We start from the raw sequence: 224,389 nt of genomic DNA, 5'->3' as shown, positions 1-224,389 counted from the left end.
ACCCGCGTCTCACTTTGTGCACAAGTGTGAACTGAGTCTGGTCACGGACTCCCCGATTCCTTTACTGTTCGGAATCGGAACGGATCTCATCTCGGGGGGGTCGAAGTGACCGTTGTGGACGACGTCGTGGCGCGCCTCGACGAAGAATTGCGGGTCGCCGTACGACGTGACGGGCTCGACCCGCAGCGTGAGGTGGCTGCGGTGCGGGGCCTTGCCGAGGCCGTGGTCCGCGAGCACGACGACCGCAGCCTGACAGGTGTCGTCGCTCCCGTCGGCGACGCCGACGCGATGGTCGCCGAGCTGGTCGCTCGGGTCGCGGGCTTCGGGCCACTGCAGCCGCTGCTCGACGACCCGACGGTCGAGGAGGTCTGGATCAACAGTCCCGACCGGGTGTTCGTCGCACGACACGGCAGGCACGAGCTCACCAACCTCGTGCTGACCGAGGCCCAGGTCTCCGAGCTCGTCGAGCGGATGCTCAAGACGACGGGTCGCCGGATCGACATGTCGCGGCCCTTCGTCGACGCGATGCTGCCCCAGGGGCACCGGCTCCACGTGGTGCTGCAGGGGATCAGCCGAGGCTTCTCGGCCGTCAACATCAGGAAGTACGTCGTGCGCGCGGCCCGGCTGTCCGAGCTCGTAGCCCTGCAGAGCCTCACCCCGTCGGCTGCGCAGTTCCTCGAAGCGTCGGTCCGTGCTGGCCTCAACATCTTGGTGAGTGGCGCGACCCAGGCCGGCAAGACGACCATGCTCAACTGCCTGGCAGCTGCGATCCCTGGCGGTGAGCGGGTGATCTCCGTCGAGGAGGTCTTCGAGATGCGCTTCCCGCATCCCGACTGGGTTGCGATGCAGACCCGGCAGGAGGGACTCGAAGGCACCGGTGAGGTGCGGCTCCGCGACCTGGTCAAGGAGTCGCTGCGTATGCGCCCGAGCCGGATCATCGTGGGCGAGGTACGGGCTGAGGAGGCGCTCGACCTGCTCCTCGCTCTGAACAGCGGACTTCCTGGGCTGTGCACGATCCATGCCAACAGCGCACGGGACGCGCTCACGAAGGTCTGCACGTTGCCGTTGCTGGCAGGGGAGAACATCTCGGCGCGCTTCGTCGTACCGACCGTCGCCTCTTCGGTCGACCTCGTCGTGCACCTGGAGCTCGACCCGCGAGGGGTACGTCGCGTGGTGGAGATCGTCGCGGTGCCTGGCCGAGCCGAGCAGGACATCATCGAGACCGAGCCGGTCTTCGAGATGCGTGACGGGGTGCTTCGCCGGGGGATCGGGATGCCACCGCGGATCGCTCACTTCGAGCGGGTGGGCATCGACGTGCGACGTCTGCTCCACGAGGCGGACTGAGATGGGTGCGCTCGTCGGGCTCGGGGTGGGCATCGGATCGCTGCTGATCTGGTCGGCCTTCACCACGCCGAGGGCCACCCCGCCCCGTGCTGCGCGTCCGGGCCGACTCGAGGTGATGCTGGCGGAGGCGGGCATGGTCGGGGTCTCGTCGCGCTCGCTCGCGCTGCTCGGTGGCGCGATCGGGCTGATCGTCTGCTTCGTCGTGCTCGCCGTGTCGCGCACGGCGCCGCTTGCGCTGGTGATGGGATCGCTTGCTGCCTACCTCCCGATCGCGATGGGCTCCGGGCGTGCACGACGACGACAACGGGAGCTCGCGGAGGTCTGGCCGGAGGCCGTCGATGATCTCGCATCGGCCGTACGTGCGGGGATGTCGCTGCCCGATGCGGTCGCGGCGCTCGCGGTGCGCGGGCCCGAACCCCTGCGGCCGGCCTTTGATGCGTTCGCGCTCGACTATCAGGTGTCGGGCCGGTTCGGTGACTGTCTCGACCGGCTCAAGGCTCGGTTGGCGGACCCGGTCGGCGACCGAGTCATCGAAGGTCTGCGGGTCGCCCGCGAGGTGGGTGGCGGTGAGCTCGGGCGGCTGCTGCGCAACCTGTCGACCTACCTTCGCGACGATCTGCGCACCCGTTCTGAGCTCGAGGCCCGGCAGGCGTGGGCGGTCAACGGCGCGCGGATGGCGGTCGCCGCGCCCTGGCTGGTGCTCATGTTGATGTCCTTCCAGCCCGACGTGATCACGCGCTACCGCTCGGCCACGGGAGCGGTCGTCCTCGTGGTCGGTGCGCTGGCTTGCGTGGCGGCCTACCGCGTCATGATGCGGATCGGCCGGCTCCCGACCGAGCACCGGATCCTCGCGTGACGCCCGCTGTCCTGGGCGGCTTACTCGCAGGCACCACGGCCGCCGGCCTGCTGATGGTGATCGCAACCGTCCTGTCCGGTCGCCGACCGAGCCTCGCGATCCGCGTGCTTCCTTACGTCCGCGACCTGACGGCCGCGCCAGCGACACCGACGGGCCGCGAACCTCGGACCGCGTTCGGCGCCCTGGCTGCACCGTTGCTCCGATCGGCGGCGGACCTGGTCGAACGGACCCTCGGCGGCGCCGCGTCCGTACGACGACGGCTCGCTCGTGCGGGCATCGACCGCAGCGTCCACGACTTCCGGGTGGAGCAGGTGCTCTGGGGCTTCACGGGTTTCGGCGTGGCCGCCGCCTACTGCTTGGTCAGCGCCTTGTCGGGTCCGCGCAGCCTGGTGCCGCTGGTCCTCATCTGCCTGGTCGGGTTCGCCAGTGGCGTGCTGTGGCGCGACCACCACCTGACTGCCCAGGTGCGCAAGCGGGAGCGGGCCATCGTCGCGGAGTTTCCAGCGATCGCCGAGCTGCTCGCGCTGGCGGTAGCCGCGGGGGAGGGGCCGGTATCTGCCGTGGATCGGGTGGTGAGCCGCTCGCACGGAGCACTGGCAGCTGACCTGGGCGGCGTGCTCGCGGCGATCCGCACGGGTGAGCCGGTCGCCGATGCCTTCGACCGGCTCGCCGCGACCACGGGCGTGCCGATCGTGGCGCGCTTCGCCCACGGCGTCGCCGTCGCCGTCGAGCGCGGCACCCCGCTCACCGAGGTGCTCCACGCGCAGGCGTGCGACGTCCGCGAGGCCGGGCGCCGCGAGCTCATCGAACAGGCGTCGCGCCGGGAGATCGTGATGATGGTGCCGGTCGTCTTCATCGTCCTCCCGGTGACCGTTGTCTTCGCCTTCTGGCCCGGCCTTGTCGGCCTCTCGCTGACCGGCCCCTAGACCAGAGCACGCACTGGAAACCATCTCGGGAAGGAAGCTCCATGAAGGTTCGTATCTATCGCTGGTGGCGTCGCGACGACCGAGGCGATGTGCCCGGTTGGGTGCTGATCACCGTCATGTCCGTCGGTCTGGTGACGGCCGTGATGGCGGCGGCGCGCCCGATGCTCGTCGACATGCTGCAGTCAGCGTTGGGCTCGGTGCAGTGACCCGGCGGCCGGAGCGCGGGTCGGCGGTCGTCGACTTCGTGCTCGTGGTCGTCGTGCTCGCGCCGTTGGTGGCGGGCCTGATGCAGGTGGCCCTGGTACTGCACGTCCGAGCGACGCTCGCCGCGGCGGTGTCAGATGGCGCGCGATACGCGGCGACAGCGGACCGCGGACCTGACGACGGGGTCGCTCGTGCTCGGGCGCAGATCAACGCGGCGATCGCCGGGCGGTTCGCACGTGATGTCACCGGATCATCGGCCACCGTCGACGGGCTGCCAGGCGTCGTCGTCACCGTTGCGGCGGTGGTGCCGGCGCTCGGCATCGGTGGGCCGGCGGTGAGCTTCTCGGTGTCCGGCCGGGCGGTGGAGGAGTCGCCGAGGTGAGGCGCTGTGACGACCGCGGCAGCGCGGTCGTCGAGCTGGTCTGGCTGGGCATCTTGTTGCTGTTCCCGCTGCTGTGGATCGTGCTGACGGTCTCGGAGGCGCAGCAGGGAGCCTTCGGGGTGACCGCGGCAGCCCGCGCGGCCGGACGGGCCTACGCACTGGCACCCGATGACACGTCCGGCCGTGCAGCGGCCGTGCAGGTCGCCCGCCGCGCCCTCGCGGACCAAGGTCTGGCCGAGGCGCCGATGGAGGTGCGCGTCACGTGCACGCCGTACCCGCGCGATTGCCACAGCGCCACGTCGGTCATCACCGTCACGATCACCGCGGAGATGGTGTTGCCGTTGCTGCCGGACTTCTTCGGCAGCAGTCGACCGCGGTTCGAGCTCAGCGCGTCCCACAAGGTGCCCATCGGGCGCTACCAGGAGGCGGCTCGTGGGTGAGCGCGACGAACGGGGCTCGTCGAGCGTGGTCATCATCGGCTTCGCGCTGCTCGTCGCGCTCCTGGTCGCCGTCGTGGTCGACGCGGGTGCCGCCTACATCGAGCGTCAGAGCCTCGACTCGCTGGCGGACGGGGCCGCGCTGTACGGCGCCGACGCGGCAGCCGAGGGGCGCGACGTCTACACCGGTGGGCTCGGCGACCACGACCTCCACCTCAGCGTCGACGTTGCGAGAGCGGCCGTGCGCGACTACCTGCGATTGACCCGCGCGTACGTCGAGCACCCCGGCCTCCGCGTCTCGGTCACCGTCACCGGTGACCGGGTCGTGGTGAAGATCTCCGCGCGGCTCGTGCTCCCGCTCCGCCTCCCCGGCGGACCGGGGAGTCCGATCGTCGGGGCCGCGGGATCGGCCGTCGTTCGACCGGGCGGCTAGGTCGTCGACGGGTCGGTGGCCGAGGCGCTCGGGGTGTCCGACCGGCTGGGTGTGTCTGAGGGGGAGAACGACGGACTGTCCGAAGGCGTGTCCGACGGGGTGCCGGAGGGGGTGCCCGACGGGGTCGACGACGGGGTGTCCGAGGGCGTCTCGGTCGGGGTCGAGGAGTCGGTGTCCGAGGGTGACGGGGTCCACGTGGGGGTGCCGGTGCCGTCCGTCCCGGGTGCATTCGAGGGCGTGTCGGACGGGGTGTCCGTGTCGCTCGGCATGTCGGTCAGGTCGGTGGGGATGTCGGTGAACGGATCGGTCGGGATCACCGTCGGGCTGGCGTTGAGGGCGTCGTTGAGCTGGACGGTGTAGGCCCGGTCGGCCGCGAGCACCGACTCGATGAACGACGGGTCGTCGTTGACGCGGGTCACGCCGGCAACCCGGCCTGGCCGCTTGCTGAGGTCGTCCTCGCCCGAGCAGAGGAGTACGGCGACCGCGAGCGAGGCGTCGTCGATGTCGTAGGGGTTGCGCGAGCCGTCCCCGTCGCTGTCGACCCCGACGATCGCCCACGTCGGCGGAGCGAGCTGCATCGGGCCGACCGGGAGGTCGTACAACTCGTCGCCGTCGACCTGGCCCGCGTCGCTGTCGGGGAGCTTCTTCCCGTCGTCGCCGGTGATCGGGTCGCCCTTGAGCTTGGGGTGGAGCACGCCGTCGTCGTCGAACGTGCCGCCGTTCTGGGCACCGTGTTGGGTCACGACCTGTCCGACCGCGGCGATCAGGGTCCAGCTCAGGTGGCAGCTCTCGTCGGCGCCCTTCAGCACCGCCTCGGCGCGTTGGTAGGCAGCGAGAGCCATGGGCGGGATCTCAGCGAGGACCGGTCCGTCGACGGCGACCACGGGCACCTGCGGGATGCCGATCGGCGGGTCCTCGATCTCGACCGGCGGGCCGAAGGTCGACCAGGCAGAGGTGGGCGTCGAGGTGGTCGCCGGGGGAGCCGCGACCGGGCCGCGCGGCTTCGGTTCGGCGTCCGCGAGGGTGACCGCGGCGGCCGTGATCGTGACCGAGGTGAGAGCGAGGGCGGACAGCACCGAGGTCACCACGGCGCGTCGTACGGCGCCGCCGGCCTTGACCGGCTCCAAGCGGTGTCGGGGAGTCATCGGCAGTCCTCTGGTCTCAGCCTTCATGATGCGTCCGGCGGAGCCTGCGGCAAACCGAAATCCCCAGATTTCATCCGGTCGACGGAGGCCCCGTACCTTGGTCCCTGTGGCAGGACCTGAGTACGACACCGAGATCAAGCAGCTGACCGCGACGATGTACACCATCGAGCAGGTGCTCGACCTCGCTGCGATGAAGCGCGATATTGACGACCTTGGCATCCAGGTCGCGGCTCCGGACCTGTGGGACGACCAGGCCAACGCCACCCGCGTCACCGGCCGGCTCTCCGCACTGCAGGGACAGGTCGATCGCTTCGAGGCGCTCCGCAGCCGCATCGACGACCTCGGTCTCATGGTCGAGCTCGCGCAGGAAGAAGGCGACGCCGACAGCCTCGCCGAGTCGGAGGCAGAGCTCGGCAAGATCAAGAAGGCCGTCGAGGCCCTCGAGGTCCGCACCCTCCTCAACGGGGAGTACGACGAGCGCGAGGCCATCGTCACGATCCGCTCCGGCGCGGGCGGGGTCGACGCCGCCGACTTCGCCGAGATGCTGATGCGGATGTACACCCGCTGGGCCGAGCGCAACAAATACCCCGTCGAGGTCTACGACGTCTCCTACGCAGAAGAGGCCGGCATCAAGTCGGCCGAGTTCGCGATCCACGCGCCCTACGCCTACGGCACCCTCTCGGTCGACGCCGGCACCCACCGCCTGGTGCGGATCAGCCCCTTCGACAACCAGGGTCGTCGCCAGACGTCCTTCGCCGCGGTCGAGGTCGTCCCAGTGCTGGAGCAGACCGACGAGATCGAGGTCGACGAGAACGACATCCGCACCGACGTCTTCCGCTCCGGCGGACCGGGTGGTCAGTCGGTCAACACCACCGACTCCGCGGTCCGTCTGACGCACATCCCGACCGGCATCGTCGTGTCCTGCCAGAACGAGAAGTCGCAGCTGCAGAACAAGGCCTCCGCGATGGTCGTCCTCAAGGCCAAGCTCCTGGCCGTGAAGAAGGCCGAAGAGGCCGCGCTCAAGAAGGACCTCAAGGGCGACGTCGCCGCGAGCTGGGGCGACCAGATGCGCAACTACGTGCTCAACCCCTACCAGATCGTCAAGGACCTGCGGACCGGCTTCGAGAGCGGCAACCCGCAGGCCGTCTTCGACGGCGACCTCGACGGTTTCCTCGAGGCGGGCATCCGCTGGCGCAGGGGAGCGGACCAGGCCGACGCCTGACCCGTCCGGTCAATCGGGGCTACTGGTCCCGCTCGGCCACGTCGTAGATGACCTCGGCGGCCGCAAACGCGACGAGTACGGCGACCGCGCCCGTCAGGTCGCGGGTCGAGAGCAGGACGAAGGCGATCAGTCCGCCCAGCGCGCGCCAGGCGCCGCGCGGCGGGAAGCGGTCGTGCCAGCGGCTGACCCGGTAGTGCTCGATGACGCTCATGTCTGTCTCCTGACTGATAATCATTTAAATCTAGTCAGTAAGTAGACAAATGGCCACAGGGTGCCAGGCAGGTCCGATCACCCTGCGCGGCGTGGCAGGTTGTACCGCTCAACGGTAGGTCAGCATCCGGCGGTCGTGCTCGACGTGGCTGTGGTCGTTGTACGACGCCAGGGTCAGCCCGCTCCCGCCGTTGATCACCTTCGTGACCGCCGTGTTGACCGCGACCCGATTGAGCTGGCCCCACAGAGAAGCGTCGCCCGCGAGGAGATGTGAGGTGGCGAGCCCGATCGGGCCGCCCGAAGTGACGATGACGGCCGTGCCCCGTCCCGGCATCCGGGCGGCCGCCGCCTTGAGCGCGGCCTGGACGCGGCCGGTGAAGGCGGGGAAGGACTCGTGGTAGTCGCCGTCCGCCGTACCTCCGGTCCAGCGGGTGGTCGCCTCTTCGAAGATCTCCTGGAACTTCGCCTTCGGGGCCCGGCTGCGGGCCAGGTCGGCGACCATCAGCGTGCGCGACTTGTAGAGCGGCTTGTGCACCTCGACGACGTGCTGGAAGTCGAACTCGTCCCAGCCCGCGTCGACGATCACCGGGATCTCGCGCTGCACTCCGACGTCGGCGAGGCCGGCGAGGATGCCCTCGGCGGTCTCGCGATGGCGGCGCAGCTCGCCGCGGATGACGACGTCGGGGATGACCTCGCGCACCGCGAACGCCCGGCCGAGCAGCCGCGACTGCTCGTGGCCGAGGTCCGACAGCGCGTCGTAGTCACGCTTCCCGAAGGAGGCCTGACCGTGGCGGACGAGGTGGAGCACCTTCACGAAGCGGCACCGATCAGGGCCCGGCAACGCTGGTCGAGCATGTCGACCAGGATGCCGAACGGCGCGAACTTCGGGTTGGTCGTCTGCCCATGGAAGAAGCGGTAGTAGATCTGTTGCGCGATGACGGCCAGCCGGAACAGGCCGAACACCTCGTAGAACAACCACTGCTCGGGCGTGACGGAGAGACCGGCCTTCTCGCAGTAGTAGGCGACGACCTCGCTGCGCGTCAGCATGCCGTCGGCGTTGCTCGGCTGCATCCGCGTGAGCTGGAGCATCTCGTCGTCGTCGCCCTGGATCCAGTAGGCCATCGTGCAGCCGAGGTCCATCAGCGGGTCGCCGACCGTCGCCATCTCCCAGTCGAGCAGGCCGATCGGGACGGTCGGGTCGGCGGCGTCGTAGACGATGTTGTCGAGCCGGAAGTCGTTGTGGATCAGGCAACGACGTACGTCGTCGGGCTGGTGCGCGTCGAGCCAGCCCATGACCTCCTCGAGGTCGGGGACGTCGGGCGTGATGGCCTTGCGGAAGCGCGAGGACCAGCCGCCGACCTGACGGGCGACGTAGCCCGGGCCCTTGTCGAGCACGTCGAGACCGGCCTCGGCCGGGTCGACCGCGTGCAGCGCGGCGAGCAGGTCGAACGTGTTGAGGCACAGCGCGCGGACCTGCTCGGCGGCGAGCTCGACGTTGAAGTCCTTGCCGGGGATCTCGCCGACGACCCGCTCCATCACGTAGAACTCCGAGCCGATGACCGACTCGTCGTCGCAGTGACCCACCATCGGGGCGACCTGCGGGAAGACCGGCGCGAGCGCGCCCTGGATGCGGTATTCGCGCCCCATGTCGTGGGCGCTCTTGGCCTTGCTGCCCGACGGCGGCCGCCGCAGGATCAGGTCGCGGTCGGGATAGCGGAGCAGGTAGGTCAGGTTGGACGCGCCGGCGGAGAACTGCTTCACCTCGGGCAGCTCGCTGGTGGAGGTGCTCGCGAAGCGAGCCTCGAACCCATTGACGGTGGCGCGCAGCCAGGCATCGACCGCGGCGACGTCGAACGCGTCCTCCTCGCGAACCTCCTTGGCACCGGCAACAGGGGCGCCGGCAACGGGGGAGTCGGTCACACGAGCCTCCGGACGACCGACATCGGCAGGTGCTTGAGCGCGAAGCCGAGCGGCACCCACGGCCAGGCAGGGACGAGCGCCTTCTCCTTGCGCTTCTCGATCGCATCGACCATCGACTTCACGCCGGTCTGGGTGTCGACCATGAACTTGGTCTGCTGGGCGACCTTCTCGTTCATCTCGGACATGATGTAGCCCGGGTAGATGATCGAGACGTCGATGCCCTTGGCCTTCACGTTCTCGTTGATGAGGCCCTCGGCCAGCGCGGAGACGCCGGCCTTCGTGGCGGCGTAGGTGGTGATCGTCTTGCGCATGCCGCGCATCGCCGAGGCCGACGAGATCATCACCAGGTGGCCGCGACGGCCCTCCTTGGCCTGCGCGCGGAAGATCTCCATCGCGGCCTCGGTCTGGGCGAGCGCCGCGACGAAGTTGGTCATCGCGGTGGCCCGGTTGGCGTCGTAGCGGCCGGTGCCGAGGGGCGCGCCCTTGCCGAGGCCCGCGTTGATGATGACCCGGTCGATGCCGCCCATCTCGGCGGCGACCTCCTTGAAGACGGCGAAGACGGCGTCGTCGTCGTTGACGTCGAGCGCCTTGGTGACGACGGTCCGGTCGGCGTGCTTGCCGGTGATCTCCGCGGCCAGCGCGTCGAGCCGGTCAGTACGGCGCGCGGTGATCGCGAGGTCGTAGCCCAGATCGGCGAACTGGCGAGCCATCTCCTCGCCGAGTCCCGAGCTCGCGCCCGTGATGAGGATCGTTCCCTTGCTCATGAGGTGCCTTCCGTGTGCTCAGCCTGCTCAGCGATCGCCTTGATCCGCGCGGCGAAGTTGCGCTGTTCCTGGTCGTAGGTGGGTCGTTCGTTGGCCTTGGCCCAGACCGCCAGCCTGGCAGGCTCGTCCGGCACAACGACCATGGCCTGCTCGTCGATCCCGGCCATGACCTGGGCGGCGATCTGGTCGGGGACGTAGGTGGACTTCTCGATCAACCGCGCCGCGATGTGGCCGACGGCGGTGTCGCTGCCGGCGATCGAGCTGGCGAGGTTGGTCCGGAAGAAGCCGGGGCAGATCGCCGTGACGAAGATGCCGAAGGGGTCGAGCTCGTAGGACAGCGTCTCGCTGAGCGCGACCACGCCGGCCTTGACCGCGGTGTAGGACGACATCCCCGGCGGGTGCACGAGCCCCGCCAGCGACGCCGTGTTGACGATGTGGCCCGAGCCCTGCGCCTTGAAGCCGGGAGTGAAGGTGCGGCACCCGCGGACCACGCCGAGCAGGTTGATGTCGATGACCCGCTGCCACTCCTCGATCGTGGCGACGTCGATGCGCCCGCCGCTGGCGATGCCGGCGTTGTTGACGAGCACATCGAGCCCGCCCCACTGCTCGTTCACCCAGGCGAGGGCGGCAGCCCAGTCGTCGTCGGAGGTCACGTTGAGGCGGAGGTAGTCGGCGCCGGTGCCCTCGGCCGGAGCCTGGAGGTCGCAGATCAGCACCCGGTCACCCCGCGCGACGAACTCGGCGACGAGCGCGGCGCCGAGACCGGACGCGCCGCCCGTCACGAGCACGCGGCGGCTCACCGGGCGACGCCGTACTTCATCAGCTCGATGCGCGCGATCAGGCCCAGGTGGACCTCGTCCGGGCCGTCGGCGAAGCGGAGCGAGCGGGCGCCGGTCCAGGCGGCCGCCAGCGGGAAGTCGTCGGTGAGTCCGCCGCCGCCGTGGATCTGCATCGCGAAGTCGATGATCTCGAGCGCCATCTTGGGCGCGGCGACCTTGATCTGCGAGACCTCGCTGATGGCGTTCATCGGGCCACCGACGTCGAGCTTCCACGCGGCGTTGAGCACGAGGAGCCGGGTCGACTCGATGGCGATCCGGGCCTGAGCGATCCGCTCGCGGTTGCCGCCGAGGTTGACCAGCTGCTTGCCGAACGCGGTGCGCGAGGTGCCGCGTTCGATCGCGAGCTCGAGCGCCTTCTCGGCCAGGCCGATCAGTCGCATGCAGTGGTGGACACGGCCCGGGCCGAGGCGGCCCTGGGCGATCGCGAAGGCTTCGCCGGGGCCGGAGACGAAGTTCTCGATCGGCACGCGGACGTCGGTCAGCGACACCTCGCCGTGGCCGTGCGGCTCGTCGAAGTAGCCCATCGTGGTGAGCATCCGCTCGATCTTCACGCCCGGGGTGTCGCGCGGCACGAGCACCATCGAGTGACGGTGGTGGCGGTCGGCCTCGGGGTCGGTGAGACCCATGACGATGAAGATCTCGCAGTCGGGGTGGCCGACGCCGGTCGAGAACCACTTGCGCCCGTTGAGCACGATCTCGTCGTTGTCGACGACCGCGCTGAGCTCCATGTTGGTGGCGTCGGAGGAGGCGACCCCGGGCTCGGTCATGAGGAAGGCGCTGCGGATCTTGCCCTCGAGCAGCGGGTCGAGCCAGCGGTCCTTCTGCGCCTGGCTGCCGTACTTCAGCAGCACCTCCATGTTGCCCGTGTCGGGCGCGTTGCAGTTGAGGACGTAGGGCGCCAGCAGCGAACGGCCGGTCAGCTCCGCGATCGGCGCGTAGTCGACGTTGCTGAGTCCGGCACCGCCGCGCGTGCCGTACTTCTCGGCGTAGGGGCCTTCGTGGCCGGCGGGGAGGAAGAGGTTCCACAGCCCGGCGGCGCGCGCCTTGGCCTGCAGCTCCTTCATCACAGGGAGCTCCTGCCACTGCTCGCCCTGGCCCGCCTCGCGGCGGCGCTTGATCTCCTGGTGGTAGGCGGCCTCGACCGGCTCGACCTCGGTCGCGATGAATTCCTTGACGGCCGCCGTCAGCTCCGCGGCGCGAGGGGAGGGGGAGAAGTCCATGGGTTGACCTTGTCACACTATTGAGCAATGCTCAATAGTGTGACCAGGACGCGGATGAGCCAGGACGATCGGCGACGGCAGCTGCTCGGCATCGGCCTCCGGATGCTCGTCGAGAAGCCGATCCAAGAGCTCTCGATCGACCAGGTCGCCGCGGAGGCGGGCATCTCCCGCGGTCTGCTCTTCCACTACTTCCCGACGAAAACCGACTACTACGACGCGGTCATCGGGGCGGCCGGCCGGCGGGTGCTGCGCAACATCGAGCCCGACTCGGACCTCGACCCTGTCGTCGACGCCGAGGTCGCCCTCCGCCAGTTCGTCGAACGCTTCTACGCCCAGATCGAACGCCGGCGCGAGTTCTACCTCGCCCTCGTCTTCGGCAGCGGCGGGATCTCCCTGGACGGTCAGGGCGTCGAGTCCCACCGGATGACCGTCGCCCGCCGCGTCTGCACCGCGGTGGGCGTCGACGACGCGCAGATCGCCGCGGTGCATGCCTGGACGGCCTACGTCGAGGACCGGGCGCTGCTGTGGTCAGGGACGTCGGCCGACGGTCGAGCCGCGCTCGACGACGAGGTCGGTCACTGCTGCGCCGTCTTCACGGCGGTGCTCGCCCTCTAGGGGTGCCTAGGTGATCGGGCTGACGGCAGCCGCCTCAGCGACCGCGACGCACCAGCGGCCCGCGCGATCGACGAGCGCGTCGACACCGAGCGAGGTCCGCGCCTGCAGGCTGCACGAGAGCCACGCGTCACCGAACAGGCCGCGGAAGGACACCCACGTGCGGTTGCCGGCCGGGCAGACCAGGGCGACGCTCGAGACGCCGTACGCCGGCGCGCCCGCCGGGCGCGTGCACGACCCGCGCTGCGTGGACTCCGCGGCGAGGGTACGGGCCCGGTCGCGGGTGACCGGGGGAGCGAAGAGCCAGGCGCGCAGCTCGCCGCGCGCGCCGGTGATGCGGCAGCCGTACTCGTGGGCGATGTCGTCGACGCCGGTCGTGACCAGCGCGCGCTGGCCGTTGCGGTAGGCGGTCCGCTCGCGCGGTTGGCCGCCGAGCGCCTCGGTGATCGCCTCGTCGGCGATCCGGTCGCAGAACGGTGCTCGGGTCAGGGCGACCATCCGCGAGTCGTAGTCGGCCAGCGCTGTCGAGGCGTAGGCCGGCGGCGGTGGACGCTTCGAGACGGGCGGCGCCGCCTTCTCGTCGAACATGAGCACGCCGGCGGTGATCGGCAGCGCCGTCAGCACGACGGCCAGCAACAGCCATCGCAGGGGGTGCGGCACCCGCTCACCCTAGACACCCCTCTTCACCGACACACCCTGGAGGCGTCCGGCGGCTGCTTGCCGCGCTCGCGTACCGTCTGGTCAGTGATTCGCTTCGAAAAGGTCACCAAGAACTACCCCGGCCCGGGCACCCCGGCGCTCGATCGCGTGACGGTCGACATCGACAAGGGTGAGTTCGTCTACTTCGTCGGCCAGTCCGGTTCGGGCAAGTCGACGGCGCTGCGCCTCGTCCTGCGTGAGCTGCGCCCGACCAGTGGTCGGGTCTACGTCGCCGGCAAGGAGATCAACCGGATGGCCGGTTGGAAGGTGCCGCGGCTGCGGCGCCAGGTCGGCACCGTCTTCCAGGACTTCCGCCTGCTCCCCAACAAGACGGTCACCGAGAACGTCGCCTTCGCGCTCCAGGTCATCGGCAAGTCCCGCCGTGAGATCAACAAGGTCGTGCCGGAGACCCTCGAGGTCGTCGGGCTCAAGGGGATGGGCTCGCGGATGCCCGACGAGCTGTCGGGTGGTGAGCAGCAGCGCGTCGCAATCGCGCGGGCCTTCGTCAACCGGCCGATGATCATCATCGCCGACGAGCCGACCGGAAACCTCGACCCGCAGACGTCGGTCGGGATCATGAACCTCCTCGAGGACATCAACCAGCGCGGCACCACCGTGCTCATGGCGACGCACGACCACGGCATCGTCGACCAGTTCCGCAAGCGCGTCGTGGAGCTCGAGAACGGCAAGGTCATTCGCGACGAGGCGGCTGGCAGCTACGGCTTCCAGCACGACGACACGCCCTAGCGCGCCCCGCCGCCCGCCTCACCCGGAAACTCAGGAGAGTCACCCTCACCATGCAGCTGCGCTACGTCTTCACCGAGCTCCGCTCCGGCCTGCGTCGCAACCTGTCGATGCACGTCGCGGTCATCATCACGATCTTCGTCTCGCTCACCCTCGCGGGCTGCGGCATGCTGCTGCAGCGGCAGGCCGACGCGACCGCGGAGACGCTCGGCAACGAGCTCCAGATCCTCGTCAACCTCTGTGTGGTCGACGACCCGTCCGACAGCCCCAACTGTGGCGGCGGCGCGGTCACCAACCAGCAGCGCAAGGAGGTCGAGCGCGCACTGAAGGCGAGCCCGGAGGTCGAGTCCTACGAGTTCCAGTCGCAGGACGAGGGCTACGCCGAGGCGCAGGAGATCCCGGAGTACGAGCCCTACTTCAAGGGCACCGACCCGATCCTCACGGTCGAGGACTGGCCGCCGCAGTACTGGATCACGCTCAAGGACCCGAAGAAGGCGCAGGGCGTCATCAGCTCGGTGACCGGCCTCGACGGCGTCGCCGGCGTGAAGGACCAACGCAAGCAGCTCAAGCCGGTCTTCGGCATCATCGACGCCCTCAAGTACGGCTCTTGGATCGGGGCACTCCTGCTCCTGCTGGCCTCCGTGATGCAGGTCGCGACCACCATCCGCCTCGCGGCGATGGCGCGCCGGCGCGAGATCGGGATCATGCGACTCGTGGGTGCTTCAACCCTCTACATCGCCCTCCCGTTCCTGCTCGAGTCGTTGGTCACGGCGGTGATCGGTGTCGGCCTCGCTGCCGGAGCGCTCGCGGCGTTCATCAAGTTCGCGGTCCAAGACGGCCTCGAGGGAGCGATCCAGTTCGTGCCGTGGATCGGCTGGGACGACTACATCGAGACCCTCACCGGCACCCTGCCTCCGGGCATCGTGTTCCTGGGGCCGGCCCTCACCCTGATCCCGACACTCCTGCTGACACGCAAATACATCAAAGTGTGATCGGCTCCGGTTACCGTCAAGGCGTTCACTTCCCCGAACAAGATTGGCCGTACCTGTGCGCTCCTTCCCCGGCGCTCCGTCCCACCGTCCCCGGCGCCCTCAGCGGGTAGCACTGCTCGTCGCCGGAGCCGTCGCGGTCGGCGGACTCGTCGCACCCACTGCGATGGCCAAGGACGACGAGGACGATCTGCGCGACCAGCAGCACCAGGTCGAGGACCAGATCGACCAGGCGCAGCACGACATCGACGAGGCGAGCCACGAGGTCGCCTCGACCACGCGTCGCCTCGAGCGGGCTGTCGGTCGTCTCAGCAGCGCACGGCAGCACCTGCAGGCCGTCCGCGCCGATCTCCAGGACGCGCGTGCTCTGCAGCGTCAGCTGGCCCGCGCCCTCGTGCGCGCCCAGGGGCGCCTCGATCGGGTCGCCCTGGAGCTGAAGGCCGCCCGGGCCGAGGTCGCGAGGCAGCGCAAGCTGGTGCGCGACACCGTCCTCGGGATAGAGACGCGCGGCAACGCCGACCTCGCGGTGCTCGACGCGATCACCTCCTCGGGCTCGATCCAGGAGCTGCTCGTCGCCGGCACCGCCGGATCGATGATCCTCGGCCGCGAGGACCAGGCGTTGGCCGCCTACGAGACCGCTGAGGCCGAGCTCGCCGACTGGAAGGCCCAGGTCCGCGCCGCGCGCGACGAGGTCGCCGCCCAGAAGCAGGCAGCCCGCGACAACCTCCGCCACATCCAGGGCCTCTACGCCGACGCGCAGCACACGCGGGTCCAGGTGCGTGACCTGGTCGAGGGCGCGCGCCACGCCCGTGCAGCCGCGGTCAATGCCCGCAAGAACGACCGCGCAGCGCTCCAGCGGCTCCAGGACCGCGAGCAGCGGATCAAGCAGCAGATCCTGCAGCTCGTCCAGCAGCAGCAGGATGACTCGCCGACCTACTCCGGCGACACCGGTGGCCTGCTCCACCTGCCCGTCGACGGCCCGGTGACCTCGCCCTTCGGCTATCGCGAGCACCCGATCTACCACTACTGGGGCCTGCATAACGGCACCGACTTCGGTGCCCCCTGCGGTGCCGACCTGTGGGCGGCGGAGTCCGGCACGGTCATCAACGAGTACTACGACGAGGTCTACGGCAACCGCCTCTACCTCAACATCGGCACGGTTAACGGCTCCAACATCACCGTCGTCTACAACCACCTGAGCGCCTACGACGTCTCCGAGGGCGACCACGTCACGCGTGGCCAGGTGGTTGGTGCGGTCGGCGAGACGGGCTGGGCCACGGGCTGCCACCTCCACTTCATCGTGATGAAGGACGGCGTGCCGGTCGACCCGATGGGCTACCTGTAAACCCATTGCCCCTTCCTGGGACAATGGTGGGATGGCCAAGCAGGGGAAGTCGCCGGCGAAACCGGACACCGAGGAGCGCAAGCTCGTCGCGTCCAACAAGAAGGCGCGCCACGACTACCACATCGAGACGACCTTCGAGGCCGGGATGGTCCTGCAGGGCACCGAGGTGAAGTCGCTGCGGATGGGCCGTGCCAACCTCGTCGACGGCTTCATCGACATCGAAGGCGGCGAAGCCTGGCTGCACGGGGTCAACATCCCGCAGTACGTCAACGGCACCTGGACCAACCACTCCGCGACCCGCAAGCGCAAGCTCCTGCTCCACAAGGCCGAGATCGAGAAGATCGAGCGCAAGGTGAGCGAGAAGGGCCAGACGGTCATCCCGCTCTCGCTCTACTTCATCAAGGGCCGTGCCAAGGTCGAGATCGGCCTCGCCAGGGGCAAGAAGTCGTGGGACAAGCGCCAGGCGATCGCGGATCGGGACTGGGATCGCGAGAAGCAGCAGGAGCTCGGCCGTCGGCTCAAGGGCCGCACCTGATCCACCGCTTGCGTAACCGGTTCGCGGTTGTGTCGGTCTCGTCCGTAGACTGGGGTCACAACTCAAGAGGGGCTGATCGGTTTCGACTTGGGACGTTAGTTCCAGGGGAAGCGGGTCGAGGAGCCAGCGTCATCTCGTAAACGATCGCTGGAAACTAATAACTGCCAACAACAAGCAGTCCTTCGCTCTCGCCGCCTGAGCGGTGATCGAAGCGTCAGTCAGGGCATCCGTCTCCGTCCCTGAATCTGGCGTCGTCTAGGAGACTCGCTGGCCAGACTCCCGTCGGGAGAGTCGGCCGGGACTTTTTCCCGAATAGGCCTGTCGGCGACGTGTCAGTGCGAGCGCCGGGGCCGATAAAACGACAGCACTGACTGCACCCGGAGAAGACCTGGTTCGGCGCTCGAGGACCGGGGTTCGATTCCCCGCAGCTCCACTGCGTGATCTCCCCTTGAGAACTCAGAGGACCGGACCCCTAGGGGTCCGGTCCTCGCACATTTTCGCTGTCCGTATTCCACGAGTTGAAGATGTATGCAACTCGTGGAATAGTGGGCGAGTGGGCGTTCCGCTGTACCAGGCAAAGGCCGAGTTCTTCAAGACTCTCGGCCACCCGGCGCGTATCCGGATCCTGGAGCTCCTCTGCGAGCGCGACCATGCCGTGCACGAGCTGCTTGACCAGATCGCCGTCGAGCCGAGCAGCCTGTCTCAGCAGCTCGCTGTGCTGCGTCGTACCTCCATGGTGGTCTCGCGTCGCGAGGGCGGTGAGGTCCTCTACTCAGTGAGCGCACCGGAAGTCCGCGATCTCCTCCTCGCTGCTCGCCGGATCTTGACCGAGCTGATCCACGTCTACGACGAGTCGGCGACACCGGCTCCTGCATCGACGTGACGCTGTCGAGGGTCGGGGCGCTGATGCCCCGCCGCTCGGACTGGGCACATGCTCGGCTGCGCCGCGACTTGCCGGCAGGAGTGACTGTCGGCCTGGTGGCGCTCCCGCTGGCGCTGGGCTTCGGCGTCAGCTCGGGGCTGGGTGCCGGCGCCGGGTTGATCACGGCGATCGTTGCTGGAGCGTTGGCGACGGTGTTCGGTGGCAGCCGGGTGCAGGTCAGCGGTCCGACAGGTGCGATGACGGTCGTGCTCGTGCCGATCGTGGCGGCGCACGGCGCGGACGGGGTCCTCGTGGTCGGGCTACTCGCCGGGATGATCCTGCTCTGCCTCGGGTTCGCCGGTGCCGGGCGGTTCATCCGCTACGTTCCGGTGCCCGTCGTCGAGGGTTTCACCCTCGGCATCGCGATCATTATCGGGCTGCAGCAGCTCCCGACAGCCCTGGGCGTCGAGGTGCGGGCGGACAGGGTGTTGGTGCTCGCAGTGCGAGCGGTCGGGGCATGGTTCTCGTCACCGACCTGGGCGTCCCTCGCACTGGCCGCAGGCGTCGCAACCGTGATGGTGGTGGCCAGCCGCTACCGCCCGCAGCTGCCGTGGTCTGTGTTCGCTGTTGCAGGTGCCACGGGTCTGACGGTGGCACTCGATCTGGACATCGCTCGCATCGGCTCGATTCCGTCAGGTCTGCCGGCGCCAGAACTGCCGCACTTCCCGCTGGCGGAGCTCGACACCTTGTTGCTCCCGGCCGTCGCGGTCGCGACGCTCGCGGCGTTGGAGAGCCTGCTCTCGGCCACGGTTGCTGATGCGATGAGCGTCGGCCGTCGCCACGACCCCGATCGGGAACTGGTTGGACAGGGCATCGCCAACCTGGCCGCCCCGCTGTTCGGCGGGATCCCCGCGACTGCCGCCATCGCTCGCACGGCCGTCAACGTGCGAGCCGGAGCCGCGTCACGTCTCAGCGCGCTCACCCATGCCGTGATCCTGCTTGCCATCGTCTTGTTCGCGGCGGCGTTGGTCGAACAGATCCCGCTCGCCGCACTCGCCGGGGTCCTCATCGCGACCGCCGTCCACATGGTGAGGGTCTCGAGCTTGGCTTCGTTGCTCCGCGCCACCCGGGGCGACGCCGCGGTCCTCGTGATCACCGCAGTCGCGACCGTGGCGGCCGATCTGGTCACGGCGGTCATCCTGGGCCTCGTCGTCGCGGGATTCGTCGCGCTACGGGAGACGGCGAAGACCGCGCGACTGGACGAGGTGCCGCTCGACGAGACCGATCACTGGATCGAAGAGCACCGATTGCTCGACGAACACATCGTCGCCTACCGGCTCGACGGTCCTCTCTTCTTCGCGGCGGCGCACGACTTCCTCCTCGAGTTGGCCGAGGTGAGCAGCACCCGGGTCGTGGTCCTGCGGATGTCGCGGATCACGACCATCGACGCGACGGGCGCACAGGTGCTGGCCGACACGATCACCCAGCTCGAGCGCCGGGGCATCACGGTGCTCCTGTCCGGCGTACGTCCCGAGCACGCGACCGTGCTGACCCACCTCGGGGTGTACGGGCGGCTCGCCCACGAGAACCACCTGTTTCCCTCGACGCCCGCCGCGATCGCCCACGCCAGGGTCCACGCTGCTCGAGTCGTGCACGACCCCGCAGACCTCGTCCCGCCGCCATCGTCGTCGGCTCACGATTCCTCGGACAAATGAAGAAGTGAAAGGAACCACGACGTTGCGATTGATCCTCATGGGCCCACCCGGGTCCGGAAAAGGCACCCAGGCGACCCGAATCGCTGAGGCGTACGGCGTGCCGACGATCTCGACCGGCGACATCTTCCGCGCCAAGGTCGCTGCTGGCACGCCACTCGGCCTGAGCGCCAAGGCCTACATGGACGCCGGGGAGTACGTGCCCGACCACATCACCGATGCCATGGTGCGCGATCGGCTCTCCCGGCCGGACTGCGAGCGCGGCTTCATCCTCGACGGCTACCCGCGCACGCTGGCTCAAGTGGGCGAGCTCGACTCGATGCTCGCCGACCAGGCTGCCCGGATCGACGCGGTCGTCGTGCTGAACGCCGATGCCGAGCAGCTCATCGAGCGCATGCTCAACCGTGCCCTTGCCGAGGGCCGTGCGGACGATACCGAGGACGTGATCCGTCGGCGCCTCGCGATCTACGCCGAGCAGACCGCGCCGCTGATCGCGCTCTATGCAACGCGCGGGCTTGTCGAGGAGATCGACGGGACCGGCAAGGTCGACCACGTCACGGGCCTTCTCGACAGCGCGCTCATGCGTCGTGTGTCGGTTCGAGGAGAGGTCGGATGACCGAGGACGACCACAGCAGCCTGCCGCCCTGTCCGGAGTGCGGCGAGCCCTACACCTATCAGCAGGGCCACCTGCTCGTGTGTCCGATGTGTGCCCACGAGTGGACGCCAGCGGACCCGTCCGACGTCCCCATGCCCGTGGGGACGACCGACGCTTTCGGAACGCCACTCGTCGACGGTGACACGGTTACGGTGATCAAGGACCTCAAGGTCAAGGGGTCGTCGCTGGTCGTCAAGGTCGGCACGAAGGTCCGCAACATCCGGATCGCCAACGGCTTCGGTGGACACGACATCGACTGCAAGATCGATGGGATCGGGCCGATGCAGCTCAAGTCCGAGTTCGTCAAGAAGGCGTGAGCGACCGACGGTGGGTGCGAGGCGAAGGCGCCTAGCCGATGGTGACTCCGGTGACCGTCACCGGCTTCAGCGTCCCGGCGCCGGTGCCGTTGCCGAGCTGGCCGGCCGCGTCGGCCCCCCAGCACTTCACCGCGTTGCCGGTCACGACCGCGCACGTGTGATAGGTCCCGGACTCGATCACGGTGCCGCCGCTGAGCTCGGAGACCGGGACCGTCGTGAGGGTGTCAACGGTGTCGTTGTTGCCCAAGCGGCCCTCGAAACCGTTGAACCCGACACAGCGGGCGGCGCCCGAGGTGAGCGTCACGCAGGTGTGGTCCTGGCCGAGCGAGATGTTGGCGGCACTGGTCACCCCGGTCATCGGGACGGGCGTCAGCCGCATCTCCTGGGTGCCGTCGCCCAACGCGCCCTCGAAGTTGTAGCCGAAGCAGCGCGGCGCCCCGGAGACGATCACGCACGTGTGGAAGTAGCCGGTGACGACCGAGGACGCCCCGGTGATGCCCGTGACCGAGACCGGGGTCATGCGATCGGTCCGGCTGCCGTCGCCGAGCTCGCCGTTGAAGTTGTAGCCGGAGCACTTCACGGTGCCGTCGGCCCAGCGGGCGCAGGTGTGCTCGCGGCCCGCCGAGATCTGTACGGCACCAGCCCAGCCGGCTACGGTGGTCGGGCTCGCGATGTCGCCGGAGCCGCCGTTGCCGAGGCGTCCGCCGTAGCCCTCGCCCCAGCACTTCACGGTGCCGCCGGTGACGATGGCGCAGGTGTGGTGACTACCGGCGTCGATCGACACGACGCCAGTGAGGCCGGGCACCGCGACCGGGCTGAGCCGGTCGGTCGCGCGCTCGGTCTGGGTGTCGATGCCGAGCCCGAGCTCGAGGTTCTCGTTGATGCCCCAGCACTTCACCGTGGTGTCGGACATCAGGGCGCAGGTGTGGCCGTGCCCGGCGGCGACAGCGGTCGCGCCGGTCAGTCCCGTGACCGTCGTCGGTGCGTACGCCGTGTTGTAGGTGCCGTTGCCGAGCTGGCCGTCGGTGTTGAAGCCCCAGCACTTGACCGCGCCGCCGGCGACGACGGCGCACGTGTGGAGAGTGCCCGCCGACAGCTTGCCGACCGGCGAGACCGGCGGCTCGGCGTCGTCGTTGGTGATCGAGATGGTGCCGGCGCGCGCGATGCGCGCCCCGCCGGTGGGCGTCGCGAGCTTGACCGCCACCGTCTCGGTGGGTTCGAACTGGGTGTCGCCGAGGACCGGCACGGTGACGTACGCCGTCGTCGCTCCCGTCGCGAAGCTCAGGCGTCCGCTGCGCGTGGTGAAGTCGGTGGCCGCGGTCGCCGTACCGGCGATGGTGGACCAGTCGACCGTGAGAGCGGCCGGGGCGGGGGAGGACAGGGTCACCGACACCGTCGCGTTGCGGCTGCCGCCGTTGCCCTCGGTAATCGAGGCGTCGCCGGCCGCAACCCGCAAGCCGGTCAGCGGCGGGTCGTCGTTGACGATCCGGCCGGTGCCGCTGGCGCGGCCGACGGTGGCGCCGGACGGCGCGGTCAGCCGGACCCGGTAGGACTCGGCCGGCTCGGTGGTCGTGTCGCCCCGGACGTTGACGTTGACCGTTGCCGAGAGCGCTCCGGCCGGGATCGTGACTGTGCCGCTCGCGGCCGTGTAGTCCGCTCCGCCCGTCGTCGCGGTGCCGTCGAGGGTGGCGTAGTGCGCCGTGACCTGGGTCGCGCTCGTCGCGGACAGCGTGACGGTGAAGCGCGCGGTGCGAGCGCCCGTCGAGCCCTCGACGACGGCCGTGTCGCCGATCGTGAGCACCGGCAGGACCACGCGCTGAGGGGCGGCCTGCGCGGGCTGGGCGGCCTGTGCCGCCGGGGTGATCAGCGAGCCCGCCGCAGTGGTGACCACCAACGCGCGGCAGAGAAGCGACCGGGTCATGAATACGTCCTGGGTTGTCAGTCGGCGTGCTGAGCCCGGATCGCCGGTAGGCCGCAACTATATCGAAGGGATTTTGGACTCGGCCTTGACTCCGACGGGTGCACGCTTGTTCACTGAACCTATGGCGGGGGTCACATCTGAACGGGCGTTGTCGTGGGAGCGGATCCGCAAGACGGCGGACAAGCTGACGACACCGCTGCTCCCCGACGACTACCTCACGCTGCTCAATCCGCTGTGGAGCTCGCGTGAGCTGCGCGGCCGTGTGGAGCAGGTGATCCCGGAGACCGACGACGCCGCGACGCTCGTGATCCGGCCGGGTTGGGGGTGGCACTACGACCACCGCCCTGGGCAGTTCGTCGGCATCGGCGTGCAGATCGACGGCAGGTTCCACTGGCGGTCCTACTCCGTCAGCTCGCCGCCGAAGAAGTCCGGCCGCACCCTGTCGATCACCGTGCGGGCGATGCCCGAGGGCTTCTTGTCCTCGCACCTGGTCAACGGGCTCGAGCCCGGCACGATCGTCCGCCTCGCCACCCCGAGCGGCGACTTCGTGCTGCCCGACCCGCCGCCCGCCAAGTCGCTCTTCCTCGTCGGTGGCAGCGGCATCACTCCCGTGATGGCCATGCTGCGCACCCTGGATCGCCGCGGCACCATGAGCGACGTCGTCGTCCACTACGCCTCCACGACGCCGGAGCGGATGATCTTTCGCGACGAGCTGGTCACGCTGCATGAGAAGCACCCGTCGCTCACCGTGCACCAGTGGTTCTCCGACGAGCAGGGGATCTTCGAGCTCGCGCAGCTCGACGCCGTCGTACCCGACTGGCGCAAGCGTGAGACCTGGGCCTGTGGCCCCGCGCCGATGCTCGACGCCATCGACGGCCACTGGAAGGCCGCCGACCTCGAGGACCGCCTGCACCTCGAGCGCTTCTCGCTCCAGCTCGGTGGCGACGGTGGCGAGGGTGGGACGGTCAGCTTCCAGAACTCCCTGAAGGAGATCGAGGTCGACGGCGCCACCACCGTCCTGGAGGCGGGGGAGCAGGCCGGCGTGGGGATGCCCTACGGCTGCCGGGTCGGCATCTGCCACACCTGCACCGTCACGAAGATCTCCGGCACCGTGCGCGACCTGCGCAGTGGCGACGACTACGACCAGCCCAACGAGCAGGTGCAGACCTGCGTGACCGTACCCGTGGGCGCTTGCGTCCTCGACATCTGATCAGGAGCCCTGAATGGCCATCGCTGACGTCGCCGAGTACCTACACCTCACCCCCGAGGACGTGGAGGAGATCGGACGTGAGTTCGACGCGATCCGCGAACGCGTCGAACGTGCGCGCGGCGAGAAGGATGCCGCCTACATCCGGCGGGTGATCAAGACCCAACGCTGGATGGCAGCCGCGGCCCGAATCGGAATGATCGTCAGTGCGCCGCTCGACGCGAAGGCTCGGCGCCCGATCGTCGCCGCCAGTGCGGCGACCCTAGGGTTCGCCAAGATCTTGGAGAACATGGAGATCGGCCACAACGTCATGCACGGCCAGTGGGACTGGATGAACGACCCGGAGATCCACTCCTCGTCGTGGGAGTGGGACACCGCCCAGCCAGCCGAGCAGTGGAAGCACAGCCACAACTACATCCATCACCAGTTCACCAACGTGCTCGGCGTCGACAACGACATCGGCTACGGCGTCCTCCGGATGGCGCGCGAGCAGAAGTGGCACCCGGTCTACTTGGGCCAGCCCGTCTTCAACGCGCTGCTGGCAGGACTCTTCCAGTGGGGAGTGGCCCTGCACGACCTCGACCTCGAGGCGATCCGCAAGGGCAAGAAGGACCCCAAGGAGATGAAGCGGCAGCTCAAGCAGATCGGGCTGAAGGGCCGCAACCAGGCCTTCAAGGACTACGTCCTCTACCCGGCGCTGAGCGGCAAGCAGTGGAAGTCGACGATCAAGGCCAACGCCACTGCCAACTTCATGCGCAACCTGTGGGCCTACATGATCATCTTCTGCGGGCACTTCCCCGACGGTGCGCTGCACTTCACCGAGGAGGAGCTCGACGAGGAGACCCGTGCGGAGTGGTACCTGCGACAGATCCTCGGCACCGCCAACTTCGAGGGCGGCAAGCTGCTGCACATCATGAGCGGCAACCTCGGCTACCAGATCGAGCACCACCTGTTCCCCGACCTGGTCAGCAACCACTACGCCGAGATCTCCCCGGAGGTGCGGGCGTTGTGCGAGAGGTACGGCATTCCCTACACCAGCGGGCCGCTGCACCGGCAGTACGGCCAGGTGCTCCGCACGGTCATGAAGTTGTCGCTGCCCAACAAGTTCACCCAGGACGACCGGCCGCCGACCGGGCCGGAGGTCACCATCGGGCACGGCCGCAAGTTGCAGGAGGACCGGCAGGAACGGCGGCGCGAGCTCGGTGCCTGGTCACGCACGGAGCGGTCGCCGGCCTGAGCCGATGCCTGATCAGATGACCGTCGGATTTGCGTGGAAGGACGGCGAGCTCGATCGCCGGATGGTGGTGCGGTGCGCGCTCGCACGGGTGTGTGGGGTGTGCGGGGAGAGCCTGGGCCGGCCGATCGTGTTCGTCGGTGACGCCGACGAGCTCGCGCGCAACGCTTTCCACCTGCCGCCGCTCCACGCGACCTGTGCGTCGGCCATCGCCGGCCCCGACCAGTTCGTGGTGCGGACCGGCGGATTCGAGTTCGTCCGGCCGAGCCGCGACGACCCCGATCCGCAGCCGCGGTTCGAGCCCAACTCCTTGATCTGAAGGTGTGACACGATCCGCGCCATGGAGCCTTCCGTCGACCTGATCCCGCGCATCAGGGGAGCGATCACGACCCTCGCGTCGGCCTACGGCGCCCAGGCCATCGGCGCCGCCGCACTCGGTGCGGTCGCGATCGGAGCCGGCGCCATCGGTGCCCTCGCGATCGGCAAGCTGGGCATCGGCGAAGCCGAGATCACCAAGCTCGTGATCGACGAGCTCGAGGTCAAGGTGTTGCGTGTTGGTGCTGTGGAGCCTCTTCCCGAGGCGTAGGGCCCTGGTGCCCGTACGACGCCAGGCCGACCGGGATCTCGGCACCCTGTCCGAAGTGGTCGGTCCACGACCGTGACGGGCGGTGGGGGCGAGCGGCTTGGAGGCCCAGGTAGCCGCCGACGACCGCCGGCGTGAGTCGCACGGCCGCGGCAGGCGGGTCCGGCAACCGGTGGGCGGCGCGGAGCCGGTCGTCGAGCAGGGTGAGCAGCACGGGGTCGGCGAAGCGTCGCAGCGGACCTGGGAACCATCGCTCGCGCCAGTCGGCGAAGAGCTGGTCGACGAGGGCGCGGCCGCCCTCGGTGTAGCCGTAGTGGGCGGCTTCGTAGTCGAGCACCCACTGCAGGAACGCCTCGCGCGTCTCGGGGACAGCCAGCCCCATCCGCTCGCCGACGCCGCGCCAGAAGTGGAAGAGACCCTGGAGCTCGTTGTCGGTGAAGCGAGGGCGGCCGAGCAGGCCGAGGATCCGGTTGCCCTCGAAGGCCAGCGAGCCGAGCGTGTAGAGCTTGTCGTCGTCGGTGATCCCGAAGCGGGAGTGGATCTGCTCCATCCGGTCGATCGCAGCACGGCCGCGTTCGCTGCTGTGCCCGTGCCGCAGCATCTCGCCGAAGAAGACGAGCGTGTGGTCGTTGCGCCGGCGCACGTTCTTCATCAGGTCGCCGGTGCCGGTGCGGTAGACGATGCGGGAGATCGACGGCACCGCGACCTGACGGGTGAACGCGACCAGGTAGGCGGCGTGCACGAAGAGCGCGTCGCCGTATTGCACCTCGACGCTGAGGTGCGCGATCTCCTCGTTGTCGCGGACCGGGTCGAGCTGCTCGATGCGGCGCGCGATCTGCGCGCCGGACATCAGGCGCCGCTCAGGATGGTCAGCGCGGGATGATTCAGCGTGGGGCGATGCGGAGCTCAAGGCGTCCTCCGAGGTCGATCTCGATGACGGCCGAGCCGTCGGGGCGGGCGACGATGCTCTGCTGGGCGGCGCCGGTGACGCCGTACTCCTGGCCGGGCCGGAGGCGCTCGACCAGGATCGCCGTGCGCACCGGTCCGGCGCCGGGGCGCAGCACCAGGTCGAGGGCGCGGCCGTCGGTGACGGCCTTGGCGACGAGTACGTCGGGGTAGGCGACCTCTGCCAGCACCGGGCCCTCCCGCCACGCATCGGGGGCGCCGAAGACGACCAGGTCGCGCAGCGCGCTGTGGCGACCGAACCGGCCGAGGGCGGCATAGAGGTTGGTGAAGGTGGAGCCGTCGGAGTAGCGGCGCGCGCCGTCGGCCTCGGCGACGTCGCCCTGGTCGAGGTCGCGCTGGATCGCGCTGGCGAGCTCTTCGTCGCCGTGCTCGCGCGCGGCCATCAGCGTGACGACCTTGCTGTAGGTGTCGGTGCCGAGCTGATAGCTGCCGGGGTCGAGTCGCGCCGAGACGCCCGGGCGGGTGGTCGTGCGGCCGTCCTCGTGGAGGAGCTCGCGCTCGCGCAGCAGCCACCAGGTGCGGCGCGCGACGTCGGGGAGCGCCGCGTGCAGCCAGTAGGACGTGGTGATCTGGACCGCCGGACCCGACCAGAAGTTCCAGGAGAGCCCGAGGTGGCTGCTGCGTACGCCGACGATCCGCCCGTCCGGACGGAGGAACTCGGTCTCGTAGGACTCCCGGAGCCGGCCCTCGACGTCGGCGAAGTAGTCGGTGCCGTGCAGCCGGTCGTGGCTGAGCATCGCGTTCATGCCGAACGTGTTGCAGACGGTGTAGATCCAGTTGGGCTCGCAGGGGAAGAGTGCGAAGGGGGAGCCCTGCACGTTGCGGTGCAGCGCGGCGGCCATCGTGCCGAAGTCGTGGGCGTAGTCGGCGCGGTCCGACCAGCGGTAGGTGACGGCGCCGGGCTGGGCGTAGCGGTCGTCGTTGAGGGTGCCGTACATGCCGATCATCAGGCCGTGGAAGCCGGTCAGCATGATGTTCTCGCTGTTGTCGACCGGGTCGCGGTCGAAGCGGAGGTTGCCCCAGGCGTTCTCGATCGCCCAGTAGCCCCAGGTGCGGCGGTCGAGCATCTTCTCGATGGCGTTGCGCTGCCCCTCGGCGAGGTAGCCGGTGAAGGCCGGCGTGCGGGTGAACTGCGCCATGGCGAGCGCGTAGCCCAGCGCGTTGAGCTGGTAGCGCGTCGCCGCCTCGCGGAACTGGTCGATCCGGGTGAAGCCCTCGAAGGACTCCAGCGGCTGGAGTGCGAGGTCGAGCGCGAACCGGAGGTGGCGGAGGTCGTCCTCGGTGTGCTCGGTGACCGGCACGCGCACGTCGAGCCCGGGGGAGCCGGTGATCACGAACTCGACCTCGGCGAGCCGCTCGTTGATGCGCGCGCCGGCGCGGACCTGGCCGGTGTGGCGGACCAGGTAGGTGAGGCGGGCGGTGGCGATGAGGGCGGGACCGACGGCGAGGACCGCGACCTGGGTGGTCGTGGAGCCGGGATCGGCGAGGAGCGCGCCGAGAGCGATGCTCGCGGCCCAGACGAGTGGCGGCAGCACGGTCGGGCCGGTCGCCCACCAGATGAAGACAGCCAGCACGAAGGTCAAGGCGGCGACCACCCCGAGGACCGGTTGCCCGCCCCAGGCGAGCCCGCCGCCCGGGAAGGCGAGGCCGAGTCCGGCCGCGGTCCAGCGAGTGCCCAGGTCGAGGAAGCCGAGGAGAGCGCCGAGCGACCAGAGGGCGCCGTACGTCAGGATCGCGCGGCGCTGGCGCCGCGCGGTCGTCGGAGGCGTGGCGCGCTGCGGCGTCGGCAGCAGCAGTCGGACGCGCTCGTCGGTGGCAAGGGTGGTCATGCGCGCACCGCCAGCGCGAGGCCGCCGATCGCCGCAGCCCAGAGGCCGGAGACGTGGAAGGCGGTGTCGGTGAGGAGCGAGGCCTCGGCCCACTGGAACCAGCCGAAGCCGTGCATGCCGATGATCCCGATGGCGAACCACGCCAGTCCACCGACGATGAACGCCGCTGCGACCGGGTGGGAGTCGCGGGCCGTGATCGGGGTGGGCGGGCCGACGGCCAGCGCCGTCGCGCCCGGCGCCGGTCGTCGGGCCGGGGGAGCGAACGAGGCGGGCGCCTCGGCACCGCCGGGGACGATCGCGAACCACGCGCGACGGACCACCGCGATGACCGCGGCGAGAGCCACACAGCAACCCATCGGACACCTCCACAAGAAAGTAAGAACGTCAGCGTTCCTGTTTCGAGAATGGATCAGGAACGCTGACGTGTCAAGATGTACGACGTGGCCGAAGCCGTCCGTCCCTATCGCGGGGTGAGCGCTGAGGAGCGCCGTACGCTCCGTCGCTCCCAGCTGCTCGAGGCCTGCCTCGACGTGGTGGGCGAGGTCGGCGTCGCGGCGACCACCGCCGAGGCGATCTGTGCGCGCGCCGGGCTGTCGAAGCGGTACTTCTACGAGACCTTCACCGATCGCGACGAGGTGCTGGTCGCGGCGCTCGACGTGTTCTTCGAGTCCGCCCGCATCGCGATCCTCCCCGCGCTCGCCGCCACGGACGCGACCGCCGACGAACGGCTCACCGGCACGGTCGCCGCTCTGGTCGCCTCGGTATCGGCCGATCCGCGCACCGCGCGGCTCTACGTCGAGTCGTCGAGGAACGTGGCTCTCGAGCAACGTCGGATCGCGGCGTACGACGTCTTCGCCGACCTCCTCCTCGAGCACGCCTTCGACATCGGGGTCGAGCCCCATGGCCCGCGCGCTCGCACGGTCGCGCTGCTGATCGTCTCGGGCACGACCGAGGTCGTCGCCCGGTGGCTGTCCGGCGACCTCGACCTCGACGAGGCCGGGCTGGTCGACGCGATCAGCGGAGTCGGCATCGCGGCAGCTGCGGCCCTCAGTGACAGCCGTCCTGCTCCATCTCGTCGGCCGTGACGACGAGGTCGACCGGCGGCGGGCCCGCGACCTGACCGTTCTGCGACGTCGCGAAGCTGACGGTGAAGTCGATGAAGGCGGCGAACTGGGCGGCGTCGTCGGTCATGGTCCCGCCGGCGCTCGTGATCGATGCGGCGACGTCGCGGCCGTGGACCTCGATCGTCGCCACCCTGCCCTTCTCGAGGGTGACCTCGGCATCGACGACGGCGTGCCGCGCCGCCGGTCGGCTCATCTCGATCTGTTGCAGGAGCCGGCCAGGCAGGACGGCCTGGGCGTAGCGGAAGGGGAGCTCGACGGCGACCCGGTCGTCCGAGCCATCGACGAAGTCGCGGCCTCGTAGCCCCGCCAGCATCGACACATAACCCGCCTCGTCGGGCAGCAGGCCCGTGATCCCGACGGGGACCTGAGTCGGCCCCATGGTCAACCAGCAGCCGGTCATCGGGGCGGGCCATCCCGCCATCTGCATCCACGTGGTCCCGTGAGCCGAGCGCGCCTCGAGGCCGAGGTTGTCGGGGCCCGCGGTCGTCGGGTCGTCGAAGGTCGCCGACACCGACCAGCCGCCCAGCAACCGCTGCGTGCCCTCGAGCCGGACGATGGGCTGGCTCGCCATGACGGCCTCGTAGGTGAAGTCGATCAGGTCGCTGCGGACCATCGCCGCGACCGCGGAGTCGACGGCAGCCCGTGCGGACGGCCCGGCCGGCTCGGGCGCGGCCGTCGTCGGCTCCGGGGCGGACGACGACGGCTCGCCCTCGTCGGAACAACCCGCCAGCGCCAGGCCGAGAGTCAGGGCAGCAAGGGTCATCTTGAGCACGGCGCAACCTAACCGACGGACTAGGGTCGCTCCATGTCGGACTGTGTCTTCTGCGCGATCGTCGCGGGCGACCTCCCTGCCGACATCGTGCTCGACGAGCCGGACTTCATGGCCTTCCTCGACCGGCGGCCCGTGTTCAAGGGGCACGTGCTCCTGGTGCCGCGCACCCACGTCGTCACGCTGCCGGACCTGCCGGCCGAGCTGCGCGACGGGTTCCTCGGGGCTGCGCAGCGGCTCGCGACGGCGATGGTCGACGGGCTGGGTGCCCAAGGCAGCTTCATCGCGATGAACAACATCGTCAGCCAGTCGGTGCCGCACCTGCACTGCCACGTGGTGCCCCGGACCAAGGGCGACGGGCTGCGCGGCTTCTTCTGGCCGCGCCGGAAGTACGGCGACGGGGAGTCGGCCGCCTACGCCGATCTCGTGCGCAAGGCCCTGGCGTAGCGACCGCCGAAGGCCTCGGTACGGTGGCCACGCAGACTTTCGAACACGTGCAGGAGACAGTCATGGGTCGTTTCGACGGGCGAGTCGCCGTCATCACCGGAGCAGCACGCGGGATCGGGTTCGGCACCGCCACCCGGTTCGCAGAGGAGGGCGCGTCGGTCGCGATCGTCGACCTCGACGAGTCCGCCGCCGCTGAGGCGGCCGCCAAGCTGCCGCTCACCGAGGGCGCGAAGGCCATCGGCGTCGGGGCCAACGTCTCCGACTCCGCGTCGGTCGAGGCGGGCATCGAGCGGGTCGTCGCCGAGCTCGGCGGGATCCACATCCTCGTCAACAACGCGGGCATCACCCGCGACAACCTGCTCTTCAAGATGACCGAGGACGACTGGGACCTCGTCATGGGCGTGCACCTCAAGGGCGCGTTCCTCATGACGAAGGCCGCTCAGAAGCACTTCGTGGAGCAGAAGTACGGCAAGATCGTGAATATCTCGAGCATCTCCGCGCTCGGCAACCGCGGCCAGGCCAACTACTCGGCCGCGAAGATGGGCATCCAGGGCCTCACCCGGACCCTCGGCATCGAGCTCGGCCCCTTCGGCATCAACACCAACGCCGTCGCGCCCGGCTTCATCGCCACCGAGATGACCGACGCCACCGCGGCCCGGCTCAAGCTCGACGTCGACGAGTTCCGCCGCCTCAACGCCGAGGCCAACCCGGTCAAGCGGGTCGGCTTCCCGGCCGACATCGCCGCCGCGGTCTGCTTCCTCGCGAGCGACGAGGCGTCCTACATCACCGGTCAGACGTTGTACGTCGACGGTGGCATCACGCTCGGCACCTGATCACGGACACGCCGGGCGGGACCCCCGCCCGGCGCGCCCGCAGGGGCGCACACTGGGGACATCGCAAAGTCGACTGATTCAGTAGACCACTACTCACCAACGACGAGGGGAGTCCGACGTGCGCAGCGCACGCCAGCTCATCTGCATCACCGCCACCCTGTCCGCCCTCAGCCTCGGCCTGGCCGCGTGCGGGGGTGACGACAAGAAGAGCGACAGCGGGTCGGACGAGAAGTCGTCGAGCACCGGCACGAAGAGCGAGCCGCAGACGTGGCCGCTGACCGGCCTTCAGGTCGATGGCGGTTCGGCGGCGCTGGACCACCCGGTCCTCGTGCTCAAGATGGACAACACCGAGGCGAGCTCGCCGCAGCAGGGCCTGTCCGAGGCCGACATGGTCGTCGAGGAGCTCGTGGAGGGCGGCATCACCCGCCTCGCGGCGTTCTTCTACTCCGAGATCCCGGGCGACGTCGGTCCGGTCCGGTCGGTGCGGGCCAGCGACATCGGCATCGTCACGCCCGTCGACGGCGCGCTCGTCACGAGCGGTGGCGCGGGGGTCACGATCAACCGGATCTCCGAGGCCGGGATCAAGATCTTCAACGAGGGCAGCCCGGGCTTCTACCGCGAGAGCACGCGGGTGGCGCCGTACAACCTCTTCACCGACATGGGCAAGGTCGCCAAGGCGGCTGAGGACGGCAAGGACGCGCGTCCCGACGACTACCTGCCGTGGGGCTCGGAGAAGGACCTGCCGCAGGGCAAGCCCGCCGGCACCATCACGGCCGACTTCGGTGGTTCGCACTCGACCAACTGGACCTTCCAGAACGGCACCTACGTCAACCAGAACACGTTCGCCGCTGACGGCGACGAGTTCCCGGCCGACAGCGTGCTCGTGCTGCGGGTCGAGGTCGGCGACGCTGGTTACCTCGACCCCGCCGGCAACCCGGTGCCCGAGACGATCTTCAAGGGCGAGGGCAAGGCGCAGCTCTTCCACGCCGGTCAGGTCGTCGAAGGCACCTGGTCGAAGAAGGACCTCGGCTCCGCGCTCGAGCTGTCGACCGCTGACGGCGACCTCAAGATCCCTGCCGGTCGGGTGTGGATCGAGCTCGTCCCGGTCGACGCCAAGGGCGGATCGGTCACGTTCGGCAAGTAGCCGACGAACCTAGTTTCTCGCGCCTAGTTCTCACGGTCGTCCCCACCGGGGACGGCCGCGAGTGCGTTGGGGAGCGGGAGGCCGTTCTCGACCATGAGCTGGACGCCGGCCAGCAGGAAGGCGACCGCGCCCTCGACGCGGACGGCGGCCTCCTCCGGGTCGAGTGCTGAGGCGACCGACTCGCCGGCCGAGGACATCGCGCCGAAGAAGATCCGCGCGTAGGTCTGGACCATCGGGTCGTCGAGCTCCCACTTGCCCGCCTCGAGCACCGACCGGACGATCTCGAGCACGTTGGCGAAGGTCGAGCGCTCCTCCTGCTCGCGGTAGCGCTCGTAGCCGAGCACCGCGGGGCCCTCCTGGATGACGATCCGGCGGTAGGCGGGCTCCTGGACGACGACGAGGAACGCGCGGAGACCCTCGCGCGCCTTGTTCCACGGGTCCTTCTTGCCCTTGAGGGCCTTCTGAATGCGCTTGGACGCGTCCTGCTCGACCCGTTCGAAGACGGCCTCGAAGAGCGCTTGCTTGCCCGAGAAGTGGTGGTAGAGCGCGCCCTTGGTCACCCGGGCGCCGGAGACGATGGCGTCGAGCGAGGCGGACGCGTAGCCGGCTTCGGTGAACCGTTCCTCGGCGACGTCGATGAGCGCGCGCTTGGTCGAGGCGGAGTACGCCGCCCTGCGGGTCGCCCCGGCGACGCTCGGCACCTTGGGGACCAGTTTCGACACGGAAGCCTTGGCCACGCGGGTCAGCATATGTCGTGGCGTATGTCGTGCATCACGTTCATCGCCCTCAGATGTGACGGGCGTCAATGAGGCACGACACATGCTGCGCTCAGGTAGGCGAAACCCCCGTACTTTCGGGCAATTCGGGTGGTCCGCATCACGCACGCAGGTGTTGGGCCTACCCCGGTTCGGACGCATACTCTAAGTACGTACCAACGGTATGTCGGCGGTCCGGACCACTCCGGGCCCCCCATGACGCCGACAAGTTGGCTTGTTCCTTCGGGGGGACTGGCTGCCGTTACAACCAGTAAGGAGCTGACCATGACCTGGAAGGCCTTTCACAACCGGGGCGAGACTCTTCGCGCCGTGATCGCCGCCTCGGCGGTTCGTCGGGACGGAATCCTCCCGATGGACGTCGATGGCGTTTCGGAATTCTTCCGCGACGAGCTCGACCTGCTCGGCGCCCTGCAGCTGAAGTGGCACACGCGCCTCGCGGGCCACATCGAGGCCGAGCTCGCTCCGCAGCCGATGGACCTCGAGTCCGGCGTCACCGCCGGCTGGGCCCGCGCGCAGGAGGAACTGCCCGGCGTCCGCGCGATCATCGACCACTACCGCGACCACCCGGCGGACGACACGATGGCCCAGGCCGTCGCGCGGTTCACCTCCAAGGAGCACCACTACCTCGCAGCGATGGCCGGCATGGCCTCCGTCGCCCGCGAGGAGGGCCAGGCGGTCGGCGCGAAGATCGAGTCGCGCGCCCGTACGACCGCGGTGGGCATCCCTGCCCTCGACAAGGTCGAGGACGCGGCTCCCCGCGGCAGCATCATCGACCGGCTGCGTGCCGTCGTCGCTGCCTGATTGACGACCCGGCTCCTCCCAGCCGGGACTCCCCGCAACAGCCCTGGGTCCGACACCACTCTCCCTCCCGTGTGTCGGCCCGGGGCTGTTGCCTTTCCGGCACCCGTGCCTTCCCGGTGTGTGGGGCGATTGGGGATGATGGGGGAGTGAACCCGATGGTCGGCGACCTCCGTGCCGGGCAGCTGCTCGTGGCGACGGCCGCGTTGCTCGACCCCAACTTCGTCGACACGGTGATCCTGCTCCTCGACGTCAACGAGGAGGGTGCGCTCGGCGTGGTGCTCAACCGGCCCAGCGCCCTGCCGGTCTCCGAGGTGCTCGGCGACTGGGGCGACGTGGTCGAGGAGCCGGAGGTCCTCTTCCAGGGCGGTCCGGTCTCGACCGACGGCGCGCTGGCCGTCGCACTCGCCGTGCCTGGGAGCGAGGAAACGGTCGGCTTCCGGTCGGTCACCGACCGGCTCGGGCTGCTCGACCTCGACACGCCGGCCGAGCTCGTCGTCGGCACCGTGGAGCGGTTGCGCATCTTCGCCGGCTACGCCGGCTGGGGCGCCGGACAGCTCCAGGCCGAGGTCGAGGAGGGCAGCTGGTACGTCGTCGCCGGCCGCGCCGACGACGTCTTCCGGCTCGACACCCGTGAGCTGTGGCGCGACGTGATGCGTCGCCAGCCGGGCGATCTCGCGCTGCACGCGACGCGGCCCGCGGATCCAGAATTGAACTGAGCCTCCGATAGTCTGCGCCGGTGACCACGATCGGCTTCTCGACAGAAACGGATGTCCGCGAGGACCGCCGTACCGTCCCGACCGACGAGGGTGACCACGAGCGCTTCTCGCACTTCGTCGACAAGGACAAGCTCACCGAGGCGATGGTCATGGGCACCCCCGTGGTGGCTCTGTGCGGGAAGGTCTGGGTGCCCAGCCGGGCCCCGGAGAAGTTCCCCGTCTGCCCGGACTGCAAGGAGATCTGGGAGGGCCTGTCCGACGGTCCGTCCGACCCGGGCTCCGGGGAGTGACGGGGCCCGAAGAGGCCCTGCCCCTGTCGTCGCTCGGGCCGGCCTGGCCGGAGCGAGCAGCCTGGGGCACGGCGACCTCCCTCCGCGCGTGGCAGGCGGCGGCGATGCGCGACTACCTCGAACGCTCGCCGCGTGACTTCCTCGCCGTCGCGACGCCGGGCGCCGGCAAGACGACCTTCGCGTTGTCGGTCGCTGCCGAGCTGCTCGGGCGCCGCCAGGTCGACCGGCTGATCATCGTCGCGCCCACCGAGCACCTCAAGCTCCAGTGGGCGGAGGCGGCGGCAAAGGCCGGGCTGCCGATCGACCCGACCTACTCGGCGGGCAGCGGCAAGATCAGCAGCGACTACGTCGGCGTCGCTGTCACCTATGCCGGCGTCGGCGTCAACCCGCTCGCGTTGCGTATCCGCACCGAGCGCTTCAAGACCATGGTCATCCTCGACGAGATCCACCACGCCGGTGACGCGCTGACCTGGGGCGAGGGCGTGCGCGAGGCCTTCGAGCCGGCCGCTCGCAGGCTCGCCCTGACCGGCACGCCCTTCCGGTCCGACATCAACCCGATCCCGTTCGTGACCTATGCGCCCGGTGACGACGGCGTGCCGCGCTCGGTCCCGGACTACACCTACGGCTACGCCGAGGCCCTCGCCGACCATGTGGTCCGGCCGGTGCTCTTCCTCGCCTACTCCGGGGAGATGCAGTGGCGCACCCGGGCCGGCGACGAGGTCGCCGCCAGCCTGGGCGAGCCGCTCACCAAGGACCTGACCGCGCAGGCCTTGCGCACCGCGCTCGACCCCGCCGGGTCGTGGATGCCGTCGGTGCTGCAGGCAGCCGACAAGCGGCTCTCGGAGGTACGGCGCCACGTGCCCGATGCCGGTGGCCTCGTCATCGCGACCGACCAGACCTCCGCGCGTGCCTACGCGAAGCTGTTGAAGGCCATCACGGGCGAGTCCGTCACGGTGGTGCTCTCCGACGAGAAGGCCGCGTCGAAGAAGATCTCCGAGTTCAGTGCGGGCGACGGTCGCTGGCTGGTCGCCGTACGCATGGTGTCGGAGGGGGTGGACGTGCCGCGCCTGGCCGTCGGCGTCTACGCCACCACCACCTCGACGCCGCTCTTCTTCGCCCAGGCGGTCGGACGGTTCGTGCGGGCGCGGACCCGGGGCGAGATCGCGTCGGTCTTCTTGCCGTCGGTGCCGCGGCTGCTCGGTTTCGCCTCCGAGCTCGAGGTGCAGCGTGACCACGTGCTGGGTCGCAAGGTCACCGACGACGGCGACATCTTCGCCGCTGAGGACGACATGCTGGCGCGCGCTCAGGCGGGGGAGCCCAACGATGCAGCCTCCGCGGACCTTCTTTCTGGTCCGTTCGAGGCACTCGGCTCGCAGGCCCGCTTCGACCACGCGCTCTATGACGGCGCCGCCTTCGGTCACGAGGGCGAGGTCCACGTCGGTTCCGACGAGGAGATGGACTTCCTCGGCATCCCCGGCCTGCTCGAGCCCTCCCAGATGAAGGAGCTGCTCCAGCAACGCCAGGCCAGCCGCTCCAAGCCGCGGCGACCCGTGGCGGCCGCCGCGGACTCCGTGGAGCAGGTGACCACCCACGAGCAGCTCGCCGTCATGCGCCGCGAGCTCAACGGCCTCGTCGCTGCGTGGAACCACCGCACCGGACAGCCGCACGGCGTGACCCACGCGGCGCTGCGCAAGGAATGTGGCGGGCCAGCGGCCGCGATCGCCAATGGCGAGCAGCTGAAGGCGCGGATCGACCGGATCAGGGAGTGGGCGGTCCGCAAGTCGTCGTGAGACCTCCTGGCTGACACGGGCACACGTGACGCCACGGCGGTTCGCGCGTTGAGCCCAGGTATCTCGGGACGGCTCTGCATGGGGGAATGAATTGTTCGGCTTGCTGCGCGCGCTTGCGGGCGCCACGGCCGTCACGCTCGGGCTTGCGGTCCTGGTTGCACCGCCGTCGGCGTCGTCGGCGAGCCCGCAACCCGCCGTCGTCGCACCCGCGCCCGTGCAGAAGCGGGCGTCGCTCCTCGACGAGATCCGCGCGATCCCGATCGTCACCCACGTGACTGAGGTCAAGAACGCTCCGCGGGGCACCCGCTTCTTCCGGATCAAGGTGTCGGTCCCGGTCGATTACGCCGATCCGCAGTACCCGACCTTCGAGTTGCGGGTCAACCTCCTCCACCGCGGCTTCGACCGGCCTACCGTCGTGGAGACCTCCGGCTACCGGCTGTGGGACGACCCCTATCGCTCCGAGGTCACCCGGATCGTCGATGGCAACCAGCTCGACATCGAGCACCGCTTCTTCTCGCCGTCACTGCCGAAGCACCCCGATTGGGGGACCCAGCTGACGATCCGTCAGGTCGCCGACGACGACCATCGCGTCGTCTCCGCGTTCCGTCACCTCTACGACGGCAACTGGCTCAGCACCGGCGACTCCAAGGGCGGCATGGCGGCGACGTACTTCCGCAGGTTCTACCCGACCGACGTCAACGCGACGATCGCCTACGTCGCTCCCAACGACGTCGTCGATGACGTCGACGCCTACCCGACGTTCTTGGCCGAGATCGGCGGCAAGGACCTCGCCGACTGCCGCAGCCGGCTGGTCGCGCTGCAGCGCCGGATGCTCACCGACCGGGGCTGGTTCCGCGGCCGGCTCTCTCGCTTCTCCGCCGAGAAGTCGCTCACGTGGGACTACGTCGGCAGCCTCGATCGCGGCTTCGAAGCCTCGGTCGTCGACATGTACTTCGCCTACTGGCAGTACTGGGGCGAGCGCGCCTGCAAGGACGTGCCGATCGCCAAGCGGATGTCCAACGCCCAGGTGTGGCGCTACGCGGGCAGCGTCGAGGCGTGGGGCAACCTCGCCGACCAGCGCCGCTACTACTCGCTGCCCTACCACTTCCAGGCAGCGACTCAGATCGGCGGTCCGCAGCCCTACGAGCGCCCGCTCCGTGACCTGCTCCGCTACCCGGGCGCGGACACTCCTGCCAACATCCTTCCTCCCTGGATGAAGCCGGCGGCCTTCGATCCCGACGCGATGGTCGACATCGACGCGTGGGTGCGCACCGATGCGCGCCGGATGATGTTCATCGACGGGCAGGACGATCCGTGGTCGGCCGAGCCCTTCCGCTGCGGCGCCGACGCGCAGGAGCGGTCGTGCGTGCGGCTCGTGGTGCCGCACGGCACCCACGGTGCGGTCATCGGCGAGCTGCGCACGGCGCAGCGTGACGCGGCTGAGCGGCTCATTCGACGGTGGGCCGGGCTGCGCGGCGTCAGCGCGCGTGGCGGGGCCTGGGGTGGCAGTGCCGCATGGGATCCCCGGCTGGACGACCGCTACCGGACCTGGGTCGCGAACGGCCGCCGGCGGGGATCGATCCTGTAACACTGGGGCGGTGTTCACCGGTCTCGGACGCCGCTCGTCGCTCGGCGCGCTCCTCTGCGCAGTCCTCCTCGTCACGGCCCTTGTCGTGCCGCTGGGTCCCGCGCCGTCGTACGGCAGCGTGGGCGCGCCGACCGTCACGCGTGCTGCCCACCACCGGCTCGGACTGGAGGCGCGCATCGAGCGCCTCGGGGTCGTCGACTCGGTCACCGAGGTGCCGGGGTTCGGGCCGAAGGGCACGCGGTTCTTCCGGATCTGGTTCCGTCTGCCGGTCGACCACGACCATCCGGACGGGCGACACTTCCGGCTGCGGGGGACGTTGCTCCACCGCGGCACGGACCGTCCGCTCGTGCTCGCGACCTCCGGCTACGGGCTGCGCTCCTGGCAGGGCACCGGACCCAACGAGGTGACCCAGCTGGTCCGGGGCAACCAGCTCGACCTCGAGCACCGCTTCTTCCGGCCCTCACGCCCCGACCGCCCCCGCTGGGCTCGCCAGCTCACGATCCGTCAGGCGGCCGCCGACGTGCACCTGGTGGTGCGGGGGCTGAAGCAGATCTACGGCCGGCCATGGCTGTCGACGGGCGCCTCCAAGGGCGGCATGACGATGACTTACCACCGGCGGTTCTACCCGGGCGACGTGGCCGGCACGGTCGCCTATGTCGCGCCCAACGACGTCGTCGACGACGAGGACGACGCCTACGCCGACTTCCTCGCCAACGTCGGGGGAGAGGCGTTCGCCGACTGCCGGGCCGACCTGGTGGCCGTGCAGCGCCGGATCCTCGAGGACCGCGACTGGTTCGTGGCGAAGCTCGAGAAGACGGTCGGCACCAACGGGACGCACCTCTCGCTCGTCGGCGGCGCGGACCGCGCGGTCGAGGTCGCCGCCATCGAGACCTACTTCGCCTTCTGGCAGTACCAGCCCGCCGAGGCGGCCTGTCCCGAGGTGCCAGGCGCGGCCGCCACTGACCAGGACATCTGGGAGTGGGTCGACAGCGTGCTCGGCTGGTACTTCCTGACCGACGAGGACACCCGCTACTACGTGCCGTACTACTACCAGGCCGCGACTCAGCTGGGCGCGCCCGCGCCCTACGAGGCGCCGATCGCGGACCTGCTGCGCTACCCCGGCCACGACGTGCCGGCGACCTTCGTCCCCGATGACCTCGAACCGCTCGTCCACGACGCCACCGCGATGCCCGACGTCGACCGGTGGGTGCGGAAGCGGGCGTCACGGATGCTCTTCGTGTACGGCGAGCTGGACCCCTGGTCCGCCGAGCCGTTCTCCTGCGGGGAGACGGGTGAGGCGAGGGAGTGCGTGCGCTACTACGCGCCGGAGGGCAACCACGGCTCGAAGATCGGCTCCCTTCCCGGGCCGGACGAGCGCGCGGCGGCTGGGCTGGTCCGGCAGTGGGCCGGGCTCAGCGCGAAGCTCCCGCCGGGCCTTGTCGGTCGCCTTCGCGATACTGAGCGGCATGCCGACCTACGTGGCGTTCCTGCGAGCGATCAACCTCGGCCCTAACCGGAAATTCCCGAAGGGCGACATCGCGGCTGCGACCGAGGCCGCGGGGGCGACCGACGTCGCGACCTACATCAACACCGGCAACGTGCGGCTCACCACAGGGATGCGGTCGCGGGCCAAGGTCGAGGCGGCGCTGGAGGCGGCCTACCTCGAGCGAGCCGGTTTCGCCGTACCGACCATCGCCTTCACGCAGGCCGAGCTGGCGGCGGTCGCTGCCGATGCCGAGGAGCTCAACCGGCCTGACCTCGAGCGGCACTACCTCTACCTGCTCAAGGACGAGCCCACGAAGGACCGGCTCGACGCGCTCCTGGCCAAGGACGGTGCCGCCGACCAGGTCGTCGTGCGCGGCCGTGCTGCGCACCTGCTGCTGGGGGAGGGCTACGAGGCGGGCAAGGTCGACCCGTGGGGCATCGAGAAGGCGTTGGGCGTGGTCGCCACCAACCGCAACTTCAACGTCGTCACGACACTGGCACGGACGTGGTGCTCGTAGCCGGGGTCCGGGTCATCGAGCGCACCGACCGCGACACGAGCGTCAGCAACGAGATCGCGAAGTAGGCCACGCCGGCGATCAGGATCATGCGCTGGAGCCCGAAATTCGCACCGAGCGGACCGAACGCGAGCTGGCCGACGGGGATCGCGACGAACGAGCCGAGCATGTCGTAGGAGTAGACCCGCGACAGCATGTCGGAGGGCACGTGCTCCTGCATCGCGAGCTCCCAGCCGAGACCGAAGATCTCGATGCCGGCGCCGCCGACGAACGCCGCGATGAGCAGCACCCAGAGCTCGGTCGTCGAGCCGAGGGCGATCATCTGGCCGGCGTAGACGGCGCAGCCGAGCATGCCGTAGAGGAGCGGGCGTCGCAGCGGCACGCGGAGGAAGACGATCGAGGTGGTGACCAGGCCGGCCGCACCGGCCGAGAGGATCAGTGCCCAGCCGTGGATGCCGATCTCGCTCGCCTTGGCGTGCGCCGGGCCGAGGGTGCTGAAGCCGCCGCTGGCCAGCGCGTTGAGCATGCCGAAGGCCAGCACGATCACCCAGAGCCAGGTTGTCTTGCGGAAGAAGCCCCAGCCGGTGCGCAGGTCCTTGACGATGCTGTCGCCGCCCTTGCGGGCCGGCGGCGGCGGGAGCTTGATCGGGAGGAGGAGCGCGGCGGAGACGAAGTAGGTCGCGCCGTTGATCGCGATCGCCCAGCCCGGTCCGACACCGACGACCAGGGCGCCGGCCAGGGCCGGTGCGACGACGAGCGAGATGTTGCGGAGCAGTCCGTTGAGGGCGTTGGCCTGCTGGAGCGCGCCCTCCGGGGCGAGCTGGGGGAGCAGCCCGGCGAGTGCGGGCTGGTTGGCGGCGGCCGCGACGCCGTTGACGGCCGTGAGCAGGGCGAGCTGCCAGATCTCGGCGTTGCCACTCAGGATCAGCGCCGCGATCGCTAGGGCGGTGACGCCGGCGGTGACGTTGCTCAGCTGGATGATCGCGGTGCGGCCGAACCGGTCGGCGAGGACGCCGCCGATGAGGACGAACATGACCATCGGGATGCTGTGGGCCGCGAGGACGATGCCGAGCGCGCTGGGGGAGTCGCTGACCTCGAGGACCGCGAAGACCAGCGCCACGCTGCCCATGATGTCGCCGAGCAGGTCGACGGCGCGGGAGGAGAAGTACCACCGGAAGCGGCGGTCGCGCAGCGGCGCGAGGGCGGGACCTTTCATGACTGCTCCATCTCGAAGGCGGCGACGCTGAGGTTGACGAGGATCGTGCCCGCGGTCCGCGGCTTCTGGGCCTGCTCGTGGATGAGGCGCGAGCCCTGGGTGACGAGCTCGAGCGCCTGCTGCCAGGTCTCCTCGGAGACCCAGAGCTCGGCATCGGTGAAGTTGCCGCGCCCCGGCTTGCGGTGGACGATCCGGCGCAGCAGCTCGCTGCTCATCGCGCGCACGTCGCCCTCGAGGTCGGTGGTGGACGGCTTGGGCTCCGGGTGGTCGATCGAGTAGCGGTAGCGCTTGGCCACGCCGCCCCGGATCCGCTCCTCGCCCTCGACGATGATCAGCCCGGCGTCGTGGAGGAGGCGCAGGTGGTAGGACGCGTTGGCGTGAGTGACGTCGAGCTCGCGCGCCACCTCCGCCGCGCTCATCGCGCTTGCCGTCAGCAACGACAGCATCCGTAACCGCAGCGGGTGTGCCGCTGCTCGCAGCGAGCTGATCTCCTCGTCACCCATCACGCCTCCTGAGCCCCTCGGGCCAACCATCAAAGAACTGTTGGGGAGTAGTGGATCATGTGGTCGTCGTACTGTCAAACAGTTATTGGGGAGTGGCCCTGCCGAGTCGCCCTCGCCGCTGTGTCACGATGGGCGTCGTGTCGACCGCGAGCCCTGTGACTGCGGATCCGGACCTCGTCACCGAGGGGATCACGCTGGTCGACACCCCGTGGGTGACGGTGGTGTGGAACGACCCGGTCAACCTGATGTCCTACGTCACCTTCGTGTTCCAGAAGTACTTCGGCTACTCGAAGAAGAAGGCGGAGAAGCTGATGCTCGAGGTGCACCAGGACGGCAAGTCGGTGGTGAGCAGCGGGTCGCGCGAGGAGATGGAGCGCGACGTGCAGGCGATGCACGAGTACGGCCTCTGGGCGACTCTTTCCAAGAGCGAGTGACGGGAGCCGAGACTCGATGGCGGGATTCGTCCGGCACCGCCGGAGCAAGCACATCATCGCGACGCTCTCGGGCTTCGAGGCCGACCTGCTGCGGTCGCTCGCGGCCCAGCTGATCGAGCTGCTGCACAACGAGGCGGCGATCCCGACCGAGAGCGCCGATCCGCTCGAGCGGCTCTTCGCCGACTTCTCCGGACCGACGACGCTGCCTGAGGATCCGGTGCTCGCCCGGCTGTTCCCCGACGCCTACGGCGCCGACGAGGTCGACGCCGCTGCGGAGTTCCGACGGTTCACCGAGAGCACGTTGCGCGACGGCAAGTCCCGTGCCGCCGCGACGATCATCGACACCCTCGAGGAGGCCGGTCTGCCGACCGAGCCGACCGAGGAGGAGCTGACGATCGACGTGGAGATGGACGGTCCGACCGCCGAGGTCTGGATGCGAGCGCTCACCGACCTCCGGCTCGCGCTCGGCACCCGGCTCGAGGTCGAGGAGGGGGACGAGGACTACTGGTACTCCCTCCCCGACGACGACCCCCGCGGCCAGGCCCACCACATCTACGAGTGGCTGGGCTACCTCCAGGAGACCCTCATCCACGCCCTGACGGCTTGACCGCCAGCACCGGGCAGTGCGCGTCGAGGATCACCCGTTGCGCGATGCTGCCGAGCAGGAGCTTGCCGACCGGCGTGCGGTGCCGCACACCCACGACCACGAGGTCGGCGTCCGCGTCGGCGGCAGCGGAGACGACCGCCTCCGCGACGTCCGGTACGACGTCGTGCAGCACCGTGACCTCCAGGCCCTCGGCCTCGAGGCCCGCCTGCACCGCCGCGATGTCGGCGTCGGGTGCGAACCGGGCATCGACGAGGGTGTCACCGCGGGTGGCGTTGACGACGATGAGCCGGCTGCCCTCCTTGCGGGCCAGGCCGACCGCGTGGTCCAACGCGGCCCGGCCGTAGATGTCGGGGCTGTAGGCGACCACGATGCTCATCGCTCCACCAGTTCCTTCTCGTCCTCGACCTCGGGGCCGATGGGTTCCGGGGCGGCCGGCCGGCGCAGGCCGTTGACCGCGACGGCAGCGAGCAGGATCGCGATCACGACGTAGACCACCACCGCGACCGGCTCGCTCCACAACGTGCTGACATCGCCGCTGGAGATCGCGAGCGCCTCGGTCAGCTGTGCCTCCATCTTGGGCCCGAGGATCACCCCGACGATGAGCGGCAACACCGGCACGCCGAAGCGGCGCATCGCGAAGCCGAGCACTCCGAAGCTCAGCAGCAGCACCAGGTCGAAGGCCTGGAAGTTGACGCTGTAGGCGCCCAGGCAGGCGAAGAACAAGATGCCCGCGTAGAGCTGCGGCCGCGGGATGCGCAGCAGCTTGGCCCACAGCGGCGCGAGCGGCAGGTTGATCACCAGCAGCAGCGCGTTGGCGATGATGAGGCTGGCGAGCAGCGCCCAGACCAGGCCGGGCTCGTTGTCGAGCAGCAGCGGGCCGGGCTGGATGCCGTAGCTCGTCAGCGCCGACAGCATGATCGCGGCGGTCGCGGTCGTGGGGAGGCCGAGCGTGAGCAGGGGCAGCAGGGTGCCGGCGGCCGAGGCGTTGTTGGCGGCCTCGGGTCCAGCGACGCCCTCGATCGCGCCCTTGCCGAACTCCTCGGGGTGCTTCGACAGTTTCTTCTCGGTCAGGTAGGAGAGGAAGGTCGGCACCTCGGCACCGCCGGCGGGAAGCGCGCCGAACGGGAACCCGAAGGCCGTGCCGCGCAGCCACGGCTTCCACGACCGCTTCCAGTCCTCACGGCCCATCCACGGCTGTCCGACGGGGATGATCTCGAGCGGCTTGCGACGCAGGTGCGCGGCCACCCAGAGAGCCTCGCCGACCGCGAAGATCGCCACCGCGACGACGACGATGTCGATGCCGTCGGCCAGCTTGGCCTCACCGAAGGTGAGCCGAGCCTGCCCCGTCTGGGTGCCGACGAGCCCGATCGCGAGGCCGAGGAAGAGCGCGATGAAACCGCGCAGCTTCGAGGAGCCCAGGGCCGTCGTGACCGCGATGAAAGCCAGCAGCATGAGGGCGAAGTAGGACGGCGCACCGAGCTTGACCACGAGGTCGGACACCCGCGGCGTGAGGATCCACAGCAGGACGGTCCCGATCGTGCCGGCGACGAACGAGCCGATCGCGGCGGTCGCGAGGGCTTGGGCGGCCCGGCCCTTCTTCGCCATCTTGTTGCCCTCGATCGCCGTCACGACCGACGAGGACTCGCCGGGGGTGTTGAGCAGGATCGAGGTGGTGGATCCGCCGTACATGCCGCCGTAGTAGACGCCGGCGAACATGATGATCGCGCTGTCCGGGCCGACCGAGTAGGTCACCGGGAGCAGCAGCGCCAGCGCCATGGCCGGGCCGATGCCGGGCAGCACACCGACGGCCGTGCCGAGGATGACACCGAGGCAGGCGAAGAGCAGGTTGGTGGGGGTCAGGGCCTGCTGGAAGCCCTCGAGAAGCAGGTCCATGTCAGAGCACTCCGTCCAGGATGCCGGCGGGGATCGGCACGCCGAGCCCCACGTAGAAGGCGTACCAGGAGCCGACCGACAGGGCGACGCCCACGCAGACGTCGCGCACCAGCGTGCGGCTCCCGAGGGCCTGGGTGGCGCCCACGAAGAGCAGTGCCCCGGTGATCGCCCAGCCCAGGACGTTGATCAGCGCGATGTTGGCGACGAGCACGGCGGCCAGCAGTGCGACGGTCCGCACGTCGGTGCCCTGGGTGAGGTCGATGTCCTCGCCCTCGTCGGACTCCGGGAGGTCCCCGCGCGCCGTCGCGATGCCGAGCAGCACACCGAGCAGGACCAGGATCGCTCCGACGACGTAGCTGACGGCGTACGGCTGGACCGGCTGGTCGGCGAAGCCCTCCTCGAGGCCGCTGGCGTCGTAGAGGACGTAGCCGCCGGTGAGCACGAGGAAGGCCGCGAGGCCGTATTGCGCTCGGTCGATCAACGGGCGGGCGCCCGCCTCCGGTGGGGTGGATGTGGTGGTGCTCATGACAGTCCCAGCTCCTCGAGGGTGTCGGCCACGCGGCTGTCCTGCTCCTTGAGGAACGCCGCGAACTCGTCTCCAGTGGCGAAGCTGTCGATCCAGCCGTTGTCGGCCAGCGCCTCACGCCACTCGTCGGTGTCGTGCATGTCGGTGAAGAGGTCGATCAGGTAGTCGCGCTGCTCGTCGCTGATGCCCGGCGGGGCGAGGACGCCGCGCCAGTTGGTGAAGACCAGGTCGATCCCGGCCTCGGTCAGCGTCGGGGCGTCGATGCCCTCGAGGCGCTCGTCGCCGGAGACCGCCAGGACCCGGAGGTCGCCGTTGGCGATCTGGCCGGAGAACTCGCCGAGCCCGGACATGCCGACCTCGATCTTCTCGCCGAGCAGCGCCGCGGTGAGCGGGCCGCCGCCGTCGTAGGAGATGTACTTGACGTCGTTGGGGTCGATGGCGACCTCGGCGGCCAGCTGCATCGGGAAGAGGTGGTCGGGTCCGCCCGGGCTCGAGCCGCCGCCGACGGTCACGGAATCGGGGTCGTCCTGCCACGCCGCGACCAGGTCGTCGATCGTCTTGAAGGGCGAGTCCGCGGGCACCAGGACGCCCTCCTGCTCCTCGATCAGTCGCGCGATCGGGGTCATCCGGGTGGGCGTCGCCTCGGACTTGTTGGTGTAGACCGCCCCGACGACGCCGAGCCCCATCGTCATGACGAGGTCGTCGGCGCCCTCCTCGTTGAGCAGGCGCTGCATCGCGACGGTGCCGCTGGCGCCGATCACGTTGCTGACCTCGAAGCGACCGGTGAGGTCGTTCTCCTCCAGGGCGCGTACGGCGGCGCGTCCGGTGAGGTCATAACCGCCACCTGCGCTGTTGGGGATCATCATCCGCAGCCGACGGTTGCTCGGGTCGTCGGAGCCGCGGGTGACACCGCAACCGCTCGCGACGAGCACGAGGACCACGGCCGCAGCGAGTACGGCGAGCAGCCGACTCCGATGCATGGGAACCTCCACGAAGATGCAGGGAATGGGGCGCGTGACGGGCGTCACGTTCGATCCGTGCCAGCATGTCTGCGAGCTGTGGCGGCCGTCACTCTTGCGAACGCAAAGGAGGTTGTGGACGTTGTGGTCACGCTGGCCTCTCGGTTGTTGAGCCTGTCGAAACACCGATGGCGTCGCGGCGAGCTCACGCTGGCGGGCAAGGTGCTGGTGCTGCAGCTCGTCGTGATCGCGCTGCTGCTCGTGTCGGTCGGCTTCTTGAGCGTCCGCCAGTCCAACAGCGACTTCGCCGACGAGCACGGCACGCAGATGCGGTCGGTGGCTGAGTACGTCGCCACGCTGCCCGTCGTCCGCCGCGCCCTGGTCCGCGTGGAGAACGGCAAGGACTCACCGGAGGGCTTGGCCCGGGCCCTCGCCCCGTCGGCCGATCGAGGGGCGAGCCTGTCGAGCGCGACCGACGTCATGATCGTGACGCCGGACCGCGTGGTTGTGGCCGCGACGGATCCCAGTCGCGTCGGTGGCCGGGCGGCGCTCGGCGACAGTGACGCGTTGGACGGTGTCGGCTGGACCGGCGACGTCGAGACCGGCGGTGACCGGTCGGTGACGGGCCACGCGCCGATCATCGCCGAGGACGGCACGCTGCTCGGGATCGTGGCGGCCGAGGAGACCTATCCCTCGGTCGCCGACCAGGTCGTGGGCGCTGCTCCGGACCTCGCGCTCTTCCTCGGTCTGGGAGCACTGCTGGGGCTGGCCGGCACCTGGGGCGTCGCGCGGATGGTGCGACGCAGCACGCGCGGCCTCGGCACCACAGAGCTCGCGCACCTCGCCGACCATCGCGAAGCGCTCCTCCACGCGATCCGCGAGGGCGTCGTCGGCGTCGGGACCGACGGTCGGGTGACCGCGATGAACGATGCCGCGCGCACCACCCTCGGCCTCGACGCCGGTCCGGAGCCCGTCGGTCGACCGGTCGCCGACCTCGGCCTCGACCCGCACGTGGTGGCGCTGCTGACGGGTGAGGGCGCGGAGGTCCGCGACGCGGTCGCCCTGGTCGGCACGCGCGTCGTCGTCTTCAACCGCGGCGATGCCTCCTCCGACGGCCGCGGCATCGGCACGGTGACCACCCTGCGCGACCGCACCGAGCTGGTCTCGCTGCAGAGCCAGCTCAGCTCCAACCTCTCCATCACCGACACCCTCCGTGCGCAGACCCACGAGTTCGACAACCGGCTCCACACGATCTCGGGGCTGGTCCAGCTCGGTGAGTACGACGAGGTGGCCGCCCTCGTCGGCACCCTCACCCGGCACCGGGCCGAGATCGCGCAACACGTGTCGAAGCGGCTGCACGACCCGGCCGTGGCTGCGCTGGTCATCGCCAAGCACGCGGTCGCCGAGGAGCGCGGGGTGACGCTCGAGCTCGACCCGGGGTCCCGGCTCCCGGACCTCGCCGCCGACGAGGTCGCCGACCTGACGACCGTCCTCGGCAACCTGGTCGACAACGCGGTCGACGCGTGCGCCGGCGTCGACGACTCGCTCGTGGAGCTGTGGGTGCTGGAGGACCACGACGTCGTGCGGGTGCGGGTCCGCGACAACGGCCCGGGAGTGCCCGACGACCAACGGGAGGCGGTCTTCGTGCGGGGCTACTCGTCCAAGCCCGAGGTGCTCGGAGGTCGCGGGCTCGGCCTGCCCCTGGTCCGGCTGATCTGCTCCCAGCGCGGCGGCGAGGTCACGCTCCAGGCAGCCGACACCGGTGGTGCCGAGCTCCTGGTGACCTTCCCCCTGGATATCGCTGTCGGGAAGGATGACCGACCGTGATCCGGGTGCTCATCGTCGACGACGACTTCATGGTGGCGCGGATCCACACGGCGTTCGTGGAGCGCACCGCCGGCTTCGAGGTCGCGGGCACGGCGCGCACCGGCGGCGAGGCGCTCGACCTGGTGGCCTCGCTCGATCCCGACATCGTGCTGCTCGACGTGCACCTGCCCGACCTGTCCGGGCTCGAGGTGCTGGAGCGGCTGCGGGCCCGGGGCAGCGGCGTGGCGGTGGTGATGGTCACGGCCGAGCGCGGCGCGGCCGCGGTCCGGGCAGCCCTCCACGGCGGCGCGATGCAGTACCTCGTCAAGCCCTTCGAAGCCGACGACCTGGCCGACCGGCTGCGCCAGGTCGCTGCAGCTCTGGCCAGCCTCCCGGCCGATGACGGCGAGGTCCCCGTCGACCAGGCCGCGATCGATCACGCCTTCGGGGCCGGACGGGCCTCGGTCGACGTACCGGTCGTGCTCCCGAAGGGGCTCAGCCCCGAGACCGCCGACCTGGTGCTGGCCGCGGCTCGCCAGGCGGGGGAGATCTCCGCATCGGAGGCTGCCGAGGCCGTCGGGCTGTCGCGAGTGACCGCGCGGCGCTACCTCGAGCACTTCGTCGACACCGGCGCCGCCGAGGTGCGGCTGCGCTACGGCGGCACCGGCCGGCCCGAACGTCGCTACCGGGTGGCAGGCTCGACCAGATGACGGACGAGCACAGGGACGAGCGCATGGACGAGCGCAGCATGAAGGAGCGGATGCTCGCCGGTGACCCCTACATCACCGACGAGGAGATCGCCGCCGACCAGGTCCGGGCCCAGCGACTGATGGCCGCCTACAACTCGTCCTCGGCCGAGGACCCCGGCCTGCGCAGACAGATCCTCGAGGAGTTGCTGGATGAGGTGGGGGAGGAGACCGAGATCCGGCCGCCCTTCCACGTCGACTACGGCGACCGGATCAGGGTCGGGGCGCGGGTCTTCGCCAACTACGGCCTCACCGCCCTCGACGTCGCGACGATCACCATCGGCGACGACGTGCAGATCGGGCCGCACGTCCAGCTCCTCACCCCCACCCACCCGCTCGAGCCCGGACCTCGGCGCGACAAGTGGGAAGGGGCCTTGCCGATCACCATCGGCGACAACGTCTGGCTCGGTGGAGGCATCATCGTGCTCCCCGGCGTGACCATCGGAGCCGACACGGTGGTGGGCGCCGGATCGGTCGTCACCAAGGATTTACCTGCCCGTGTTCTCGCGGTCGGCAACCCGGCGAAAGTGGTCCGTTCGCTCGATTAGGCTGGACCCCGATGAGCGCGACAGACCACGCAGACCAGCCGGCCCCGGTGGCAGAGCGAGTGACCCTCGGTGAGGACGTCCAGTCCCTCCGGGAGCGCATCGCGCTCGGCTCCTTCATCGCGGTGCCGTTCATCGCCTTCCTGGCGGCCATCCCGGTCGCGTGGGGCGGGTGGCTGGGCTGGCACGACGTGGTCATCACGTTCCTGATGTACGGCCTGACCCTGCACGGGATCACCGTCGGCTACCACCGCCTCTTCACCCACAAGTCGTTCAAGCCCAACCGGGTCGTCAAGAACGTCCTCGCGGTGCTCGGCTCGATGGCGATCGAGGGGCCCGTGATCCGCTGGGTCGCCGACCACCGCAAGCACCACAAGTTCTCCGACCGCGACGGCGACCCGCACTCGCCCTGGCGCTACGGCACCTCGCTGCGTGGCTTGACCAAGGGCTTCTTCTGGGCCCACATGGGCTGGCTCTTCGACTCCGAGCAGACCAACATCGAGCAATACGCACCCGACCTCGCCAAGGACCGCGACCTGGTGCGCATCTCGCGGATGTTCTGGATGTGGGTGCTCGTCTCGATCCTGCTGCCCCCGCTCGCCGGTTTCCTCCTCACCTGGTCGTGGCAGGGCGCGCTCACCTCGTTCTTCTGGGGCACCGTGGTCCGCATCGGGCTCCTCCACCACGTCACCTGGTCGATCAACTCGATCTGCCACGTCGTCGGCGAGCGTCCGTTCCGGTCCCGCGACAAGTCCGGCAACGTCTGGTGGCTCGCGATCCCGTCCGGCGGCGAGTCGTGGCACAACCTCCACCACGCCGACCCGACGAGCGCCCGCCACGGCGTGAAGCGCTTCCAGTTCGACACCTCGGCGCGGATCATCTGGATCCTCGAGAAGTTCGGTTGGGTGCGCGACGTGAGGTGGCCCACGCGGGAGCGTCTCCAGGCCAAGTCGGTCGTCAAGTCCGTCGCCTGACCTCGATTCAGGGCAGCAGGCTCCGACGCCCTAATCTGGTGGGGTGCTGACCATCGACCAGGCGACCTTCGACGCCATCGTCGCCCACGCCAAGCGGGACCACCCCGTGGAGGCGTGCGGCATCGTCGCGGGTCCCGAGGGCAGCGACCGGGCCGAGCGGTTCGTCGAGATGGTCAACGCTGCCGGCAGCCCGACGTTCTACGAATACGACTCCACCGACCTGCTGGCGCTCTACAAGGAGATGGACCAGCGCGACGAGGAGCCGGTCGTCATCTACCACTCCCACACGGCGACCGAGGCCTATCCGAGCGTCACCGACATCAACCTCGCGAGCGAGCCCGGGGCGCACTACGTGCTCGTCAGCACACGCGAGCACGGGAATAACGACGGCCCTGTGGAGTTCAGGTCCTATCGAATCGTCGACGCTGTCGTGACCGAGGAAGAGGTCACGATCGTCCCCACTCTCACGAGGAGCGAGTCCTAGCCATGGCCATCGAGGTCCGGATCCCCACCATCCTGCGCAGCTACACCGGCGGCGAGAAGGCCGTCTCCGCGGACGGTGCGAGCCTCAGTGCGCTCATCGACTCGCTCGAGGCCGACCACCCCGGCATCAAGGAACGGCTCATCGAGGACGGCGACCTGCGCCGCTTCGTCAACATCTACATCAACGACGAGGACGTCCGGTTCCTCGGCGGCCTCGAGGCCGAGCTGAGCGACGGCGACCAGGTCGTCGTACTGCCTGCAGTCGCCGGCGGAGCCGGCAATCGAGTAGAGCGGGCGGCTTCCTTCTAATCATGGTGCGCTACGACAACCTGCTCGCCTCGGTCGGCAACACGCCGCTCGTGGGGTTGCCGCAGCTCTCCCCGTCTCCGGACGTGCGGCTCTGGGCCAAGCTCGAGGACCGCAACCCCACCGGCTCGATCAAGGACCGGCCGGCGCTGCGGATGGTCGAAGAGGCGGAGAAGGAAGGCCTGCTCCGCCCTGGCTGCACGATCCTTGAGCCGACCTCGGGCAACACCGGGATCTCGATCGCGATGGCGGCCAAGCTCAAGGGCTACCGCTGCGTCTTCGTGATGCCCGAGAACACCAGCGAGGAGCGCCGGCAGATCCTGCGGATGTGGGGCGCCGAGATCGTCTCCTCGCCGGCGGCCGGCGGTTCCAACGAGGCGGTCCGGGTCGCCAAGCAGATGTCAGCCGAGCACCCCGACTGGGTGATGCTCTATCAATACGGCAACGCTGCCAACGCGCTCGCCCACGAGCAGGGCACCGGTCCGGAGCTCCTCGAGGACCTGCCCTCGATCACCCACTTCGTCGCGGGCCTCGGCACCACCGGCACCCTGATGGGCGTCTCCCGCTTCTTCCGCACCGCCAAGCCCGAGGTCAAGATCGTCGCTGCTGAGCCCCGCTACGGCGAGCTGGTCTACGGCCTGCGCAACCTCGACGAGGGCTTCGTCCCCGAGCTCTACGACGCTTCGCTGATCGACTCCCGCTTCTCCGTGGGCCCACGCGACGCCGTACGACGGGTGCGCGAGCTGCTCGAGCTCGAAGGCATTTTCGCCGGCATTTCCACCGGCGCCATCCTGCACGCCGCGCTCGGCCAGGCCGCCAAGGCGATCAAGGCCGGTGAGTCCGCCGACATCGCGTTCGTCATCGCCGACGGTGGGTGGAAGTACCTCTCCACCGGCGCCTACGAAGGCACGATCGACGAGGCCGAGGACCGCCTCGACGGCCAGCTCTGGGCCTAGCCGCCACTGGTTGAGGTGCGACGGCAGACGCGTGCCGCTGGTTGAGGTGCGAGCGCAGCGAGCCTCGAAACCAAAGGGTCAGTGTTCGGGGAAGCCGGGGTCGGCCCAGGGTGGTTCGTCGTTCGCGGGATATCTGGGGACGGGTGGGTCGAGGGCGTGGGTGCCTTGGGGTCCGACGATGAATCTTCGACCGTTCCGACTGGTCCAGAGGTAGAGGCCGGGTTCGAGAATCTCGTAGACCCAGAACTCGAAAGTCTTCGCGCGGTGATGTCGCCGGCAGAGGGGGACGAGGTTGCAGGGGCAGGTCGGGCCGCCCTTGCCATGGGGCACGACATGGTCGAGGTCGCAGCGTTCGGCACGGCGGGTGCAGTGCGGGGCGCGGCAGTGGTGGTCGCGCATCTCCACGATCAACCGCAGCCGGTCGGGGATCTCGTAGGAGTCGATCGGATGGTGGCCGGCCAGGTCGATCACCGGCCGAACGATGATCTGGGTGCCCTCAGCTGCGGCCCAGGCGCGGATCTGCTCCACGGTGATCGGAGTCTGGGTGTTCTCCAGCCGGGCCACGTTGGCGGGCTCGACGGCGGTGTTGGGAGTGGTGCCGGTGATCGCTGCCTGGGACAGGTGGACCCGCAGCTCGAGGGTGCGGCCCTTCAAGGTCTTCTTGATCTCGCCGGTCTCGGGGTCAGCGATGGAGAGGTCGAGGGAGAGGTCGCCGCGGGCGATCTCACCCAACGCGATGGACCGGCGGACGTCCAACGAGTCGGTGGACCCGGAGAGGCGGAGCTCCTCGGCACGTCGGGCGACGGCTTCTTCCAGGGCGAGGGCGTCGGCGAGGTCGAGGCTGGAGGACTGGCCGACCACCCCGTCGGTGGTCTCTTGGAGGTCGATGGTGCAGTGCCGCCGGTCCGCGGCGTCCTGACGCCGCTCCTCGGCCGCGTCGGGGTCGTACCGGGTGATCGCCTCGGTCACAACGCGGTCGATCTGGGTCCAGGTGCAACCACCCAGGGCGAAGCCGAGGTGGCGGTCCACGAACGCCGCTGCCTCCTCCGACAGCATCCGGGTGCGCTCCGCAACGCGAAGCGCCTTGTAGACCGGCACCTTCCCCGCCAGCACCGCCTTCGTGATCGACGGCAACCGCCAGCCGGTCTCCACGACCTTGCCTACGTACTCCCGCCCCGAGTCCAGAGACCGCTCCAACGTCGCGCACAGCTCCTGCAGCGCGAACTCCGACACCAGAGGTGCACCCGGACCGGCGATCGGCATCCCGGTGTCGATGTAGGAATCCCGGATCGTCGCCGCACCCGCCGGATCAGTCACGACGTTGGCATCGGCCCAGGCGATCAGGTTGGAGAACTCCGCGACCTCACCGCGACGCCGCGACACGACGCCATCGGCGAGGTCGTCGAGGAGCTGGGTGGTCGTCCGGTTCATGTTCCATATTCAACACGAAGCCTCCGACATTACCCCTCGACCGGCCTCAGGGCTGTGGAGAAGGCCCTGGGCGCCTCGCGGCGTCTCGATACGTCCTCGCCTAGCGGCTCGGACTACTCGGCGAACCAGGGGCCCGGTCTACTCGACGAACCTGGGGCGGGTGCGGGGCTTTGGTTTCGAGGCTCGCTGCGCTCGCACCTCAACCAGCGGTTGGGTCAGTTGGTCCAGGTCAGCGACTGGTCGGCTCCCCAGAGGCTGCCGGGGACAGCGCTGAGGCCGAGCAGGTGGGCGCTGAGGTTGGCCAGGTCGCCGTTGCGGATCGGCTGGGTGCCCTCAAACTCGATCCGCTCCTCGCCGGGGTCGGCGTAGGTCGGGTTCATCTCGTAGAGGTCGCCCTTGTCGACACCGGGACCCCAGACGACGAACGGGATCCGGTAGTTCTCGAGGTTGGTCGGCACCGAGTGGCCGCGCGCGCCGGGCTCGCCACCGTGGTCGGCCGTCAGCACGATCACGACGTCGTGGAGCTTGGCGTGGTCGCGGATCGCCTTGAGGAGGATGCCGATCTGCGCGTCGATGAGGCGTCCGGCCTTGAGGTAGGTCCTGCTCAGCCAGCCCTTGGCGTGGCCGGCCTCGTCGAGCGCGCCGAGGTGGATGAAGGTGAACGCGCGGTCGTTGCGCAGCAGGTCGCGCCGTGCGGCGACGGTGACGTCGTGGTCGCGGTCCTGGAGGATCGTCGACCGGTCGACGGCATCGGGCCACGAGGCCTTGAAGAGCGAGAACTTCGACTCCGTCGCGAAGAGCGCGGTGCTCCCGCCGGCGGCGTCGACCTGGGTGAAGATCGAGTCGACGTCCCCACCCGCGGCCTCCTGGATGGTGTCGGGGCGGATGGGCTTGTCGTCGTTCCACACGACGCCGTGGCCGCCCTCGGCCGCGTCGATCCGGCGCCCGGTCAGCTGGCTGGTGTGGTTGGGCAGCGTCACCGTCATCTCGACCTGGCTCCGCGCGTTGCGGGTGCTCGCGCCGGTGCGGAAGAGCTTCGTCAGGTTCGGGGCACCGGTGCGTCCGAGCTTCTTGAGCAGCCGCGGGTTGAAGCCGTCGAGCGAGATCGCCAGCACCTGCCGCTCGGCCCCCAGTCGGGAGGCCGTGTCGGGCGGCGGTGCGGCGTCGGACGGGGCGGAGACGGGGGAGAGGGACACCGAGAGGGCAACGCCGGCCGTCAAGACGGCGAGTCGGCGACCCCGAGAGCGGGAGGCAGTCACGGCGGGCACGCTACAGGCGCGGGGTGACCTCCGTCGCCATTCGGAGGCGAAACGCGGACGAACCAATAGGCTGCGTGCGTGCCACCGCTGACCACCCGCGACCCTGAGGAGCTGGACGCGCCGATCGGCATCTTCGACTCGGGTTTCGGCGGCCTCACCGTGGCTCGGTCGGTGATCGACCAACTGCCGCACGAGTCGTTGCTCTACGTCGGCGACACGGCGCGCCAGCCCTACGGTCCGAAGCCGATCGGCGAGGTCCGCGAGTATGCCCTCGAGTGCCTCGACCACCTCGTCGACCAGGGCGTGAAGGCCCTGGTCATCGCCTGCAACTCCGCGAGTGCCGCGATGCTGCGCGACGCGCGGGAGAGGTACGACGTCCCGGTGGTCGAGGTGATCCTGCCCGCGGCGCGCCGGGCGGTGGCCGCGACCAAGAACGGGCGCATCGGCGTCATCTGCACGCGCTCGACCGCGGAGTCGAAGGCCTACGACGACGCGCTCCACGTCGCGCCGCACATCCAGCTCTCCACCCAGGCGTGTCCGCGGTTCGTCGACTTCGTCGAGGCCGGCATCACGGGGGGCGACGAGCTGCTCGCGGTCGCACACGAGTACCTCGATCCGCTGTCCGAGATCGGCGTCGACACGCTGATCCTGGGCTGCACCCACTACCCGCTGCTCACGGGTGTCATCTCCTACGTCATGGGCGACAACGTCAACCTCGTGAGCAGTGCCGAGGAGTGCGCCAAGGACGTCTACCGGATGCTTGCCGACACGGGTCTGATGCGGGCGAGCGGGGTGCCGTCGTACTCCTTCGTCACGACCGGGTCGCCCGCTGAGTTTGAAACGATTGGGCGACGATTTCTCGGTCCGGAGCTCGCAGATGCTGACCAGTTCGTCGGAGGGCTGGCATGATTCCCAAGATGGGGACGACGTCGTTCCGGATGACGGTGGTCGGGTGCTCGGGTTCTTACCCGGGGCCGGACTCACCCGCGAGCTGCTACCTGGTGCAGGCCGAGCACGCTGGGCGCACCTGGAGCCTGGTCGTCGACCTCGGCAACGGTGCTCTCGGGGCCTTGCAGCGCTACGTCGATCCGCTCGAGGTCGACGCCGTCTTGCTGAGCCACCTCCACGCGGACCACTGCGTCGACATGACCAGCTACTACGTGCTGCGGAAATATCACCCGCACGGCACCCAGCCGCAGATCCCCGTATGGGGTCCGAGCAACACCGACGTCCGGCTCGCCCACGCCTACGACCTCCCGATCAACACCGGGATGCGCGAGGAGTTCGAGTTCCACGTCTTCGACGCGCCGTTCGTGGTGGGCCCCTTCGAGATCGAGCCCTACTCGGTCGACCACCCGGTCGAGGCCTACGGGATGCGGATCTCGGCCGATACCGACGAGCACGGTCGTCGAACTCTTGCCTACAGCGGCGACACCGGCGTGACGCCGGCACTGCTCGACATCGCCCACGAGGCCGACCTGTTCCTCTGTGAGGCGTCCTTCCGCGACGGCGACGACAACCCGCCGAGCCTCCACCTGACCGGCGCCGAGTGCGGCGAGGCCGCCGCCAAGAGCCGGGTGAAGCGGCTGGTGATCACCCACATCCCGCCGTGGCACGACGCGCAGCGGATGTTGACGGAGTCGCTCGGCACCTTCGACGGCCCGACCGAGCTCGCTGTCCAGGGCGCTGTCTACGCCATCTGATCCGCGGCTGATCGCAGAGTGAAGGCACCACCTGCGCCGGTTGTTTCACCTGATCGGGCAGGCTGTCGCCATGATCTCGGTTGATCACCTCACCAAGACCTACGGCCAGTTCCGCGCCGTGGACGATGTCAGCTTCGCCTGTCAGCCGGGCACGGTGACCGGATTCCTCGGTCCCAACGGCGCGGGGAAGACCACCACCATGCGCGTGATGGTCGGCCTGACGCCCGCGACCAGCGGTCGGGTCACGATCGGGGGCCTGGACTACGCGTCGATCCCCAACCCCGGCCGCCACGTCGGCGTACTGCTCGACGCGTCGGCGCAGCACGGTGGACGCACCGGTCGCGAGATCCTCGCGCTCGGCGCGCTGGCGATGGGCCTCCCGTCGCGTCGCGTCGAGGAGATGCTCGCCCTGGTCGGACTCACCGAGGACGAGTCGAAGCGCCGGCTGCGCAACTACTCGCTCGGCATGAAGCAGCGGCTCGGCATCGCGCACGCGCTGCTCGGCGACCCGTCGGTGCTGATCCTCGACGAACCGGCCAACGGACTCGACCCGGCGGGCATCCGGTGGATGCGCGGGTTGCTGAAGGGGTACGCCGACCGCGGCGGCACCGTCCTGCTCTCCAGCCACCTGCTCAACGAGGTCGAGCTGATCGCCGACGAGATGATCCTCATCGGCCAGGGTCGGATCGTCGCCCAGGGTGACAAGAAGAGCTTGCTGGCCGGGGCACAGGGTGCCGCCACGTCGCTGGTGACCTCGCTCGACAACGCCGGCCTCGCGGCCGCGCTGCAGCAGCGCGGACACGCCGTCGAGGCGATGGGCGAAGGGCTGCGGGTCAACGTCGCCACCGAGGAGGTCGGCCGCGCTGCGCTCGCCGCCGGCGTCGTACTCACCGATCTGCGCTCCGGTGGGGTCGGCCTCGAGGACCTCTTCCTCGAGCTCACCTCAGCCACGGCACGTGAAGGAGTCCACCAGTGACCACCGCGACCCCCGCCCCGATGCTCAACGTCGCCGCGACCGCGCCCATCCCGTTCTGGCGACTGGTGCTCGTCGAGTTCCGCAAGTCCTACAACACGCGTGCGGGCTTCTGGCTGCTCTTCACGATCGGCCTGCTCATCACGCTGCTTCAGGTCGTGCAGCTCTTCGCGTTCCTCGCCCAGGACTACTTCACGACGTTCACCGACTTCACCGGCAACGTGTGGCTGGTCTCGCTCGTACTGGTCCCGATGCTGCCGATCCTGCTCGTGACGACCGAGTGGACCCAGCGCACCGCCGTGGTCACCTTCGCGATCGAGCCCCGCCGGGTGCGCGTCATCCTCGCCAAGCTCGCGGTCGCCGTGCTGCTCGCGATCGCGGTCGTCGTGCTGATGCTCGTCGTCGCGGCCGCCTGCACCCTGGTCGCCGACGTATTGAAGCCCGACCTCACCGAGTGGTCGGTGGACACCACCTTCGTCTTCGCCGGCGCGCCGCTGACGATCCTCACGACGACCGTCTTCGGCTTCGCGGTCGCCTGCTTGCTGCTCAACACGCCGGCGGCGATCGTGCTGTTCCTGATCACCTGGTACGCCTCCATCGGCATCTTCGCCGCGATCGCGGCGCTCATCCCGCCGTTCGAGGACCTGCTGCCCTGGATCACCCTGCAGATCAACGTGCTGACCCTCGCCGACGGTCTGCCGAGTGCGGCCGACGACTGGGCCCACCTGGTGGTGAGCCTCGCGCTGTGGATCGGGCTGCCGCTGGCACTCGGCATGGGGCGGATCCTGCGGGCCGAGGTGAAGTAGCGGGGGAGCGGCTGACTAGGCTCGTCGCTCATGAGCACCCGTGAGGACGGTCGCGCCGACGACGAGCTGCGCCCCATCAAGATCACCCGCAACTGGCTCGACCACCCGGCGGGGTCGGTGCTGATCGAGTTCGGCAAGACCCGCGTGCTGTGCGCGGCGTCGGCCTCCGAGGGTGTGCCGCGGTGGCGCAAGGGCAGCGGGCTGGGCTGGGTGACGGCTGAATACGCGATGCTCCCGGCCTCGACCAACACCCGGTCGGACCGCGAGTCCGTCAAGGGCCGCATCGGCGGCCGCACCCACGAGATCAGCCGGTTGATCGGCCGCTCGCTGCGTGCCGTGATCGACTACAAGGCGCTCGGAGAGAACACGATCCAGCTCGACTGCGACGTGCTCCAGGCCGACGGCGGCACCCGCACCGCCGCGATCACTGGCGCCTACATCGCCCTCGCCGACGCCTGCGCCCACCTCGGCGTCAGCAACGCGCTCACCGGCTCGGTCGCCGCGATCAGCGTCGGCATCATCGACGGCGTCCCGCGCCTCGACCTGCCCTACGTCGAGGACGTCCGCGCCGAGACCGACATGAACGTCGTCATGACCGGCACCGGCTCCTTCGTCGAGGTCCAGGGCACCGCCGAGGGGGCAGCGTTCTCGCGCGCCGAGCTCGACGCGCTCCTCGGTCTGGCTGAGAAGGGCTGCGCCGACCTGACGCGCCTTCAGCTGGAGGCCCTCGGCTCGTGAGGGTGCTCGTCGCGTCGCGCAACGCTAAGAAGCTCGCGGAGATGCGGCGCATCCTCGCCGAGCACATGACGACCGTGGAGGTCGTCGGGCTCGACGACGTCGAGGCCTACGACGAGCCGGTCGAGGACCAGCCGACCTTCGAGGGCAACGCGCTCCTCAAGGCCCGTGCCGGCGTCGAGGTCACCGGCCTGCCGACGCTCGCCGACGACTCGGGCCTCTGCGTCGACGCCCTCAACGGGATGCCCGGCGTGCTCTCAGCCCGCTGGAGCGGTCCTCCGAAGTCTGATGACCGCAACAACGAGCTGCTGCTCGCGCAGCTGGCCGACGTGCCCGACGAGCGTCGTGCGGCGTACTTCACCTGTGCTGTCGCCCTCGTGCTCCCCGACGGGACGACGCGGGTGGTCAACGGCCGCATGGACGGCCGGATCATCCGCGAGGTGCGGGGGAGCGGCGGCTTCGGCTACGACGTGCTCTTCGAGGCCGACGACCGGCCCGGGGTGACCACGGCCGAACTCACGGCCGACGTGAAGGACGAGATCTCCCACCGCGGCAAGGCGCTGCGCGAGATCGCCCCGGTCGTCGCCGACCTGCTGCGCTGACTGTTACTGGTGCCGGAGGCGGGAGTCGAACCCGCACGCCCTGGGGCACAGGTTCCTAAGACCTGCGTGTCTGCCATTCCACCACTCCGGCTAGAGCAGGCCCATCATCCCAGGACGGTGTGTCACTCGTCCCAGTGCCACGTGTCCAGGATGTCGTAGAAGACGTCCTTGAACCCGTCGTCGCCCTGGCGGAAGCTCGCGGTGATGGAGTACTGGTTGTCGCCCGAGACGACGAGGTAGGCGACCTGGTGGACGTCGAAGTTGTTGTCGTTGGTCCACTTGAGCTCGACGCCGACTGCGGGCTTGCCGTCGATGTCCATGCTGCCGATGTCGGTCGGCGTGGCGTTGGTGGATCCGGTGAGGACGGTCTTCCACTCACTGGTGAGCTCGTTGACGTCGGTCTGGCCGTAGGCGGAGGACTCCTCGACGAGGACGTTGCCGCGTGCGTTGCTGATCGAGGAACCCGGCGCGGCGATCGAGTCGATCGTGCCGGTGGTGTCCTGGGTGTCGGCGGTGATGTCGCGCCAGTCGCTGTTGGGGAACTGGTAGGTGTAGCCGTCGCCGTCGAGGGTGAGCGCCGGGTCGATGGTGGGCGTGGTGGTGTCGCTCGAGCCGCCGTCGGTCGCTGTGGTCGTGTCGTCGGACGACGGATCGTCGTCGCCGCCACCGGACAGCGCGATGATCCCGACGATCGCGACGACACCGAACAAGATGATCGCCACGATCGCGCCGATGATCAGGCCGGAGCCGGCCTTCTTCGGGGCAGGAGTGCCGTAGCCGGGGGTCGCTGTGTAAGCGAAGGGGCCGGTGCCGCCGGGTGGGGTGCCGTAGGACCCCGACTGCGGCTGGAGGGACGGCGCCAGTGGAGCCTGGTAGCTGGCGGCAGGCTGGCTGGGGGCCGGCCACTGCTGGGCGGGCGACTGCTGAGCTGACTGCTGGGCCGGCGGGTGGGCCGGGGGCAGGGTCTGGCCCGGTGGCGCGATGCTCGTGGCGTCGTCGTCGTCGTAGGCGGGGCGCGGGGCCGTGCTGCGGGGTGGTTCGCGGGTGTAGGCGTCGGGACGCAGTCGCGTGGCGAGGCTGACCGGGACCTTGCCGAGGGCGTAGCCCAGCACGGCGCAGGCCCATTGGGAGCCGGCGATGTCGGCGCTACCGCGGTCGCGGGAGAGGCGCTGCCCGGCGGACTCGACGGCATCGTCGACACTCGCGCCGCTGTCGAGCATCGTGAGCATGCCCTGCAGCGCCCCGAGCCGCACGGCGTCGGTCAGCAGGTTGATGGTGCCGGTCGACGCACTGCCCTCGTCGAGGTAGTCGTCGAGCGCTCCGCGGAAGGCGTCGGCGTCCGAGAAGAGCGACTCACCGTGGTCCCGCGCCAGCTCGGCGAGACTCTCGTGCAGCTCCATCCGTGTCCCTTCGTCCTGCTCGTCGATCGCGCGCCGTCAGGCGATCCCGAGGTCCTTGCGCAGCTTGGCGACGTGTCCGGTCGCCTTCACGTTGTATTGCGCGACCTCAATCTTGCCGTCGGCACCAACGACGAACGTCGAGCGGATCACGCCCTGCACGAGTTTGCCGTACAGCTTCTTCTCCCCATAAGCCCCGTAGGCCTCGTGGACGGCCAGCTCGGGGTCGGAGAGCAGCGTGATCGTGAGCCCGTCACGCTCGCGGAACTTCGCGAGCTTCGACGGGGCGTCCTTGGAGATGCCGAGCACCGTGAAGCCCGCCGCCTGGAGGGAGTCGAGGGAGTCGGTGAAGTCGCAGGCCTGCTTCGTGCAGCCGGGCGTCATCGCGGCGGGGTAGAAGTAGACGATGACCTTCTTGCCGTCCTCGAGGAGCTCGTAGAGGTTGACCTCGCCCTCGGAGTCGGTCGCCAGGGTGAAGTCGGGGGCGGCATCGCCGGCAGTGAGTCGGGTGGCGTCAGGCACGCGCGTGCTCCTCGGTTTGAGATCGAGTTGTTATTGCAAGTGACTCGCAATAAGTTGTTCTTGTGCTCTCCCATCACATCACCCCGGACGCCACGGCCGTGCAACCGCCCGGCGGCCACGCGGGCGACCGGCGGGCACTGGTGGGACTGCTGGGCGCCGTACTCGGTCTCAACGTCGTCGGGTGGGGCGTGCTCCTGCTGGTCGTGGCACCCCAGGACCTCCAGCTCGGCGACTCGCGGGTGTTCGGGGTCGGCGTGGGCCTCACCGCGTTCCTGCTCGGCGCCCGTCACGCGTTCGACGCCGACCACATCGCGATCATCGACAACACGACGCGCAAGCTCGTCGGCGAGGGCACCCGCTCGCTCGGCACCGGTTTCTGGTTTGCACTCGGCCACTCCAGCGTCGTCTTCGGGCTCTCGCTCCTGCTCGCGATCGGGGTGCGCGCCGTCGCCGACCCGGTCCAGGACGACGGCTCGGCGCTGCAGCAGTCGCTCGGCATGGTCGGGTCGCTCGCGGCCGGCACGTTCCTCATCCTGATCGGGCTGATGAACATCAGTGCCCTGGTCGGCATCCTCCACGTCTACCGCCACCTCAAGGCCGGGACCTTCGACGAGGAGAAGCTCCACCACCACCTCCACAACCGGGGCTTCTTCGCCCGGCTCTTCAAGGGCGCGATCTCGCGGGTCACCAAGCCGATCCACCTCTATCCGGTGGGCCTGCTGATGGGCCTCGGGTTCGACACCGCCACCCAGGTCGCGCTCCTGGTGCTCGCCGGCGGCACTGCCGCCTATGCATTGCCCTGGTATGCCGTGCTCGTCCTCCCGGTGCTCTTCACGGCCGGCATGACGCTCTTCGACACGATCGACGGCCTGTTCATGACCCGGGCCTACCGCTGGGCGGTGCTCGACCCGGCGCGCAAGCTCTTCTACAACTTCAGCGTGACCGCTCTCTCCGTGGCGATCGCACTGTCGATCGGGTCGATCGTGCTGCTCCAGCTGATCGCCGAGGAGTTCGACCCGTCCTCGCTGCGCTGGGCCGCTCAGCTCGACCTCAACTACGTCGGATTCGTGCTCGTCGGCGTCTTCGTCCTGGCCTGGGTCGCGAGCATCGGCGCCTTCCAGGTGTTCGGCAGGCGGCGGGCCGTGGCAGCCGTTCCCGGCATTGATAGCCTGCCCGGGTGAGCACCCCGTCTGACATCGAGCGCGAGATCGAAGAGGCCCGCGAGCGCCTCGCCGGCACGATCGACCAGCTGCTCTACCGGTCCAGCCCGAAGACGATCGTGAGCCGCGAGCTCGCCGCCGTGAAGGCGCACTACATCGACGCCGAGACCGGCGAGCCGCGCACCGACAACATCGCCAAGACCGCGGGCATCGCGGTCGGTGTCGTCGCGCTGTTCGTCGTCATCCGCAAGATCGTCCGATGACCAAGGGGTCGGACAAGACCCCGATCAAGATGCTCCACGACCGCATCCTGTGCGAGTCGGAGACCGAGGCGGGCGAGCGCCGCTCCTCGGGCGGGATCGTCATCCCGGCTACGGCCGCGATGGGTGCGCGCCGGCTGTCCTGGTCGAAGGTCGTCGCGGTCGGCCCGCACGCCCGCTCGATCGTGATCGGCGACAAGGTGCTCTACGACCCGGAGGACAAGGCCGAGGTCGAGGTCTCGGGCGAGGTCTACGTCGTCATGCGCGAGCGTGACGTGCACGCCGTCGCCGCGGGCCGCCTCGGCGACGAGGCCGCTGGCCTGTACTTGTAGGACATTTGACCTCCAAGGCGTAACGCACGTCACACCGGCACGGTTAGCCAGCCATGGGACGTGTGCCTCTGACTGTTGCTGCCCTCCTCGTGGTCCCGCTCCTGGCGACGACCGCGCCTGCCGACGCGGGCCCGGCGCCACGTCCGTCCCAGGCGGCGGCCGACCCGTCGGCGTACGACGCGACGGTCCGGATCACCGAGCACGGGATCCCGCACATCACCGCTGACGACTGGGGCTCGCTCGGCTACGGCAGCGGCTACGCGGTCGCCGCGTCCTCGATCTGCAACCTCGCCGACACGCTGCTGACCGCGCGCGGCCAGCGGTCGAAGTACCTCGGCCCTGATGCGCGTTACGACGACCGGGTCTCGATGCGCGCGTCCAACCTCGAGGTCGACGCGTTGGTGACCGACCTCCGCAACCGCCACGTGGTCGAGGACCTGCTCGCCTCGCCAGCCGGCCCGTCGGCCCGGGCCAAGGAGATGGTCGAGGGCTACGTCGCCGGCATCAACCGGTGGATCACCGACAACACGATCACCGACCCGGCCTGTGCCGGCGCGGAGTGGATCACGCCGACGGCGACCACCACCGACCTCTGGTACGGCGTCTATCTGGCCAACCTGCTGGCCTCCACGGGCGTCTTCGTTAGCGACATCGTCGGCGCCGACCCGGCCACCCTCGACGACCCCGGCCTGCCGGTCTCCCTGCCCGACCTGCCGACCAACAACACCGAGGCACGGAGCTACGCGCAGAAGGTCGACCGGGATGCGCTGCTGGCCGAGCTCGGCCAGGACAGCGACTTCGGTTCCAACGCCACCGCGATCGGCGGCGACGACAGCTCGACCCAGCGCGGCCTGCTCCTCGGCAACCCGCACTTCCCGTGGGCGGGTCGCTACAAGTTCAGCCAGCAGCACCTGACGATCCCCGGTGAGTACGACGTCGCCGGCGCCTCGCTGATCGGCTCGCCGGTCGTCAACATCGGCTGGAACAAGGACGTGGCCTGGAGCCACACGGTGTCGACGGCCTACCGCTTCACGCCGTACGAGTACCCGACGCCCGGCCCCGGCAGCACCTACCTGTCGGCCAACGGCATCCGGAAGCAGGCCGAGCACCGCTTCGTCGACGTCGAGGTCAAGCGGCCGAACGGCTCGATCGAGACGGTGCAGGAGGACCTCTACCGCACGCCCCAGGGCTACGTGACCGACTCCCCGTCGAAGTTCATGGGATGGACGGCGACGAGCTTCTGGGCGATTCGTGACGCCAACGCCGAGCACCTCCGCACGATCGACACGTTCCTCAACATGGGTGAGGCCACCGACGTGCGCGACCTGCTGCGGCGACAAGACCTCGGCGGCGGCATGCCGTGGGTCAACACGACGGCCGCCGACCGCAACGGTGACGTGCTCTACGCCGACCACAGCGTCGTGCCGCACGTGACGAACGGGAAGGTGCAGCGGTGCCTGACCCCGGTCGGCCTGGTGCTCAAGTCGGTCGCCGGTCTGCCCGGCCTCAACGGAGCGCTCGCCGACGGCACCTGCAACTGGGGCACCGACACCGAGGCGCAGCGCCCGGGCATCTTCGGCGACAGCCACCTGCCCGACGTCGTCACCCGCACCTGGGTGATGAACGCCAACGACTCCTTCTGGACGCCCAACGACAAGCTCCGCCTCGAGGGCTACCCGGACATCATCGGCTGCGAGAAGTGCAAGCGCACGATGCGCACCCGGATGGTGCAGCAGTACGTCGTCGACCGGCTCAAGGTCGGCCCGGAGACCCCCGAGACGCTGCGCGGCCACGAGTACGAGAACCGGCTTCGGGCCGCGGAGATCATGCGGGCCGGCGGGAAGCTCGACACGGTCTGCGCGAAGACCGGCGAGACCGCGGCCTGCGCCGTGCTGAAGGCCTGGGACGGGCACTCGGACATCGACTCGGTCGGCACCCACCTCTTCGAGGCGTTCGTGACCCGAGCGCCGAAGGGAACGGGCCTCTGGGCCGTGCCCTTCAGGCCGGCCGACCCGCTCAACACCCCGCGGACCATGAAGACCGGGCCGAAGGTGGTCGACGCGATGCAGGCGGCGATCGATGCCGTGCGCAACGCCGGCGTCGCGTTCGACGCACCCTGGGGCACGCTCCAGGTCGCCGGTGACCGCGGCGCGGCGCCCTTCCCGCTCGGCGGCGGCGAGGGTGATCTCGCGGGCAACGCCAACGCGCTCGCGTCGCGCAGCGCCACGACCAACACCGACCACTACAAGCCGATCACCTACGGCTCGTCGCACATCCAGGCGGTGTCCTACCTGGCCGACGGCAGCGTCTTGCCGATGACGATCCTGACCTACAGCCAGTACGAGGACCCGGCGTCCCCGTGGTCCACCGACCAGACCCAGCTGTACTCGCAGGAGCAGTGGGTCCAGTTCCCGTGGACGCCGGCGCAGGTCCAGCAGCAGCTGGTGAGCACGATCGTCCTGACGGGGTCCTGACACTCGGTGGAAACTCGCGCGTCGTGACCGCGGACCCGACAGAATGGGTCCGGCAACGACGTCGACCACCGGGGGAGGGGGATCGTGCCGCCGACCCAGGGGACCCAGGGCATCCCGGGGCGCGACCAGCGTGCCCCGATGGAGCGGCTCGTCCGGATTGCGGCGACCCTGCGTGAGCGCGGCTCCGTCGGCGAGACCGGTGAGCGCCTCGCGGAGATCGCCGGCTTCGACGGTGAGCGCGCGATGGACCAGCTCAAGCGTGACATTCGTTCGCTGACCGACCAGGGCTGGCAGATCGACAACGTCGCTGGACCGGGCGAGCCCTCCCGCTACCGCATGCACACCGTCGACAACCGGCTCCGGGTCCGGCTCACCCCTCCGCAGCAGCGCGCCCTCCAGCGCGCCGTGCTCCTCGCCGACCGTGACGACCTGATCGACCGCCTCGGGCTGGGCGAACGCGCAGCCCCCTCTGAAGCCGGCGTCGTGGCCGGCGTCCCCACCGCTGGCCACGACGTCTTCCTCGCCACCGTGCTGCAGGCCGTGCGGCTCGGCAGCGTCCTGCGGTTCAGCTACAAGGGCAGCGCCCGGGTCGTGCACCCCGAGTCGGTGCGCTCGCAGAACGGCACCTGGTACCTCCGCGGCCAGGAGGCCGGAACCGACGGCCTCGTCGGAGCCGACGAGCCGGTGAAGTCGTTCGTCGTCGCCCGGATGAGCGACGTCGCCGCTGATGCACCGCGGACGGCGCGTCCGGTGCCCGCCGCACGCCACCCCGAGCTGCACCCGATGAGCTGGGAGATCGACCCGCCGGTCGACGTGACCCTGCGCACCACCGCCGCCCACCAGCCCGACGTGGTGCGGTGGCTCGGCGAGCCCGCGGCGGTGGAGGTCGATGGTGACGCGGTCACCCTGCGCTACGTCGTCACCCACCGGGCCGCGCTGCGGGCCCGCCTCTACGAGCTCGGTCGGCGCGTGGTGCTGGTCGGTCCCGACGACGTACGTCGTGAGCTCGTCGACGAGCTCCGCGAGCTCTCGGGAGGTCGCTGACCATGGCGACGCCTCGTTACGCCGCCCGCTTCGGCCGTCTGCCGGCCGTCTTCGAAGTGCTCCTCGCCCACCCCAACGGGGTGCCCCTCGCAACGCTCGCCGACGAGATCGGCGTGCCGGCGGGGGAGCTCCGCGAGGACCTGCTCGCCTTCTACACCGCCGATCCGCTCGAGGCCGACCGGATGCTCGGCCTCTGGCGGCCGCCGGTGCTGGAGTTCCTCGGCCCCGACGGTGACGGCGACGTCGACCCGCTCGACGCCGAGGTCGTCCGTGCGGTCAACGACCGGCCGACCGAGGAGCTCGGGGTCGAGTACGTCGACGCCTCCGAGCTCGCCCTCGTCCACACCGCCGCGGTGGCCCTCCACGACGTCGAGCCCGACCCCGATCTGGCGGCGGCCATCGACGTCCTGACCGAGACGATGGTCGGCGCGCCCGGTGGGCATCCCGAGCGCCCGGCGTGGCACGAACCGCTGCGCCCGCTCCAGGAGGCGCAGCGGCAGCGGCGCGCGGTGCGCATCGTCTATTCCCGCACGTGGCAGCACGGCGTCACCCCGCGCGTGATCCACCCCTACCGCCTCGTGCAGACCCGCCGCGGCTGGGAGGTCGACGCCGGTCCGCCCGACTCGGCCGGCCGGCTGCGCACCTTCCTGCTCTCCGGGATCCGCGAGGTCGAGAGCCTCGAGCAGGACTTCGAGCTGCCCGCCGACCTCCCCGCGATGCTGGAGGCCCAGCGTGCGACCACGCCGGTCCGGGTCGTGCTGCCGCACGGGTCGCGGTGGGCCGCCGACATGTACGCCGAGACCGTCACCGTCCTCAGTGCCGACGAGGATGACGTCGCCCTCGAGCTCGAGCTGCTCCCGCCCCTCGCCGACCGGGTCGGCATGCTCCTCCTCGCCGCGGGCAGCGGCGCGTTCGTGACCGAGCCTGCCGAGCTGGCGAGCGCGGGCGCCGTACTGGCGGAAGAGCTGTTGGTCCACCACGGCACTCGCTAGCCGGGGCTATTGTCGGGACATGGGCGCGCCTCCTTCCAGCTACATCACCACGGACTCCGCCACGATCGTGCGGGCGTTCTTCGCCGCACTCGAGGACCGGGCGGTCACCCAGGCGCTGACGCTGACCGACGACCGGTGGGTCTGGCGCAACACCGGGCTGCCGACGGTGCGGGGCAAGCTCGCGGCGCGGGTGCTCAAGGGTCTCGACCGGGACTGGATGGGCTTCAGCGCCGACTTCCACCACATCGTGGGCGACGGTGACGTGGTGCTGACCGAGCGTACGGACTACCTGCGGATCGGTCCGATCGTGATCGACTTCTGGGTGTGCGGGACCTTCGAGGTGGTCGACGGCAAGATCACGCTGTGGGATGACCACTTCAGCTTCGGCAACGTGCTGATGGGCACGTTGCGCGGGCTCACCCGGCCTCGCCGAGTGCCTTCTCGTCGCTGAGTCGCGCCCGGTCGGCGGCGCGGAGTCCTTCCGCTGCGGCGCGCGGGGCCTCGTTGACCTTCGTCCGTCGGTCGGCGGTCCACGTGCCGCGGATGTTGTTGCGGCGCAGCGCCTCGGCGAAGAAGTCGTGGACGTCGACCTCCTTCTGGCGCACGGCGAGGGCGGTCTCGTTGGAGCGTTCCGGCGTCGCCGGGTCGGCGACGGCACCGGCCGCCGCGAGGGCGGCCTGGCGGGCCTCGTCGAGGCGCTCCCCGATGCGCCAGGCGTAGGCCTCGTAGAACGCGAGACGCGCGGTGATGGTCGCGACCGGCCGCACCACCCAGCGGCGCCTCGACGCGTCCCAGACCTCTTGCTCGTCGCGCGAACCTGAGCGGAGGTGGCGCTCGCAGTCGGCGACCATCTGGACGAGGAGCGACTCGTAGATGGCCTTGGTCACGGCGATGTCGGAGGGGAACCCGTGCAGGGTCAGCGCCGTCGAGTCGTGGCTGATCGTGCAGCGGAGGTCGTTGGCGTGCGCGATGTTGAGGAGCAGTCGGACGTAGCGCGCCAGGCCCTTCTTGCCGCGGTCGCCGATCCGGTAGTTCTCGGCGACCGGCTGCTCGCGACCCTCCTCCTTGGCGGTGTGGGCGCGCGCCACCGCGAGGGCGACAGAGTGTCGCGTGGCCAGCGCTTGGGCCTTGGAGAGGAACGCGGCACGTTCGTGCTCGTTGCTCGCGCGCTCGGCCTGGCGCAGCAGCTTCGCGAGCTTGGCGAGGGTGCCGTCGTCGACCGAGTGGGCGACCTGCTCGAGCCCCTCAGCCGCATAGGCGAGCTGGAGCAGCTGGGCGGTCACCGGCAGCCCGGCGTCCTCGAGGAGGCGCAGGAAGGTGGCCCGGAAGGCCGGCGTGTGCTCGCCCTCGCCCGAGAGGTGGTGGGTGAGCTCGTGCAGCACGACGGTCGCCCGCAGAGCCCAGCGACCCCCGACTGCAAAGGGCGGCAGCGCGATCGTGCGGGTCTCGCGCTCGTAGACGGCCATCCGCCGGCCGGCACGGGGACGCACGCTGACGTGCTCCTGCTCGCGGCCGTCGTAGTCCTTCTCGTGGGACCGGAGCCGTCCGAGCACGGTCTCGACGTAGGCCGCGGCTGACTCGGGGTCGGTGAACCGGAGGTCGGGCCCCGGCTCGTAGGTCTGGCCGTCGACGGTCACCGTGGGCTGCTCGGGCGTGGTCGAGTCGAGCCACGCGGCGAGCCGCTCCTCGGCGGCATAGACCGCGCGCCGGTCGGGGTCGTTGGTCATGGCGTCGAGTCTGCCCGGTGGGCCCGACAGTCCGTAGCCGCCGCGCACATCCCTGTGGACAACGGGCGCGAAACCGTATTCTGCGGCGCATGGGGCTCTTCTCCCGCAAACCGAAGTTCCGCGTCGAGGTCGTGGGCGAGCCGCCGCGGCCAGGCGAGCGGCTCCGCGGCGAGGTGGTCGCGACCCGGCTGCGCGCCGGCCAGCGCATCACCATCGCCTACGCCACGGTCGCGATGGACGGCCGGCGGCAGGTCGACCCGAGCACCTGGTCGTCCTCGGACGCGCCGCCGGCGACCGAGGAGCGTTGGGAGGCCCGGATCCTGCAGGACGAGGTGCTGCACGACGTCGAGCTGGTGCCGGAGGAGATGCGCATCCCCTTCGAGGTCCAGCTGCCGGTCTGGATGCCGCCGACGGCGATCGGCGAGGTGCGGGTGCTGCCCTCGCCCGGGCCCAAGGTCACCATCGGCCCGTTGTACGGCGACGCGCGGTTCGAGGTCGCCCCGTTGCCCGTCCACTACGCCCTTCTCGACGGCATCGCCGCCCTCGGCTGTCAGGTGCGCGGCGGCAAGCTCTGGGAACGCAGCGACTTCGGCAAAGGAAAGCGGAGGGGCAAGCGCACCTTCGACCACCGCATCGAGTGCTCACCACCGGCCGAGCTGGAGCACAGCGAGGTCAAGGTGACGGCCGTGGTCGTCGTACCGACGGCGACGAGCCGGGAGACGGCGACGACCGACGTGCTGGTCCTCGCCCGCAAGCTCGGGCGTGGGGCCTTCGTGCTCGCGAAGGTCACCGACATCGAGCTCGCCGCGGATCCCGCGGGGTGGGCGAGGGCGGTGAAGGAGCAGCTCCAGGCTGCGCTCGCCGGTGCCGACATCTCCGGACAGGCGTCTGCCGACGGCGGTGGGGGCGGAGGGTCGGCGGCGATCATCGACGCCGTGCTCCAGGCCTGGCTGCGCTGAGCGGCCAGGATTGGGACCGTCCCGGGCCCTCCGGGCGTTGTGCGTGGTCCCTTCGGACTAGGCCCCCAACTCGTCCGCTCCGACCTCGCTCGCAGGGGGCGCGGAGGCACCCTGCGAGCAGATAGCGTCACGCCCGAGGGCTGGGAGGCTAACGGGTGGGGACTTGGGGAGAGGCCTATCTTGCGCGGCTGCGTGGGTGCGCCGAGCTGATGGGACAAGAGCTGGTGCCGGTCAGCGACCGCGACCGGTCGGTGCGTCTGGTGGAGAGTGACGCGCGCACGGTCGAGGAGGGCTTCGGCGTCGGCCTGCTGGAGCTGGCTACCGCGGGCAAGGTGCGCACCCGCGACGGGCTGCAGTCACTCGCGTGGCTCGTGGCGGGTGATCCGCCCGAGCCGCGGTGGGAGTCGCTGCCCCAGCTCGCCGGCTACGTCGAGCTGCTCCGCAGGGGCTATCCCGAGGGCGCCGTCCGCTTCGCCACGCCCGAGTCCGAGCTCAAGATCGACCTCGCGGCGCTGAGCGAGGACGGGCACGTGCTCATCTTGGGCGTCGCTCGCCCCGAGTCGCTGCTGCTCGCCAAGCTCGAGGCGCTCGTGCCGACCTTCGAGGAGGGTGACCCGCGCACCGACCGCACCTCCTTCGGGTGCGACGCCCACCGGGTCGCGACCCAGCTGTGGGCGACGCGCGCGCCGTACCTCTGGCTCGTCGCCGCGGGTGCTCGTCGCGTGTTGCGCGTGACCTACGGACGCACCATCACCTTGCGCCCGGTGCGGCGTCTGCCGCGGGCCGACGAGCTGTGGCCCTACGGGTTCGACCAGGCGACGCCGCGGATCGTGTCGCTCGCCTCGGGGCTCGACGCCGCTGCCGGCTGAGCCTCCGACAAGGAGCCCGGGCGAAAAAATAAGACGCCCGCAGGCGTCTCGGGTCACCTGCGGGCGTTGGTTGAATTATGCACAGTGGGTGGTTGCTTGTCCTCGGGATGTGACCTACGGAGCAGAGATTTTGCCAAGCCCGCACCCGGGAGGACTTGCCAGACCGTCGCGCGATCGACATCCTGAATGAACATTCATTCAGAGGAGTTCGTCATGGGCTGGAACGCAACCGACATCCCCGACCAGCGGGGCCGCACCGCGGTCGTCACCGGAGCGAACGGCGGCCTCGGGCTGGTGACCGCCCGGGACCTCGCCGCGAAGGGCGCCCATGTCGTGATGGCCGTCCGCAACCAGGAGAAGGCCGCTTCTGCGGTGGCCGAGATCCGTGCGGCGGTGCCGGACGCGTCGCTCGAGCTGGTCGCGCTCGACCTCTCTTCGCAGGCATCGGTGAAGGAGGCGGCCGCGCAGATCCTGGCCGCGCACCCTTCGCTCGACCTGCTGATCAACAACGCCGGGGTGATGGGCATCCCGCAGGTGAAGACCGTCGACGGCTTCGAGATGCAGTTCGGTGTCGACCACCTCGGCCACTGGACGCTGACCGCGCTGCTGCTGCCGGCGCTCCTGCGCACGCCCGGTTCGCGGATCGTGACGGTGACCAGTACGGCGCACCACATGGGCCGTGCGGTCGACCCGAAGAACCCGCACCTCGAGGGCAACTACGGGGCCTGGAAGGCCTATGGCCAGGCCAAGCTGGCCAACTTCCACTTCGGCCTCGGCCTCCAACGCGAGCTCGAGAAGGCTGGCGCGGCCACGACCAGCCTGATCGCGCACCCCGGTCTGTCGAACACTGATCTTCAGGCGGTCAGCGTCGAGGAGTCTGATGGCGAGTTCTGGGCCCGGTTCTTCCACTCCCTCTCCACGGGCATGGGCATGTCGGCCGACGACGGCGCGCTGTCGCAGCTGCGGGCGGCGACCGACCCGTCGGCCAAGGGCGGCCAGTTCTACGGACCGCTGTTCGTCAACAACGGGCGCCCGGTCCGCAAGCCGATCTTCCGGCGCCTCGGCATGCGGAGCGCCGTCACGAAGCTCTGGGAGGTGTCGGAGCGTGAGACCGGCGTCGCCCTCGACCTCGGTGCCGTCACGACGTGACCACCAAGCCGACCGACCGAGCGGCCGCTGTCCGTAGGGCGATGCGCAGCGTGGTGGCCGAGCACGGCTTCCACGGGGCGTCGATGGGTGCGGTCGCGCGCGAGGCCGGCGTTGCCACCGGGACCGCCTACACCCACTACGCGTCCAAGGACGACCTGGTGCTGGCGGCCTATTGCGAGACGAAGGCCGAAGTCAGTCGGGCGGCGACGGAGGGGCTCGATGCGTCGGGCGCGCCAGGGGAGCGGTTCCAGGCGTTGTGGTTGGCCTACCACCACTTCCTGAAGGCGAACCCGGACCATGCCCGGTTCCTCCTCCAGGTCGAGCACTCCCCGTATCGCGGCCCTGCGCACGAGGCGGCGCTCGCGGTCGAGGACGACCCGTTGCTAGCCGAGGTTGCCCGCCCCGACCTGATGGTCTTGCTGCTTCCGCTGCCCGACGAGGTCCTCTACGACCTCTCCCTGGGTCCGGCCGTCCGTCTCGCCGCGGCCGGCGCCGACCTGGCCCCGGGGCAGCTCGAGGAGATCGCGGCCGCTTGCTGGCGCGCCGTGACCACTACAACCCCAGCTCGCTAGTAGAACGTGTTCTAGATCGCCCTTCCGATCCGGCTCGCCGGCGGTTACGCTGGACACCTGTCCAGTTTGGTGGTGCGGTACTGACGCCGACCGCCGTCGAAGTTGAGGAGTGCTGATGTCTGACCTGACCCGAGTGGGCTTCGTGGGGCTCGGTGACATCGGCAAGCCCATGGCGCTGCGCCTGGTCGAGCGCCAAGAAGAGCTGGGCCTCGAGGTCGTCGTGTTCGACCTCGCCCCGCAGCCGGTCGAAGAGCTGGTCGCTGCGGGCGCCAAGGCCGCGACCAGCGTCGCCGGGCTGACGTCCTGCGACGTCGTGAGCATCCAGGTCAACACTGACGGTCAGGTCCGCAGCGTCGTCGGCGACCTGCTGGCCGCGCTCGGGGAGGGGGAGCACCCGGCGATCGCCATCCACTCCACCGTCGCGCCCGAGACGCCGGCCGAGCTCGAGGTCGACGCGTCCGCGCACGGCGCTTCCCTGGTGGACGCCCCGGTCTCCGGCGGCGCCATGGGTGCGGCCGCCGGCACGCTGGCGATCATGGTCGGTGGCACGGACGAGGCGTTCGACCGGGTCCGGCCGGTGATGGCTGCCATGGCGACCAAGGTCGTCCACGCCGGACCGATCGGTGCGGGCACCCGCTTCAAGCTCGCGCGCAACCTCATGCACTACACGGCCTACGCCGCCGCGACCGAGGCGCAGCGTCTCGCCGAGGCCGCGGGTCTCGACATCGTCGCGCTGGGTGACGTGGTCCGCCACACCGACGCGATCACAGGGGGACCGGGCGCGATCATGCACCGTGACTCCACCGAGCCGTTGGAGCCCGGATCGTTTTGGTACAAGGCGTTCGAGCACCTCCGTCAGCTCTCCGGCAAGGACCTGACCCAGGCCATCGCCCTCGCCGAGGAGGTCGGCGTCGACGTACCGCTTGCCCGCCTCGCGCTTGAGCGACTCGCGCCCGGGCTCGGCTACCGCGACTGACTTTCGCGGCCCGAAATGACGATGAGCCCTCACGGTCGCCCCAGAGTTTCCGTTTGCGAACTGCACATGCGGGCGGTTCAGCCCGACTTGCCCCGATCACTGTGTCACCCGGGCGCGCCAAGGCGCCACAGACTGTCCTCGTTAGCGGTAGCCAACAAAGCGGATCTTGGTGCCTGCCGGAAACGACAACGTCCCGTCCGTGACGTTACACACGTCAAACTCGACGTCTCCGTCAGGCGTTACACCGAGAACCGTGACGGTGATTCCAACGGGAAGGAAGCCATCGGTGAACGATGCCACTACGAGGTCACCCACTTGGAATCCCGGCACCGCCAAACCGTTGCGGCTGCAGACGTGCCCCGGGAATGATCCTCCTCCGAGAAGGGCAATCCGGTTGGGGCCGGCGATCTCGTGCAACGTCACCGACTCTGCAGCGATCGTCGAGTCTGGCGGCTGCCAGTTGGCCGCGCCGGACCCATCGGCGGTAAGGACGTCGCCCTCGTCCGAATCTCCGCTGTTAATTCCGCCCGCGGTGACCTCCGTGGAGTAGCCGGTGATCTTGAGGGTGACGGTGGCGCCGGCGGAGCCGTTGTTGGCGATCGTCACTTTGTCGCCGAGTCCGATGTGCTGAGCGAAGTGTGCACTCGCGGTGCCTTGATCGTAGGCAACGGAGTTGTTGGCGATGTCCCCGCCCGTGAGGTTGCCGGTCGGGAAGACGGTGATGGTCCCTGAGCCCCGACTGGTCACAGTCACCGCCAAACGGACCGTCGTGACGTTCGACGGGATGGTGGAGGTGCCACCGATCACGACCACGGCCTTGTTCTGGTTCTTGCCCATAGATCCTGAGAACACTTGCTTGGCGGGCGTTACGTTGACGAAGTCGACGTCGGTGGTGCTGATCGCGGCTGATGGGCCTGGCCCAGCGGCATCGGCCAGGCCCGACGCCAACGCCCAGGAGGCGACGCCGAGCGCGAACGTCACCACCATCGTGGTGCGTGGCATTCGAGCCACGATTGGGGGGGCGTCAGTCTTGGGGGCGCGTCGAAACATGGTCCGTCTCCTCACAGCGGACCCTCCCCTAGTGCTAGTGGGCCACACTTTGCTCGCGGCTGCCATCCCCCGTTCGGGTGATCGTGTTGCCGCCGACCACGGCCCGCCCTGCAAGTGCGCACCGAGCACGGTGCTCCGTGCCGCAAGCCGTCTCGGAGAGATGCTCGCGGCCGTCCGCTCAGCGGTCCGTGAGTGCCTTGTGCGGTGCAGGTTGTGAGTCCTGTGAGAGGAACGACCCCCCTGCCGCTAAGTCAGGAGGGCCGTTCGTCCGTATCCGCAGGTCAGGGACCTGTTTCTCTGTACACCCCCTCGGACTCGAACCGAGAACCCGCTGATTAAGAGTCAGCTGCTCTGCCAATTGAGCTAGGGGTGCAGGCGGTGAAGCGACAGTAAGGTTAGCGCCCCGGTGGCCTCGACGTGAAATCGAGGCCCGACGTGAGCGGCGTGACGCGGTTCACCACGGCGGCCCGGCGGCCGGTCTGCGGATCGTCACGAGCCCGTCGATGCGGATCGACTTGCCGGACGTAGCGCTGGTCAGGGTGAGGACGCCCGTCTTCTCCGCGAACGCCGGCAGCAGGAGGACCTGCTTGTTGCGTGAGGTCGGTTGATCGAGGGAGACGGAGCCGATCGTGGTGCTGCCGATCTTCACGACGACGCTTCCGCAGCCAGGGCAGACCGAGGCGAGCAGGCCGAGCTGGCGTGACTTCGCGGAGGGGCCGTGCAGGGTCTCGTCCAGCACGCCGGTGCGGGTCATCGTGCCGTTCCAGTACGCCGCGTTGGAGACGCGCGTCCAGCCGGGGCTCGCGGTGAGGTCGGCGTCGTCGTAGGGACGCGACGTGCAGCGCGGAGTCGTCCAGGCCGACGTGTGGCCGACGTTGTCGACGGCCCGGACAGAGAGGCACAGGGTGTCACCGGCGGCCATCGCCGGCACCCGCACCAGCGGCGAGTCGAGGTCTGCCCAGCTCGCTGGTTGGGTCCAGTCGACCGTGACGCCGTTGGCCCGGCCCCGCCAGTACTTGGCCTCGTGGTGGTCGATGCCGGCGACGGCGTCGCTCGCGGCCCAGCGGGCGATCTCCCCGTCGGCCAGGGTGACCTGCGCGAGCCGGGGTGCGCTGACGGATGGCGGGTCGAGGTCGACCGTCCACTGATGCGTCAGCACCGCTGACTGGCGACCGTCGGCAGTTTGGTTGAAGACCACGAGCTGGTGCGATCCGGAGGACAACGGCCCGACCCAGTACAACCCGGGGCACCCAGTCGGTGAGCTGCCGTCGAGCGAGCAGCGGAAGCTGGTGGGGAAGCCCGCGGGGTCGTTGCCGATGAAAGCGAAGCTCTGATATTCCGCGTCGGTGAGCGTGGGTAGCGGGCTGTTGAAGGCGATCGTGGGACTGCCCGCGCTGACGCACCAGGCGCGCACGAACGTGCGTTCGGAGTACTGCCCGGTCGCCGTCCACGTGTTGAGGTGTGGGTAGGACGCGTTGGCGTAACCCTCTTCGGTGCCGCCGTTGAGGATGCGCGTACCGAGGGGGCAGGTGACCGTGGTCTCCCAGTTCGACACTCCGATCTGGGTCTGCTCGACACGTGTGTACCCCGGGACCTGGGACGGGTCGACGCAGTAGACCTCGACGCCCATCTTGGCTCCGGCGACCGAGTTGCGGCCGAAGGCCTGCCAGCCCTCGCCGCTCCACAACGGTCCGCTGGCCCAGAGGTAGCGGGTGTTGACGTTGCTCCAGTCCACGCCGCCGGTGAGGACGACCTCGCCCGGGTTGAGGCAGTTCACACTTCCGGACCAGACCTGGTTGCCGGTGGCGGTGAACTCCGCATAGTTGTGGCTGATGGCAGGCAGGTCGCTGGTGCGGGCGCACTCGGCGACAACCCGGGCAGTGCCGGACGAGCCGGAGAAGTTCTCGAACGACACGAACCAGGCCGACCCGCCGCTGTCCTCGAGTCGGTACTCGGCGTTGCGCTGGAGCCGCGAGAGCGTGGGCAACTCCAGGCCGCCCGTGATGGCGGTGTAGCCGGCGGGGCAGTAGACGGGGATGGAGTAGTAGGCGTTGGGCGCCACCGCGATGTCGCTGAACACCCGCACCCACTGCCACGGCGCCGGCGCGGCGGTAGCGACGGGGTGAGGCGGTGCGACGACCGCCATGAGGGCGAGGATCACCCCGCCGAGAGCGGTGAGCGTGCGATTCCTCATCCTTGCTCCAGGGTAAAGACAAGACGCCGGTCGCGCATCAGTCGGCTGGACGAAATGTCAGCGTGATTCGAGCACGGCCTGGGCGGCGTTGTGGCCGGCGATGCCCGACACCGCACCGCCCCGCCGTGCGCCCGACCCGCACAGGAGCACGGAGTCGTGGGCGGTCTGGACGCCCCAGCGTTCGGCGGCCGTCTCGAGCCGCGCGCGGTCGGGGGCCCACGGCCACTCGAGGTCGCCGTGGAAGATGTGGCCGCCCGGCATCGCGAGGTCGCGCTCGACGTCTTGGGGGGTCTTGGCCTCGATGCACGGGTCGCCGTTGGCGTCGCGCGCCACGCAGCTCTCGATCGGCTCCACCAGGTGTGCGTCGAGCGAGGCGATCGCCCGTCGCAACGCTTCGGCCTTGGTCGCCTCCGGGTCGGCGTCGAACAGGTTGGCGGGCGTGTGGAGGCCGAAGTAGGTCAGCGTGTGCGTCCCGGCCGGGGCGTCGCCGAGGATGCTCGGGTCGGTGAGCGAGTGGCAGTAGACCTCGCCGGGCATCGGGTCGGGGAGGTGGCCCGACGCAGCGGCGTCGTAGGCCGACCGCAGCTCGCCGTAGCTCTCGGCGAGGTGGAGAGTCCCGGCGAACGCGACGGCCGGATCGAGCCCGGACTTCAACCGGGGTAGTCGGTCGAGCAGGAAGTTGACCTTGAGTTGCGCACCGACCGGCTTGGTGGTGTCGTCGTGGGGCTGGCCGAGGAGCAGGCCGAGCACCCAGGGCGCCACGTTGGCCAGGACGACACCGGCCTGGAGCCCGTGCTGGTTGTGGCCGTCGTGCCAGGTCACCTCGGCACCGTCGGCGCCCGGCCGGATCCCGCTCACGCCGGCGCCCGTGACGATCTCCGCACCCGCGTCGAGCGCGGCCTTCGTCAGGGCGTCGGTGACCGCACCCATGCCGCCGACGGGCACCCGCCACTCGCCGGTGCCGTTGCCGATCAGGTGGTAGAGGAAGCAGCGGTTCTGGATCAGGGACTGGTCGTGCAGGGAGGCGAAGGTGCCGATCAGCGCGTCGGTCGCGACCACGCCGCGGACGATGTCGTCGGAGAAGCGGCGCTCGATCGCCTCGCCGATCGGAGACGCGACCACCTCGTCCCAGGTGGTGGCGCTGACCTGCGACCGGATCCGGCTCGCCCGCGGCAGTGGCTGCAGCAGTGTCGGGGCGACGGCCCAGCCGAGGTGGGCGACGTCGGTGTAGAAGGTGCGCCAGGCGTCGTACTCGTCGTCGGAGCCGGTCAGCGCGCGGAACGACTGGCGGGTGGCCTCGTCCTCGACCCGCTCGACGAGCAGTCCGCCGGCCTTGCCGTCGCGGACGAAGGGTGTGTACGACGCCGTCGACCGCGACACGAGAGTGATGTCGAGCCCGAGGTCGGTCACGACCTGGTCGGGCAGCAGCGAGACCAGGTAGGAGTAGCGAGAGAGCCGCACGGGGTGGCCAGGGAAGGCCTCGGCGCTGACCGCAGCGCCGCCGACGTGGCCAAGGCGCTCAAGGACGACGACCGAGAGTCCAGCGCGAGCGAGGTAGGCCGCGGCCGTGAGGCCGTTGTGGCCGCCCCCGACGATCGCGACGTCGTAGGTGCTCCGGGAGGTCACCCGCCGACCCTAGCGGGCGACGCGGGAATGCCTGGGCAGGGCGTATGGTTGACCTGTCAACTATCTATTCCTGACACCTGGGAGGTGGGCGAGATGCCCGCGATCACCGTCGACGACCTCACCGTGCTCGACCGACTGAAGGAGCCCGGCCTGGGCGACCAGCCGCGCCCCGTCCGGCAGGTCACCACTGCGCCGCAGGGCTACGAGGGGGAGGGCTTCCCGGTGCGCCGGGCCTTCGCCGGCATCGACATGCGGCACCTCGACCCGTTCATCATGATGGACCAGATGGGCGAGGTGGAGTACGCGCCCGGAGAGCCCAAGGGCACGCCCTGGCACCCGCACCGCGGCTTCGAGACGGTCACTTACATGATCGACGGGGTCATGGAGCACCAGGACTCCCACGGTGGCGGCGGCACGATCACCGATGGCGACACCCAGTGGATGACGGCCGGCAGCGGCCTCCTCCACATCGAGACCCCGCCGGAGTGGCTCGTCCAGCAGGGCGGCCTCTTCCACGGCGTCCAGCTGTGGGTCAACCTGCCCCGCGACGCGAAGAGCAACGCCCCGCGGTACCAGGACATCCGCTCGGGCCAGGTGGCGCTGGCGACCTCTCCGGACGGGGGCACGCTGGTCCGGGTGATCGCGGGCTCGGTCGACGGCCACGCCGGTCCCGGCTCCACCTACACCCCGATGTCCCTGGTGCACGCCACGATCGAGCCGGGGGCTCGCCTCGACCTGCCCTGGGACGTCGACCACAACGCGCTCGTCTACGTGCTCAACGGCCAGGGAACCGTCGGCATCGACGGGCGCCCGATCCGGGCGGGACAGACGGCCGTGCTCGGCGCCGGTGACTACCTGACCATTGCGGCCGATGCCGGTCAGGAGAGCCGCTCGCCGAAGCTCGACGTCATCGTCGTCGGCGGCCGGCCGATCAACGAGCCGATCGCCTGGGCCGGGCCGTTCGTCATGAACACCAAGGCCGAGGTCATGGAGGCCTACACCGACTTCGAGAAGGGCCGCTTCGGGCACATTCCCGTCTGAGTCCTACAGTCGCGGGCATGGCTCGGCTCTACCGCGACGACTTCGGCATCCCGCACCTGCGCGCGGACTCGGTCCTCGACCTCGCCCGCGCGCAGGGACGGGTCACCGTCGCTGATCGCGCCTGGCAGCTCGAGTGGCTGCGCCGCCGCGCGACCGGCACGACGGCGGAGGTTGTCGCCGAGCCCGGGCTGTCCTGGGACCGCTTCTCCCGGCGGATGCGCACCGTCGCCACCGCGCAACGGGCCTTCGCGGCGTGCAACCGGGAGACGCAGGACTTCCTGACGGCGTACGTCGACGGGGTCAACGGCGCGCTCGGCGAGCTCGACGTCGTCTCGGTTCCCGAGTTCGTCGAGCTGGGCATCGTGCCGGGGGAGTGGGAGCCCTGGATGCCGTTGGCGACGTTCCTCGCCCAGCACCTGCTCTTCGCCAACATCGGCGGACTGCTGTGGAAGCGGTTCGCGTCCGACGTGCTCGGTGACGACGTCCGGTTCCTGTCGCACCAGGACCCGACCGCCTCGGGGAGCAACGCGTGGGCCGCCGCGGGTGGCCGCACGGCGAGCGGGCTGCCGCTCATCGGCGGCGACCCGCACCGGATCATCGAGCAGCCCGGCGTCTATCAGCAGGTGCGGCTGGTCTGCGAGGACCCGGACGACTCGTTCGACGTGCTCGGCTATTCGTTCGTGGGCGTGCCGGGCGTCCAGCACTTCGCGCACGCGGGCGAGGTGGCGTGGGCGATCACCAACGCCTGCGCCGACTACCAAGACGTCGTCGGCGACGACGGCTCGGACGTGGTCGAGCAGCACGTCGAGACGATCGCCGTGCGTGGCGGAGAACCGGTCGAGATCGACGTGGTCGAGACGACGCAGGGGCTCGTCTTCGAGGACGGACTGGCCGTGCGCACCACCTCGTGGGTGCTCGGCGACCTCGGCTTCGACGCGATCCTCGGCCTGATGCGCGCTCGCACGGTCGATGACGTCGACCGGGCGCTCGACGCGTGGGTCGAGCCGGTCAACAACGCCGTGATCGCCGACCGCTCGGGCGCGGTGCGCTACCGCATCGCCGGCCGGGTGCCGGTGCGCGACGAGTCGGGGGCATGGGTCGGCTGGCTGCCGGAACCCAACCGTGCCGACATCGCCCCCGACGGCCATGTCGTGACCGCCAACGAGCGGCGCGGGCCCGAGTCCGAAGGGATCGGCACCGTCTTTGCGGCGCCCTACCGCGCCGACCGCCTGCACGCCCTCCTCGCGGGTCGCGCCGACCTGGCCACCGCCGACTACGTCGCGTTCCACAACGACGCGCTGCTCCAGACCGTGCCGATGCTCGCTGCGCTGGTGCCGGGGGCGTTCGACGGCTTCGACGGGGTCATGGCGGCTGGATCGGGCCAAGCGGCGCGCTACGCAGCGTTCCGTTCGGCGCTGGTGCGCCGGCTCTGCGCGGAGCCGGTCTTCGCGACCCTCTTCGACCCGCCGGCCGAGCATCAGCACGAGGAGATCTTCGCTCCGTGGCTCAACGCCACCTACCGGCTCGGTCTCGCATTGCCGCGACTGGCCAACGAGAACGTCGCGGGCAACCGGCCGTTCGGGGTCGACCTGCGGTCCCACGCCGAGGCCGCGCTCGCCGAGGTCGACGCTGGTGCGGGGTCGGCGACCTGGGGCGACACCCACCTGACCGACCCGGTCCACTGGCTCGGCCTGCTGCTCGACAAGGACTTCGACGGACTGCCGCGCCTGCCGCTGTCGGGCGACTCCGACTGCGTGCGCTGCTGCGTCTCCTACCCGGCGATCTCCGACGAGTGCAGCCGTGGCTCGGTCGCCCGCTACGTGTGGGACCTCGCCGACCGCACCGCCGGCGGCTGGGTCGTTCCGGTGGGCGCCATCGGCCGGCCCGGCGACCCGCACCACCACGACCAGTTGCCGCTGTGGGCGGCCGGTGAGCTCGCCCCGATCGTCACCGACTGGGACGCGCTCATCGAGGTGCGGTGACCTTCTCGAAGAAGTGGGTGGCGTGCGGGTCGCTGCCCGCGTAGCGATCGACCCGGCAGTAGCCCGCGCGGTCATACATCGCGATGGCCTCCTCGAGCACCTCGTTGGTGTCGAGGACGATCCGGGTCGCTCCGCGCTCGGCCGCGAGAGCCTCGAGGTGGCGCAGCATCCGCGAACCAAGACCGGCGCCGCGCCAGTCGGAGTGCACCCACATCCGCTTGATCTCGATCGTCGTCGGGTCGGCGGCCGGGCGGATCCCACCGTAGGCGACCGGCTCGCCGTCGCTGGTGGCGAGGACGTACGTCGACCCCGGCTCTGTCGCCACCGGCCCGGACGTCACGTAGCCGTGGGCGAAGCGGGCGTCGATCTCGTCGAGATAACGCTGGAGCGCGTCCCGTCCGGCAGGATCATCGGGCGGCACCTCTCTGAGCCGGACCGTCGCCGCCCGAACCAGGAGGTCGGCGGTCGCCAGCGCGTCGGTCAGTCGCGCGCGTTGCCGGTCGGTGAGGGGCGCGACGATCCGGGCGGCGAGCTCCTCGGAGCGGTCGTCGAGCTCTTGGCGGGCGGTGTGGCCGGCCGGGGTGAGGCGCGCGACGCGTCGGCGCTGGTCGGCCGGGTCGGGGATGGTCTCGACGAGCCCCTCGCGCTCGAGCGTGCGCAGCATCCTCGACAGGTGCCCGCTGTCGAGGTCGAGCCGCTCGCGGAGGTCCCGCACGGTGGCCCCACCTGACTGCTCGGTGGCGCCGATCTCGAAGAGCAGCCGGCTCACGGCCAGGGGACGCCCCAGGCCGAGGAAGGACTCCTCGAGCACGCCGATGCGCTGGGTGTAGGTCCGGTTGAAGCGGCGCAGGACTGCCGTCGTACTCACGATGTCTGACTTTAGTCAGAGAAATATCGGAGCGCCAGGCTTGGACCCGTCGCGGAGATATCGGGCGTCAGCCCAAGAATCGGAGGACCTCCGGTACGAATCGGCCGTGGTGCTGGAACACGCCGCCGTGACCGGCGTCGGGGTAGATCACGAGCCGTGCGTCCGGGATCCGGTGCGCCAGCTCGAAGGACCCGCGGGTCGCGAGCATACGGTCGTCCTCGCCGTTGGCCACCAGGGTCGGCTGCTGGATGCGGCTGAGATCCATGGGAGCACTCGCGCCCCATCGTGCGATCGCCGCGAGCTGGCGGACCGCCGCGCCGAGCGAGGTCCGCGCCACGCGATCGCTGCTCCGCTCTGCCAGGCGTTCCATGTAGTCGACGGCAGCGGCCCGCCCGTTTGAGGTCCGCGTGAAGAACAGGAACGGTTTGGGGTCGGTCAGCTTCACCATGCCGTGCGCCGTGTCGGTGAGGAGGCGACGGTTGAACTGTCCGACCCCGTCGAAGCCCGAGGGGCCGGTGCCGGCGAGGACGAGTCGGCGCACCAGGCGTGGTTCCCTGCTCGCGATGACCTGGGCGACGAACCCGCCGAGAGAGAAGCCGAGGAGGTCTACCTCGGTGAGCCCGAGCCCACGGATGAAGCCGAGGGCGTCGGTGGCCATTGCGTCGACCGAGCGAGGAACGCGGCCGCGGGTGCCCCCGACGCCTCGGTTGTCGACGTAGATGACGTGGCGCTCGGCCGCGATGCCATCCAGGACCCGCGGGTCCCAGTCGTCGATGGTGGCGGTGAAGTGATGCAGGAGCACCAACGGCACACCTGCGCGCGGACCGAGCTCGCGGTAGGCGAAACGGGTGCCGTCGACGTCGAGGTAGCGCGTCAGGGTGGTGGCCGAGGTGGCCGAGGTGGCCGAGTCGGTGGTGGCTGACCCGGCCACGGGGGGCGACGTCGTCATCGGGTCACCACGATCTTGCCGTTGGCCTTGCCCTGCTCGACGTACGCCAGGGCGTCGAGCGTCCGCTCGAACGGGAAGGTCCGGTCGAGCACGGGACGCAGGGTGCCGGCGTCGTAGAGCGTCGCGAGGGAGGCGAGCTGGGCGCCGCTCGCTCGCATGAAGGAGAACGCGTACCGCACGCCCAGCGTGCGGGCCCGGCGCCGGACCTTGCGACTCAGGACGGTCATGACCGGCTTGAGGAGCGGCTGGCCGATCTGGGTGGCGAACGCCGGATCAGGAGGCCCGACGACGCTGATGGCCAGTCCTCCCGGCTTGAGGACGGTCAGAGACTTCTCCAGGCTGGCCGGTCCGAGCGAGTCCAGCACGACGTCGTATCCCGATAGGACCTCGGTGAAGTTCTGCTGGGTGTAGTCGATCACCTCGTCGGCACCGAGGTCGCGGACCTTCTCGATGTCCGCGGGGCCGACGGTCGTGGCGACGTAGGCGCCGAGGTGTCGGGCGACCTGGATGACGGTGGAGCCGAGGCCGCCGGCACCGGCGTGGACCAGCACCTTCTGGCCAGGCCGGACTTCGGCCACCTCGACCAGGGCCTGCCAGGCGGCGAGCGCGACCAGCGGCACAGCAGCGGCTTCCTCGAAGGACAAGGACGCGGGCTTGATGGCCACGTCGGCGGCGTCGATGGCCACCTGCTCTGCGAAGGCCCCGATGCGAAGGTCGCGCGGGCGGGCGTAGACCTCGTCGCCGACCGTGAAGCCGCGGACATCCGCACCGACCTTCGTGATCACGCCGGCAAGGTCGTGGCCGAGCGTGAAGGGGCGCTTGTACTTGATGAGTTGCTTGAACTCGCCGTCGCGGACCATCTTGTCGAGCGGGTTGATGCTGGCCGCCCGCATGTCGACCAGCACGTCCCGCGGGCCGACAGCCGGTGTCGGAACCTCGGCGGGCTCGAGTCCGCCGGGTCCGTAGTGGGTGACGATGAAGGCCTTCATCGGGCGGTCGCCAGGGTCACGGCATTGGCGTAGGCCGCCTCGAGGATGCGATCGGAAAGCTCGGGGTCCGTGACGGCGCGGGCGGTCTGGAGCGATCCGACGAGGAGGGTGAAGAGTCCAATTGCGCGCGCGTTGGTCCGCTCCGGGTCGCCGTCGTCGAGGTGGCGTGCGATCGCGGCAATCATCGCGTCGGCCCCCTTCGTATAGGCCTCGCGAACCGTCACGTCGCAACGGCCGATCTCGTCGAGCAGGGCTGCTGAGGGGCAGCCTCCGGCGAGGTCATCGCGATGGGCGGGGGAGAGGTACTCCCGGAGGTACTGCTCCACCGAGGCGAGGCCTGCCGGAAGGCTGTTGACGACGGCGACCTGGTCCGCGAGCTGCTGCGCCACCACCGAGGCGACCAGGTCGTCCTTCGAGGCGAAGTGGCCGTAGAACGCGCCGTTGGTCAGACCTGCGTCCGCGACGAGGGTCGCGATGCCGGAGCCGTCGATGCCGTCGCTCTTGAACCGACGGCCGGCGGTCTCGATCATCCGACGGCGGGTCGCGGCCTTGTGATCCGGGCTGTATCTCGGCATGACGTGGATCTCCTTCCGGGGGCTTGTTATCACGTTAGCATTATGATCATACTAGTATGACCGTAATGTAATCAACTTCTGGAGAACCCATGGCCTCGCTTGCCGATCCGCTCGATCTTCCGTCGGGCGTACGCCTGCCCAACCGCATCGCGAAGGCGGCGCTGAGTGAGGCACTCGGCGACGCGGACAACTCTCCCGACGAGCGGCTCGTGACCCTCTACCGGCGCTGGGCGCAGGGCGGCTACGGCCTGCTGATCACCGGGAACATCATGGTCGACCGCGCGCACCTGGGAGAGCCGGGCAACGTCGCGATCACCGACGACCGAGCCCTTCCTCAACTCACCGCGTGGGTGAAGGCCGCCCACGACGGTGGCGCGGTGATCTTCGCCCAGCTCAACCACCCGGGGCGGCAGTCGAACCTGCTCGCCCTGGGGCACACGCCGGTCGCCCCGAGCGCCGTCCCGTTGGCCATGCCCGGGGCCACGACGCCGCGCGCGCTGACCTCGGCCGAGATCGAGGAGATCATCGAGCGGTTCGCCACCGCTGCAGCGGTCTGCGAGGAAGCCGGGTTCGACGGTGTCGAGCTCCACGCGGCGCACGGCTACCTGATCACCCAGTTCCTCTCGCCGCTCACGAACCTGCGCGACGACGAGTGGGGCGGCGACCCCTCCCGGCGGATGCGGTTCCTGATCGAGGTCGTACGGCGTGTGCGCGGCCGAGTGAGCCCCGGCTTCGCCGTCGCGGTGAAGCTCAACTCGGCCGACTTCCAGCGCGGCGGCTTCACCGAGGCCGACTCCCGTGCCGTCGTCGCGGCACTCGCCGCCGAGGCCGTCGACCTGATCGAGGTCAGCGGCGGCAACTACGAGTCCCCGGCGATGGGGGGCTCTGAAGCGTCCTCGACCCGGGAGCGGGAGGCCTACTTCCTCGACTACGCCCGGTCAGTGCGGCGGGAGGCAGACGGTATTCCGATCGCGGTGACCGGCGGTTTCCGCAGCCGGACGGCGATGGAGGACGCGCTGGCGGCTGGCGATTGCGACCTCGTGGGCATCGCTCGCCCGACCGTCACGGCCACCGACGCCGCGGCGAGCATCCTCGAGGGCCGCACTGCGACCCTGACGACTCACGAAATCCAGGCCGGTATGCGCCGCGTGCTCGGCCGGTTGACCGACCTCAAGGCGCTCGACGGGTTCCTCAACCTCAGCTGGAACACCGACCAGCTGCACCGGCTCGCCCGCGGGCTCGAGCCGGACCTGCGCCGCGGCCCCCTGGTCACCGCACTGGCGATGGTGCGGCGCAACGGCCGGGTCTCCTTCGCGCAGAAGCGAGGCCTGAGGTGAGCCGCTCGTCCTACGACCTGGCCGGCAAGGTGGTGCTGATCACCGGTGGCAACGGCGGGATCGGCGCGGCCACCGCCCGCACGCTGCTCGACCGTGGCGCACGCGTCGCGGTGGTCGACATCGACCCGACCGCGCCCGACCGGGCCCATGAGCTCCACCCGACCGATGCGATCGGGTGCATCGCCGACGTCCGCGACCGCGCGTCGCTCGAGGCGGCAGTCGCCCAGACCGTCGAGCACTTCGGCCGGCTCGACGTCGTGATCGCCAACGCCGGGTTGCTGGCGAAGGCAGCGACCCTCCGCAACACGCCGACGGCCGACATCGAAGCCACGTTGGCGGTCAACGTGACCGGTGTCGCGAACACGGTGGCGGCGGCGCTGCCGGAGGTGATCGCACGTCAAGGCCAGGTCGTGCTCATCAGTTCCGTCTTCGCGTTCCTCAACGGCATGGGGACGATCCCCTACGCCATGAGCAAGGCCGCCGTGGAACAGCTCGGCCGGGGATTGCGTGTCGAGCTCGCCGACGACGGCGTCTCGGTGCTCACGGCGTACTTCTCACTCGTCCAGACCGACATGATCGCCCGTGGCGTCGACGAGGACCCCGTCGTCATGGAGCTGCTCGGCACGCTTCCCAAGGCCATGCTCAAGCGGATCACCCCGGAGCAGGCCGCAGCCGGCATCGCCGACGGACTGGAGTCGCGCGCGGCACGGGTCATCCGACCGAACCTCTGGGGCCCGGTCTCCGCCTTGCGGGGCGTCCTCGGGCCCACCCTCGACCACCGATTCGCCCAGGACCGTCGCATCCTCGACGTCCTCGCCCGCCTCGACGCACGCCCCGCCCCACGTCCGCCGGTGACCACCGCGGCGCCCTCACGAAGGAAGAAGTCATGACCACCTGGAAGACCACGCCCACCCAGCGGATCGATGTCGACGGGACGTCCTTCGCCTACCGCGAGCTCGGCAAGTCGGGCGGCGTACCGGTGGTGTTCCTGCACCACCTGACCGCAGTCCTCGACGACTGGGACCCGCGGGTCCTGGACGGCGTCGCCGCGCACCACCACGTGATCGCGTTCGACAACCGGGGAGTGGGTGGGACCGGAGGACGTGTGCCCACCGACATCGAGCGGATGGGCGCAGACGCCATCGCGTTCATCCGTGCGCTGGGCTACGACGAGGTCGACCTGATCGGCTTCTCCCTCGGCGGCGCTGTGGCCCAGATGGTCGCCCTCCAGGCCCCCGACCTGGTACGCCGGATGGTGCTCGCCGGCACCGGTCCGCGCGGCGGCGGGGGCATCTGGAAGATGCCCTTCATCGTCGGCGGCGCCTACACGAAGGCGTTCCTGGCGCGGAAGGACCCGCGCCACTTCCTGTTCTTCCCTCGCACGACGGAAGGCAAGAAGGCCGCCAACGCCTACTTCGCGCGCCTCGCCGAGCGCACGTCGGACCTGGACAAGCCGATCTCCCGGCAGGCGGGCATCGCGCAGGTGCGCGCGATCACCAGCGGCGGGCTGCACGCTGCCGACGACTTGTCGCAGATCAAGATCCCGGTCTTCGTCGCCAACGGCGACAACGACCTCATGGTTGCCAGCGAGCACTCCAAGGGCATGGCCGCCCGACTCCCGGACTCCCGCCTTCGGATCTACCCCGACTCCGGTCACGGGGGTGTCTTCCAGCACCACCACGAGTTCGTGCCGGAGGTCCTCGACTTCCTGGGTGACCACTGATGCCGGGACCTGACTTCCTCACCATCGACGCCTTCGGTCGACCGCCCGGCGGTCGGATCAGGTGGCGCCGCGACCTCGCACGCACGATCGACGGAGGCGTCGACGGGCTGCGGGGTGCCACCGTCAACCACGCCAACAACGGAACGCACTCGCTGGTGCCGAACGTGGTGCCCGGGGGATGCGCGCTCGTTGCCGCGTGGGAATCGGCCGAGGCGGCCGAGGCCGCCTTCGCCGGCCCGCTGCGACGGGCGATCGACGGTGCGGGCAGGTTCAGCATGGACAGCGAGATCGTGCGGGTCAGGATCGACTCGGAGTCCGAGAGTGACCACTGGCACGGCTGGCAGCCCAACGCCGACGGTGCGAAACCGCTCGAGGAGGGCGAGCCGATGGTCGCGATCGTGCACGGCATCCTCCACCGCGGCCGACTCGTGGAGTTCGTGCGCAACAACATGCACGCGGCCAGTCGAGCCGCTCACCACCCCGGCCACCGCGGGAGCATCGACATCTCCGCCCAGCTGCCCTACGAGCACACCTCGATCAGCCTGTGGAAGACCCACGGCCTCGCGCAGGACTTCGCCTACAAGAAGGGCGGACACGCCAGCGCGATGACCCATGCACTGAAGGAGAAGACCCACCGGGTCGGGGTCTTCCTGCAGGCGCGACCGCTGGCCTGCACCGGAACGCTCGGGACCGACCGGGCGCCGTACCCCCAGCTCCCGGCAGCCAACCGAGCCGGAATCTAGGGACTGGACATGACAGAAGAAGTACGAGGCAACCTCGCGATCGAGGACCGCGGCGCGGTCCTGATCGCCCGCATCGACGGCGGCCCGCTGGGACTGTTCGGCAACGACATCGCCGAGCAGCTCGACGTGCTGGTCGACCGGGCAGACAGGGATCCCGCCGTCCAGGCCGTGGTCTTCACGGGCACACATCCGGACCGCTTCGTCTCCCACGCGGAGGTGCGGTGGCTGCAGGAGGGCGGGGCGACGGTCCCGTCGGTCGGCGTGCGCGGCGCTTCCGCGCTCGCCCACACGGCGCGGGGTGTGAACCGGGCCGGTGGGCTCAAGGCGGCGCTCGGCAAGACGCCGCTGTGGCCCGCGGTCCAGCTGGAGCGGGTGCACCAGACCTTCCTCAAGATGAACCGCAGCGGAGTCATCTTCATCGCGGCCCTCAATGGGTCCGCGCTCGGTCTCGGCGCCGAGTTCTGCTGGGCCAACGATCTGCGCGTCATGGCTGACGGTGACCACGTCCTCGGCCAGCCGGAGGTGCTGCTCGGGATCATGCCGGGTGGCGGCGGAAGCCAGCGGCTCCCCAGGTTGGCGGGCAACCACCAGGCGCTGATCGCGATCCTCTCCGGTGAGCCGTTCACGCCGGCGAAGGCGCTGGAGATCGGGGCCGTCGATGACGTGGTGGCGCCGGACCAGGTGCTCGACCGGGCGATCGAGCTTGCTGAGCACCTCGGCGCCCGACCGAAGGCCTCCCGGGCCGCGATCAAGCGGTCCGTCTACTTCGGTGGCTCGGCGGGCCTGGAGGAAGGGCTGCACATCGAGCGGTCCGAGTTCCTCGCCACTGCGCTCTCCGACCTCGGCCAGGAGCTGATGCTCGACTACATGGCCAACACCGACGCGGCCGGCGAGCTGCCGTTGTACCAGCCCGGTGTCTTCGACGAGGTGCTCCGGGCCGGCACGACCCGGGGTGCCGGGGCCTCGCGCAAGGAGGACCGACGATGAGCGGCCACACCGTCACCCGCCACGACGTCAGCTTCGACTCGGGCGGCGACACGTGCGCCGCCTGGCTGTTCCTCCCCGACGGCGTCGCGAACCCACCGGTCGTGATCCTCGGACACGGTCTGGGCGCAACCCGCGAGATGGGCCTCGACGCCTTCGCCGAGCGGTTCGCCCAGGCCGGGATCGCCGCACTGGCCTTCACCTACCGCCACTTCGGTGACTCCACAGGTCAGCCCCGCCAACTCCTCTCGATCAAGCGCCAGCTGGCTGACTGGGACGCGGCGATCGCCCATGCGAAGACCAGGACCGACGTCGACGGCGCGCGCGTCGCCGTCTGGGGCAGCTCCTTCGGCGGCGGCCACGCCATCGTCGTCGCTTCACGGCATCCCGAGCTGCGCGCAGCTGTCTCGCAATGCCCCTTCACCGACGGCCTCGCTTCGGCGCGAGCCCTGGGCCCGGTCGGCACGATGCGGCTGCTGCCGAGGGTCGGGAGCGACGTCCTCGCCATGGCCACCCGCAGGGATCCCGTCCTGATCACGCTCGCCGGGCAGCCCGGGTCGAAGGCGCTGATGACGGCCCCCGATGCCCTTCCCGGCTACCTCGCTCTCGTCCCGGAGGACGGCACCTTCGTCAACGAGGTCGCGGCGCGGGTGGCGCCCACGATCACCCGACACCGGCCCGGCAAGGCGGCCAAGCACGTGCGGATGCCGATCCTCTTCTGCATCTGTGACCACGACTCCGTCACCCCACCGGAGGAGACGCTGGCCTACGCGCGGACTGCGCCACGCGGCGAGATCAAGCGGTACGACGCCGGCCACTTCGACATCTACCTCGGGTCGCCGTTCGAGGCCGTCGTTGTCGACCAGATCGAGTTCCTCTCCCGTCACCTGGAGGCCTGACACATGATGTTCTCCACTCTCGTCGATCGGCGCGCCACGGAGGACCCGGACGGCCCTGCTGTCGCCGACAGCGCGATTTCTCTGACGAATACAGAGCTGCTGGCCCGCGTAGAAGCGGTAACGGCGCAGCTCGCCGACCTCGGTATCGGGCCCGGCGACGTCGTCGCACTGCGATTGACCAACCGCGTCGAGTTCGTCGTACTCCTCTTCGCGGCTTGGCGTCGCGGCGCCACCATCACGCCGGTCAACCCGGCCCTCACCGACGTCGAGGTCGCCCGCCAGCTCGACGACTCCGCTGCCCGGCTCCTCGTGATCGAGGAGGGCACCGTCGGCGTCGGTGATGTCGCGACGCTCTCGATCGCGCACCTCGCCGCCAGCCCGGCACGCTCGATCCCGCCGGTCGAGGACCCCTCCGCTCTCGCCCTGCTGATCTACACCTCCGGCACCACCGGAGTGCCCAAGGGCGTCATGCTCGACCACGCCAACCTCGACGCGATGACCGCCATGGGACGCGATGCCCTCAGGGTCGGGGCGGACGATCGGTGCCTGCTGATCCTGCCGCTGTTCCACGTCAACGGCATCGTCGTCAGTGTCCTCACCCCGCTACGCGTGGGTGCCAGTGTCGTCATCGCGGACCGGTTCAACCCGGACACCTTCTTCGACACCATCGAGACGCACCGACCGACCTTCTTCTCGGCCGTGCCCACCATCTACAGCATGCTCGCCGCACTACCCGACGACGTACGGCCCGACACCACCTCCGTCAGGTTTGCGGTGTGCGGTGCCGCGCCAGCGTCGGCCGAGCTGCTGACCCGTTTCGAGGAGCGCTACGGGTTCCCGTTGGTCGAGGGTTATGGCCTCTCCGAAGCGACCTGTGGGTCGACGATGAACCCCGTGGAAGGGATTCGGAAGCCAGGCACGGTGGGGCTGCCGTTCCCCGGCCAGGAGCTGCGGATCGTCGGCAGCGACGGCCTCCCGATCGGACCCGGAGAGGCAGGCGAGGTGGAGGTGCGTGGCGCCAACGTCATGCGCGGCTACCTCGGCCGACCGCAGGAGACTGCCGCGGTCATCAACAACGGCTGGTTGCGGACTGGTGACATCGGCTACCTCGACGACGACGGCTACCTGGTGCTCGTCGGGCGCTCCAAGGAGATGATCATCCGTGGTGGCGAGAACATCTACCCCAAGGAGATCGAAGACGTCCTCTCCGCTGACCCGGCCGTTCTGGAGGCGGCGGTGATCGGCTTTCCGGACGAGAAGTGGGGCGAGGTCGTCGTTGCCTTCGTCGAAGCGAGGCCGAGCATGGTCATCGACGTTCGCGCACTCAAGGCGCGCTGTCGGGAGCAACTGACGGGCTACAAGCGTCCTACCGTCATCCACGTGCGAACGAGGTTGCCGAAGAACGCTGTCGGGAAGCTCGACAAGAGGGCACTACGCGACGAGGTCACCTCTGCTTTGAAGTGAACTTCCTGACTGCCAAGGGTCGTGACCTCCTACCGATTCTCGCCCTCGCTGAAGCAGTGGGAGGAGCGGTGGGCGAAGTGAAGTGAGCGCCTGCCACTCCCTTGAAATGCAAGGAGCCTCTGACCTGGTTTCCCAGGTCAGAGGCTCCTTTGCCCTCACGGGCGCTTGGGGTGAGTAACGGGACTTGAACCCGCGACATCCGCCACCACAAGGCGGCGCTCTACCAGCTGAGCTATACCCACCATGGGCCTTTCGACCGAGGACGAGTGTAGTGGCCCCTGGCCCTGACTACAGAATTGGTATCCGTTGTTCGGGCTACTTGGCCGGTCCGAGCCCGGTGATCGACCCGCCGTGCCGCTCAGCGGCGGCCTTCGCGGCCTCGGTGTCCGGGCCGGGAAGCGGCACGAAGACGGTGTCGCGGTAGTAGCGCAGCTCCTCGATGCTCTCCTGGATGTCGGCGAGCGCGCGGTGGTTGCCCCGCTTGGTGGGAGCGCCGAAGTAGGCGCGGGGGTACCACCGACGGGAGAGCTCCTTGATCGAGCTGACGTCGACGATCCGGTAGTGGAGGAACGCGTCGAGCTGCGTCATGTCGCGGGCGAGGAAGCCGCGGTCGGTCGCCACCGAGTTGCCCGCAAGCGGGGGACGGCTGTCGGGCGGGCAGTGCTGGGCGAGGTAGGCCATCACCTGCTCCTCAGCCTCGGCGAGCGTCACGCCGCCGGCGAGCTCCTCGAGGAGGCCCGAGGTCTCGTGCATGTTGCGGACGAAGTCGATCATCTGGTCGAGGGCCTCGGCCGGCGGCTTGATGATGATGTCGACGCCGTCACCGAGCACGTTGAGGTCGAAGTCGGTGACCAGGGCGGCGACCTCGATCAGCGCGTCGGCACCGAGGTCGAGCCCGGTCATCTCACAGTCGATCCAGACCAGTCGCTCGTTCACGGGGGCACCCTACGCCGTCGCGCCGACTGCTCTGATCTCTCCTCAGGGTCGGTTCAGGGGCGTGGCCTAGTCTCAGCCAGCATGGAGGGCAGGGCACACGCGTGGGTGGGTCTCCTCGCGCGCCTGGTCACCGGAGGCGTGTGGATCGTCGCCGGCGCGCTGAAGGTCACCGATCCGGCATCGAGCATCGCCGCCGTGCGCGCCTACGAGCTGCTGCCGGGTTCGCTCGTCGAGCCGGTCGGTTACAGCCTCCCGGCGGTCGAGCTGGTCGTCGGACTGGCGCTGGTCGTCGGCGCCTTCACCCGCGGCGCAGCCGTGATCTCGGCCCTTCTCTTCGTCGCGTTCATCATCGGGATCGCCTCGGTGTGGGCGCGCGGTATCGAGATCAGCTGCGGCTGCTTCGGCGGAGGCGGTGCGAAGCCGGGCGCCTCGTCGTCGTACCCCTGGGAGATCGCGCGCGACGTCGCCCTTCTCGCCGCCTCCGGCTACCTCGTCCTGTGTCGTCGCACCCGCCTCGCGATCGACAACCTGCTCTTCCGACCCCTGAAGCCGATCACCCAAGGAAGCTGAATGTCCTCGAAGTCCTCGCCCACCGAGAAGGTCGCGACCCGCGCGGCCAAGGCCGCCGAGCTGCGGCGCGAGCAGGAGCGCGCTGAGAAGCGCCGCCGGATGCTGATGATCGGCGGCGTCGCCCTGCTGTTCGTCGTCATCATCGCGGGCGCGATCGTCGTCACGATCCTGAGCAAGAAGGACGTCTCCGCGCCGGCCGCCGGCAAGAGCGACTACGGCGTCACCATCGGCGACGCGGATGCTCCGCACGAGGTGATCATCTACGAGGACTTCGTCTGCCCGTTCTGCGGTGAGCTGGAGAAGAAGACGCACGAGGAGCTTGCTGCGCTCGCCGACGACGGCAAGGTCTTCGTCGACTACCGGCCCTTCGACCTGTTGAGCGGCAACGTCGGCGACTACCCGATCCGCGCAGCCAACGCCTTCGCTGTCGTGCTCGACGCTTCGGGTCCCGAGGTCGCGAAGAAGATGCACGATCTGCTCTACGAGAACCAGCCCGACGAGACCGGGCCGTTCCCGAGCGACGACGACCTGGTCGACCTCGCGGTCGAGGCCGGCGCGAAGGAGTCCGACGTCCGCGACGGCATCGAGAACCTGTCGATGGAGGACTGGGTCACCGGGGCGACCAAGGCTGCCGAGGACGCCAACGTGCACTCGACGCCGACCGTCCTCCTCGACGGCGAGGAGATGACCGGGTTCTCGTCGGTCGACGACATGGCCGACCAGTTGCTGGAGAAGGTGTCATGAGCATCCGCGACGGATTCATCGCCGGCCTCCCGAAGGCCGAGCTCCACGTCCACCACGTCGGGTCCGCGTCGCCGCGGATCGTGAGCGAGCTGGCGGCGCGTCACCCCGGCGCCGTGCCGAGCGACCTCGGCGAGTTGCGGAAGTTCTTCGAGTTCCGCGACTTCGCGCACTTCATCCAGGTCTACCTGGCGGTGGTCGACCTGGTCCGCACGCCCGAGGACATCCGCTACCTGACCTACGAGATCGGGCGCGAAATGGCCGAGGCGCAGTCGTTGAGGTACGCCGAGCTGACCTGCACGCCCTACACCTCGGTCCTTCCGCACGACCCCGACCGCGGGATGGCGATCGAGGCCTACACCGAGGCCATCGAGGACGCCCGGCTCGCCGTCGAGCGCGACTTCGGGCTGGTGCTGCGTTGGATCTACGACATCCCCGGCGAGTCCGGACTGCCGGCCGCGGAGGAGACGGTGCGCTTCGCGCTCGACCACGCGCCCGAAGGCCTGATCGCCTTCGGCCTCGGCGGCCCCGAGGTCGGTGTGGACCGGTCGCAGTTCAAGGACGTCTTCGACCGCGCCCGCGCCGCAGGCCTGCACTCCGTGCCGCACGCGGGGGAGACGACCGGTCCCGAGACGATCTGGACTTCGTTGCGCGACCTCGGCGCCGAGCGCATCGGCCACGGCACCTCCGCTGCGGAGGACCCGGCCCTGCTCGCCCACCTTGCAGCTGAGGGCATCCCACTCGAGGTTTGCCCCTCCTCCAACGTCGCCACCCGCGCCGTCGCCTCCCTCGCGGAGCACCCGCTGCCTAAGTTCGTCGAGGCCGGGGTGATCGTCACGATCAACTCCGACGACCCGCCGATGTTCGGGACGACCCTGAACAACGAGTACGCCATCGCCGCCGATCTGCTCGGTCTCGACGAGTCGGGCGTGGCCGATCTGGCGCGGGCCGCCGTACGGGCTTCCTGGGCGCCCGACGACGTGAAGACCCGGGTGCTCGGCGAGATCGACGCCTACGCCGGGTCGTAACCGGCTCTCAAAAATGCTTTGGGCCCCGGGGGCTCATACTCCCCGGGGCCAGTGCCATCTTCACCCGGCACGCCGGTTGATCATCGGAGGCGCGCCGGGTCGGCGCGTCGTTGAGCGCCCCCGGCAGGACTCGAACCCGCAACCCGTCAGGTAGAAGCTGACTGCGCTATCCAGTTGCGCCACGGGGGCTGGACGCGGACGAGTATTCCATCCGGGGACGGGTTCACCCGCGCAGGCGGGCCATCCACTCCTCGACGGCGTCGGCCTCGCGGGGGAGGGCCGCCGACAGGTTGCGGACGCCGTCGGCGGTGACGACGACGTCGTCCTCGATCCGGATGCCGATGCCTCGGAGCTCCTCGGGGACGAGCAGGTCGTCCTCCTGGAAGTAGAGGCCGGGCTCGACGGTCAGGACCATGCCCTCGGCGAGGATGCCGTCGCGGTAGGACTCGGGGGCGGCGCGGCCGCAGTCGTGGACGTCCATGCCGAGCATGTGGCTGGTGCCGTGGAGGGTCCAGCGGGCATAGACCTTCGACTCGGGGTCGAGCGCCTCCTCCGCGGAGACGGGGAGCAGGCCGAGGTCGGCGAGGCCGTGGGCCAGGATCTCCATGGCGGCGTCGTGGCCGGCGAGGAACGGCTGCCCGGGTCGTAGTGCGGCGATGCCGGCGTCCTGAGCGCGGAGCACGAGTGTGTAGAGGTCGCGCTGCAGCGGGGAGTAGGTGCCGTTGACCGGGATCGTGCGGGTGACGTCGGCGGTGTAGAGGTTGTGGCCCTCGACGCCCATGTCGAGGAGGGCGAGCTCGCCGGGGACGATGCGGCCGGTGTTCTCGATCCAGTGCAGCGTGGTGGCGTGGGCGCCGCCGGCGACGATCGAGTCGTAGCCGATGTCGTTGCCCATGGCTCGCGCGCGGCGGAAGAAGGTGCCCTCAAGCCAGCGCTCGCCGAACTCCAGCACCCGATCCCACTCGCGCACGGAGTCCTCGAACCCGAGCGTCGTGATGTCGCACGCGGTCTGGAGCTCGCCGAGCTCCCACTCGTCCTTGATGAGCCGCATCTCGGAGACGACGCGCGCGAGGTCGGTGTCGAGCGTCTCGTCGGGAGCGACGAGCTTGTCGACCTCGGCGGAGACGCCGCGGTGCACGCGGGTCTTGGTCGAGACCGACAACGCGTCGGCGAGCTCGTCGAGGTGGCGCACCGGCAGCCCGAGAGAGGCCTCGATCTCGCCGAGGGAAGCGCGGCGGCCGACCCACAGGGCGCCGTACTGCCGGTCGCGGAAGAACTCATCGCTGTCGCGACCCGAACCGGGTCGCGCGTAGAGCACCGAGGAACCGTCGGGCTCCACGACGAGTACGGCGTCGGAGGTCTGGTTGCCCGAGAAGTAGGTGTGCGCGGTGTCGGACCGGAAGCGGTAGTCGGTGTCGTTGGAACGGACCTTGAAGGTGCCCGCCGGCAGGACCAGGCGCTCGCCGGGGAAGGTGGCCGCCAGGCGCGCCCTCCGGGCGGAGGCGGGAGACGAGATCGGATGTTGCGCGACCTCCAGCTCACGCTCGTCCCACCCGGTGCGCATGAAGGCCGCGTAGGCCTCCGGGACGCTCGGGTCGTGGCTCTCGGTCTTCGGCTCCTTCTGCGCGTCGTTCACGCGATCCACTGTAACTTCTCCTGGCGAACGCGCGATCGGCCGCAAGGCACCGCCCCGATAGGCTGGAGCACATGCCCGGAGCCCGCCGCGACAGCGTTGCCTTCACGGTCTTGGTGACCGTGGCGGTGGCTGTCGGCGCGCTCCTGATGCTGGTGATCCTGGCGCTGTCCGGTGCCCCCACGATCATGGTCCTCGCGACCGGCCTGGCCGCCCTCCCGGTCGGCCCCGTGGTGGCCGTCTACCTCTGGCTCGACCGCTACGAGCCCGAGCCGAAGCTGCTGCTCGCCTACGCGCTGCTGTGGGGCGCCTTCGTCGCGACCATCGCAGCGCTGGTCGTGCAGGGGATCGGCGGCTTCGTCGTCGGCATCACCGACACGACCTCGCTCGCGGTCGTCGCGCCGGTGACCGAGGAGGCCAGCAAGGGCGCCTTCCTCCTGCTGCTGCTCTGGTGGCGTCGCGCTGAGCTCGACGGTGTCCTCGATGGCCTCGTCTACGCCGGCCTGGTCGGGGTCGGCTTCGCCTTCACCGAGAACATCCTCTATCTCGCCGCGGCCTACGGCGGCACCGACGGCACGGGGCCCGGGGGCGTGGCGGGAGTGACGACGCTCTTCGTCCTGCGCTGCGTGTTCAGCCCGTTCGCCCACCCCCTCTTCACGGCTTTCACGGGCATCGGTCTCGGCATCGCGGTCGGGTCGCGCAACCGGGCCGTCCAGGTGCTCGCCCCGATCGGCGGCTACCTCTGCGCGGTCGCCGCGCACGCGGCGTGGAACACCTCGACGGTGTTCGGCTTCGGCAGCTTCGCCCTCGCCTACCTCGTCCTCATGGTCCCCGCCTTCGTCGGCATGATCTGCCTGGCCGTCTGGGCCCGCAGCCGGGAGCGCCAGATGCTCACGGCGGCCCTCGACGACGCCGCGTCGCGCGGGCTCATCCCGGCGACCGACATCGGCTGGCTGGTCGACCTCCGGGCGAGGGGAGTGGCGCGTCGTCACGCCCGCACCCAGGGCGGTGAGCAGGCCGCGAAGGCGATGCGGGACTATCAACAGGCCGCCATCGAGCTCGGGTTCCTGCATCACCGACTGCTGCGCGGCACCGCGCCGAAGGACTGGCAGGCCCGCGGTCAGGACTTCTTGGAGCGCATCCAGGCGAACCGTCCCGGATTCGCCTTCCCCGGACAGGTGGTACCCCAACGATGAGCACGTCCCCCAGGGACAACGAGCGCGACGAGATGACCGGCAGCCGCATGCTGACCGCTCTCGTGCGGCTGCGGGGCGCCCTGCAGACGGCCGCTCTGCCGCTCGACCTGCCCGGCGTGGCAGGGCTGCGCGAGCACCGGCAGCAGGTCATCGACCAGCTCGAGGACTACGTCATCCCGCGACTCATGTCGCTGGACGCACCGTTGCTCACCGTTGTCGGCGGCTCGACCGGTGCCGGCAAGTCGACGCTCGTCAACACGGTCGTCGGTCACCGGGTCACCGCTCCTGGCGTGCTCCGGCCCACGACCCGGTCGCCTGTCCTCGCCCACCATCCCGACGACGCGCAGTGGTTCGGCCAGGACCGGTTGCTGCCGGACCTGCGTCGCGTCACCCACCCCACCAACGACCACGACTGCATCCAGCTCGTCGCGACCGAGGCGGTGCCCCAGGGCATCGCCATCCTCGACGCGCCCGACGTCGACTCGGTCGAGGAGCGCAACCGGATCCTCGCCGGTCAGCTGCTCGCGGCTGCCGACCTGTGGCTCTTCGTCACGTCGGCCGCGCGCTACAGCGACCAGGTGCCGTGGGAATACCTCAAGATGGCCGCCGAGCGCTCGACCTCGGTGGCACTGGTGCTCGACCGCACGCCCGACGAGGCGGTCGAGACCGTGTCGGGCCACCTCGCACGGATGATGGCCTCGCGCGGCCTCAAGGACTCGCCTCTCTTCGCCGTCCCCGAGGGACAGGTCACCGACGAGGGCCTGCTCCCGACGGCTCACGTCGCGGAGATCCGGTCGTGGCTCGAGGCCCTCGCCGCCGACAAGATCGCACGCAACGCGATCGTCCAGCAGACCGTCGGCGGCTCGATCCGCATCCTGACTCGGCGCCTCTACCAGCTCGCCGATGCCGCTGACGAGCAGCTGATCGCCATCGGAGACCTGTCGACCCTGGTCGAGCGGCAGTACGACATCGTCACCAAGCACCTCACCACCGCCGTCACCGACGGCACCCTCATGCGCGGCGACCTGCTCACCCGCTGGCAGGAGTTCGTCGGCAGCGGCGAGCTGATCCAGTCGCTGGAGGCGCGGGTCGGCTTCGTGCGCGAACGACTGGTCAACGCGATCAAGGGCAAGCCGCAGCAGGCCGAGCGGGTCGCTGTCGCGGTCGAGACCGGTCTCGAGACCCTGATCGTCGAGCACGGCGAGACCGCCGCCGCCCGGGCTGCGGTGGCCTGGCGGTCGACGACGTACGGCGCCCAGCTGGTCGAGGCGGCCAACGAGGACCTCTCGCGGGCGACCCGCGACCTGCGCCGCCGCGCCGTCGCCGAGATCCAGGCCTGGCAGGGCGAGCTCCAGGAGCTGGTGCGTAGCGAGAGTGGCGACGCCCGCGCCTCGGCCCGCTTCCTCGCGGTCGGCGTGCGCGGCCTCGCGGTCGCCCTCGCGGTGGTGGTCCTCGGCGGCGAGCAGCCACCGGCCGCGGCCTCGGAGTCGCTCCGGCTGGGTGTCCGGCTCCTCGAGACGGTCCTCGGCCCCGGCACGGCCGGGCTGCTCCGCCACAAGGCTCGCGCATCCCTCGAGCAGCGGATCGAAACTTTGCTCGCCGGCGAGCGCAACCGTTACGTTGCACCGGCTGACCAGTGGCAGCTCTCGTCCGACGCCGGCGAGCAGCTGCGCGCGGCTGCGCGGCGGGTCGACGACCTCCGCTACGCCGCGACGACGCCCAAATCCCCCGGAGGACATCTGTGACCCAGACGGATGGTGACGCACGCGAGCTGCGTGACATCGCCACCCGAGGCACCGCGATCGGCGCGCGGCTTCAGGGACTCGAGAAGGCGGTCGCGGCGGCTCGCGGGCGCCTCGATGAGACGCTGCTCGACGAGACCATCGCGACGGTCGAGCGGGCGACCGGGCGGCTGCGGCTGTCGGCGCACCACACCGTCGTGGCGATCGCCGGAGCCACGGGTTCGGGCAAGTCCTCGACGTTCAACGCGCTGACCGGGCTGGAGCTTTCCTCGACCGGCGTCCGCCGTCCGACCACGTCGTGGGCCACCGCCTGCGTGTGGGGGAGCGAGGGCGCTGCGGAGGTGCTCGACTGGCTCGGCATCCCGCCGCGTCACCAGACGATGCGCGACTCGATGCTCGACACCAAGCGCGACGACAAGGCGCTCGAAGGCGTCGTCCTCATGGACCTGCCCGACCACGACTCGACCGAGGTGTCCCACCACCTCGAGGTCGACCGGCTCGTCGAGCTCGCCGACCTCCTGATCTGGGTCGTCGACCCGCAGAAGTACGCCGACGCAGCCCTCCACGATCGCTACCTGGCGCCCTACAACACCCACGCCGGGGTGATGCTGGTCGTCCTCAACCACATCGACACCATCGCGCCCGAGAAGCGGCAGGGGATGGTCGACGACCTCAAGCGGTTGCTGGCGGCCGACGGCCTGTCGGCTGTGAAGGTGATCCCGCTGAGCGCCCGGCACGGAATCGGTGTCGAGGAGCTGCGGCAGGAGGTCGCCTCCCGCGTCGAGCAGAAGCGCAGCACGACGGTGCGGGTCGAGGCCGACGTCACCGCCGCTGTCGGACGTCTCGAGCGGGCCGGCGGCGACGCAGCCGCCCGCGAGCTCGGCACCGCGCAGGCGCAGACTCTCGAGGAGCGCGTCGCCGAGGCGGCCGGTGTGCCGACCATCGCGGCCGCCGTCGAGCGCACCGTCCGCACCCGGGCCGCACGTGCGATCGCCTGGCCGCCCTTCGCCGTCGTCGCGGGCCTGGGCCGTCGACGGTCCGACGACCTGCTCTCCGGCTACCACCAGGGATCCCCGCAGGCCGTCGCCGTACAGCGCGCATCGGTCGACAACGGCATCCGCGCCCTGGCCGACGAGACGGCGCAGGGCCTTGCAGCACCGTGGGCGTCGGCCGTCCGCGACGCCGCCACCGCGCGGCTCGAGGAGACCGACGACGCCCTGGACCGCGGCCTGTCTGCTGTCGACCTCCGAGCCGACCGGGTACCGGGTTGGGTGGGCGTGGTGCGCCTCCTCCAGTGGCTCCTCTTCCTGGCGGCCCTCGCCGGCGGCGGCTGGTGGGTCTTCCTCGTCGTGCAGGGCACGGTCGACGACGCTCCCGAGGTGTCGGGCGTCCCGCTGGCGGCGATCGTCCTCGGCGCCGGGCTGGCGTTGGGACTGCTGCTGTGGCTCGTCTTCCGACCGTTGGTCGGTGGAGCGGCGCGCCGCCGTGGCGACGATGCCGATGCCGAGCTGCGTGAGGTCGTGACGCGGGTGGTCGGGCAGCAGGTGGTCGTCCCGGTCAATCGAGTGCTGGCGTCCTACTCCGCGTTCCGCGCGGGCCTCGCCCAGGCGCAGCAGTAGCCGGTCCGAGGCCACCCACCGTCCACAGGGCGGCGGCGCGGCCTCGCTCCTCCACAGGCGGATCGCCGGTCCCGGCTGGTTGTCGGGGTCCTCGCGTGAACTCCGTCGTGTCCGGTCGCGAGGGCGACCGGGGATACCGGAGGACAGACATGATCAACGACACGATGGTGACCATCCAGGGCTGGATCGGTAGCGAGCCCCAGCTGCGCGAGGTCGCGGGCACGAGCGTGGCCAACTTCCGCGTCGGCTGCACGCCCCGACGCTTCAACCGGACCCGGCAGGAGTGGGTCGACGGAGCGACGCAGTGGTACGGCGTGAGCGCCTGGCGCGTCCTCGGTGAGCACTGCAAGCGCTCGCTCCGCGTCGGTGACGCCGTCATCGTCCATGGGCGGCTCACCGCGCGCACCTTCGATCGCAACGGAGTGGAGGCGACCGCGCTCGAGATCGACGCGGTCGTGGTCGGCCACGACCTGACGCGAGGCGTCACCTCGTTCAGTAAGACGGTCGGCAACGCCCGCCGCGACGGTGGGCAGGACGACGCCCAGCGGGACCAGCATGGGGTGGCGGTCGTCGACCCGTGGGAGACGAGCGAGGACACGCAGCCCGCCGTGGCCGGCGCCGCCTGAGCCCGACGGGTGGCGCTCGGGACCGGCGAGGCGACCCCGAGCCGGTCCCGGCCCGGGCCGGGCCGTAGGCTCAGCCAACGTGGCTGAGTATGTCTACACCCTGCGCAACGTCCGTAAGGCTCACGGCGACAAGGTTGTCCTCGACAACGTGACGCTGTCGTTCCTGCACGGCGCCAAGATCGGCGTCGTCGGACCCAACGGCGCGGGTAAGTCCTCGCTGCTCAAGATCATGGCGGGCCTCGACAAGCCCAACAACGGCGACGCGATCCTCGACCCCGACGCGACGGTCGGCATGCTCCAGCAGGAGCCGCCGCTGACCGAGGGCAAGACGGTCCTGGAGAACGTCGAGGAGGCCGTCCACGACATCAAGTCGAAGATGAAGCGCCTCGAGGACGCCTACATGGAGATGGGCGACCCCGACGCCGACCAGGACGCCCTCATGGCCGAGACCGGCGACCTGCAGACCTACCTCGACAACATCGGGGCCTGGGACGTCGACAGCCGGCTCGAGCAGGCCATGGACGCACTGCGCTGCCCGCCGTCGGACGCGCTGGTCGACAACCTCTCCGGAGGTGAGCGTCGCCGGGTCGCGCTCTGCAAGCTGCTCCTGCTGCAGCCCGACCTGCTGCTTCTCGACGAGCCCACCAACCACCTCGACGCCGAGTCGGTCCAGTGGCTCGAGGGCCACCTGAAGTCCTACCCGGGCGCCGTCTTGGCGATCACCCACGACCGCTACTTCCTCGACAACGTCGCCGAGTGGATCGCCGAGATCGACCGCGGCAGCATCCACGGCTACGAGGGCAACTACTCCACCTACCTGGAGACCAAGAAGGACCGCCTCAAGATCGAGGGCGCCAAGGACGCGAAGCGCGCCAAGATGCTGGAGAAGGAGCTCGAGTGGGTCCGCTCCAACGCCAAGGCGCGGCAGACGAAGAGCAAGTCGCGTCTGGCCCGCTACGAGGAGCTCGCGGCTGAGGCCGAGAAGGCCCGCAAGATCGACACCTCCGAGATCAACATCCCGCCGGGCCCGCGGCTCGGTGACGTGGTGCTCGACGTCAAGGGCCTCACCAAGGGCTTCGAGGGCCGCACGCTCTGGAACGACGTGTCCTTCACCCTCCCGCGCGCCGGCATCGTCGGCATCATCGGTCCCAACGGCGTCGGCAAGACCACGCTGTTCCGGATGATCACCGAGCAGGAGGCGCCCGACGCCGGGGCAGTCAACGTCGGGCAGACGGTCAAGATCTCCTACGTCGACCAGAGCCGTGGCGGCATCGACCCGCAGAAGAACGTCTGGGAGGTCGTCTCCGACGGCCTCGACTTCATCAAGGTCGCCAACTTCGAGATGAACTCGCGCGCCTACGTCGCCTCCTTCGGCTTCAAGGGTCCCGACCAGCAGAAGAAGGCCGGCGTCCTCTCCGGTGGTGAGCGCAACCGGCTCAACCTGGCGCTGACGCTCAAGATGGGCGGCAACCTGCTGATCCTCGACGAGCCGACCAACGACCTCGACGTGGAGACGCTGTCCTCCCTCGAGGACGCCCTGCTCGACTTCCCCGGCTGCGCCGTGGTCACCTCCCACGACCGGTGGTTCCTCGACCGCGTCGCGACCCACATCCTCGCGTGGGAGGGCGACGACGAGGACGAGGCCAAGTGGTTCTGGTTCGAGGGCAACTTCGCGTCCTACGAGGAGAACAAGATCGAGCGCCTCGGCGCCGAGGCGGCACGCCCGCACCGGGTCACGCACCGCCGCCTCACCCGCGACTGAGGCTCTCCCGCAGGGGAGACCTGATCAGCGACGGGTCACCCGGATCCGGACGACGTCGCGGATCTTGTCCTGGAGCGGGTTGTGCACGCCGTGCAGGGCCCAGACCGCCGTCCCCGAGGCCGCCTCGGTGACGGTCACCTTGAGGACGAGGTCGACCGTTGCGCCGGCCGCGACCCCCGACTGCAGCAGGTTGCCCGAGTGGACCAGGGACGTCACGTCCCGGCCGGCGAGGTACCAGTTCCAGCGGAAGCCCGTCGTGGTGGTGATCTGATCGGCGAACGACCAGTTGTCCACCGTGTTGCCGGCGTTGGTGACCGACACGCGGTAGCTCACCGTGCGTCCGGGAGCGACGATGCTCGCCACGGTCTGGTCGGCGCCGGTCGTGTTGACCACGCCTGCTCCCCGGGTGATCCCAGCAGGGTTGGTCACGGTCGCGTCCACTCGGAAGACCGGGTCCCCGTGGCCACCGTCCGGCTGAATCGCAGCCGGCCCCTTGCCGATGCAGGCGCTGCCCGGCGTGAGCCGAACGCCTGCGAAGGTCGGGTTGACCGTCTGGTTGTCGTGCGCCGCGTAACCGTCGCCCGTGAGGGCCGGGTCGCCGGGAGCGAAGCAGTTGTGGTGGATGTCGTTGCCGTAGGTGGGGGACCCGGCCGGGAAGAAGCCGTAGACCTGTGAGGGGTTCTGCTCTGGACGCCAGTCGGTCACCCGCTCGATGAAGATGTTGTCGCGGACGTCGGTGTTCTCGGACTTGAGCGTGCCGGTCACGACACTGGCCTTGGAACGGCACGCGCCCGTGCACGAGAGCGAGCTGCCGATGTTGAGGTGGGTCGCGTTGCGGGCGAAGAGGTTGTGGTGGATCTGCGCGCCGTCGTTGCTCGGCCACAGCTGGAGGCCGCGGTACTTGTTGTCCCGGATGATGTTCTCGTCGATCAGCGCGTTGGCGGTGTGGTTGAGGTAGATGCCGTGAGCCCCGGACTCGCCCTGGTCCCCGGTGCCGTAGGTGATCCCCGGTGAGGTGCCGCAGTCGTGGATCTCGTTGAACCGGATCTGCAGGTCGTCGGCGCGCACGGCGGGCGACTGGTCGAGCTGGTCGCGGAAGCCGCCGATGATGCAGTTGCCCCACGGGTTGGACACCTCGTTGTGCAGCAGCCGCACGCGGTCGCCGCGGAGGATCAGGATCCCGGCACCCTTCTTGCCCGGGTAGCCGACGAAGTCCAGGTCGGTGAGGTCGACGTCGTGCGCGGTGTCGCGCACCTCGATCTGACCCTGCAACGTCGTGCCCGGGCCCTCGGCCGTGATGACGATCGGCGAGCCCGCCGTACCGCTGCCCTTGATGATCCCGTTGCCGTCGCCGAGCGCCTTGTAGACCTGGCCGGCGACGAGGCATCCGACCTGTCCGGGCTGGAGGTTGAGGGAGAGCACGCCGAGCGAGCGGTACGGCGCCGCCTTCGTCCCCGGGTTGGAGTCAGATCCGCTCGTCGCGACGTACTTGTGGCACGTGACCGCGGCGTCAGCCGCCGACGGCGCGAGAAGAGGTGTCGCCAGGCCGCCGACGGTGGACAGCAGGCCGAGCGTCGCGGTGGCGATGCGGGTGCGGGAGGAGGTCGAGTGCGGGGCGGTCTGCTTCATGACCACCACCTTGGTGGCGGCCGCTTAGCGTTCGCTTACCGCCCGTCGCGCATCTCTCGGCCGGGGTGGTCGACGATCAGCCGGTCGCTGACCGCGTCCATGACGCGCCCGAGGGCGGCGAAGTCGGCGTCGTCGACCAGGTCGACGAGGTAGTCGCGCACGCCGGCCACGTGGGTGGGGGCGACGTTGCGCAGGATCAGGTCACCGCGCTCGGTCATCCGGCAGATCACGCCGCGGCCGTCGTCGGACGCCGAGCAGCGCGAGACCAGGCCGTCGGCCTCCATCCGCTTGACCGTGTGGGTCACCCGGCTGCGGCTGTGGGCCAGGGAGTCAGCGAGCTGGGCCATCCGCAGCTCGCCTCCCGACTCGGAGAGCCGGACGAGGATCTCGTAGTCGACGAGGGAGAGGTCGTGCTGCTGGCGGAGGTCGTCGTCGAGCCGGTCGAAGAGCAGCGTCGTGCCGAGCACGAGTGCGCGCCACGCCTGCTGCTGACGGTCGTCGAGCCACCGGGGTGCGCGCTTCTTCCACGCCTCCCGCGTCGCCTCGTGGTCCGCCTCGGTCACCTGGGCAGTCTAGGGGTGACCGAGGCGGGCGAAGTGGTGAAGCGCTGGGTCGAAGAGCTGGGTCAGCTCATCCGCTCGAGGATCATCGCCATACCCTGGCCGCCACCGACGCACATGGTGATGAGGCCGGTCGACTTGTCGTGCCAGTCGAGCGAGTTGAGCATCGTGTTCTGGAGGCGAGCACCGGTCATGCCGAACGGGTGGCCGACCGCGATGGCGCCGCCGTTGACGTTGAGGCGGTCGAGGTCGATGCCGAGCTCCTGGTAGGAGGGCACGACCTGGGCGGCGAACGCCTCGTTGATCTCGACGAGGTCGATGTCACCGATGCTCATGCCGGCGTAGCGCAGCGCGTTCTTGGTCGCCTCGACCGGGCCGAGGCCCATGATCTCGGGGGAGAGGCCGCTGACGCCGGTCGACACGATGCGCGCAAGCGGGGTGAGGCCCAGCTCGGCGGCCTTGGTGTCGGACATGATCACGACGGCGGCAGCACCGTCGTTGAGCGGGCAGCAGTTGGCCGCGGTGACGACACCGTCGGGGCGGAAGACCGGGTCGAGCGCCGCGGCGGCCTCGTAGGTGACGCCCGCGCGCGGACCGTCGTCCTTGGTGACGACAGTGCCGTCGGCGAGCGTGACCGGCGTGATCTCGCGCTCCCAGAAGCCGTCGGCGATCGCCTTCTCGGCCAGGTTCTGCGACCGGACACCGAACTCGTCGAGCTCCTGGCGGCTCAGGCCGCGCATGCGGGCGACATTCTCGGCCGTCTGGCCCATGGCGATGTAGATGTCGGGGAGCAGGCCGTCCTCACGCGGGTCGTGCCAGTCCTGGCCGCCCTTGGCGTAGTCCTCGGTGCGCGCCTGCGCGTCGGCGAAGAGCGGGTTCTTGGTGTTGGGGATGTGGTCCGACGTACCGAACTGGTAGCGGCTCACCGTCTCGACACCGGCGGAGATGAAGACGTCGCCCTCGCCGGCCTTGATCGCGTGGAAGGCCATCCGCGAGGTCTGGACGGAGGAGGAGCAGTAGCGGGTGATCGTGGCGCCGGGGATCTCGTAGCCCATCAGCGAGGTGACGATGCGGGCCATGTTGTTGCCGGCCTCGCCGCCGGGGAGACCACAGCCGAGGTAGAAGTCGTCGATCGTGGTGGGGTCGAGCGCCGGGATCTTCGCCAGCGCGGCGTTGGCGATCAACGCCGTCAGGTCGTCGGGACGGAAGTCCTTGAGCGAACCCTTGTTGGCCCGGCCGATGGGGGTGCGGGCAGCAGAAACGATGACGGCCTCGGGCATGGGGACTCCTCGATGAGTGACGGCTGAACCAGCCCAGAGTAGTAGGGAGGGACTGGAACCTGTTGCAGTGGTCGGCCGTGGAACGATGCTGGACGTGCGCCACCGCTACGTGTGCCCGATCCGCTGGGCCGACCTCGACCTGCTCGGTCACGTCAACAACGTGCGCTACGTCGACTATCTCCAGGAGGCGCGGGTCGACCTGCTCAGGGCGCACCGCTGGCCCGAGACCGCCGGCGACGACGACGCCACCGCGGCGCTGGCCGACGCGATCATCGTGGGTCGTCACGAGGTGACCTACCGGGCGCCGCTGCTCTTCAGCGACCAGCCGGTGCTCATCGAGTGCTGGGTGACCGAGCTGCGTGCGGGCTCCTTCACCCTCGCCTACGAGGTCTTCCACGAGGACGAGGCCGGGGTCCGGGTCGTCTATGCGGTGGCGAGCACCGTGCTGGCGCCGTACCGCTTCGACATCGAGAGCCCGCGCCGGCTGAAGCCGGAGGAGCGCACCGTCCTCGAGGCCTACCTGGAGCCTGTTCCCCGAGAGCGTCCAGCGCCCGTCGTCATCGATCGCGACCGAGCCAGCCACTACCCGGTCCAGGTGCGCTTCAGCGATGTCGACGTCTACCGCCACGTCAACAACGTCGTCTACTTCGAGTACTTCCAGGAGGCTCGGGTCCGGATGTTCAGCGAGCTCGGGCGCGGGCTCCCCGGCAGCGAGTCGCTGCAGATCGTGCTCGCCCAGGTCGACGTCGACTACCTCGCCCCGATCCTGCTCCGTGCCGAGCCCTACGACTGCTGGTCGCAGATCGCCCAGGTCGGCCGGACCTCGGTCGTGATCGAGGCCGAGATCGGTGACGGCGAGCGCGCGTTGGCGCGAGCGAAGGTGGTCCTCGTCTTCTTCGACCCCGAGACCGGCCGTGCCGCCGAGCCGCCGATGGACTACCGCGAGGCACTCGTCGCGGCGCTCGGCGGTTCCTGACCGCGCAGCCGCTTCAGGCCGCGGTGGCGAGCCACTCGTACGGCGACCGCGCTGATCCCGAGCGCTTCGGCCGTCGCCGCCGCGTCGAGCTCGAGCACCTCCATGCAGGTGATCACGTCGCGCTCCCGGGCCGGGAGGGACGCCAGCGCCTCCCGCACCCACTCCGCGCCGGCGAAGACCGACTCGGGGCCCGGGGCCGTCCGGTCGTCGGTCGGCAACGCGGCGGCTGCTGCTTGGCGGCGTCCGCTGCGGCGCCGTGCATTGGCGGCGTGGTTGCGCGCGATGCCGAAGAGCCAGCCGGCGAACTCCGAGGAGTCGCCGTGGAAGTCGGCGATCTTGTGGGCGGCGACGAGCCACGACTCGGCGGCGAGGTCCTCAGGGGTCTCGTCGAGCCCGGACGCCCGGGTCTCCAGCCACAGCAGCAGTCGCCCGGCGTGGGCTCGGTAGAGCGCACGCCAGGCCTCGGGATCGCCGCTCTTGGCCGCGGCGACCAGGTCGTCGTCGGACCTCACCGCTCACATTGTGCAGGGGTCAGGGTGCTCAGTGGTGGCGGGTTCCGTGCGACGTGCCGTGCGACTTGCCGTGGCCCTTCGACTTGCCGTGCCCGTTGCCGTGGGACTTGCCGTGGCCCTTCGACTTGCCGTGGCCGTTGGCGTGGCCGTCCGACCTGCCGTGGTGCGACGCGTGGTGCTCGGGGTCGTGGCCGCGCTTCTGGCCCTTGTCGGCGCCGCGGTGGAGGCCGTTGTCGTGGCGACCCTCCTGGTGCGGGTTGCCGGGGTGAGCGCGCTTGGCCCGCCGGTCCCCGGACTGACCCGGCGGTTCCGGCAGACCCGGCGGCTCGACCTCTGACTCGGTCGCGGCCAGGACCGAAGGGCCTGTGCCTGGTAGCCCCGGGGACCAGGGGCTACCAGGCGCGGAGGCGAGGGCGTCGGACGATGGGGTGCCGACGAAACCTCCTCCGGGGCCCGCCACGCTGCTCGGAGTGTGGGTGGACCGCTCTGCTGGACCAGCCCCGAGACCGGGTCCGGGTACAGCGGCGCCAGCCACCCACGTCGTACCTCCGATGACGGCGGCGGTGACCGTGCCGGCCAACGCACGCGCGCCTGCGCGACGAGCGGTCCGAGCGGCGGGGGTCGAGCGCATGCTCAGCTCCGCCAACTGGTGAAGCAGCACAGGTCCCGGCTCGAGGGTCGGTGGGGCGACCCGGAGCGGTGGGGTGGACCTGGGCATCACTTCGTCTTTCGCTCGAACTCGTCTTGCACCCTTACCTGTCGCGAGCAGGGTCAGGTGTTACACGACCGCGAGAAATCGTCGAAGTGGTCTGGACCACTCGGCCCGGTGGTCAGTGGGTGGCCAGCGGCTGGTCAGCCGGGGGTGTTGATCATGAACGTGGCCGCGTGGGTCACGTAGGCCCAGAACTGCTGGTCCTGCTCCGGGGTGAGGCTGACCGAGTCGAGCGCCGTACGGAAGTGCTGGAGCCAGTGGTCGCGCGCCCGCTCATCGACCGGGAAGGGCGCGTGCCGCATCCGGAGCCGCGGGTGACCGCGCTGCTCGGAGTAGGTCGACGGACCGCCCCAGTACTGCACCAGGAAGAGCAAGAAGCGCTCCTCGGCGGGGCCGAGGTCCTCCTCGGGGTAGAGGGGGCGCAGCACCTCGTCGCCGGCAACGCCCTCGTAGAACTTCGCGACGATGCGCCGGAAGGTCTCGAAGCCGCCGATCTCCTCGTAGTAGGTCTGGGCTCCAGACGGCTCGGTCACGGAACCATCATTCCTCGTCGCCCTCGGAGGCCACGGCGGGGGCCTTGCCGCCACGGGTGTCCTCGCGGTGCCACACGACCCGCTGGGCGAACGGGACCTCGAACCCCTCGTGGTCGAAGCGGGACTTGATCCGCATCCGCAGCTCGCGGGCGACGGCCCACTGCTCCAGGGGAGCGGTCTTAATCATGACTCGCACGGTGACCGCGTCGGCTGCGAGGCTCTCCACGCCGGTGACCTCGGGCTCCTCGATGATGATGCCCTTGTAGTCCTCGTCCTCCCACATGTCGTGCGCGACCTCGCGCAGCACGCGCTGCACCTTCGTGAGGTCCTCGCCGTAGGCGACGCTGACATCGAGGACGGCGCGCGACCAGTTCTGGCTCTGGTTGCCGACGCGCATGATCTCGCCGTTGGGGACGTACCAGACCGTGCCGTTGACGTCGCGCAGCCGGGTCATGCGCAACGTGACCGCCTCGACCGAGCCGACGGCCTCGCCGAGGTCGACGACGTCGCCGACGCCGTACTGGTCCTCCATGAAGATGAAGATGCCCGCGAGGAAGTCCTTCACGAGCGACTGGGCGCCGAAGCCGAGCGCGATGCCGATGATGCCCGCGCTGGCGATGATCGGGGCGATGTTGACCCCGACCTCGCTGAGGATCATCGTGCCGACGACCGCGATCACGACCACCGTGACGATGCTGTTGAAGATCCCGGCCATGGTCCCGGCCCGCTGCGCGCGGCGGGCGCGGGCGAGGGCGTCGAGCCGCTCGGGCATCACGCCGCGCTCGGCACGCACCGAGATCCGGTCGACGACGCGGTGCAACAGCCACCGGATGGCGAGGCCGAAGAGGACCAGGCCGAGGATGGCCAGGGGGGTGCCGATCAGCACCCCGGCCCAGTCCGCGAACCTGCTGTCGCCGGTCCAGTCGAAGACGAGGTCGCAGACCTGCTCGCCGTCGGCACAGGGGTCAGCAGCCAGGGGGAGAGGAACCATCCCCCGAGTGTGGCAAAGACCCTCGTCTCGTTCACACAGGCGTGCCTGTCCGTCGGGGGACCGGAGCCGATATCCTGCGCCCCGTGACCAGCACTGCCGTACGACGCCTGATCGCCGCCGCTGCGCCCGCGGGACTTGCCGTGGCCGCCATCCTCGCCACCGCCGGGCCCGCCTCGGCCGACACGCCGGAGGGCTGGCCTCAGGAGGAGTCGATCGACTTCGTCCACATGATCCTGCTCCTCGGCGGCATCCCCGTGCTCGTCTTCGTCGTCTTGTTCGCGCTGGTCTACGCGCCGGCGCTCGCCCGGGGCGAGTCGGTCAAGCCGGGTGAGCAGCTGCCTGAGAGCCAGTGGCTCGGCGGTCCGCGCAAGTCGGGCGGCGAGCTCGCTGCGCCCGACGGCGACGACTCGAAAGCCGGCGGCGCCGGCGGCACCTGGTAGTCCGAGATGCCCGCAGGTTCACTCACCAGCGCCGAGCAGGCCGCGCTCGACGCCACCATCCGTGCGGCCGAGCAGGAGTGCCGGGCCGAGATCTCGGTCTTCGTCGGTCCGATCGAGGGTCACGACCCGCACACGTTCGCGACGAGCCTCCACAACACGCTCGTGCTGCCCTCGCGCAGCATCCTGGTGATGGTCGACCCCACGATGCGGGTGGTCGAGGTCGTCACCGGCGGCGAGATCCGTCGCCACCTCACCGACACCGAGGCGGCGTTGGCCGTCGAGGAGATGACGCGTTCCTTCGGCGAGGGTGACCTCGCCGGCGGTCTGACCCGCGGCATCCGGCTGCTCGCCGAACACGCGCGGGCCTGACCGCCCCGCTCACATCAGTCGCGAGCGGCGTCCTTGGCCTGAGCCGCGAGGGCTCGTGCCATGTCGGCGCGGCCCTCGGTGACGAAGCGCAGGGCGCCGGGGTTGACGCCGGCGGACTCGTCGGCCAGCCACGCGTCGACCCGTGCCAGCGCCTCGTCCGAGGCGAGGATGCGCGGGAAGATGTATTCCAGCGAGACGGCCGCGCGGTGGGCGCCGAGCCGGTCCCAGGCCAGCGGGGCGTCGGCGAGGTAGCGGTCGACGTACGGCGCCAGCAGTTCCTGCTGACCGTCGCGGTTGAAGGACACCACGACCTGCTTGGCGGTCTCGTTGGGCACCGAGCCGTCGACCATCGCCTGCTCCCAGGCGCGGGCCTTGGCCTCGGCGGTCGGCATCGCGGCCCGGGCCGCCTCGGCGTGCTCCTTGCCCGCGATCGTGTTGTCGTGGGCGAGCTCGCCGTCGATCCGGGCGTCGTCGGCACGGCCGACCCGGGCCAGGTTGTTGAGCAGCGTCCAGCGCAGGTCCTGGTCGACGCTGAGCCCCTCGAAGGTCAGCGAGCCGTCGAGGAGCGCCTCGAGCTCGGCGATGGCGCCGGCGGAGTGGGCGGCACCGGCGTAGGCGCGCACGAAGGTCAGCTGGTGGTCGGTGCCGGGCTCAGCAGCGGCGAGGAGGTCGCGCAGACCCTGCTCCCAACGGGCGCGGAGCGCGGCCTTGTGGGCCGGCGCCGCATATTGCGTGACGGCCTGTGAGGCGAACGCCGGGAAGGCGGTGAGACCCCATGAGTCGGTCTCGGAGCCGATGTTGCCGAGGACCAGCTCGACGAAGTCGGTCGCGGCCAGCTCGGCGTCGCGGGTCATGTCCCATGCGGCGCTCCAGATGAGCGCGCGCGTCAGGGAGTCGCCGCACGCGCCGACGGAGGCTTTCGCGGTCTCCAGGGACCGCTCGTCGAGGCGCACCTTCGCGAAGGTGAGGTCGCCGTCGTTGAGCAGCAGCAGGTCGGGCTGCGCCTTGCCGACCAGCTCGGGGATCTCCGTCAGGCCGCCGACGATGTCGACCTCGACCGCGTCGGTGCGGACCAGCGAGCCGTCGGCCTGCAGGTTGTAGGAGCCGATGCCGATGCGGTGGCGGCGCAGGGTCGGCTGCTCGTCGATAGCGGTCTGGCGGACGGCGAACGAGGCGTAGTTGCCGGCCGCGTCGAGCTCGAAGGTCGGGCTGATCGTGTTGACGCCGGCGGTCTGCAGCCACTCCTTGGCCCAGCCGCTGAGCTCGCGTCCGGAGGCCTTCTCGAGAGCGTCGAGCAGGTCGACGAACTCGGTGTTGCCGTAGGCGTGGTCGCGGAAGTACTCCCGCAGGCCCGACAGGAAGGGCTCGAGCCCGACCCAGGCCACCAGCTGCTTGAGCACCGCCGCGCCCTTGGCGTAGGTGATCATGTCGAAGTTCACCTCGACCGCGTGGAGGTCGACCATGTCGGTGGCGATCGGGTGGGTGCTGGGCAACTGGTCGGCGCGGTAGCCGCGCTGCTTGCGCATGTTGGCGAAGCCGGTCCAGGCGTCGGTGTAGGAGGTCGCCTCGGCCTCGGCGTGGTAGCAGGCCCACTCAGCGAACGACTCGTTGAGCCAGAGGTCGTCCCACCAGCGCATCGTCACGAGGTTGCCGAACCACATGTGGGCCATCTCGTGGAGGATCACCGAGGCGCGGAACTCGTAGAACGAGCGCGGCTGGCGCGAGCGCGGGATGTATTCGTCGCGCAGCGTCACGCAGCCGGCGTTCTCCATCGCGCCCATGTTGTATTCGGGCACGTAGAGCTGGTCGTACTTCTCGAACGGGTAGGGGAAGCCGAAGGCCTCCTCGAAGAACTCGAAACCCTGCTGGGTGAGAAGCACGAGCTCCTCGCGGTCGCGGTCGAGCTCGGCCTGGAGGGACTGGCGCGAGTAGTGGCCCATCGGGATGACGCCGAACGCACCCTCGTAGGTGTCGTGGACCTCGTAGTACTCACCGGCGACGACCGCGGTGATGTAGGTGGACATCCGCTTGGTGGTGGGGAACGTCCACACCGCGAAGCGGTCGTCGGTGCTGGCGACCGGCGCGGGCGTCGGGGCGTTGGACACGACCTTCCAGTGCGCCGGAGCGGTGACGACGAAGTTGAAGACCGACTTGAGGTCGGGCTGCTCGAAGCAGGCGAAGACGCGGCGTGCGTCGGGAACCTCGAACTGCGAGTAGAGGTAGACCTTGCCGTCGGCGGGGTCGACGAAGTGGTGGAGGCCCTCGCCGGTGTGCGAGTAGGTGCAGTCGGCACGCACCACGAGGGTGTTGTCGGCCTGCAGACCGGTGAGCGGGATCCGGCTGTCGACGTAGGCCGACACGTCGATCGGGGCGCCGTTGAGGGTGATCTCGTGGACGGTCGCGTCCACGAGGTCGACCCAGGTCTCGGCGCCGGGTTCACCACAGGTGAACGCGATCGTGGAGGTGGATCCGAAGGTCTGGATGCCGTCAGTCTCAGCCTGGGTGAGGTCGAGCTCGACGGTGTACGACGTGACGTCGATCAGCGCGGCACGGGCGGTGGCCTCGTCGCGCGTGAGGTTGGTTCCGGGCATGCTCCGCATCTTTGCACCGCGCCCCAGATTGTCAGACATCGCCGTGATGAAAGTCGCAAACCACAACGGTGTAACTTTCGAAAGTCAAGCGCGACACGCCCGTGATAGGTGGGTTTTTCGTGGTTTTTGTTGCGTCATGGGGCACCTGTGACTCAAAGTTGTCGCCATGCGCCGAGGACGACAGCTCTGGCGCGGGGGAACCGCGCTGCTCACGAGCACGCTCGTGGCGACCCTTCTGATGGTCGGCGGAGTGCTGACCCCGTCCGAGGACGCCGTCACCGAGCAGACCTCCGGCACCACCTACCTCTGCACCGGTTACACGGGTTGTCGCAATGCCGGCTACTCCGACGCCGGCTACGGCGCGGTCAACGACCAGATGTACTGGCGCATGTACAGCGGTCACAACTGCACCAACTACGCCGCCTACCGGATGATCCAGGCCGGCATGTCCACCGATCGTCCCTGGGACGGCAGCGGGATGGCCTACAACTGGGGCTACGCGATGGCCGACGTCACCGACGACCGGCCCAGCGTGGGCGCGGTCGCGTGGTGGGACCGCTACTACCACGGCATCGGCTCCAGCGGTCACGTCGCTTACGTCGAGCGGGTCATCTCCGCCGATGAGATCGTCATCAGCGAGGACTCGTGGAGCGGTGACTTCCACTGGCGCACCATCACCCGCGACAGCGGGCGGTGGCCGAGCGGCTTCGTCCACTTCGTCGACAAGGCCGTCCAGAACACCGAGGTGCCGGTCATCAGTGGCGCCCCGCAGGTCGGCGTGGAGCTTGCGGTCTCCCGCGGAGGCTGGGAGCCCAGCCGGCACCTGACCATCACCCGTCAGTGGTACGCCGACGGCACTCCGATCGACGGGGCGACATCCAACACGTTCACCCCCACGGTCGACCAGAAGGGCGCGGCCATCACGGTCACGTTGACCGCGACCCGACCCGGCTACTCGCCGGCCTTGGTGACGACCGCTCCGACGGCTCCGGTCGCTCGCGGCGAGTTCACGATGCTGACGCCGCCGACGGTCAGCGGCGAGGCGATGGTCGACGAGGTGCTGTCGGCGACGCCCGCGACCTGGTCGCCCGCGTCCGACGACATCCTCTACCGGTGGCTCGCCGACGGAGAGCTGATCGAGGGCGCGAACGGTCCCGACCTCACCGTGACCCGCGACCTCGTCGGCAAGTCGATCGTGGCGGCCACCCACGCTCGCGCACCGGGCTACAAGAACGACCCGGAGCGCTCGGAGCCGATCGGCCCGGTCGTGATCGGCCAGATCGCGCAGAGCGCGCCGTCGACGGTCGCCGGCCGGACCCGCGTCGGCCAGGTGCTGACGGTCACCGCCGCCCCGGTCACGCCCGCCGATGCCGCCGTCGCCTACCAGTGGCTGCGCGACGGCACGCCGGTCGACGGAGCCACCACGCCGACGTACACGCTGACGGGCGACGACCTCGGCGCCACCATGTATGTCCAGGTCGTGCGGACGCGGCGCAACTACGCCGACCTCGTCGAGACCGTCCCGGTCGCGGGCATGGTGACCACCAAGCCGACCCTCACGCTGGGCACGTCGGGCCGTTCGCACAAGGCCGTCGTCTGGATCCGGGCGACCGCGCCGGGTGCCTCCGTCGACGGCGACGTGACGGTCAAGGTGGGCACGAAGGTGGTGACCGTCGCGATGACGGGCGGCCGAGCCAAGGTCGTGGTGAAGGACCTCGCCGCGGGTGACCGTCGGATCCGGGTCCGCTACGCCGGCGACGGCCCGGTCCGCCCGGCCCGCGCACGCACGATGGTGCACGTCTTGCCCTGAATGTCTCGGGGGCAACGGGTTACCGTGAGGCTATGGCGAGTTCCTCGGGGCTGACCGGATCGACCGATGCCGTCCGCGTGCTCGCACACGCGCTCGACCAGGCGGGTGACGTGCTCGACCACGTCCACGCCGGGATCCTCGAGCGACCTACACCCTGCTCCGACTGGGACGTCGCTGCGTTGGCGGGCCATCTCGTGCAGGCGCCGGCCAACTTCCTCGCCATGATGCGCGGCGAGCAGCCGGATTTCTCTGCCGTGGCCGAGATCGACGAGGGTTGGGGTGGCGTCTTCCGGGTGCACGCCGACGACCTGATCCACGCGTGGCACGAGCTGTCCGAGGAGCCGCCCGTGCCGGCCGAGTGGCAGGTCGCCGAGCTGGCCGTGCATGCCTGGGACCTGGCCGTCGCGCTCGACTTCCCCCTCGATCGGCTCGACCCCGAGGTAGCCCAGCTCGGGCACGGATTCATGCAGGCGAGCCTCACCCCGGACCGACGCGGCGACGTCTTCGCGCCCGAGGTCGAGGCGCCCGCTGACGGCGGCGTCTACGGCGCCCTTGCCGCTTTCGCGGGCCGCCAGTTGTGACCCGAGGCTGACACGCGAGGGATCCCCGGGGTCCCTCGCTTCGGCCTTCCTTTGGCGCATCCTCGATGTCCATGGGCTTCTCGGACCTGTCCCTCGGTCGTCGCGACCTGACCCGTCTGGCGACGGGTGTCGTCACTGCTCTCGGCTCGGTCGCCGTGCTCGGGCGGGCCGACGCGGCGACCCACCGATTGCGTCGTCATGCCGACGGGGTCGACGCCCTCGACCTCCCGCTGGGCGGCGTTGTCCTCAGCGCGCGCACTGCTGGTGGGTTCCGCACCCGCGTCATCGAGACGACCCGGTTCTCGGTCTTCGGCGTGACCTGGCGGACGGGCGACGGCGAGGTGCGCGCCCGGTGGCGGCGGCAGGGCGGTGAGTGGACGGAGTGGCGGCAGCTGCCGCGCCTCGACCACGGTCCCGACCCCGACAGCGACGAGGGGGCGCGGGCCCGCCGGGCGACCGACCTGGTGTGGACCGGAGCGAGCGACGCCGTACAGATCGAGGTGACCGGCGACCAGCGCGACCCCGTAGTGGCGCTGCTGCACCCGCGGCGCCGCCCGGCCGACCGCCGCGTCTCTGAGCACCTCGCGCCGCCCGACGACGAGGCCACGTCGCGCGCGCTGGGCGTCGTACCGATGCCCGCCCTGCTCTACCGCAAGGCGTGGGCTCCCGACCCGCGGCTCCGCAACGGCAGGCCGTCCTACAACGACCGGATCAGGCAGGTCCACCTCCACCACACGGTCAGCAGCAACGACTACGGCCGTGCCGAGGTGCCCGGCATGATCCGCGCGATGTACCGCTACCACACCGGCAGCCTGGGCTGGTCCGACATCGGCTACAACTTCCTCGTCGACCGCTTCGGCCGGCTCTGGGAGGGCCGGGCCGGTGGGCCGCGGCAGGCGGTGCACGGCGCCCACACCCTCGGCTTCAACCATGCCTCCGTCGGCATCGCCGCGATCGGCAACTTCGAGACGGGGCACGTCAGCAAGCCGATGCGCCGCGCCATCGTGCGAGCGGCCGCGTGGAAGCTCGACGCCGGCGACGGCCACCCCCGCCGCACGATCTGGATCAGGTCCGGCGGCAGCGACCGCTACCGCGACGGCCGGCTCGTCGAGCTGCCGACGATCGACGGCCACCGCGATACCAACGAGACCGCGTGCCCCGGCCAGCACCTCTACGACGTTCTTCCGTCCGTACGACGGCGAACGGCCCGTCGGATGCGGGAGTTCCGGCGCGGCTAGGCACCCCTAGGATTCACTCCCATGAGCCGAGTCCTGTCCGCCGTCGCCTGGCCCTATGCCAACGGCCCGCGCCACATCGGCCACGTCGCCGGTTTCGGCGTCCCCTCCGACGTCTTCTCGCGCTACATGCGGATGGCCGGCCACGACGTGCTCATGGTGTCGGGGTCCGACGAGCACGGCACGCCGATCCTGATCGCCGCCGACGAGGCCGGGATGAGCCCGCAGGAGCTCGCCGACCAGAACCACCGACTGATCTGCGAGGACCTCGCCGGGCTCGGCTGCAGCTATGACCTCTACACCCGGACCACGACGCGCAACCACCACGCCGTCGTCCAGGAGCTCTTCCTCGGGGTCTACAACAACGGTTATTTCCTCGAGCAGACCACCTTCGGCGCGATCTCGCCGTCGACCGGACGCACGCTCCCGGACCGCTACATCGAGGGCACCTGCCCCATCTGCGGCTACGACGGCGCGCGTGGCGACCAGTGCGACAACTGCGGCAACCAGCTCGACCCGCAGGACCTGAAGAACCCGCACAGCCGCATCAACGGGGAGACGCCGGAGTTCATCGAGACCCAGCACTTCTTCCTCGACCTCCCGGCCCTCGCCGAGGCCCTCGGCGCGTGGCTCGACGGTCGCGAGGCGACCGGGCTGTGGCGGCCCAACGTCATCCGCTTCTCGAAGAACATCCTCGACGAGATCCGGCCGCGGGCGATGACACGCGACATCGACTGGGGCATCGCCGTGCCGCTCGACGGCTGGCGCGACAACCCGACCAAGAAGCTCTACGTCTGGTTCGACGCGGTCATCGGCTACCTCTCCGCATCGGTGGAGTGGGCCCGCCGCACGGGCGAGCCCGAGCGCTGGCGCGAGTGGTGGAACCCCGCGAGCGACGGAGTCGAGGCCGAGTCCTTCTACTTCATGGGCAAGGACAACATCACCTTCCACAGCCAGATCTGGCCGGCCGAGCTGCTGGCCTATGCCGGCAAGGGTGACAAGGGCGGCAGCCCTGGCGCCTTCGGCGAGCTGAACCTCCCGACCGAGGTCGTGAGCTCGGAGTTCTTGACGATGGAGGGCAAGAAGTTCTCCTCGTCGAAGAAGGTCGTCATCTACGTCAAGGACCTGCTGAGCCGCTACCAGCCCGACGCGTTCCGCTACTTCGTCGCCGCTGCCGGTCCGGAGAACCAGGACAGCGACTTCACGTGGGCCGAGTTCGTCCGTCGTACCAACGACGAGCTGGTCGCCGGGTGGGGCAACCTGGTCAACCGCACGATCACCCTGATCCACAAGAACTTCGGCGAGATCCCGGCCGCCGGTGAGCTGACCACGGCCGACCAGGAGGTGCTCGCCGCGACCGAGGCTGCCTTCGGCACGGTCGGCGACCTGATCGGGCGCAACCGGATGCGGCAGGCGATCGGCGAGGCCATGCGGGCGGTGGGCGACGTCAACAAGTACGTCTCGGACCACGAGCCGTGGAAGCTCAAGGGCGACGACGAGCGCGAGCGGCTCGCGACCATCCTCCACGTCGCCGCCCAGTGCGTGGCCGACCTCAACCTGGTGCTGTCGCCCTTCCTGCCCTTCTCGGCCAACGCGGTCGACGAGGCACTCGGAGGCGCGGGCAACATCGCGCCGATGCCGCGGATCGACGACGTTGACGACCTCGACGGCGGTGCGCCCTATCCGATCATCACGGGCGACTACTCGGGTTTCCCGGAGTGGCGGCGCCACGCGATCGAGCCCGGCGTGCCGGTCGGCAAGCCGACGCCGGTCTTCACCAAGCTCGACCCGTTGCTGATCGACGAGGAGCTCGAGCGGCTAGCCGGTGGTTGAGGCGCGAGCGTAGAGAGCCTCGAAACCTAGCCGCGCCGGCGGCGCTGCTCGTCGAGCTCGGGCAACCGGGTCCGCGCGAGGTCGAGGAACTTCGCCAGGGTCCACTCGCCGGTGGGGCTCCACTCCTGGAGCAGTGCGAGCAGGCCGGCCTCGTCATCGGCGCCCCACAGCGCGTAGTCGTTGTCGGTGGGGCTCCAGGAGATCCCGGCCAGGTAGTCGTACTGCTGGTTGACGAAGACGAGGTGGTGCCGGTCGCCCTCCTCGGACCACGGCATGTCGTAGAACCAGGGCATCAGCGGCTCCTGTAGGTGTCGAGGAGGGCCTGCTCGGCCGGGGGAGGGCGCGACCAGTCGGGCTCGCCGTCGGGCCACAAGGGGCCGGGGTCGTCGCTCGCGCACGCGACGAGGTCGGCGCGGAGCAGCTCCCAGAACGCGGGTACAACGACGTCGACCTCTCCCGTGCGCCCGGCGTGCGCCCGGCGTGCCGCGATGCTCGCCGCCTGCTTGCAGGCCTCGAGAAGATCGTCCCCGGCGATCGCGACGAGGGTGCTCAGCGCCTGGTTGGCGCAGCGGGCGGTCACGTCGTCCTGCTCGGTGAGTGCCGACCACACCGCCCCGCCGTGCTCGATCTCAGCAGCGGCCGGCACCCAGGGCCGGACCCGCTGCGCCAGGCGCTGCTCGAACCGGTGTCGAGCGGCGTCGCTGAGCCGCGCGAGCTCGCTGGGCCGCAGCGCCCACGTCCGGACGGTCATCGCAGGCGTCACCCGTCCTTCGGTGGTCGTCCGGGCTTGCGGATCCGGCTGACGTCGTCGGGCAACCGACCGCTACCGGCCAGCGCCTTGCGGAGCAGGAACTCCAGCTGGGCGTTGGTGCTGCGCAGCTCGTCGGCGGCCCAGCGCGCGAGCGCGTCGTGGACCGCCGGATCGAGCCGGAGCAGCACCTGCTTGCGTGCGGGGCGGTTCATGGGCGCACTCAGGCGTAGAGCGATCCTGTGTTGACGACCGGCTGGGTGTCCCGGTCGCCGCAGAGCACGACGAGCAGGTTGCTGACCATCGCGGCCTTGCGCTCCTCGTCGAGGTCGACGACATCGTTCTCGGCCAGCTTGTTGAGCGCGAGCTCGACCATCCCGACCGCGCCTTCGACGATGGTCTGGCGGGCCGCGACGACCGCGTTGGCCTGCTGACGGCGCAACATCGCCTGGGCGATCTCAGGGGCGTAGGCCAGGTGGGTGAGCCGTGACTCGATCACCCGCACGCCGGCCGAGATGACCCGCTCGCCGATCTCGGCGGCCAGTCGCTCGGTGATCTCGTCGGCGTTGTCGCGCAGCGAGAGCTCGCCCTCGCCGTGGGAGTCGTAGGGGTACTGGCCGGCGATGTGCCGCACCGCCGTGTCGGTCTGGATCGCCACGAACTCCTCGAAGTTGTCGACCTCGAAAGCGGCGGCCGCGGTGTCGGCGACCTGCCAGACGACGACCGCCGCCATCTCGATGGGGTTGCCGTCCTTGTCGTTGACCTTGGTCGTGCGTGTCTCGTGGTTGCGGATCCGGGTCGAGATCTTGCGCCGCGTCGTGAACGGGTTGACCCACTGAAGCCCTTGGTCGCGGACCGTGCCGGTGTAGCGCCCGACGAACTGCAGCACGCGCGCCTGGCCGGGCGCCACGACGGTGAGCCCGCCGAGGCACAGGAGCGACACGATGCCGAACGCGACGAACAGGACCACCGCGGCCCCGGGGCTGGCCTCGGCCACGGCGAGGGAGAGGAAGGCGGCGAGGCCGAGGACGACGGCCAGGCCGAGCATGGCCAAGCCGGGCAGGGTGCGCGCAGGGTGTTCGGAGAGGGCCATGGGTGACTCCTTCGAGAGACGGGATCGCAGTCTATCAAAGTGATATCACTTTTGAAGGGGCTCGCACCTGTCTCTTCGACTCACCCCACCACGAGCTCGTACGACGACGGCTCGATGTCGAGCTCGGCCATCCGGGCCGCATAGGAGCGGTGGGCACGCCGGGCCTCGCCATGGCGGCGGGCGTGGGCGAGGACCCGGACGAGCTCGAGATGGGTCTGCTCGTCGTACGGGTCGTCGGCGAGGACGGCCATCAGCCAGCCGACGCCCTGCTCGGTCTCCCCGGCGGTGACCAGGTGGCGGGCCAGGGTGCGCTTGACCTCGACCGCGAGCCGCAGCATGTCGTCGGCGGTGGCCTCGGCCCACTCGTCGGTGTGCCCCTCGTCGGCGAGGAACGGTGCCGGGTGCAGCGACGCGGCGGCCTGCAGCAGGGAGACGGTGTCGGCCGCGCCGGACCGCTCGGCGTCGATCGCGGCGCGGGCGATCCGCTCGAACTCGACGATGTCGATGCTCACGGTCGTCGGGTCGAGGCTGGCATGGCTGCGGTCGGCGGACAGGTAGCGGTCGGCGTCGTGCTCGCGCCCGGGGTCGAGCACGGCGCGCGCGGTCGAGAGCGCGACGGAGAGCCGGCCGGAGGTGTCGGTGACGCCGGGCCAGAGCAGCTCGGCGAGGGCAGCTCGGCTCATCGGCCGCCCGCGTCGGGAGGCGAGCACCTGGACCAACTGTCGGCTCTTGCGCGACGGCCACGCCGAGGCCGGCACGGGCGTGCCTGCCACGGAGATGGCGAAGGTCCCGAAGGTCCGGATCGCCACCGCGGGAGCCGCGGCCGCGCCCAGGACGTGGAGCGGGCCGGCGATCCGGTCGGCATCAGCCCGCACGCCGAGCGCGTTGAGTGCTTGTCGGCCAGCCTCCTCCGCGCCACGGTCGCCGGAGAGGCGCGCCGTCACCATCCGGTTGACCGCCGATCGGATCGCGCTACCGACCTCGCGCCATGCGTCGGCGGCTTCCGCCAGCTGCCCACGGGCTGCATGGGCGTCGCCCGTGATCGACCACCGCGTCAGCGCACGCAACTCGAGGGCATCGGCGAGCTCGGCGAGCTGGTCGCGGCGCCCGGCCTCGGCCAGCGCCCGGCTGGCGAACAGGTCGGCCGCCTCGAGGTCGCCCTGGGCGAGGGCGATCCAGCCCGCGGCGCGCAGCGTGATGACCTCCCCGACGGTGTGGGGTTGGTCGAGAGCCCGTTTGGCGTGCGCACGGGCCGCGGCAGGGTCGTCAGCGACCATCGTCTCGGCGAGGCCGGCCAGCGCAGGACCCAGCACCTGGGCGTTGCCGGCCGCCTCCGCGCGCTCGACCGCCTCGAGGTACTTCGCCTGCGCCCGGGTCGCGTTGCCCCGCACGCGATGGGCGTCGGCCTCGAGCAGCAGGGCGAAGGCCAGCAGGTGGGCGGCCTGGGCGCGGCGGAACTGATCGGTCGCGAGGGCGATCTCGCCGACGGCCTCGTCGAGCCGCCCCAGGCCGAGCAGCGCCTCGGCGCGGTTGACGCTCACCATCGCGCTGGCGAGCCCCACCGGGTGGTCCTCGGCGACGGCGACCGCCAGGTCGAGCTCATCCAGGGCCTGGCGGAACCGCCCGGCCTCGACATAGCGAGACCCGAGGTTGTTGCGCACCCGTACGACGGTGATCGCATCGCCGGCCCGCTCGGCATGGATGAGCGCCTGCTCGTAGGCCAGCAGGTTGGCGGTCCGGTCGCCGGCGTGGGCAGACACCAGTCCGCTGGCGACCCACGCGACCCCGATCGCGCCGTCGTCACCGCTGGCGGTCGCAGCCTCCATCGCCGCCTCGGCGATCAGGCGACCTTCCTCGGCGTTGCCCTGGGCCCACATGACCGATGCGTGCCCGGCGAGGAATCGTGCCCGATCGACGGGACTCGGGTCGGGGTCACCGACCGCGACCTCGAAGTAGGCGAGGGCGATCGGGTACTCGCCGCGGTAGTGATGCGCGGCTCCGAGGCGCCACGCGGCCGCCATCGGCAACTGACCGCCGGCGCGCCGGACGTCGGAGAGGAGCGCCGCGGCGCTGTCGAGAAGGTCGGATCGAGTGCCGCCGACGAGCTCGTCGCCGTGGCTCAGGGCGAGCTCGAGCGCAGCGGCCGCCGATTCACTGGCTGTGCCGCTGGAGATCTCGGAGCCGTTGTCGGACACCGCACCCGCCGTCTTGAGTGGTCGTTACCAGGGTCCATTACACCGGGATCGCGGCCTGCAGGGGCGGAATTCGCTTGCTCGACCGTCCGGCTCGATGTGACGCTCACGCCCATGGTGAGCGGCTACCAGGTGACCTTCGAGACGGATCCGGCGCGCTTCCTGGAGCGAGCGGGCGCCCACCTGGCGGACGAACCGGTCATCTCCACCGTGGTGGCCACCGTCGCCGAGCGGTTCGCCCGGTCGCAGCGGGCGGCGACGCCGTACTCCTGGTTCGCGGTCGTGACGGGGCCGGCGGGGGAGATCGTCGGGGCCGCCATGCGGACGGCGCCGTTCCCGCCCTACCCGCTCTACGTCCTCGGCATGCCCGACGCGGCGGCGATCGCGCTGGCAGACGCGCTGGTCGACCGCGCCGAGGACGTCGGCGGTGCCAACGGCTCTCTGCCGGCCACCCGCGTCCTCGCCGACCGGGTCGCCGAGCGCACCGGCGGGACGGTCGAGATCAACATGCACATGCGGCTCTTCGAGCTGGGCGAGCTCGTCGAGGCGCGGCCCGTGCCGGGCCGGCTCCGCCCGGCGTACGACGACGAGGCCGATCTCGTCTTCGACTGGTTCCGCCGCTTCCACGTCGATGCCGACGAGCAGGCCGGGCACGTCGGTCACGGCCACCGTGACGAGGGGTTCACGGTCGACGACGCCCGGGACCGCATCACCGGGGGCTGCGTGTGGCTGTGGGTAGCTGACGACGACACCCCGCTCCACATGACCTGCGCGAACCCGCCTGCCTTCGGCGTCGCTCGGATCGGTCCGGTCTACACGCCCAAGGAGCACCGCGGCCACGGCTACGCGAGTGCGGCCGTGGGCGCCGTCTCGCGGGCTCTCCGCGACGGCGGGAGCCGGGTCAGTCTCTTCACCGACCAGGCCAACCCCACCTCCAACGGGATCTACCTCGCGCTGGGCTACGAGCCCGTCGTCGACACCGTCGACCTCGCCATCCGGTAGCGATCGTGGTCGGGGCCGCCGTGGCTCCTAGACTTCGATCGCGATGACCGACTTCCCTGACAGTGCCCCACGCCCCGCTGAGACCTTCGCCGAGGTGGAGGACGCCCTGCTCAGCAGGTGGCCCGAGACCCGGCTCGAGCCCTCGCTCGACCGGATCCGAGCGTTCACCGAGCTGCTGGGCGACCCGCAGCGCACCTATCGCTCGATCCACCTCACCGGCACCAACGGAAAGACCTCGACGGCGCGCATGGTCGACGCACTGCTTCGCGCCCACGAGCTGCGCACCGGTCGGTTCACCAGCCCGCACGTCGAGAAGATGAGCGAGCGCATCAGCATCGACGGCGATCCGCTCGATGACGACGCCTTCGTGCGGGCGTTCAACGACATCGCCGCCTACACCCACCTGGTCGACGCGGCCGAGCCCCACCCGTTGTCCTTCTTCGAGACGGTCGTCGGCATGGCCTACGCGGCGTTCGCCGACGCGCCCGTCGACGTCGCTGTCGTCGAGGTCGGCATGGGCGGGTCGTGGGACGCCACCAACGTGATCGACGCCGACGTCGCGGTCCTCACCCCGATCGCCCTCGACCACGCCAACTACCTCGGCACCACGCTCGCGGAGATCGCGCAGGAGAAGGCCGGGATCATCAAGGAGGGCGCTGTCGCCGTCCTCGCCGAGCAGGCCGACGAGGCTGCCGAGGTGCTCCTGCGGCGCGCCGCCGAGGTGGGTGCGACCGTCGTGCGCGAGGGGACGGACTTCGCCGTCGTCACGCGGGTGCCGGCGGTCGGTGGCCAGTCGGTGAGCCTGCGCGGCCTGCGGGGCCACTACGACGACGTCTTCCTCCCGCTTTACGGCGCCCACCAGGCGCAGAACGCCGTCACCGCCCTCGCCGCGGTCGAGGCGCTGATCGGCGGCGAGCAGCCGCTCGCCGATGAGGTCGTCCGCGAGGCCTTCGCGGCCGCGAGCTCGCCGGGCCGGCTCGAGGTCGTCCGGCGCAGCCCGACGATCGTCCTTGACGCTGCCCACAACCCGGCCGGCGCGGAGGCGACGGCCGCCGCGCTCGAGGACTCGTTCCGCTTCGACCCCCTCATCGGGGTCATCGGCGTGATGGGCGACAAGGACGCCGAGGGCCTGCTGGCAGCGTTCGAGCCGCACCTGGCCCACGTCGTGATCACTCAGAACTCCACCCCGCGAGCGATGCCTGCTGCCGAGCTGGCCGTCACCGCTGCTGAGGTCTTCGGGGAGGACCGGGTCACCGTCGCGCCTCTTCTCGCCGACGCGATCGACCTGGCCGCGGGACTGGCCGAGGAGGGCACCGGTGACTCGCTTTCGTCAGGTGCGGTGCTGGTCACCGGCTCCGTCGTCACGGTCGGCGAGGCACGGGTGCTGCTCGGGGGCCGCAAGTGAGCTCGGCGAAGCGGTCGCTGTGTGCCGCCGTACTGTCGATGCAGGCCATCACGCTCGGCCTGACCACCCCGGTGATGATCGTCGTCGCCGACGTCTCTCGCAGCACGGCGTTGCCGCTCGGCCTCGGCCTGACGCTGCTCTGCCTGGTCGCGGCGGGCATGCTCCGCTCCGAGGCCGGCTACTGGCTGGGACACCTCGTCCAGGTCGCGGCGATCGCCCTCGGCCTGCTGGTCCCGTTCATGTTCCTGCTCGGGCCGATCTTCGCGCTCCTCTGGGGCTCCGCCTACGGCGTGGGCCGCAAGATCGAACGGGAGCGGGCGGAGGCCTTCGCCGCCGCTGAAGACGACGGGATCGAGCGCGAATCGGCGCCGTAACGACCGCTAGGTAGAGTTGCGGCCGTGCCAGTGATCATCGACAAGCTCCTCCGCATCGGAGAGGGCAAGATCCTCCGCCAGCTCGAGTCGATCGCGAAGGCCGTCAACGCCATCGAGGACGACTTCGTGGCGATGTCCGACGCCGAGCTCCAGGGGATGACCGAGGAGTTCCGCAAGCGGCTCGCCGACGGGGAGACCCTCGACGACCTCATGCCGGAGGCGTTCGCCACCGTGCGCGAGGCTGCCAAGCGGGTGATCGGCCAGCGGCACTACGACGTCCAGATCATGGGTGGCGCCTCGCTCCACATGGGCAACATCGCGGAGATGAAGACCGGCGAGGGCAAGACCCTCGTGGCCACGCTGCCGTCCTACCTCAACGCGCTCGAGGGCAACGGCGTCCACGTCGTCACGGTCAACGACTACCTGGCGAAGTACCACGCGGAGTGGATGGGTCGCATCCACCACTTCCTGGGGCTGACGACCGGCGTGATCCTGCCGCACATGAAGCCCGCCGAGCGGCGCGTGGCCTATGCCTGCGACATCACCTACGGCACCAACAACGAGCTCGGCTTCGACTACCTGCGCGACAACATGGCCGGGTCGATCGAGGAGTGCGTCCAGCGCGGCCACAACTACGCGATCGTCGACGAGGTCGACTCGATCCTCATCGACGAGGCGCGCACCCCGCTCATCATCAGCGGTCCGACGCAGGACGAGGTGAAGTGGTACGCCGAGTTCGCCAAGATCGCGCAGAAGCTCACGCGTGACGACGACTACGAGGTCGACGAGAAGAAGCGCACGATCTCCGTGCTCGAGCCCGGCATCACCCGGGTCGAGGACCACCTCGGCATCGACAACCTCTACGAGTCGGCCAACACCCCGCTGATCTCCTTCCTGCACAACTCCATCAAGGCCAAGGAGCTGTTCCGCAACGACAAGGAATATGTCGTCATGAACGGCGAGGTGCTCATCGTCGACGAGCACACCGGCCGCATGCTGGCGGGTCGTCGCTACAACGACGGTCTCCACCAGGCCATCGAGGCCAAGGAGGGTGTGAAGGTCCGCGAGGAGTACCAGACCCTCGCCACCGTCACTCTGCAGAACTACTTCCGGCTCTACGAGAAGCTCTCCGGCATGACCGGTACGGCGCTCACCGAGGCCTCGGAGTTCGACAAGATCTACGGCCTCGGCGTGACGCCGATCCCGACCAACAAGCCGATGCTGCGAGCCGACCAGTCCGACCTGGTCTACCGCACGGAAGAGGCCAAGTACGCCGCGGTCGTCGACGACATCGTCGAGCGCCACGCGAAGGGCCAGCCGGTCCTCGTCGGCACGGTGTCGGTCGAGAAGTCCGAGCACCTCTCCAGCGAGCTGAAGAAGCGCGGCGTCGCGCACTCGGTCCTCAACGCGAAGGTCCACGCCGAGGAGGCGAAGATCGTCGCCCTCGCCGGCCACAAGGGCCAGGTCACCGTCGCCACCAACATGGCCGGTCGAGGCACCGACATCATGCTCGGCGGTTCGGTGGAGTTCCTCGCCGACCAGGAGCTGCGCAAGCAGGGCCTCGAGCCGACCGGCGAGACCGCCGACGACTACGACGCCGCATGGCCCGCCATGATCGAGACGATCAAGGCGCAGGTCGCTGCCGAGCACGACGAGGTCCGCGAGCTCGGCGGTCTCTACGTCATCGGCACCGAACGTCACGAGTCGCGCCGCATCGACAACCAGCTCCGCGGTCGTTCCGGCCGTCAGGGCGACCCGGGTGAGTCCCGCTTCTACCTGTCGCTCCAGGACGAGCTCATGCGGCTCTTCAAGTCCGACTGGGTCGACCGCGTCCTGGTGATGCTGAAGATCCCGGACGACGTCCCGATCGAGAACAAGCGCGTCACCAACGCGATCGCCAACGCCCAGGGCCAGGTCGAGTCGCAGAACTTCGAGTCGCGCAAGAACGTCCTCAAGTACGACGACGTGATGGACCGGCAGCGCAAGGTCATCTACGGCGAGCGTCGTGAGGTCCTCGAGGGCGTCGACCTGGAGGACCAGATCCGCACCTTCATCGATGACGTCATCACCGGCTTCGTGGAGGGCTCCCTCGACCAGTACGAGGAGGAGTGGGACCTCGAGCAGCTGTGGACCGACCTCAAGCAGTTCTGGCCGGTCTCGCTCTCGGCTGAGGAGGTCAAGGAGGAGATCGGCAGCCACGCCGCCCTCCACAAGGACGAGCTCATCACCCGGTTGAAGGAGGACGCGCACGCGGCCTACGACAACCGCGAGGAGGAGATCACCGACGAGGTCATGCGCGAGCTCGAGCGGCGCGTGCTGCTCTCGGTGCTCGACCGCAAGTGGCGCGAGCACCTCTACGAGATGGACTACCTCCGCGAGGGCATCTACCTGCGTGCCTACTCCCAGCGCGACCCGCTGGTCGAATACCAGCGCGAGGGTTACGACATGTTCGCCTCGATGATGGACGGCATCAAGGAGGAGACGGTCGGCTTCCTCTTCAACCTGGAGGTCCAGGTTGAAGACGACGAGCCGGAGTTCCACTACCACGCTGACGGTTCACGTCACGAGGGTCCGATGCACGAGGGTGCGCTCGCCGAGCCGCCGGTCGGCCTCAGCGTGGGCGGCCCCGACCTCGCCGCGATCTCGGCACAGCTCAAGGCTGCCGCTCCGCAGATCAAGGCGAAGGGCCTCGAGGCGCCCAAGCAGCCCGAGATCCTCGCCTACTCCGCGCCCAGCGACGTGACGGGTGAGCCGGAGGTGACGAGCTCGACGGTCACCAACGACGACACCGAGGTCGGCCGCAACCAGCTCTGCCCGTGTGGGTCCGGCAAGAAGTACAAGCGCTGCCACGGCGCGCCCGGTGGGCCCAGCGGGCTCACCGCGCGCATCAACGGCTGACGACCGGCGCCGGCTAGCCCACCACCGCGGGGAGCAGGACCGCGAACTGCACGAAGCCGGCGGCGTTGTCGTCGGCGTCGAAGGCGGCGAGGCCGCCGGATCCGAACGGATATCCGCAGTACTCGCCGGCCCAGTGCACCCTGAGCTTGATGGCGACCGACTTCCCGGGTGCGAGCTGGGGAGTGACGTAGGTGGACGCCTCCAGGTCTGCGGTGATGTCGGTCCTGCCCTGTTTCGCTGTGATGTCAAAGCAGTCCGGGTTGTAGAAGTTGAGGCCCCCTCTGATCTGGTGGGCATCGACACCGTCGTTCTGGAACTTGACCTTGATGGTCGTGGTGGAGCCCGGGCGGACGACCGGTGAGGTGGTGAAGTAGCCAGGCTCCTCTCCGCCCACGTACGGCTGCGAGCCCTGGCGTGCGTAGACCTCAGCGCCCGACGTGCCGTGCGCCGGCGCCTTGATCATGGTGTAGAAGGCTCCGCTGGAGACGAGCACGTCCTCGGTGGAAAGGACGCCGATCTGGGTCGCCGCGGCATCGACCGGCGTCGGAGGTTCGTCTTCGTCGGGCGTGACCTTGAGGCTCAACTGCAGGTAGTCGCCCGGTTCGATCAGCGGGGTGGTGTAGCCCGCGACGCTCTGGATCGTGGCGGTGATGTCGTGATTGTCGGCCTTGACGGTGCGAGTCGCGGGCATGAAGGCGGCTTCCAATCGGAGCACGAAGTGGGCGGCAGTGTCGCCGTAGTTCACCACCCGGGCCTGGTAGGTGGCCGTTCCGCCCCGCTTGACCGCCACGCCGACGATGCCGGCAAAGTCGCGAAGGCCGCTGTATCCGGACCCCTTGGCCTTGACGATCAACTGGGCCGTCTCTGCCGCTTCAGCCGCAGCAGGGGAGGCGGGGAGGCCGACGAGGCAACAGGAAAGAAGGAACGCAAGCGCCGGTGCGAGGCGTCGGTGTGAGGTGGGCATGGTTTCTCCTCGATGGCTAGTCGCTCGGTGGCCTGATGGTGGCGAGCAAGGGGGTCAGGAGGAAGAGGAAGTCCTGCTCGACGTTGTCGGGTCCCCAGGCATAGGCCTCGGCGGCTCCGTAGGGCGCGCCGCAGTCAGCGCCGTTCCACCGCACCTTGACGCCGACCGTGACCGACCGCCCCGGGGCCAGCACGGGGGTGAGGTAGGTCCCTTCCAGCAGGTCGGCGGTGACGTCGAAGCGCTTCTGGGTGGCGGTGTAGTCGAAGCACTCCGCGAACGCCGGCTCGAGCTCGCCCCGGATCCGGTGGGAGTCGGTGCCGTCGTTCTGGAACTTGAGCGTGTACTTGGCGGTCTCGCCGATGGCGATGGCCGGGGAGGTCAAGGTGCCGTGGGAATGAGGGTTGCCGCCGATGTAGGGCCGACTGCCCTGGCGGGCGAAGACCTCGGCGCCCGAGGTGCCGTGGGCGGGTGCCTTGATGATGGCGTCGAAGATGCCGATCGAGAGCAGCGCCATGTCTGTGGAGTAGACCCGCAGGTACGCCTGGGCGTAGCTGTCGCCGGACAGATTCGTCTGCGGCGTACGCATCCTCAACGTCAGTTGCAGGTATTTCCCCGGCTGGATGACCGGGGTTGTGTAGTACGGCGTGTTCTCGGCGCTGGCGGTGATGTCGGTCCTGCCGGCCTTCAGCGTGAGAGCAGCCGGCATCAGGTCGCCCTCGATCCCGATCTTGAACTGCGCGGGCTCGAAGCCGAAGTTGACCACCCGGGCCTCGAACCCGGCCGACGCACCTTGGCTGACGACCTCGCTGACGAGCGCCGGATATTCGACGCCGCCGATCCCGGTGTAGCCCGGCCCGGGGCCTCGGATGATGAGCTTCGCGGTCTCTGAGGCCGCCTGGGCAGGGGATGCGGGTAGCCCGACCAGGCTGCAGGCCAGCAGGAAAGCCAGCGCACGGAGCGGGATCGACATCGGAACTCCTTGGTACGGCGTCGGGTCGGTCGGTTGACTACTCGGCTTCGAGGGGCAGCGCGATCAGCGCGTAGTGGTATTCCTGCTCGTCGATACCGTCCGGGTCCTCGGGGCCGTAGGCGTGGATCTGAGCTGCGACGTAGGGATAGCCGCAGTCCTCGCCGTTCCACCGCAGCACGATCTTGATCGTCTCGGACTTGCCCGGAGCGAGCTCCTCGGTCACGTAGTCGCCCTCCATCAGGACCTCGGTGACGTCCGCCGAGCCGCGCTTGGCCGTGAGCTCGGTGCAATCGACTGCGAGCACGTCGATGTCGCCGATGATCTGCTGGGTCTCAGCGGTGTCGTTCTGGAACTTCGCCTTGAACGACGCGGAGCCGCCTGCAGAGACGACCGGTGACATGGCGAAGCCCCCGAGGATCTCTCCACCCACGTAGGGCTGCGACCCCTGGCGCACGTAGATCTCGGCACCAGACGTCCCGTGCGCCGGCGCCTTGAGCATCGTGTACAAGGCGCCGCCCGTCAGGTACTCGGAGTCGGTCGAGTAGACGAGGAGGCCGGTCAGCACCAACGAATAGTTGGGGTTGTCAGGCACGAAGTCCGGGTCGGGCGTCACCCTCAGGTCCAACTCGACGTAGTCACCCGGTGCCAGGATCGGTGTCGTGTAGACCCCGCTGTCCTCGAACTCCGCGGTGATGTCGACCTTCCCGACCTTGACCGTTTGCGTCGCTGGGATGAAGAGAGGGTCGGTGAAGAGGTCGACCTTGAACCGTGCGGGATCGTCACCCGTGTTGAGCACGCGCGCCGTGTACTTCACCGGCTTGCTGCGGGGGATCGCGGTGGCGATCGCGGCCGGGACGCTCGGGTTGCTGGAGGCGGTGAAGCGCGACCCCTTCCCCTTGATGAGGATCCGGGCCGAATCGTCGGCGGCGGAGGCGGGTGCTGCGGGCAGTCCGACCAGGCAGCACGAGAGCAGGAACGCGAGTGCGCGGGGCAGCATCGACATCGGAACTCCTCAGGAGCAGAGGAACGTGTGGAAGGCTCCCGAGGATCCGATATCGACGCTACTACCGCGCTCGCGCGACTTGCATCAGCCGACCGGATGACTCCGTGTTGGGTGGATCACGTCGCTACCCGGGGCGTGAGGATCTGCACCTTGTTGTGTCCGGATCCGTCCCACTCGGACGCTTGGATGTCGGCCAGGCTGAACGCGCCGTAGCACGACTCCCCGGTGAGCTCCACGGTGATCTTGATCGTCGCCGAGCGTCCCGGCGGCAAGAGGGGCGTGTTCCAGGTACCCGTCGTCAAGGCTTCGGTCACGTCCTCGGTCCGGTGCTCGGCGGTGTAGGTGAAGCAGTCCGAGGGGAGGTTCATCCGGCCGTGGATCTGCTCGGGGCTCGGCCCGTCGTTCTGGAACTTCACGGAGAAGACGGCCTTCCCGGTCGGCCGCACGGCGGGTGCGGTCGCGAACTGGCCGACCTGATGGCCGCCGACGTAGGCCTGCGAACCCTGCTTCGCATACACCTGGTAGGCCGTGTTGCCGTGAGCAGGCGGCTTCAGCATCGTGTAGAGCCACCCGAAGGTGAGGTAGGTGCCTCCCGGCGTCTCCAAAGTGACCTCAGCCCGTGTCCGTCCTTGTGAGGGCAGGACCGAGGTCTTGACCTTGAGGGTCAGCTGGCGATAGCTGCCGGGAGCGATGATCGGTGTCAGGTAGCCAGTCGGGGCGACCGCGCTGGCCGTGATGTTGGTCGCCCCGGCGTGGAGGGTCTGGGTGGCCGGCAGGAATTCGTTCTTCATCTTGACGACGAACTGGGCCGGCTCGTCACCGAAGTTCACGACGCGCACCTGGTAGGTCGCCGTGCCTCCCGCCGTGACCACTTCGCTGACGATGCCGCCCGGGCCGGAGTAGCCGCTGCCAGGCCCCTTGATGATCACCTTGCCGGTCGTGACCTCGGCCGAGGCCGGTGCTGGCGGCGACAGCCCCACGAGGGCGCACGCGAAGAAGACCGCGAGAGCGAGGAGGGAGGTGCGAGCACGGCGCAGCGTCAACATGAGGTCTCCTGGGAGTCGAAGAAATCTGGCTCCCGAGGATCCACCGTGACGGTACTACCGGCTCGCGCCTCCCTGCTTCGTCCGATCGGATGATCCTGCGACGATGGCGCCCTTACTGCAGCGTCATCCTCGGCTCGCCGTTGAGCAGTCCCGTGCCCGTCCGGGTGCAGATGCCACCCTTCGGCGTGCCCCCGTTGTAGGCCTGACGCACGCATGAGCGCACGGCCAGCTGTCCCCAGTAGTTGGGGTGCAGGGACTCTTGGATGTAGTAGGGGCTGCTCGAGCAGCAGGTCGAGACCGTGCGGATCTGGTTGACCCACTCGGTCTTGTCGACCGCGTTGCTCGAGGTCCAGTTGGCGACGCCGACCTCCTCGTAGAGGCCGACGCCCGACTCGCAGAGGCGGCGGCCGTTGAAGGTGTTGGCGAGGTTGAGGACCTTGGCGTTGGTGATGCCGCCCTGCGTGATCGCGCCGGTGACGGTGTTGTTGATCGTCGGCAGCGCCGTGCCGTTGGCCCAGTCGGCGTCAGCGTTCCAGAAGCCGCAGCCGCCGGTGCTCTGGCGGGTGTAGCCGCTCTGGCTGTAGCGGAAGCCGGAGCCGTTGGGGACCGGGCTCGGGTAGGTCTGGACGAGCATCGTCCACGAGCTGTCGGCGTAGCCGGCGTTGCGCATCGCCGTGCGGATGTTGACCAGGGCGCCCGCGATCCTGGTCTTCACGGTGCTGATGTTGCCGCTCGTGAAGTTTGCGGTGACGCTGCTGTCGTCCTTGCAGTAGTCGGGCCACCACGACGGTGAGGTGAGGAAGTCGGTGACGCAGGACTGCACCACGTCGGCGAAGTTGAAGTCGTTGCCACCGATGCTGACCACGACCATCTTCACGTTGTGCGTCGTCGCGAAGGTCTGCAGGGCGCGCGCTTGGCCGACCCCCTCGGAGCCGGAGTAGAAGTCGAGGCCCGGCTTGAAGGGACTGCCGCTGACGGTCGCGGTCTTCGCGCCCGAGCAGGCGAGGTTGAGGCTGTTGATCCCCCCGCCGATCTTGATCTCGGCGCTCTTGCTGCGGTGGCAGCGGTCGATGGCCTCGCCCGTGCCGGAGGCGTTGTCGTAGTACGTCGTCGAGCCCGTCGCGTCAGCGCGGTTGCTGTCGGAGTTGGAGGAACCGGCCCAGCGGCCGGCCTCACCAGAGATGTAGGAGTCGCCGACGGAGACGACCCACGGGGCGCCGACACCGGGCCCGTCAGCGTGGGCGACAGGAGTCGCACCGGGGGCGAGCAGCGTCGCTGCGGTGATCGCGAGGGCGGACAGGACGGGCAGTCTGAGCGTGCGGAACATACAGATGTTCTCCTCGGGTCTTCCCTCCCCGGGGTCCGCACGGACCCGGAGTGAAGATAGTGACGGCCATCACAAAAGGGAAGATCTCCGGCAAAAAGCAGTCGAGTCAGGAGAAAATAAGCACCGAGTGTCAGAGGGCTGGATTGGCCAGCACGAACGAGAAGTGCTGCTGCACGGCCCCGTCGTAGGACGACACCTGCCACGACATCGCGCTGCAGCCGTCTGCGATGCGTTGGAGTGCGATCGTCACCTTCGTCGATCCGCCGGGGGAGAGGACCTTGGTCAGGTAACCGCCGCCGGTGGCCGCGGCGCTGATGTCGACCGTCGAGACACCCTCCTTCGTGGTGACCGTGGTGGTCCAGCAGGCGTTGGTTGCACCAGACATCCGGAAGGTCATGGCGGTCGGCGCCGTGCTGTCGTTGCGGAGCAACGCGGTGAACTTCGTGCTCTTGCCGAGCACCACGCTGTTGGCGGTGGCCGTCTGGCCGTCGACCGCGCCGCCGATGTAGGGCTGCGACCCCGCCCGGACGAAGACGCCGAACGCGTCGGTGCCGGTCTTCGGAGCCCGCACGTTGGTCTCGGTCCGTACGCCGTCGTGCTCGGCGCCGTTGGGAGCGATCAGGTGGACGGCCACGCCGCTCGTCACCTGGCCGGTCCCGAGGGGCTTGACCTTCAGCACGTAGACGGCGGACTTGCCGGGCGCCAGCACGGCGGTCACGTAGTGGCCGGTCGGGTTCTTCGGCAGCTCGCGCGAGCCTTTGAGGAGTGTTGCCGTGGCGGCCGCCTGATCCTGGGTCAGAGTGATCTCGAAGGAGCGCGCCACCGCCGAGGTGTTGACCACCTTCACGTCGTGCGAAGCCGTCTTGCCCGCGGTCACGCCGAGGGTGACCAGGCTGCCCTGGCCACGGGTGTAGGCGCTGCCGGGTCCGCGCACCTGCAGGTCCCCCAGGGCGAGCGCGGTCCCTTCGAGGGCCACCTCGTGCGGACTTCCCGCTGCGCTGTCGGTGAACCTGAGACTGGCGGTGCGGGCTCCCCGGTGCTGCGGGCTGAAGGTGACCGGGACCTCGCACGTGCCGCCCGCCGGGATCGTCGCGACACAGGAGTGGGAACCGATCACGAAGTCGTCGGGATCGGCGCCGGCCAGGCTCACTCCCGACACCTGGAGGGGGCCGCTCCCGACGTTCTCGATCGTCGCGGTCATCGGCGCGGAGGACGCGCCGATCTCCAGCGCACCGAAGTCGAGGCTCGACGTGACGGTGACTGCCGGAAGGGTGCCGGTGCCGCTCAACGCGATGTTCTGCGGGCTGTTCGGCGCGTTGTCGACGAACCTGAGCTGCGCGGACTTCGCGCCGGTGCTGGTCGGCCTGAAGGCAACGCTCACGGTGCACGTCGCGTTGGGCGGCAGGCTTGCGCCGGTGCAGCCGTCGTTGGTCTCGACGAACTCGCCCGGTGCGACGCCGGTCAGGTCAGCCGAGGTGATCTGCAGGCTCGCACTGCCGCTGTTGCGCAGGGTCACAGTCTGGGTCGCGCTCTCGTCGCCCACGAGCGTCGGCGCGAACGACAACGACGACGGTGTCGGCGATGCGAGCGCCTGGACGCCGATGCCAGCCACCGGGATGCTCATGACACCGTCCATCGAGTTGCTCGTCACGATCACGGACGCCGACGAGTAGCCGGTTGTCACGGGACTGAAGGTCACGTTGACGATGCAGGTGGCGTTGGGGGCGAGCGGCCCGCTGAAGCAGTTGGTGCTCCGCGAGAACGGGCCGAAGGTCCCGATGTTGGAGATCGTCATCGGCGCGCTGCCCGCGTTGCGCAGCTGGAAGAACTGGGTCGATGACGTCCCGACCGAGACCGGTCCGAGGTCCAGGCCGGCGGGGAAGGCGGACCCCAGCGGGCTGCGGAAGGTGAGGACCACCCGACGCCCGGTCGAGTCCGTGCTGAAGACCGCCCCGGAGGGAATGACGCTCGAGCCGCCGCCCCCTCCCGCGCCCGATGCGCCCGGGGAGTCGAAGCCGGCGCCGCCACCGCCGCCCTTGAAGGCACCGCCTCCGCCGCCTCCACCGCCGACGTTGCTGAGCGCGTCGGCGCCGCCGTTACCGCCGTGGGCGGAGGTACCGGGATCTCCGTCGTCGAGGCACACCGGTGGGAAGGACGTGCATGCGCCGTCGCCGCCGGGTCCGTGATTGCTGATGGTGGCGCCCAGGCCGCCACGGGCATCGCCACTCCCGTTGCCACCCAGCGATCCGTTAGGGCCGCCGGCCTGACCACCGAATCCGCCGGCGTTGCTCCCCGACGACGCGCCCGCGCCCCCGCCGCCGGCCGCATGGACGAGCACGGTCGACGGACTCAGCAGCAGCCTGGCCGACCCGCCGCCGGCGCCGGCGCCCGGTCCGGGCAGGCCGCCGTCGTTGGGAAACTGCACCAGGAAGGTCTCCGAGCCGGAGACCGACATCGTCCGCGTGATCCGTGCGCCGCGGCCGCCCGAGGCCCCACCGGTGTTGCCACCGGACGCCCCGATGACGAGAAGGTCCAGCTCGGTCGCCCCGGCCGGCGTGGGCACGCTCCAGCTGGAACCGGCGGGCCCGACGTAGGTGCACACGACCGTGGTCGTGGTGCTCTGCACACACTCAGGAGTGAGCGCGGGCGCCCTGGGCGCCGGACCGGCGGCGACGACGGCGCTGGACGCGAGGAGGACCAGCGGCAGGTGGAGCGACCAGCGACGCCGGCCGAGCCGGGACTGGCCTCGTGAGGACTCGTGACACGTGTGACGGGACATGGGCGCTGCTCCTGTTGCCGATCCAGACGACGGATCGACTGGGAGCGCCACGTCCCGAGCACACCGTTGGCGGCCCCATCCGCCACCAGCAACTATGGCACCGCCGCGACCGATGTGGCATGGCCCGAACGGGCCAGGTCGATCAAGAAAAGTCGAGCGCCGTGCAGATCCAGCGTTGATCGATCCGTTCGAACCGAGCGGCCACGGCGCGGGACCGCTCGCCGTAGCGCAGGTGGATCGCGGCCTCCACGGCGTCGGGCCGCACGAAGCAGGTCCGCACGCTCACCACGCGCGGCCGGACCGGCTGCACCCGCGCCAGTCCGGGCTGGTGGCCGCCGGCGCGGGCCACCAGCAGGGCCCGGCGGCGCAGGTCGTCGTAGACACTCGGCGCAGTCCAGCGCAACAGCTGGGAAGCGGGACGATCGCCGCCGACGATCTCGACGGCCGCCTGGGCGAACCGTCGTGCCCATTCCTCCACGACTGCCCGCTGTCGTCGGTCGATCGCGACGACCGTGGCGCCGGTGCGACCGTCGCCGGCCGGCGACGGCGGCTCGCGTCGGGGGAGCAGCGCGAGCGCGAGCGTGCCCTGGGTGGCGGTCACCGGGACGGGGAGCCTGGCTCCCGCGAGCGGGTACAGCGCGGTGGTGGTCATTCGGGTCCTCCTCGAGCGGACGTGAGTGACGGTGCGGACGGGTCAGCCGGGCGGTGGGATGTCCAGGGCCTGGCCGGGCACGATCAGGTCGGGGTCCGGCCCGATCGCGGTGGCGTTGCGGAGGTAGATGCGTTGGACGAGTCGCGAGACGTCGGCCACGGCCGCGCCAGGTGACAGGCGCTGCTCCGCGATCGTCCAGAGCGACTCGCCCGAGCGGACCTGGTGGACTTCCGGCGGTGCCGTCGGTGACGACACCTTCGGGTCGGCATGGCCGGTGGCCCGATCGGGGAGCGGAAGTCCGGACAGGTTCGCGGTGGTGAAGCTCGGGCTGTCGTGGTGGCCGGGGGTGTCGGCCACGGCCGGACTGCCGAGGGCGACCACGCCACAGGCGGCGAGCAGCAGCAGGCGCAAGCCCCCCGGTCGTCTCACGACGACGCCTGCTCCGTCGACGCCTGCGGCGAGGACCTTCACGACCACCTCGGTGGTGATCGCCCACAGCCAGGCAGCGGCGACCACGGTGGCCGCTGCGCAACCAGTGGTCAGCGTGCCCGCGAACCGGTCGCGGGCCTCGAGCGTCTCGGGTGCCGTGACGAGCATCGGCAGGACGGCAGCAGCGAGCACCCCGACGCCCGCGGTGGCGGCCGACCAGAGCACCAGAGCGCGGGCGCGAACGACCCGGCGCGTAGCAACCAACATCCCGAGAACCTTTGTGTTTGCTTACGTTTGCTTCAGTCTGCTTGCGTTCAGCGCAGGGCGTCAACATGCTTTCCACAGGGCAGATGTGGTGAGGTGGGCCCTATGGGTTGGGAAGACGATCTCTTTGCGCTCTTCGACGACCTCGAGGGTCAGGCCGGCGCCCTAGCGGCCGCCGAGCGAGGAGCGGAGCACGCCGACCGCAGCCGTGCCGAATACCAGAACGTCACCCTCGCCAGCCGGTTGATGGCTTCGGTCGGTGCTGAGCTCACCCTCGGCGTCGCCGGCGTCGGCGCCGTCACCGGCACGGTGGACCGGGTCGCCGCGGAGTGGCTGCTGCTGTCGGCCGGTCAGCACGACTGGGTGGTGAGCACCGATGCCGTCCTGACCGTCGAGCGCGCGTCGGTGCGGTCGATCCCCGAGGTCGCGTGGTCGCCGCTCACCCGGTTGGGCCTCGGCTCGGCGCTGCGCCGGATCGCCGAGGCAGGCGAGCGATGCCTTCTCCACCTGCGTGACGGCTCGCGCCACGAAGGCAACCTGCGGCGGGTCGGCGTCGACTTCTGCGAGCTCGTCGAGGGAGACGACCGCCGGATGATCCTGGTGCCGTTCGCGGCACTCGCCGCGGCCCAGTCGCGCGCCTAGCCGCGACGGTCGGGCCTAGGTCGCCTCGAGGTCGTACGGCGGCAGCTCGCCGTCCTCGAGGGGGCGGACCTTCGCCTTCGCCTCCATCACGGGGTCGTCGTCATCGGCGAGGGCCTCGGCGATGTGCTTGCGCACGATCGTGCGAGGGTCGAGGTCGCGGAGCTCGAGGTCGGCGTAGTCGGGGCCGAGCTCGGCCCGCAGCTCGTCGCGCGCGTTGTTGGCGAAGCTGCGCATCTTGCGCGCGAACTGCCCGGCCTGCTTGGCCAGCTCGGGCAGGCGCTCGGGACCGAAGACGAGCACGGCGAGGAAGGCGATGACGACGAGCTCGCCGAATCCGATGCCGAACACCGTCTGCCCCCGAGCCCCTCAGCCGGTCAGAACTTGTTGCTCGGAGTGAGGCCCAGCTGCATGCCGGCCAGGCCGCGGCCCCGGCCGTCGAGCCGGTCGGCGATGGCCGTCAGTGCGGCAGCGGCCGGCGCGGTCGGGTCGGCCTCGACGATGGGCTTGCCCGCGTCACCGCCCTCACGGAGCGAGATGTCCAGCGGGATCGAGCCGAGGACCGGCACGTCGTAGCCGAAACGCTGCGAGAGCGTCCGGGCAACCCGCTCGCCGCCACCCGAGCCGAAGACGTCGAGCCGGTGGTCCTTGCCCTCGTCCGTGCAGTGCGGGCACGGCAGGTAGCTCATGTTCTCGATCACGCCGACGACGCGCTGGTGCATCATCGAGGCCATCGTGCCGGCACGCTCGGCGACCTCGGCAGCGGCCTCCTGCGGCGTCGTGACGACAACGACCTCGGCACCCGGGAGGTGCTGACCCAGCGAGATGGCGATGTCGCCCGTGCCGGGAGGCAGGTCGAGAAGCAGGACGTCGAGGTCGCCCCAGTAGACGTCGGACAGCATCTGCACGAGCGCCCGGTCGAGCATCGGGCCACGCCAGGCGATGACCTGGTCGCGCTTGGGCTTGAGCATGCCGACCGAGATCACCGAGACGCCGCTCGCGGTCGGGACCGGCATGATCAGGTCGTCGACCTGGGTGGGGCGTGAGTCGGCGACGCCGAGCATCGCCGGGACCGAGTGGCCGTAGATGTCGGCGTCGACGACACCGACCTTGCGGCCGGCAGCAGCGAGCGCGATGGCCAGGTTGACGGTGACCGACGACTTGCCGACACCGCCCTTGCCGCTGGCGATCGCGAAGACCTTGGTGAGGGAGCCGGGCTGCGCGAAGGGGATCTCGCGCTGCGCCTGGCCGCCGCGGAGCTGCTCGTGGAGCGTGCCGCGCTGCTCGGAGGTCATGACACCGAGGTCGATCTCGATCCCGGTCACCCCCGCGAGCGAGGTCACCGCGGCGGTCACGTCGCGGTTGATGGTGTCCTTGAGCGGGCAGCCGGCGACGGTCAGCAGGATGCGGACCTTGACCAGACCGCCGTTCTCGATCTCGACGGTGTCGACCATGCCGAGATCGGTGATCGGGCGCTTGATCTCGGGGTCGTTGACTGTCGCCAGGGCAGCGGTCACCTGGTCGATCGTGGGGAGTGCGTGCGTCGTGCTCATATCAGCACGAGTCTACGGAGCGTCCGCAGCGGTCTGTTACTCGCGGCCCTCGTGAGACGGCCCACTGCCCCCGCCGGCTGCAGATTCGCGCTCCTCGCGCTCGTCACGGTCCTCCAGCTCGGAGAGGAGCGCCCGCAGTTCGGAGCGCAGGTAGTCGCGGGTCGCGACCTCGCCCATGGCCATCCGCAGTGACGCGACCTCGCGCGCCAGGAACTCCATGTCGGCGTGGGCGCGGGTCGCCGCGTCGCGGTCCTGGGTGGCGATCACTCGGTCGCGGTCTTCCTGGCGGTTCTGCGCAAGGAGGATCAGGGGGGCGGCGTAGGACGCCTGGAGGCTGAGGATCAGCGTGAGGAAGATCAGCGGGTATTCGTCGAAGCGCCAGTTGTCGGGCGCGAAGGTGTTCCAGAGCACCCACATGATGACGAAGACGGTCATCCAGAGCAGGAACTTCGCGGTGCCCATGAAGCGGGCGAAGCGCTCGGCGAAGATGCCGAAGGAGTCGGTGTCGTAGGACGGTCGCCAGCTGATCTGGCGCTTGATGACGCGCGGGGTGTCGAGCCGGTCCCCGGTCCGGCGCGGCTCAGCCACGACCCGCCTGCCGCTCGCGCCAGTTGGCCGGGAGCATGTGGTCGAGGAGGTCGTCGACCGTGACCGCCCCGATCAGCCGGCGCTCCTCGTCGACGACCGGCGCCGCCACCAGGTTGTAGGTCGCCAGGTGGGCCGCGACCTGGTCGATGGTGGCCTCGGGCCGCAGCACCTCGAGCTCGTCGTCGAGGGCGCCCGCGACCAGGGTCGACGGGGGTTCGCGGAGGAGGCGCTGGATGTGAGCGACGCCGAGCAGCTTGCCGGTCGGGCACTCCAGGGGCTGACGGCACACGTAGACCAGCGAGGCAAGCGCAGGCGTGAGCTCGGGGTTGCGCACGTGGGCCAGCGCGTCGGCGACCGTCGCGTCTGGTCCGAGGATCACCGGCTCGGGCGTCATCATGCCGCCGGCGGTGTTCTCGACGTACTTCATCAGGCGCCGGACGTCCTCGGCCTCCTCCGGCTCCATCAGCCGGAGCAGGACCTCGGCGGTCTCGGGCGGCAGGTCGGCGATCAGGTCGGCGGCGTCGTCGGCCGACATCTCCTCGAGCACGTCGGCCGCGCGCTCGGAGTCGAGCCGCTCCAAGATGCCGACCTGGTCCTCCTCGGGAAGCTCCTCGAGGACGTCGGCCAGCCGCTCGTCGTCGAGCGCCATCGCGACCGCGTTGCGCCGCTCGACGGGCAGGTCGTGCAGGACGCTGGCCGCGTCGGCCGGCCGCATCTCGTTGATCGTCGCGACCAGGTGGGTCGCGCCCTGGCGGTCGTCGCTGCGGGAGAGGCCGGTGACGTCGTTCCACTCGACCACGTGAGTCTGACCCCGCCGGCGCAGGCCCTTGGAGGCCTCCTGGATCGCGACCCGGCTCAGCACCCAGTCGCGGGTGCGCCCCTTCTCCATCGCGACGTCGAAGACGCTGCCGCTCACGCCGCTGCTCTTCACCGTGACGGTGCGGTCGAGCATCTCGCCCATCACGAGCGTCTCGGTGGAGCGCTGCTCGAAGCGGCGCATGTTGAGCAGGCCGGTCGTGTAGACCTGACCGCTGTCGATCGTGGTCACCCGGGTCATCGGGAGGAAGACCCGGCGTCGCCCGAACACCTCGGCCACCATGCCGAGCACCCGTGGCTGGGTGCCCTCGGTGCGCATCGTGACCACCAGGTCGCGCACCTTGCCGACCTGGTCGCCCTGGGGGTCGAAGATCGGGAGACCCACCAGCCGGGCGGCGTAGACGCGGGAGGGGGTGCTCACGGTCCGAGGTTATCGGTCGGCACCGGTGATTCCTCGTATGCGCCACCCGTTGCCGCGCAGGTGCGATCGGAGTAGACATCCCGACGACGGTCGGCAACGGAGCCGATCGCGCGAATCTAGGACGGGCCGATGCGACGTTTCTTCAGGGACACCTTCTCGCCGACCATGGCAGTGGCGATCCTCGCCCTCGTGGTGGCGACCAGCGGCAGTGGTTACGCCGCCATCCAGCTCGGCCGCGACGACGGTGCGTCGAGGGCCGGCGCCGCCGCGCAGCCCGTGCTGCAGCCGGGCAAGACGATGGTCGGATACTTCACCGCGGCCGGCTCCGGCGGGGCCAGTGGCTACCTCGGCGACTCGATCACGTTCCCGGCCAAGCTGCCGGCAGGGTTCAACAACAACCACGTGAAGTACCTCGTGACGGGAGCACCCTTCACCGACAAGTGCCCCGGACCGGGCACGGCGAAGCGGGGCTGGATGTGCTTCTACGAGGGGCAGTTCCAGAACACGAGCCTGTGCTGCATCTACGACCTCGAGTACAACTCCTTCGCCGTCGCTGACCACGGTGCCCGCATCTACTGGGACACCAACGCCGATGGTGGCTACGTCGACGGGCAGTGGGTGGTCCGGGCTCCGTAGAGCAGGTGCAGGAATCCCCGGTGCACCGGGGATTCCTGCACTTATCGGGGTTTGCAACACCCCAAAACTGCAGGAATCCCCGGCTAACCGGGGATTCCTGAGGCTGGTGGGACCAGCGGCTAGCTCTTGAGCTTGTAGTCCTCGAGCATCGAGCGACCGATGATCATCTTCTGGATGTCGGAGGTGCCCTCGCCGATCAGCATGAACGCGACCTCGCGGTAGAGACGCTCGATCTCGTACTCCTTGGAGTAGCCGTAGCCACCGTGGATCCGGAACGAGTCCTCGACGACCTCGTGGGCGTATTCGGAGGCGACCATCTTGGCCATGCCGGCCTCGACGTCCATCCGCTCGCCGCTGTCCTTCATGCGGGCTGCCTTCACCATCATGGTGTGGGCGACCTCGACCTTGGTGGCCATCTCCGCGATGCGGAAGAGGACCGCCTGGTGCGCGGCGATCGGCTTGCCGAAGGTGTGGCGCTGCTGGGCGTAGGCCACGCCGAGCTCGAAGCCCCGCCAGGCCAGACCGCAGGCGCGGGCGGCGACGTTGACGCGGCCGACCTCGACCCCGTCCATCATCTGGTAGAAGCCCTTGCCGGTCTCGCCACCGAGGACCTGGTCGGCGCGGACGACGTGGTTCTCGAGGACCATCTCGGTCGTCTCGACGCCCTTGTAGCCCATCTTGTCGATCTTGCCGGGGATCGTGAGGCCAGGAGCGGTCTCGCCGAAGCCGGCCTCCTTCTCGATGAGGAACGTGGTCATGTTCTTGTAGACCGACTCGGCGCCCTCGTCGGTCTTGCACAGGGTCGCGACCAGGCGCGACTGGGCGCCGTTGGTCAGCCACATCTTGGAGCCGGTGATGGCGTAGGAGCCGTCGTCCTGCTTGACGGCCTTCGTGGACACCGCCGCGACGTCCGATCCCAGACCCGGCTCGGACATCGAGAACGCGCCGCGCATCTCGCCGGTGGCCATCTGGGGCAGGTACTTCTGCTTCTGCTCCTCGGTGCCGTGCTGCATCACCATGTAGGCCACGATGAAGTGGGTGTTGATGACGCCGGAGACGCTCATCCAGCCGCGGGCGATCTCCTCGACGCACAGGGCGTAGGTGAGGAGCGACTCGCCGAGGCCGCCGTATTCCTCGGGGATCATCAGGCCGAAGACGCCGAGCTCCTTGAGCCCCTCGACGATCTCGGTGGGGTACTCGTCGGCGTGCTCGAGCTCCTGGGCCACCGGGATGATCTGCTCGTCAACGAAAATCCGGACGGCCTTGAGGATCTCGGTCTGGTCCTCGGTCAGGCCGTCGGTCTCACACAGGCGGGGCATCGGTTCCTCTTTCCGCTCCGGCCGGGCCGAAGTATCAGGCGGACAATCTCAGCGATACTACTTGTGAGTAGCCTCAGGGGCGTCCCCGCGAGACGTAATTGGCCAGCGCTGTGATCGATGCCTCAGCGACGGCCGCCTCGTCGAGGGGCGGGAGCGGGCGCGCGGCCTCGTCGGTCGGGACCAGCGCTTCGAGGTCACCGTGGACCACGTAGCCCCGCTCGCGCACCGTCTCCACGGTGCGCCGGGCGTGGTCCTGCACCCAGCCGAGGTGCTCGGGCGGGAGCGTGAGCTTGGGGCTCGCGCTGCGCGCGAGGACCCCGTGCGCGAAGGGCCACCGCACCGCCTCGCTGTAGTCGTTCTTGTAGTCCGGGAGTCGGTCGCCCAGGGCGAGGTTGACCCGGCGGAAGACCTCGGACTCCACCACCCCGAAGGAGGCGTTGACCGATCCCTTGGGGCGCTTGACCACGTCGGGGGGAAAGCCCACGACCTCGCCCATCAGGTTGAAGACGCCCTCCGGGTCCTGTGAGTACGACGGCACGACGATCACGTGGGTCCGCGACGGGTCCACGGCCCGGCCCCAGCGGTCGAGGATGTCGATCGGGTCCTGGCGGGCCCAGAACTGCTCGGCCCAGGGCCCGCGCCGCTCGCGGACGGCGTCGAGGAAGTCGAGGTAGGCGTCGCCGAGCCGGTGCTTGAGGAACTGTTGGTAGTCCGACGGCAGTTGCTGCGCCCAGTCGCGGACGGTGAGCACGAGGTGCAGGTCGACCCCCGCCTCGTCGGCGAGCGCAGCGACCGCGTCGACGTCCTGGGGCCGCACCTCGGCGAGATCCTCGTTGCTGACGAGCAGCCGATCGCCCGCGGTATCGCGCAGGGTCGCGGGCACCTGCTGGAGTCGGCGCGGCCGGTGCTCGCCGTCGAAGCCTGCCACCGGGCGCCAGCCCAGCGGACGGAGCAGACCGGTGAAGTGGGCCGGGCGGCCGACGTACGGAAGACCGACGCCGGCGGCCGCCAACGCCTCGACCGACATCCACAGGCCGGCCTGGAGCGAGGACGTGCCCGTCTTGCTGCAGCCGACGTGGAGCCAGAGGGGTCGGCGTTGCTCAGTCACGTCGGCAAGCGTGCCAGACTCCTGACCGCACTCGAGCACACGGAGGAGAGTCCGGATGTCAGGACGGCCAGAGGTCGCCGTGATCACCATGGCCCGCGACGAGGGTGACCTGCTCTCGCTGTGGGTGGCGCACTACGCGAAGCACGTCGGCATCGACAACCTCGTGGTGCTCGACGACAACTCCGCCGACGGCTCCACCGAGGGCCTGGGCTGCACGGTCCACCGGGTCCCGGAGCTCAAGGGCGGGCTCGACTTCGAGCCGGTGCGGATGCGGCTGGTCAACGGCATCGGGCAGGGCCTGCTCGCCGTCTACGACTACGTCGTCTTCGTCGACGTCGACGAGTTCCTCGTCACCGACCCGACGCGCTACCCGACGTTTCCCGACCTGATCGAGGCGCGCGGTCGCCCGGAGGCCATGGGCGCGATCGGTCTCAACGTCGTGCACGTGCCCTCGGTCGAGGCGCAGCCGCTCGACCTCGGCCGCCCCGTCCTGGAGCAGCGCGGCTATGCCAAGTTCACGCCGCTGATGTGCAAGCCCTCGATCAAGCGGATCAACGCCGGCTGGGCGATCTCCTCCCATGGGCTCAAGGCCCCCTACGAGATCGATCCGGAGCTCTACATGCTCCACCTCAAGTTCGCCGACCGTGCCCGGCTCGCGGAGGTGGCACGCCTCCGCAACGAGGTGAGCCAGGCCGACGGCCGGGCCGAGGACGCGAGCTGGGGCAAGGCGGCCGACGAGATCGTGCGGATCTTCGACGAGGTCGTTGCGGGCGTCGACCCGCTGGAGATCGGTGAGTTCGACCCTGCGACCGCGAGCCTGGAGGAGATGGTCATCTTCCTCAACGGTCGTTACCGCACGCCGAAGCAGGGTCAGATCGCCGCGTTGCGCAAGCAGCCGCTGACGCGGATCCCGCACCGCCTCCTCGGCACGCTCTGACCCATCGCGATCAGCACCGTCTGAAAGGATCGACGCGTGGACTACGTCTTCGTCGTGACCTACGGCCGCTCCGGCTCGACCCTGGTGCAGGGCATGCTCAACGCGATGCCGCGCACGCTGGTCCGCGGCGAGAACGGTCTCTACGTCCAGCACCTCTTCCGCGCCTGGCAGGCCGCCGACGAGATCCGGCAGAAGCGCAAGGGCGCGGGCGCGAAGAGCTCGTCCAACGCGTTCTTCGGCATCAACGCGCTGACCCGCGGCCGGTTCGTGCGCAGTGCCCAGCGCCTGGTCGTGGGCGGGATGCTCGGCAGCGAGGACGCGAAGGACTTCGACCGCCTCGGCTTCAAGGAGGTCGAGTGGCACCACCTCACCGCCGAGGAGACCGAGCCGTTCTTCGCCTGGCTCGAGGAGGTCTGCCCCGACGCCAAGTACGTCCTCAACACCCGTGACGTCGAGACCGTGCTCGGGTCCGGCTTCTGGCAGCGCCGCGACACCGACGAGTCGGTGCGCGCGATCGAGCGGGTCGTGGAGATCCAGGACTTCCTCCGTGCGAGCCGTCCCGACCGGGTCCTCGACACCCGCTACGAGGTCATCACGGGCGAGGACAAGGCGGCGTCCGACGCCGCCATGGAGGCGCTCGCCACCTTCGTCCTCGGCGGCTGCGACGCCGCACTTCTCGATGCGTTGCGTGCGACGCTCGAGGTCGGCCACGGACCCAACCCGTTCGGCAAGAGCCGCAAGGACCAGAAGCCTGGCCACGAGTCGGACGAGCAACCCGAGGCATAACCACTGGTCTGCGTTTCGTCCGCATGTCAGTGTGGAGGCACGACCCGCGAGGAGGATCGGATGGCTGACCAAGGTGCCAACGAGGACCTGAAGGCGAAGATGCGCGAAGCGCTCGATCGCAAGAACCACCGGGAGCAGGGCGTCCACGCCGACGGCCCGGCCAAGGAGAAGGCGCACGGCTCCGAAGTCGTCGGCGGCGCCCCGAAGATGCACCGCCGCAAGGCCGGTGGTGGGGGCACGTAGACGTCATGTCGCGCTCACCGGGCAGAATGTCGGCCCGTGAGCAAGACGAACCCGGGCAACTTCTTCGAGGACTTCACCGTCGGCCAGGTGATCGAGCACGCGACGCCGCGCACGATCACCGAGGGAGATCGCGCTCTTTACGGCGCGCTCTACCCGACGCGGTTCGCCGTACCGTCGTCGGCTGCGTTCGCCGCTGCCTCGGGTCTTGCGGTCCACCCGGTCGAGGAGCTGATCGGTTTCCACGTCGCCTTCGGCAAGACCGTCCCGGACATCTCGCTCAACGCGGTCGCCAACCTCGGTTACGCCGAGTGCCGCTTCCACCGGCCCGTCGTGCCGGGCGACACCCTGCGCACCTCGTCGGAGGTCATCGGCCTCAAGCAGAACTCCAACGGCAAGTCCGGCGTCGTCTACGTGCGCTCGACCGCGACCAACCAGCGCGGCGAGGTCGCGATCGACTGGTGCCGCTGGGTGATGGTCCACAAGCGCGACCCCGAGGCACCCGCTCCCGACGCGGTGCTGCCCGAGCTGGCGAAGGTCGTCGCCGCTGACGACCTGGTCCTGCCCGAGGGCCTCGACTTCTCCGCCTACGACTTCGGCGCGGCCGGAGAGCCGCACCGCTACGACGACTACGCGGTGGGGGAGAAGATCGACCACGTCGACGGCGTCACCTTCACCGACGCCGAGCACATGCTCGCCACTCGGTTGTGGCAGAACACCGCCAAGGTGCACTTCAACACCGAGGCCCGCCCCGACGGCAACCGGCTGATCTACGGCGGTCACGTGATCTCGATGGCCCGGGCGCTGTCGTTCAACGGACTGGCCAACGCGCAGCTGATCGCCGCCATCAACGGCGGCTCCCACGTCGCGCCGGCCTTCGCGGGCGACACCGTCTACGCCTGGTCCGAGGTGCTCGACAAGGCCGAGACCCCGGCGCCCGGGGTCGGCGCGCTGCGCCTCCGCCTGGTCGCCACCAAGGGCCGCGACGAGTCGATGACCCTGCGCAACGCCGAGGGCAAGTACGCCGACGGTGTGCTCCTCGACCTCGACTACTGGGCACTGGTCCCGCGCTGAAGGCTAAGAAGTAGGCCGTTCCGCGTGTGAGCGGTCGTCGCGTGCGCCAGAGTTCCTCCGACGCAGGAGGACCCCATGGCACGCACCGGACACACCATCCGTCGCCGTACGGCGGCGGCGATCGCGCAACGCACCGACAACCGCACCGTCCGACCCGGGACGGAAGGGTTCGGCGCACGGCTGCGCTACGCCTTCGACAACAGCATGGCGCGGGGCACGCCGGCGTTGATCGCCTGGCTGTTCCTGATGACGCTGGTCCTGGTCCTCGCGTTCGCGATCTTCGACCTGATCTTCGGGCTGCGTGACGAGGACCTCGGCTTCTGGAGCGAGACCTTCCAGTCCTTGATGCACGCGCTCGACCCCGGCACGGTCGCGGGCGACACCGGCAGCTGGCGCTTCCTGATCACGATGCTCGTCCTGACGATCGCCGGCCTGTTCGTCGTCAGTGCCCTGATCGGTGTCATCTCGGCGGGCATCGACAACCGGATCGCGGACCTGCGGCGGGGTCGCTCCCTGGTGCTCGAGACCGACCACACCGTGATCCTGGGCTGGTCCAGCTCGATCTTCACCGTGATCAGCGAGCTGACCATCGCCAACGAGAGCCGGCGCCGCCCGGTGATCGTGGTGCTCGCCGACCGCGACAAGGTCGAGATGGAGGACGAGCTGCGGGCCAAGGTGCCCGAGCTCCGCGGCACCCGCGTGGTGTGCCGTTCGGGCGCGCCGTCCAGCATCGACGACCTCGCCATCGCCCGGCCGGGGAAGGCTCGCGCCGTCGTCGTGCTGTCGCCCGAGGGCAACGTCGACCCGACGGGCCTCGACGCCGACAGCGAAGTGATCAAGACCCTGCTCGCTCTGCGGGCCGCCGACCCTGACGGCACCGGCCCGCGCATCGTCGCGCAGCTGCGCGACCCCGCCAACCTCGAGGTCGCCCGGCTCATCGGCCGTGACCGCCCCGGCCAGCTCGCGCTGTTGGACGTCCGCGAGACGGTGGCCCGCCTGATCGTCCAGACCTCACGCCAGTCGGGCGCAGCCGCGGTCTACCGCGAGCTGTTCGACTTCGACGGCGACGAGATCTACTTCATGACCGACCACGCGCTGGCCTCCTCGACCTACGCGCAGGCGCAGCTGCACTTCGAGTCGCTCACCGTGATCGGCCTGACCGGCCCTGAGGGCGTCGTGCTCAACCCGACCGCCGACACCGTGGTCGGCGACCGGGCGCTGGTGGTCGTGGCGGAGGACGACTCCGTCCTCCAAGGGGCGGTCGTCTCCGCCACGGACGTGCGGACCGAGGCGTTCGGCACCGCGCAGCCCGAGCCGCCCCACCCGGACCACACCGTGCTGATCGGCTGGAACGAGCGGGCCCCGGTCGTCGTGCGGGAGCTGGACGCGTTCGCTGCGCCGGGCGCGACGCTGACGATCGTCGCGGCGTACGGCGAGCCGGCCCTCCCCGCGACCGACAACCTCACCGTGACCGTGGTGCACGACGACACGACGCGCCGCGGAGTGCTCGAGGCGCACCTCGGCGGCAACCCGGAGCGGGTCATCGTGCTCTGCTACTCCGACCACCTCCTCGGCGAGGTGGCCGACGCGAAGACGCTCATCACGCTGCTGCACGTCCGCGACATCCTCGGCCGGGCCGGCAACGACGCGCCGGTCGTGAGCGAGATGGTCGACGACCACAACCGCGAGCTGGCGCAGGTCGCCGACATCGACGACGTCGTCGTCAGCGGCGAGATCGTCAGTCTCGTGCTCACCCAGCTCGCCGAGGACGCGCGGATCGAGCCGGTGCTGCACGAGCTGCTGAGGGCCGAGGGGAGCGAGGTCTACCTGCGGCCCTCCGAGTGGTACATCGCGCCAGGGTCGGAGATCTCCTGGTCCACCGTCGTCGCCTCGGCGAGCCGGCGCAACGAGACCGCGATCGGCTACTCCTCGGCGTCCCTCGCCGACGGAGGCTCGGCCTTCGGGGTCGTCGTCAACCCGCCCAAGAGCCACGCACTCACGGTCGAGTCAGGCGACCGGATCGTGGTGCTGGCCGAGGACTAGCGACCGTCAGGAGACCTGGACGTCACTGACGACGTAGGTGACCTCGTCGTCGGTCGCGTTCTCCACGTTGTCGATCGCGATCGTGTTGGGCCAGTCCTGACCGGCGGGCCAGTCGACCTCGATGCTGGCGGCATCGGTGTCGTTGGCGTGGGCGATGACCTCGTCGAGGGTGATCCAGAGGTACTCCGGTGCCTCGGCGCCCTTCTTCATCCCGTAACCGCCCTCGGCGACGACCGCGCTGGTGACCTCGCCGTCCTCGACGGTGATCTTGACCGGACCTGCGAGCGGGCAGAAGCACTGCTGCGCGAGGACGTAGGTGTAGTCCTGCGCGTCGAAGCCGGGATAGGTGCCGACGGTCGGCTCGACCGTGGGCTCGGTGGTCTCCGAGCTCGTGTCCTTCTCGACCGGGTCCTTGGCGGTGGAGCCGTCGTCGCCGCTACAACCGGTGAGAGCGGTGAGCGCGAGGGCCGCGGCGGCAGCATTGAGGAGGATCTTCATGGTGGTACGACGGTAGCGACGTCGGATCGGTTCCTCGCGCGGGCGCGCGGACGGGGCCGGGGGATGGGGGAGGCTAGGGCCTATGACGGAGGGCAACGAGCTCTGGCTGGTGCGGCACGGGGCGACTGAGTGGAGCACGTCCGGGCGGCACACCTCGGTCACCGACCTGCCGCTGCTGCCCGAGGGCGAGGAGGCGGCCGTCGGCCTCGCCGCGCGCCTGGCGGGGGTCGACTTCGAGCTCGTGCTCACGAGCCCACGGCGGCGTGCCCGTCGTACGGCTGAGCTGGCGGGGTTTCCCGACGCGGAGGTGACCGACGACCTCGCCGAGTGGGCCTACGGCGACTACGAGGGCCTCACGACCGCGCAGATCCGCACCTCCGTGCCTGGCTGGACCGTGTGGTCGGACCCGTCGCCCGGCGGCGAGACCGGGGCCGACGTCGCGGCGCGCTGCGACCGCGTGGTGGCGCGGGCGCGTGCGGCAGGTGGCCGCACTCTCGCCTTCGCTCACGGCCACTCGCTGCGGGTGCTGGCGGCTCGATGGCTGGGGCTGCCGCCCGAGGACGGCCGGCTGCTGCGGCTCGACACCGCCACGGTCTCGGTGCTCGGCTTCGAGCGCGAGACCGCGGTCGTGCTCCGCTGGAACACCTAGGGCCTGTTTCTCCCGCCAGCGTCGGCGCGGCGCTGCTTGACGAGGGCCGCCGCGCACAGCACGGTTTGTCGCATGTCCTTGCAGGTCGGTTGCCCGCGCTGCGCGGCGCCCGTCGCTGAGACCGGCGACGGCGGCTACTCCTGCCCCGAGCACGAGCTGATCGCGCCGCTGTGGCGCACGACCGCTGCGTCCTACGACGACTTCGCCGGCCACCTGGGGCGCGTCGCCGGCTTCCCGACCTACCTGCCGTGGCCGTTGGGGCCGGGCTGGAGCGTGACCGACTTCGCCGGCGTGGCCGACGACCAGAGGGGTCGGGCGACCATGACCTGTGTGTCCGGCACGAGCGCGCTGGACGGGCCGGTCGACGTGATCGTCGTCAGCGAGGAGGCCGGCACCGGGCTCGGGGCGCGGATCGCAGGCCTCGGGCCGACCGGACGGGTCGACCCGGGGGAGGAGGTCGGCGAGGGACCGGCCACGGTCAAGGTGCGGATCGGCAGCTTCCCCGTCGGGCTCTGGCCCGTGTCGGTGAGTGGCACCAGCGGCGAGTGGGACCGATCGGTCGTCGTGGGCGAGGCCGAGGGACGCTGGCTGTGGATCATCCTGCGGCCGGCCTCGGCGATCCTGCTGCTGCGCGACGACTGGATCCTGCGCGATGTCTCCGAGACCGGGCCGCAGCTGGTCGCGCTGCCGTTCGGCGGGCCTGCGCCGTTGTGGTGACGCGGCACTAGGTTGGTCCGGTGCGGATCGACCTCCACGCCCATTCCCGGGTCAGCGACGGCACCGAGGCGCCGGCCCAGCTGGTGCGTTCGGCGGTCGCCGCCGGTCTCGACGTCGTCGCGCTGACCGACCACGACAACACCGCCGGCTGGGCGGAGGCCGCTGCCGAAGCCGACGCCGCGGGCATCGCCCTCGTGCGCGGGATCGAGGTCAGCACGCGTTACCGCGGTTTCGGGGTGCACCTGCTGGCCTACCTCCCCGACGCCGCGGACCCCGGGCTGGTCGCCGAGCTGGGCCGCATCGTCGACGGGCGCGAGGACCGGGTGCCGATGATGCTCGACCGGCTGCGACGCCTGGGGATCGCGGGCGCGACCGAGGACGCGCTGGCCGAGATCACCGTCGACGCTGCCGCGACCGGCCGGCCCCACGTCGCCGACCTCCTCGTGCGGCTCGGGGCGGTGCGCGACCGTGACGAGGCCTTCACCCGCTACCTCGCCCAAGGACGCCCGGCCTACGTCGACCGCTATGCCGCCGAGCTGGTCCGGATGCTCGACATCGTGACCCGTGCCGGGGGAGTGCCTGTCGTGGCCCACCCGTGGGGCCGAGCAGGGGTCGGTGTGCTGGACGAGAAGACGTTCGCCCGGCTGAAGGAAGCGGGGCTCTACGGCATCGAGGTCGATCACCTCGATCACAACCGCACCCAACGCGCGCGCCTGCGGGTGGTCGCTGAACGTCTGGACCTGGTCGTCACCGGCTCGAGCGACTACCACGGCACGGGCAAGGTGGGTCACCACCTCGGCGTCGAGACGACCGCCCCCGACCAGCTCGAACGCATCCTGGCCCGGGCCGACGAGCTCGGATCACCGACCGCACTGGTGGGAGCGGCATGAACATCGTGGACTGGACCCTGCTCGTCGAGGTCTTCGTGACGCTCTTCGTGATCATGGACCCCGTCGGCACCGTGCCGATCTTCCTCACGCTGACCAGCGGTCGTAGCGCCTCGACCTCGCGCCGCTACGCCTGGCAGGCCGTCGCGGTGTCCTTCCTCGTCATCACCGCGTTCGCGTTCTTCGGCCAGCAGATCCTGAGCTATCTGCACATCTCCTTGCCTGCGCTCCAGTGCGCCGGCGGTCTGCTGCTGCTCCTCGTCGCCCTCGAGCTGCTGACCGGCAACGAGGCCGAGCCCAAGGCCAACGGCGACACCAACGTCGCGCTCGTACCCCTCGGCACGCCGCTCCTCGCCGGCCCCGGCGCGATCGTCGCGACGATGCTCTTCGTCAAGGGCATCGACAGCACCCAGGAGCTCTCCGCGGTCGCGCTCGGCATCGTCGGCGTCCACCTGGCGCTGTGGGCCGCCATGCGCTACTCGCTGCCGATCCTCAAGGTGATCCGCGACGGCGGCGTCATGCTCGTGACCCGCATCGCCGGCCTCCTGCTCTCCGCGATCGCCGTCCAGCTCGTCGCCGACGCCGTACGCGCCTTTATTGCCGGCGAGGGCTGATCGTCTACTTCCGGCCGAGCGACTGGAAGCGCTGGAGCACCGGGCGCGGGACCAGGCGGGTGGCGGTGACGATCGTCTTGTAGCGCTTGCTGGGGATCGACATCGGCTTGCCCTTGTCGAAGTCGGCGAGGGCCTCGCGGACCAGCCGGTCGGGCTCGAGCCAGAGGATTTTCGGGGCGCTGGCGTCACGGTCGATGCCGAGGCGTTGGTGGAACTCGGTCTTCACGAAACCGGGGCAGAGGGCCATGACGGTGACGCCGCGGCCGGAGTACTCGTTGTGGGCCCACGCGCTGAAGCTGTTGACCCATGCCTTCGCGGCGCTGTAGGTGCCCCGCGGGAGGAAGGCGGCCACGCTCGACACGTTGATGACGCCGCCGTGCCCGCGCTCCACCATGCCGCCGAGAGCCGCGTGCGTCAGGCGCAGGACGGCCCGCACCAAGACGTCCTGCTGGGCCTGCTCGACGGCGACGTCGTTGTCGAGGAAGCCGTTCTTGAGACCGAACCCCGCGTTGTTGACGAGTACGTCGACCGGCCGGTCGACGTCCGCGAGACGGGCCTCGACCACGGCCAGCTGTGCGTCGTCGGTGAGGTCGGCGGAGATCACCTCGGTCGCCACGCCGAACGAGGAGCGCAGGTCGGCGGCGACCTCCTCCAGCCGCGCGGTGTCGCGTGCGACGAGCACGAGGTCGTCGCCGCGAGCGGCGAGCTGACGGGCGAACTCGAGGCCGATGCCGGCGGTCGCGCCGGTGACGAGGGAGGTCGACATGCCTGAAAGTGAAACAGGTCGATCACCCAACGGCATCCGGGTGTCCGGCATGATGTCCCTCGATGAGCACCAAGGCCCCCCGGAGCACCGTCCTCGCTGTCGCCAACCAGAAGGGCGGCGTCGCGAAGACGACCAGCGTCGCCTCGATCGGCGCCGCGCTGGCCGAGCGGGGCCAGTCCGTGCTGCTCGTCGACCTCGACCCACAGGCCTGCCTGACCTTCTCCCTGGGCATCGACCCCGAGGACCTCGAGATCTCGGTGCACCACGTGCTCACCAAGGGCATCGACGCGACCGAGGTCATCCTCGCGACCGAGGACGGCGTCGACCTGCTGCCGGCCACGATCGAGCTGGCGCGCGCGGAGGCCGACCTCCTGACCCGCACGGGTCGCGAGCACGTCATCCGCACGGTCATCGAGGATCTGCGCGCGAGCGGCACCCACTACGACTGGATCCTTCTCGACTGCCCGCCGTCGCTCGGCGTGCTGACGGTCGCCGCGCTCACCGCGGCCGACGGCGTCGTCGTGCCCCTCCAGTGCGAGACCCTGTCGCACCGAGGCGTGGGCCAACTGCTCGACACCGTCCACGACGTGCGCCGCTTCACCAACCGCGACCTCGAGGTCTGGGGCGTGCTGCCGACGCTCTACGACGGCCGCACCAACCACGCGCGCACCGTGCTCGACACGATCTCCGAGACCTACGACCTCGCCGTGATCGAGCCGCCGATCCCGAAGACGATCAAGTTCGCCGAGGCGCCGGCCGCAGGTCGGTCGATCCTGGCGACGAGTCGCACCAGCAAGGGAGCCGAGGCCTACCGCGAGGTGGCCGGCAACCTGATCAAGCGGGCGGCCACGTCGAAGTGACGCAGCAGTGACCGACGTCGGACGTGGCGGCCAGCACCGGGCTCAGCCCGGTGGGGGGCGCCGTCGCCCAGCACCTGTCGCGGGGAAGCGGCGGGCCGACGTACGCCCTCGCTATGGGCGCATCGCGATCCTCACCGCGGCGCTGATGGTCACGGGCATCGCGGTGCTCGGCGGCTTCGGCCTGATCCCGTCGGGTCCTGAGGGTGCCAGTGCTGCTGCGGGTTCGGTCGAGCCGTTGGCGAAGACGCTGCCCGGCGCTGCCGAGGAGCGGGGAAGCGACCGCTCCGCCGACGGGAAGTCCGTCGCACCGTCGACCACCTCGGACCGCACGACCACCCCCACGACGCCCACCTCGACGACGGCGCTCCCCGCCGGGTCGGGCACGGGCCGCCGGATCGTCTTCAGCGAGGGATCGCAGCGCGTGTGGCTGGTCGGAGAAGCGGGGAAGGTGCTGCGCACCTACCTGGTCTCGGGCAGCCTGACCGACAACCTCGACACCGGCACCTATGACGTCTACGCGCGGTCGCGGTGGGCCGTCGGCATCGACGACTCGGGCACGATGCAGTACTTCGTCCGCTTCACCCACGGCGACGAGGGCGGGTCGATCGGCTTCCACACGATCCCCGCGAAGAACGGCGTGCCGCTGCAGACCATCGCCCAGCTCGGCACACCCCAGTCCCACGGCTGCATCCGACAGCGCACCCCCGACGCCATCGCGCTGTGGGACTTCGCGCCCATCGGCACCACGGTCGTCGTCACCGCCTGAGCCCCGGACCCGACGAACGATGAGCACCCGATGAGCTGGGCCGACCGGCTGCGCGCGCTGCGCATGGACCTGACCCCGTGGCGGACCTCCCGCGACTTCCGGCTGCTCCTGGTCGCCGGCACGGTCTTCTACTTCGGCGCGATGGTCAGCTACGTCGCGATCCCGTTCCAGATCTACACGCTGACCGGCTCCAACTTCGCGGTCGGTGCCATCGGCCTGGTCGAGCTGGTGCCCCTCGTCGTCTTCGGTCTGTACGGCGGCGCGCTGGCCGACCACGTCGACCGGCGCCGGCTCCTGGTCGGTCTCGGGGTCGCGCAGGCGCTGCTGACCGGCGTGCTCGCGGTCAACGCGTTCCGCGACGAGCCGAGCATCCTGGTCATCTTCGTCATCGCGGCGCTGCTGGTCAGCACCTCGGCGATGCAGCGACCTTCCCGCGAGGCGCTGATGCCGCGCACCGTGGCGCACGACCAGCTCACGGCGGCTAATGCGCTGTCGAGCTTCGGCATGCAGATCGGCGTGCTTGCCGGCCCGATGCTCGGTGGCCTGCTCGTCGCCTACGTCGGCATCGGGTGGTGCTTCGTCGTCGACGTCACGGGACTGCTCGTCGCCACGGTGCTCTACCGGCTGATGCAGCACTACCCGCACCGCGCGGAGACGACGCCGCCCAGCCTGGCCGCGATCAGCGAGGGCATGCGCTACGCCCTCAGCCGCCGCGACCTGCTCGGCACCTACCTCGTCGACATCGCCGCGATGCTGCTGGCGCTGCCGGTCGTGCTCTTCCCCGCGCTCGCGGAGGAGGTGTTCGAGCGGCCCGAGCTGCTGGGCCTGCTCTACTCCGCCGAGACCATCGGTGCCGTGGTCGCGACGGTCCTGTCCGGCTGGACCGGTCGGGTCCACCACCACGGTCGGGCGATCGTCATCGCCGCCATCGCCTACGGCGGCTGCGTGGCGCTGGCGGGCGTGATGCCGTCCTTCGGCCTGGTGGTCGTGATGCTCGCGCTGTCCGGGGCGGCCGACATGACCTCGGGCATCTTCCGCAGCACGGTGTGGAGCCAGACCATCCCCGAGGCCATGCGCGGGCGGCTGGCCGGCATCGAGATGCTGTCCTACTCGCTCGGACCGCTGGGCGGGCAGGTGCGCGCCGGTGTCGCGGCCGACCTGTGGTCGGTGCGCGGGGCGATCACCAGCGGCGGTGTCGCGTGCGTGGCGGGGGTCGTCGGCACAGCGGTGTGGCTGCGCGACTTCTGGTCCTACGACGATCGCACTGACGAGCACGCCATCGCCGAGCGGGCGACCCGGTCGGCCGGCGGCGAGGAGTAGCCGGTCGGCCCGGGTCGGCTCGGGCGGCTCAGCCGTCCAGCAGACCCATCGCGATGAACGCGCGCTGGTAGATCTCCCGCACCACCTGCTCCTTGCGGGCGTTGTACTGCATCATGTCCTCGCCCGAGGCGGTGGCCGCCGCGGCTGCCTCGCGCTTCGTCGCGGCGTAGAGCTCGCGGTCGGCGCTGTTGCCGCGGAGCCAGTCGCGGAAGATCCGGTGCTTCACGACCTCAGGGCTGTCCGGGCCGAAGACGTGGAGGTTGCACAGCGGAGCCGTCGAGCGCAGCGCACGGTGGCCGAACCACCACGGCTCGCGCACGCGCAGCTCGAACCCCGCAGCCTCGAGTGCCGCGAGGTAGGCAGCCTCGTCGTCGGGGTCGGCCACGACCAGGTCGATGTCGATGACCGGCTTGGCAGGCAGGTCGGGCACCGACGTCGAACCGACGTGCTGGATGAGGATCGCCCGCCAGCCGAGCGCACCGCGGATCCGGCCGGCCAGGTCGTCGTAGGCCTCGGGCCAGGTCGGATCGGGTTCGACGATCTCGATGTCCGTGGCCGGACCGGCGCCGTCCACCCAGGGCGAGGCGCCCTCGGGGACCGGCGGGTCGTGGAAGGCGACGATGTCCTCGCGGCTGGGCACCCCGCAGACCCTAGCCGCGAGGCACGAGGCTCAGGCCTCGACCGGAGCCGCGGACTGCTGCGCCGAGCCCGAGCCCGAGCCGGAACCCGAGCTGCGGCGACGACGGCGGTTGCGGTTGCGGTTGCTCGACGAGCCACCCTCGGCCTTCTCGCCGGCCTCGCCCGAGGTGGACGTGGTCGCGGGGGACGTGGTCGCGGGGGCAGCGCCCTCCGCGGCGGGCTCGCCGCCGCGCGTGCGGGTGCGGCTGCGGTTGCGGTTGTTCGAGCCGGAGCGCTCGCCCCGCTCCTCGCGCGGCCTGCGGTCACCGCCGCGGTCCTCGCGCGGCTTCCGCTCGACGGGCGCGGGCGGCACGATGCGGCCCTTGGTGCCCGGCGGGATGCCCTGGTCGTGGAAGAAGTGCTCGGAGGTCGAGTAGGTCTCGGCCGGCTCGTCGAACGGCAGGTCGAGCGCCTTGTTGATCATCTTCCAGCGATGCATGTCGGTCGCGTCGACGAGCGTGATCGCGATGCCCGTGGCGCCGGCCCGACCGGTGCGGCCGATCCGGTGGACGTAGGTCTTGTCGTCCTCGGGGCAGGTGTAGTTGACGACGTGGGAGACGCCCTGGACGTCGATGCCGCGCGCGGCGACGTCGGTCGCGACGAGCACCTGGATCTTGTCCTCGCGGAAGCGGGTCAGCGCCTTCTCGCGCGCCACCTGGGCCATGTCGCCGTGCAGCGGGCTGGCCTTGAAGCCGCGCTCGACGAGGTCGTCGGCGATCCGCTGGGCCTGGCGCTTGGTGCGGGTGAAGACGATGATCTTGCCGACGTCCTCGGCCTGGAGCAGACGCCCGATCATCTCGGGCTTGTCGAGGTCGTGGGACTGGTAGATGAACTGCGCGGTGGCCGGCACGGTGGCGTTCTCGTAGGAGGCCTCGGCGCGGATGTTCATCGGGTGCCGCATGTGGCTGCGGGCGAGCGCGACGATCGGGGCCGGCATCGTGGCGGAGAAGAGCATCGTCTGCCGGGTCTCCGGGGTGAGGCTGAGCAGTCGCTCGACGTCGGGGAGGAAGCCCAGGTCGAGCATCTCGTCGGCCTCGTCGAGGACGAGCGCGTGCACGTGGGAGAGGTCGAGCGCCTTGCGGTTGGCGAGGTCGATCAGGCGGCCGGGGGTGCCGACGACGATGTCGACGCCGGCCTCGAGCGCCTCGAGCTGCGGCTCGTAGCCGACGCCGCCGTAGATCGTGAGCACGCGCATGCCACGGTCCTTGCCGGCGAGCTCGAGGTCGCCGGAGACCTGGATCGCGAGCTCGCGGGTCGGCGCGACGATGAGCGCCTGCGGCTTGCCCTGCGGCAGCTCGGCGTAGTCGGGGTCGGTGACGGCGACGCTGCGCTGCAGCACCGGGATGCCGAACGCCAGCGTCTTGCCGGTGCCCGTGCGGGCCTGGCCGATGAGGTCGGTGCCCAGCAGCGCGACGGAGAGGGTCATCTCCTGGATCGCGAACGGGTGGACGATGCCGGCGCGCTCGAGCGAGTCGCAGATCAGCGGGAGCACGCCGAGGTCGCGGAAGGTGGGCGTGGTCGTCTCTTGGGTGGTGCTGTCGGTAGTCAGGGGTCTGTCGCTTTCGATGAGTGAGTTTCAGCCGGGGCCGATATCAGGTCGGATGCGGCTGATTCACACTCAGCCGCGCACATACGTGGCGCTCGCCGGACCGGTTGGTCCGCAGTGCGCCGGGAGCTCTCGCCGCCCGGATCGAACATGGTCGGGCAGCGGCTCGCTGGCTCCATGGTATCGGTACCCTGCGCCCATGGCTGAATCCGACGTAGAGCTCTCCGCCGCCCTCACGGACCCGGCCTACCGCGAGGCCGTCGTCGACCTCCTCGCCGTGGTCGCCTACGGCGAGCTGTCCGCCTTCGAGCGGCTCGTCGAGGACGCCACGCTGGCTCCCTCGCTCGCCGACAAGCTGGCGCTCGCGCAGATGGCCGGCGCCGAGCTCGCGAAGGTGCAGCCCCTGGTCGACCGGATCGCGCTGCTCGGCACGGACCCCTTCGTCGCGATGGCGCCCTTCCACGAGGCGCTCGACGAGTTCCACGCCCACACGGCGCCCGCCGACTGGTACGAAGGCCTGGTCAAGGCCTACGTCGGCGACAGCCTGGCCCGCGACTTCTACCGCGAGATCGCCGCCTACCTCGATCCCGACACCCGCGACCTGGTGGTGTCCTCGGTCGAGGAGGGCCTGCACTCGGAGTTCGCGATCGAGCGGATCCGGGAGGCCATCGCAGCCGACGCGCCCCTGGGCGGCCGGCTCGCGCTGTGGGGCCGCCGGATCATGGGCGAGGCGCTCATCCAGGCGCAGCGCGTCGCTGCCGACCGTGACGCCCTCACGGCGTTCCTCGTCGGCGGCGTCGACCGGCCGGGCATGGACCTGGCCGCACTCGGCCGCATGTTCACCCGGTTGACCGAGCTCCACTCCGACCGGATGGCTGAGCTCGGCCTCGACGCCTGAGCCGACGTGAGCTGATGGGCGACGCCGCACGCGAGGTCGAGAACCTCCTCTACCGCTACGCCGAGGCGATCGACGCCGGCGACTTCGATGCGGTCGGCGCGCTCTTCAAGCACGGTCGCATCTGCAGCGAGGGTCCCGAGGGCCCGGTCACGATCGCGCAGGGTGCCGCGGCGATCGGCGGCTTCTACCGCGACCTGGTGATGACCTACGACGACGGCACGCCGCGCACCCGCCACGTGACCACCAACGCGATCGTCACGGTCGACGAGGACAGCGCGAGCGCGACCAGCCGGTCGTCGTACACGGTCTTCCAGCAGGTGGGGGAGCGGCCGATCGAGCCGATCGTGATCGGGCGCTACGCCGACACCTTCCACCGCATCGAGGGCGAGTGGTGGTTCGACGCCCGGGTGTTCTCGGTCGACCTGAAGGGCGACCTCAGTCGGCACCTGCGGGGCTGAGCGCCGGCTCGGCCGGCTGCTGCGGCTCCCACCCCGGTGGGCCGAACAGGTAGCCCAGCCGCTCCCGCCAGCCGTGGGCGCCGCGCACGTTGCGGACGATCTGGGCGTAGTCGCCGTACTGCAGCTTGATGAGGTTGTAGCTGTTGACCGGCTTGGTCAGCCCGTAGGTCGGTCGCTGCTTCTCCTCCACGAAGCTGCCGAGCAGCCGGTCCCAGATGATGAAGATGCCGGCGTAGTTCTTGTCGAGGTACTCCGGGTCGGAGCCGTGGTGCACGCGGTGGTGCGACGGCGTGTTCATGACGAGCTCGATCGGCCGCCAGAGCTTGTCGATCGTCTCGGTGTGCACGAAGAACTGGTAGACGAGGTTGAAGCCGAAGGCCATGTAGATCGTCCACGGCGAGAAGCCCAGGAAGGGCAGCGGCAACCAGAAGAGGAACTCGAACCAGGGGTTCCACTTCTGCCGCAGTGCGGTCGCGAAGTTCATGTACTCACTCGAGTGGTGCGCCTGGTGCGCCGCCCAGCCGACGTTGACCCGGTGCACGAACCGGTGCGAGAGGTAGAACGTGAAGTCGACGGCGAGGATGACGAGCACCCAGTACCACCAGGTATCGGTCGGCATCTTGATCGCGTCGGGCGTCACGTAGACGAAGACCGCCGTGTAGACGAGGAACGACCCCACCTTGAGCGCCAGGCTGAAGACCAGCGAGATGGCGCCCATGCCCATCGAGGTGCGGGCATCGCGGCCGTGGTAGCCGGTCGGCGGCTTGTGGCCAGCAACAGAGCCCTCGCCGTGGTCGAGCCACTTCAGGGCCGCCAGCTCGATGGCGATGCTCAGCAAGAAGAACGGGATCGCGTAGGTGACCGGGTTCTTCCACGGGTCCAGCAGGTCGTGCACCCGTCGATGGTAGGCGGCTCGCCCGGTGGGTGGTGCCCGAACCGAGCGTGACGCGCGGCTAGGCTCACGTCGTACGACCCCCCAGACATGTGGCACTACCCAGGAGCAGCACACACGTGGCAGCGATCGAAGCCGTCGGCGCCCGCGAGATCCTCGACTCGCGCGGCAACCCCACCGTCGAGGTCGAGGTTCTCCTCGAAGACGGGTCCTTCGCCCGGGCCGCGGTGCCCAGCGGCGCCTCCACCGGCGCCTTCGAGGCGGTCGAGCTCCGCGACGGCGGTGACCGCTACGCCGGCAAGGGCGTCCAGCAGGCCGTCGACGCCGTGATCAACGTGCTCGGTCCCGCGATCGAGGGTCTCGACGCCGCTGACCAGCGGCTCATCGACCAGACCATGCTCGACGTCGACGCAACGCCTAACAAGGCCAAGGTCGGCGCCAACGCGATCCTCGGTGTCTCGCTCGCAGTGGCCCGCGCGGCGGCCGACTCCGCAGACCTGCCGCTCTACCGCTACGTCGGTGGCCCCAACGCCCACCTGCTGCCCGTGCCGATGATGAACATCCTCAACGGTGGTGCCCACGCCGACACCAACGTCGACATCCAGGAGTTCATGATCGCGCCGATCGGCGCCCCGACCTTCCGCGAGGCCCTCCGCGTCGGCGCCGAGGTCTATCACGCGCTGAAGTCGGTCCTGAAGAGCCGCGGTCTCGCGACGGGCGTGGGCGACGAGGGTGGCTTCGCGCCCGACCTCGAGTCCAACCGCGCCGCGCTCGACCTGATCGCCGAGGCGATCGGCAAGGCCGGCTACGAGCTCGGCAAGGACGTCGTGCTGGCGCTCGACGTCGCGGCCAGTGAGTTCTACGAGGACGGCGCCTACACGTTCGAGGGCGCCAAGAAGTCCGCCGACGAGATGATCGCCTACTACGCCGACCTCGTCGCCTCCTACCCGATCGTCAGCATCGAGGACCCGCTCAACGAGGACGACTGGGACGGCTGGAAGGCCATCACCGACCAGCTCGGCTCGAAGACCCAGCTCGTGGGCGACGACCTGTTCGTCACCAACGTCGAGCGCCTGCAGCGCGGGATCACCGGCGGTCAGGCCAACGCCATGCTGGTGAAGGTCAACCAGATCGGGTCGCTCACCGAGACCCTCGACGCCGTGGAGCTCGCGCACCGCAACGGGATGCGCAACATGATGAGCCACCGCTCGGGCGAGACCGAGGACACCACGATCGCCGACCTCGCGGTCGCGACCAACTGCGGCCAGATCAAGACCGGCGCCCCGGCGCGGTCCGAGCGGGTCGCCAAGTACAACCAGCTCCTCCGCATCGAGGACGAGCTCGGCGACGCGGCGCGCTACGCCGGCGCCGGCGCGTTCCCGCGCTTCCAGGGCTGATCGCAGGGCTGACCGCCGCACCGACGCACGACCGAGACCGCTGAGACCAAGGGGGACCGCATGGCAGCCACACCCGGCGACCGGCGCAACCCTGGTCGGCGGCCGCACAGCCCGGCTCGCTCCGGGCCGAGCGCGGCTGGGCGTCCCGAGCGCAAGCGCGCCGAGCGTGAGCGCGTCGCCACGGTCGCCCGGGCCCGGGCGGAGGAGAAGCAGCGGTCCCGCCTGACGGGTCGCGCCGCGATCCTCGTGCTGGTGCTGGCCGTGCTCGCCGTGTCCTACGCCTCGTCGCTGCGGGCCTACCTGCAGCAGCGTCACAAGCTCGACGCCCTCGAGTCGCAGATCAGCGAGCGCGAGTCGTCGATCGACGACCTCGAGCGGGAGAACGAGCGTTGGGACGACCCGGCGTTCATCGCTCAGCAGGCGCGGCTGAAGGGCTACGTCAAGCCGGGGGAGACGCCCTACGTGGTCGTCGACTCCAACGGCAACGCACTCACCAACTCCGAGCTCGACGACCCCTCGTCGGTCGGCGACCAGGAGACCCCGGCCTGGTACGACGGCGTCTGGGACTCGGTGAAGGTCGCCGGTCACCCGCCTACCAAGATCCCCGCCCCGCCCAAGAAGCGGATCGTGGGGTCGGAGGACGAGTGACCAGCCCTGACGACGAGGCGGTCATCGCGGCGCAGCTGGGCCGGACGCCTCGCGGCATCCACGCGATCGGGCACCGCTGCCCGTGCGGCAACCCCGACGTCGTGACGACCGAGCCGCGACTGCCCAACGGCACGCCCTTCCCGACGACCTACTACCTCACCTGCCCGCGGGTGAACTCCAAGATCGGCACCCTCGAGTCCTCCGGACTGATGCGCGAGATGGAGGACCGCCTCGCGACCGACCCCGAGCTCGCCGTTGCCTACCAGGCCGCGCACGAGGCCTACCTGGCCGACCGGGCCGCGGTCGGTGCAGCCCACGACCTCGAGGTGCCCGAGATCGAGGGCATCTCTGCGGGCGGCATGCCGGTCCGGGTGAAGTGCCTCCACGTGCTCGCCGGCCACGCGCTTGCTGCCGGCCCCGGAGTGAACCCGTTCGGTGACGAGGTGCTCGAGCTGCTCGGCGAGTGGTGGGCCTCAGGCCCCTGCGTGGAGACGCCTGACGGTGGTTGAGGTGCGAGCGGAGCGAGCCTCGAAACCCGTCGCCGCGATCGACTGCGGGACCAACACGATCAAGCTGCTGATCGGCGACCTCCCCGAGGTCGCGGTCCGCGAGAGCCGGATGGTCCGCCTCGGCCAAGGGGTCGACGCGACGGGTCGGTTGGCGCCGGAGGCGTTGGTGCGGGCCTTCGAGGCGATCGACGAGTACGCCCGCCTGATCGCCGATCACGGCGCCGAGCGAATCCGCTTCTGCGCCACCTCGGCCACGCGCGACGCCGACAACTCCGCAGAGTTCACGGCGGGGGTGCGGGCCCGGCTCGGCATCGACCCGGAGGTGCTGTCGGGGGAGGAAGAGGCCCGGTTGGCGTTCGACGGGGCCGTGCGCGGCACGACACCCGGACCCGAGCCGGTGCTCGTCTTCGACGTCGGCGGGGGCTCGACCGAGCTGATCCTCGGCACCCGGGCCGAAGGCCCGATGGCCGCGCACTCGATGGACATCGGGTCGGTGCGGCTCCACGAGCGTTGCCTCGGCGGCGACCCGGCGACCGACGACCAGCTCGCTGCCTGCATCGCGGCCATCGACGCCGCGCTCGACGCCTGCCCGGTCGACCCGGCGGCCGCCGCGGCGGTCATCGGCGTGGCCGGCACCGTGACGACGGTTGCTGCGGGCGTGCTGGGCCTGCCGGCGTACGACCGCGAGCTGATCCACGGCCGGGCGCTCGACATCGACGACGTGCACCGCACGGTCGACGAGCTGGTCCACCTGACCCGGGCCGAGCGGCTCGCGCTCGGCTACGTGCACCCGGGGCGGCTCGACGTGATCGACGCCGGCGCGCTCATCGTGAGCCGCGTCCTGCGGCGGGTGCAGGTGCCGACGCTCACCGTCGCGGAGACCGACATCCTCGACGGCATCGCGTGGTCGCTCGCGGGGCCGGCGCCCACCATCTGATCAACTCGGTCAATCGTCTGCGGCTCGGGTCGCGCGGGGCGTAGTTTCCGCATCATGACCGCCTCCGCTGGGTTGTCGGACGAGCAGGTCCTGGCCATCGGCCGCGGCCTCCTCACGGAGCTGGCTCGGCTGCACGAGGCCGGGGGTGTGTGCGGCGCTGTCGGCGCCTCGAGCGTCCTGGTCGACGAGGCCGGCGGCGTCCACCTCGCGCAGGGCGCGGCCATCGACCCGGGCTACGCGAGTCCGGAGGTCCTCTCCGGCCAGCCTCCGACGGTGCGCAGCGATCTCTACTCGGCAGCGGCGCTGCTGGCCCACCTGTTCCGCGGGGCGCCCTCGCTGCCGCCGCGTGTCGACGACCTCGATCCGGGCGTCGCGTGGCTGCTCGGACCGGTCCTCGTGCCCGATCCTGCCCACCGCCCCGGCTCGGCCGCCGACATGGTGCTCGCGCTCGACCAGCTGGCTCAGCAACGCCACGGACAGGACTGGCGAGCGGGAGCCGTCGCGTTCGGCGCGGTCGTCACCGCCGGCGCGGTGCCGCTGCTCGTGCTCGCGACGAGCGGGTCGGCATCGGCCGCCACCGCCGCCGGTGTCGCCGGCGCTGCGGGCTCGGGGGTGGCCTCGGGTGCGATCGGCGGCGGTGCCGCAGGAAGCGCGGTCGGTGGCGCGGGTGGAGGTGGGAGCGCTGTCGGAGCCGTGGGCTCCGCGGGCCACGTCGGCGGTCACGGCACGATCGCGGGGCTTTCGAAGGGCGCTGCGATCAAGATCGGCGCGGGCGTCGCCGCCGGCGCTGTCGGCATCGGAGGAGTCGCGACCGCGGTCGTCGTGCTGAGCGGACCCGAGACGCACGACGTCAAGGTGCCGGGCACCTCCGACATCTACCTGGCTGGTGCCGGCGACGAGGAGAAGGCGCTCCTGAGCGACCCGGGCACGGCTCCGGTCAAGGTCAAGGTCGACGGTGCGGGCAAGGTGACCTTCGCGAAGGTCGAGGGCAAGATCAGCGCCTGCGACGGCTGCGTCCTGGAGTCGCCCGACGGCGGCGAGCAGTCCTTCGCCGCGACCGGCGTGTCGGGCTTCAACGGCATCGCAGGTGTCAGTCACGTCGACCGCACGCTCTTCCTGGTGGGGGTGTTCGTCGGGGACGACCAGCCCACCCAGGCAGCCGACGCGGTCGTCGACCTCAGCGAGGCCAACAGCCAGCAGCGCCAGAGCCCGGACCTCGGTGAACCCTTCTTCATCGGCAACGGCGAGACCTCGAGCGGCAGCACCCAGGAGGTCAAGGTCCCGAGCGACGCCCAGACGCTCTACCTCGGCTTCGCCGACGGCTACGGCTTCGTCGGCGTGCCCGGCGCCTACGGCGACAACCAGGGCAGCATCTCGCTCGAGGTGAAGGTCGACTGAGTCGCGTAGGGCCTCCACCCCCGGCACGGGCGATGGGAGGATGACGGCATGACCGCTGCGCGCCTCTACGCCGTCACCGTCCTGGGCCACGACCGGCCGGGCATCATCGCCGAGGTCACTGCGGGTCTCGCCGATCTCGGGCTCAACATCGAGGACACGACGATGACCCTGCTGCGGGGCCACTTCGCGATGATGTTGGTGTGCTCGACCGAGGGTGCTGACGGCCGGGTGGCGCCGAGCGAGATCGAGCACGCGCTCACCCCGCTGACGGCGGGTGGCGAGCTCGACGTCTCGGTGCGTCCGGTCAACGACGAGCCGACGCCGACGACCGGCGGCAGCTCGTGGGTGCTGACCGTGCACGGCGGTGACCGGCCCGGCATCGTGTCGGCGATCGTCCGCGAGGTCGCCTCGGCCGGCGGCAACATCACCGACCTGACGACCCGGCTCTCCGGCGAGCTCTACCTGCTCGTCGCCGAGCTCGACCTGCCGTCGTCCGCCGACCCCGCCGCCGTCGAGGCATCCATCAAGGCCGCCGCGACTGACGTCGGTGTCACCGCCACGCTGCGGGCGGTCGAGGCCGACGACCTGTGAGCCCTCACAGCCCCCACGGCACCGACAGCGAGCGCGTCGCCGCCTGGACCGAGGCCGAGCTCGGCCTCGACGGCCGGGTCCTCGAGGTCGTGCGCGCGCCTGACCCGGTGCTCGCGACCGCGGGGGAGCGGGTCGATCCGACTGCCGAGGAGTGGGTCCAGCTCGCTGCGGACCTGGTGGCCACGATGCGGGTCAGCCCTGGTTGCGTCGGTCTAGCAGCCCAGCAGGTCGGTGTCGCCGCGCAGGTCTTCTGCGTCGACGTCTCCGAGCACCCCAAGGCGCGGACCCACCACGGCACCTTCGTCCTCTGCAACGCGGAGGTGGTCGAGGCGAGCCGCAACGACAAGGCGCGGGAGGGCTGCATGAGCGTGCCCGACTTCACCGGCGACGTGAAGCGAGCCAGCCGGCTCGTCGTCACCGGCCAGCTGCCCGGCACCGGCGAGCAGGTCACCTTCGAGACCGACGCCTTCGAGGCCCGCGCCCTGCAGCACGAGATGGACCACTGCCAGGGGTTCCTCTTCCTCGACCGCGTTGCCGGCGCGCATGCCGTGCACCCGCGCCAGACCTACTTATGACCTGGGCGACGGGCTAACGTCATACGCCCCGCACCGCGGGAGGCGCGAGACGTATGACGTCCCGTGCTTGGCCGGCCCCTGTATCCCAACCGGCAGAGGAAGCCGCCTTAAAAGCGGCGCAGTCTGGGTTCGAGTCCCAGCGGGGGCACGTGAACCACCACCATGACGACCGCGACCACGACCTCACGCTCGAGGAGATGCGGAAGGCGCTGACCCGCGAGTTCTGGGACGAGCGGTACGGCGGCAGCGACCGCGTGTGGAGCGGCCGGCCCAACCGGCGGCTGGTCGAGCAGACCGCCGACCTGACGCCCGGTCACGCGCTCGACGTGGGTTGCGGGGAGGGCGCCGACGCGATCTGGCTCGCTGAGCAGGGGTGGGAGGTCACCGCCGTCGACGTGTCGCGGGTCGCCCTGGACCGCACCGCCGAGCACGCGATCGAGCGCAAGGTCGACCACCGCGTGCGCGTCGGTGAGTACGACGTCTTGTCGGGTCACCCGCCGCGGCACCCGAGGCGCTCCCACGGCTTCGACCTGGTCTCCGCGCACTTCATGCACGTGCCGCGCGACGACTTCGACGGCGTCTACAGCCGCCTCGCCGCTGCGGTCGCGCCGGAGGGTCGGCTGCTCGTGGTCGCCCACCACCCTCACGACGTGGACAGCGGCGCCCGCCGGCCGCACGGCCCGGGCCTGCTCTTCCCACCCGAGCAGCTGTTGGCGACCCTCGGCCTCGAGGGCGGCTCGACCGACACCTGGGAGGTGGAGGTCGCCGAGGTGCAGGACCGGGAGCAGGAGACCGAGGAGGGACCGATGCCGGTCCGCGACACGGTGGTGCGCCTCCGGCGGAAGTCCTGAGGGGAGTCACCTTCCCGGGCTCGCCTCGTTGAGCCAGCGTGAGCCGCCTTAGAACGTGTTCTATCGCGCTGGTCGCTGGTGCCGTCGTACTCGGCCTGGCGCCGAGCGCCCGCGCCGAGCGCCGCGAGGTCAGCCAGCCCGTCGTCTCGACGGTCGCGGCCGTCGACGCGACCTCCGACGCGCCGCAGCTGCGCCGCAAGGGCCGCTGGATGGTGGACCAGTACGGGCGGGTGGTGATCGTCCACGGCTTCAACCTGGTGTGGAAGAAGGCGCCCTACGCGCCGCCGGAAACGGCGGCCGGGTTCACCGCGGCCGATGCTCAGTGGCTGAAGGACCACGGGTTCAACGGCGTGCGGCTCGGCACGATGTGGGCCGGTATCACGCCCGATCAGGCCGGCATCGGCGACGAGACCTACCGCGACCGCTGGCAGCGGGTCATGGACCTGCTGGCCGACCAGGGCATCTGGATGCAGCTCGATGCCCACCAGGACCAGTGGCACGAGACCTACGGCGGCGAGGGCGTGCCCGACTGGGCGATGATCCGGCCGGCGCCGTTCAACCTGCTTCCGCCGGTCAACCTGCCCTTCCCGCTGGGTTACTGGACGCCCGAGGTGTCGACGGTCTTCGACCGGTTCTGGGCCAACAAGGACGGGCTGCTCGACGGCTGGGTGGATGCGTGGAAGGTCGCCGCCGGTTGGTGGCAGGACCAGCCCTACCTCATGGGCTACGACCTGATGAACGAGCCGTGGATGGGCCTCGAGTGGTCCAACTGCCTGAAGGCGGGCTGCCACGCGTCCTACACGAAGGAGCTCCAGCCGGCCTTCGAGAAGGCGACCACCGCGATCCGCGCTCTCGACTCGCAGAACATCGTGTGGTGGGAGCCTCAGCAGCTCGCCGCCGGCCAGAAGGCGCCGACCTACCTCGAGCCGATGGCGGGGGAGCGGCGCCTGGGCCTGTCGTGGCACAACTACTGCCAAGACGTCTTCCTGGAATCGCAGGGCATCCCCGGCGGCAAGGTCGAGAACTGCTGGAAGTTCAGCCGCGACCGCGAGCAGAACGCCGTCGCCCAGGCGCGGAAGATCAGGGCGGTGCCGATGATGAGCGAGTGGGGCGCCACCGACAACGTCCGCGCCGTCGAGATCGACGCGGCCGTGGCCGACGAGCACCTGATGAGCTGGCTGCACTGGGCCTACAAGCGCTGGGAGGACCCGACCACTGCCGACGACGCCCAGGGCATGTTCACCGACGACGCCGACCTCACCTCGGTCAAGACCGAGAAGCTGCTCAAGCTGGTCCGCACCTATGCGCAGGCCGTGGCAGGCACGCCGACGAAGATGTCGTTCGATGCAGTGACCGGTGACTTCCTGCTGCGCTACCGGCCCGACCCGACGATCACGCAACCGACGGAGGTGTTCGTCAGCCCGCTGCACTACGCCAACGGCTACGAGGTCGTGGTGGACGGCGGCACCGCGGTGCAGCAGCCCGGGCAGATGGTCGAGGTGGCCCCGACGGGCACCGGACCGGTCACCGTGCGGATCGCCGACGCGGGGTGAACGAGCAGCCTCCGTAGGGAACGCCAACGGCAAGCGGTACGTTGCACAGGTATCTGGCTCCTACACTGGAGTCACCTACCAGGCATTTCCTCGGAGGAGACCATGCAGAGCAACAACCCCGTCTTCCGCCGGTCGGAGGAGTTCAACCGAGCGGGCGGTGGCTACGGCCAGGCGTCCTACCAGGGCTACGCGCAGTCGCCGCAGGGCTACGGCGAGCAGCCGGGCACCTACGCGCCGGTGGCTCCCGCGAGCTCCGACCGGATGACGATCGACACGGTCGTGCAGTCGACCGCGATCACGCTCGGTGTGCTCGTGGTCGCCGCCGCCGTCACCTGGATCGGCACCGGTGACATCACCGACGACCCGGCTGGCGCGATCCCGGCCCTCAGCGCCGCGCTCACGATCGGTGCCCTCGGCGCGTTCGCGCTGTCGATGGTCAACTCGTTCAAGCGGGTCATCAGCCCCGCCCTGGTCATCGCGTTCGCGGTGTTCGAGGGCGTGGCGCTCGGCGCGCTGAGCAAGTTCTACGACGCCGTCTACGGCGCTGACGGCAGCATGGGCGGCATCGTCGTCCAGGCGGTCCTCGGCACCTTCGCCGCCTTCGGCGGCACGCTGGCTGCCTACAAGTTCTTCGACATCCAGGTCGGCCAGAAGTTCCGCACGTTCGTCATCTCGGCGATGTTCGGCATGGTGGCGCTGAGCCTGCTCGAGATCGTGCTCGGCCTCTTCGGCCAGGGCCTCGGCCTCTACGACAACGGCGCGATGGGCGCTCTGTTCGCCGTCCTCGGTCTGGTCCTGGGTGTGTTCATGCTCATCCTCGACTTCGACTTCATCGAGCAGGGCATCCGCAACGGCATCCCGGCCCGGGAGTCGTGGCGGGCGTCGTTCGCATTGACCGTCAGCCTGGTCTGGATCTACACCAACCTGCTGCGCATCCTGGCGATCCTGCAAGACAACTGATCTGCACGAGTCCGAAGGCCCCGGAGCGATCCGGGGCCTTCGGCCATTTCTGGGGTCTAGGAGGTCGCGGTCTCGGAGTCCGCGTCGGCCTCGTTGGCCGAGGGGGCCTCGGCGGTGGCCTGCGGCCGGCGGCGGCGGTGCCGCAGTTCGACCCAGAGTCCGCGGACGCCGGCCCGCTTGCCGGCGACCTCGGTGCCGCCGAGTTCGGTGCCGGGGGCGTTGACGGCCTGGATGGCCGCGCGGGACACGGGCAGCACGCCCTCGCCGCGGTAGGCCTCCAGCGCGCTCTCCTCGGCCGGTGCGTTGTCGAGCGCGGCGAGGATCGAGGGGAGCAGCACGTTGGCCAGCGCCCGGTAGCCCTCGGCGGACGGATGGAACTGGTCGGGTCCGAAGAGGACGGCCGGGTCGGCGGCAAACTCCGGACCGAGCACGTCGCCGAGGGAGACGGTGCGGCCGTTCTCCTCGATCACCGCGATCGTCTGGGCGGCCGCGAGTCGACGCGACCAGGCGCGCGCGACCTGGCGCAGCGGAGGTGCGATCGGTTGGATCGTGCCGAGGTCGGGGCAGGTGCCGACGACGACCTTGGTGCCGGCGGCGGTGAGGCGTCGTACGCCCTCGGACAGGTGGCGCACCGAGTGCGACGGCAAGACGGTGTGGGTGACGTCGTTGCCGCCGATCAGGATCACCGCCACCTCGGGCTCGATCGGTAGCGCGCGGTCGATCTGGGCGGTGAGGTCGGAGGAGCGGGCGCCGACGACACAGAACTCGCGCAGGTAGACGCGCCGGTCGGCGTGCTCGGAGACACCGCTCGCGATGAGTGCGCCCGGGGTCTCCTCGACCCGCTGCAGGCCGTAGCCGGCGGCGCTCGAGTCGCCGAGCAGCGCGATGCGGATCGCCGGTCCGGGACGCCGGCGGCCGTACCAACCGGTGGAGATCGGCGGCTCGGCGTCGGCCTGGCCGATGATCTTCCGGGCGAGCTTGGCCTCGGCCACCATCACGCCGTAGAGACCCGCTCCGAGCGCTGACACGCCTCCGCCGCCGTAGAGGGCGGCGGAGGCCAGCTTCCGTGCGGCGGCGGCTTTGCTCACGCCACCACTGTACGGATGGCGGCGACCCGCCTCTCGGTGTCCGTCACCTCACCTCGGCAAGGACCCGCTCGGCGCGCTGGATCTGCCAGGGCGAGATGCCGCCGCTGATGCGAAGGCCGTAGGTCAGGTGGTCCTGAGCTTGTCGATCCAGCCCCAGGGAAGCCTCGATCAGACCGCGGTGGATCCAGAAGTGCGAGTCCGGGGTGCCGAGGCGGGTCGCGAGCCGGGCGAGGCGCAAGGCCTTCTCGCTGTTGCCGGCCTGGTGCAGCGCCCAGCCGAGGGCGTCGGCGGCGGGGATCCCCTTGCGGCTGCGCCACTCGGCGCGGGCGGCAGCGAGTCCGACCTCGGGGTCGGCGTGGTCCGACATGAACAACGCGACGTCCAGCTCGCGACCCAGAGCGACGGCGTCCTTGTCGGAGGCGTAGGCGATCAGCTGGGTGAACTGCTCCTTTGCCAGCCGGTGACGGCCCAGCGCCAGGTAGGCCTCACCGAGCTCCACGTGGTGCTCGGGGTGGTCGGCGAGGACGACGATTCGCTGCCACAGGTGAGCCGAACGGTGGGGTCGGCCCTCCGCAGCGGCGAGCCGCGCACGAGAGATGAGGGCGGGGAGATAGTCGGGATCCAGGCGACGTACGGTGGCGAGAAGCTGCGTGGACACCGCGATGTTTCCGCGGCGCCGCTCGAGATCGGCGAGCAGGGTCAGCAGGTGGGTCCGGTCGCCACCCGTGGCGGAAGCAGCATTGCGGCGCAGGACGCCGATCGCCCGGGAGACATCGCCCCGGAGCTCGTAGGCGTAGGCGTAGCGAGCGACGATCGGCACTCCGGGCTGGCGCCGGTCCGCGACGCGAAGCGCCCTCAGCTGATCGGCGTAGCGGCCGAGCTCGGTCAGGGCATCGATCCGCAGCGCCAGTGCCGCGGGGTAGTAGGGATCGATCGCGAGCGCCTGGTCGGCGTACTTCAGAGCGTCGCCGAACTCGTGCTGCACCGCATGCAGGGCACTCGTCGCGGCGAGGGCCGGGACGTTGTCATCCGGCTCGATCGTCAGCGAACGATCGACGGCGTCCTGGGCCCGAGCGTAGAGGGACGTGTCTCCCGAGACCCGCACCTGCTCGACGTAGGCGAGAGCGAGGTTCGCCCACGTCACGAAGTCCTCAGGGACTCGGCGCAGCGTGTCACGCAGGGTGGCGATGATCGTCGTGAGGTCGCGTCCGTCGCCGGGGTCGATCCGGACGTCCGGAGCCGCCGCGTTGCGCGGTTCGGGTTCGGATCGGCTGGCGATGCCGATCCCGCCGGAGACGGCGAGGGCGGTGGAGACGAGCAGGACGAGGACGTACTTGCGCATGGTGGAGGCTCCCTCGAGCGGAGGTCCGGCCGCGCGTGACCGCGCGGCCGGACCGGATCGGATCAGCTGGCCTGTCGGAGCTCGGGCCGACGTCGCCCGCGCACCATCAGCACGGCGCCCGCGAACAGGCCCCCGCCACCGGCGCCGGTGAGGAACAGCGGCAGTGCGCCGCTGTTGCGCAGCCGGTCCACGGCACGCTCGAGCACGTCCTGCTGCCCGGGTGCGGACGGCGCCCCCTCGTGGGGAGCCACCTCGCTCCCGCTGGCAGGCAGCGCGAGGTAGGGGAACTGGTCGAGGAACTCGACGTCGTTGGTGGAGACACCGTCAGCAAGATCGTTCGGCTGACCGACCAGCTCACCTTCGACGACCTGCAGCGCGATGTCGATCACGTCGTCCGCCAGGCGCCTGCCGTTGGGGAAGCCCTGGTTGTCGCCTGCGATCACCCCGAGCGAGTTCGGGTCGCTGGTGACCGGGGTGGTCATGTTGAGCCGGAGCTGCTCGCTCGGCACCACGTTGGCAGGCATGTTGAGCCCGTCGACGCCGGTGAGGAAGACCGAGACGAGGTCGTTGCGCGGCTCGGCCGGCGCGTCGACCCCGTAGACCGCCTCGACCAGGTGGGGCAGCTCGGGTGAGGTGACGTAGTCGAGGAACTGGGTGTCGTTGCTGGGCCGCGAGGCGTTGAACCGGTTCTTGTCCTTGAGCGGGATCACGACCTCGTTCACCAACGGGTTGCCGAGCCGCGACACCTGGCGGTACTTGCCGTCGACACCGCGGCGGTCGGTGGTCGACCAGGTGCCGATGATCGGGAACTTCCCGACCTTGCCCCTGTTGGCCAGCTCGCTCCGGGGCACCTGGAGGGCGACCGAGTTGACGTTGAAGCCAGCCAGGGTGTCGTCCCCGCCCTCGGAGAAGTCACCGCCGTACAACAGGTCGAAGACGCGGAGGTCGAGGAAGAACGGGTCCTCCGCCTGCCCGGCGAACGAGCGGTAGCTGCCGTCAGGGCCGGCCTTCGTGACGCCCGACGCGCGCAGCGCGGCGTAGTCCGGCATCGAGGCCGAGCCGACGTTGGAGGGGACCACGCGACGGTTCTTCTTCAGCACCGTGGTCTCGCCGTTGGCGATCCGTTCGAGCCGGTAGGTCTGGTAGAAGTTCAGGTTCTCGTCGTTCAGCGACGTCACCGGGCCGGTCGCGTAGAGGAACGTGTCCCCGCTGACGTAGTGATCCTGGAAGGTCCATCGGAAGGTGATGTCCGGCTTGGTGTCGCCGTCGTTGTCGACCTTGATGTTGTAGCGGGCGTCGGTCGCGAACGAGTAGAAGTTCGGACCGCCGGCAGGCTCCTCGAACGGGATCCAGTTGGCGATCAGCGTGACCGTGTCCTGCCGGTCAGGGCTCCGGAAGGCGTAGAGGTCGGTCGCGTCGTACTGCGGAAGTCCCGCGATGAGCGGAGCCTCGCGGTGGCTGGAGCTGTTGGCAGCGATGGGGCCCATGCCGGCGAGGCCGACGGCCAGCATCACTCCTCCGAGCCCGGTGACGGCGAGGGCGGTCCGTGGCCGCCCGGTCGTGGTGCGCGATCTCATGTGCACTCCGTTCGAAATGACCGGCCCGTGTGACCGGTGTCACAAGGCCTTCGGAGCGGGAGCGGCACCGGATTGGTGGTGACCTGTCGGAAGGGTGCGGCGGCTAGGTTGTGGGCATGGAGTACGTCGAGTCCTTGCTGGACCTCATCGGCAACACCCCGTTGGTGCGCCTCTCTGACCAGGTCGTCGGTATCCCTGACGACACGCCGGGGGCTCCGCTGCTGCTCGCGAAGGTGGAGTACCTCAACCCCGGCGGCTCGGTGAAGGACCGGATCGCGTCGCGCATGATCGAGGCCGCCGAGGCCTCCGGCGCGCTGCAGCCGGGCGGGACGATCGTCGAGCCGACCTCCGGCAACACCGGTGTCGGGCTCGCGATGGTCGCGCAGGCCAAGGGCTACCGGTGCGTCTTCGTCTGCCCCGACAAGGTCAGCGAGGACAAGCGCAACGTGCTCAAGGCCTACGGCGCGGAGGTCGTCGTCTGCCCGACCGCCGTCGCGCCTGAGCACCCCGACTCCTACTACAACGTCTCGGACCGCCTCGCCTCGCAGCCCGGCGCCTGGAAGCCGGACCAGTACTCCAACCCGCACAACCCGCGATCCCACTACGAGGAGACCGGACCGGAGATCTGGCGGCAGACGGAGGGGAAGATCACCCACTTCGTCTGCGGCATGGGCACCGGCGGCACGATCAGCGGCGTCGGCCGCTACCTGAAGGAACAGAACCCGGACATCAAGGTGATCGGGGCCGACCCGTCGGGCTCGGTCTACTCCGGTGGCACCGGCCGCCCCTATCTCGTCGAGGGCGTCGGCGAGGACTTCTGGCCCGATACCTACGACCGCTCGATCGCCGATCGGGTGATCGAGGTCAGCGATGCCGACTCCTTCGCCTACACGCGGCGGCTGGCGCGCGAGCAGGCCCTGCTCGTCGGCGGCTCCTCTGGGATGGCCGCGTTCGCCGCGGCGCAGCTCGCGCGCGAGCTCGCGGAGACGCCAGGGGGCAAGGACGCCGTGATCGTCGTCCTCCTGCCCGACTCAGGCCGTGGTTATCTGACGAAGGTCTTCAACGATGACTGGCTGGCCACCTACGGCTTCGCGACCGGTGCTCCGTCGGCGGCCCAGACCGTCGGCGAGGTGCTCCGCGGCAAGTCCGGCCGCCTGCCCGACCTGGTCCACACGCACCCCAGCGAGACGGTCGCCGAGGCGGTCGCCATCCTCCAGGAGTACGGCGTCTCGCAGATGCCGGTCGTCCGAGCGGAGCCCCCGATCGTGGCCGCCGAGGTCGCGGGATCGGTCTCCGACCGCGCCCTCCTCGACGCCCTCTACGCCGGCCGCGCGCGCCTCACCGACTCCGTCGAGCAGCACATGTCGCCCCCGCTGCCGACCGTCGGTTCCACCGAGGACGCGCGCGACGCGGTGACCATGCTCGAGTCGGCCGACGCGGTGCTCGTGCAGGAGGACGGCAAGCCCGTCGGCGTACTCACGCGGCAGGACCTGCTCACCTTCCTCGCCCAGGGTTGATCGCTCCGCGATGATCGACCTGCCCGCCGGGATCCGCGAGGCGACGCCCGAGGACATCGCCGACATCCTGCGGCTGATCCAGGCGCTCGCCGACTACGAGCGCGAGCCCGACGCGGTCACCAACACCCCGGACCTGATCGAGCGCTGGCTCTTCGGCTCCGACCCGGTCGCCTCCGCCCTGGTCGCCGAGGTCGGCGGACAGGTCGTCGGCGTGGCCGTCTGGTACCGCAGCTACTCCACCTGGACGGGGACGCCCGGCATCTACCTGGAGGACCTCTTCGTCGAGCCCGAGCACCGCGGCCACGGCTTCGGGAAGGCCTTCCTGGTCGCGCTGGCCAGGATCGCGCTCGACCGGGGCTACCAGCGGTTCGAGTGGGTCGTGCTGGACTGGAACCAGCCAGCGATCGAGTTCTACGAGGCGCTCGGGGCGTGGCCCCTCCAGGAGTGGACCACCTACCGGGTCGACGGCGACAGGCTGCAGGTGCTCAGCGAGCTCTGACCCGCGCGGCCGGTCAGTGCAGGTGGTCGGCGAGCTTGCCCTCGGGACCGAAGAGCTCGACCGTCCAGGTGTCGAGGAGCTCCTCGTTGTCGTGGTCGGAGGGGTGGAACCCCTTGCGCAGGTAGTCGCCCAGGCTCTTCGCGACGTCGGGCTCGAGGAAGGGCGACTTCCGGAGCCGGGCGATGCTGCGGAACAGGCGCACCGGGTTGTAGGTCGCCCGGTCGCCCAGCATCGAGAGGATCGTCGCGATCAGGACGAGTCCGATCAGGCCGAAGGACTGGACGAGGAAACCGAATCGTCGGATCCACTCGGAGCCGCCGATGGTCCGGTAGACGTCGAAGGCCACCGCCTTGTGCTCGGTCTCCTCCAGGGCGTGCCACAGCAAGATGTTGCGCACCTCGGTGTCGCCGAGCAGGCGCTGCGCCTCGGGCTTGGTGAGGAGGCACTCCGCGAGCGTCGCGGTGTAGTGCTCGAGAGCGGCCGTGTAGCTGAGGTTGAGCTTGGCCGGCGCTCGCTTGGTGGCGTCGGCCAGCGCCCACTTCACGAACCGCGCGACGCGATGGGTCGGGTAGCCCATCTCCTGCAGCTGCCGGTTGAGCTCGCGGTGCTCGCGGCCGTGGGTGACCTCTTGCCCGATGAAGCCCTTGACCTGCGCCTTGAGGACCGGGTCGGTCACCTTGTCGGCGTAGTGCTGGACCGATCGGATGAAGAAGTCCTCCCCGGGCGGGAAGGTCGCGGACAGGACCGCCACGACGTGGCTCATGATCAGGTCGTCGTCGACGTAGTGGTGCCGCAGCGAGCCGGACGGGTAGCGGAACTTGATCCGGCGCACGGGGAGCTGGCGGTCCGGGTAGGCCATCGTCGGAGATTACCGCTACGCGGTGTAGTAGCAACAGGTGCTGGACTGCCCGTGACGCTCAGCGCGGCAGCGGATTCGGGCCGGTCGCGGTCACGAGCTGTTGGGGCACCCAGCCGTCGACATGGTGGAAGCCGTCCTCGAACGCGCCGCCATCGATCTCGACGGATGCGCGCAGCGAGAGGCGATAGAACTTCACGTGGGTGAAGTCCTCGAACAAGATGTAGACCGGGTCGGGCGTGCTGGTGGGCCCCTGGAACTGCTGGCCCGTCAACACCGGTTTGTGGACGTCGACGAAGGTGTCGAAGGTGTCGCCGACCACGACACCGAGGTGCTCCAACCCCATCTTGTAGACGCGCTGGTGCACGGGTGGGATGAGCTCGATCAGCCCGACGGTCTTGCCGTCGAGCACCTCGATCGGCTCGGCAGGAACGATCAAGGAGATCGGGCGGCCGTTCCAGAAGTTCTCGCGATTCGCGACCGCGTGACGTTCGAGCATGGTCCGCACGCGGACGTACTGGTCCCACTCCGGAACGCGGACGGCGAGGTGGCTCAGCGAGTAGGCGGTGATGTCGATGCCCCGATCGAGCAGTCGGTCGCTCTGCTGCGCGGCGAATGCCCGATAGTCCCCGATGATGTCGCCCAGTGGATCGGTCATCGCATCCTCTTGTCGGTAGATCTGGTCATCGACGTCCGGAGCGTAGGCCCGATCTGCGCGTCGGTCGAGCGTGCGCGTGCGATGCTGCGACCGTGGTGGGTGAGCTCCCCTCCGGCACGGTGACGTTCGCATTCGTCGACGTCGTCGGGAGCACGTCTGCCTTCACCGATCACGGTGACGCTTTCGTCGCGGCTCTCGACATCCTGCACCGGGTGATCGCCGACTGCACCGGAGCGCAGGCCGGCGTCGTCGTGAAGACCGAGGGCGACGGCGCGTTCCTCGCCTTCCCCGATGCCGACGGTGCCGTGCGCGCTCTCGTCGCCTTGCAGGACCGGGTCGAGGCGACGGTCGCCGACCCCGCCACCCCCGAGCCGCGGCTTCGGGTCCGCGCCGGCGCGCACACGGGCGCTGCGACCCCGGTCTCCGGCGACTACGTCGCCCTGCCGGTCAATGTGGCCGCCCGGGTGACCTCGGCCGCCGGCGCGGGGCAGGCGCTGATCTCCGAAGCGGTGGTCGAGGCCTTGAGCGACGCCGCCCTCGCCGGGCCTGCTGTCGGGGAGTACGCACTGAAGGACGTGCGCGGACCGACCAGCCTCTACCGGGTGACCGGGCCGCCAGACGCGCCGCGAGCAGCGCCGTACCGGCGGACCAACGTGGCCGAGACGGTCACCTCCTTCGTCGGTCGTGATGCCGAACTGATCGCGCTGGGTGACCTGGTGCGGTCGCACCGCCTCGTCACCGTGCTCGGTCCCGGGGGCATGGGGAAGACGCGACTGACCTCGGAGCTGGTGCTCCGGATAGCCTCGTCCTACGACTCCGGCGCCTGGCTGGTCGAGCTCGCCTCGGTCTCCGAACCGGAGCAGGTCCTGAGCCAGTTCGCTGCGGCCGTCGGGTCGCGCGCGAGCAGCGCCGACGAGCTCGCCGACGAACTGGTGGGGCGCGGCCGGATGCTGCTTCTCGTCGACAACTGCGAGCACGTGATCGATGCCGCGGCCGAGGTGGCTGGCCAGCTCTTGGCGCGAGTGCCCCACCTGTCCGTCCTGGCCACGAGCCGCGAGGCCTTGATGGTCGAGGGCGAACGCGTGTGGCGCATCCCTGCCCTCGCGGTCGAGGACGCGGGTTGCGCGCTGTTCGCCCATCGCTACGCCGACGGCACCGCCGAGTTCGAGCGGCTCGACCGCTCGGTCGTCGCTGAGCTGTGCCGTGCGCTCGACGGGTCTCCGCTCGCGATCGAGCTCGCGTCCTCGCACGCCCACTCCCTGCCGATCGACCAGTTGCTCGCGGTGGTCCGCGACGGCAGCGAGACCCTCGCGCGGAGGGGAGGCGGACGGCAGTCCAGCCTGGATGCCGTGGTCGCCTGGAGCATCGACCGCCTCGACCGCGTGCATCGGGAGGCGCTGTTGGTGTTGGCTCAGGCGCCCGCCCGGCTCACCTCCGAGGAGGCGGCGCTGCTCCTTCGCGACCTCGTCCCCGACCACGCGACCACGGCGGTCGCGGTGCTGCGGCACCTCGTCAGCGTCAGCCTGGTCGACCTCGACGGTGACCGTTACCGGCTCCTCGACACCATCCGTGCAGCCGCCCGGCGTGCGTTGCGTGCCGATGACCAGCTGCGTCCCCGCGCGCGGCGGATGCTGCATGCCGCCGCCGCAGCGCTGGTCGACCCTGATCACGACTTCAGCCTCATCTACCAGGACGACCCCCGCGCAGATCGGTTGCTCCTGCTCGAGGAAGCGGTCGTCGACGCATGGGAGGACCGGACGCCGGGACTGGGAGAGGTGTGGGTCACCCTGGGGATCGTCGCGGTCTACCTTCCCCTCAGCGAGCGGCTCCGCCGAACTGCGTCGGCTGCGGTCGCCGAGGTCCCGGACGCGGTCGCGATCGGCTCCGACGACGCCTACCGGATTGCTGGCGCGTATCAGATCGCGGCGATGGCTGACCTTGGTGCGGTCAGTTGGTCGGCGGAGGACAGCGTGCGCTTCGTCGAGGCTGTCGCGGCCGGCAGTCCGCCGCAGGTCGGCACCCGCGTGGCGATGATCGCCGCCACCGTGCTCGTCCACGCGTCACGTGCCGAGGGGGCCGTGCCGATCGTTGAGCGGGCCGTCGGGCTGGCGGAGCTGACCGGTGAGGTCATCCACCGCGCGAACGCCGCTGTCTTGGAGGCGTTCGTCGCGGCCATGCGCGGAGACCACGAACGCGCCCTCGCGCTCTCCGATCGAGCGCGGGAGATCGCCGGTCCCGATTATGCCGACTGGCCCGCGATGGAGAACAACCACGCCTGCAACCTGGTGGTCGCCGGACGGCCCGACGAGGCCATCGCCGTCCTGCGCCGTGCACTCGATCGGCACCCGTGGACGAAGGACCGTTGGGGTCTCACGACCTCCTTGGCCGAGGCTCTGCTCGCCGCCGGTGAACCCGCGGACGCCGCGATCATCGCCGAACAGGTGCGCGAAGAGCTGGTGAAGGAGCCCATGCACGGACCGGCCCGCCAGTTCCTGTCTCTGGTCGACGGGTTGATCCCCCAGATCGAGGAGGCGTTGCTCAGGTCGGCGGAGTGAAGTAGCGGCAGCCGTGGTGGGGCGCTAGCCCGAGGGCGTCGTACCAGGTCCGGGCGGGGGTGTTGCCCGTCTCGACGTGCAACCAGACGGTCGTCGCGCCCTGCTCGGCTCCCCAGGAGGCGAGTTCTGCGAGCACCGCAGTGGCGAGCCCCTGCCGCCGGTGGGCCGGGTCGACCTCGATGCCGTGCACGCCGATCCAGTCGCCGTCGACGGCGGCATCGCCGCGCGCCCAGACGGTCCCGCCGTCGGAGATGGTGGCGGCCGCGCGCGTGCCGTCGACCTCGAGCGACGCCAGGTCGGGCACCCGGCCGATGCGGCGGCGTACTTGGGAGAGGCCGGCGAGGCGCAGCTCGGCGTCGCCGGTGGGGTCGTGGACCCAGCCGGCTTCGCGAACGGCGGACTCCTCGGGGGAGTCGGCCTCGACCTGGACGTAAGCCGGCCGCGACCGGGCGTCGTAGAACGACCGCACCGCGTCGAGTGCCTGCGGGAGCGGCAGATCGGGGTCGCCGAAGGCCAGGCACGAGTTGGCACGGCGTCGCAGCCGGCCGACGGGTTCGGTCTCGGAACGGAGTACCCACGCACCCAGGGGAGCGGTCTCAATCGTCGCGAAGAGCGAGGCGGTGTGCAGTTCGGCGTCGCGCGACGACACCCGCATGCGCACCGAAGGTCGGGGCGGTACGGGCTTCCCCGACACGATGTCGGCCACCGGGATCGTCACCGCATCGCCGGTCTCCGGCTGTACGACGCACAGGCCGTCGGCCCACGAGAGGCACACGCCGAGCAGGTCGGTCATCGCCGGTCCGCCGCTGGGGCCCGTCTCGCCACGGAGCAGTCGACGGACCACGACGCGCTGGCCGACCACGTGGGGCCCGAGAAGATGCTGTCCCGTTTCCCGAGGGTCCTGCTCCGTTGTCACGAGCGGGATACTAGGCTGCGCCAGGAACATGAAACCGTTTCGTGTTTTGCATCCGCTCTTGCAGCAGCATCAGGAGGAGACCGGTGACCTACGTCATCTCCCAGCCGTGTGTGGACCTCAAGGACCGCGCGTGCGTCGACGAGTGCCCCGTCGACTGCATCTACGAAGGCAAGCGGATGCTCTACATCCACCCGGATGAGTGCGTCGACTGCGGTGCCTGCGAGCCGGTCTGCCCGGTCGAGGCGATCTTCTACGAGGACGACGTGCCGGAGGAGTGGAAGGACTACTACGACGCCAACGTCGGGTTCTTCAGCGACCTCGGCTCGCCGGGCGGTGCGGCCAAGATGGGTGAGATCGACAAGGACCACCCCTTCGTCGCCGCCCTCGAGCCGCAAGAGCACGACGAGCACTGAACACTTCATCACCGGGCACTCCACTGACTGGTGGAGTCTCCGGGCGTCTGCCCGACTTCCCGTGGGACAAGCTCACGGCCTTCGCCGAGAAGGCCCGTAGCCACCCCGGCGGCATCGTCGACCTCTCGGTCGGCACGCCGGTCGACCCGACGCCCGAGGTCGCCCAGGCGGCGCTGCGTGCCGCCGCGGACTCGCCCGGCTATCCGCTGACGGTCGGCCTGGTCGAGACCCGGCAGGCCGTCGTCGACTGGTTCGCGCGGGTCCACGGCGTGACCGGGCTCGACGTCGATCAGGTGCTGCCGGTGATCGGCTCCAAGGAGCTGATCGGGTCGATGCCGCTCCACCTCGGCATCGGACCCGGCGACCTGGTCGTCTACCCCGAGCTGGCCTACCCGACCTACGAGGTCAGCGCTGCGCTGGTCGGCGCCCGCACGATGGCCACCGACTCGCTCACGGCCCTCGGCCCTGAGACCCCGCGCCTGCTCTGGATCAACTCGCCCTCCAACCCGACCGGTCGGGTGCTCCCGAAGGAGCACCTGAAGAAGGTCGTCGACTGGTGCCGGGAGCGGGGCGTGCTGCTCGTCTCCGACGAGTGCTACATCGAGTGCTGCTGGGACGCTGAAGCGGTCTCGGTGCTCCACCCCGACATCTGCGGCGGCAGCCACGAGGGCATCCTCGCGGTCCACTCGCTCTCGAAGCGGTCCAACCTCGCGGGCTACCGCTGCGCCTTCGTCGCGGGTGACCGCCAGGTGATCGCGGAGCTGCTCGCCGTCCGCAAGAACCTCGGGCTGCAGATGCCCGGTCCGCAGCAGAAGGTGCTGGCCGCCGTACTTGCCGACGACGCGCACAGCCTCGAGCAGCACGCGCGGTACGCCGCCCGGCGGGCCACGCTGCGCGCCGCACTCGAGGGGGCCGGCTTCACCGTCGACCACTCCGAGGCCTCGCTCTACCTGTGGGCGACCCGCGGTCCCGAGGGCCCCGACTGCTGGGCGACCGTCGCCGAGCTCGCCGACCTCGGCATCCTCGTGGCGCCGGGTGAGTTCTACGGCGTGGCGGGCTCCCACCACGTGCGGGTGGCCTTCACCGCCACCGACGAGCGCGTGGCCGCGGCCGCGGCTCGCCTCGCCGCGCGCTGATCTGCGACCGCCCCAGGCGTACGGTCGGCGCATGCGCCGGCTGTTTCTCGGGATCGTCCTGCTGCTCCTGCTCAGCGCGTGCAGCGACAGCGAGGAGCCGACGGGGCGCATCACACCGTCCATCGGATTGCCGTCGAGGCCGTCTGACGCGGGGGCGGAGGTCGCGCTCCCCGACGGTACCGAGCTGCGCTACGTGCTCCACCTGCCGCGGCAGTTCAAGAAGGATCGGCCGCTTCCGCTCGTGCTCGTCTTCCACGGCAGCCCGGGCACGCCGGAGTCGATGATGGAGGACACCCGCTTCAACGACCTGGCCGACCGCGAGGGGTTCCTCGTCGTCTACCCCGACAACTACAGCGGCCCCCACGAGATCCCGGTGCTCCTCGACCACCTGACGGAGCGGAACCTGCCCATCGACCAGCGCCGCATCTACGCCGCGGGCTTCTCCCGCGGCGCGACCGCTGTCTACGACCTCGCTCGTCACCAGTCAGGACGGATCGCTGCGTTCGCTCCCGTCAGCGGGGTGAGCGACAGCGGCTTCGACCTGCGGCGGGTGCCGTCGCTGATCGCAGTCCAAGGCACGGCCGACGACCTCGCGCCCGGCTTCGCGCCGCTCAACCGCGAGTGGGACCGGGCGGCCGGTTGCGACGAGCGGCGGGACTTCGGCGTACGCCTCGGCGGCCGTCCGGCGCACCTCACCATCGCGCGGTGCGCCGACGGCACCGAGCACCGTGTCTACTCCGTCGAGGGGATGGGCCACGTCTGGCCCCGACCAGCGACCCGACTGGTCTGGGACTTCTTCGCGGCCCACCCGCTCAGCGGTGGACGGTGATCGTGGGACTGAGGTCCTTCTTGCACAGAGCGGTCCGCTTCACCTTGGCGTAGAACTTGCCCGCGGTGCCGGTGTTGCCGGTGCTCCAGTCGCCGTCGTCGTCGGTGGTGTCCATCGCGAAGTGCTGGTCATCGCCACCACCGCGGGTGCCGATCTGCTTGTAGACGTGGACCGGTCGTTCGCGCTTGCAGCTCGACCGTGGGCTGCTGACGTGGCCGAAGAGATCGGTCCCCTCCGCGGAGATGGTGACCGTGGAGGAGGCCCGGTCGCCGGCGGACGCGCTGGGGCCGATGAGGAGCACGGCGCCTCCGGTCGACAGGGCGATCGCAGAGGCCGCGATGCGACGAGAAACGGGAGAGGTGAACATGGGGGTTCCTTCCGGTCGGGGACCGATCGGTTCACAGTAGCCCCCGGACGTCGTCCGGGGGTGGGCGTCAGGCCGGCAGCTCGGCGAGGACACCGAGCATGTGGTTCATGACGGCGAAGTGCTCGGCGTCCGGGCTGAACATGACGAGCTCGGCGTCCTCCTCGACGCGGACCGAGTGGCCCGCCGGCCAGTGGAACACCTCGCCCGCCGAGCAGGTCTCGTCGGACCCGTCGGCGTAGCTCACGACCAGGCGACCACGGACGACGAAGCCCCAGTGCGGGGCCTGGCAGGCGTCGTCCTCGAGACCCTGGAGGAGCGGCGCGATGTCGACGCCCGCAGCGAGGACCAGGTGCTCGGCCGCGAGGGAACCGTCGGCGACGCCGTAGGAGGGCAGGTGACGGACGGTGGCGCCGAGGGCGTTCATCTTGATCGGCAGGTCGCGCGTGGTGGTGTGCATGGGAGGTGTCCTTCCGGGGAGTTGGTCGGTTACCCAGAAGGCGGGACATCGGCTGTCACAATGCGACAGTGAGCGCGGACGACAGGGAGTCTGAGCTCGAGGCCCGCGTCGACGCGGCGTACGGCGGCGGCGAGCTCGAGCTCGCGGTGTCGCTGCTCGAGGAGCTCTATGCGCGCCACGACGCGGCTGGGCGGCCCGAGGAGGCGGCCTCGGCCGCGGCCCGGGTCGCACTGATGCTCCTGTGCGAGACCGGGCTGATGGCGCCGGTGCGCGGATGGGTAGCGCGCGCCGCACGGCTGGTCGCCGGTCGGCCGACCGGGCCGGTCGATGCGCTCCTCGCGGCGATCCGGGCGGCGGAACGCGTCCTGTCGGGAGACCCTGAGGGTGCCCGCGCGCCTGCCGAGGCGGCGATCGAGCTCGGCGACCGGTTTGGCGTCGATCCCGCCCGCGGGCTCGGCCGGACCATGATCGCCCGGCTGGCCATCCACGCCGGCGACGTCGACGCAGGGCTGGCGATGCTCGACGAGCTTGCGATCGACCTCGCTGCCGGAGAGTTCGACCCGCTGACGACGGGCAACGTCTACTGCGAGCTGATCTGCATCGCCCAGTGGGTCGGCCGGGGCGACCGGGCCCGGGAGTGGACCGACCTGATGGACCACTGGCGCCACGGACCGGGCATCGCGACGACCCACGGTCGTTGCCGGGTGCATCGCGCCGAGCTGCTGCGCGTGTCGGGCCCGGGCGATGACGCGGAGCAGGAGGCCCTCGCGGCCTGCGAGGAGCTGCGCCCGTGGATGCGCCGAGAGTACGGCTGGCCGCTCGTGGAGCTCGGCAACATCCGCCTCCGGCGGGGCGACCTGGTCGGTGCCGAGGAATCGTTCCTCCAGGCCCACGAACGGGCCTGGTCGCCGCAGCCGGGGCTGGCCCTGGTCCGCCTCGAGCAGGGGGCGGCAGCGGAGGCGGCCGGGATGCTCGCCGGTGAGCTCGCCCACCCCACGGGGATGCCCTGGAAGGAGCAGCCACCCTTCGGCGACCTGCGGCAGGTGCCGCTGCTGGCCGCCCAGGTCGAGGTTGCTGCCGCACGGGGGGATCGCGCGACGGCAGCGTCGGCCATGGCCACGCTGCGCGCGACGGCGGACCGCTACTCGAGTCCGTCGCTCCACGCGGTGGCGGCGCTGGCGGCCGCTCGCACGGCGCTGCTGACGGGCGACACGACGGCGGCCGCCCAGCAGGCGCACGCCGCCGTGGTGGCGTGGGTCGAGATGCAGGCGCCCTACGACGCTGCCGTGGCTCGGTGCGTGCTCGCCGAGGCCTTCGCCGCGGCGGGCAACCCGTCGGGGGCCGCGCTGGAGTGGACGGCAGCAGCGTCGGCGTTCGCGGAGTTCGGAGCGCGGCTGCGCGAGGCTGACGTCCGCGCGCGCCTCGAGAAACCAGGTGAGCCCCGCGACGCCGCGGTCGCAGTAGCGGCCAGCCTGCTGCGCAGCGGCGACCACTGGGAGATCGACTTCCGGGGTCGTCGTACGGTCCTCGCCGACCTCAAGGGCATCGGCTACCTCGCGCGCCTCCTGGCCCAGCCCGACACGGAGATCCACGCGCTCGACCTCGCCGGCGCCGCCGTCGTCGACAGCGGGCTCCCGGTCCTCGACGACGAGGCCAAGGCGTCCTACCGCCGGCGGCTCGCCGAGGTCGAGGACGACATCGTGGAGGCGGAGCACGACCACGACGACGCGCGTCGTGCGCTCGCCGAGCGGGACCGCGACTACCTGATGGCCGAGCTGACCGCAGCCGCAGGTCTCGGCGGTCGCGACCGGACGACGGGAGGCACGGCCGAGCGTGCCCGCGGTGCGGTGACCCGGTCGCTGCGCTACGCACTGGCCCGGCTGGAGGAGCAGCATCCCGACCTGGGCGCCCACCTGGCGCGAACGGTCCGGACCGGCGCCTACTGCAGCTACCAGCCCGACCCGCTCGCGCCGGTGGAGTGGCGCCTCGGCTGACTTGCGATCAGCGGTGGGCGGTGATCGTGGGGCTGAAGTCGGCCTTGCAGAAGGTCGTCTTCTTCACCTTGGCGTAGAACTTGCCCGCGGTGCCGGTGTTGCCGGTGTTCCAGTCGCCGTCGTCGTCGGAGGTGTCCATCGCGAAGCGGATGTCGTCGCCGCCGCCGCGGGTGCCGACGACCTTGTAGACGATGACGGCCCGGTTGGGCTCGCAGGAGGAGTTGGTGCTGCTCACGTTGCCGAAGAGGTCGGTGCCCTCCGCCTGGATGGTCACGGTCGACGGGATGGTCGGCGCGGCCTGGGCCGGGGTCGCGGCGAGCGCGATGCCGGCGGTGGCGAGACCGAGAAGCGAACCTGCGGCGGCCTTGAGTGCGATGTTCATGGGGTGCTCCTTCCGAGAGCGGTACGAGGGGGTATGTGCTGTGTGGATGCACCTCGACCGCGGTGGAGTTCCCGGTTCTGCGAAGTTTTCTTGAAATCAGTCGAAGACGTCGACGTGGACCCGGTCGCTCGCCTGCTTCTCGTCGCGGCGCCAGCCGTCGCGACCGGCGGTCCAGACCTGCCCGTCAAACGCGACCGTGCGGATGTCGAGCCGATCGGCGTTACCGACCAGGTAGTGGGCGAGCGCCCAGCCGCGCACCTTGCTCGCCTCGGACACCGGCCGCATCGACACGTCGATCGACGACCCGTCGAGGTCGGCGAGATCGAGCGATCCGAACTGCTCCAGCAGGTCTTCCCGTACGGCGTCGGCCCGCGCCGTGAGCCCCGACTCGAGCCGCTTGCTGTCCTCCGACGGCGCGCCGCCGTCGAGGTCGCAGCTGAAGGAGGCGGGGGAGTAGCCGGTCAATGCCGAGGCGAGGGCGCGCGCATCTTCCTCGTGGTCGGCGTACGCGCTGGGGTAGGCCGAGCGCTGCACGTGCTGGGCCGCCTCGGTGATCTCCATGTCTTCGTATCCGTCGACCTGCACGAGCGCGTCGTAGAAGGCGTTGGTGGAGTAGTCGCGGTCGAGGATCTGGGCCCTGGTGCCCCAGCCCTGCGACGGCCGCTGCTGGAAGAGCCCGAGGGAGTCGCGGTCCCCGTAGTCGATGTTGGTGAGCTTGGACTCCTGGAACGCCGTCGCGAGCGCGATGGAGACCGCCCGCGCGGGCAGTCCGCGGCGGAGGCCGATCGCGGTGATCAGGGTGGCGTTCTCGGCCTGCTCGCCGCTGATCTCCACCTCGTGGTTGGCGACCGTCGCGCTGCAGTCACCGCTCGGACCGGACACGATGTCGTCGACCGCGTGGAAGACCGCGATGCCGACCGTGACGACGACCGCGAGCGCGGCGAAGCCGATCACGATCGCGAAACCACGGCCCCTCATGCTTCGAGTGTCCGAGATGGGTGGTGACGCAGGAGCGGCACCACTCAGTTGGCGTGCAGCGCCGCGTTGAGGGAGATGCCCTCGCCCTGCCACGGCACGGCCTCGACCGCGCCGGTCTGGCTGTTGCGCCGGAAGAGCACGTTGTGGGCGCCGGAGAGGTCGCGCGCCTTCACGATCCGCGTCTCCGACCCGGGCAGGTGGAGGAGGACCTTGGTGCCCGCGGTGATGTAGCAGCCCGCCTCGACGACGCAGTCGTCGCCGAGGGAGATGCCGATGCCCGCATTGGCGCCCAGTAGGCAGCGCTGGCCGATCGAGATGACCTCCTTGCCGCCGCCGGACAGGGTGCCCATGATCGAGGCGCCGCCACCGACGTCGGAGCCGTCGCCGACGACGACGCCACCGGAGATCCGGCCCTCGACCATCGAGGCGCCGAGGGTGCCGGCGTTGAAGTTCACGAAGCCCTCGTGCATGACTGTCGTGCCCTCGGCGAGGTGCGCGCCGAGCCGCACCCGGTCGGCGTCGGCGATGCGGACGCCGGTCGGGAGGACGTAGTCGACCATGCGCGGGAACTTGTCGACGCCGTAGACCGCGACGTTGTCGCCAGCGGCCCGCAGCCGTGCGCGGGTGAGCTCGAAGCCGTCGACCGCGCAGGGCCCGGCGCTCGTCCAGACGACGTTGGTGAGCAGGCCGAAGATACCGTCGAGGTTGATCTCGTGGGGCCGGACGAGGCGGTGGGAGAGCAGGTGCAGCCGCAGCCAGACGTCGACCGTGGAGGCCGGGGGCGCGGACAGGTCGGCGATCTCGACGAGGGAGACCCGCTTCTCGACCCCGCGCACCTTGTCGCTGCCCTGCAGCGTCTCGAGCTCCTCGGGCGCGTCGGCGTCGGCGGGCTTCTCGCCGAGCGCGGGGGAGGGGAACCAGGTGTCGAGAACCGAGTCGTCAGAGGCGTAGGTGGTCAGGCCGTAGCCCCAAGCAGCAGTCACGTGGGGTGATTCTACGGAAACACCGCGCGCGACGGATCCAGCGCCTACCGTCGGCGGATGTCTCGTCGACTGATTGCAGCCGCGGTTGCCGTCGCTTCGCTCCTGGCTCTCGTTGACAGTGCGGAAGCCACGTGGACCCCGACACCCCCGAACCTGTCGGCCGCCGGCGCCAACGCCGTCGACGTCGTCACCGCGGTCGGACCCAACGGCCACGTCGCTGTCGCGTGGAGGCGTCTCGACGAAGCCGGCGACTGGCGGATCCAGCTGCGCGAGCGCAGCGACACGGGCACGCTCAGCGCGGTCCAGACGGTCTCTTCGGCCGGCAACAGCGCCTACGCACCCGACGTCGCCGTTGACGCGACCGGGCGCGTCGTCGTGGTGTGGGCGCAGCGTGACGACACCACGGGCAGCTACACCGTGCTGGCGAAGACCCGATCGGTCGCCGGCACGCTGTCGGGCATCAAGAACCTGAGCACGGGGGTCGGCACGAGCAGCGCCCTGCGCAGCCCTGATCCCCAGCTCGAGTTGGACCCGACGGGTGCGGCGGTCGTCGCATGGCAGACCGTCTTCGCCTCGGTGTCCTACCGCGCGGTCGTCCGCGGCATTTCGGCCGCGGGTGTCGTCTCACCGACCGCTCAGACGCTGTCGAGCGACGGGCTGAACGTGCGGCCGGTCGCGCTGGCGGTCGACGTCAACGGCACGGCGACCGTTGCCTGGAGCCGCGAGGTCGGCGCCGACACGCGGATCGAAGCTCGCACCCGCGCCGCCAACGGCACTCTCGGCCCACTCAAGGTGCTGACGCCGACCGGGCAGGACAACACCGCACCTGTGGTCGCGGTCACGCCGTCCGGGGACGCTGTGCTTGCCTGGATCCGCTACGACACGGCCGACAACATGCTCTACGCGAGGCGCCTCTCCGCTGCCGGGACGCTCGGTCCGGTCAAGAAGATCTCGGGCACGGACAAGGACGTCTACGACGACGTCACGATCGGGTGGGGCGAGGTCGGCATCAGCGACGCTGGCGATGCGGTGCTGGTGTGGCACCAGGCCAAGCCGTGCTGCGCCAGGGAGGTCGCCGTCCGAGGCCTGAGCGCCGCCAACGCGCTCTCCACGATCACCCTGGCGGGGATCTACACCTACTCCTACCAGCCGCAGGTCGCGGTCGCTCCGGACGGGAGTGCGCTGGTCGGCTTCACCCAGCGGGACGAGACCTTCTGGGACCGGATCGTGGTGCGCACCCGCGCCACTGATGGCACGCTCGGCGCCGTACAGACGCTCTCGGCGTTCGGCCGCGACGCCACCTACTCCGACCTCGCCATGAACGACGCAGGTGTCGCCGCGAGTGCCTGGGTGCGTGAGGACAGCGCGGACCCGTCCTGCTGCGACCGCGCGCAGTACGCCGTCGGGCCGTAGTCCGTCAGCCCAGCTGGGTCCAGGTCGCGGTGCTGCCGCTGGTCTTGCAGAGCCACAGGTTGCCGGTCGAGTCCATGTAGAGATCGCCGCGTACGCCGTCGGTCGGGTGCGTCGCCAGGGCGCCCGGGGTCAGGTTGACCTGGGCCTTGGCGCCGGTGAAGACGCCGCCGCGGCCGTTGGGGCTGACCCCGCGGATGCCGGTGCCGCTGGCGGACGACCCATAGATGGAGGTGCCCGAGCCGGCGTGGCTGGCGCGGATGGCGTTGCTCCCTGCGGTGGTCGAGGACGTGATCGCGCGAATCGCAGCGGAGCTGTCGTCCGGCGAGGTCGCGGTCACGCGGGCAACGAGGCCGAACGAGTTGGCCGTCGCGCCGGTCGTCACGCCCTCCGCTCCGATGCCGGTGCCCCCGTCGGCGTGGAGGCCCTTGCCGGAGACCGACGTGGCCCACATTCCCCACCCTGCGCCCCAGTGCTTGCCGATGACTCCGGTCCCGTAGGTGTCGGTGTTCTTGTGCTCCCCGAAAACGGCCGCAGTGCCCGCGGGTGTTGTTGCGGTCGCCGTGCGTCGCCCGTGGACCGCGTAGGTCCCGGGGGTTTCACCGAGAACACCAACCTTGTTCGACATGCCGAAGACGCCCCAACGGTTGCTCGCCAGGGAAGCCTGGGCAAAGTCGGGCGGCGCGGGGTGCGCCGAATTGCTGGCGACGAAGAGGGCCTCTTCGCCCGACGCAGCACGCGTGTGCACGAGTCCCGTCGTGCTGTCGCTCGAGTTTCCGCACCCTGCGACGATCGGGAGCCCGCACGTTGCTGCGGCGGTGCTCGGCAGGCTGACCACCCCGGCGGCGGCTGTGCCCACGCCGACCGCGGCGAGGCGGAAGAGGTTGCGGCGACTCGGTGCCGCGTCGACCACCGGCCGCGGCAGGTCGTCGCGCTGCTGCTCGAGCTGTTTGATGCGCTGCTCCAACCGCCGGACGTGGGCCAACAACTCGGACTCGGATGCGTGTTCCATCGAAGACTCCTCGCGAGAGAGGGGGTGACTCTCGTGACGCTAGGAGCGCTATCTGGCGATCACATCAGGGCTAGCCCTAATCTCACTCGCCCGTGACCCCATCGATGCACTCGCGGAGAAGGTCGGCGTGGCCGCAGTGGCGCGCGTACTCCTCGATCATGTGGACCAGGATGTCGCGGCCGCTGCCGGTCTCGGTGCCGTTGCGGAAGGTCACGACATTGCCGAGGGTGTCGTCGGTCTGCTGGTCGAGCCAGGCGTTGCTGATCGCGACCTGCTCGCGCCAGGCGGCCCATGCCTCGTCGGCGGCCTCCTGGGTGGGCTCGACGACCGCGAAGCCGGCGTCGCCGTCGTCGTAGATGCGGTCGGCCTCGACCTCGACCAGCGCGCGCTGGAACCAGAAGTGCTCGACGCGTGCGAGGTGGCGGACCAGTCCCAGCAGGCTCATCGAGCTCGGCGGGACGGATCGCGTCGCGAGCTGCTCGGGGGAGAGGTCGGCGCACTTGCGCTCGAGGGCCTCCCGGTAGTGGTCGAGGTAGTCGCGGTAGTTGGCCAGCTCTCCCGGAGTCATGGCGCGATCGTAGGCAGGGCTTCCGTCGGACCCCACGTGGAAGGTGGCTCCCACCTGTTCTCGGGTCCAGAATGGAAGGAGTCCGGATGTGTCCGTATCTCGAGGAGCGACCTTGTCGGTCAGGAGCGAAGAGCCACTGCGGCGGGTCCGCATGTCCTGGGAGGAGTACCTCGAGCTGCCAGAGAGGCCGCGCGCCGAGTGGGTCAACGGCGAGGTTGTCTTCCTGATGGCGCCGCCGGTCTTCGACCACGGCGTGGCGCAGGCGCAGCTGGGAGCTCAGCTCGCACGGCTCCTTCCAGACCTCTACGTCGTTCCCGAGGTCTTTCTCGTCCTTCCGCGCAACCGCGTGCGTCTGCCTGACCTGATGGTTGTCGAGAGCCGGCCTCCCGACGGCTGGGTGCGCGAGGCTCCACTGCTGGTCGTAGAGATCCTTTCGCCGTCCACGCGATCGGAGGACACCATCCGCAAGTCGATGGACTACGCCGCGGGCGGCGCCGGTCAGTACTGGACGGTCGACCCGGAACTGCGCACCATCGACGTCTGGCACCTCGTCGATGGGGAGTGGGACCTGCTCGCACGGATCGACGACAAGCACCCGACGGCAGAGGTCGAGCTCGCTGGCGTCGTCGTCGCGCTCGACCTGCGCGAGGTCCTGCGCGACTGATCTGGTTGGCGGTCGAGCGACCCGACGCCGTACCCTTGCCCCATAGGCGCTCGAGCCGTCATCAGCGGCGAGCCCCGGGAAGAAAGCGTTCGCCACAGTGGGAAGGCAAGTAGAACCCGGCGGGTAGGCCCGTCACAGCCGCAATGAGTGGTCGACGGCTCCGTCATGGAGTGGGCGGCAAGCAGGGTGGTACCGCGGCGTGAGTCGTCCCTGCAGCCCGTTGAGACCGACCGCAGGAGACCAGAGCGATGACCTATCCCAAGGTCAGCAACGACGCCACCGGCGTCCCGTCCGCGCCGCGCTTCCCCGAGATCGAGGAGCGGATCTTGGCCTACTGGGCCGAGGACGACACCTTCCGGGCGAGCGTCGAGCAGCGTGACGCGGGTGCCGACGGCGACAACGAGTTCGTCTTCTACGACGGTCCGCCCTTCGCCAACGGTCTGCCGCACTACGGCCACCTGCTGACGGGCTACGTCAAGGACATCGTCCCGCGCTACCAGACCATGCGCGGCAAGCGCGTGGAGCGCCGCTTCGGCTGGGACACCCACGGCCTGCCGGCCGAGCTCGAGGCGATGCGCCTCAACGGCATCAAGACGACCGACGAGATCGTCGAGATGGGCATCGACAAGTTCAACGACGCCTGCCGCGCGTCGGTGCTGAAGTACACCGGCGAGTGGCGCGATTACGTCACCCGCCAGGCCCGCTGGGTCGACTTCGACAACGACTACAAGACCATGAACCCCGAGTTCATGGAGTCGGTCCTGTGGGCCTTCAAGAGCCTCTACGACAAGGGCCTGGTCTACGAGGGATTCCGCGTCCTGCCCTACTGCTGGAACGACGAGACGCCGCTCTCCAACCACGAGCTGCGGATGGACGACGACGTCTACCAGGACCGCCAGGACCCTTCGGTCACCGTCGGCTTCGAGGTGACGACCGAAGGTTCGTTCCACGGCGCGAAGGTGCTCATCTGGACGACCACGCCGTGGACCCTGCCGAGCAACCTCGCCGTCATGGTCGGTTCTGACATCGACTACGTCGCGGTCCAGCACGAGGGCCAGCGGCTCGTGCTCGCCGAGGCCCGGCTGTCGGCGTACTCCCGGGAGCTGGGGGACGAGCCCGACGTCGTGTGGCGCGGCAAGGGATCCGAGCTCGTCGGGCTCACCTACGCACCGCCGTTCTCCTACTTCGCCGGGCACGCCAACGCGTTCCGCGTGGTCGCGGCCGACGAGGCCGTCACCACCACCGATGGCACCGGCCTGGTCCACAGTGCCGGCGCGTTCGGTGAGGTCGACAAGGAGGTCACCGACCGGGAGAAGATCGAGCCGGTGATGCCCGTCGGCAAGGACGGTCGCTTCACGCACCCCGTCACCGAGTACGCCGGCATGCTCGTCTTCGACGCCAACGCGCACATCATCGACGACCTGAAGGCGGTCACCGCTGGCGGCCAGGGCGGCCAGGGCGGTTCGGTCACGCCGGGCACCGTGCTGGTGCGCCGTGAGACCTACACCCACTCCTACCCGCACTGCTGGCGCTGCCGCGAGCCCCTGATCTACAAGGGCGTGGAGTCGTGGTTCGTCGAGGTCACCAAGTTCAAGCAGCGGATGCTCGAGCTCAACGAGCAGATCCGCTGGGTGCCTGAGCACATCAAGCACGGGCAGTTCGGCAAGTGGCTCGAGAACGCCCGCGACTGGTCGATCACGCGCAACCGGTTCTGGGGCAGCCCGGTGCCGGTCTGGAAGAGCGACGACGCGGCCTACCCGCGGATCGACGTCTACGGCTCCTTCGAGGAGATCGAGCGCGACTTCGGTCGCCTGCCGCTCAACAAGGACGGCGAACCCGACCTGCACCGGCCGTGGGTCGACGACCTGACGCGTCCCAACCCCGACGACCCCCGCTCGCCGGAGGAGGGGCAGTCGACGATGCGCCGGGTCGCCGACGTGCTCGACGTGTGGTTCGACTCGGGCTCGATGTCCTTCGCGCAGGTGCACTACCCGTTCGACAACCAGGAGTGGTTCGACAACCACTTCCCGGGCGACTTCATCGTTGAATACATCGGCCAGACCCGCGGCTGGTTCTACACGATGCACGTCTTGGCCACCGCGCTCTTCGACCGGCCGGCGTTCTCGTCCTGCATCAGCCACGGCATCGTGCTCGGCTCCGACGGCAACAAGATGTCGAAGTCGCTGCGCAACTACCCCGACGTCAGCGAGGTCTTCGACCGCGACGGCGCCGACGCGATGCGCTGGTTCCTCATGGCGAGCCCGATCCTGCGTGGCGGCAACCTGGTCGTCACCGAGCAGGGCATCCGTGACGCCGTGCGCCAGGTGATGATCCCGCTCTGGAACACCTGGTACTTCTTCTCGCTCTACGCCAACGCCGAGGGATACGAGGCCCAAGGGCGGACCGACAGCGCTGACCCGCTCGACCGCTACCTGCTGGCCAAGACCCGGCAGTACGTCGAGAAGCTCACCGCCGAGCTCGACGACTACGCGATCGCCGACGCGTGCGAGACCACGCGCGGCTTCCTCGACGTGCTGACCAACTGGTACGTCCGCCGCTCGCGCGAGCGCTTCTGGGAGGGCAAGGCCGAGGCGTTCGAGACGCTCGCCGCGGTGATCGACGTGGTCTGCCGCGCGGTCGCGCCGCTGCTGCCGCTCACGACCGAGGAGATCTGGCGCGGCCTGACCGGCGGTCGCTCTGTGCACTTGGTCGACTGGCCCGACGTCGCGACCCTCCCGTCTGACGACGCGCTCGTCGCCGCGATGGACCAGGTCCGCGAGGTCTGCTCTGCGACCTCGGCGCTGCGCAAGGCCGGTGGCCTGCGCAACCGGCTCCCGCTCGGCGCCTTGACCGTGGTCGTCGCCGACCCGGCCTCGCTGGAGGCCTATATCTCGATCGTGGCCGACGAGGTCAACGTCAAGGATGTGCGGCTGCTCGCGGCCGACTCGCCCGAGGCTGCTGGCTACGGCGTCTCGCAGCGACTCTCGGTCAACGCGCGCGCCGCCGGTCCGCGTCTCGGCAAGGACGTCCAGGTCGCGATCAAGGCGTCGAAGTCGGGCGACTGGAGCGTCGCCGAGGACGGGACCGTCACTGCCGGCGGCCTGGCCCTGGAAGAAGGGGAGTACTCCCTGGAGACCGTGGTCGGATCCGAGACCGACGGCACCGCCACGGGCATGCTCCCGACCGGTGGCTTCGTCGTCCTGGACACTGTCGTCACGCCCGAGCTCGCCGAGGAGGGCATCGCCCGTGACCTGGTCCGTGCGGTCCAGCAGGCCCGGCGGGATGCCGGCCTCGACGTGACCGACCGGATCACCCTCACCCTCGGCGGCTCGGCGGCCGTGTGCACGGCGGCCGGCGCCTACGAGGACCTCATCTCCAAGGAGACTCTCGCGACCTCCTACGTCGTCGAGGAGGGAGCCGAGGGCACCGCAGTGACGGTCGGTGACGGCGAGCAGGCGGTCGTGGCGGTCGTCCGAGCGTGATCCCGGGCGACCGTCAGGTCGTCGTCGACTCGCTCGGCGTCGGCATCGCAACGGGCGCGTACGGCGTCTCGTTCGGTGCCGTCGCGGCCGCCTCCGGTCTCGACGTCTGGCAGGCGTGCGCGCTGTCGCTGCTCGTCTTCACCGGGGCGTCGCAATTCGCGTTCGTCGGGGTGGTCGCCGCCGGGGGAGCGCCGCTCGCCGGTTCGCTGACCGCGCTGCTGCTCGGCAGCCGCAACACCTTCTACGGCCTGGCGCTCGCGCCTCACCTCGAGGTGCGCGGTTGGAGGCGCCTGCTCACCGCTCAGCTGATCATCGACGAGTCGACGGCGATGGGGCTCGGCCAGGACGATGCGCGGCGCACTCGGCTGGCCTTCCGGCTCACCGGGGTGACGATCTTCGTGTTGTGGAACCTGGCGACCCTGGCCGGCGCGGCCGCCGGGCAAGCGCTCGGCGACCCGCGCGCCTACGGGCTCGATGCCGCAGTGGGGGCAGCGTTCCTCGGGCTGCTGTGGCCACGGCTGACCGCGTGGCCGCAACGGGTGGTCGCGGTCGTCGGAGCCGGCGCGGCAATGGGTCTGGTGCCGTGGACCCCGGCCGGCGTCCCGGTCATCCTCGGAGGCGCCGCGGCGGTGGCCGCCGGTCTCGTGCTGGCTCGCAGGCGAGCGGCGGTGCAGCCATGAGCGCGCTCTGGGTCGGCATCCTCGTGGCCTCGGCCGGTTGCTACCTGCTCAAGGTCGCCGGGCTGTCGGTCCCGCAACGCGTCCTCGCACATCCGGTGGCCGAGCGCGTCGCCGACCTGATCCCCGTCGGCCTGCTGGCGGCCCTGGTCGCTGTCCAGGTCCTTGCTGACGGGCAGTCGCTCGCGATCGATGCTCGTCTGCTCGGGCTGGGTGCGGCCGTCGTACTCCTGATGGCGCGGGCGCCTTTCCTTGTCGTCGTGTTCGGTGCCGCCCTCGTGGCGGCGCTGGCGCGCGCGATCTGAGGGTCAGGGGACGCTGAGCACCGTTTCGCACGTGCTCGCCCGGTCGGTCCCGGCCATCCCGTCGCACCGGTCGGTGCCCCCGCCGCCGAGCAGGTAGTCGTTGCCGGCGTCTCCACCGAGGACGTCGTTGCCGGCCGCGCCGTTGAGCGTGTCGTTGCCGCCCGCACCGCGCAGTTGGTTGGCGGCCGCGTCGCCCGTGAGCCGGTCAGCGAACCGGCTGCCGACCAGGCGCTCGACGAGGACGAGCGTGTCGGTGCCGGCGCCGGTGGCCTGCTGCGTGAGCAGCGATGCCGTGACGGGCGCGGCTGCGGAGGAGAAGCGCACCGTGTCCGCGCCATCGCCACCGACGATCACGTCGTCGCCGGCAGCGGGGACGAAGACGTCGTTGCCGGCGGACCCGCTGAGGCTGTCGTCGCCAGGGCCGGCAGCGACCAGGGTGTCGTCGCCTCCGGCGCCGTCGATGCGGTTGGGCCCGGAGGTCCCGGTGAGCCGGTCGGCGTATCCTCCGCCGCGCAGGTCCTCGAAGCCATCGGCCACGTCGGTGCCGAGACCCGACACGACGCCCGTGCCCAGGTCGGCGCGGACCGGCCCGGTGGCGTACTCGAGGTTGAGCAGGTCGGTCCCGGTGCCGCCGGTCTCGTCGTCGTTGCCGAGGCCGGAGACCACCTGGTCGTCGCCCCCTCGGCCGTCCACCACGTCGTTACCGGCGCCTGCGGTCAGCAGGTTCGAACCACCGTCGCCAAAGATCTGGTCGTCATACTCGGAACCGGTGATCGAGCCGATGTTGGCCAGGGAGTCCTGGTAGCCGCCGCTGTTCACCGTGCCGGCGACGAGGTCGGCAACGACGCCCTGCGGCGCAGAGAAGTAGCTGACGCGGTCGCCCTCAGGTGCTCCGGCCAGCCCGGCGATGTAGCCGTCGATGTAGTCGCTGCCCAGGCCACCGTCCAGTCCGTCGCGCCCGGCGCCACCTTGGAGGTTGTCGTCGGCTCCCTCGCCGCCGAGTACGTCGAAACCCGCTCCGCCGTTGAGCTGGTCAGGGCCGTCGCCGCCTCGGAGGTCGTCGTTGCCCTCGCCGCCCCACAAGAGATTGGCGTCGGCGTTGCCGATGAACTGGTCGTTGTAGAAGCTGCCGACGACCGACGCCACGGCGGACAGGTGGTCCTCGCCGCTCGCCGCCCAGGTCAGGCCCGTCGTCAGGTTGACCCCGACCGGTCCGGGCGCGTCCTCGTAGACCACGGTGTCGTCGACGCCTCCCTCGCCGTTGCCGTAGACGTAGTCGTTGCCGGCGCCCGGCACGAACGTGTTGACCCCGGCCAAGCCGTAGGCGACGTCGTTGCCGTCGCCGAGGCAGATCAGGTCGTCACCGCCGAACCCGAAGACGGTGTCGTTGCCGCCGAGGGCTGCAACGACGTCGCGTCCTTCGGTGCCGTTGATCGTGTCGGGACCTTCGGTGCCGACGTGGGTGGCGGTCACCCCGCGGCACGTGACGGTCGCCTGGGCGACCGTCGTGGGAAGCACGACGAGCGCAGCGACGACGGCGCTGGTGGCTGCACCGGCGGTGGCGAATCGGTGGGTGGGCATCGGTGCCTCCGAGAGCTGGGACGGTTTACCCCTCCTGCGTGACATCCGTTGTCACGATGCGACAGACCGGGGCGGTGTCTTCGACGCTAGGAAGCGCGCGCGACTGGGCCTAGTACTGGATCTGGACCCGGTCGGTGCAGGATCTGGACCGCCGGTGGGGCCGGGCTGGTTGGATGAGGGCATGGCCACGACACCTGGGCTGGACCTGACCGCTGACGCCGTCACGCTGACCCGGCAGCTCTGCGACATCGAGTCGGTGTCGCACAACGAGCAGGAGATCGCCGACGCCGTCGAGATCGCGCTGCGTGCGCTGCCTCACCTCGCCGTCGGGCGACGCGGCAACACGGTGGTCGCGCGCACCGACCTCGGCCGGCCCAGTCGGGTGGTGATCGCGGGCCACCTCGACACGGTGCCGGTCAACGCCAACTTCCCGACCCGACTCGACGAGGGTCTCGGGATCCTGTGGGGGCTCGGCACGTGCGACATGAAGGGTGGCGACGCCGTCATCCTCCGGCTCGCAGCGACCGTCACCGCACCGGTGCACGACCTGACGTTCGTGCTCTACGAGTGCGAGGAGATCGATTCGAAGTACAACGGGCTCCGGCTCCTCAGCGAGTCCGACCCGCACCTGCTCGAGGCCGACTTCGCCGTGCTGATGGAGCCCTCCAACGCCGTCGTCGAGGCCGGCTGCCAGGGCACGCTCCGCGTCGACGTGCGCACCCGCGGGGAGCGGGCCCACTCGGCGCGCAGCTGGCGCGGGGTCAACGCGATCCACGGGGCGTCCGACGTACTCCATCGGCTCAACGCGTTCGAGGCGCGCAAGCCGGTCATCGACGGGCTCGAGTATCACGAGGGCCTCAACGCCGTCGGCATCAGCGGAGGCGTCGCGGGCAACGTGATCCCCGACGAGTGCGTCGTCACCGTCAACTACCGCTTCGCCCCCGACCGGTCGGAGGAGGAGGCCCTGGCGTTCGTCACCGCCTTCTTCGACCCGTACGACGTCACGCTGACCGACACCGCACCAGGTGCGCTGCCCGGACTCGACCGGCCCGCGGCGAAGGCGTTCATCGACGCGGTGGGTGGTGAGGTCAACCCCAAGTTCGGGTGGACCGACGTCGCGCGCTTCACGGCGCTCGGCGTGCCTGCCGTCAACTTCGGTCCCGGGGACCCGATGCTGGCTCACAAGCAGGACGAGCACGTGCCGGTGGAGCAGATCCAGCGGTGCGAGGACCAGTTGCGAGCCTGGCTGACGTCCGGCGCCGAGAAGGGGAGTGGCGAGTGAAGGCCAAGTTCAAGGGGCCGGTGATCCAGCGTCGCGCCCAGATCGACGGATCGACCACCGACCAGCGTCTGCTCGACTCGCGCGGCCCGACCGACTGGGTCCACACCGACCCGTGGCGGGTGCTGCGGATCCAGTCCGAGTTCGTCGAGGGCTTCGGCACGCTGGCCGAGCTCGGCGCCGCGATCGGTGTCTTCGGCTCGGCCCGCACCCGGGAGGACGACCCGGCCTACGCGCAGGGCATCGAGGTCGGCCGCAAGTTGGTCGAGGCCGGGTTCTCGGTGATCACCGGCGGTGGTCCGGGCGCGATGGAGGCGGCCAACCGCGGGGCCAGCGAGGCCGGCGGCATCAGCGTCGGGCTCGGCGTCGAGCTGCCCTTCGAGGCGGGCCTCAACGAGTGGGTCGACGTCGGCATCGTGTTCCGCTACTTCTTCGTCCGCAAGACGATGTTCGTGAAGTACTCCCAGGGATTCATCGTGCTCCCGGGCGGCATCGGCACCCTCGACGAGATGTTCGAGGCGGTCACCTTGGCGCAGACCCAGAAGGTCACGGAGTTCCCGGTCGTCCTGCTCGGCGTCGACTATTGGTCCGGCCTCATCGCGTGGCTGAAGGACACCGTGCTCGCCTCCGGCAAGATCGCGCAGTCCGACATCGACCGGATGGTCGTCACCGATGACGTCGACGAGGCCGTCGCGCTGATGGCGGCGGCACGCAGCCGCCACCACCAGGGCTGAGACCTCAGGAGACCGGGATGCCTCAGACCATGATGTGGGTGTTCGCCGTACTCATCGTGCTGGCGATGGGTGGCATCGCCATGCTGGCCGCCGGACGCGGCGAACCGATGAAGCCGGCCTTCGACGACCGGCCCGACGCACGCGTGCCCGCCGACCGCGCACTGACCGCCGACGACCTGCGTCGGGTGCGCTTCTCGCTGGCCTTCCGGGGCTATCGGATGGCCGAGGTCGACGCACTTCTCGCGCGCTTGGCGATGGAGCAGGAACTGCGTGCTGCGCAGGATCCGGCACGCGCTCCTGACGCGGAGTGATGGCCACTGCTGCGCGGTCGCAGGGGCATAAGCGATAATGGTGCAGCCGGACCTGCGGAGAGCAGGTCTGCCACAGCTGATGGGAAGAGGGGTGTGCCGCATGGCGGCGATGAAGCCTCGGACCGGTGACGGTCCGCTGGAGGTCACCAAGGAGGGTCGCGGCATCGTGATGCGCGTCCCGCTTGAGGGCGGCGGCCGTCTGGTCGTCGAGCTCAACGCCGAAGAGGCGGGTGCCCTCGGTGACGCGCTCAAGAACGTCGTCGGGTGACGGACCCCGTCCTTCCAAGCCAGGTTTCACCCCCTGAGTTCGCACTCAGCGAACTCCCTCCTGCCGCCATCGTCGGTGTCGACGTGGTGGCAGTTCCGGTCCTACCCGGTCCGGTCGGCGATCCTTCCGAGGGTCCGAGCGTCCTGCTCGGCCCGGGCGCTGCCGACCTGATCGAGGAGACCGGTATCGATCTTCTCGGCGTCGCCGAGCTGCGCCGGATGACCGGCGCCGTCGGCGAGGTCGCCGAGGTGCCGGTGCCCGTCGGGACCGCCACCAACCCTTCGTTACGCCTCGCGCTCCTGGTCGGAGTGGGGGCCGCGCGTCCCGTCGACCTGCGACGGGCGGGCGCCGCGCTCGCGCGAGCGGTCCGCGACCGTGACGCCGTGGCGACCTCCATCCCCGCTGTCGCACCCGACGGACCCGACGTGCCGGGGGAGAAGGCCCTCGAGGCGTTCGTCGCCGGCACCATGCTCGGCTCTTTCGGGTTCCACTGGCGGTCGAGCGGCCCCGAGCACACGCCCGTACGACGGGTGGTCATCGCGACTCCCCCCGGATCGCTCGACGCCGACCAGCCTGCGCTCGCTCGCGCGGTCGCGATCGGCGGGGCGGGTTGGCGGGCGCGGATGCTCGCCACCGTGCCGAGCAACCTGAAGAACCCCGCGTGGCTCGCCGGTCAGGCCGAGGAGATCGCCGAGGCCGCCGGCCTCGAGGTCCGGGTCTGGGACGAGAAGGCGCTCGAGAGCGAAGGCTTCGGCGGCATCGTCGGCGTGGGCAAGGGATCGGCGACCCCGCCACGCCTGATCCGGCTCGACTACCGGCCGTCGGGCACGTCGACGCGGGCGATCAAGAAGCTCCCGCACCTCGTCTTGGTCGGCAAGGGCATCACGTTCGACACCGGCGGCCTCTCGATCAAGCCCGGTCCCAGCATGGTGTCGATGAAGCGCGACATGACCGGCGGTGCGGTGGTGCTGGCCACGATGGCCGCTCTCGCCGACCTCGGGTGTCCGATCCGCGTCACCGGCCTGGTGCCGGCGGCCGAGAACGCGGTGTCCGGCTCGGCGCTCCGACCCGGCGACGTCATCCGGCACTGGGGTGGCCGCACGACCGAGGTCACCAACACCGACGCCGAGGGCCGCCTGGTCCTCGCCGACGCGCTGGCCTACGCGGCGGCCGAGCTCGAGCCGACCGTCCTCGTCGATGTCGCGACCCTGACCGGCGCGATGAAGGTCGCGCTCGGCCAGCAGGTCGGTGGCTTCTTCGCCACCGACGACACGCTCGCTGCTGCACTGAGCGAGGCGGGGGAGACGGCAGGAGAGCCGCTGTGGCGCTTCCCGCTCTACGCCGGCTACGAGGAGCGGCTCGCCTCCAAGGTGGCCGACGCCGACAACGCGGCCGGCAACCCGGGCGCGATCACCGCGGCACTCTTCCTCCAGCACTTCACCGGCGGCCTGCCGTGGGCCCACCTCGACATCGCCTCGGTCGGCGACGTCGAGAAGGAGCTCCACGAGTGGACCGTCGGGCCGTCCGGCTTCGGCGCTCGACTGCTGCTCACCTGGCTCGGTCAGGCCGAGCCGCTCGCCGGCATCCACCACGACTGACATCACCACCGAGCAGCACCGAGGAGAAGCACGTGAAGGGTCTGACCGTCCGCTGGTCGCTCGCCGCCGCACCGGAAGGGGTCGAGGAGACGCTCGCGACCTATGTCGCCGACACCTCCCACGCCCGCTTCACCGGGATGGACGGCCTGGCCTACAAGACGTGGCGGATGCTGCCCGGACAGTGGTTCGAGGGGTGCTACGTCTTCGCCGACGACGCGGCGCGGGCTGCTTTCCAGGAGTCGTTCTCGGCCGTCGCGGCGGAGTCGCCCGGGTCGCAGATCATCGGCAGCGCGCCGATCCTGATCGAACCTTGCGAGATCGTGTCGATCGCCGAGGGCGCTGCCGGGTTCACCGCCGCACCCCGCGCCTGACCTCTTCTGATCAGCGCAGTCGGTCGAGCGCTGCCTCGGCCGCGTTGAACCCACCCATGCCGTGGACGCCCGCACCGGGCGGCGTCGCTGACGAGCACAGGTAGACCCCGTCGACGCCGAGGGCATAGGGGTTGAGCCCCACCCGCGGGCGGAATGCGATCTGCCGGGCGGTGTTGGCGCCCGCAGAGATGTCACCGCCGACGTAGTTGGCGTTGTAGGTCTCGAGGCCGGCCGGGTCACGCGTGGAGGTCGCGAGGATCCGGTCGCGGAAGCCGGGGGCGAACCGCTCGATCTGCCGGGTCACGGCCTCGGTTGCGTCGCCGGTGTAGCCGTGAGGCACGTGGGCGTAGGCGTAGATGGGGTTGGCTGTGCCGCTGGACCGCGTGGGGTCGCAGAGGTACTGCTGGCCCAGGAGCACGAACGGCTGCTCGGCCATGGTGCCGCCCACGGTGCCCGCCTCGATCGCGCGGATCTGCTCGGCCGAGCCGCCGAGGTGCAGGGTGCCGGCGCGTCGACAGTCGGGGTTGGTCCACGGGATGTCGCCCTCGATGGCGTAGTCGACCTTGAAGGCGGCCGGACCGTAGGAGTAGCGGGTGAGTGCCCGCCGTACGCGTCCGGGCAACCGGTCGCCGACGATCTCCAGCACGCCCGCGGGCGCGGTGTCGAGGAGCACGATGTCGGGGGCGGTGCCGGTCAGGTCGCGCAGCTCGTCGAGCGAGGTCACGCGGACACCGGTGCGCACCTTGCCGCCGAGGGAGGCGAACTCGGTCAGCAGCGCGCGGGTGATGGCCTCGGTGCCGCCTTCGGCGACCGGCCAGCCGACGGCGTGCGCCGTGCCGGTGAGCATCAGCCCGACGGACCCGCTCAGCGGGGTGTCGAGCCGCCCGAAGGAGTGCGCTGCGACGCCCATGAACAGGGCTCGCGCCGGGTCGTCGCTGAACCGCCCGGTGGTCCACGTGGCCGGCATGAGCGCCTTCACGCCGAAGCGCCCGAGCGTGATCGGGTGGCGGGGGAGGTGCGCGACCGGCTGGAAGACCTCGCTGATCAGGTCGTCGAAGTTGCGGACGATCGGAGCGAAGATCCGCCGCCACCGCGCCCCGTCACCGCCGAGGCTCGCCACGGTGGCGTCCATGTCGCGTGCCGCGATCCCGGCCCGACCGTCGTCCAGCGGGTGCGCGAGGTCGACCTCGGGCCAGAGCCACCGCAGTCCGTGGCGCTCCAGTCCCAGCGAGGAGAGGTACGGCGACGCCACCGCTGTCGGGTGGAACGCTGCGCAGTCGTCGTGGAGCACCCCCGGCAGGGTCAGCTCGCTGGTGCGGGTGCCGCCACCGGGCCGGTCGTAGGCCTCGAGCACCGTGACCTCGACCCCGGCCTGGGCCAGCCTGATGGCGCCAGCGAGCCCATTGGGCCCGCTGCCGACGACGACTGCGGTGGTCACGACACAGGGTCCTTACCGGTGGTGAGGGTGCTCTGGCGACGGTAGCCGGTGGCCGTCCATCCGACCTCGAGCGGGATCGGCCCGTTGGGGAGCCACGGCTGCTCCTTGACGCAGTCGCGGACGTCCCAGGTGCCGCGCTCCACCACGCCGAGGGCGGCGTCGATGACCCGGTAGTGCTGGGGGCGGCCGCGTCGCCACGGCGTCGGCTGCGACTCGCAGTAGGCGACGACCAGGTCGCCGGGTGCCAGGCCGAGCCGCTTCTGGATCGCCGCCACCATCCGCTCGTCGTGGAGGTGGCCGTCGCCGAAGTTCCAGCCGAGCACGACGTTGCAGACGAACTCGCCCTCGCGCAGGGTGCGCGACTCGATGTCGTCGAGGTGCTCGTAGAGGACCGAGTAGAGGCCGCGGCCCTGGCTGTGCATCGCGCGCCAGGCGCCGACCTTCTGCAAGGTCATCTCGGCGTCGTCGTGCTCGAGCGGGGTCGGCAGCATCCGTTGCAGCTGGTCGACCTGGTTCTCGACCGCCGGCAGCTCGTTGAGCCGGGCCTCGACGCCCGGCTTCATCGCCCAGACCGCGGACGCCCAGTTGCCGGCGTACTGCCGCATCGAGGGGAGGAAGGACACCAGGTCCGGACGCAGGTTGCCCAGCACCGGGCCGAAGAGCAGCAGCCCGAAGACAGGGATCAGCAGCAGCGGCTCGGAGCAGTCCCAGATGTTGTAGACCGACGCGTCGAACCCGTCGCCGAAGCCGCCCCACAAGACGATCGCGATGTAGCCGAAGTAGACGTTCCACTCCAGCGGTACGGCGAGCGGGAAGGTCGAGGTGATGAAGATGTGGAAGATCAGCATGGCGATCGCACCGAGCATCGCGATCGTGTTGTTGGTCGTGGTGAGCAGGACGAACGGGATGATCAGCTCGACCGTCGTGCCGCCGACGTGGGCCATGAACCAGGCGAAGCGGCTCGGGCGGAGGTCGTCGGGCTCGTTGCGGTAGTGCAGGCGCTTGACGAACGACAGCTGGCCCGGGGTGTTGGACACCATGGGTGGCACGACGTTGACGAAGTGCTCGCCGATCTTGGATGTACCCGCGCCGATCCAGACGATGCAAATGATGATCTTGAAGGCGACGACCAGGTTGATGAAGTCGTCCGCCCCCGCCGAGTCGGACAGCGCGAGTGCGCCAAGCGTGGCCGAGAAGAGCATGATCGGCAGGTACTGCTCGGAGCGTGCCGCGAGGAAGACGACCTTGTCGCGCAGGCCCATCAGCGGCATCGTCACGAGGATCGGGATGAAGGCCGCCGGGGGCACGAGCTCCTGAGGTCCGGTGCCGGCCGGCACCAGCGTCACCCGCTCGGCCGTCGCCAGCAGGGGATAGGCGAGGCTGGCCAGCACGGCGACGTACAGGAGGACGTCGACGACGGTGCGCTCGTCGCCGCCGGTGAGCGGGACGCGTTTGCCCCAGGGCGCCATCCGGATCGTGCCGGGGCGCAACCAGTAGCGGATGTTGCCGAGCATCGGCGCGAAGTGGCCGCACAGCGGGCCGAACGCGCCGCCCAGGCCGATCACCTCGAGCAGCATCAGCCACACCGCGAGCTTCTGGTAGACGACGACGTTGTCGAACCAGGTGCCGGGATCGGTGAAGGAGACGTAGTCGGTCGTCCAGGAGGTGATGGCGAGCCCGACGGCGAAGTAGAGGCCGAGCATCTTGAGGACGTAGACGACGTGCAGCACCCGCGGGGTGCCGAACCCGTCGTCGACCCAGTTGACGGCGAGCAGCCGGATCCGCTCCTGCAGCGGAAGCCGCAGGAAATCGGCCGGCGGCATCGGCTGGGGCGAGGGGGTGAGGAAGCCCATCTGAGGAGTCCTTTCGGGGCCGGCGCGTGACGCCGATCATGCTAGGTCCGGGGCATGTCGCGATACTTGGTTCGAGGGCACGAAAGGGTGGGTCGAATTCGGCCTCTCAGTGTCACAGTGAGGCACGGTCGCGTCTGCGACCATGGTGCGACGTACCAAAGCAGGGAGGTGGGGTTGTGTCGGACGCGGAGACCGAGCTCCAGGCCGTCGGCATCTTGTTGGCCGAGCGCAGCGGCGACCTGACCGCCTACCTCGTCGGGGAGTTCGGCGATCGGATCCCCGAGCTGCCCAAGGACCCCGCTCTGGTCGACCTCCTCAACGGCAGTGCTGGCTCCAACTTGGAGAACCTCGCCCACCTGCTCCGCGGGCACATCCCGATCGATCAGGTCCGGGCGCCGGCAGCGGCGATCGAGTACGCCCGACGGCTCGCGCAGCGCAGCACGCCGCCGAGCGCGCTGCTCCGCGCCTACCGGCTCGGTCAGCAGCTCATCTTGCGATGGGCCAACGACGAGATCTCGCGCCGGGTCCCCGATCAGGCGCTCGCCCTCCAGGCCAGCCACCTGCTCACCGAGACCTCGTTCCAGTACGTCGACGCCGTCTCCGAGGACGTGATGGGCGCCTACCAGACCGAGCGCGAGCGCTGGCTGGCCAACCGCAGTGCGGTGCAGCGCGAGATCGTCGACACCCTGCTGCGAGGCGAACGTCTCGAACTGGCGACCGCCGAGGCGACGCTCGGCTATCGGCTGCACCAGCACCACCTCGGCCTCGTGCTGTGGACCGATGGATCCGACGACGGGCTGCGCGAGTCTGAGCACTTGCTGGCGCGCCTCGCCCAGCGGGTCGGCTCAGGGGGCCATCCGCTCTTCGTGCCGCGCGACCGCGACACCGCCTGGGCCTGGTTGCCCGTCGGTCCGTCCGGAGTCGTGGACCTGGCCGCGGTGGGCGAGGTGATGCGGACGGCCACGAAGGGCACCAGGGTCGCGCTCGGTGGTGCGGAGGCCGGCGAGCCGGGCTTCCGCGCCACCCACCTGGCTGCGGCGGCGGCCCACCGCGTCGCGCAGCTCGGTCACTCCGTCGAGCCGGTGGTCTCCTATGTCGACCCGACCGTCCGCGCTGCCGCGCTGCTCGCCGGGGACCTGGGGTCGACCCGATTCATGGTCGCGCGCACGCTCGGCGGTCTCGCCGCGGACACCGATGGCGCGGCACGGCTCCGCGACACCCTGTTGGCGTTCGTGGAGGACCGCGAGAGCTACGTCGCGACGGCTGCCCGCATGCACCTGCACAAGAACACGGTGAAGTATCGCGTCGACCGTGCGGTCGAGGTCCGTGGCAAGCCGGTGAGCGAGGACCGGCTCGACCTGGAGCTGGCCCTGATCGCCTGCAAGTGGCTCGGGCCCGAGGTTCTGGTGAAGGAAGGTCCGTCAGGGGCCTAGTCGGCCTCGGGGACCCACTCCTTCTTCGCGAGCAGCAGCCCGTCGCCGACCGGCAGCAGCACGGGCACCAGGCCGTCGGTCGCAGCGACCTCGTGGACGAGCGAGCGGATGGCAACGGTCTCGTCGTCGCGCTGCGAGGGGTCGGCGACCCGGTCGTGCCAGAGGGCGTTGTCGAACGCCACGACGCCGCCGGGGCGCAGCAGCCGCATCGCCTCGGACAGGTAGGCGCCGTACTCACGCTTGTCGCCGTCGGCGAACACGATGTCGTAGTGGCCGTCGGTGAGCCGGGGGAGTACGTCGAGCGCCCGCCCCGCGATGGTGCGCACCCGCTGAGGGGCGATGCCGTCGTCCTTGAAGGACTCGCGTGCCAGCCGCTGGTGCTCGGCCTCGACGTCGACGGTGGTCAGGACCCCGTCGGACCGCATGCCGCGCAGCAGGTAGAGGCCAGAGACCCCGGCGCCTGTGCCGATCTCGACGACGGCGCGCGCATCGAGCACCGAGGCGACGAACCGCAGCGCGGCGCCGGCACCGGAGCCGATCGCGACCGCGCCGACCTCCTGGGCTCGGGCGCGTGCCCCGAGGAGCACGTCGTCCTCGGCGACATAGGTCTCGGCGAAGCTCCAGCTGCTCGGGCTGATCGGGTCCACGGGGTCACCGTAACGGTCGACACACCTGGTTGCGCGGAGCCGTGCCCGGGTATCTGAGCGTGGAACAACCGGATCGGGCCGTTCGTTGGACCCAACGGTGAGTCCCGGGACTCTCCTCAGGAACAAGGAGACGCTTTCACAGGGTTTCCTCAGGCCGCGGGCCTAACGTCGTCGATCACGAGGGAGGCAGCACCCCGGTGCGGAGAAGGGCGGCAACGATGAGCACGGAGCGACCGGTGGAGGAGCCGGCGATGGACATGCCGATGGACTGGCAGTCGATCGTCGAGCAGCACTCCGACCGCGTCTTCCGCCTTGCCCTGCGACTGACGGGCAACCGCCACGACGCCGAGGACCTCACGCAGGAGGTCTTCGTCCGGGTGTTCCGTTCGCTGCACACCTACCAGCCCGGCACGTTCGAGGGCTGGCTGCACCGGATCACGACCAACCTCTTCCTCGACCAGGCCAGGCGCCGGCAGCGGATCCGCTTCGACGCACTTTCCGAGGAGCGCGCCGCGCGGATCGCGAGCGCCGCTGCCGGCCCCGACCTGGCCTACGTCGACCGCACGTTCGACGACGACGTCGAGGCGGCGCTCAGCGCGCTGCCGCCCGACTTCCGCGCCGCGGTCGTGCTCTGTGACATCGAGGGGCTCACCTACGAGGAGATCGCCGAGATCCTCGGCGCCAAGCTCGGCACCGTGCGATCCCGCATCCACCGCGGCCGCGCGATGCTCCGCGCCGCGCTCGCACACCGGGCGCCGACCGGCGACCGCACCCGCTACACCGGCGCCCGTCCGGTCGTCACCCCGTTGGCGCAGTCGTGATCGGCCACCTCGGTGCCCGCGTCAGCGCACTGCTCGACGGACAGCTGTCGGCTGCCGAGGCCGAGGAGGCGTGGAACCACGTCTACGCGTGCCACGCCTGCCGCGACCTCGTCGAGCGCGAGGGATGGGTCAAGACCCGCCTGGCCGGACTGTCGTGCGGCGACGGTTCGGCGTCGTCGGACCTGAAGGGCTCGCTGCTCAGCCTGACGCCGGGCGAGCGGATCCTCGCTGAGGCCAGCCATGGGGGGAGCACCATCCGCCGCGGCGTCGGCGTCGCCGTGCTCGGTGGCGGCGCGCTGGGTGCGGCCATGGTCGGGGTGCTCGCGCTCGGGCTGGGCTCCGGCACGCCGCCGGTCAACCGGCCGCCGGCGTCGAGGATCGAGACTCCCGCGGCGAGTGACGACACTGACGAGACCAACGACCGGACCCAGGTCGTGACGCCGGTCCGGATGACCAACCCCGCTGCGACCCTCGACGGATTCGGTGCCCAGCCCTTGTCGGCCGCCGTCGCTGTGCCGGCCTGGGTGCGGCACTGGCTTCCCTAGATGACCGCGTGCAAATGACCGCGCCCGCGGGCGCCCTGGGGCCATCGGTGATGATGGTCGCGTGAACGACCGACCCGATCTCGACCCGGACGAGGGGCGCTGGGCCCCGCCGAGCGACGCCTCGTCGTCGGTCCCCGCTTCGGTCCCGGCCGCTCCGGCGGCCCCTGCGGCGAGCTACCCGCCGCCTCCTCCGGTGACCCAGGTGTTCCCGGTCGCACCGGACCCCGGGCCCCCGCCCGCGCCGGCGGTCCCCGCCCACGCCGACCTGACGGTCCGTGCTCCGGCCCGGCCGCGCACGTCGGGCTGGATCTGGCCGGTGGTGGCGCTGCTCGCGCTCGTCGTCGGCGTCCTCGGCGGTGTGGCCGGCGGCATCGGCTACTCGCACTGGTCCGACGACGACGAGAAGACGGTCGTCACGTCGGGCGGCCTCGACCAGGCCGACCTCACTACGCAGCCGCCGCTTCAGAAGCCCGGCTCGGTCGCTCGGGTCGCGCAGGAGGTGCTGCCGAGCACCGTGCAGATCCTCGCCGAATACGAAGGCGTCGAGGCGGGTGCCACCGGGTCGGGCTTCGTGCTCGACAGCAACGGCAACGTCGTGACCAACAACCACGTGGTCGCCGACGCGGCAGAAAACGACGGCCCGATCGAGGTCGTCGACCAGGACGGCAACCAGCATGCCGCCACGGTCGTCGGGCGGAGCCCGGTCTACGACCTCGCGGTGCTCCACGTCGCGGATTCCAGCGGTCTCAAGCCGGCCTCGCTCGGACGCTCGCACAGCCTGCGCGTCGGAGAGCCGGTCGTCGCGATCGGTGCCCCGCTCGGCCTGAGCTCGACGGTCACCTCGGGCATCGTGAGTGCCCTCAACCGCCCGGTCACGACCGGCAGCACGACCGACGACTCGTCCTACATCAACGCGATCCAGACCGACGCCGCCATCAACCCGGGCAACTCCGGCGGTCCTCTGGTCAACCTCCAGGGTCAGGTCGTCGGGGTCAACTCCGCGATCGCCACCAACGGCGGCGGTAGCTTCGACGAGGAAGCCGGCAACATCGGCGTCGGCTTCGCGATCCCGGTCGAGCAGGTCATCGTGACCGCCGACCAGATCCTCGCGACCGGCGAGGCCCAATACCCGATCATCGGTGCCCGGGTTGCCATCGGCGGACCGTCCGACTTCGACGGCGCGACCATCGACGAGGTGCTCGACGACTCGCCCGCAAGGGACGCCGGACTGAAGGACGGCGACCTCATCACCCAGGTCAACGGCGCGCGGGTCGTGGACGGCATCGCCCTGATCGTCGCGATCCGCACCCACCAACCCGGCGACACGATCGAGTTCACCGTGGTGCGCGACGGCGACGAACGGACGATCCAGATCACCCTCGACGGCGAGGTCGGCTGAGAGCGTCTGGCCTAGTCCGAGAGGTCGGAGTCGACGAAGGGGTGGGTTTCGACGTACTCCTGGGTCGCCTTGTACTGACCCGCGATGTAGTCCTCGAGCCGATCGGCTTCGACGCGCCACTGGCCGCGGCCGCCGATCTTGATGGCGGGGAGCTCGCCGCGGCGCACCATCGCGTAGACCTGCGCGCTCGAGGTGTTGAGCACCTCGGCGACGTCGGTGAGCGTGAGGAAGCGCGGGGTCGCGGCCATGGCGCCCATCGTCGCACCCGTCGGCACCGGATCGAAGCACCGACCCGAGGTGCTGTGGACGGGCGCGGTGGGCGGGGTGCTGTGGACGACGAGGTGACGGGGTGGTGGAACCCCGGCATCATGTGCGCGTGTCCAGTCTCGGGAAACCGGGCACGCCAGCAACCCCTGCCGCCACGCGCGCGGTCAGGGCGGGATGGCGTGACCCGCGGTTGTGGATCGGCTTGCTCATCGTGGCCGGTTCGGTCGTCCTCGGCGCGCGCGTGATGTCGGCCGCCGACGACACCGTCTCGGTGTGGGCGGTCATCGATGATCACGGTGCCGGCTCGCAGCTCGGGGGTGACGACGTGGTCGCCGTACGGGTCAGGTTCACCGGCGATGCGGATCTCGATCGCTATGTCGCAGCGGACCGCCCGCTGGCCACGGGGATCGTGCTGGCCCGCGGCGTGGGCGCGGGCGAGCTCCTGCCGCGTGCGGCGATCGGGAGCCGGTCCGATGCCACGACGGTCCAGGTGCCGGTCGACATCGAGCCCGCGAAGGTGCCGCCCGACGTGGCGCCGGGTTCGGTGGTCGACGTCTACGTCGGTAGGCCCTTACGCGGGGGCGATGTCGCGGGTCCCGTCCTCGCGGCGGTCACGGTCGTCGCAGCGCCGCCGGTGGCCGACAGCTTCGCCCTCACCGGCACCCGGCAGCTGGTGCTCGCCGTCGAAGACGATGCGGTGGCCGGCTTCCTGTCCGTCCTCGACGGCCTCGACGACCCCGTCGTCCGCGTCGTGCAGCGCTCCTGAGGACGCGACGATGATCGTGACCCTCCTCGTCTCCACCGGCGCACCCTGGGAGGCGGCGGCGCTGGGTGCGCTTGCCGGGCATCCAGGCGTGGTGGTGCTCAAGCGCTGCGTCGATGTCGACGACCTCCTCGCGACCGCCAGCGCCGGCCAAGCCCAGGTCGCCGTCCTCGGCGCCGAGCTCGCGGGGCTCGACGCCGCCGTGGTCGACCAGCTCGGTCATTACGGGGTGCGGATCGTCGCCGTCGCTACCGACGACGAGGTCGCGCGTGCTCACGCCCACCGCGTCGGGATCACCGCCATCGTGAGGTCCGACCAGGTCGGCGACCTGCCCGGCGTCGTACTGCGGGAGCCGGCCGCACCCGCGCCGACGGTCGTTCCGCCGAGTCCGGAGCCGCAGCCCGACAGCGGTCGGGTCATCGCGGTGTGGGGCCCGGCGGGTGCCCCCGGCCGTACGACGACCGCAACCGCCGTCGTCGCCGAGCTCGCCCGCCGGGGACTGCCCACGGTGCTGGTCGACGCGGATCCCTACGGCGGCGCGGTGGCCCAGCAGCTCGGCATCCTCGACGAGGTATCGGGGCTGCTGGCGGCGGCTCGGCTGGTGACCGGCGGCTCGCTCGACGAGCGGTTCCCCAGCGTGCAGCGCCAGATCTCCAGCCACCTGGCGGTGGTCACCGGCCTGCCGCGGCCCGATCGGTGGGCCGAGGTGCGCCCCGGGGTCCTCCGAGCGCTCCTCGAGCGCGCCCGACAGGGCGCCCACGTGGTGGTCGACACCGGCTTCAGCGTCGAGCGCGACCCGGCTCTCGATCAGGGAGTGCGGCCCGAGCGCAACGGCCTCACCGTGGAGGCGCTCGAGAGCGCCGATGAGATCCTCGTGGTCGGATCGGCAGATCCGGTGGGCCTCGCGCGACTCGCACGTGCCGTCTCCGACGTCCACGAGCTGCTCCCCACCCCGACCATCCGGCTCGTCGTCAACCGGATGCGGCCCTCCTTGGGCTGGCGCGAGGCCGACGTCCGCACGATGTTGGTCGGCTTCGGCAGCAGCGTCGGGATCCACTTCCTGCCCGACGACCAACCCGCGGTCGACCGCGCACTCGTCGCCGGTCGGAGCCTGCTGGAGTCCGGGGAGTCGCCGCTGACCCGCGCGGTGGCCGACCTGCTCGGCGCACCGGTCGCGGGTCGTCGGGTCAGGCGCTGAAGAGCAGGTAGAGACCGCCCGCGGTGAAGGCGACCATGGCGGCCAGCAGCGGGAGCTGACCGGTGATCTGGTGCTTCTTGGGCAGCAGTGCGATGGCGCGGTCGTGGGCCACCACAGCCGCGGCGACGTGGCCGATCACGACGGCGCACACCTTGACGGTGGCGAGCACGCTCGGGTGGTAGGAGAACCAGTACTTCGGCTGCAGCCCGGCCGTGCCGAGGATGTCGGCCCCGTTGCCGAGCGGGTCGCTGGCGCGCGCGAGGGTCTGGGTGCCGACGTCGATGAAGAGCGTGAGGTAGTGGGCGACCACGTAGCCGGCCACGATCGGCACGATCGAGTGGGCGAGGCGACGGGGGAGCTCGGACCGCCGGGTCTCCGGGCCGACGCCGGTGGCCATCGAGCCGGCGGTGAAGATCAACCCCGCGGCGAGCACGAAGGCGAGCAACCCGAAGTTGTTGATCGTGTAGCCGGTGACCGACGCGGTCTGGATCTTGCCGATCCACCAGGTCGACTCGCGGAACGAGTCGAAGGCGGTGCTGCCGAAGAGCACGGCGACCACGGCGACGAGCCCGGGTCGCGACGGGATCGTCGCGACGCCCGCCAGCGGGCTGCGCAGCTTGAGGCGTCCCTCCTCGTCACGGCCGAAGGGCGACAGCGAGCCGACGAGCGAGGAGTAGACCTCGAACGGGTCGGCGTGATCGTAGAAGCGCGATCCGTAGACCGCGCCACCGATCAGCATCACCGCGACGTAGATCGCGCACCACAGGCGGACGGTGCCGAGGTCGGTCGGCGTCTTGTTGACCAGCTCCATCCACACGAAGGAGTAGAGGCCGATCGCGGCCGGCCAGTAGCCCAGCCACGGGGGGAGGTCGCGGATGCCGACCTCGGGGTCGCCGCCCGAGAGCCGTGCGAGGCCGGCGTTGATCGTGCGCATCGGGCTGATCGCCCGCCACACCGGTCCGAACAGGATCGAGGCGAAGGCGATGCCGACCCAGACCCAGACGTAGATGACGCCGAAGAACGGGTTGGTCAGCTGGTTCTCGCCGAAGACCGCCGCGAAGGCCGTGTAGGCGAAGCCGATCAGACCGATCAGGCGCAGCGCCACGAGTGCGTACGACGCCCCGGCTAGCCGCGTGTCTGCGTCCTCACTCTCGGCGTCGACCACGGGCTCGAGACCCGTGGCGTAGCGCGGCGTGCGCCACGCGACGACCAGCACGGTGAACGACACGACCAGCGCCGCGACAGCACCGGAGATCGCCAGGCTCAGCGAGATCGGGAGGTCGGCCTGACCTCCGATGCCGTGCGCCTCGAGCAGCCCCCCGGTCACTTCACCTCGAGCTGGACGATGACCTGGTCGAGGGTGTGCGACTCGACGGCGACGATGCCGGGACGGGAGATCTCGAACTCGTCGAGCTGCGTCGTGCCGGCGTCGTACTCGAACTCCTGCTCCGGGTCGGAGTGCACGTGGATCTCGCCGGGAGCGTCAGCGATGACCTCGAGGTCGATCGGCTGGCCGGGGGAGACGTCGACACGGTCGCCGTTGGGCGTGACCTGGCCGTCCTGGATCGTGATCTGGATGAAGACCGGCTTCTCGTCGGACTTCTTGTCCGAGCCGCCGTCGTCGCTGCACCCGGTGAGCCCGGCCCCCACCACGATCGCGAGCGCGATCCACCGCGCCGTCGTTGCTGCCACCTGCTGCTCCTGCCTGGAAAGTCCGATTGCGGCGCACGCGGACAGATGTCCGCGCGGCGCACGTCCTCTGACAGAATCTCTCACGGATCAAGTCGTAGGACCGTTCGGGGGGCCGGTCGCAGAAATGGGGAATCGCCGTGGTCGATCGTGTGAGCACGCGCGACTTCGCGTTCTTGTCCGCTGAGACGCCGCAGACCCCGCTGCACAACGCGACGATCGAGATCTTCGAGCCTGGCGAGTCGGGATTCGACTACAACCGGCTCGTCGAGCTGATCCGCGACCGGATCGCCTTCGTGCCGCGTTACCGCCAGCGGGTTCAATTCGTCCCCGGGCACATCGCCGCGCCGCTGTGGGTCGACGACGAGAAGTTCGACCTCGCCTTCCACGTACGCCGTTCGGCGCTGCCGCGCCCCGGCTCCCACGCCCAGTTGCTCGAGCTCGCCTCGCGCATCGTGTCGCGCCCGCTCGACCGCACCCGGCCGCTGTGGGAGGTCTACTTCGTGGAAGGGCTCGAGGGCGGCCGGGTCGCGCTGCTCTCGAAGACGCACCAGGCCCTCGTCGACGGCGTCCAGACCGTTGACCTCGGCCAGCTGCTGCTCGACGCGCAGCCGAAGCCGCGCGAGTTCGAGCCCGACGACTGGCAGCCGCGCAAGGCGCCCGCGCCCGGCGCGATGGTCGCCGGCGCGGTCCGCGACGCCCTCACCGACGGCCAGACCGTCGTCAACACGATGCGCGGCACGTCGCGTGCGCTGACCCGCTCGGTCGACGCCCGCACGAAGCGGGCGCGCAGCGTGGTCGGTGCGCTGACCGGGCGCCGGCCGAAGTCGCGCGGGGTCATCAGCGGCGAGCTCTCGCAGCAGCGCCGCGTGGTCACCGTGGAGACCGAGCTCAGCGACTACCGCAAGGTGCGCCGCACCCACGGCGGCACCGTCAACGACGTCATCCTCGCGACCGTCACCGGCGGCCTGCGTTCGTGGCTCATGACCCGCGCTGAGTCGATGGGCGGCATCAAGCAGGTCCGCGCCGTCGTGCCGGTCTCCGTCATCGACGAGGAGCTCCAGGCGACCTCGCTCGGCAGTCAGATCGCCGCCCACTTCGTCGACCTGCCGGTCGGCGAGGCGAGCCCGGTCGTCCGGCTGCACCAGGTCTCCTACTCCTTCCAGGCCCACAAGGAGACCGGGCGCAGCGTGGCCGCCAACCGGCTCGCCGGCGTCGCCGGCTTCGCGCCGACCACGTTCCACGCCATCGGCTCGCGGGTCGCGGCCGACGAGCTGCGGCGCGGCTACCAGCTGTCGGTGACCAACGTCCCCGGACCGCAGGCGCCGCTCTACGCCGCCGGTGCCGAGATGCTCGCCAGCTACCCGGTCGCCCCGCTCGTCTCGGGCCACCCGATCGTCCTCAGCGTGACGTCCTACAACGGCGGCGTCTTCTACGGCATCACCGCCGACCGCGACCTGGTGCCCGACGCCGACCTGCTCGGGCTGTGCATCCGCGAGGCCCTCGACGAGCTCCTCGAGGTCTCCTCCAGCGGTCGACAGCGCGCTCCGCGCGGACGCCGTACGACGTCGGGGCAGTCCAAGCCCAAGCGCTGACCGGGCGCCGACCGCGACGGTGGTGCCGCGGGTTGGGTCCCACCCCGATTGTCTGACAACATCGGGAGCATGGACGCCATCACGTTCCCCCCGGCTCCCATCAACGAGCCCAACCTGACCTATGCGCCCGGCAACCCGGAGCGCGATGCCCTCGCTGCTGAGATCGCCCGACAGGAGGCGACCGAGCACCGCATGGACGCCTACATCGGTGGCGAGTGGGTCGCCGGTGGAGGTGCGGAGATCAAGGTCGTGCAGCCGCACGACCACGCCCACGTGCTGGGCGTCCTGAAGAACTCCACGACGGCCGACGCGCAGCGCGCTGTCGACGCGGCGACCGACGCGGCGCCCGAGTGGCGCGCGATGCCCTTCGACGAGCGCTGCGCGATCCTGCTCAAGGCCGCCGAGCTGCTCGCGGGGCCGTGGCGTCAGCGGCTCAACGCCGCGACGGTGCTGGGCCAGTCGAAGACTGCCTTCCAGGCTGAGATCGACGCCGCCTGCGAGCTCATCGACTTCTGGCGCTTCAACGTCCACTACGCCAAGCAGATCCTCACCGACCAGCCGATCGCCAACAGCCCCGGCATCTGGAACCGCACCGACCACCGGCCGCTCGAGGGCTTCGTCTACGCGATCACGCCCTTCAACTTCACCGCGATCGCCGGCAACCTGCCGACCGCTCCCGCGCTGATGGGCAACACGGTGGTCTGGAAGCCCAGCCCGACCCAGCAGCACGCCGCGTCGATCACCATGGAGCTGCTCGCCGAGGCCGGCATGCCGCCAGGCGTCATCAACATGCTCCCTGGCGACGGCCTGGCAGTCTCCGAGGTGGCGCTGGCCCACCACGACCTGGCCGGCATCCACTTCACCGGCTCGACCCCGACCTTCCAGCGGTTGTGGCAGACCGTGGGCGCCAACCTGCCCAACTACCGCACCTACCCCCGTCTCGTCGGCGAGACCGGCGGCAAGGACTTCGTCATCGCCCACCCGAGCGCCGACCCGGCCGTCGTCACGACTGCGCTGATCCGCGGTGCGTTCGAGTTCTCCGGCCAGAAGTGCTCCGCGGCGTCGCGCGCCTACGTCGCCCGTTCGGTGTGGGAGCGGATGGGTGACGACCTGGTCGCCAAGACCGATGCGCTGTCGATGGGCGACCCCACCGACTTCTCCCACTTCCTCGGCGCCGTCATCGACGACCGGGCCTTCGCCAAGCACACCCAGGCGATCGAGCGGGCCAAGGCCACGCCCGGGCTCCAGGTCGTCGCCGGTGGCACGACCGACGACAGCGTGGGCTACTTCGTGCGCCCGACGATCGTGGTCGCCGAGGACCCGACCGACGAGATGTTCACGACCGAGTACTTCGGGCCGATCCTCGTCATCCACGTCTACGACGACGCCGACTTCGAGAAGGTCGTGCTGCAGGCCGAGTCGGCCGCCCCCTACGCCCTGACCGGCGCGATCATCGCCCAGGACCGGTCGGCGATCCGGTGGGCCCGGATGACGCTGCGTTTCGCCGCCGGCAACTTCTACATCAACGACAAGCCGACCGGCGCCGTCGTCGGCCAGCAGCCCTTCGGTGGAGGCCGGGCCTCGGGCACCAACGACAAGGCCGGAGCGGCGGTCAACCTGCTGCGCTGGACCTCGCCGCGCTCGATCAAGGAGACGCTGGTCCCGCCCACGGACCACACCTACCCCTACATGGGCTGAAGCATCTCGGTGGTTGAGGTGCGAGCGGAGCGAGCCTCGAAACCCCTGCGAGACTAGGTCGCGTGATTCCCTGGCACCTCGGCACGCTGCACCCCGTCGAGCAGGTGCTCACGATCGTCCTCGCCTTCGGGCCGTTCCTCCTGCTCGGGGGCGTCATCGTGATCCAGCGGCGCAAGGACGCACGTGAGGAAGCGGCGGAGGCCGAAGCCGCACGCGCGGCCGACCCTCACGAGGACTGACCGGCTCGCACCTGCACGCCGAGCCGTTCCTCGACGGCCTGCTCGAGCTCGACGAGCTCGGCGGTCTCGTCCGCGGTCGCGGCGCCGAGCCGGACCAGCTCGCCGATGCAGCGCCACTCGTCGTAGAGGTGCCCGATCGCGCGGGCCTCGCCCAGCGCCACACGCAGCTGCTCCAGACCCTGCTGCTCCTCGCCGGTGCCCAGTTGCGCGAGCGACCGGATCCGGCGCAGGTAGCGCAGGTCGGCCCCCGCTGATGAGTTGCGCGCTTCCACGTCGAGGATCAGGTCGAACGCCGCTCGGGCGTCACCGGCCAGCAGCAGGCACTCGGCCAGCATGCCCTCGACGATGACGAGCTGGACCGCCTCCCGGCTGGCAGCGTGGACGGAGCGAGCCTCCTCGTAGAGGGCCAGCGCGGCGTCGTACTCACCGCGCGCCATCGAGCACCGTGCCCGCTGCGTGGTCCCGAACGCCTGCTCGCCGTTCATCGGGGCGCCGCGCCACAGCCGGGTGGCCTCGGTGAGCCTCACCTCGGCCTCGTCGAGACGCCTCTGGAAGATGAGGAGCTCGGCGGCGTTGGCCAGCTGCAGGGCGACCTCGAGGGGTTGGCTGAGACGGCGGTAGATGTCGACCGCTCGGTCGTAGTGGTCCAGGGCCATCGGCCACAGGCCGTCGTCGAAGGCCAGCACGCCGATGATGTTGTGGGTGCGCGCGGCGCGCTTGAGGTCGCCGAGCCGTTCCTGCTCGACAGCGCTGGCGACCAGCTCGCCGAGGTCGACCTCGGCTCCGGAGTAGTGCCGCGCCACCGCTCGCAGCTGGGTGGCCGACGCCCGACGGCGCAGGTCGCCGGCCGCCTCGGCCTCCTCGATGCAGCGCGTCGCCCACCGCTCGGCCTCGGCGAAGTGGCCGCGGGCCAGGAGCGACTGGCACCGGCTGAACGCCAGCTCGGCCAGCACGATGAGCGACGGCTTGTCCGTCCTGCCCTCCAGCGCGGCTCGCCCGCGCGAGGTCCACCGGATGGCCTCGTGGTGACGCCCGGTCTGTCGGCGTTGGTACGTCGTCAGGGCGGCCAGACGCGCGAGCACGATCGGGTCGCGATCGACCGCCCGCCGGGCCCGGCGCAAGGTGTCCTCCATCGCGTCGAGGTCGCCGACGTAGAGATAGGCCTCCGCCAGGCCTTCGAGGACGGGCACCACCTCGGTGCCGCGCAACCGGGTCCGGCGCGCTGCCTCGAGCGCCCTGCGGTGGAGCGTGACGGCGTCGGCGTGGGCGTACTGGGCTGCGGCATGGCCGGCTGCCGCGAGCGAGTGCTCGTAGGCCTCGGCGTAGCGCTCGCCGCGCAGGCAGTGCAGCGACAACAGGCCGGTGCGCACGATGTCGTCGGGCTCGTGCGCCACGACGGCATCGGCAGCGGCCGCGTGGAGCGCGACCCTGCGGCGGAAGGGCAGCGCCTGGTAGGCGGTCTCCTGCACCAGGTGGTGACGGAACCGGTAGCGCCCGTCGTCTCCCCGGAGCAGGAACTCGTCGAGGTCGTCGAAGGCGGCGACGGAGGTGGTGAGGTCGGGGACCGCCCCGCTCATCGTGGCCAGCAGGTCGAGGTCGACCGTCGCCCCCAGCACGGCTGCGGCGCGCAGTTGGGCCCGCAGGCTCGGGGCCAGCTGGTCGATCCGTGCTGCCACGGCCGACTCCACGGAATCCGGCAGCTCGATCGACTCGTCGCTGCCCAGCGCCCCGACGCGCATGGCCTCGAGCAGCTCGGTGAGGAAGAGCGGGTTGCCCTCGGCGCGCTCGATGACGGACGCGAACCGGTGAGCGGGCGCGGCCGCGCCGGAGGCGTGGGAGGTGATGAGGTCCTCGGCATCGGAAGCGCCGAGCGGCCGGATGGTGAGCAGCTGTGCGGGGGCGTCGTCGGGAGGCGACCAGGTGCTGTCGTCGCGGGTCGTGGTGATGATCAGCCAGGGCCGATCGGCGGCGTCGCGGGCGAGCCGGTTGAGGAGGTCGGTCGAGGCCGTGTCCATGAACTGCACGTCGTCGAACACCCAGACGGTCGGGAAGTCGAACATCCGGCCGAGGAGCTCGCTCGCCGCTCCCTCCATGAGCTCCTTGCGCGCGTCGCCGTACAGGCGGTCCAGGTCGGCCTTGCTGGCCGTGCCGACGCCGGCGACGATCTCGAGGAGGGGGAGGAGCGGGCGCAGGTGCGGCGCCAGGTCCTCGACGATCTGCTCCAGGTCGTCGGCACCGACGAGCCGGTGGAACGGGGCGTACGGCGTGCCGCTCGCGTAGAGGTCGCCGGGCATCCACTGCGCCTGGGTCCCAGCACGCGCGAGGAGCTCGTGGACGAGGCGCGACTTGCCGATGCCGGTCTCGCCGCGCAGGTCGACCAGGCTGCCGCGCCGGCTCCGCGCTTCGCCATAGGCGTCCAGGAGGGTGCTCAGCTCGCGGCGCCTCCCCACGAAGGGCAGCAGGTGCGGGTCGGCCGGCACCTTCCCCTCCGGAGGATCGGCGGCCCGCCCAGCGACGACCGACGCCTCCACGGGCTGCGTCTTGCCCTTGACGGCGAAGGGTTCGAGGCGGCGGGTCTGATATCGGGTGCGCGACCGGTCCAACGCCTCCTGGCTCACGACCAGCTCGCCCGGCCCCGCCTTGGCCATCAGGCGCGCCGCGAGGTTCACCGCATCGCCGGTCACGGAGTAGACCCGGCGGACCTCGGTGCCGTAGTCGCCGGCGAAGACCCGACCGACGTTGATGCCCGCGCGCAGGGGGAGCGCGTGCTCGCCGTCGAGGATCTCCCGGGCCGTGGCCAGCACCCGCGTGGTGTCGTCGCCGAAGCTGGTCGGCACCCCGCCCGTGAGGATGACCTTGCCGCCGCCCGGATAGATGTCGGTGCTCAGGAAGGTGACGTCGTGGGCCGCGGCCGCCCGCTGGGCGGCCGACACCACGCCGTGGATCGCCGAGGCGACCGCGTCGAGCCCCACGGTCTCGCGCATCCGGTCGACGTCGGAGAACTCGAGGAAACAGAGAGCGGCGAGCCGGTGCTCGTAGGCGACGTCGGCGGCGACGACGTGTTGGGCTATGGGTGCGGGCAGCGCCCTGCGCAGTTCGACGTCGGTC

227 protein-coding genes, 5 tRNA genes and 1 other RNA gene (1 of these 233 running past the window's edge) are annotated in these 224,389 nt (G+C 70.2%); 142 read left to right on the top strand and 91 right to left on the bottom strand.

The features are described 5' to 3' along the window. Positions 1–105 precede the first annotated feature (105 nt). From F0U44_RS10600 to F0U44_RS10575, 7 genes are read left to right on the top strand one after another with little or no spacing between them, the layout of a single operon-like run. Positions 106–1,344, top strand: coding sequence for a TadA family conjugal transfer-associated ATPase (locus F0U44_RS10600; RefSeq protein ID WP_246160413.1), 1,239 nt, complete (start codon positions 106–108; stop codon positions 1,342–1,344). A 1-nt stretch (position 1,345) separates the two neighbouring features. Beyond that, the gene (locus F0U44_RS10595; RefSeq protein ID WP_149728257.1) at positions 1,346–2,200 is read left to right on the top strand and encodes a type II secretion system F family protein; all 855 of its coding nucleotides are present in this window, start codon (positions 1,346–1,348) and stop codon (positions 2,198–2,200) included. Then, the gene (locus tag F0U44_RS10590; RefSeq protein WP_149728256.1) at positions 2,197–3,126 is read left to right on the top strand and encodes a type II secretion system F family protein; all 930 of its coding nucleotides are present in this window, start codon (positions 2,197–2,199) and stop codon (positions 3,124–3,126) included. The genes F0U44_RS10595 and F0U44_RS10590 overlap by 4 nt, the downstream gene beginning before the upstream one ends. Before the next feature lie 41 nt (positions 3,127–3,167). Further along, on the top strand, positions 3,168–3,332 hold the full coding sequence (locus F0U44_RS22995; RefSeq protein WP_188113423.1) for a hypothetical protein: 165 nt from the start codon (positions 3,168–3,170) through the stop codon (positions 3,330–3,332). Continuing rightward, a complete protein-coding gene (locus tag F0U44_RS10585; protein ID WP_149728255.1) occupies positions 3,329–3,712 on the top strand; it encodes a TadE/TadG family type IV pilus assembly protein in 384 nt (127 codons plus the stop codon). Before F0U44_RS22995 ends, F0U44_RS10585 begins: the two co-directional genes overlap by 4 nt. Beyond that, complete coding sequence (locus F0U44_RS10580) at positions 3,709–4,152, top strand: hypothetical protein (RefSeq protein ID WP_149728254.1); 444 nt, start codon at positions 3,709–3,711, stop codon at positions 4,150–4,152. The genes F0U44_RS10585 and F0U44_RS10580 overlap by 4 nt, the downstream gene beginning before the upstream one ends. Further along, complete coding sequence (locus tag F0U44_RS10575; protein WP_149728253.1) at positions 4,145–4,582, top strand: pilus assembly protein TadG-related protein; 438 nt, start codon at positions 4,145–4,147, stop codon at positions 4,580–4,582. Before F0U44_RS10580 ends, F0U44_RS10575 begins: the two co-directional genes overlap by 8 nt. Here F0U44_RS10575 and F0U44_RS10570 read toward each other — a convergent pair. Further along, the gene (locus F0U44_RS10570) at positions 4,579–5,727 is read right to left on the bottom strand and encodes a lysozyme family protein (protein WP_188113422.1); all 1,149 of its coding nucleotides are present in this window, start codon (positions 5,725–5,727) and stop codon (positions 4,579–4,581) included. The two genes, F0U44_RS10575 and F0U44_RS10570, sit on opposite strands and share 4 nt — an antisense overlap. 106 nt (positions 5,728–5,833) lie before the next feature. Here F0U44_RS10570 and prfB point away from each other — a divergent pair, with 106 nt between their 5' ends. Further along, complete coding sequence (prfB, locus tag F0U44_RS10560) at positions 5,834–6,949, top strand: peptide chain release factor 2 (protein WP_149728250.1); 1,116 nt, start codon at positions 5,834–5,836, stop codon at positions 6,947–6,949. Positions 6,950–6,968: 19 nt separating this feature from the next. On the opposite strand, the gene F0U44_RS10555 is transcribed toward prfB, so the two are convergent. The 6 genes from F0U44_RS10555 to F0U44_RS10530 form a co-directional block, all read right to left on the bottom strand. After that, entirely contained in the window at positions 6,969–7,160 is a 192-nt protein-coding gene (locus F0U44_RS10555; RefSeq protein ID WP_149728249.1) for a hypothetical protein, read from the bottom strand. A 108-nt stretch (positions 7,161–7,268) separates the two neighbouring features. Next, positions 7,269–7,973, bottom strand: coding sequence for a histidine phosphatase family protein (locus tag F0U44_RS10550; protein ID WP_149728248.1), 705 nt, complete (start codon positions 7,971–7,973; stop codon positions 7,269–7,271). Further along, positions 7,970–9,079 carry a phosphotransferase family protein gene (locus tag F0U44_RS10545; RefSeq protein WP_149728247.1) on the bottom strand — a complete coding sequence of 370 codons (1,110 nt, stop codon included), beginning with the start codon at positions 9,077–9,079 and terminating at the stop codon, positions 7,970–7,972. Before F0U44_RS10545 ends, F0U44_RS10550 begins: the two co-directional genes overlap by 4 nt. Further along, complete coding sequence (locus F0U44_RS10540) at positions 9,076–9,843, bottom strand: SDR family oxidoreductase (RefSeq protein WP_149728246.1); 768 nt, start codon at positions 9,841–9,843, stop codon at positions 9,076–9,078. The genes F0U44_RS10545 and F0U44_RS10540 overlap by 4 nt, the downstream gene beginning before the upstream one ends. Further along, positions 9,840–10,643, bottom strand: a complete 804-nt coding sequence (locus F0U44_RS10535; protein WP_149728245.1) for an SDR family NAD(P)-dependent oxidoreductase — start codon at positions 10,641–10,643, stop codon at positions 9,840–9,842. Before F0U44_RS10535 ends, F0U44_RS10540 begins: the two co-directional genes overlap by 4 nt. Next, positions 10,640–11,902: an acyl-CoA dehydrogenase family protein gene (locus tag F0U44_RS10530; protein WP_149728244.1), complete on the bottom strand. Its 1,263-nt coding sequence runs from the start codon at positions 11,900–11,902 to the stop codon at positions 10,640–10,642. The genes F0U44_RS10535 and F0U44_RS10530 overlap by 4 nt, the downstream gene beginning before the upstream one ends. Positions 11,903–11,956: 54 nt before the next feature. Between F0U44_RS10530 and F0U44_RS10525 the strand changes: the two genes are divergently transcribed. Next, positions 11,957–12,517 carry a TetR/AcrR family transcriptional regulator gene (locus F0U44_RS10525; RefSeq protein WP_149728243.1) on the top strand — a complete coding sequence of 187 codons (561 nt, stop codon included), beginning with the start codon at positions 11,957–11,959 and terminating at the stop codon, positions 12,515–12,517. A gap of 6 nt (positions 12,518–12,523) precedes the next feature. Here the strand turns inward: F0U44_RS10525 and F0U44_RS10520 are convergent, their stop codons facing one another. Then, entirely contained in the window at positions 12,524–13,174 is a 651-nt protein-coding gene (locus F0U44_RS10520; protein WP_149728242.1) for a hypothetical protein, read from the bottom strand. A gap of 84 nt (positions 13,175–13,258) precedes the next feature. Here F0U44_RS10520 and ftsE point away from each other — a divergent pair, with 84 nt between their 5' ends. The 9 genes from ftsE (at position 13,259) to F0U44_RS10475 (ending at position 20,372) form a co-directional block, all read left to right on the top strand. Beyond that, positions 13,259–13,960: a cell division ATP-binding protein FtsE gene (ftsE, locus tag F0U44_RS10515; protein ID WP_149728241.1), complete on the top strand. Its 702-nt coding sequence runs from the start codon at positions 13,259–13,261 to the stop codon at positions 13,958–13,960. 50 nt (positions 13,961–14,010) lie between these two features. After that, positions 14,011–14,949, top strand: coding sequence for a permease-like cell division protein FtsX (gene ftsX, locus F0U44_RS10510; RefSeq protein ID WP_149728240.1), 939 nt, complete (start codon positions 14,011–14,013; stop codon positions 14,947–14,949). Between the two features lie 55 nt (positions 14,950–15,004). Next, positions 15,005–16,291, top strand: a complete 1,287-nt coding sequence (locus F0U44_RS10505; protein WP_149728239.1) for a peptidoglycan DD-metalloendopeptidase family protein — start codon at positions 15,005–15,007, stop codon at positions 16,289–16,291. A 31-nt stretch (positions 16,292–16,322) separates the two neighbouring features. Then, positions 16,323–16,826 carry an SsrA-binding protein SmpB gene (smpB, locus tag F0U44_RS10500; RefSeq protein ID WP_149728238.1) on the top strand — a complete coding sequence of 168 codons (504 nt, stop codon included), beginning with the start codon at positions 16,323–16,325 and terminating at the stop codon, positions 16,824–16,826. A gap of 68 nt (positions 16,827–16,894) precedes the next feature. Further along, positions 16,895–17,262, top strand: a transfer-messenger RNA (tmRNA) gene (ssrA, locus tag F0U44_RS10495). Between the two features lie 117 nt (positions 17,263–17,379). Further along, entirely contained in the window at positions 17,380–17,709 is a 330-nt protein-coding gene (locus F0U44_RS10490) for an ArsR/SmtB family transcription factor (RefSeq protein ID WP_149728237.1), read from the top strand. A 23-nt stretch (positions 17,710–17,732) separates the two neighbouring features. Further along, the gene (locus F0U44_RS10485) at positions 17,733–19,403 is read left to right on the top strand and encodes a SulP family inorganic anion transporter (protein ID WP_149728236.1); all 1,671 of its coding nucleotides are present in this window, start codon (positions 17,733–17,735) and stop codon (positions 19,401–19,403) included. A 22-nt stretch (positions 19,404–19,425) separates the two neighbouring features. Next, on the top strand, positions 19,426–20,016 hold the full coding sequence (locus tag F0U44_RS10480; RefSeq protein ID WP_223163640.1) for an adenylate kinase: 591 nt from the start codon (positions 19,426–19,428) through the stop codon (positions 20,014–20,016). After that, positions 20,013–20,372 carry a zinc ribbon domain-containing protein YjdM gene (locus F0U44_RS10475; RefSeq protein ID WP_149728234.1) on the top strand — a complete coding sequence of 120 codons (360 nt, stop codon included), beginning with the start codon at positions 20,013–20,015 and terminating at the stop codon, positions 20,370–20,372. Before F0U44_RS10480 ends, F0U44_RS10475 begins: the two co-directional genes overlap by 4 nt. 31 nt (positions 20,373–20,403) lie before the next feature. Here the strand turns inward: F0U44_RS10475 and F0U44_RS10470 are convergent, their stop codons facing one another. Further along, on the bottom strand, positions 20,404–22,293 hold the full coding sequence (locus F0U44_RS10470; protein WP_149728233.1) for a Calx-beta domain-containing protein: 1,890 nt from the start codon (positions 22,291–22,293) through the stop codon (positions 20,404–20,406). 121 nt (positions 22,294–22,414) lie between these two features. Here F0U44_RS10470 and F0U44_RS10465 point away from each other — a divergent pair, with 121 nt between their 5' ends. The 4 genes from F0U44_RS10465 to F0U44_RS10450 are packed head-to-tail and all read left to right on the top strand — an operon-like array spanning position 22,415 to position 25,320. Next, the gene (locus tag F0U44_RS10465; RefSeq protein ID WP_149728232.1) at positions 22,415–23,503 is read left to right on the top strand and encodes a ferredoxin reductase; all 1,089 of its coding nucleotides are present in this window, start codon (positions 22,415–22,417) and stop codon (positions 23,501–23,503) included. Between the two features lie 13 nt (positions 23,504–23,516). Beyond that, positions 23,517–24,737 carry a fatty acid desaturase family protein gene (locus F0U44_RS10460; RefSeq protein WP_149728231.1) on the top strand — a complete coding sequence of 407 codons (1,221 nt, stop codon included), beginning with the start codon at positions 23,517–23,519 and terminating at the stop codon, positions 24,735–24,737. A 4-nt stretch (positions 24,738–24,741) separates the two neighbouring features. Beyond that, the gene (locus tag F0U44_RS10455) at positions 24,742–25,053 is read left to right on the top strand and encodes a hypothetical protein (protein ID WP_149728230.1); all 312 of its coding nucleotides are present in this window, start codon (positions 24,742–24,744) and stop codon (positions 25,051–25,053) included. 21 nt (positions 25,054–25,074) lie between these two features. After that, on the top strand, positions 25,075–25,320 hold the full coding sequence (locus F0U44_RS10450) for a hypothetical protein (RefSeq protein WP_149728229.1): 246 nt from the start codon (positions 25,075–25,077) through the stop codon (positions 25,318–25,320). On the opposite strand, the gene F0U44_RS10445 is transcribed toward F0U44_RS10450, so the two are convergent. From F0U44_RS10445 to F0U44_RS10440, 3 genes are read right to left on the bottom strand one after another with little or no spacing between them, the layout of a single operon-like run. Beyond that, positions 25,274–26,167 carry an oxygenase MpaB family protein gene (locus F0U44_RS10445; protein ID WP_188113421.1) on the bottom strand — a complete coding sequence of 298 codons (894 nt, stop codon included), beginning with the start codon at positions 26,165–26,167 and terminating at the stop codon, positions 25,274–25,276. The two genes, F0U44_RS10450 and F0U44_RS10445, sit on opposite strands and share 47 nt — an antisense overlap. A 34-nt stretch (positions 26,168–26,201) precedes the next feature. Then, positions 26,202–28,112 (bottom strand): linalool dehydratase/isomerase domain-containing protein, encoded by a 1,911-nt coding sequence (locus F0U44_RS22990; RefSeq protein WP_188113420.1) that lies wholly within the window; start codon positions 28,110–28,112, stop codon positions 26,202–26,204. Next, the gene (locus F0U44_RS10440; protein WP_149728227.1) at positions 28,109–28,456 is read right to left on the bottom strand and encodes a hypothetical protein; all 348 of its coding nucleotides are present in this window, start codon (positions 28,454–28,456) and stop codon (positions 28,109–28,111) included. The genes F0U44_RS22990 and F0U44_RS10440 overlap by 4 nt, the downstream gene beginning before the upstream one ends. Positions 28,457–28,552: 96 nt before the next feature. Between F0U44_RS10440 and F0U44_RS10435 the strand changes: the two genes are divergently transcribed. Continuing rightward, entirely contained in the window at positions 28,553–29,197 is a 645-nt protein-coding gene (locus F0U44_RS10435; RefSeq protein ID WP_188113419.1) for a TetR/AcrR family transcriptional regulator, read from the top strand. Here the strand turns inward: F0U44_RS10435 and F0U44_RS10430 are convergent. Next, positions 29,160–30,008, bottom strand: a complete 849-nt coding sequence (locus tag F0U44_RS10430) for a hypothetical protein (protein ID WP_149728225.1) — start codon at positions 30,006–30,008, stop codon at positions 29,160–29,162. The genes F0U44_RS10435 and F0U44_RS10430 overlap by 38 nt on opposite strands. A 33-nt stretch (positions 30,009–30,041) precedes the next feature. Here F0U44_RS10430 and F0U44_RS10425 point away from each other — a divergent pair, with 33 nt between their 5' ends. The 3 genes from F0U44_RS10425 (at position 30,042) to F0U44_RS10415 (ending at position 32,429) form a co-directional block, all read left to right on the top strand. Beyond that, the gene (locus F0U44_RS10425; protein WP_149728224.1) at positions 30,042–30,452 is read left to right on the top strand and encodes an HIT family protein; all 411 of its coding nucleotides are present in this window, start codon (positions 30,042–30,044) and stop codon (positions 30,450–30,452) included. A gap of 62 nt (positions 30,453–30,514) precedes the next feature. Next, the gene (locus F0U44_RS10420; protein ID WP_149728223.1) at positions 30,515–31,285 is read left to right on the top strand and encodes an SDR family NAD(P)-dependent oxidoreductase; all 771 of its coding nucleotides are present in this window, start codon (positions 30,515–30,517) and stop codon (positions 31,283–31,285) included. Between the two features lie 118 nt (positions 31,286–31,403). Next, positions 31,404–32,429, top strand: a complete 1,026-nt coding sequence (locus tag F0U44_RS10415; protein WP_149728222.1) for a DUF3048 domain-containing protein — start codon at positions 31,404–31,406, stop codon at positions 32,427–32,429. A 23-nt stretch (positions 32,430–32,452) separates the two neighbouring features. Here F0U44_RS10415 and F0U44_RS10410 read toward each other — a convergent pair whose 3' ends face one another. Further along, positions 32,453–33,166, bottom strand: a complete 714-nt coding sequence (locus tag F0U44_RS10410) for a TetR/AcrR family transcriptional regulator (RefSeq protein WP_149728221.1) — start codon at positions 33,164–33,166, stop codon at positions 32,453–32,455. Positions 33,167–33,469: 303 nt separating this feature from the next. Here F0U44_RS10410 and F0U44_RS10405 point away from each other — a divergent pair, with 303 nt between their 5' ends. The 7 genes from F0U44_RS10405 to F0U44_RS10375 all read left to right on the top strand — a co-directional run bounded on the left by F0U44_RS10405 (position 33,470) and on the right by F0U44_RS10375 (position 40,393). Continuing rightward, positions 33,470–34,006 (top strand): hypothetical protein, encoded by a 537-nt coding sequence (locus tag F0U44_RS10405; RefSeq protein WP_149728220.1) that lies wholly within the window; start codon positions 33,470–33,472, stop codon positions 34,004–34,006. 155 nt (positions 34,007–34,161) lie between these two features. Further along, complete coding sequence (locus F0U44_RS10400) at positions 34,162–34,722, top strand: YqgE/AlgH family protein (RefSeq protein WP_149729002.1); 561 nt, start codon at positions 34,162–34,164, stop codon at positions 34,720–34,722. 20 nt (positions 34,723–34,742) lie between these two features. Beyond that, a complete protein-coding gene (locus tag F0U44_RS10395; RefSeq protein WP_149728219.1) occupies positions 34,743–35,012 on the top strand; it encodes a DUF3039 domain-containing protein in 270 nt (89 codons plus the stop codon). After that, positions 35,009–36,802 (top strand): DEAD/DEAH box helicase, encoded by a 1,794-nt coding sequence (locus F0U44_RS10390; protein ID WP_149728218.1) that lies wholly within the window; start codon positions 35,009–35,011, stop codon positions 36,800–36,802. Before F0U44_RS10395 ends, F0U44_RS10390 begins: the two co-directional genes overlap by 4 nt. Positions 36,803–36,902: 100 nt before the next feature. Further along, positions 36,903–38,390, top strand: a complete 1,488-nt coding sequence (locus F0U44_RS10385) for a S28 family serine protease (protein WP_188113418.1) — start codon at positions 36,903–36,905, stop codon at positions 38,388–38,390. A 10-nt stretch (positions 38,391–38,400) separates the two neighbouring features. Further along, positions 38,401–39,903 carry a S28 family serine protease gene (locus F0U44_RS10380; protein WP_188113417.1) on the top strand — a complete coding sequence of 501 codons (1,503 nt, stop codon included), beginning with the start codon at positions 38,401–38,403 and terminating at the stop codon, positions 39,901–39,903. Then, positions 39,857–40,393, top strand: a complete 537-nt coding sequence (locus F0U44_RS10375) for a DUF1697 domain-containing protein (protein ID WP_149728215.1) — start codon at positions 39,857–39,859, stop codon at positions 40,391–40,393. Before F0U44_RS10380 ends, F0U44_RS10375 begins: the two co-directional genes overlap by 47 nt. Here F0U44_RS10375 and F0U44_RS10370 read toward each other — a convergent pair. Next, positions 40,362–41,606 carry an MFS transporter gene (locus F0U44_RS10370; protein WP_149728214.1) on the bottom strand — a complete coding sequence of 415 codons (1,245 nt, stop codon included), beginning with the start codon at positions 41,604–41,606 and terminating at the stop codon, positions 40,362–40,364. The two genes, F0U44_RS10375 and F0U44_RS10370, sit on opposite strands and share 32 nt — an antisense overlap. Then, entirely contained in the window at positions 41,603–42,109 is a 507-nt protein-coding gene (locus F0U44_RS10365) for an ArsR/SmtB family transcription factor (RefSeq protein WP_149728213.1), read from the bottom strand. Before F0U44_RS10365 ends, F0U44_RS10370 begins: the two co-directional genes overlap by 4 nt. A 137-nt stretch (positions 42,110–42,246) precedes the next feature. Between F0U44_RS10365 and clpS the strand changes: the two genes are divergently transcribed. Both clpS and F0U44_RS10355 read left to right on the top strand, forming a co-directional pair. Next, positions 42,247–42,543, top strand: coding sequence for an ATP-dependent Clp protease adapter ClpS (clpS, locus tag F0U44_RS10360; RefSeq protein WP_438616486.1), 297 nt, complete (start codon positions 42,247–42,249; stop codon positions 42,541–42,543). Positions 42,544–42,559: 16 nt separating this feature from the next. Beyond that, positions 42,560–43,150, top strand: a complete 591-nt coding sequence (locus F0U44_RS10355) for a DUF2017 domain-containing protein (protein ID WP_149728211.1) — start codon at positions 42,560–42,562, stop codon at positions 43,148–43,150. Here F0U44_RS10355 and F0U44_RS10350 read toward each other — a convergent pair. Genes F0U44_RS10350 through F0U44_RS10335 form a run of 4 tightly spaced genes read right to left on the bottom strand, consistent with a single transcriptional unit; the run spans position 43,128 to position 46,549 of the window. After that, positions 43,128–43,526 carry a universal stress protein gene (locus F0U44_RS10350; protein ID WP_149728210.1) on the bottom strand — a complete coding sequence of 133 codons (399 nt, stop codon included), beginning with the start codon at positions 43,524–43,526 and terminating at the stop codon, positions 43,128–43,130. The two genes, F0U44_RS10355 and F0U44_RS10350, sit on opposite strands and share 23 nt — an antisense overlap. Next, positions 43,523–45,043 (bottom strand): tripartite tricarboxylate transporter permease, encoded by a 1,521-nt coding sequence (locus F0U44_RS10345; RefSeq protein ID WP_149728209.1) that lies wholly within the window; start codon positions 45,041–45,043, stop codon positions 43,523–43,525. The genes F0U44_RS10350 and F0U44_RS10345 overlap by 4 nt, the downstream gene beginning before the upstream one ends. Before the next feature lies 1 nt (position 45,044). Continuing rightward, positions 45,045–45,569, bottom strand: coding sequence for a tripartite tricarboxylate transporter TctB family protein (locus tag F0U44_RS10340; protein ID WP_149728208.1), 525 nt, complete (start codon positions 45,567–45,569; stop codon positions 45,045–45,047). Continuing rightward, positions 45,566–46,549: a Bug family tripartite tricarboxylate transporter substrate binding protein gene (locus F0U44_RS10335; RefSeq protein WP_149728207.1), complete on the bottom strand. Its 984-nt coding sequence runs from the start codon at positions 46,547–46,549 to the stop codon at positions 45,566–45,568. The genes F0U44_RS10340 and F0U44_RS10335 overlap by 4 nt, the downstream gene beginning before the upstream one ends. A 114-nt stretch (positions 46,550–46,663) precedes the next feature. Here F0U44_RS10335 and F0U44_RS10330 point away from each other — a divergent pair, with 114 nt between their 5' ends. Genes F0U44_RS10330 through F0U44_RS10300 form a run of 7 tightly spaced genes read left to right on the top strand, consistent with a single transcriptional unit; the run spans position 46,664 to position 52,344 of the window. Beyond that, positions 46,664–48,355: a sensor histidine kinase gene (locus F0U44_RS10330; RefSeq protein ID WP_223163639.1), complete on the top strand. Its 1,692-nt coding sequence runs from the start codon at positions 46,664–46,666 to the stop codon at positions 48,353–48,355. Next, complete coding sequence (locus F0U44_RS10325; protein ID WP_149728205.1) at positions 48,352–49,044, top strand: response regulator; 693 nt, start codon at positions 48,352–48,354, stop codon at positions 49,042–49,044. Before F0U44_RS10330 ends, F0U44_RS10325 begins: the two co-directional genes overlap by 4 nt. Further along, complete coding sequence (locus tag F0U44_RS10320; protein WP_246160412.1) at positions 49,041–49,628, top strand: sugar O-acetyltransferase; 588 nt, start codon at positions 49,041–49,043, stop codon at positions 49,626–49,628. Before F0U44_RS10325 ends, F0U44_RS10320 begins: the two co-directional genes overlap by 4 nt. Positions 49,629–49,639: 11 nt before the next feature. Continuing rightward, positions 49,640–50,599, top strand: a complete 960-nt coding sequence (locus F0U44_RS10315) for an acyl-CoA desaturase (RefSeq protein ID WP_149728204.1) — start codon at positions 49,640–49,642, stop codon at positions 50,597–50,599. 43 nt (positions 50,600–50,642) lie between these two features. Further along, positions 50,643–51,083, top strand: coding sequence for a M67 family metallopeptidase (locus F0U44_RS10310; RefSeq protein WP_149728203.1), 441 nt, complete (start codon positions 50,643–50,645; stop codon positions 51,081–51,083). Positions 51,084–51,085: 2 nt separating this feature from the next. Further along, positions 51,086–51,391, top strand: a complete 306-nt coding sequence (locus F0U44_RS10305; RefSeq protein ID WP_149728202.1) for a MoaD family protein — start codon at positions 51,086–51,088, stop codon at positions 51,389–51,391. 5 nt (positions 51,392–51,396) lie between these two features. Then, positions 51,397–52,344, top strand: a complete 948-nt coding sequence (locus F0U44_RS10300) for a PLP-dependent cysteine synthase family protein (RefSeq protein ID WP_149729000.1) — start codon at positions 51,397–51,399, stop codon at positions 52,342–52,344. 78 nt (positions 52,345–52,422) lie between these two features. On the opposite strand, the gene F0U44_RS10295 is transcribed toward F0U44_RS10300, so the two are convergent. Both F0U44_RS10295 and F0U44_RS10290 read right to left on the bottom strand, forming a co-directional pair. Continuing rightward, complete coding sequence (locus F0U44_RS10295) at positions 52,423–53,775, bottom strand: HNH endonuclease signature motif containing protein (RefSeq protein WP_149728201.1); 1,353 nt, start codon at positions 53,773–53,775, stop codon at positions 52,423–52,425. A 215-nt stretch (positions 53,776–53,990) separates the two neighbouring features. Continuing rightward, positions 53,991–55,034: an alkaline phosphatase family protein gene (locus tag F0U44_RS10290; protein WP_188113415.1), complete on the bottom strand. Its 1,044-nt coding sequence runs from the start codon at positions 55,032–55,034 to the stop codon at positions 53,991–53,993. A 78-nt stretch (positions 55,035–55,112) separates the two neighbouring features. Between F0U44_RS10290 and murI the strand changes: the two genes are divergently transcribed. From murI to rdgB, 6 genes are all read left to right on the top strand, one after another. Further along, positions 55,113–55,943, top strand: coding sequence for a glutamate racemase (gene murI / locus F0U44_RS10285; protein WP_149728199.1), 831 nt, complete (start codon positions 55,113–55,115; stop codon positions 55,941–55,943). Further along, a complete protein-coding gene (locus tag F0U44_RS10280; protein ID WP_246160411.1) occupies positions 55,940–56,737 on the top strand; it encodes an MBL fold metallo-hydrolase in 798 nt (265 codons plus the stop codon). The genes murI and F0U44_RS10280 overlap by 4 nt, the downstream gene beginning before the upstream one ends. A 70-nt stretch (positions 56,738–56,807) precedes the next feature. Next, positions 56,808–57,713 carry an ABC transporter ATP-binding protein gene (locus F0U44_RS10275; protein WP_149728198.1) on the top strand — a complete coding sequence of 302 codons (906 nt, stop codon included), beginning with the start codon at positions 56,808–56,810 and terminating at the stop codon, positions 57,711–57,713. After that, positions 57,710–58,516 carry an ABC transporter permease gene (locus F0U44_RS10270; RefSeq protein ID WP_149728197.1) on the top strand — a complete coding sequence of 269 codons (807 nt, stop codon included), beginning with the start codon at positions 57,710–57,712 and terminating at the stop codon, positions 58,514–58,516. The genes F0U44_RS10275 and F0U44_RS10270 overlap by 4 nt, the downstream gene beginning before the upstream one ends. Before the next feature lie 30 nt (positions 58,517–58,546). Beyond that, the gene (gene rph, locus F0U44_RS10265; protein WP_149728196.1) at positions 58,547–59,254 is read left to right on the top strand and encodes a ribonuclease PH; all 708 of its coding nucleotides are present in this window, start codon (positions 58,547–58,549) and stop codon (positions 59,252–59,254) included. Continuing rightward, positions 59,251–59,853 (top strand): RdgB/HAM1 family non-canonical purine NTP pyrophosphatase, encoded by a 603-nt coding sequence (rdgB, locus tag F0U44_RS10260; RefSeq protein ID WP_281292628.1) that lies wholly within the window; start codon positions 59,251–59,253, stop codon positions 59,851–59,853. Before rph ends, rdgB begins: the two co-directional genes overlap by 4 nt. Positions 59,854–59,860: 7 nt before the next feature. Here the strand turns inward: rdgB and F0U44_RS10255 are convergent. The 3 genes from F0U44_RS10255 to bcp all read right to left on the bottom strand — a co-directional run bounded on the left by F0U44_RS10255 (position 59,861) and on the right by bcp (position 61,772). After that, a tRNA-Leu gene (locus tag F0U44_RS10255) sits at positions 59,861–59,944 on the bottom strand. A gap of 31 nt (positions 59,945–59,975) precedes the next feature. After that, positions 59,976–61,253: a hypothetical protein gene (locus F0U44_RS10250; protein ID WP_149728195.1), complete on the bottom strand. Its 1,278-nt coding sequence runs from the start codon at positions 61,251–61,253 to the stop codon at positions 59,976–59,978. A 36-nt stretch (positions 61,254–61,289) separates the two neighbouring features. Further along, positions 61,290–61,772, bottom strand: a complete 483-nt coding sequence (gene bcp / locus F0U44_RS10245; RefSeq protein ID WP_149728194.1) for a thioredoxin-dependent thiol peroxidase — start codon at positions 61,770–61,772, stop codon at positions 61,290–61,292. Between the two features lie 62 nt (positions 61,773–61,834). Here bcp and F0U44_RS10240 point away from each other — a divergent pair, with 62 nt between their 5' ends. The 7 genes from F0U44_RS10240 (at position 61,835) to F0U44_RS10210 (ending at position 68,485) form a co-directional block, all read left to right on the top strand. Further along, a complete protein-coding gene (locus F0U44_RS10240) occupies positions 61,835–62,953 on the top strand; it encodes a HoxN/HupN/NixA family nickel/cobalt transporter (RefSeq protein ID WP_246160410.1) in 1,119 nt (372 codons plus the stop codon). Then, a complete protein-coding gene (locus F0U44_RS10235) occupies positions 62,950–63,195 on the top strand; it encodes a DUF3618 domain-containing protein (RefSeq protein ID WP_149728193.1) in 246 nt (81 codons plus the stop codon). The genes F0U44_RS10240 and F0U44_RS10235 overlap by 4 nt, the downstream gene beginning before the upstream one ends. Continuing rightward, entirely contained in the window at positions 63,192–63,524 is a 333-nt protein-coding gene (locus F0U44_RS10230) for a GroES family chaperonin (RefSeq protein WP_149728192.1), read from the top strand. Before F0U44_RS10235 ends, F0U44_RS10230 begins: the two co-directional genes overlap by 4 nt. Before the next feature lie 53 nt (positions 63,525–63,577). Beyond that, positions 63,578–65,998, top strand: coding sequence for a penicillin acylase family protein (locus F0U44_RS10225; RefSeq protein ID WP_149728191.1), 2,421 nt, complete (start codon positions 63,578–63,580; stop codon positions 65,996–65,998). A gap of 84 nt (positions 65,999–66,082) precedes the next feature. Continuing rightward, positions 66,083–67,042 carry a helix-turn-helix transcriptional regulator gene (locus tag F0U44_RS10220; protein ID WP_149728190.1) on the top strand — a complete coding sequence of 320 codons (960 nt, stop codon included), beginning with the start codon at positions 66,083–66,085 and terminating at the stop codon, positions 67,040–67,042. Positions 67,043–67,044: 2 nt separating this feature from the next. Then, positions 67,045–68,034: a WYL domain-containing protein gene (locus F0U44_RS10215; RefSeq protein ID WP_149728189.1), complete on the top strand. Its 990-nt coding sequence runs from the start codon at positions 67,045–67,047 to the stop codon at positions 68,032–68,034. 19 nt (positions 68,035–68,053) lie between these two features. Then, entirely contained in the window at positions 68,054–68,485 is a 432-nt protein-coding gene (locus F0U44_RS10210; RefSeq protein WP_149728188.1) for a limonene-1,2-epoxide hydrolase family protein, read from the top strand. Here F0U44_RS10210 and F0U44_RS10205 read toward each other — a convergent pair. After that, positions 68,451–69,761, bottom strand: coding sequence for a TIGR04338 family metallohydrolase (locus F0U44_RS10205; protein WP_149728187.1), 1,311 nt, complete (start codon positions 69,759–69,761; stop codon positions 68,451–68,453). The genes F0U44_RS10210 and F0U44_RS10205 overlap by 35 nt on opposite strands. Before the next feature lie 89 nt (positions 69,762–69,850). Between F0U44_RS10205 and F0U44_RS10200 the strand changes: the two genes are divergently transcribed. The 5 genes from F0U44_RS10200 to F0U44_RS10180 all read left to right on the top strand — a co-directional run bounded on the left by F0U44_RS10200 (position 69,851) and on the right by F0U44_RS10180 (position 74,286). Then, the gene (locus F0U44_RS10200) at positions 69,851–70,720 is read left to right on the top strand and encodes a hypothetical protein (RefSeq protein WP_149728186.1); all 870 of its coding nucleotides are present in this window, start codon (positions 69,851–69,853) and stop codon (positions 70,718–70,720) included. Positions 70,721–70,875: 155 nt separating this feature from the next. Next, a complete protein-coding gene (locus tag F0U44_RS10195) occupies positions 70,876–71,589 on the top strand; it encodes a hypothetical protein (RefSeq protein ID WP_149728185.1) in 714 nt (237 codons plus the stop codon). Positions 71,590–71,802: 213 nt separating this feature from the next. Then, on the top strand, positions 71,803–72,738 hold the full coding sequence (locus F0U44_RS10190) for an oxidoreductase (protein WP_149728184.1): 936 nt from the start codon (positions 71,803–71,805) through the stop codon (positions 72,736–72,738). Next, entirely contained in the window at positions 72,735–73,310 is a 576-nt protein-coding gene (locus F0U44_RS10185) for a TetR/AcrR family transcriptional regulator (RefSeq protein WP_149728183.1), read from the top strand. The genes F0U44_RS10190 and F0U44_RS10185 overlap by 4 nt, the downstream gene beginning before the upstream one ends. Positions 73,311–73,425: 115 nt before the next feature. After that, positions 73,426–74,286: an NAD(P)-dependent oxidoreductase gene (locus F0U44_RS10180; RefSeq protein ID WP_149728182.1), complete on the top strand. Its 861-nt coding sequence runs from the start codon at positions 73,426–73,428 to the stop codon at positions 74,284–74,286. Positions 74,287–74,427: 141 nt separating this feature from the next. On the opposite strand, the gene F0U44_RS10175 is transcribed toward F0U44_RS10180, so the two are convergent. From F0U44_RS10175 to F0U44_RS10160, 4 genes are all read right to left on the bottom strand, one after another. Then, positions 74,428–75,288, bottom strand: a complete 861-nt coding sequence (locus F0U44_RS10175) for a hypothetical protein (protein ID WP_149728181.1) — start codon at positions 75,286–75,288, stop codon at positions 74,428–74,430. A 348-nt stretch (positions 75,289–75,636) separates the two neighbouring features. After that, positions 75,637–75,709: transfer RNA gene (locus F0U44_RS10170), tRNA-Lys, on the bottom strand. Positions 75,710–75,790: 81 nt separating this feature from the next. Then, a complete protein-coding gene (locus tag F0U44_RS10165) occupies positions 75,791–77,530 on the bottom strand; it encodes a hypothetical protein (RefSeq protein ID WP_149728180.1) in 1,740 nt (579 codons plus the stop codon). Positions 77,531–77,587: 57 nt separating this feature from the next. Continuing rightward, the gene (locus F0U44_RS10160) at positions 77,588–79,156 is read right to left on the bottom strand and encodes a phytoene desaturase family protein (protein WP_149728179.1); all 1,569 of its coding nucleotides are present in this window, start codon (positions 79,154–79,156) and stop codon (positions 77,588–77,590) included. A gap of 93 nt (positions 79,157–79,249) precedes the next feature. Between F0U44_RS10160 and F0U44_RS10155 the strand changes: the two genes are divergently transcribed. Both F0U44_RS10155 and F0U44_RS10150 read left to right on the top strand, forming a co-directional pair. Continuing rightward, positions 79,250–80,197, top strand: a complete 948-nt coding sequence (locus F0U44_RS10155) for a pirin family protein (RefSeq protein ID WP_149728178.1) — start codon at positions 79,250–79,252, stop codon at positions 80,195–80,197. Between the two features lie 17 nt (positions 80,198–80,214). Continuing rightward, positions 80,215–82,179 (top strand): penicillin acylase family protein, encoded by a 1,965-nt coding sequence (locus tag F0U44_RS10150; protein WP_149728177.1) that lies wholly within the window; start codon positions 80,215–80,217, stop codon positions 82,177–82,179. Here the strand turns inward: F0U44_RS10150 and F0U44_RS10145 are convergent. The 4 genes from F0U44_RS10145 to F0U44_RS10130 all read right to left on the bottom strand — a co-directional run bounded on the left by F0U44_RS10145 (position 82,163) and on the right by F0U44_RS10130 (position 85,560). Then, positions 82,163–83,047, bottom strand: a complete 885-nt coding sequence (locus tag F0U44_RS10145; protein WP_149728176.1) for a helix-turn-helix domain-containing GNAT family N-acetyltransferase — start codon at positions 83,045–83,047, stop codon at positions 82,163–82,165. The genes F0U44_RS10150 and F0U44_RS10145 overlap by 17 nt on opposite strands. A gap of 67 nt (positions 83,048–83,114) precedes the next feature. Further along, positions 83,115–83,996, bottom strand: a complete 882-nt coding sequence (locus F0U44_RS10140; RefSeq protein ID WP_149728175.1) for an alpha/beta fold hydrolase — start codon at positions 83,994–83,996, stop codon at positions 83,115–83,117. Continuing rightward, positions 83,993–84,985, bottom strand: coding sequence for an NADP-dependent oxidoreductase (locus tag F0U44_RS10135; protein WP_149728174.1), 993 nt, complete (start codon positions 84,983–84,985; stop codon positions 83,993–83,995). Before F0U44_RS10135 ends, F0U44_RS10140 begins: the two co-directional genes overlap by 4 nt. Next, entirely contained in the window at positions 84,982–85,560 is a 579-nt protein-coding gene (locus F0U44_RS10130; RefSeq protein ID WP_149728173.1) for a TetR/AcrR family transcriptional regulator, read from the bottom strand. Before F0U44_RS10130 ends, F0U44_RS10135 begins: the two co-directional genes overlap by 4 nt. Before the next feature lie 89 nt (positions 85,561–85,649). On the opposite strand from F0U44_RS10130, the gene F0U44_RS10125 reads away from it, so the two are divergent. From F0U44_RS10125 to F0U44_RS10095, 7 genes are read left to right on the top strand one after another with little or no spacing between them, the layout of a single operon-like run. Next, positions 85,650–86,897: an NADH:flavin oxidoreductase/NADH oxidase family protein gene (locus F0U44_RS10125; protein WP_149728172.1), complete on the top strand. Its 1,248-nt coding sequence runs from the start codon at positions 85,650–85,652 to the stop codon at positions 86,895–86,897. Beyond that, a complete protein-coding gene (locus F0U44_RS10120) occupies positions 86,894–87,787 on the top strand; it encodes an SDR family NAD(P)-dependent oxidoreductase (RefSeq protein ID WP_223163638.1) in 894 nt (297 codons plus the stop codon). The genes F0U44_RS10125 and F0U44_RS10120 overlap by 4 nt, the downstream gene beginning before the upstream one ends. Continuing rightward, positions 87,784–88,620 (top strand): alpha/beta fold hydrolase, encoded by an 837-nt coding sequence (locus F0U44_RS10115; protein WP_149728171.1) that lies wholly within the window; start codon positions 87,784–87,786, stop codon positions 88,618–88,620. The genes F0U44_RS10120 and F0U44_RS10115 overlap by 4 nt, the downstream gene beginning before the upstream one ends. Further along, a complete protein-coding gene (locus tag F0U44_RS10110; RefSeq protein ID WP_149728170.1) occupies positions 88,620–89,363 on the top strand; it encodes a hypothetical protein in 744 nt (247 codons plus the stop codon). Before F0U44_RS10115 ends, F0U44_RS10110 begins: the two co-directional genes overlap by 1 nt. Before the next feature lie 9 nt (positions 89,364–89,372). Then, complete coding sequence (locus tag F0U44_RS10105; RefSeq protein ID WP_149728169.1) at positions 89,373–90,350, top strand: enoyl-CoA hydratase/isomerase family protein; 978 nt, start codon at positions 89,373–89,375, stop codon at positions 90,348–90,350. Beyond that, on the top strand, positions 90,347–91,246 hold the full coding sequence (locus F0U44_RS10100) for an alpha/beta hydrolase (protein WP_149728168.1): 900 nt from the start codon (positions 90,347–90,349) through the stop codon (positions 91,244–91,246). Before F0U44_RS10105 ends, F0U44_RS10100 begins: the two co-directional genes overlap by 4 nt. A 3-nt stretch (positions 91,247–91,249) precedes the next feature. Continuing rightward, positions 91,250–92,710 (top strand): class I adenylate-forming enzyme family protein, encoded by a 1,461-nt coding sequence (locus F0U44_RS10095; RefSeq protein WP_149728167.1) that lies wholly within the window; start codon positions 91,250–91,252, stop codon positions 92,708–92,710. 166 nt (positions 92,711–92,876) lie between these two features. On the opposite strand, the gene F0U44_RS10090 is transcribed toward F0U44_RS10095, so the two are convergent. Further along, positions 92,877–92,952 (bottom strand) — tRNA-His (locus tag F0U44_RS10090). A gap of 73 nt (positions 92,953–93,025) precedes the next feature. After that, entirely contained in the window at positions 93,026–93,646 is a 621-nt protein-coding gene (gene orn, locus F0U44_RS10085) for an oligoribonuclease (RefSeq protein WP_149728166.1), read from the bottom strand. Between the two features lie 81 nt (positions 93,647–93,727). Here orn and F0U44_RS10080 point away from each other — a divergent pair, with 81 nt between their 5' ends. From F0U44_RS10080 to F0U44_RS10070, 3 genes are read left to right on the top strand one after another with little or no spacing between them, the layout of a single operon-like run. After that, entirely contained in the window at positions 93,728–94,216 is a 489-nt protein-coding gene (locus F0U44_RS10080) for a MauE/DoxX family redox-associated membrane protein (RefSeq protein WP_149728165.1), read from the top strand. Beyond that, positions 94,217–94,960 (top strand): DsbA family protein, encoded by a 744-nt coding sequence (locus F0U44_RS10075; protein WP_149728164.1) that lies wholly within the window; start codon positions 94,217–94,219, stop codon positions 94,958–94,960. Further along, the gene (locus F0U44_RS10070) at positions 94,957–95,985 is read left to right on the top strand and encodes an adenosine deaminase (protein ID WP_149728163.1); all 1,029 of its coding nucleotides are present in this window, start codon (positions 94,957–94,959) and stop codon (positions 95,983–95,985) included. The genes F0U44_RS10075 and F0U44_RS10070 overlap by 4 nt, the downstream gene beginning before the upstream one ends. A gap of 115 nt (positions 95,986–96,100) precedes the next feature. On the opposite strand, the gene F0U44_RS10065 is transcribed toward F0U44_RS10070, so the two are convergent. Next, positions 96,101–96,174, bottom strand: a tRNA-Arg gene (locus F0U44_RS10065). Positions 96,175–96,208: 34 nt separating this feature from the next. After that, entirely contained in the window at positions 96,209–97,621 is a 1,413-nt protein-coding gene (locus tag F0U44_RS10060) for an aminopeptidase P family protein (protein WP_246160408.1), read from the bottom strand. 71 nt (positions 97,622–97,692) lie between these two features. On the opposite strand from F0U44_RS10060, the gene F0U44_RS10055 reads away from it, so the two are divergent. From F0U44_RS10055 to ettA, 5 genes are all read left to right on the top strand, one after another. Continuing rightward, positions 97,693–98,814, top strand: a complete 1,122-nt coding sequence (locus F0U44_RS10055) for a PrsW family intramembrane metalloprotease (protein WP_149728162.1) — start codon at positions 97,693–97,695, stop codon at positions 98,812–98,814. Further along, positions 98,811–100,559, top strand: a complete 1,749-nt coding sequence (locus tag F0U44_RS10050) for a GTPase domain-containing protein (RefSeq protein ID WP_149728161.1) — start codon at positions 98,811–98,813, stop codon at positions 100,557–100,559. Before F0U44_RS10055 ends, F0U44_RS10050 begins: the two co-directional genes overlap by 4 nt. Continuing rightward, entirely contained in the window at positions 100,556–102,175 is a 1,620-nt protein-coding gene (locus F0U44_RS10045; RefSeq protein ID WP_149728160.1) for a GTPase, read from the top strand. Before F0U44_RS10050 ends, F0U44_RS10045 begins: the two co-directional genes overlap by 4 nt. Positions 102,176–102,270: 95 nt before the next feature. Further along, positions 102,271–102,801, top strand: coding sequence for a single-stranded DNA-binding protein (locus F0U44_RS10040; RefSeq protein ID WP_149728159.1), 531 nt, complete (start codon positions 102,271–102,273; stop codon positions 102,799–102,801). A 79-nt stretch (positions 102,802–102,880) separates the two neighbouring features. Continuing rightward, positions 102,881–104,563 carry an energy-dependent translational throttle protein EttA gene (gene ettA, locus F0U44_RS10035; protein ID WP_149728158.1) on the top strand — a complete coding sequence of 561 codons (1,683 nt, stop codon included), beginning with the start codon at positions 102,881–102,883 and terminating at the stop codon, positions 104,561–104,563. Positions 104,564–104,587: 24 nt separating this feature from the next. Here ettA and F0U44_RS10030 read toward each other — a convergent pair whose 3' ends face one another. From F0U44_RS10030 to F0U44_RS10020, 3 genes are all read right to left on the bottom strand, one after another. After that, the gene (locus F0U44_RS10030; protein ID WP_149728157.1) at positions 104,588–106,192 is read right to left on the bottom strand and encodes a right-handed parallel beta-helix repeat-containing protein; all 1,605 of its coding nucleotides are present in this window, start codon (positions 106,190–106,192) and stop codon (positions 104,588–104,590) included. Positions 106,193–106,227: 35 nt separating this feature from the next. Next, positions 106,228–106,755 (bottom strand): MarR family winged helix-turn-helix transcriptional regulator, encoded by a 528-nt coding sequence (locus F0U44_RS10025; protein ID WP_149728156.1) that lies wholly within the window; start codon positions 106,753–106,755, stop codon positions 106,228–106,230. A gap of 62 nt (positions 106,756–106,817) precedes the next feature. Beyond that, complete coding sequence (locus F0U44_RS10020; protein WP_149728155.1) at positions 106,818–108,032, bottom strand: acetyl-CoA C-acetyltransferase; 1,215 nt, start codon at positions 108,030–108,032, stop codon at positions 106,818–106,820. Positions 108,033–108,099: 67 nt separating this feature from the next. On the opposite strand from F0U44_RS10020, the gene F0U44_RS10015 reads away from it, so the two are divergent. Further along, the gene (locus tag F0U44_RS10015; RefSeq protein WP_246160406.1) at positions 108,100–109,008 is read left to right on the top strand and encodes an acyl-CoA thioesterase; all 909 of its coding nucleotides are present in this window, start codon (positions 108,100–108,102) and stop codon (positions 109,006–109,008) included. Here F0U44_RS10015 and F0U44_RS10010 read toward each other — a convergent pair. From F0U44_RS10010 to F0U44_RS09995, 4 genes are all read right to left on the bottom strand, one after another. Further along, positions 108,969–109,520: an RNA polymerase sigma factor gene (locus F0U44_RS10010; protein ID WP_149728154.1), complete on the bottom strand. Its 552-nt coding sequence runs from the start codon at positions 109,518–109,520 to the stop codon at positions 108,969–108,971. The two genes, F0U44_RS10015 and F0U44_RS10010, sit on opposite strands and share 40 nt — an antisense overlap. Before the next feature lie 28 nt (positions 109,521–109,548). After that, positions 109,549–110,151: a hypothetical protein gene (locus tag F0U44_RS10005; RefSeq protein WP_149728153.1), complete on the bottom strand. Its 603-nt coding sequence runs from the start codon at positions 110,149–110,151 to the stop codon at positions 109,549–109,551. Between the two features lie 221 nt (positions 110,152–110,372). Continuing rightward, entirely contained in the window at positions 110,373–110,765 is a 393-nt protein-coding gene (locus F0U44_RS10000; protein ID WP_149728152.1) for a globin, read from the bottom strand. Between the two features lie 7 nt (positions 110,766–110,772). Next, positions 110,773–111,756 carry a mechanosensitive ion channel family protein gene (locus tag F0U44_RS09995; RefSeq protein ID WP_149728151.1) on the bottom strand — a complete coding sequence of 328 codons (984 nt, stop codon included), beginning with the start codon at positions 111,754–111,756 and terminating at the stop codon, positions 110,773–110,775. Positions 111,757–111,839: 83 nt separating this feature from the next. Between F0U44_RS09995 and F0U44_RS09990 the strand changes: the two genes are divergently transcribed. Together F0U44_RS09990 and F0U44_RS09985 are read left to right on the top strand one after the other, a co-directional pair. Continuing rightward, complete coding sequence (locus F0U44_RS09990) at positions 111,840–112,196, top strand: hypothetical protein (RefSeq protein ID WP_149728150.1); 357 nt, start codon at positions 111,840–111,842, stop codon at positions 112,194–112,196. Positions 112,197–112,202: 6 nt separating this feature from the next. Continuing rightward, positions 112,203–112,565 carry a DUF5130 family protein gene (locus F0U44_RS09985; protein WP_149728149.1) on the top strand — a complete coding sequence of 121 codons (363 nt, stop codon included), beginning with the start codon at positions 112,203–112,205 and terminating at the stop codon, positions 112,563–112,565. A gap of 14 nt (positions 112,566–112,579) precedes the next feature. Here the strand turns inward: F0U44_RS09985 and pepN are convergent, their stop codons facing one another. Then, positions 112,580–115,156, bottom strand: coding sequence for an aminopeptidase N (gene pepN / locus F0U44_RS09980; protein ID WP_149728148.1), 2,577 nt, complete (start codon positions 115,154–115,156; stop codon positions 112,580–112,582). A 166-nt stretch (positions 115,157–115,322) separates the two neighbouring features. Here pepN and F0U44_RS09975 point away from each other — a divergent pair, with 166 nt between their 5' ends. From F0U44_RS09975 to metG, 4 genes are all read left to right on the top strand, one after another. Continuing rightward, the gene (locus F0U44_RS09975) at positions 115,323–116,966 is read left to right on the top strand and encodes a CHAP domain-containing protein (RefSeq protein WP_149728147.1); all 1,644 of its coding nucleotides are present in this window, start codon (positions 115,323–115,325) and stop codon (positions 116,964–116,966) included. 32 nt (positions 116,967–116,998) lie between these two features. After that, positions 116,999–117,547 (top strand): maleylpyruvate isomerase N-terminal domain-containing protein, encoded by a 549-nt coding sequence (locus F0U44_RS09970; protein WP_149728146.1) that lies wholly within the window; start codon positions 116,999–117,001, stop codon positions 117,545–117,547. 71 nt (positions 117,548–117,618) lie between these two features. Next, positions 117,619–118,785 (top strand): N-acetylmuramoyl-L-alanine amidase, encoded by a 1,167-nt coding sequence (locus tag F0U44_RS09965; protein ID WP_188113414.1) that lies wholly within the window; start codon positions 117,619–117,621, stop codon positions 118,783–118,785. Between the two features lie 21 nt (positions 118,786–118,806). Then, the gene (metG, locus tag F0U44_RS09960) at positions 118,807–120,615 is read left to right on the top strand and encodes a methionine--tRNA ligase (RefSeq protein WP_149728144.1); all 1,809 of its coding nucleotides are present in this window, start codon (positions 118,807–118,809) and stop codon (positions 120,613–120,615) included. A gap of 26 nt (positions 120,616–120,641) precedes the next feature. Here metG and F0U44_RS09955 read toward each other — a convergent pair whose 3' ends face one another. From F0U44_RS09955 to F0U44_RS09935, 5 genes are all read right to left on the bottom strand, one after another. Continuing rightward, the gene (locus F0U44_RS09955; protein WP_149728143.1) at positions 120,642–120,908 is read right to left on the bottom strand and encodes a hypothetical protein; all 267 of its coding nucleotides are present in this window, start codon (positions 120,906–120,908) and stop codon (positions 120,642–120,644) included. Continuing rightward, positions 120,908–121,366, bottom strand: coding sequence for a hypothetical protein (locus tag F0U44_RS09950; RefSeq protein ID WP_149728142.1), 459 nt, complete (start codon positions 121,364–121,366; stop codon positions 120,908–120,910). Before F0U44_RS09950 ends, F0U44_RS09955 begins: the two co-directional genes overlap by 1 nt. An 8-nt stretch (positions 121,367–121,374) precedes the next feature. Continuing rightward, positions 121,375–121,578: a type II toxin-antitoxin system antitoxin gene (locus F0U44_RS09945; RefSeq protein ID WP_149728141.1), complete on the bottom strand. Its 204-nt coding sequence runs from the start codon at positions 121,576–121,578 to the stop codon at positions 121,375–121,377. An 8-nt stretch (positions 121,579–121,586) separates the two neighbouring features. Further along, positions 121,587–122,456, bottom strand: coding sequence for an SPFH domain-containing protein (locus tag F0U44_RS09940; protein ID WP_149728140.1), 870 nt, complete (start codon positions 122,454–122,456; stop codon positions 121,587–121,589). A gap of 80 nt (positions 122,457–122,536) precedes the next feature. Continuing rightward, a complete protein-coding gene (locus F0U44_RS09935) occupies positions 122,537–124,651 on the bottom strand; it encodes an AfsR/SARP family transcriptional regulator (RefSeq protein WP_149728139.1) in 2,115 nt (704 codons plus the stop codon). A gap of 96 nt (positions 124,652–124,747) precedes the next feature. Here F0U44_RS09935 and F0U44_RS09930 point away from each other — a divergent pair, with 96 nt between their 5' ends. Genes F0U44_RS09930 through secA form a run of 4 tightly spaced genes read left to right on the top strand, consistent with a single transcriptional unit; the run spans position 124,748 to position 130,327 of the window. Further along, on the top strand, positions 124,748–125,650 hold the full coding sequence (locus tag F0U44_RS09930; RefSeq protein WP_223163637.1) for a GNAT family N-acetyltransferase: 903 nt from the start codon (positions 124,748–124,750) through the stop codon (positions 125,648–125,650). A gap of 43 nt (positions 125,651–125,693) precedes the next feature. Beyond that, entirely contained in the window at positions 125,694–127,055 is a 1,362-nt protein-coding gene (gene folC, locus F0U44_RS09925; RefSeq protein ID WP_149728138.1) for a bifunctional tetrahydrofolate synthase/dihydrofolate synthase, read from the top strand. After that, on the top strand, positions 127,052–127,429 hold the full coding sequence (locus F0U44_RS09920; protein WP_246160405.1) for a DUF4233 domain-containing protein: 378 nt from the start codon (positions 127,052–127,054) through the stop codon (positions 127,427–127,429). The genes folC and F0U44_RS09920 overlap by 4 nt, the downstream gene beginning before the upstream one ends. A 24-nt stretch (positions 127,430–127,453) precedes the next feature. Beyond that, a complete protein-coding gene (gene secA / locus F0U44_RS09915; protein WP_149728137.1) occupies positions 127,454–130,327 on the top strand; it encodes a preprotein translocase subunit SecA in 2,874 nt (957 codons plus the stop codon). 13 nt (positions 130,328–130,340) lie between these two features. Here secA and F0U44_RS09910 read toward each other — a convergent pair whose 3' ends face one another. The 8 genes from F0U44_RS09910 to F0U44_RS09875 all read right to left on the bottom strand — a co-directional run bounded on the left by F0U44_RS09910 (position 130,341) and on the right by F0U44_RS09875 (position 139,764). Further along, positions 130,341–131,291 carry a hypothetical protein gene (locus F0U44_RS09910; RefSeq protein ID WP_149728136.1) on the bottom strand — a complete coding sequence of 317 codons (951 nt, stop codon included), beginning with the start codon at positions 131,289–131,291 and terminating at the stop codon, positions 130,341–130,343. Between the two features lie 16 nt (positions 131,292–131,307). Next, positions 131,308–132,261, bottom strand: coding sequence for a hypothetical protein (locus F0U44_RS09905; protein ID WP_149728135.1), 954 nt, complete (start codon positions 132,259–132,261; stop codon positions 131,308–131,310). A 37-nt stretch (positions 132,262–132,298) separates the two neighbouring features. Beyond that, complete coding sequence (locus tag F0U44_RS09900; protein ID WP_149728134.1) at positions 132,299–133,264, bottom strand: hypothetical protein; 966 nt, start codon at positions 133,262–133,264, stop codon at positions 132,299–132,301. 116 nt (positions 133,265–133,380) lie between these two features. Next, complete coding sequence (locus tag F0U44_RS09895; protein ID WP_149728133.1) at positions 133,381–134,310, bottom strand: hypothetical protein; 930 nt, start codon at positions 134,308–134,310, stop codon at positions 133,381–133,383. 112 nt (positions 134,311–134,422) lie between these two features. Next, complete coding sequence (locus tag F0U44_RS09890) at positions 134,423–135,637, bottom strand: SGNH/GDSL hydrolase family protein (RefSeq protein ID WP_149728132.1); 1,215 nt, start codon at positions 135,635–135,637, stop codon at positions 134,423–134,425. A gap of 130 nt (positions 135,638–135,767) precedes the next feature. Beyond that, the gene (locus tag F0U44_RS09885; RefSeq protein ID WP_149728131.1) at positions 135,768–138,416 is read right to left on the bottom strand and encodes a choice-of-anchor D domain-containing protein; all 2,649 of its coding nucleotides are present in this window, start codon (positions 138,414–138,416) and stop codon (positions 135,768–135,770) included. 142 nt (positions 138,417–138,558) lie between these two features. Further along, positions 138,559–139,068 carry an Rv3235 family protein gene (locus F0U44_RS09880; RefSeq protein ID WP_149728130.1) on the bottom strand — a complete coding sequence of 170 codons (510 nt, stop codon included), beginning with the start codon at positions 139,066–139,068 and terminating at the stop codon, positions 138,559–138,561. Between the two features lie 42 nt (positions 139,069–139,110). Next, the gene (locus tag F0U44_RS09875; protein WP_149728129.1) at positions 139,111–139,764 is read right to left on the bottom strand and encodes a LysM peptidoglycan-binding domain-containing protein; all 654 of its coding nucleotides are present in this window, start codon (positions 139,762–139,764) and stop codon (positions 139,111–139,113) included. A gap of 102 nt (positions 139,765–139,866) precedes the next feature. On the opposite strand from F0U44_RS09875, the gene F0U44_RS09870 reads away from it, so the two are divergent. Further along, positions 139,867–140,403, top strand: coding sequence for a hypothetical protein (locus F0U44_RS09870; protein WP_149728128.1), 537 nt, complete (start codon positions 139,867–139,869; stop codon positions 140,401–140,403). Positions 140,404–140,418: 15 nt separating this feature from the next. On the opposite strand, the gene F0U44_RS09865 is transcribed toward F0U44_RS09870, so the two are convergent. The 4 genes from F0U44_RS09865 to F0U44_RS09850 are packed head-to-tail and all read right to left on the bottom strand — an operon-like array spanning position 140,419 to position 143,778. Beyond that, the gene (locus F0U44_RS09865) at positions 140,419–140,751 is read right to left on the bottom strand and encodes a sec-independent translocase (RefSeq protein WP_149728127.1); all 333 of its coding nucleotides are present in this window, start codon (positions 140,749–140,751) and stop codon (positions 140,419–140,421) included. A gap of 26 nt (positions 140,752–140,777) precedes the next feature. Next, positions 140,778–141,953 (bottom strand): Mrp/NBP35 family ATP-binding protein, encoded by a 1,176-nt coding sequence (locus tag F0U44_RS09860; RefSeq protein WP_149728126.1) that lies wholly within the window; start codon positions 141,951–141,953, stop codon positions 140,778–140,780. A 36-nt stretch (positions 141,954–141,989) separates the two neighbouring features. After that, complete coding sequence (locus F0U44_RS09855; protein ID WP_149728125.1) at positions 141,990–142,541, bottom strand: DUF1003 domain-containing protein; 552 nt, start codon at positions 142,539–142,541, stop codon at positions 141,990–141,992. Further along, positions 142,534–143,778 carry a magnesium transporter MgtE N-terminal domain-containing protein gene (locus F0U44_RS09850; RefSeq protein ID WP_149728124.1) on the bottom strand — a complete coding sequence of 415 codons (1,245 nt, stop codon included), beginning with the start codon at positions 143,776–143,778 and terminating at the stop codon, positions 142,534–142,536. Before F0U44_RS09850 ends, F0U44_RS09855 begins: the two co-directional genes overlap by 8 nt. Positions 143,779–143,907: 129 nt before the next feature. Here F0U44_RS09850 and F0U44_RS09845 point away from each other — a divergent pair, with 129 nt between their 5' ends. Next, entirely contained in the window at positions 143,908–144,414 is a 507-nt protein-coding gene (locus F0U44_RS09845; RefSeq protein ID WP_149728123.1) for a hypothetical protein, read from the top strand. A gap of 119 nt (positions 144,415–144,533) precedes the next feature. Here the strand turns inward: F0U44_RS09845 and F0U44_RS09840 are convergent, their stop codons facing one another. Together F0U44_RS09840 and F0U44_RS09835 are read right to left on the bottom strand one after the other, a co-directional pair. Further along, positions 144,534–145,733 (bottom strand): acyl-CoA dehydrogenase family protein, encoded by a 1,200-nt coding sequence (locus tag F0U44_RS09840; protein WP_149728122.1) that lies wholly within the window; start codon positions 145,731–145,733, stop codon positions 144,534–144,536. A gap of 73 nt (positions 145,734–145,806) precedes the next feature. Then, positions 145,807–146,841, bottom strand: a complete 1,035-nt coding sequence (locus F0U44_RS09835) for a hypothetical protein (protein WP_149728121.1) — start codon at positions 146,839–146,841, stop codon at positions 145,807–145,809. Positions 146,842–146,896: 55 nt separating this feature from the next. Here F0U44_RS09835 and F0U44_RS09830 point away from each other — a divergent pair, with 55 nt between their 5' ends. From F0U44_RS09830 to F0U44_RS09810, 5 genes are all read left to right on the top strand, one after another. Next, positions 146,897–147,778: a glycosyltransferase family protein gene (locus tag F0U44_RS09830; protein ID WP_149728120.1), complete on the top strand. Its 882-nt coding sequence runs from the start codon at positions 146,897–146,899 to the stop codon at positions 147,776–147,778. A 36-nt stretch (positions 147,779–147,814) separates the two neighbouring features. Next, positions 147,815–148,564 carry a sulfotransferase gene (locus tag F0U44_RS09825; RefSeq protein WP_149728119.1) on the top strand — a complete coding sequence of 250 codons (750 nt, stop codon included), beginning with the start codon at positions 147,815–147,817 and terminating at the stop codon, positions 148,562–148,564. 60 nt (positions 148,565–148,624) lie between these two features. Next, entirely contained in the window at positions 148,625–148,807 is a 183-nt protein-coding gene (locus F0U44_RS09820; protein WP_149728118.1) for a DUF5302 domain-containing protein, read from the top strand. A gap of 36 nt (positions 148,808–148,843) precedes the next feature. Continuing rightward, positions 148,844–149,878 carry a MaoC family dehydratase gene (locus tag F0U44_RS09815; RefSeq protein WP_149728117.1) on the top strand — a complete coding sequence of 345 codons (1,035 nt, stop codon included), beginning with the start codon at positions 148,844–148,846 and terminating at the stop codon, positions 149,876–149,878. Between the two features lie 75 nt (positions 149,879–149,953). After that, positions 149,954–151,921 carry a CASTOR/POLLUX-related putative ion channel gene (locus F0U44_RS09810; protein ID WP_149728116.1) on the top strand — a complete coding sequence of 656 codons (1,968 nt, stop codon included), beginning with the start codon at positions 149,954–149,956 and terminating at the stop codon, positions 151,919–151,921. A 6-nt stretch (positions 151,922–151,927) separates the two neighbouring features. Here the strand turns inward: F0U44_RS09810 and F0U44_RS09805 are convergent, their stop codons facing one another. Then, positions 151,928–152,419, bottom strand: coding sequence for a DUF6174 domain-containing protein (locus F0U44_RS09805; RefSeq protein ID WP_149728115.1), 492 nt, complete (start codon positions 152,417–152,419; stop codon positions 151,928–151,930). A gap of 82 nt (positions 152,420–152,501) precedes the next feature. Between F0U44_RS09805 and F0U44_RS09800 the strand changes: the two genes are divergently transcribed. From F0U44_RS09800 to F0U44_RS09785, 4 genes are all read left to right on the top strand, one after another. Then, positions 152,502–153,068, top strand: coding sequence for a histidine phosphatase family protein (locus F0U44_RS09800; protein ID WP_149728114.1), 567 nt, complete (start codon positions 152,502–152,504; stop codon positions 153,066–153,068). Between the two features lie 72 nt (positions 153,069–153,140). Next, positions 153,141–153,785, top strand: coding sequence for a DUF6758 family protein (locus F0U44_RS09795; RefSeq protein ID WP_149728113.1), 645 nt, complete (start codon positions 153,141–153,143; stop codon positions 153,783–153,785). 20 nt (positions 153,786–153,805) lie between these two features. Continuing rightward, positions 153,806–154,675 (top strand): PHP domain-containing protein, encoded by an 870-nt coding sequence (locus F0U44_RS09790; RefSeq protein WP_149728112.1) that lies wholly within the window; start codon positions 153,806–153,808, stop codon positions 154,673–154,675. Then, positions 154,672–155,286: a MarC family protein gene (locus F0U44_RS09785; protein ID WP_149728111.1), complete on the top strand. Its 615-nt coding sequence runs from the start codon at positions 154,672–154,674 to the stop codon at positions 155,284–155,286. The genes F0U44_RS09790 and F0U44_RS09785 overlap by 4 nt, the downstream gene beginning before the upstream one ends. Before the next feature lie 4 nt (positions 155,287–155,290). On the opposite strand, the gene F0U44_RS09780 is transcribed toward F0U44_RS09785, so the two are convergent. Next, positions 155,291–156,052, bottom strand: coding sequence for an SDR family NAD(P)-dependent oxidoreductase (locus tag F0U44_RS09780; RefSeq protein WP_149728110.1), 762 nt, complete (start codon positions 156,050–156,052; stop codon positions 155,291–155,293). 62 nt (positions 156,053–156,114) lie between these two features. On the opposite strand from F0U44_RS09780, the gene F0U44_RS09775 reads away from it, so the two are divergent. Genes F0U44_RS09775 through F0U44_RS09765 form a run of 3 tightly spaced genes read left to right on the top strand, consistent with a single transcriptional unit; the run spans position 156,115 to position 158,998 of the window. Next, on the top strand, positions 156,115–156,912 hold the full coding sequence (locus F0U44_RS09775; RefSeq protein ID WP_149728109.1) for a ParA family protein: 798 nt from the start codon (positions 156,115–156,117) through the stop codon (positions 156,910–156,912). 7 nt (positions 156,913–156,919) lie between these two features. After that, a complete protein-coding gene (locus F0U44_RS09770; RefSeq protein ID WP_149728108.1) occupies positions 156,920–157,678 on the top strand; it encodes a L,D-transpeptidase in 759 nt (252 codons plus the stop codon). Between the two features lie 30 nt (positions 157,679–157,708). After that, on the top strand, positions 157,709–158,998 hold the full coding sequence (locus F0U44_RS09765; protein WP_149728107.1) for an MFS transporter: 1,290 nt from the start codon (positions 157,709–157,711) through the stop codon (positions 158,996–158,998). 28 nt (positions 158,999–159,026) lie between these two features. On the opposite strand, the gene F0U44_RS09760 is transcribed toward F0U44_RS09765, so the two are convergent. Beyond that, positions 159,027–159,638: a GrpB family protein gene (locus tag F0U44_RS09760; RefSeq protein ID WP_149728106.1), complete on the bottom strand. Its 612-nt coding sequence runs from the start codon at positions 159,636–159,638 to the stop codon at positions 159,027–159,029. 30 nt (positions 159,639–159,668) lie between these two features. Then, positions 159,669–161,168, bottom strand: a complete 1,500-nt coding sequence (locus F0U44_RS09755; RefSeq protein ID WP_149728105.1) for a DEAD/DEAH box helicase — start codon at positions 161,166–161,168, stop codon at positions 159,669–159,671. Between the two features lie 253 nt (positions 161,169–161,421). Here F0U44_RS09755 and F0U44_RS09750 point away from each other — a divergent pair, with 253 nt between their 5' ends. Continuing rightward, complete coding sequence (locus F0U44_RS09750) at positions 161,422–162,120, top strand: ferritin-like fold-containing protein (RefSeq protein WP_149728104.1); 699 nt, start codon at positions 161,422–161,424, stop codon at positions 162,118–162,120. Positions 162,121–162,134: 14 nt separating this feature from the next. Beyond that, positions 162,135–162,578 (top strand): nuclear transport factor 2 family protein, encoded by a 444-nt coding sequence (locus F0U44_RS09745; RefSeq protein WP_149728103.1) that lies wholly within the window; start codon positions 162,135–162,137, stop codon positions 162,576–162,578. Here the strand turns inward: F0U44_RS09745 and F0U44_RS09740 are convergent. Then, a complete protein-coding gene (locus F0U44_RS09740; RefSeq protein ID WP_149728102.1) occupies positions 162,556–163,473 on the bottom strand; it encodes a sterol desaturase family protein in 918 nt (305 codons plus the stop codon). The two genes, F0U44_RS09745 and F0U44_RS09740, sit on opposite strands and share 23 nt — an antisense overlap. Positions 163,474–163,589: 116 nt before the next feature. Between F0U44_RS09740 and eno the strand changes: the two genes are divergently transcribed. From eno to F0U44_RS09685, 11 genes are all read left to right on the top strand, one after another. Continuing rightward, positions 163,590–164,867: a phosphopyruvate hydratase gene (gene eno, locus F0U44_RS09735; protein ID WP_149728101.1), complete on the top strand. Its 1,278-nt coding sequence runs from the start codon at positions 163,590–163,592 to the stop codon at positions 164,865–164,867. 60 nt (positions 164,868–164,927) lie between these two features. Beyond that, positions 164,928–165,515: an FtsB family cell division protein gene (locus F0U44_RS09730; RefSeq protein WP_149728100.1), complete on the top strand. Its 588-nt coding sequence runs from the start codon at positions 164,928–164,930 to the stop codon at positions 165,513–165,515. Continuing rightward, on the top strand, positions 165,512–166,024 hold the full coding sequence (locus tag F0U44_RS09725) for a DUF501 domain-containing protein (RefSeq protein ID WP_149728099.1): 513 nt from the start codon (positions 165,512–165,514) through the stop codon (positions 166,022–166,024). Before F0U44_RS09730 ends, F0U44_RS09725 begins: the two co-directional genes overlap by 4 nt. A gap of 1 nt (position 166,025) precedes the next feature. Next, on the top strand, positions 166,026–166,961 hold the full coding sequence (locus F0U44_RS09720; RefSeq protein ID WP_246160404.1) for a Ppx/GppA phosphatase family protein: 936 nt from the start codon (positions 166,026–166,028) through the stop codon (positions 166,959–166,961). A 54-nt stretch (positions 166,962–167,015) separates the two neighbouring features. After that, positions 167,016–168,359: a protein kinase family protein gene (locus tag F0U44_RS09715; RefSeq protein ID WP_149728098.1), complete on the top strand. Its 1,344-nt coding sequence runs from the start codon at positions 167,016–167,018 to the stop codon at positions 168,357–168,359. Between the two features lie 48 nt (positions 168,360–168,407). Next, positions 168,408–168,950: a glycine cleavage system transcriptional repressor gene (locus tag F0U44_RS09710; RefSeq protein ID WP_149728097.1), complete on the top strand. Its 543-nt coding sequence runs from the start codon at positions 168,408–168,410 to the stop codon at positions 168,948–168,950. Continuing rightward, positions 168,947–169,525: a peptide deformylase gene (gene def, locus F0U44_RS09705; protein ID WP_149728096.1), complete on the top strand. Its 579-nt coding sequence runs from the start codon at positions 168,947–168,949 to the stop codon at positions 169,523–169,525. Before F0U44_RS09710 ends, def begins: the two co-directional genes overlap by 4 nt. A 74-nt stretch (positions 169,526–169,599) precedes the next feature. Next, positions 169,600–169,673: transfer RNA gene (locus F0U44_RS09700), tRNA-Leu, on the top strand. Position 169,674: 1 nt separating this feature from the next. Continuing rightward, positions 169,675–170,376, top strand: coding sequence for a class I SAM-dependent methyltransferase (locus tag F0U44_RS09695; RefSeq protein ID WP_223163636.1), 702 nt, complete (start codon positions 169,675–169,677; stop codon positions 170,374–170,376). A 38-nt stretch (positions 170,377–170,414) separates the two neighbouring features. Next, positions 170,415–171,929 carry a glycoside hydrolase family 5 protein gene (locus tag F0U44_RS09690; RefSeq protein WP_149728095.1) on the top strand — a complete coding sequence of 505 codons (1,515 nt, stop codon included), beginning with the start codon at positions 170,415–170,417 and terminating at the stop codon, positions 171,927–171,929. Positions 171,930–172,031: 102 nt separating this feature from the next. Further along, the gene (locus F0U44_RS09685) at positions 172,032–172,889 is read left to right on the top strand and encodes a Bax inhibitor-1/YccA family protein (RefSeq protein ID WP_149728094.1); all 858 of its coding nucleotides are present in this window, start codon (positions 172,032–172,034) and stop codon (positions 172,887–172,889) included. A gap of 56 nt (positions 172,890–172,945) precedes the next feature. On the opposite strand, the gene F0U44_RS09680 is transcribed toward F0U44_RS09685, so the two are convergent. From F0U44_RS09680 to F0U44_RS09670, 3 genes are all read right to left on the bottom strand, one after another. After that, a complete protein-coding gene (locus F0U44_RS09680) occupies positions 172,946–173,977 on the bottom strand; it encodes an SGNH/GDSL hydrolase family protein (protein ID WP_149728093.1) in 1,032 nt (343 codons plus the stop codon). Between the two features lie 43 nt (positions 173,978–174,020). Next, entirely contained in the window at positions 174,021–175,319 is a 1,299-nt protein-coding gene (locus F0U44_RS09675) for a tetratricopeptide repeat protein (protein ID WP_149728092.1), read from the bottom strand. A gap of 62 nt (positions 175,320–175,381) precedes the next feature. Then, positions 175,382–176,896, bottom strand: coding sequence for a DUF4331 domain-containing protein (locus F0U44_RS09670; protein WP_149728091.1), 1,515 nt, complete (start codon positions 176,894–176,896; stop codon positions 175,382–175,384). Between the two features lie 116 nt (positions 176,897–177,012). On the opposite strand from F0U44_RS09670, the gene F0U44_RS09665 reads away from it, so the two are divergent. Together F0U44_RS09665 and F0U44_RS09660 are read left to right on the top strand one after the other, a co-directional pair. Continuing rightward, positions 177,013–178,413, top strand: a complete 1,401-nt coding sequence (locus F0U44_RS09665; RefSeq protein WP_149728090.1) for a cystathionine beta-synthase — start codon at positions 177,013–177,015, stop codon at positions 178,411–178,413. A 10-nt stretch (positions 178,414–178,423) separates the two neighbouring features. Continuing rightward, entirely contained in the window at positions 178,424–178,912 is a 489-nt protein-coding gene (locus tag F0U44_RS09660) for a GNAT family N-acetyltransferase (protein WP_149728089.1), read from the top strand. 13 nt (positions 178,913–178,925) lie between these two features. Here F0U44_RS09660 and F0U44_RS09655 read toward each other — a convergent pair whose 3' ends face one another. Together F0U44_RS09655 and F0U44_RS09650 are read right to left on the bottom strand one after the other, a co-directional pair. Next, positions 178,926–179,771, bottom strand: coding sequence for a metal-dependent hydrolase (locus tag F0U44_RS09655; protein WP_149728088.1), 846 nt, complete (start codon positions 179,769–179,771; stop codon positions 178,926–178,928). A 58-nt stretch (positions 179,772–179,829) separates the two neighbouring features. After that, complete coding sequence (locus F0U44_RS09650) at positions 179,830–180,426, bottom strand: VOC family protein (protein ID WP_188113413.1); 597 nt, start codon at positions 180,424–180,426, stop codon at positions 179,830–179,832. Between the two features lie 95 nt (positions 180,427–180,521). Between F0U44_RS09650 and F0U44_RS09645 the strand changes: the two genes are divergently transcribed. Further along, a complete protein-coding gene (locus F0U44_RS09645) occupies positions 180,522–182,981 on the top strand; it encodes an ATP-binding protein (protein WP_188113412.1) in 2,460 nt (819 codons plus the stop codon). Here the strand turns inward: F0U44_RS09645 and F0U44_RS09640 are convergent. Beyond that, positions 182,965–183,897 carry a GNAT family N-acetyltransferase gene (locus F0U44_RS09640; protein ID WP_188113411.1) on the bottom strand — a complete coding sequence of 311 codons (933 nt, stop codon included), beginning with the start codon at positions 183,895–183,897 and terminating at the stop codon, positions 182,965–182,967. The genes F0U44_RS09645 and F0U44_RS09640 overlap by 17 nt on opposite strands. An 83-nt stretch (positions 183,898–183,980) precedes the next feature. On the opposite strand from F0U44_RS09640, the gene fdxA reads away from it, so the two are divergent. From fdxA to F0U44_RS09625, 3 genes are read left to right on the top strand one after another with little or no spacing between them, the layout of a single operon-like run. After that, a complete protein-coding gene (gene fdxA, locus F0U44_RS09635; protein ID WP_149728084.1) occupies positions 183,981–184,310 on the top strand; it encodes a ferredoxin in 330 nt (109 codons plus the stop codon). Then, positions 184,307–185,446 (top strand): succinyldiaminopimelate transaminase, encoded by a 1,140-nt coding sequence (gene dapC, locus F0U44_RS09630; protein ID WP_306461716.1) that lies wholly within the window; start codon positions 184,307–184,309, stop codon positions 185,444–185,446. The genes fdxA and dapC overlap by 4 nt, the downstream gene beginning before the upstream one ends. A 31-nt stretch (positions 185,447–185,477) precedes the next feature. Then, complete coding sequence (locus F0U44_RS09625; protein WP_149728082.1) at positions 185,478–186,275, top strand: CE1 family esterase; 798 nt, start codon at positions 185,478–185,480, stop codon at positions 186,273–186,275. On the opposite strand, the gene F0U44_RS09620 is transcribed toward F0U44_RS09625, so the two are convergent. Both F0U44_RS09620 and F0U44_RS09615 read right to left on the bottom strand, forming a co-directional pair. Next, entirely contained in the window at positions 186,259–186,642 is a 384-nt protein-coding gene (locus tag F0U44_RS09620) for a hypothetical protein (protein WP_149728081.1), read from the bottom strand. The two genes, F0U44_RS09625 and F0U44_RS09620, sit on opposite strands and share 17 nt — an antisense overlap. 67 nt (positions 186,643–186,709) lie before the next feature. Continuing rightward, complete coding sequence (locus F0U44_RS09615) at positions 186,710–187,099, bottom strand: cupin domain-containing protein (protein WP_149728080.1); 390 nt, start codon at positions 187,097–187,099, stop codon at positions 186,710–186,712. Between the two features lie 68 nt (positions 187,100–187,167). Between F0U44_RS09615 and F0U44_RS09610 the strand changes: the two genes are divergently transcribed. Next, positions 187,168–189,093, top strand: a complete 1,926-nt coding sequence (locus F0U44_RS09610; RefSeq protein WP_149728079.1) for a tetratricopeptide repeat protein — start codon at positions 187,168–187,170, stop codon at positions 189,091–189,093. 7 nt (positions 189,094–189,100) lie between these two features. Here the strand turns inward: F0U44_RS09610 and F0U44_RS09605 are convergent, their stop codons facing one another. The 3 genes from F0U44_RS09605 to dapD form a co-directional block, all read right to left on the bottom strand. Then, on the bottom strand, positions 189,101–189,475 hold the full coding sequence (locus F0U44_RS09605) for a hypothetical protein (RefSeq protein WP_149728078.1): 375 nt from the start codon (positions 189,473–189,475) through the stop codon (positions 189,101–189,103). 96 nt (positions 189,476–189,571) lie between these two features. After that, complete coding sequence (locus F0U44_RS09600) at positions 189,572–190,453, bottom strand: VldE C-terminal domain-containing protein (RefSeq protein ID WP_149728077.1); 882 nt, start codon at positions 190,451–190,453, stop codon at positions 189,572–189,574. A 44-nt stretch (positions 190,454–190,497) separates the two neighbouring features. After that, on the bottom strand, positions 190,498–191,436 hold the full coding sequence (dapD, locus tag F0U44_RS09595) for a 2,3,4,5-tetrahydropyridine-2,6-dicarboxylate N-succinyltransferase (RefSeq protein WP_149728076.1): 939 nt from the start codon (positions 191,434–191,436) through the stop codon (positions 190,498–190,500). Positions 191,437–191,493: 57 nt separating this feature from the next. On the opposite strand from dapD, the gene F0U44_RS09590 reads away from it, so the two are divergent. Continuing rightward, positions 191,494–192,849: a hypothetical protein gene (locus F0U44_RS09590; RefSeq protein WP_149728075.1), complete on the top strand. Its 1,356-nt coding sequence runs from the start codon at positions 191,494–191,496 to the stop codon at positions 192,847–192,849. A gap of 4 nt (positions 192,850–192,853) precedes the next feature. On the opposite strand, the gene F0U44_RS09585 is transcribed toward F0U44_RS09590, so the two are convergent. After that, positions 192,854–193,858 carry a hypothetical protein gene (locus F0U44_RS09585; protein WP_149728074.1) on the bottom strand — a complete coding sequence of 335 codons (1,005 nt, stop codon included), beginning with the start codon at positions 193,856–193,858 and terminating at the stop codon, positions 192,854–192,856. Positions 193,859–193,940: 82 nt separating this feature from the next. After that, positions 193,941–194,426 carry a DinB family protein gene (locus F0U44_RS09580; RefSeq protein WP_149728073.1) on the bottom strand — a complete coding sequence of 162 codons (486 nt, stop codon included), beginning with the start codon at positions 194,424–194,426 and terminating at the stop codon, positions 193,941–193,943. Positions 194,427–194,577: 151 nt separating this feature from the next. Here F0U44_RS09580 and F0U44_RS09575 point away from each other — a divergent pair, with 151 nt between their 5' ends. The 4 genes from F0U44_RS09575 (at position 194,578) to F0U44_RS09560 (ending at position 199,554) form a co-directional block, all read left to right on the top strand. Next, positions 194,578–195,090 (top strand): Uma2 family endonuclease, encoded by a 513-nt coding sequence (locus tag F0U44_RS09575; RefSeq protein ID WP_149728072.1) that lies wholly within the window; start codon positions 194,578–194,580, stop codon positions 195,088–195,090. A 248-nt stretch (positions 195,091–195,338) separates the two neighbouring features. Beyond that, a complete protein-coding gene (gene ileS / locus F0U44_RS09570; RefSeq protein ID WP_149728071.1) occupies positions 195,339–198,572 on the top strand; it encodes an isoleucine--tRNA ligase in 3,234 nt (1,077 codons plus the stop codon). Further along, a complete protein-coding gene (locus tag F0U44_RS09565; protein ID WP_149728070.1) occupies positions 198,569–199,252 on the top strand; it encodes an AzlC family ABC transporter permease in 684 nt (227 codons plus the stop codon). The genes ileS and F0U44_RS09565 overlap by 4 nt, the downstream gene beginning before the upstream one ends. Next, a complete protein-coding gene (locus F0U44_RS09560) occupies positions 199,249–199,554 on the top strand; it encodes an AzlD domain-containing protein (RefSeq protein WP_149728069.1) in 306 nt (101 codons plus the stop codon). Before F0U44_RS09565 ends, F0U44_RS09560 begins: the two co-directional genes overlap by 4 nt. Positions 199,555–199,557: 3 nt before the next feature. Here the strand turns inward: F0U44_RS09560 and F0U44_RS09555 are convergent, their stop codons facing one another. Beyond that, positions 199,558–201,135 carry a calcium-binding protein gene (locus F0U44_RS09555; RefSeq protein WP_188113410.1) on the bottom strand — a complete coding sequence of 526 codons (1,578 nt, stop codon included), beginning with the start codon at positions 201,133–201,135 and terminating at the stop codon, positions 199,558–199,560. 181 nt (positions 201,136–201,316) lie between these two features. On the opposite strand from F0U44_RS09555, the gene dapE reads away from it, so the two are divergent. The 6 genes from dapE (at position 201,317) to F0U44_RS09525 (ending at position 205,696) form a co-directional block, all read left to right on the top strand. Next, positions 201,317–202,417 (top strand): succinyl-diaminopimelate desuccinylase, encoded by a 1,101-nt coding sequence (dapE, locus tag F0U44_RS09550; protein ID WP_149728067.1) that lies wholly within the window; start codon positions 201,317–201,319, stop codon positions 202,415–202,417. After that, the gene (locus F0U44_RS09545; RefSeq protein ID WP_223163635.1) at positions 202,414–203,148 is read left to right on the top strand and encodes an LOG family protein; all 735 of its coding nucleotides are present in this window, start codon (positions 202,414–202,416) and stop codon (positions 203,146–203,148) included. The genes dapE and F0U44_RS09545 overlap by 4 nt, the downstream gene beginning before the upstream one ends. 17 nt (positions 203,149–203,165) lie before the next feature. Further along, the gene (locus F0U44_RS09540) at positions 203,166–203,459 is read left to right on the top strand and encodes a DivIVA domain-containing protein (protein WP_246160403.1); all 294 of its coding nucleotides are present in this window, start codon (positions 203,166–203,168) and stop codon (positions 203,457–203,459) included. Positions 203,460–203,559: 100 nt separating this feature from the next. Further along, positions 203,560–203,727: a DUF3117 domain-containing protein gene (locus F0U44_RS09535; protein ID WP_091024313.1), complete on the top strand. Its 168-nt coding sequence runs from the start codon at positions 203,560–203,562 to the stop codon at positions 203,725–203,727. An 86-nt stretch (positions 203,728–203,813) separates the two neighbouring features. Next, positions 203,814–205,325 carry a leucyl aminopeptidase family protein gene (locus F0U44_RS09530; RefSeq protein ID WP_246160402.1) on the top strand — a complete coding sequence of 504 codons (1,512 nt, stop codon included), beginning with the start codon at positions 203,814–203,816 and terminating at the stop codon, positions 205,323–205,325. 32 nt (positions 205,326–205,357) lie between these two features. Then, positions 205,358–205,696 carry a hypothetical protein gene (locus F0U44_RS09525; RefSeq protein ID WP_149728064.1) on the top strand — a complete coding sequence of 113 codons (339 nt, stop codon included), beginning with the start codon at positions 205,358–205,360 and terminating at the stop codon, positions 205,694–205,696. Between the two features lie 10 nt (positions 205,697–205,706). Here F0U44_RS09525 and F0U44_RS09520 read toward each other — a convergent pair whose 3' ends face one another. Both F0U44_RS09520 and F0U44_RS09515 read right to left on the bottom strand, forming a co-directional pair. Next, on the bottom strand, positions 205,707–207,134 hold the full coding sequence (locus tag F0U44_RS09520; RefSeq protein WP_149728063.1) for a phytoene desaturase family protein: 1,428 nt from the start codon (positions 207,132–207,134) through the stop codon (positions 205,707–205,709). Beyond that, the gene (locus F0U44_RS09515; protein WP_149728062.1) at positions 207,131–208,987 is read right to left on the bottom strand and encodes a DUF3556 domain-containing protein; all 1,857 of its coding nucleotides are present in this window, start codon (positions 208,985–208,987) and stop codon (positions 207,131–207,133) included. Before F0U44_RS09515 ends, F0U44_RS09520 begins: the two co-directional genes overlap by 4 nt. A gap of 176 nt (positions 208,988–209,163) precedes the next feature. Between F0U44_RS09515 and F0U44_RS09510 the strand changes: the two genes are divergently transcribed. Further along, positions 209,164–210,420 (top strand): RsbRD N-terminal domain-containing protein, encoded by a 1,257-nt coding sequence (locus F0U44_RS09510; protein WP_188113409.1) that lies wholly within the window; start codon positions 209,164–209,166, stop codon positions 210,418–210,420. Here the strand turns inward: F0U44_RS09510 and F0U44_RS09505 are convergent. Then, the gene (locus F0U44_RS09505) at positions 210,417–211,067 is read right to left on the bottom strand and encodes an O-methyltransferase (protein ID WP_438616485.1); all 651 of its coding nucleotides are present in this window, start codon (positions 211,065–211,067) and stop codon (positions 210,417–210,419) included. The two genes, F0U44_RS09510 and F0U44_RS09505, sit on opposite strands and share 4 nt — an antisense overlap. A 218-nt stretch (positions 211,068–211,285) precedes the next feature. Between F0U44_RS09505 and sigE the strand changes: the two genes are divergently transcribed. The 3 genes from sigE to F0U44_RS09490 all read left to right on the top strand — a co-directional run bounded on the left by sigE (position 211,286) and on the right by F0U44_RS09490 (position 213,832). Continuing rightward, positions 211,286–211,888: an RNA polymerase sigma factor SigE gene (sigE, locus tag F0U44_RS09500; RefSeq protein WP_149728060.1), complete on the top strand. Its 603-nt coding sequence runs from the start codon at positions 211,286–211,288 to the stop codon at positions 211,886–211,888. Then, entirely contained in the window at positions 211,885–212,433 is a 549-nt protein-coding gene (locus F0U44_RS09495) for an anti-sigma factor (RefSeq protein WP_149728059.1), read from the top strand. The genes sigE and F0U44_RS09495 overlap by 4 nt, the downstream gene beginning before the upstream one ends. Before the next feature lie 61 nt (positions 212,434–212,494). Continuing rightward, complete coding sequence (locus tag F0U44_RS09490) at positions 212,495–213,832, top strand: S1C family serine protease (protein ID WP_149728058.1); 1,338 nt, start codon at positions 212,495–212,497, stop codon at positions 213,830–213,832. Between the two features lie 11 nt (positions 213,833–213,843). Here F0U44_RS09490 and F0U44_RS09485 read toward each other — a convergent pair whose 3' ends face one another. After that, on the bottom strand, positions 213,844–214,080 hold the full coding sequence (locus F0U44_RS09485) for a helix-turn-helix domain-containing protein (protein ID WP_149728057.1): 237 nt from the start codon (positions 214,078–214,080) through the stop codon (positions 213,844–213,846). 128 nt (positions 214,081–214,208) lie between these two features. On the opposite strand from F0U44_RS09485, the gene F0U44_RS09480 reads away from it, so the two are divergent. Together F0U44_RS09480 and F0U44_RS09475 are read left to right on the top strand one after the other, a co-directional pair. Then, on the top strand, positions 214,209–214,865 hold the full coding sequence (locus F0U44_RS09480) for a flagellar biosynthesis protein FlgA (protein ID WP_149728056.1): 657 nt from the start codon (positions 214,209–214,211) through the stop codon (positions 214,863–214,865). Positions 214,866–214,875: 10 nt separating this feature from the next. After that, a complete protein-coding gene (locus tag F0U44_RS09475; RefSeq protein WP_149728055.1) occupies positions 214,876–216,060 on the top strand; it encodes a CpaE/TadZ family protein in 1,185 nt (394 codons plus the stop codon). Here F0U44_RS09475 and F0U44_RS09470 read toward each other — a convergent pair. Further along, on the bottom strand, positions 216,050–217,387 hold the full coding sequence (locus tag F0U44_RS09470) for a hypothetical protein (RefSeq protein ID WP_246160401.1): 1,338 nt from the start codon (positions 217,385–217,387) through the stop codon (positions 216,050–216,052). The two genes, F0U44_RS09475 and F0U44_RS09470, sit on opposite strands and share 11 nt — an antisense overlap. Next, the gene (locus F0U44_RS09465) at positions 217,384–217,752 is read right to left on the bottom strand and encodes a hypothetical protein (protein ID WP_149728054.1); all 369 of its coding nucleotides are present in this window, start codon (positions 217,750–217,752) and stop codon (positions 217,384–217,386) included. Before F0U44_RS09465 ends, F0U44_RS09470 begins: the two co-directional genes overlap by 4 nt. A gap of 137 nt (positions 217,753–217,889) precedes the next feature. Here F0U44_RS09465 and F0U44_RS09460 point away from each other — a divergent pair, with 137 nt between their 5' ends. The 3 genes from F0U44_RS09460 (at position 217,890) to F0U44_RS22985 (ending at position 221,281) form a co-directional block, all read left to right on the top strand. Further along, a complete protein-coding gene (locus tag F0U44_RS09460) occupies positions 217,890–219,344 on the top strand; it encodes a WS/DGAT/MGAT family O-acyltransferase (RefSeq protein ID WP_149728053.1) in 1,455 nt (484 codons plus the stop codon). Positions 219,345–219,413: 69 nt separating this feature from the next. Then, positions 219,414–221,042: an L-glutamate gamma-semialdehyde dehydrogenase gene (gene pruA, locus F0U44_RS09455; protein WP_149728052.1), complete on the top strand. Its 1,629-nt coding sequence runs from the start codon at positions 219,414–219,416 to the stop codon at positions 221,040–221,042. Between the two features lie 62 nt (positions 221,043–221,104). Then, a complete protein-coding gene (locus F0U44_RS22985; RefSeq protein ID WP_188113408.1) occupies positions 221,105–221,281 on the top strand; it encodes a hypothetical protein in 177 nt (58 codons plus the stop codon). On the opposite strand, the gene F0U44_RS09450 is transcribed toward F0U44_RS22985, so the two are convergent. After that, positions 221,269–224,389 carry the 3' portion of an adenylate/guanylate cyclase domain-containing protein gene (locus tag F0U44_RS09450; RefSeq protein WP_188113407.1) on the bottom strand. 659 nt of this gene lie beyond the right edge of the window, so the window shows 3,121 of its 3,780 coding nt (coding positions 660–3,780); its start codon lies beyond the right edge, outside the window; its stop codon occupies positions 221,269–221,271. The genes F0U44_RS22985 and F0U44_RS09450 overlap by 13 nt on opposite strands.

The sequence above is a fragment of the Nocardioides humilatus genome (genome assembly GCF_008373755.1).
GTDB lineage: Bacteria > Actinomycetota > Actinomycetes > Propionibacteriales > Nocardioidaceae > Nocardioides > Nocardioides humilatus.
This window is presented reverse-complemented; position numbering and strand designations above follow the sequence as displayed.

What these genes read in the sequence shown, in the direction of transcription:
- F0U44_RS10050 (WP_149728161.1), top strand. Translation starts at nt 98,811, where the DNA reads ATGAGCACGTCCCCCAGGGACAACGAGCGCGACGAGATGACCGGCAGC.
- rph (WP_149728196.1), top strand. Translation starts at nt 58,547, where the DNA reads ATGAGCACCCGTGAGGACGGTCGCGCCGACGACGAGCTGCGCCCCATC.
- F0U44_RS09900 (WP_149728134.1), bottom strand. Translation starts at nt 133,264, where the DNA reads ATGTCGATGCTGCCCCGCGCACTCGCGTTCCTGCTCTCGTGCTGCCTG.
- F0U44_RS10525 (WP_149728243.1), top strand. Translation starts at nt 11,957, where the DNA reads ATGAGCCAGGACGATCGGCGACGGCAGCTGCTCGGCATCGGCCTCCGG.
- F0U44_RS10140 (WP_149728175.1), bottom strand. Translation starts at nt 83,996, where the DNA reads ATGACGACGTCGCCCCCCGTGGCCGGGTCAGCCACCACCGACTCGGCC.
- F0U44_RS10320 (WP_246160412.1), top strand. Translation starts at nt 49,041, where the DNA reads ATGACGGACGAGCACAGGGACGAGCGCATGGACGAGCGCAGCATGAAG.
- F0U44_RS10465 (WP_149728232.1), top strand. Translation starts at nt 22,415, where the DNA reads ATGGCGGGGGTCACATCTGAACGGGCGTTGTCGTGGGAGCGGATCCGC.
- F0U44_RS09965 (WP_188113414.1), top strand. Translation starts at nt 117,619, where the DNA reads ATGGGCTTCTCGGACCTGTCCCTCGGTCGTCGCGACCTGACCCGTCTG.
- F0U44_RS10110 (WP_149728170.1), top strand. Translation starts at nt 88,620, where the DNA reads ATGCCGGGACCTGACTTCCTCACCATCGACGCCTTCGGTCGACCGCCC.
- F0U44_RS09895 (WP_149728133.1), bottom strand. Translation starts at nt 134,310, where the DNA reads ATGTTGACGCTGCGCCGTGCTCGCACCTCCCTCCTCGCTCTCGCGGTC.
- F0U44_RS09765 (WP_149728107.1), top strand. Translation starts at nt 157,709, where the DNA reads ATGAGCTGGGCCGACCGGCTGCGCGCGCTGCGCATGGACCTGACCCCG.
- F0U44_RS09590 (WP_149728075.1), top strand. Translation starts at nt 191,494, where the DNA reads ATGTCTCGTCGACTGATTGCAGCCGCGGTTGCCGTCGCTTCGCTCCTG.
- F0U44_RS10180 (WP_149728182.1), top strand. Translation starts at nt 73,426, where the DNA reads ATGTCTGACCTGACCCGAGTGGGCTTCGTGGGGCTCGGTGACATCGGC.
- F0U44_RS10540 (WP_149728246.1), bottom strand. Translation starts at nt 9,843, where the DNA reads ATGAGCAAGGGAACGATCCTCATCACGGGCGCGAGCTCGGGACTCGGC.
- F0U44_RS09975 (WP_149728147.1), top strand. Translation starts at nt 115,323, where the DNA reads ATGCGCCGAGGACGACAGCTCTGGCGCGGGGGAACCGCGCTGCTCACG.
- F0U44_RS09905 (WP_149728135.1), bottom strand. Translation starts at nt 132,261, where the DNA reads ATGTCGATCCCGCTCCGTGCGCTGGCTTTCCTGCTGGCCTGCAGCCTG.
- F0U44_RS09910 (WP_149728136.1), bottom strand. Translation starts at nt 131,291, where the DNA reads ATGCCCACCTCACACCGACGCCTCGCACCGGCGCTTGCGTTCCTTCTT.
- F0U44_RS09715 (WP_149728098.1), top strand. Translation starts at nt 167,016, where the DNA reads ATGACCGCCTCCGCTGGGTTGTCGGACGAGCAGGTCCTGGCCATCGGC.
- F0U44_RS09875 (WP_149728129.1), bottom strand. Translation starts at nt 139,764, where the DNA reads ATGTTGGTTGCTACGCGCCGGGTCGTTCGCGCCCGCGCTCTGGTGCTC.
- F0U44_RS10470 (WP_149728233.1), bottom strand. Translation starts at nt 22,293, where the DNA reads ATGACCCGGTCGCTTCTCTGCCGCGCGTTGGTGGTCACCACTGCGGCG.
- F0U44_RS10530 (WP_149728244.1), bottom strand. Translation starts at nt 11,902, where the DNA reads ATGGACTTCTCCCCCTCCCCTCGCGCCGCGGAGCTGACGGCGGCCGTC.
- F0U44_RS09670 (WP_149728091.1), bottom strand. Translation starts at nt 176,896, where the DNA reads ATGAGATCGCGCACCACGACCGGGCGGCCACGGACCGCCCTCGCCGTC.
- pruA (WP_149728052.1), top strand. Translation starts at nt 219,414, where the DNA reads ATGGACGCCATCACGTTCCCCCCGGCTCCCATCAACGAGCCCAACCTG.
- F0U44_RS10445 (WP_188113421.1), bottom strand. Translation starts at nt 26,167, where the DNA reads ATGTCCGGCGCGCAGATCGCGCGCCGCATCGAGCAGCTCGACCCGGTC.
- F0U44_RS10400 (WP_149729002.1), top strand. Translation starts at nt 34,162, where the DNA reads ATGGTCGGCGACCTCCGTGCCGGGCAGCTGCTCGTGGCGACGGCCGCG.
- F0U44_RS10405 (WP_149728220.1), top strand. Translation starts at nt 33,470, where the DNA reads ATGACCTGGAAGGCCTTTCACAACCGGGGCGAGACTCTTCGCGCCGTG.
- F0U44_RS09805 (WP_149728115.1), bottom strand. Translation starts at nt 152,419, where the DNA reads ATGAAGATCCTCCTCAATGCTGCCGCCGCGGCCCTCGCGCTCACCGCT.
- F0U44_RS09730 (WP_149728100.1), top strand. Translation starts at nt 164,928, where the DNA reads ATGGCAGCCACACCCGGCGACCGGCGCAACCCTGGTCGGCGGCCGCAC.
- F0U44_RS10115 (WP_149728171.1), top strand. Translation starts at nt 87,784, where the DNA reads ATGACCACCTGGAAGACCACGCCCACCCAGCGGATCGATGTCGACGGG.
- F0U44_RS09585 (WP_149728074.1), bottom strand. Translation starts at nt 193,858, where the DNA reads ATGGAACACGCATCCGAGTCCGAGTTGTTGGCCCACGTCCGGCGGTTG.
- F0U44_RS10210 (WP_149728188.1), top strand. Translation starts at nt 68,054, where the DNA reads ATGGGCGCGCCTCCTTCCAGCTACATCACCACGGACTCCGCCACGATC.
- F0U44_RS09860 (WP_149728126.1), bottom strand. Translation starts at nt 141,953, where the DNA reads ATGAGCACGACGCACGCACTCCCCACGATCGACCAGGTGACCGCTGCC.
- F0U44_RS09675 (WP_149728092.1), bottom strand. Translation starts at nt 175,319, where the DNA reads ATGCGCAAGTACGTCCTCGTCCTGCTCGTCTCCACCGCCCTCGCCGTC.
- F0U44_RS10250 (WP_149728195.1), bottom strand. Translation starts at nt 61,253, where the DNA reads ATGGAGCTGCACGAGAGTCTCGCCGAGCTGGCGCGGGACCACGGTGAG.
- F0U44_RS09940 (WP_149728140.1), bottom strand. Translation starts at nt 122,456, where the DNA reads ATGGCCCTCTCCGAACACCCTGCGCGCACCCTGCCCGGCTTGGCCATG.
- F0U44_RS09845 (WP_149728123.1), top strand. Translation starts at nt 143,908, where the DNA reads ATGCGACGTTTCTTCAGGGACACCTTCTCGCCGACCATGGCAGTGGCG.
- F0U44_RS09515 (WP_149728062.1), bottom strand. Translation starts at nt 208,987, where the DNA reads ATGGGCTTCCTCACCCCCTCGCCCCAGCCGATGCCGCCGGCCGATTTC.
- F0U44_RS10315 (WP_149728204.1), top strand. Translation starts at nt 49,640, where the DNA reads ATGAGCGCGACAGACCACGCAGACCAGCCGGCCCCGGTGGCAGAGCGA.
- F0U44_RS10370 (WP_149728214.1), bottom strand. Translation starts at nt 41,606, where the DNA reads ATGAAAGGTCCCGCCCTCGCGCCGCTGCGCGACCGCCGCTTCCGGTGG.
- F0U44_RS10555 (WP_149728249.1), bottom strand. Translation starts at nt 7,160, where the DNA reads ATGAGCGTCATCGAGCACTACCGGGTCAGCCGCTGGCACGACCGCTTC.
- F0U44_RS09820 (WP_149728118.1), top strand. Translation starts at nt 148,625, where the DNA reads ATGGCTGACCAAGGTGCCAACGAGGACCTGAAGGCGAAGATGCGCGAA.
- F0U44_RS09795 (WP_149728113.1), top strand. Translation starts at nt 153,141, where the DNA reads ATGTCCTTGCAGGTCGGTTGCCCGCGCTGCGCGGCGCCCGTCGCTGAG.
- F0U44_RS09555 (WP_188113410.1), bottom strand. Translation starts at nt 201,135, where the DNA reads ATGCCCACCCACCGATTCGCCACCGCCGGTGCAGCCACCAGCGCCGTC.
- F0U44_RS09600 (WP_149728077.1), bottom strand. Translation starts at nt 190,453, where the DNA reads ATGAGGGGCCGTGGTTTCGCGATCGTGATCGGCTTCGCCGCGCTCGCG.
- F0U44_RS10230 (WP_149728192.1), top strand. Translation starts at nt 63,192, where the DNA reads ATGACCAAGGGGTCGGACAAGACCCCGATCAAGATGCTCCACGACCGC.
- F0U44_RS10125 (WP_149728172.1), top strand. Translation starts at nt 85,650, where the DNA reads ATGGCCTCGCTTGCCGATCCGCTCGATCTTCCGTCGGGCGTACGCCTG.
- F0U44_RS09580 (WP_149728073.1), bottom strand. Translation starts at nt 194,426, where the DNA reads ATGACTCCGGGAGAGCTGGCCAACTACCGCGACTACCTCGACCACTAC.
- F0U44_RS10075 (WP_149728164.1), top strand. Translation starts at nt 94,217, where the DNA reads ATGTCCTCGAAGTCCTCGCCCACCGAGAAGGTCGCGACCCGCGCGGCC.
- F0U44_RS10175 (WP_149728181.1), bottom strand. Translation starts at nt 75,288, where the DNA reads ATGCCACGCACCACGATGGTGGTGACGTTCGCGCTCGGCGTCGCCTCC.
- F0U44_RS10105 (WP_149728169.1), top strand. Translation starts at nt 89,373, where the DNA reads ATGACAGAAGAAGTACGAGGCAACCTCGCGATCGAGGACCGCGGCGCG.
- F0U44_RS09840 (WP_149728122.1), bottom strand. Translation starts at nt 145,733, where the DNA reads ATGCCCCGCCTGTGTGAGACCGACGGCCTGACCGAGGACCAGACCGAG.
- sigE (WP_149728060.1), top strand. Translation starts at nt 211,286, where the DNA reads ATGAGCACGGAGCGACCGGTGGAGGAGCCGGCGATGGACATGCCGATG.
- F0U44_RS09970 (WP_149728146.1), top strand. Translation starts at nt 116,999, where the DNA reads ATGGCGAGTTCCTCGGGGCTGACCGGATCGACCGATGCCGTCCGCGTG.
- F0U44_RS10335 (WP_149728207.1), bottom strand. Translation starts at nt 46,549, where the DNA reads ATGCATCGGAGTCGGCTGCTCGCCGTACTCGCTGCGGCCGTGGTCCTC.
- F0U44_RS10200 (WP_149728186.1), top strand. Translation starts at nt 69,851, where the DNA reads ATGGGGCTCTTCTCCCGCAAACCGAAGTTCCGCGTCGAGGTCGTGGGC.
- F0U44_RS09710 (WP_149728097.1), top strand. Translation starts at nt 168,408, where the DNA reads ATGACCGCTGCGCGCCTCTACGCCGTCACCGTCCTGGGCCACGACCGG.
- F0U44_RS09780 (WP_149728110.1), bottom strand. Translation starts at nt 156,052, where the DNA reads ATGTCGACCTCCCTCGTCACCGGCGCGACCGCCGGCATCGGCCTCGAG.
- F0U44_RS10205 (WP_149728187.1), bottom strand. Translation starts at nt 69,761, where the DNA reads ATGACCAACGACCCCGACCGGCGCGCGGTCTATGCCGCCGAGGAGCGG.
- F0U44_RS09560 (WP_149728069.1), top strand. Translation starts at nt 199,249, where the DNA reads ATGAGCGCGCTCTGGGTCGGCATCCTCGTGGCCTCGGCCGGTTGCTAC.
- F0U44_RS22995 (WP_188113423.1), top strand. Translation starts at nt 3,168, where the DNA reads ATGAAGGTTCGTATCTATCGCTGGTGGCGTCGCGACGACCGAGGCGAT.
- F0U44_RS09800 (WP_149728114.1), top strand. Translation starts at nt 152,502, where the DNA reads ATGACGGAGGGCAACGAGCTCTGGCTGGTGCGGCACGGGGCGACTGAG.
- F0U44_RS09540 (WP_246160403.1), top strand. Translation starts at nt 203,166, where the DNA reads ATGCCTCAGACCATGATGTGGGTGTTCGCCGTACTCATCGTGCTGGCG.
- F0U44_RS09685 (WP_149728094.1), top strand. Translation starts at nt 172,032, where the DNA reads ATGCAGAGCAACAACCCCGTCTTCCGCCGGTCGGAGGAGTTCAACCGA.
- F0U44_RS09665 (WP_149728090.1), top strand. Translation starts at nt 177,013, where the DNA reads ATGGAGTACGTCGAGTCCTTGCTGGACCTCATCGGCAACACCCCGTTG.
- F0U44_RS09485 (WP_149728057.1), bottom strand. Translation starts at nt 214,080, where the DNA reads ATGGCCGCGACCCCGCGCTTCCTCACGCTCACCGACGTCGCCGAGGTG.
- F0U44_RS10475 (WP_149728234.1), top strand. Translation starts at nt 20,013, where the DNA reads ATGACCGAGGACGACCACAGCAGCCTGCCGCCCTGTCCGGAGTGCGGC.
- F0U44_RS10100 (WP_149728168.1), top strand. Translation starts at nt 90,347, where the DNA reads ATGAGCGGCCACACCGTCACCCGCCACGACGTCAGCTTCGACTCGGGC.
- F0U44_RS10280 (WP_246160411.1), top strand. Translation starts at nt 55,940, where the DNA reads ATGATTCCCAAGATGGGGACGACGTCGTTCCGGATGACGGTGGTCGGG.
- F0U44_RS10460 (WP_149728231.1), top strand. Translation starts at nt 23,517, where the DNA reads ATGGCCATCGCTGACGTCGCCGAGTACCTACACCTCACCCCCGAGGAC.
- F0U44_RS10165 (WP_149728180.1), bottom strand. Translation starts at nt 77,530, where the DNA reads ATGAGGAATCGCACGCTCACCGCTCTCGGCGGGGTGATCCTCGCCCTC.
- F0U44_RS10095 (WP_149728167.1), top strand. Translation starts at nt 91,250, where the DNA reads ATGATGTTCTCCACTCTCGTCGATCGGCGCGCCACGGAGGACCCGGAC.
- F0U44_RS09625 (WP_149728082.1), top strand. Translation starts at nt 185,478, where the DNA reads ATGCGCCGGCTGTTTCTCGGGATCGTCCTGCTGCTCCTGCTCAGCGCG.
- F0U44_RS09995 (WP_149728151.1), bottom strand. Translation starts at nt 111,756, where the DNA reads ATGGTTCCTCTCCCCCTGGCTGCTGACCCCTGTGCCGACGGCGAGCAG.
- F0U44_RS10420 (WP_149728223.1), top strand. Translation starts at nt 30,515, where the DNA reads ATGGGTCGTTTCGACGGGCGAGTCGCCGTCATCACCGGAGCAGCACGC.
- F0U44_RS10005 (WP_149728153.1), bottom strand. Translation starts at nt 110,151, where the DNA reads ATGCGCTCGACCCCCGCCGCTCGGACCGCTCGTCGCGCAGGCGCGCGT.
- F0U44_RS10055 (WP_149728162.1), top strand. Translation starts at nt 97,693, where the DNA reads ATGCCCGGAGCCCGCCGCGACAGCGTTGCCTTCACGGTCTTGGTGACC.
- F0U44_RS10150 (WP_149728177.1), top strand. Translation starts at nt 80,215, where the DNA reads ATGGCTCGGCTCTACCGCGACGACTTCGGCATCCCGCACCTGCGCGCG.
- F0U44_RS09985 (WP_149728149.1), top strand. Translation starts at nt 112,203, where the DNA reads ATGCCCGCAGGTTCACTCACCAGCGCCGAGCAGGCCGCGCTCGACGCC.
- folC (WP_149728138.1), top strand. Translation starts at nt 125,694, where the DNA reads ATGACCGACTTCCCTGACAGTGCCCCACGCCCCGCTGAGACCTTCGCC.
- F0U44_RS10340 (WP_149728208.1), bottom strand. Translation starts at nt 45,569, where the DNA reads ATGAGCACCACCACATCCACCCCACCGGAGGCGGGCGCCCGCCCGTTG.
- F0U44_RS09955 (WP_149728143.1), bottom strand. Translation starts at nt 120,908, where the DNA reads ATGCCCTGGTTCTACGACATGCCGTGGTCCGAGGAGGGCGACCGGCAC.
- F0U44_RS10305 (WP_149728202.1), top strand. Translation starts at nt 51,086, where the DNA reads ATGGCCATCGAGGTCCGGATCCCCACCATCCTGCGCAGCTACACCGGC.
- F0U44_RS10375 (WP_149728215.1), top strand. Translation starts at nt 39,857, where the DNA reads ATGCCGACCTACGTGGCGTTCCTGCGAGCGATCAACCTCGGCCCTAAC.
- F0U44_RS09870 (WP_149728128.1), top strand. Translation starts at nt 139,867, where the DNA reads ATGGGTTGGGAAGACGATCTCTTTGCGCTCTTCGACGACCTCGAGGGT.
- F0U44_RS10080 (WP_149728165.1), top strand. Translation starts at nt 93,728, where the DNA reads ATGGAGGGCAGGGCACACGCGTGGGTGGGTCTCCTCGCGCGCCTGGTC.
- F0U44_RS10215 (WP_149728189.1), top strand. Translation starts at nt 67,045, where the DNA reads ATGGCGACGCCTCGTTACGCCGCCCGCTTCGGCCGTCTGCCGGCCGTC.
- F0U44_RS10130 (WP_149728173.1), bottom strand. Translation starts at nt 85,560, where the DNA reads ATGCCGAGATACAGCCCGGATCACAAGGCCGCGACCCGCCGTCGGATG.
- F0U44_RS10295 (WP_149728201.1), bottom strand. Translation starts at nt 53,775, where the DNA reads ATGAACCGGACGACCACCCAGCTCCTCGACGACCTCGCCGATGGCGTC.
- F0U44_RS22990 (WP_188113420.1), bottom strand. Translation starts at nt 28,112, where the DNA reads ATGACCACCCTTGCCACCGACGAGCGCGTCCGACTGCTGCTGCCGACG.
- F0U44_RS09890 (WP_149728132.1), bottom strand. Translation starts at nt 135,637, where the DNA reads ATGTTCCGCACGCTCAGACTGCCCGTCCTGTCCGCCCTCGCGATCACC.
- F0U44_RS10450 (WP_149728229.1), top strand. Translation starts at nt 25,075, where the DNA reads ATGGAGCCTTCCGTCGACCTGATCCCGCGCATCAGGGGAGCGATCACG.
- F0U44_RS09950 (WP_149728142.1), bottom strand. Translation starts at nt 121,366, where the DNA reads ATGACCGTCCGGACGTGGGCGCTGCGGCCCAGCGAGCTCGCGCGGCTC.
- F0U44_RS09785 (WP_149728111.1), top strand. Translation starts at nt 154,672, where the DNA reads ATGAACATCGTGGACTGGACCCTGCTCGTCGAGGTCTTCGTGACGCTC.
- F0U44_RS10595 (WP_149728257.1), top strand. Translation starts at nt 1,346, where the DNA reads ATGGGTGCGCTCGTCGGGCTCGGGGTGGGCATCGGATCGCTGCTGATC.
- F0U44_RS10455 (WP_149728230.1), top strand. Translation starts at nt 24,742, where the DNA reads ATGCCTGATCAGATGACCGTCGGATTTGCGTGGAAGGACGGCGAGCTC.
- F0U44_RS10425 (WP_149728224.1), top strand. Translation starts at nt 30,042, where the DNA reads ATGTCGGACTGTGTCTTCTGCGCGATCGTCGCGGGCGACCTCCCTGCC.
- ileS (WP_149728071.1), top strand. Translation starts at nt 195,339, where the DNA reads ATGACCTATCCCAAGGTCAGCAACGACGCCACCGGCGTCCCGTCCGCG.
- ftsX (WP_149728240.1), top strand. Translation starts at nt 14,011, where the DNA reads ATGCAGCTGCGCTACGTCTTCACCGAGCTCCGCTCCGGCCTGCGTCGC.
- F0U44_RS10030 (WP_149728157.1), bottom strand. Translation starts at nt 106,192, where the DNA reads ATGAAGCAGACCGCCCCGCACTCGACCTCCTCCCGCACCCGCATCGCC.
- F0U44_RS09660 (WP_149728089.1), top strand. Translation starts at nt 178,424, where the DNA reads ATGATCGACCTGCCCGCCGGGATCCGCGAGGCGACGCCCGAGGACATC.
- F0U44_RS10350 (WP_149728210.1), bottom strand. Translation starts at nt 43,526, where the DNA reads ATGAGCATCGTGGTCGCCTACAGCCCCGACATCTACGGCCGGGCCGCG.
- F0U44_RS10355 (WP_149728211.1), top strand. Translation starts at nt 42,560, where the DNA reads ATGGCGGGATTCGTCCGGCACCGCCGGAGCAAGCACATCATCGCGACG.
- F0U44_RS09575 (WP_149728072.1), top strand. Translation starts at nt 194,578, where the DNA reads ATGTCCTGGGAGGAGTACCTCGAGCTGCCAGAGAGGCCGCGCGCCGAG.
- F0U44_RS10135 (WP_149728174.1), bottom strand. Translation starts at nt 84,985, where the DNA reads ATGAAGGCCTTCATCGTCACCCACTACGGACCCGGCGGACTCGAGCCC.
- F0U44_RS10020 (WP_149728155.1), bottom strand. Translation starts at nt 108,032, where the DNA reads ATGCCCGAGGCCGTCATCGTTTCTGCTGCCCGCACCCCCATCGGCCGG.
- F0U44_RS10275 (WP_149728198.1), top strand. Translation starts at nt 56,808, where the DNA reads ATGATCTCGGTTGATCACCTCACCAAGACCTACGGCCAGTTCCGCGCC.
- F0U44_RS09650 (WP_188113413.1), bottom strand. Translation starts at nt 180,426, where the DNA reads ATGACCGATCCACTGGGCGACATCATCGGGGACTATCGGGCATTCGCC.
- pepN (WP_149728148.1), bottom strand. Translation starts at nt 115,156, where the DNA reads ATGCCCGGAACCAACCTCACGCGCGACGAGGCCACCGCCCGTGCCGCG.
- F0U44_RS10155 (WP_149728178.1), top strand. Translation starts at nt 79,250, where the DNA reads ATGCCCGCGATCACCGTCGACGACCTCACCGTGCTCGACCGACTGAAG.
- F0U44_RS09535 (WP_091024313.1), top strand. Translation starts at nt 203,560, where the DNA reads ATGGCGGCGATGAAGCCTCGGACCGGTGACGGTCCGCTGGAGGTCACC.
- F0U44_RS10345 (WP_149728209.1), bottom strand. Translation starts at nt 45,043, where the DNA reads ATGGACCTGCTTCTCGAGGGCTTCCAGCAGGCCCTGACCCCCACCAAC.
- F0U44_RS09655 (WP_149728088.1), bottom strand. Translation starts at nt 179,771, where the DNA reads ATGGCCTACCCGGACCGCCAGCTCCCCGTGCGCCGGATCAAGTTCCGC.
- F0U44_RS09830 (WP_149728120.1), top strand. Translation starts at nt 146,897, where the DNA reads ATGTCAGGACGGCCAGAGGTCGCCGTGATCACCATGGCCCGCGACGAG.
- F0U44_RS09615 (WP_149728080.1), bottom strand. Translation starts at nt 187,099, where the DNA reads ATGCACACCACCACGCGCGACCTGCCGATCAAGATGAACGCCCTCGGC.
- F0U44_RS09475 (WP_149728055.1), top strand. Translation starts at nt 214,876, where the DNA reads ATGATCGTGACCCTCCTCGTCTCCACCGGCGCACCCTGGGAGGCGGCG.
- dapE (WP_149728067.1), top strand. Translation starts at nt 201,317, where the DNA reads ATGGCCACGACACCTGGGCTGGACCTGACCGCTGACGCCGTCACGCTG.
- F0U44_RS09620 (WP_149728081.1), bottom strand. Translation starts at nt 186,642, where the DNA reads ATGTTCACCTCTCCCGTTTCTCGTCGCATCGCGGCCTCTGCGATCGCC.
- F0U44_RS10225 (WP_149728191.1), top strand. Translation starts at nt 63,578, where the DNA reads ATGGGACGTGTGCCTCTGACTGTTGCTGCCCTCCTCGTGGTCCCGCTC.
- F0U44_RS10190 (WP_149728184.1), top strand. Translation starts at nt 71,803, where the DNA reads ATGGGCTGGAACGCAACCGACATCCCCGACCAGCGGGGCCGCACCGCG.
- F0U44_RS10570 (WP_188113422.1), bottom strand. Translation starts at nt 5,727, where the DNA reads ATGACTCCCCGACACCGCTTGGAGCCGGTCAAGGCCGGCGGCGCCGTA.
- F0U44_RS09880 (WP_149728130.1), bottom strand. Translation starts at nt 139,068, where the DNA reads ATGACCACCACCGCGCTGTACCCGCTCGCGGGAGCCAGGCTCCCCGTC.
- F0U44_RS09885 (WP_149728131.1), bottom strand. Translation starts at nt 138,416, where the DNA reads ATGTCCCGTCACACGTGTCACGAGTCCTCACGAGGCCAGTCCCGGCTC.
- F0U44_RS10070 (WP_149728163.1), top strand. Translation starts at nt 94,957, where the DNA reads ATGAGCATCCGCGACGGATTCATCGCCGGCCTCCCGAAGGCCGAGCTC.
- F0U44_RS09605 (WP_149728078.1), bottom strand. Translation starts at nt 189,475, where the DNA reads ATGAACATCGCACTCAAGGCCGCCGCAGGTTCGCTTCTCGGTCTCGCC.
- smpB (WP_149728238.1), top strand. Translation starts at nt 16,323, where the DNA reads ATGGCCAAGCAGGGGAAGTCGCCGGCGAAACCGGACACCGAGGAGCGC.
- F0U44_RS09945 (WP_149728141.1), bottom strand. Translation starts at nt 121,578, where the DNA reads ATGAACCGCCCCGCACGCAAGCAGGTGCTGCTCCGGCTCGATCCGGCG.
- F0U44_RS10365 (WP_149728213.1), bottom strand. Translation starts at nt 42,109, where the DNA reads ATGGGTGACGAGGAGATCAGCTCGCTGCGAGCAGCGGCACACCCGCTG.
- F0U44_RS09750 (WP_149728104.1), top strand. Translation starts at nt 161,422, where the DNA reads ATGGCTGAATCCGACGTAGAGCTCTCCGCCGCCCTCACGGACCCGGCC.
- F0U44_RS09810 (WP_149728116.1), top strand. Translation starts at nt 149,954, where the DNA reads ATGGCACGCACCGGACACACCATCCGTCGCCGTACGGCGGCGGCGATC.
- metG (WP_149728144.1), top strand. Translation starts at nt 118,807, where the DNA reads ATGAGCCGAGTCCTGTCCGCCGTCGCCTGGCCCTATGCCAACGGCCCG.
- F0U44_RS09775 (WP_149728109.1), top strand. Translation starts at nt 156,115, where the DNA reads ATGAGCACCAAGGCCCCCCGGAGCACCGTCCTCGCTGTCGCCAACCAG.
- F0U44_RS09745 (WP_149728103.1), top strand. Translation starts at nt 162,135, where the DNA reads ATGGGCGACGCCGCACGCGAGGTCGAGAACCTCCTCTACCGCTACGCC.
- F0U44_RS10485 (WP_149728236.1), top strand. Translation starts at nt 17,733, where the DNA reads ATGCCCCGCCGCTCGGACTGGGCACATGCTCGGCTGCGCCGCGACTTG.